The sequence below is a fragment of the Mesorhizobium sp. B2-8-3 genome (genome assembly GCF_006440815.1).
Lineage (GTDB): Bacteria > Pseudomonadota > Alphaproteobacteria > Rhizobiales > Rhizobiaceae > Mesorhizobium.
Genome location: NZ_VFTW01000002.1, coordinates 285,762 through 491,902 on the forward strand (window position 1 = coordinate 285,762; position 206,141 = coordinate 491,902).

General features: G+C 64.4%; 193 protein-coding genes, 1 tRNA gene, 1 other RNA gene and 3 pseudogenes (1 of these 198 only partly in view). 98 read left to right on the forward strand and 100 right to left on the reverse strand.

What is annotated here, in order from left to right; all coding sequences use genetic code 11:
• The 5 genes from FJ418_RS04205 to FJ418_RS04225 form a co-directional block, all read right to left on the reverse strand.
• Window positions 1–103 carry the start of a CpaD family pilus assembly protein gene (locus FJ418_RS04205; RefSeq protein WP_140863804.1) on the reverse strand. Its footprint begins 629 nt before the window's first position, so the window shows 103 of its 732 coding nt (coding positions 1–103); the start codon lies at window positions 101–103; its stop codon lies off the left edge, out of view.
• 14 nt (window positions 104–117) lie between these two features.
• Entirely contained in the window at window positions 118–1,653 is a 1,536-nt protein-coding gene (locus FJ418_RS04210; RefSeq protein WP_140863806.1) for a type II and III secretion system protein family protein, read from the reverse strand.
• Window positions 1,650–2,462 carry a Flp pilus assembly protein CpaB gene (gene cpaB, locus FJ418_RS04215; RefSeq protein WP_140702799.1) on the reverse strand — a complete coding sequence of 271 codons (813 nt, stop codon included), beginning with the start codon at window positions 2,460–2,462 and terminating at the stop codon, window positions 1,650–1,652. Before cpaB ends, FJ418_RS04210 begins: the two co-directional genes overlap by 4 nt.
• Before the next feature lie 296 nt (window positions 2,463–2,758).
• Window positions 2,759–3,277, reverse strand: coding sequence for a prepilin peptidase (locus FJ418_RS04220; RefSeq protein WP_140863808.1), 519 nt, complete (start codon window positions 3,275–3,277; stop codon window positions 2,759–2,761).
• Between the two features lie 158 nt (window positions 3,278–3,435).
• Complete coding sequence (locus FJ418_RS04225; RefSeq protein WP_095765933.1) at window positions 3,436–3,615, reverse strand: Flp family type IVb pilin; 180 nt, start codon at window positions 3,613–3,615, stop codon at window positions 3,436–3,438.
• A gap of 347 nt (window positions 3,616–3,962) precedes the next feature.
• On the opposite strand from FJ418_RS04225, the gene FJ418_RS04230 reads away from it, so the two are divergent.
• The 3 genes from FJ418_RS04230 to FJ418_RS04240 all read left to right on the forward strand — a co-directional run bounded on the left by FJ418_RS04230 (window position 3,963) and on the right by FJ418_RS04240 (window position 5,788).
• A complete protein-coding gene (locus tag FJ418_RS04230) occupies window positions 3,963–4,385 on the forward strand; it encodes a pilus assembly protein N-terminal domain-containing protein (RefSeq protein WP_140656278.1) in 423 nt (140 codons plus the stop codon).
• Window positions 4,386–4,556: 171 nt separating this feature from the next.
• On the forward strand, window positions 4,557–5,138 hold the full coding sequence (locus tag FJ418_RS04235) for a TadE/TadG family type IV pilus assembly protein (RefSeq protein WP_226892267.1): 582 nt from the start codon (window positions 4,557–4,559) through the stop codon (window positions 5,136–5,138).
• 77 nt (window positions 5,139–5,215) lie between these two features.
• A complete protein-coding gene (locus FJ418_RS04240; protein ID WP_246677330.1) occupies window positions 5,216–5,788 on the forward strand; it encodes a TadE/TadG family type IV pilus assembly protein in 573 nt (190 codons plus the stop codon).
• 4 nt (window positions 5,789–5,792) lie between these two features.
• Here FJ418_RS04240 and FJ418_RS04245 read toward each other — a convergent pair whose 3' ends face one another.
• A complete protein-coding gene (locus tag FJ418_RS04245) occupies window positions 5,793–6,689 on the reverse strand; it encodes a PhnD/SsuA/transferrin family substrate-binding protein (protein ID WP_140863809.1) in 897 nt (298 codons plus the stop codon).
• A gap of 174 nt (window positions 6,690–6,863) precedes the next feature.
• Here FJ418_RS04245 and FJ418_RS04250 point away from each other — a divergent pair, with 174 nt between their 5' ends.
• From FJ418_RS04250 to FJ418_RS04300, 11 genes are all read left to right on the forward strand, one after another.
• Window positions 6,864–8,102, forward strand: coding sequence for a phosphopentomutase (locus FJ418_RS04250; RefSeq protein WP_140863811.1), 1,239 nt, complete (start codon window positions 6,864–6,866; stop codon window positions 8,100–8,102).
• Window positions 8,095–8,985: a bifunctional DNA-formamidopyrimidine glycosylase/DNA-(apurinic or apyrimidinic site) lyase gene (gene mutM, locus FJ418_RS04255; RefSeq protein ID WP_140863812.1), complete on the forward strand. Its 891-nt coding sequence runs from the start codon at window positions 8,095–8,097 to the stop codon at window positions 8,983–8,985. The genes FJ418_RS04250 and mutM overlap by 8 nt, the downstream gene beginning before the upstream one ends.
• A 47-nt stretch (window positions 8,986–9,032) precedes the next feature.
• The gene (locus FJ418_RS04260; protein ID WP_140702784.1) at window positions 9,033–9,806 is read left to right on the forward strand and encodes an enoyl-CoA hydratase; all 774 of its coding nucleotides are present in this window, start codon (window positions 9,033–9,035) and stop codon (window positions 9,804–9,806) included.
• A 196-nt stretch (window positions 9,807–10,002) separates the two neighbouring features.
• Window positions 10,003–10,269, forward strand: coding sequence for a 30S ribosomal protein S20 (gene rpsT / locus FJ418_RS04265; RefSeq protein WP_140645317.1), 267 nt, complete (start codon window positions 10,003–10,005; stop codon window positions 10,267–10,269).
• Between the two features lie 839 nt (window positions 10,270–11,108).
• Window positions 11,109–12,656 (forward strand): chromosomal replication initiator protein DnaA, encoded by a 1,548-nt coding sequence (gene dnaA / locus FJ418_RS04270; RefSeq protein ID WP_140863814.1) that lies wholly within the window; start codon window positions 11,109–11,111, stop codon window positions 12,654–12,656.
• Window positions 12,657–12,857: 201 nt separating this feature from the next.
• Window positions 12,858–13,976 carry a DNA polymerase III subunit beta gene (gene dnaN / locus FJ418_RS04275; protein WP_140863816.1) on the forward strand — a complete coding sequence of 373 codons (1,119 nt, stop codon included), beginning with the start codon at window positions 12,858–12,860 and terminating at the stop codon, window positions 13,974–13,976.
• A gap of 25 nt (window positions 13,977–14,001) precedes the next feature.
• On the forward strand, window positions 14,002–15,162 hold the full coding sequence (recF, locus tag FJ418_RS04280; protein ID WP_140863818.1) for a DNA replication/repair protein RecF: 1,161 nt from the start codon (window positions 14,002–14,004) through the stop codon (window positions 15,160–15,162).
• Window positions 15,163–15,291: 129 nt separating this feature from the next.
• A complete protein-coding gene (locus FJ418_RS04285; RefSeq protein ID WP_140864078.1) occupies window positions 15,292–16,047 on the forward strand; it encodes a molybdopterin-synthase adenylyltransferase MoeB in 756 nt (251 codons plus the stop codon).
• A 2-nt stretch (window positions 16,048–16,049) separates the two neighbouring features.
• Window positions 16,050–16,538, forward strand: a complete 489-nt coding sequence (locus FJ418_RS04290) for a GNAT family N-acetyltransferase (RefSeq protein ID WP_140702779.1) — start codon at window positions 16,050–16,052, stop codon at window positions 16,536–16,538.
• Window positions 16,535–17,788, forward strand: coding sequence for an aconitase X catalytic domain-containing protein (locus FJ418_RS04295; protein WP_140863820.1), 1,254 nt, complete (start codon window positions 16,535–16,537; stop codon window positions 17,786–17,788). Before FJ418_RS04290 ends, FJ418_RS04295 begins: the two co-directional genes overlap by 4 nt.
• Window positions 17,785–18,198, forward strand: a complete 414-nt coding sequence (locus FJ418_RS04300) for a DUF126 domain-containing protein (RefSeq protein ID WP_140863822.1) — start codon at window positions 17,785–17,787, stop codon at window positions 18,196–18,198. Before FJ418_RS04295 ends, FJ418_RS04300 begins: the two co-directional genes overlap by 4 nt.
• Before the next feature lie 6 nt (window positions 18,199–18,204).
• Here the strand turns inward: FJ418_RS04300 and FJ418_RS04305 are convergent, their stop codons facing one another.
• Entirely contained in the window at window positions 18,205–19,206 is a 1,002-nt protein-coding gene (locus FJ418_RS04305) for a D-glycerate dehydrogenase (RefSeq protein ID WP_140645325.1), read from the reverse strand.
• Window positions 19,207–19,375: 169 nt separating this feature from the next.
• Between FJ418_RS04305 and FJ418_RS04310 the strand changes: the two genes are divergently transcribed.
• The gene (locus FJ418_RS04310; protein WP_140645326.1) at window positions 19,376–19,933 is read left to right on the forward strand and encodes an SH3 domain-containing protein; all 558 of its coding nucleotides are present in this window, start codon (window positions 19,376–19,378) and stop codon (window positions 19,931–19,933) included.
• 119 nt (window positions 19,934–20,052) lie between these two features.
• Here the strand turns inward: FJ418_RS04310 and FJ418_RS04315 are convergent, their stop codons facing one another.
• Together FJ418_RS04315 and irrA are read right to left on the reverse strand one after the other, a co-directional pair.
• Window positions 20,053–20,433: a DUF4260 domain-containing protein gene (locus FJ418_RS04315; RefSeq protein WP_140854422.1), complete on the reverse strand. Its 381-nt coding sequence runs from the start codon at window positions 20,431–20,433 to the stop codon at window positions 20,053–20,055.
• Window positions 20,434–20,443: 10 nt separating this feature from the next.
• Complete coding sequence (gene irrA, locus FJ418_RS04320; protein ID WP_140645394.1) at window positions 20,444–20,875, reverse strand: iron response transcriptional regulator IrrA; 432 nt, start codon at window positions 20,873–20,875, stop codon at window positions 20,444–20,446.
• A 246-nt stretch (window positions 20,876–21,121) separates the two neighbouring features.
• Here irrA and fabA point away from each other — a divergent pair, with 246 nt between their 5' ends.
• The 4 genes from fabA (at window position 21,122) to FJ418_RS04340 (ending at window position 25,473) form a co-directional block, all read left to right on the forward strand.
• A complete protein-coding gene (gene fabA, locus FJ418_RS04325) occupies window positions 21,122–21,637 on the forward strand; it encodes a 3-hydroxyacyl-[acyl-carrier-protein] dehydratase FabA (protein WP_140645328.1) in 516 nt (171 codons plus the stop codon).
• A 115-nt stretch (window positions 21,638–21,752) separates the two neighbouring features.
• On the forward strand, window positions 21,753–22,973 hold the full coding sequence (gene fabB / locus FJ418_RS04330; RefSeq protein WP_140656249.1) for a beta-ketoacyl-ACP synthase I: 1,221 nt from the start codon (window positions 21,753–21,755) through the stop codon (window positions 22,971–22,973).
• Window positions 22,974–23,004: 31 nt separating this feature from the next.
• Window positions 23,005–23,817 (forward strand): enoyl-ACP reductase FabI, encoded by an 813-nt coding sequence (gene fabI / locus FJ418_RS04335; protein WP_140656246.1) that lies wholly within the window; start codon window positions 23,005–23,007, stop codon window positions 23,815–23,817.
• Window positions 23,818–23,919: 102 nt separating this feature from the next.
• The gene (locus FJ418_RS04340; protein WP_140656243.1) at window positions 23,920–25,473 is read left to right on the forward strand and encodes a bifunctional diguanylate cyclase/phosphodiesterase; all 1,554 of its coding nucleotides are present in this window, start codon (window positions 23,920–23,922) and stop codon (window positions 25,471–25,473) included.
• 67 nt (window positions 25,474–25,540) lie between these two features.
• Here the strand turns inward: FJ418_RS04340 and FJ418_RS04345 are convergent, their stop codons facing one another.
• The 34 genes and pseudogenes from FJ418_RS04345 to FJ418_RS04510 all read right to left on the reverse strand — a co-directional run bounded on the left by FJ418_RS04345 (window position 25,541) and on the right by FJ418_RS04510 (window position 57,861).
• Window positions 25,541–26,551, reverse strand: a complete 1,011-nt coding sequence (locus tag FJ418_RS04345; protein ID WP_140656241.1) for a class I SAM-dependent methyltransferase — start codon at window positions 26,549–26,551, stop codon at window positions 25,541–25,543.
• 137 nt (window positions 26,552–26,688) lie between these two features.
• The gene (gene pnp / locus FJ418_RS04350; RefSeq protein WP_140645332.1) at window positions 26,689–28,839 is read right to left on the reverse strand and encodes a polyribonucleotide nucleotidyltransferase; all 2,151 of its coding nucleotides are present in this window, start codon (window positions 28,837–28,839) and stop codon (window positions 26,689–26,691) included.
• A 377-nt stretch (window positions 28,840–29,216) separates the two neighbouring features.
• Window positions 29,217–29,528: a 30S ribosomal protein S15 gene (rpsO, locus tag FJ418_RS04355; protein ID WP_281405110.1), complete on the reverse strand. Its 312-nt coding sequence runs from the start codon at window positions 29,526–29,528 to the stop codon at window positions 29,217–29,219.
• Window positions 29,529–29,675: 147 nt separating this feature from the next.
• Window positions 29,676–30,769: pseudogene (gene corA / locus FJ418_RS32685) on the reverse strand (magnesium/cobalt transporter CorA).
• 203 nt (window positions 30,770–30,972) lie between these two features.
• Window positions 30,973–31,932 (reverse strand): tRNA pseudouridine(55) synthase TruB, encoded by a 960-nt coding sequence (gene truB / locus FJ418_RS04365; RefSeq protein WP_140863824.1) that lies wholly within the window; start codon window positions 31,930–31,932, stop codon window positions 30,973–30,975.
• Window positions 31,933–32,349, reverse strand: coding sequence for a 30S ribosome-binding factor RbfA (gene rbfA, locus FJ418_RS04370; RefSeq protein ID WP_140863825.1), 417 nt, complete (start codon window positions 32,347–32,349; stop codon window positions 31,933–31,935).
• 100 nt (window positions 32,350–32,449) lie between these two features.
• Complete coding sequence (locus FJ418_RS04375) at window positions 32,450–33,022, reverse strand: hypothetical protein (RefSeq protein ID WP_140863827.1); 573 nt, start codon at window positions 33,020–33,022, stop codon at window positions 32,450–32,452.
• A 17-nt stretch (window positions 33,023–33,039) separates the two neighbouring features.
• A complete protein-coding gene (infB, locus tag FJ418_RS04380; protein ID WP_140702757.1) occupies window positions 33,040–35,619 on the reverse strand; it encodes a translation initiation factor IF-2 in 2,580 nt (859 codons plus the stop codon).
• Window positions 35,616–36,266, reverse strand: coding sequence for an RNA-binding protein (locus FJ418_RS04385; RefSeq protein WP_140702755.1), 651 nt, complete (start codon window positions 36,264–36,266; stop codon window positions 35,616–35,618). The genes infB and FJ418_RS04385 overlap by 4 nt, the downstream gene beginning before the upstream one ends.
• 38 nt (window positions 36,267–36,304) lie before the next feature.
• A complete protein-coding gene (gene nusA, locus FJ418_RS04390; RefSeq protein ID WP_140645339.1) occupies window positions 36,305–37,900 on the reverse strand; it encodes a transcription termination factor NusA in 1,596 nt (531 codons plus the stop codon).
• 46 nt (window positions 37,901–37,946) lie between these two features.
• The gene (rimP, locus tag FJ418_RS04395) at window positions 37,947–38,579 is read right to left on the reverse strand and encodes a ribosome maturation factor RimP (protein ID WP_140702753.1); all 633 of its coding nucleotides are present in this window, start codon (window positions 38,577–38,579) and stop codon (window positions 37,947–37,949) included.
• Window positions 38,580–38,734: 155 nt separating this feature from the next.
• On the reverse strand, window positions 38,735–39,022 hold the full coding sequence (locus tag FJ418_RS04400; protein WP_140656224.1) for a type II toxin-antitoxin system RelE/ParE family toxin: 288 nt from the start codon (window positions 39,020–39,022) through the stop codon (window positions 38,735–38,737).
• Window positions 39,019–39,261, reverse strand: coding sequence for a CopG family ribbon-helix-helix protein (locus tag FJ418_RS04405; RefSeq protein WP_176476948.1), 243 nt, complete (start codon window positions 39,259–39,261; stop codon window positions 39,019–39,021). The genes FJ418_RS04400 and FJ418_RS04405 overlap by 4 nt, the downstream gene beginning before the upstream one ends.
• A gap of 132 nt (window positions 39,262–39,393) precedes the next feature.
• Entirely contained in the window at window positions 39,394–39,603 is a 210-nt protein-coding gene (locus tag FJ418_RS31800) for a hypothetical protein (protein WP_181166833.1), read from the reverse strand.
• Between the two features lie 29 nt (window positions 39,604–39,632).
• Window positions 39,633–40,157, reverse strand: a pseudogene (locus FJ418_RS04415) (GNAT family N-acetyltransferase).
• Between the two features lie 3 nt (window positions 40,158–40,160).
• A pseudogene (locus tag FJ418_RS32170) lies at window positions 40,161–40,458 on the reverse strand (DUF1778 domain-containing protein).
• A 36-nt stretch (window positions 40,459–40,494) separates the two neighbouring features.
• Window positions 40,495–41,229, reverse strand: coding sequence for a tRNA (guanine(46)-N(7))-methyltransferase TrmB (locus FJ418_RS04425; RefSeq protein ID WP_140863829.1), 735 nt, complete (start codon window positions 41,227–41,229; stop codon window positions 40,495–40,497).
• On the reverse strand, window positions 41,226–42,491 hold the full coding sequence (gene metK / locus FJ418_RS04430; RefSeq protein WP_140645344.1) for a methionine adenosyltransferase: 1,266 nt from the start codon (window positions 42,489–42,491) through the stop codon (window positions 41,226–41,228). Before metK ends, FJ418_RS04425 begins: the two co-directional genes overlap by 4 nt.
• A 164-nt stretch (window positions 42,492–42,655) precedes the next feature.
• On the reverse strand, window positions 42,656–43,078 hold the full coding sequence (locus FJ418_RS04435; protein ID WP_140645345.1) for a helix-turn-helix transcriptional regulator: 423 nt from the start codon (window positions 43,076–43,078) through the stop codon (window positions 42,656–42,658).
• A 140-nt stretch (window positions 43,079–43,218) separates the two neighbouring features.
• On the reverse strand, window positions 43,219–44,808 hold the full coding sequence (lnt, locus tag FJ418_RS04440) for an apolipoprotein N-acyltransferase (RefSeq protein WP_140863831.1): 1,590 nt from the start codon (window positions 44,806–44,808) through the stop codon (window positions 43,219–43,221).
• 176 nt (window positions 44,809–44,984) lie between these two features.
• The gene (locus FJ418_RS04445) at window positions 44,985–45,455 is read right to left on the reverse strand and encodes a VOC family protein (protein ID WP_140656206.1); all 471 of its coding nucleotides are present in this window, start codon (window positions 45,453–45,455) and stop codon (window positions 44,985–44,987) included.
• Window positions 45,456–45,467: 12 nt separating this feature from the next.
• The gene (locus FJ418_RS04450) at window positions 45,468–46,544 is read right to left on the reverse strand and encodes a hemolysin family protein (RefSeq protein ID WP_140656203.1); all 1,077 of its coding nucleotides are present in this window, start codon (window positions 46,542–46,544) and stop codon (window positions 45,468–45,470) included.
• Between the two features lie 27 nt (window positions 46,545–46,571).
• Complete coding sequence (gene ybeY / locus FJ418_RS04455; RefSeq protein WP_140656201.1) at window positions 46,572–47,069, reverse strand: rRNA maturation RNase YbeY; 498 nt, start codon at window positions 47,067–47,069, stop codon at window positions 46,572–46,574.
• Window positions 47,070–47,080: 11 nt separating this feature from the next.
• Complete coding sequence (locus FJ418_RS04460; protein ID WP_226892268.1) at window positions 47,081–48,073, reverse strand: PhoH family protein; 993 nt, start codon at window positions 48,071–48,073, stop codon at window positions 47,081–47,083.
• An 83-nt stretch (window positions 48,074–48,156) separates the two neighbouring features.
• The gene (gene miaB, locus FJ418_RS04465; protein ID WP_140863832.1) at window positions 48,157–49,566 is read right to left on the reverse strand and encodes a tRNA (N6-isopentenyl adenosine(37)-C2)-methylthiotransferase MiaB; all 1,410 of its coding nucleotides are present in this window, start codon (window positions 49,564–49,566) and stop codon (window positions 48,157–48,159) included.
• 107 nt (window positions 49,567–49,673) lie between these two features.
• The gene (locus FJ418_RS04470) at window positions 49,674–50,474 is read right to left on the reverse strand and encodes a lysophospholipid acyltransferase family protein (RefSeq protein WP_140863834.1); all 801 of its coding nucleotides are present in this window, start codon (window positions 50,472–50,474) and stop codon (window positions 49,674–49,676) included.
• Between the two features lie 27 nt (window positions 50,475–50,501).
• On the reverse strand, window positions 50,502–50,996 hold the full coding sequence (locus tag FJ418_RS04475) for an N-acetyltransferase (protein WP_140645353.1): 495 nt from the start codon (window positions 50,994–50,996) through the stop codon (window positions 50,502–50,504).
• Window positions 50,996–51,685, reverse strand: coding sequence for a tRNA (adenosine(37)-N6)-threonylcarbamoyltransferase complex dimerization subunit type 1 TsaB (gene tsaB / locus FJ418_RS04480; RefSeq protein WP_140863836.1), 690 nt, complete (start codon window positions 51,683–51,685; stop codon window positions 50,996–50,998). Before tsaB ends, FJ418_RS04475 begins: the two co-directional genes overlap by 1 nt.
• Window positions 51,686–51,821: 136 nt before the next feature.
• Window positions 51,822–52,937: a DUF1513 domain-containing protein gene (locus FJ418_RS04485; protein WP_140863838.1), complete on the reverse strand. Its 1,116-nt coding sequence runs from the start codon at window positions 52,935–52,937 to the stop codon at window positions 51,822–51,824.
• 3 nt (window positions 52,938–52,940) lie between these two features.
• Window positions 52,941–54,020 (reverse strand): imelysin family protein, encoded by a 1,080-nt coding sequence (locus FJ418_RS04490; RefSeq protein ID WP_140863841.1) that lies wholly within the window; start codon window positions 54,018–54,020, stop codon window positions 52,941–52,943.
• Window positions 54,020–55,624, reverse strand: coding sequence for a di-heme oxidoredictase family protein (locus FJ418_RS04495; RefSeq protein WP_140863844.1), 1,605 nt, complete (start codon window positions 55,622–55,624; stop codon window positions 54,020–54,022). The genes FJ418_RS04490 and FJ418_RS04495 overlap by 1 nt, the downstream gene beginning before the upstream one ends.
• Before the next feature lie 12 nt (window positions 55,625–55,636).
• Window positions 55,637–56,122, reverse strand: a complete 486-nt coding sequence (bfr, locus tag FJ418_RS04500; RefSeq protein ID WP_140863848.1) for a bacterioferritin — start codon at window positions 56,120–56,122, stop codon at window positions 55,637–55,639.
• Complete coding sequence (locus FJ418_RS04505) at window positions 56,088–56,399, reverse strand: (2Fe-2S)-binding protein (RefSeq protein ID WP_140863850.1); 312 nt, start codon at window positions 56,397–56,399, stop codon at window positions 56,088–56,090. The genes bfr and FJ418_RS04505 overlap by 35 nt, the downstream gene beginning before the upstream one ends.
• Before the next feature lie 172 nt (window positions 56,400–56,571).
• On the reverse strand, window positions 56,572–57,861 hold the full coding sequence (locus tag FJ418_RS04510) for an imelysin family protein (protein WP_140863853.1): 1,290 nt from the start codon (window positions 57,859–57,861) through the stop codon (window positions 56,572–56,574).
• Window positions 57,862–58,282: 421 nt separating this feature from the next.
• Here FJ418_RS04510 and FJ418_RS04515 point away from each other — a divergent pair, with 421 nt between their 5' ends.
• The 3 genes from FJ418_RS04515 (at window position 58,283) to FJ418_RS04525 (ending at window position 60,233) form a co-directional block, all read left to right on the forward strand.
• Window positions 58,283–59,536: an FAD-dependent oxidoreductase gene (locus FJ418_RS04515; protein ID WP_140863855.1), complete on the forward strand. Its 1,254-nt coding sequence runs from the start codon at window positions 58,283–58,285 to the stop codon at window positions 59,534–59,536.
• Between the two features lie 128 nt (window positions 59,537–59,664).
• Window positions 59,665–59,922 (forward strand): type II toxin-antitoxin system ParD family antitoxin, encoded by a 258-nt coding sequence (locus tag FJ418_RS04520; protein WP_140645362.1) that lies wholly within the window; start codon window positions 59,665–59,667, stop codon window positions 59,920–59,922.
• Window positions 59,922–60,233 carry a type II toxin-antitoxin system RelE/ParE family toxin gene (locus tag FJ418_RS04525; protein WP_140645363.1) on the forward strand — a complete coding sequence of 104 codons (312 nt, stop codon included), beginning with the start codon at window positions 59,922–59,924 and terminating at the stop codon, window positions 60,231–60,233. The genes FJ418_RS04520 and FJ418_RS04525 overlap by 1 nt, the downstream gene beginning before the upstream one ends.
• Window positions 60,234–60,256: 23 nt before the next feature.
• On the opposite strand, the gene FJ418_RS04530 is transcribed toward FJ418_RS04525, so the two are convergent.
• The 12 genes from FJ418_RS04530 to ffs form a co-directional block, all read right to left on the reverse strand.
• Window positions 60,257–61,534 carry a 4-aminobutyrate--2-oxoglutarate transaminase gene (locus FJ418_RS04530; RefSeq protein WP_140863857.1) on the reverse strand — a complete coding sequence of 426 codons (1,278 nt, stop codon included), beginning with the start codon at window positions 61,532–61,534 and terminating at the stop codon, window positions 60,257–60,259.
• Between the two features lie 174 nt (window positions 61,535–61,708).
• A complete protein-coding gene (locus FJ418_RS04535) occupies window positions 61,709–62,455 on the reverse strand; it encodes an ABC transporter ATP-binding protein (RefSeq protein WP_140656169.1) in 747 nt (248 codons plus the stop codon).
• Window positions 62,452–63,291 (reverse strand): ABC transporter ATP-binding protein, encoded by an 840-nt coding sequence (locus FJ418_RS04540; RefSeq protein ID WP_140656164.1) that lies wholly within the window; start codon window positions 63,289–63,291, stop codon window positions 62,452–62,454. The genes FJ418_RS04535 and FJ418_RS04540 overlap by 4 nt, the downstream gene beginning before the upstream one ends.
• Complete coding sequence (gene nikC, locus FJ418_RS04545) at window positions 63,288–64,208, reverse strand: nickel transporter permease (protein ID WP_140656161.1); 921 nt, start codon at window positions 64,206–64,208, stop codon at window positions 63,288–63,290. The genes FJ418_RS04540 and nikC overlap by 4 nt, the downstream gene beginning before the upstream one ends.
• Complete coding sequence (locus FJ418_RS04550; protein ID WP_140863859.1) at window positions 64,205–65,266, reverse strand: ABC transporter permease; 1,062 nt, start codon at window positions 65,264–65,266, stop codon at window positions 64,205–64,207. Before FJ418_RS04550 ends, nikC begins: the two co-directional genes overlap by 4 nt.
• 18 nt (window positions 65,267–65,284) lie before the next feature.
• A complete protein-coding gene (locus tag FJ418_RS04555) occupies window positions 65,285–66,919 on the reverse strand; it encodes an ABC transporter substrate-binding protein (protein ID WP_181166847.1) in 1,635 nt (544 codons plus the stop codon).
• A gap of 271 nt (window positions 66,920–67,190) precedes the next feature.
• Window positions 67,191–68,468 carry a lytic murein transglycosylase gene (locus tag FJ418_RS04560; protein ID WP_140863863.1) on the reverse strand — a complete coding sequence of 426 codons (1,278 nt, stop codon included), beginning with the start codon at window positions 68,466–68,468 and terminating at the stop codon, window positions 67,191–67,193.
• 191 nt (window positions 68,469–68,659) lie between these two features.
• Window positions 68,660–69,265: a recombination mediator RecR gene (gene recR / locus FJ418_RS04570; RefSeq protein WP_040985994.1), complete on the reverse strand. Its 606-nt coding sequence runs from the start codon at window positions 69,263–69,265 to the stop codon at window positions 68,660–68,662.
• 90 nt (window positions 69,266–69,355) lie between these two features.
• Entirely contained in the window at window positions 69,356–70,342 is a 987-nt protein-coding gene (locus FJ418_RS04575) for a cell wall hydrolase (RefSeq protein ID WP_140863865.1), read from the reverse strand.
• A 217-nt stretch (window positions 70,343–70,559) separates the two neighbouring features.
• Entirely contained in the window at window positions 70,560–70,883 is a 324-nt protein-coding gene (locus FJ418_RS04580) for a YbaB/EbfC family nucleoid-associated protein (protein ID WP_140702714.1), read from the reverse strand.
• 22 nt (window positions 70,884–70,905) lie between these two features.
• Complete coding sequence (locus tag FJ418_RS04585) at window positions 70,906–72,720, reverse strand: DNA polymerase III subunit gamma/tau (protein ID WP_140863867.1); 1,815 nt, start codon at window positions 72,718–72,720, stop codon at window positions 70,906–70,908.
• A 105-nt stretch (window positions 72,721–72,825) separates the two neighbouring features.
• Window positions 72,826–72,922: signal recognition particle sRNA small type (gene ffs / locus FJ418_RS04590), an RNA gene on the reverse strand.
• Between the two features lie 188 nt (window positions 72,923–73,110).
• Between ffs and FJ418_RS04595 the strand changes: the two genes are divergently transcribed.
• Genes FJ418_RS04595 through FJ418_RS04605 form a run of 3 tightly spaced genes read left to right on the forward strand, consistent with a single transcriptional unit; the run spans window position 73,111 to window position 74,837 of the window.
• Window positions 73,111–73,530: an HIT family protein gene (locus FJ418_RS04595; protein ID WP_140782238.1), complete on the forward strand. Its 420-nt coding sequence runs from the start codon at window positions 73,111–73,113 to the stop codon at window positions 73,528–73,530.
• Between the two features lie 52 nt (window positions 73,531–73,582).
• Window positions 73,583–74,524, forward strand: coding sequence for an NAD(+) diphosphatase (gene nudC / locus FJ418_RS04600; protein ID WP_140863869.1), 942 nt, complete (start codon window positions 73,583–73,585; stop codon window positions 74,522–74,524).
• A 10-nt stretch (window positions 74,525–74,534) separates the two neighbouring features.
• The gene (locus FJ418_RS04605) at window positions 74,535–74,837 is read left to right on the forward strand and encodes a Dabb family protein (protein ID WP_140833762.1); all 303 of its coding nucleotides are present in this window, start codon (window positions 74,535–74,537) and stop codon (window positions 74,835–74,837) included.
• Window positions 74,838–75,113: 276 nt separating this feature from the next.
• On the opposite strand, the gene FJ418_RS04610 is transcribed toward FJ418_RS04605, so the two are convergent.
• Both FJ418_RS04610 and FJ418_RS04615 read right to left on the reverse strand, forming a co-directional pair.
• The gene (locus FJ418_RS04610; RefSeq protein ID WP_140782240.1) at window positions 75,114–75,977 is read right to left on the reverse strand and encodes a prephenate dehydratase; all 864 of its coding nucleotides are present in this window, start codon (window positions 75,975–75,977) and stop codon (window positions 75,114–75,116) included.
• Window positions 75,978–76,000: 23 nt separating this feature from the next.
• The gene (locus FJ418_RS04615; protein WP_140863871.1) at window positions 76,001–76,729 is read right to left on the reverse strand and encodes a 3-deoxy-manno-octulosonate cytidylyltransferase; all 729 of its coding nucleotides are present in this window, start codon (window positions 76,727–76,729) and stop codon (window positions 76,001–76,003) included.
• Between the two features lie 193 nt (window positions 76,730–76,922).
• On the opposite strand from FJ418_RS04615, the gene FJ418_RS04620 reads away from it, so the two are divergent.
• From FJ418_RS04620 to FJ418_RS04650, 7 genes are all read left to right on the forward strand, one after another.
• A complete protein-coding gene (locus FJ418_RS04620; protein ID WP_140863873.1) occupies window positions 76,923–77,612 on the forward strand; it encodes a cytochrome c family protein in 690 nt (229 codons plus the stop codon).
• Window positions 77,613–77,769: 157 nt separating this feature from the next.
• Window positions 77,770–79,650, forward strand: coding sequence for an extracellular solute-binding protein (locus tag FJ418_RS04625; protein WP_140863875.1), 1,881 nt, complete (start codon window positions 77,770–77,772; stop codon window positions 79,648–79,650).
• On the forward strand, window positions 79,650–81,527 hold the full coding sequence (locus FJ418_RS04630) for an extracellular solute-binding protein (RefSeq protein WP_140863877.1): 1,878 nt from the start codon (window positions 79,650–79,652) through the stop codon (window positions 81,525–81,527). The genes FJ418_RS04625 and FJ418_RS04630 overlap by 1 nt, the downstream gene beginning before the upstream one ends.
• Before the next feature lie 30 nt (window positions 81,528–81,557).
• Window positions 81,558–82,652 (forward strand): microcin C ABC transporter permease YejB, encoded by a 1,095-nt coding sequence (locus FJ418_RS04635; protein ID WP_140645383.1) that lies wholly within the window; start codon window positions 81,558–81,560, stop codon window positions 82,650–82,652.
• A complete protein-coding gene (locus FJ418_RS04640; RefSeq protein WP_140863889.1) occupies window positions 82,652–83,791 on the forward strand; it encodes an ABC transporter permease in 1,140 nt (379 codons plus the stop codon). The genes FJ418_RS04635 and FJ418_RS04640 overlap by 1 nt, the downstream gene beginning before the upstream one ends.
• Window positions 83,788–85,416 (forward strand): ABC transporter ATP-binding protein, encoded by a 1,629-nt coding sequence (locus tag FJ418_RS04645; protein ID WP_140863892.1) that lies wholly within the window; start codon window positions 83,788–83,790, stop codon window positions 85,414–85,416. The genes FJ418_RS04640 and FJ418_RS04645 overlap by 4 nt, the downstream gene beginning before the upstream one ends.
• A gap of 40 nt (window positions 85,417–85,456) precedes the next feature.
• Complete coding sequence (locus FJ418_RS04650) at window positions 85,457–86,398, forward strand: glyoxylate/hydroxypyruvate reductase A (protein ID WP_140863893.1); 942 nt, start codon at window positions 85,457–85,459, stop codon at window positions 86,396–86,398.
• Here the strand turns inward: FJ418_RS04650 and FJ418_RS04655 are convergent.
• The 3 genes from FJ418_RS04655 to FJ418_RS04665 all read right to left on the reverse strand — a co-directional run bounded on the left by FJ418_RS04655 (window position 86,395) and on the right by FJ418_RS04665 (window position 88,378).
• Window positions 86,395–86,925 carry an AAA family ATPase gene (locus FJ418_RS04655; RefSeq protein WP_140863895.1) on the reverse strand — a complete coding sequence of 177 codons (531 nt, stop codon included), beginning with the start codon at window positions 86,923–86,925 and terminating at the stop codon, window positions 86,395–86,397. The genes FJ418_RS04650 and FJ418_RS04655 overlap by 4 nt on opposite strands.
• Window positions 86,926–87,018: 93 nt before the next feature.
• The gene (locus tag FJ418_RS04660; protein WP_140863897.1) at window positions 87,019–87,360 is read right to left on the reverse strand and encodes a hypothetical protein; all 342 of its coding nucleotides are present in this window, start codon (window positions 87,358–87,360) and stop codon (window positions 87,019–87,021) included.
• A 73-nt stretch (window positions 87,361–87,433) separates the two neighbouring features.
• Complete coding sequence (locus FJ418_RS04665; RefSeq protein WP_140863900.1) at window positions 87,434–88,378, reverse strand: methyltransferase domain-containing protein; 945 nt, start codon at window positions 88,376–88,378, stop codon at window positions 87,434–87,436.
• A gap of 227 nt (window positions 88,379–88,605) precedes the next feature.
• Here FJ418_RS04665 and FJ418_RS04670 point away from each other — a divergent pair, with 227 nt between their 5' ends.
• On the forward strand, window positions 88,606–89,616 hold the full coding sequence (locus tag FJ418_RS04670; protein ID WP_140864081.1) for a ligase-associated DNA damage response exonuclease: 1,011 nt from the start codon (window positions 88,606–88,608) through the stop codon (window positions 89,614–89,616).
• A 241-nt stretch (window positions 89,617–89,857) separates the two neighbouring features.
• Window positions 89,858–91,459 (forward strand): cisplatin damage response ATP-dependent DNA ligase, encoded by a 1,602-nt coding sequence (locus FJ418_RS04675; RefSeq protein WP_140863902.1) that lies wholly within the window; start codon window positions 89,858–89,860, stop codon window positions 91,457–91,459.
• Between the two features lie 48 nt (window positions 91,460–91,507).
• Here FJ418_RS04675 and FJ418_RS04680 read toward each other — a convergent pair whose 3' ends face one another.
• A complete protein-coding gene (locus FJ418_RS04680; RefSeq protein WP_181166836.1) occupies window positions 91,508–92,701 on the reverse strand; it encodes a hypothetical protein in 1,194 nt (397 codons plus the stop codon).
• Between the two features lie 339 nt (window positions 92,702–93,040).
• Between FJ418_RS04680 and FJ418_RS04685 the strand changes: the two genes are divergently transcribed.
• The 9 genes from FJ418_RS04685 to FJ418_RS04725 all read left to right on the forward strand — a co-directional run bounded on the left by FJ418_RS04685 (window position 93,041) and on the right by FJ418_RS04725 (window position 99,231).
• Window positions 93,041–93,116, forward strand: a tRNA-Thr gene (locus FJ418_RS04685).
• A gap of 555 nt (window positions 93,117–93,671) precedes the next feature.
• The gene (locus FJ418_RS04690; RefSeq protein WP_140648157.1) at window positions 93,672–93,860 is read left to right on the forward strand and encodes a DUF2158 domain-containing protein; all 189 of its coding nucleotides are present in this window, start codon (window positions 93,672–93,674) and stop codon (window positions 93,858–93,860) included.
• Window positions 93,861–94,017: 157 nt separating this feature from the next.
• Complete coding sequence (locus tag FJ418_RS04695; protein WP_140863906.1) at window positions 94,018–94,461, forward strand: acid-shock protein; 444 nt, start codon at window positions 94,018–94,020, stop codon at window positions 94,459–94,461.
• Between the two features lie 45 nt (window positions 94,462–94,506).
• The gene (locus FJ418_RS04700) at window positions 94,507–95,046 is read left to right on the forward strand and encodes an RNA polymerase sigma factor (RefSeq protein ID WP_140863910.1); all 540 of its coding nucleotides are present in this window, start codon (window positions 94,507–94,509) and stop codon (window positions 95,044–95,046) included.
• Between the two features lie 74 nt (window positions 95,047–95,120).
• Window positions 95,121–95,570 (forward strand): hypothetical protein, encoded by a 450-nt coding sequence (locus FJ418_RS04705; RefSeq protein WP_140786247.1) that lies wholly within the window; start codon window positions 95,121–95,123, stop codon window positions 95,568–95,570.
• Window positions 95,567–96,013 (forward strand): periplasmic heavy metal sensor, encoded by a 447-nt coding sequence (locus FJ418_RS04710; protein WP_140863912.1) that lies wholly within the window; start codon window positions 95,567–95,569, stop codon window positions 96,011–96,013. The genes FJ418_RS04705 and FJ418_RS04710 overlap by 4 nt, the downstream gene beginning before the upstream one ends.
• Before the next feature lie 112 nt (window positions 96,014–96,125).
• Window positions 96,126–96,413 carry a hypothetical protein gene (locus FJ418_RS04715; protein WP_140648152.1) on the forward strand — a complete coding sequence of 96 codons (288 nt, stop codon included), beginning with the start codon at window positions 96,126–96,128 and terminating at the stop codon, window positions 96,411–96,413.
• A 100-nt stretch (window positions 96,414–96,513) separates the two neighbouring features.
• Window positions 96,514–97,971, forward strand: a complete 1,458-nt coding sequence (locus FJ418_RS04720; RefSeq protein WP_140863914.1) for a DUF1800 family protein — start codon at window positions 96,514–96,516, stop codon at window positions 97,969–97,971.
• A gap of 21 nt (window positions 97,972–97,992) precedes the next feature.
• A complete protein-coding gene (locus tag FJ418_RS04725; RefSeq protein ID WP_246682936.1) occupies window positions 97,993–99,231 on the forward strand; it encodes a DUF1501 domain-containing protein in 1,239 nt (412 codons plus the stop codon).
• Between the two features lie 332 nt (window positions 99,232–99,563).
• Here the strand turns inward: FJ418_RS04725 and FJ418_RS04735 are convergent, their stop codons facing one another.
• From FJ418_RS04735 to FJ418_RS04760, 6 genes are all read right to left on the reverse strand, one after another.
• Window positions 99,564–99,827 (reverse strand): hypothetical protein, encoded by a 264-nt coding sequence (locus FJ418_RS04735; RefSeq protein WP_140658270.1) that lies wholly within the window; start codon window positions 99,825–99,827, stop codon window positions 99,564–99,566.
• A 74-nt stretch (window positions 99,828–99,901) separates the two neighbouring features.
• On the reverse strand, window positions 99,902–101,500 hold the full coding sequence (locus FJ418_RS04740) for an indolepyruvate oxidoreductase subunit beta family protein (RefSeq protein ID WP_140863916.1): 1,599 nt from the start codon (window positions 101,498–101,500) through the stop codon (window positions 99,902–99,904).
• Window positions 101,493–103,646: an indolepyruvate ferredoxin oxidoreductase subunit alpha gene (locus tag FJ418_RS04745; protein WP_140863918.1), complete on the reverse strand. Its 2,154-nt coding sequence runs from the start codon at window positions 103,644–103,646 to the stop codon at window positions 101,493–101,495. The genes FJ418_RS04740 and FJ418_RS04745 overlap by 8 nt, the downstream gene beginning before the upstream one ends.
• 52 nt (window positions 103,647–103,698) lie before the next feature.
• Window positions 103,699–104,181: a MarR family transcriptional regulator gene (locus FJ418_RS04750; RefSeq protein ID WP_140647114.1), complete on the reverse strand. Its 483-nt coding sequence runs from the start codon at window positions 104,179–104,181 to the stop codon at window positions 103,699–103,701.
• Window positions 104,181–105,752, reverse strand: coding sequence for an NAD(P)/FAD-dependent oxidoreductase (locus tag FJ418_RS04755; RefSeq protein ID WP_140863920.1), 1,572 nt, complete (start codon window positions 105,750–105,752; stop codon window positions 104,181–104,183). The genes FJ418_RS04750 and FJ418_RS04755 overlap by 1 nt, the downstream gene beginning before the upstream one ends.
• A gap of 16 nt (window positions 105,753–105,768) precedes the next feature.
• Complete coding sequence (locus FJ418_RS04760; protein WP_140647112.1) at window positions 105,769–106,560, reverse strand: cyclase family protein; 792 nt, start codon at window positions 106,558–106,560, stop codon at window positions 105,769–105,771.
• Between the two features lie 120 nt (window positions 106,561–106,680).
• Here FJ418_RS04760 and FJ418_RS04765 point away from each other — a divergent pair, with 120 nt between their 5' ends.
• The 13 genes from FJ418_RS04765 to FJ418_RS04825 all read left to right on the forward strand — a co-directional run bounded on the left by FJ418_RS04765 (window position 106,681) and on the right by FJ418_RS04825 (window position 120,591).
• Complete coding sequence (locus FJ418_RS04765) at window positions 106,681–108,255, forward strand: NAD(P)/FAD-dependent oxidoreductase (protein WP_140863922.1); 1,575 nt, start codon at window positions 106,681–106,683, stop codon at window positions 108,253–108,255.
• Window positions 108,256–108,422: 167 nt separating this feature from the next.
• Window positions 108,423–109,952, forward strand: a complete 1,530-nt coding sequence (locus FJ418_RS04770; protein ID WP_140863924.1) for an ABC transporter substrate-binding protein — start codon at window positions 108,423–108,425, stop codon at window positions 109,950–109,952.
• Between the two features lie 70 nt (window positions 109,953–110,022).
• The gene (locus FJ418_RS04775) at window positions 110,023–111,030 is read left to right on the forward strand and encodes an ABC transporter permease (RefSeq protein WP_140863928.1); all 1,008 of its coding nucleotides are present in this window, start codon (window positions 110,023–110,025) and stop codon (window positions 111,028–111,030) included.
• On the forward strand, window positions 111,023–111,871 hold the full coding sequence (locus FJ418_RS04780) for an ABC transporter permease (RefSeq protein WP_140863930.1): 849 nt from the start codon (window positions 111,023–111,025) through the stop codon (window positions 111,869–111,871). Before FJ418_RS04775 ends, FJ418_RS04780 begins: the two co-directional genes overlap by 8 nt.
• Window positions 111,868–112,746: an ABC transporter ATP-binding protein gene (locus FJ418_RS04785; RefSeq protein WP_140863933.1), complete on the forward strand. Its 879-nt coding sequence runs from the start codon at window positions 111,868–111,870 to the stop codon at window positions 112,744–112,746. Before FJ418_RS04780 ends, FJ418_RS04785 begins: the two co-directional genes overlap by 4 nt.
• Window positions 112,739–113,569, forward strand: coding sequence for an ATP-binding cassette domain-containing protein (locus FJ418_RS04790; protein ID WP_140863935.1), 831 nt, complete (start codon window positions 112,739–112,741; stop codon window positions 113,567–113,569). Before FJ418_RS04785 ends, FJ418_RS04790 begins: the two co-directional genes overlap by 8 nt.
• A 75-nt stretch (window positions 113,570–113,644) precedes the next feature.
• Entirely contained in the window at window positions 113,645–114,244 is a 600-nt protein-coding gene (locus FJ418_RS04795) for a VOC family protein (RefSeq protein WP_246680625.1), read from the forward strand.
• A 190-nt stretch (window positions 114,245–114,434) separates the two neighbouring features.
• A complete protein-coding gene (locus tag FJ418_RS04800; RefSeq protein ID WP_140863937.1) occupies window positions 114,435–116,729 on the forward strand; it encodes a bifunctional salicylyl-CoA 5-hydroxylase/oxidoreductase in 2,295 nt (764 codons plus the stop codon).
• The gene (locus FJ418_RS04805; RefSeq protein ID WP_140863939.1) at window positions 116,726–117,499 is read left to right on the forward strand and encodes an SDR family NAD(P)-dependent oxidoreductase; all 774 of its coding nucleotides are present in this window, start codon (window positions 116,726–116,728) and stop codon (window positions 117,497–117,499) included. Before FJ418_RS04800 ends, FJ418_RS04805 begins: the two co-directional genes overlap by 4 nt.
• A complete protein-coding gene (locus FJ418_RS04810; RefSeq protein WP_140647102.1) occupies window positions 117,493–117,957 on the forward strand; it encodes a MarR family transcriptional regulator in 465 nt (154 codons plus the stop codon). Before FJ418_RS04805 ends, FJ418_RS04810 begins: the two co-directional genes overlap by 7 nt.
• A complete protein-coding gene (locus FJ418_RS04815) occupies window positions 117,954–118,766 on the forward strand; it encodes an enoyl-CoA hydratase family protein (protein WP_140863941.1) in 813 nt (270 codons plus the stop codon). The genes FJ418_RS04810 and FJ418_RS04815 overlap by 4 nt, the downstream gene beginning before the upstream one ends.
• 237 nt (window positions 118,767–119,003) lie before the next feature.
• Window positions 119,004–120,152, forward strand: a complete 1,149-nt coding sequence (locus FJ418_RS04820) for an acyl-CoA dehydrogenase family protein (RefSeq protein ID WP_140863943.1) — start codon at window positions 119,004–119,006, stop codon at window positions 120,150–120,152.
• A 43-nt stretch (window positions 120,153–120,195) separates the two neighbouring features.
• Window positions 120,196–120,591 (forward strand): RidA family protein, encoded by a 396-nt coding sequence (locus tag FJ418_RS04825; protein WP_140863945.1) that lies wholly within the window; start codon window positions 120,196–120,198, stop codon window positions 120,589–120,591.
• Here the strand turns inward: FJ418_RS04825 and FJ418_RS04830 are convergent, their stop codons facing one another.
• Window positions 120,592–121,683 (reverse strand): LLM class flavin-dependent oxidoreductase, encoded by a 1,092-nt coding sequence (locus FJ418_RS04830; protein ID WP_140863947.1) that lies wholly within the window; start codon window positions 121,681–121,683, stop codon window positions 120,592–120,594.
• 122 nt (window positions 121,684–121,805) lie between these two features.
• Between FJ418_RS04830 and FJ418_RS04835 the strand changes: the two genes are divergently transcribed.
• The 5 genes from FJ418_RS04835 to FJ418_RS04855 all read left to right on the forward strand — a co-directional run bounded on the left by FJ418_RS04835 (window position 121,806) and on the right by FJ418_RS04855 (window position 127,068).
• Window positions 121,806–122,567 carry an HpcH/HpaI aldolase/citrate lyase family protein gene (locus FJ418_RS04835; RefSeq protein ID WP_140863949.1) on the forward strand — a complete coding sequence of 254 codons (762 nt, stop codon included), beginning with the start codon at window positions 121,806–121,808 and terminating at the stop codon, window positions 122,565–122,567.
• Window positions 122,568–122,798: 231 nt separating this feature from the next.
• The gene (locus tag FJ418_RS04840) at window positions 122,799–123,989 is read left to right on the forward strand and encodes a pyridoxal phosphate-dependent aminotransferase (protein WP_246682944.1); all 1,191 of its coding nucleotides are present in this window, start codon (window positions 122,799–122,801) and stop codon (window positions 123,987–123,989) included.
• A gap of 88 nt (window positions 123,990–124,077) precedes the next feature.
• The gene (locus FJ418_RS04845; protein WP_140647095.1) at window positions 124,078–124,875 is read left to right on the forward strand and encodes an ABC transporter substrate-binding protein; all 798 of its coding nucleotides are present in this window, start codon (window positions 124,078–124,080) and stop codon (window positions 124,873–124,875) included.
• Window positions 124,876–125,060: 185 nt separating this feature from the next.
• On the forward strand, window positions 125,061–125,735 hold the full coding sequence (locus FJ418_RS04850; protein WP_140863953.1) for an amino acid ABC transporter permease: 675 nt from the start codon (window positions 125,061–125,063) through the stop codon (window positions 125,733–125,735).
• A gap of 43 nt (window positions 125,736–125,778) precedes the next feature.
• Window positions 125,779–127,068: a cysteine desulfurase-like protein gene (locus FJ418_RS04855; protein WP_140863955.1), complete on the forward strand. Its 1,290-nt coding sequence runs from the start codon at window positions 125,779–125,781 to the stop codon at window positions 127,066–127,068.
• 211 nt (window positions 127,069–127,279) lie between these two features.
• On the opposite strand, the gene FJ418_RS04860 is transcribed toward FJ418_RS04855, so the two are convergent.
• Genes FJ418_RS04860 through FJ418_RS04880 form a run of 5 tightly spaced genes read right to left on the reverse strand, consistent with a single transcriptional unit; the run spans window position 127,280 to window position 132,537 of the window.
• Window positions 127,280–128,107: a dipeptide ABC transporter ATP-binding protein gene (locus FJ418_RS04860; protein WP_140647092.1), complete on the reverse strand. Its 828-nt coding sequence runs from the start codon at window positions 128,105–128,107 to the stop codon at window positions 127,280–127,282.
• A 13-nt stretch (window positions 128,108–128,120) separates the two neighbouring features.
• Window positions 128,121–128,972, reverse strand: coding sequence for an ABC transporter ATP-binding protein (locus tag FJ418_RS04865; RefSeq protein ID WP_140854016.1), 852 nt, complete (start codon window positions 128,970–128,972; stop codon window positions 128,121–128,123).
• Window positions 128,972–129,880 carry an ABC transporter permease subunit gene (locus tag FJ418_RS04870; RefSeq protein ID WP_140647090.1) on the reverse strand — a complete coding sequence of 303 codons (909 nt, stop codon included), beginning with the start codon at window positions 129,878–129,880 and terminating at the stop codon, window positions 128,972–128,974. Before FJ418_RS04870 ends, FJ418_RS04865 begins: the two co-directional genes overlap by 1 nt.
• Window positions 129,881–130,888 carry an ABC transporter permease subunit gene (locus tag FJ418_RS04875; RefSeq protein WP_140863957.1) on the reverse strand — a complete coding sequence of 336 codons (1,008 nt, stop codon included), beginning with the start codon at window positions 130,886–130,888 and terminating at the stop codon, window positions 129,881–129,883.
• Window positions 130,889–130,938: 50 nt separating this feature from the next.
• Entirely contained in the window at window positions 130,939–132,537 is a 1,599-nt protein-coding gene (locus tag FJ418_RS04880; protein WP_140658321.1) for an ABC transporter substrate-binding protein, read from the reverse strand.
• Window positions 132,538–132,997: 460 nt separating this feature from the next.
• On the opposite strand from FJ418_RS04880, the gene FJ418_RS04885 reads away from it, so the two are divergent.
• Window positions 132,998–134,974, forward strand: a complete 1,977-nt coding sequence (locus FJ418_RS04885) for a long-chain fatty acid--CoA ligase (protein WP_140863958.1) — start codon at window positions 132,998–133,000, stop codon at window positions 134,972–134,974.
• A gap of 71 nt (window positions 134,975–135,045) precedes the next feature.
• A complete protein-coding gene (locus FJ418_RS04890) occupies window positions 135,046–135,681 on the forward strand; it encodes a 50S ribosomal protein L11 methyltransferase (RefSeq protein ID WP_140864085.1) in 636 nt (211 codons plus the stop codon).
• Here the strand turns inward: FJ418_RS04890 and FJ418_RS04895 are convergent.
• Together FJ418_RS04895 and pgi are read right to left on the reverse strand one after the other, a co-directional pair.
• The gene (locus tag FJ418_RS04895) at window positions 135,678–136,403 is read right to left on the reverse strand and encodes an HAD family hydrolase (protein ID WP_140647086.1); all 726 of its coding nucleotides are present in this window, start codon (window positions 136,401–136,403) and stop codon (window positions 135,678–135,680) included. The genes FJ418_RS04890 and FJ418_RS04895 overlap by 4 nt on opposite strands.
• 5 nt (window positions 136,404–136,408) lie before the next feature.
• Complete coding sequence (gene pgi / locus FJ418_RS04900; protein ID WP_140863960.1) at window positions 136,409–138,052, reverse strand: glucose-6-phosphate isomerase; 1,644 nt, start codon at window positions 138,050–138,052, stop codon at window positions 136,409–136,411.
• Between the two features lie 388 nt (window positions 138,053–138,440).
• On the opposite strand from pgi, the gene FJ418_RS04905 reads away from it, so the two are divergent.
• Together FJ418_RS04905 and FJ418_RS04910 are read left to right on the forward strand one after the other, a co-directional pair.
• Window positions 138,441–139,934 (forward strand): PLP-dependent aminotransferase family protein, encoded by a 1,494-nt coding sequence (locus FJ418_RS04905; RefSeq protein ID WP_140647084.1) that lies wholly within the window; start codon window positions 138,441–138,443, stop codon window positions 139,932–139,934.
• Between the two features lie 219 nt (window positions 139,935–140,153).
• On the forward strand, window positions 140,154–141,743 hold the full coding sequence (locus tag FJ418_RS04910) for a trimethylamine methyltransferase family protein (protein ID WP_140863963.1): 1,590 nt from the start codon (window positions 140,154–140,156) through the stop codon (window positions 141,741–141,743).
• A gap of 213 nt (window positions 141,744–141,956) precedes the next feature.
• Here the strand turns inward: FJ418_RS04910 and FJ418_RS04915 are convergent, their stop codons facing one another.
• Both FJ418_RS04915 and FJ418_RS04920 read right to left on the reverse strand, forming a co-directional pair.
• Window positions 141,957–142,355: a hypothetical protein gene (locus FJ418_RS04915; protein ID WP_140863966.1), complete on the reverse strand. Its 399-nt coding sequence runs from the start codon at window positions 142,353–142,355 to the stop codon at window positions 141,957–141,959.
• 125 nt (window positions 142,356–142,480) lie between these two features.
• Entirely contained in the window at window positions 142,481–144,286 is a 1,806-nt protein-coding gene (locus tag FJ418_RS04920; RefSeq protein WP_140863970.1) for an IlvD/Edd family dehydratase, read from the reverse strand.
• A 150-nt stretch (window positions 144,287–144,436) separates the two neighbouring features.
• Between FJ418_RS04920 and FJ418_RS04925 the strand changes: the two genes are divergently transcribed.
• The gene (locus tag FJ418_RS04925; protein ID WP_140863973.1) at window positions 144,437–144,886 is read left to right on the forward strand and encodes a carbon monoxide dehydrogenase subunit G; all 450 of its coding nucleotides are present in this window, start codon (window positions 144,437–144,439) and stop codon (window positions 144,884–144,886) included.
• A gap of 23 nt (window positions 144,887–144,909) precedes the next feature.
• Here FJ418_RS04925 and FJ418_RS04930 read toward each other — a convergent pair whose 3' ends face one another.
• A complete protein-coding gene (locus FJ418_RS04930; protein WP_140863976.1) occupies window positions 144,910–146,085 on the reverse strand; it encodes an Mrp/NBP35 family ATP-binding protein in 1,176 nt (391 codons plus the stop codon).
• A gap of 207 nt (window positions 146,086–146,292) precedes the next feature.
• Between FJ418_RS04930 and FJ418_RS04935 the strand changes: the two genes are divergently transcribed.
• The 12 genes from FJ418_RS04935 (at window position 146,293) to FJ418_RS04995 (ending at window position 159,007) form a co-directional block, all read left to right on the forward strand.
• Window positions 146,293–146,667 (forward strand): VOC family protein, encoded by a 375-nt coding sequence (locus FJ418_RS04935; protein ID WP_140863978.1) that lies wholly within the window; start codon window positions 146,293–146,295, stop codon window positions 146,665–146,667.
• Window positions 146,668–146,757: 90 nt separating this feature from the next.
• Complete coding sequence (locus tag FJ418_RS04940) at window positions 146,758–147,657, forward strand: LysR family transcriptional regulator (protein WP_140863980.1); 900 nt, start codon at window positions 146,758–146,760, stop codon at window positions 147,655–147,657.
• Between the two features lie 193 nt (window positions 147,658–147,850).
• Window positions 147,851–148,330, forward strand: coding sequence for a formate dehydrogenase subunit gamma (locus FJ418_RS04945; protein ID WP_140863982.1), 480 nt, complete (start codon window positions 147,851–147,853; stop codon window positions 148,328–148,330).
• Window positions 148,327–149,883, forward strand: coding sequence for an NADH-quinone oxidoreductase subunit NuoF (locus FJ418_RS04950; RefSeq protein WP_140863984.1), 1,557 nt, complete (start codon window positions 148,327–148,329; stop codon window positions 149,881–149,883). The genes FJ418_RS04945 and FJ418_RS04950 overlap by 4 nt, the downstream gene beginning before the upstream one ends.
• 13 nt (window positions 149,884–149,896) lie before the next feature.
• Entirely contained in the window at window positions 149,897–152,809 is a 2,913-nt protein-coding gene (fdhF, locus tag FJ418_RS04955; protein WP_140863986.1) for a formate dehydrogenase subunit alpha, read from the forward strand.
• Between the two features lie 269 nt (window positions 152,810–153,078).
• Entirely contained in the window at window positions 153,079–153,903 is an 825-nt protein-coding gene (gene fdhD, locus FJ418_RS04965; RefSeq protein WP_140863988.1) for a formate dehydrogenase accessory sulfurtransferase FdhD, read from the forward strand.
• The gene (locus FJ418_RS04970; protein ID WP_140853993.1) at window positions 153,893–154,204 is read left to right on the forward strand and encodes a formate dehydrogenase subunit delta; all 312 of its coding nucleotides are present in this window, start codon (window positions 153,893–153,895) and stop codon (window positions 154,202–154,204) included. The genes fdhD and FJ418_RS04970 overlap by 11 nt, the downstream gene beginning before the upstream one ends.
• A 112-nt stretch (window positions 154,205–154,316) precedes the next feature.
• A complete protein-coding gene (locus tag FJ418_RS04975) occupies window positions 154,317–155,870 on the forward strand; it encodes an alpha/beta fold hydrolase (protein ID WP_140863990.1) in 1,554 nt (517 codons plus the stop codon).
• 108 nt (window positions 155,871–155,978) lie between these two features.
• Window positions 155,979–156,452: a carboxymuconolactone decarboxylase family protein gene (locus FJ418_RS04980; RefSeq protein WP_112128489.1), complete on the forward strand. Its 474-nt coding sequence runs from the start codon at window positions 155,979–155,981 to the stop codon at window positions 156,450–156,452.
• Window positions 156,453–156,532: 80 nt separating this feature from the next.
• The gene (locus tag FJ418_RS04985) at window positions 156,533–156,895 is read left to right on the forward strand and encodes a nuclear transport factor 2 family protein (RefSeq protein ID WP_140647070.1); all 363 of its coding nucleotides are present in this window, start codon (window positions 156,533–156,535) and stop codon (window positions 156,893–156,895) included.
• 55 nt (window positions 156,896–156,950) lie between these two features.
• Window positions 156,951–157,265, forward strand: a complete 315-nt coding sequence (locus FJ418_RS04990; RefSeq protein ID WP_140647069.1) for a hypothetical protein — start codon at window positions 156,951–156,953, stop codon at window positions 157,263–157,265.
• Window positions 157,266–157,597: 332 nt separating this feature from the next.
• The gene (locus FJ418_RS04995; protein WP_140863992.1) at window positions 157,598–159,007 is read left to right on the forward strand and encodes an FAD-binding oxidoreductase; all 1,410 of its coding nucleotides are present in this window, start codon (window positions 157,598–157,600) and stop codon (window positions 159,005–159,007) included.
• 117 nt (window positions 159,008–159,124) lie between these two features.
• On the opposite strand, the gene FJ418_RS05000 is transcribed toward FJ418_RS04995, so the two are convergent.
• From FJ418_RS05000 to FJ418_RS05030, 6 genes are all read right to left on the reverse strand, one after another.
• A complete protein-coding gene (locus FJ418_RS05000) occupies window positions 159,125–160,552 on the reverse strand; it encodes a gamma-aminobutyraldehyde dehydrogenase (protein ID WP_140647067.1) in 1,428 nt (475 codons plus the stop codon).
• 25 nt (window positions 160,553–160,577) lie between these two features.
• Entirely contained in the window at window positions 160,578–161,393 is an 816-nt protein-coding gene (locus FJ418_RS05005) for an ABC transporter permease (RefSeq protein ID WP_140863994.1), read from the reverse strand.
• Window positions 161,383–162,288, reverse strand: coding sequence for an ABC transporter permease (locus FJ418_RS05010; RefSeq protein ID WP_181166848.1), 906 nt, complete (start codon window positions 162,286–162,288; stop codon window positions 161,383–161,385). The genes FJ418_RS05005 and FJ418_RS05010 overlap by 11 nt, the downstream gene beginning before the upstream one ends.
• A gap of 313 nt (window positions 162,289–162,601) precedes the next feature.
• On the reverse strand, window positions 162,602–163,600 hold the full coding sequence (locus FJ418_RS05020) for an ABC transporter ATP-binding protein (RefSeq protein WP_140863996.1): 999 nt from the start codon (window positions 163,598–163,600) through the stop codon (window positions 162,602–162,604).
• Between the two features lie 160 nt (window positions 163,601–163,760).
• On the reverse strand, window positions 163,761–164,915 hold the full coding sequence (locus FJ418_RS05025; RefSeq protein ID WP_140863998.1) for an ABC transporter substrate-binding protein: 1,155 nt from the start codon (window positions 164,913–164,915) through the stop codon (window positions 163,761–163,763).
• A gap of 132 nt (window positions 164,916–165,047) precedes the next feature.
• Window positions 165,048–165,959, reverse strand: coding sequence for a LysR substrate-binding domain-containing protein (locus tag FJ418_RS05030; protein WP_140702570.1), 912 nt, complete (start codon window positions 165,957–165,959; stop codon window positions 165,048–165,050).
• Window positions 165,960–166,048: 89 nt separating this feature from the next.
• Here FJ418_RS05030 and FJ418_RS05035 point away from each other — a divergent pair, with 89 nt between their 5' ends.
• Together FJ418_RS05035 and FJ418_RS05040 are read left to right on the forward strand one after the other, a co-directional pair.
• Window positions 166,049–166,498 carry an Rrf2 family transcriptional regulator gene (locus FJ418_RS05035; protein WP_140864000.1) on the forward strand — a complete coding sequence of 150 codons (450 nt, stop codon included), beginning with the start codon at window positions 166,049–166,051 and terminating at the stop codon, window positions 166,496–166,498.
• Window positions 166,488–167,384 carry an NAD(P)/FAD-dependent oxidoreductase gene (locus FJ418_RS05040; protein ID WP_140864002.1) on the forward strand — a complete coding sequence of 299 codons (897 nt, stop codon included), beginning with the start codon at window positions 166,488–166,490 and terminating at the stop codon, window positions 167,382–167,384. Before FJ418_RS05035 ends, FJ418_RS05040 begins: the two co-directional genes overlap by 11 nt.
• A 19-nt stretch (window positions 167,385–167,403) precedes the next feature.
• On the opposite strand, the gene FJ418_RS05045 is transcribed toward FJ418_RS05040, so the two are convergent.
• Window positions 167,404–168,168 (reverse strand): DeoR/GlpR family DNA-binding transcription regulator, encoded by a 765-nt coding sequence (locus tag FJ418_RS05045; protein WP_140647059.1) that lies wholly within the window; start codon window positions 168,166–168,168, stop codon window positions 167,404–167,406.
• Between the two features lie 386 nt (window positions 168,169–168,554).
• Between FJ418_RS05045 and FJ418_RS05050 the strand changes: the two genes are divergently transcribed.
• Together FJ418_RS05050 and FJ418_RS05055 are read left to right on the forward strand one after the other, a co-directional pair.
• The gene (locus FJ418_RS05050; RefSeq protein WP_140647058.1) at window positions 168,555–169,439 is read left to right on the forward strand and encodes a phosphotransferase family protein; all 885 of its coding nucleotides are present in this window, start codon (window positions 168,555–168,557) and stop codon (window positions 169,437–169,439) included.
• Window positions 169,436–171,889 carry an FAD-dependent oxidoreductase gene (locus tag FJ418_RS05055; RefSeq protein WP_140864004.1) on the forward strand — a complete coding sequence of 818 codons (2,454 nt, stop codon included), beginning with the start codon at window positions 169,436–169,438 and terminating at the stop codon, window positions 171,887–171,889. Before FJ418_RS05050 ends, FJ418_RS05055 begins: the two co-directional genes overlap by 4 nt.
• Window positions 171,890–171,904: 15 nt before the next feature.
• Here the strand turns inward: FJ418_RS05055 and FJ418_RS05060 are convergent, their stop codons facing one another.
• Entirely contained in the window at window positions 171,905–172,537 is a 633-nt protein-coding gene (locus tag FJ418_RS05060) for a class I SAM-dependent methyltransferase (protein WP_140650236.1), read from the reverse strand.
• 96 nt (window positions 172,538–172,633) lie between these two features.
• Here FJ418_RS05060 and FJ418_RS05065 point away from each other — a divergent pair, with 96 nt between their 5' ends.
• On the forward strand, window positions 172,634–173,536 hold the full coding sequence (locus tag FJ418_RS05065; RefSeq protein WP_140864006.1) for a phosphotransferase family protein: 903 nt from the start codon (window positions 172,634–172,636) through the stop codon (window positions 173,534–173,536).
• Here FJ418_RS05065 and FJ418_RS05070 read toward each other — a convergent pair.
• Together FJ418_RS05070 and FJ418_RS05075 are read right to left on the reverse strand one after the other, a co-directional pair.
• Entirely contained in the window at window positions 173,533–174,456 is a 924-nt protein-coding gene (locus tag FJ418_RS05070) for a DMT family transporter (protein ID WP_140864008.1), read from the reverse strand. The two genes, FJ418_RS05065 and FJ418_RS05070, sit on opposite strands and share 4 nt — an antisense overlap.
• A gap of 367 nt (window positions 174,457–174,823) precedes the next feature.
• The gene (locus tag FJ418_RS05075; protein ID WP_140864010.1) at window positions 174,824–176,104 is read right to left on the reverse strand and encodes an amidohydrolase family protein; all 1,281 of its coding nucleotides are present in this window, start codon (window positions 176,102–176,104) and stop codon (window positions 174,824–174,826) included.
• Window positions 176,105–176,278: 174 nt separating this feature from the next.
• On the opposite strand from FJ418_RS05075, the gene FJ418_RS05080 reads away from it, so the two are divergent.
• Entirely contained in the window at window positions 176,279–178,033 is a 1,755-nt protein-coding gene (locus FJ418_RS05080) for an ABC transporter ATP-binding protein (protein WP_140864012.1), read from the forward strand.
• Between the two features lie 45 nt (window positions 178,034–178,078).
• Here FJ418_RS05080 and ilvD read toward each other — a convergent pair whose 3' ends face one another.
• Window positions 178,079–179,923 carry a dihydroxy-acid dehydratase gene (ilvD, locus tag FJ418_RS05085; protein ID WP_140864014.1) on the reverse strand — a complete coding sequence of 615 codons (1,845 nt, stop codon included), beginning with the start codon at window positions 179,921–179,923 and terminating at the stop codon, window positions 178,079–178,081.
• Window positions 179,924–180,172: 249 nt separating this feature from the next.
• Here ilvD and FJ418_RS05090 point away from each other — a divergent pair, with 249 nt between their 5' ends.
• Window positions 180,173–180,640: a VOC family protein gene (locus tag FJ418_RS05090; protein WP_140864016.1), complete on the forward strand. Its 468-nt coding sequence runs from the start codon at window positions 180,173–180,175 to the stop codon at window positions 180,638–180,640.
• Between the two features lie 72 nt (window positions 180,641–180,712).
• Here FJ418_RS05090 and FJ418_RS05095 read toward each other — a convergent pair whose 3' ends face one another.
• The 4 genes from FJ418_RS05095 to FJ418_RS05110 form a co-directional block, all read right to left on the reverse strand.
• Window positions 180,713–182,305, reverse strand: coding sequence for a peptide chain release factor 3 (locus FJ418_RS05095; RefSeq protein WP_140864018.1), 1,593 nt, complete (start codon window positions 182,303–182,305; stop codon window positions 180,713–180,715).
• Between the two features lie 118 nt (window positions 182,306–182,423).
• Entirely contained in the window at window positions 182,424–182,669 is a 246-nt protein-coding gene (locus FJ418_RS05100; RefSeq protein WP_181166837.1) for a DUF1127 domain-containing protein, read from the reverse strand.
• Between the two features lie 77 nt (window positions 182,670–182,746).
• Window positions 182,747–183,262 carry a hypothetical protein gene (locus FJ418_RS05105; RefSeq protein ID WP_140647318.1) on the reverse strand — a complete coding sequence of 172 codons (516 nt, stop codon included), beginning with the start codon at window positions 183,260–183,262 and terminating at the stop codon, window positions 182,747–182,749.
• 16 nt (window positions 183,263–183,278) lie between these two features.
• Entirely contained in the window at window positions 183,279–183,560 is a 282-nt protein-coding gene (locus FJ418_RS05110; RefSeq protein WP_140864020.1) for a DUF4242 domain-containing protein, read from the reverse strand.
• Between the two features lie 337 nt (window positions 183,561–183,897).
• Between FJ418_RS05110 and FJ418_RS05115 the strand changes: the two genes are divergently transcribed.
• A complete protein-coding gene (locus tag FJ418_RS05115) occupies window positions 183,898–185,577 on the forward strand; it encodes a hypothetical protein (protein ID WP_348643080.1) in 1,680 nt (559 codons plus the stop codon).
• A 65-nt stretch (window positions 185,578–185,642) separates the two neighbouring features.
• A complete protein-coding gene (locus FJ418_RS05120; RefSeq protein WP_140864024.1) occupies window positions 185,643–186,716 on the forward strand; it encodes an FAD-binding oxidoreductase in 1,074 nt (357 codons plus the stop codon).
• 43 nt (window positions 186,717–186,759) lie between these two features.
• Here the strand turns inward: FJ418_RS05120 and FJ418_RS05125 are convergent, their stop codons facing one another.
• The 3 genes from FJ418_RS05125 to FJ418_RS05135 all read right to left on the reverse strand — a co-directional run bounded on the left by FJ418_RS05125 (window position 186,760) and on the right by FJ418_RS05135 (window position 188,785).
• Entirely contained in the window at window positions 186,760–187,560 is an 801-nt protein-coding gene (locus FJ418_RS05125) for a class II glutamine amidotransferase (protein WP_140647322.1), read from the reverse strand.
• 153 nt (window positions 187,561–187,713) lie between these two features.
• Entirely contained in the window at window positions 187,714–188,514 is an 801-nt protein-coding gene (locus FJ418_RS05130) for a class II glutamine amidotransferase (RefSeq protein WP_140864026.1), read from the reverse strand.
• 16 nt (window positions 188,515–188,530) lie between these two features.
• Window positions 188,531–188,785 (reverse strand): DUF6356 family protein, encoded by a 255-nt coding sequence (locus FJ418_RS05135; RefSeq protein ID WP_140702536.1) that lies wholly within the window; start codon window positions 188,783–188,785, stop codon window positions 188,531–188,533.
• 116 nt (window positions 188,786–188,901) lie between these two features.
• Here FJ418_RS05135 and FJ418_RS05140 point away from each other — a divergent pair, with 116 nt between their 5' ends.
• The 5 genes from FJ418_RS05140 (at window position 188,902) to FJ418_RS05160 (ending at window position 192,412) form a co-directional block, all read left to right on the forward strand.
• Window positions 188,902–189,372 (forward strand): Lrp/AsnC family transcriptional regulator, encoded by a 471-nt coding sequence (locus FJ418_RS05140; RefSeq protein WP_140647325.1) that lies wholly within the window; start codon window positions 188,902–188,904, stop codon window positions 189,370–189,372.
• Window positions 189,373–189,463: 91 nt separating this feature from the next.
• Complete coding sequence (dut, locus tag FJ418_RS05145) at window positions 189,464–189,949, forward strand: dUTP diphosphatase (protein WP_140702534.1); 486 nt, start codon at window positions 189,464–189,466, stop codon at window positions 189,947–189,949.
• Entirely contained in the window at window positions 189,950–190,609 is a 660-nt protein-coding gene (locus FJ418_RS05150; RefSeq protein WP_140864028.1) for an HAD family phosphatase, read from the forward strand.
• Window positions 190,610–190,673: 64 nt separating this feature from the next.
• On the forward strand, window positions 190,674–191,528 hold the full coding sequence (locus FJ418_RS05155) for a hypothetical protein (RefSeq protein WP_140864030.1): 855 nt from the start codon (window positions 190,674–190,676) through the stop codon (window positions 191,526–191,528).
• 74 nt (window positions 191,529–191,602) lie between these two features.
• Complete coding sequence (locus FJ418_RS05160) at window positions 191,603–192,412, forward strand: oxaloacetate decarboxylase (protein WP_140864032.1); 810 nt, start codon at window positions 191,603–191,605, stop codon at window positions 192,410–192,412.
• Here FJ418_RS05160 and FJ418_RS05165 read toward each other — a convergent pair.
• Window positions 192,409–193,104, reverse strand: coding sequence for a sulfate transporter family protein (locus tag FJ418_RS05165; RefSeq protein WP_140864034.1), 696 nt, complete (start codon window positions 193,102–193,104; stop codon window positions 192,409–192,411). The two genes, FJ418_RS05160 and FJ418_RS05165, sit on opposite strands and share 4 nt — an antisense overlap.
• 156 nt (window positions 193,105–193,260) lie before the next feature.
• Window positions 193,261–194,163 (reverse strand): EamA family transporter, encoded by a 903-nt coding sequence (locus tag FJ418_RS05170; protein ID WP_140864036.1) that lies wholly within the window; start codon window positions 194,161–194,163, stop codon window positions 193,261–193,263.
• Window positions 194,164–194,440: 277 nt separating this feature from the next.
• On the opposite strand from FJ418_RS05170, the gene FJ418_RS05175 reads away from it, so the two are divergent.
• The 3 genes from FJ418_RS05175 to FJ418_RS05185 all read left to right on the forward strand — a co-directional run bounded on the left by FJ418_RS05175 (window position 194,441) and on the right by FJ418_RS05185 (window position 198,032).
• Window positions 194,441–195,433, forward strand: a complete 993-nt coding sequence (locus tag FJ418_RS05175; RefSeq protein WP_140782555.1) for an adenosine kinase — start codon at window positions 194,441–194,443, stop codon at window positions 195,431–195,433.
• A gap of 413 nt (window positions 195,434–195,846) precedes the next feature.
• Window positions 195,847–196,557 (forward strand): antitoxin Xre/MbcA/ParS toxin-binding domain-containing protein, encoded by a 711-nt coding sequence (locus FJ418_RS05180; protein WP_140650298.1) that lies wholly within the window; start codon window positions 195,847–195,849, stop codon window positions 196,555–196,557.
• 368 nt (window positions 196,558–196,925) lie between these two features.
• A complete protein-coding gene (locus FJ418_RS05185) occupies window positions 196,926–198,032 on the forward strand; it encodes a porin (protein ID WP_140864038.1) in 1,107 nt (368 codons plus the stop codon).
• Between the two features lie 93 nt (window positions 198,033–198,125).
• Here FJ418_RS05185 and FJ418_RS05190 read toward each other — a convergent pair whose 3' ends face one another.
• Both FJ418_RS05190 and FJ418_RS05195 read right to left on the reverse strand, forming a co-directional pair.
• Window positions 198,126–200,405 carry an NADP-dependent malic enzyme gene (locus tag FJ418_RS05190; RefSeq protein WP_140864040.1) on the reverse strand — a complete coding sequence of 760 codons (2,280 nt, stop codon included), beginning with the start codon at window positions 200,403–200,405 and terminating at the stop codon, window positions 198,126–198,128.
• Between the two features lie 101 nt (window positions 200,406–200,506).
• The gene (locus tag FJ418_RS05195) at window positions 200,507–201,688 is read right to left on the reverse strand and encodes a glycosyltransferase (RefSeq protein WP_140864042.1); all 1,182 of its coding nucleotides are present in this window, start codon (window positions 201,686–201,688) and stop codon (window positions 200,507–200,509) included.
• Window positions 201,689–201,839: 151 nt separating this feature from the next.
• On the opposite strand from FJ418_RS05195, the gene mutS reads away from it, so the two are divergent.
• The 3 genes from mutS (at window position 201,840) to FJ418_RS05210 (ending at window position 205,825) form a co-directional block, all read left to right on the forward strand.
• Complete coding sequence (gene mutS / locus FJ418_RS05200) at window positions 201,840–204,578, forward strand: DNA mismatch repair protein MutS (RefSeq protein WP_140864044.1); 2,739 nt, start codon at window positions 201,840–201,842, stop codon at window positions 204,576–204,578.
• Window positions 204,579–204,668: 90 nt separating this feature from the next.
• Complete coding sequence (locus FJ418_RS05205) at window positions 204,669–205,133, forward strand: nuclear transport factor 2 family protein (RefSeq protein WP_140650312.1); 465 nt, start codon at window positions 204,669–204,671, stop codon at window positions 205,131–205,133.
• Between the two features lie 122 nt (window positions 205,134–205,255).
• A complete protein-coding gene (locus FJ418_RS05210; protein WP_140864046.1) occupies window positions 205,256–205,825 on the forward strand; it encodes a TetR/AcrR family transcriptional regulator in 570 nt (189 codons plus the stop codon).
• The last annotated feature ends 316 nt before the right edge of the window (window positions 205,826–206,141 follow it).

Sequence of the window (206,141 nt, forward strand, 5' to 3'; positions counted from 1 at the left end):
ACGCCGCAAGCATGACCGCCAGTGCCGGGACCACCTGCCGACGGATCCTTGCGATACCGGATGCTGTCCGGACCGTCATGACCTTCGATGCTGACTTGGACATATCCGCATTCCCACTCATTTGTAGATGAAGCCCACGACACCGTGATAGCGGCCGGCTGGCCGGTCGGTCTGCATGGTGCCGTAGACGCGATTGACGCGGCCGAGGAACATGGCGGCGCCATCACTTGCCGCATTGAAGTTGTCGTCCGGCTTGGCCAGGTCGTTGCGCGCCACCGGCCGCGTCAGATAGGGCGTGATGATGATGACGAGCTCGCTTTCGTTGCGCACGAAATCGCGGCTGCGAAACAGCGTGCCGAGGACCGGTATCTTGGTGAGGCCCGGCAATCCAGCGACCGCCTGGCGCACGTCGTCGCGAACCAGGCCGGCGATCATCATCGACCCGCCGGATGGCAATTCAACAGTGGTGTCGGCAAGTCTCTTGCGGATCGACAAGAGCGTGGTGCCGGGCAGTCCCTGGGCTCCTTCCAGTGTCGTTGCGCCCTCCATGGTCGGCTCCGAGACCGCAGTCCTGACCTTGAGGCTTATCCGGCCGGCCGACAGCACGACGGGCTGGAACTCCAGACCGATGCCGTATTCGATCTGTTGGTTGGTGTAGGTGACCTGGCCCGTCTGGTTGTCGGTCGAGACGTTGTTCGTGCGCCCGGTGATGATGTTGTATTCACCGCCAACCTTAAAAGTCGCCTTCTCACCGGAGACCGCCGTCAACGTCGGTTCGGCCAGGGTTTTCATGACGCCCGACTGTTCCATCGCATTGATGTAGGCCTGGAAAGGCGAGTCTAAGTTGCCTAAGCTGAGACCCGAATTCTGTGACACCGGCTTGCCCAGCCCATAGGCAGGAGAGGTCAACGCATTCCAGCTGATACCGTTGCTGCTGCCGCTGGCTACCATATTCACGCCGAGCTGCTTCATCACCGAGCGGCTGACTTCGGCGACGGTAACCTTGAGCGTCACCTGATCGTCGCCGATGATCTGCAGGAGGTTGACGATCTTGGAGGTCCGGCGCTCCTGGTCGGGGTTGTTGATGTCGACGCCGCCATTGACCGAGCCGCCGGCGGCGGTCTGCGAATATTGCCCCGTCGTCGCTTCACCGCCGGATACGAAGATGGTTGCCAGGTCGACGGCGCGCTTGGAATCGAGCGGCGTGTCGACCATGCCAGTCAGGACGACGTTGTCGTTGAGAAGCTCGACCTTGATCTGCGAGGACGGGATGAAGCGCTTGAGATAGTCCTCCAGCCCGGCGACGTCACGTTCGACGGCCAGATCCAGGCTGACGATCTGCTCGCCATTGGGGCCGAAAACGAAGATATTGGTTTCGCCGACGGCCTTGCCGAACAGGTAGATGCGCCGCGCCGTGCGGGTCACGGCATCGGCAACCGCCGGATTGGCGACGAGGATATCGTAGGCGTCGCTCGGCAAGTCGATGACCACGGATTTGTTGAGGCCGAGCTTGACGCGCTGCGTGGCGACGGAAGCCGAGACGCCGGCGCCCGCGGCCTTGGCTTCGGCCAGTCCCGGGGCGCCGGTGCCGAGCAGGAGAAAACCGATCGCCGCGGCGGCCAAGAAGGGCAGCAGTTTACCGTTTGGCCTCATTTCCTTGCTCCCACCTCGGAAACCTCACCGGACTTGATCAGCCGCACGGTTCCGCGTCGGCCGTTGCCGTTGACCAGATAGTCGGCTTCGTCCGTATTCTTTTCATGGATGTCGGTGATCGGGCGCAGCGCCAGCGTCAGGCGGTCCGCCATCTGCTGCGCCACGGTGATGATCTCGGCCTGCTGCGGCGTCAGCTCCAGCGTCGCGGTCTGGCCGACCCTGGTCTTCTTGCCTTCCTCGTCTTCCTGGATGGTCTGGTCGATGGCCAGCACGCGGATGTTCTTGAGGATCGTCTCGGTGTTGAAGCCGCTGCCGCCGTTGCCGGTGTCGGCGCGGCGGGTCATGATGACGTCGACGAAGTCGTTGGGCAGGATGAAGCCGCCGGCGGACGTGTCGGCCGATATCGCGGTCGCGACAGCGCGCGTGCCGGAAGGCAGGATCGACGACATGAAGCTCTGTCCCTCGCCGACCAGCTTGGAGCGCCGCAACGGCTCGCCGGTATACATGGCCACGCGGGCGACCGAGCCCTTGAGCTTTTCGACCGCGTCAGGCTCGGCGGCGCGCGTGATGAAGTTGGCGTTGACGCCATCGGCCGGCCATTCTTCCCAGCTGATGTTGGTGCCGAGCTGGCTGCCCATCGACACGTCACCTGAAAGCACCAGCACATCCTGCAATGCGATCGCCGGCTGCTTGGGCGCATCGACAACGACCTGAGGCGGCGGCGCCACGACCATGTTCTTCGCCACGTAGCCCGCGCCACCCGCCGCGACCGCAGCCACGCCCAGAATAATCAATCGGGATGCTGGCATTCGTCCGAAACCCTTCGCCTCAAGGCAAACCACCTCGCCAGGCCGGACTTTGCAGCTGCAATCGTCAAAACAAGGTTAATGTAATGCTTACGATCGTGATTAATTTAAGGTTTACTCAAATTGGATGGAACGGCCCGCCGTTAACAAAAAAAGGCGGCTAGGCCGCCTCGGGATCGCCGACATCTATATCGCCAGAGGCCTAAGGCGCGTGGCGGAATTCAGACCACGCGATTCAAGTCTTTGCTTGATGCATGTCGTTGTCCCAGAACCGCTGCGCACTTCTGGGCGACATGCATTCAGGCCGTGAGCCTCGCCAGCGCCCAGACCATCAGCGGCGAATCCGGGAAAGTGATCAGTCCACCCGCGCCAAGCGCGATGCCATAGGGGATGCCAACGCTCTCGTCCGCGAAATGGCGCAGAAATCGGCTGTGGCCGGTGTACATGACGAGCGGCGATTTCCGGTAAGCAAGGATTGCGAGGGTAAGCAGGCCGCCGATGAAAGCCGACGTCACCAGATAGCCGATCAGGTTGATGTTGAGGCCCATCCATAGAGCGGTCGCGGCCAGAAGCTTGGCGTCGCCGCCGCCCATGCCGCCGAGCGCAAAAAGGCCGAAGGTCGTGGCAAGTACGAGGACGCCGGCAGCGAAGTGCCAGCCATAGGTTGCCCAGTCCATGCCGGTGAGCGGCGCGACAAGCGCGAATGTCGCCACCAACAACACGGGAACACGGTTGGCGATCGTCATCGACAAGGCGTCCGAGACCGCAGCGAACAGCATGCAGAAAGGAAAGACGACGAAGATCACGGCTTCAAGCATGGATGCGGCGTGCCTGTGGCATGTTTTCAGCGTCATCCTAGGCGCGCTGGATTAACGATCGATGAGGCCGGACGATCAAAATCGGCCGACTGCATGAAAAAGGGCCACCAGTTGGCGGCCCTTTTCCTTCTGTCGAAAAGGCGCGATACGCGGCCTTGTTACGGAGCCGTGGCGCCGTTGAGGGTGGCGGCGATGTTGGCGAACTTGGCGTTCAGCGCGCCGCCGAGCTGGGTAGCGCCAACCATGATGGCGAGCGCGATGAGAGCGGCGATCAGACCGTATTCGATGGCGGTCGCGCCGGATTCGTCCTTCACGAAACGTGCAATGAGGTTAGACATTCGAGAGCTCCTACTCCACGTGTTACAGCACTTCCGTCAACTTTTCTCTTGCGGTTGATCGGATGCTGCAAATCTATGGAGAAGCCGTTTCGATCGGCTTAATAAACAGCCTTACCGATTCCTTTCCGGTGGCGAACGCGCTGTGTGGTTAACCGTGGCCTAAACATCGCCAGCCAGCTCGGCCTCCCGGAAACCGGCGCTTGTGCAATACTCCTAAAACAGTAAGCACCATCGGCGCATGATGCGCCACGCGAGCCGATCCTTAATCATGGCCAGGCCGGCTTAACCGTTGGTTCACCAATCTCGTTCATGTTCCGTTGAAGAATCTGCCCGCCGGGAGCGCTTCAATGACGTTGTCGAGATCGCTGTTTCCAGTCGCCGCGCTGCTGGCAACTGCCGCCTTGGTCATGCCGGCCAGGGCCGGCGCGGGTATAGAAGTCACCATGAACCAGGCCAAGATCGTCAAATTGTCACGCGCGGCCGACACGGTCGTCATCGGCAATCCGGCGATCGCCGACGCCGCCGTGCAGGACGCCTCGACCATCGTCCTCACCGGCAAGGGCTTCGGTGTCACCAATATGGTCGTGCTCGATTCGGACGGCAGCCCGATCATCGATGAACAGGTGACCGTCGTGCGACAAGCCGCCTCCTCGGTGCGCATCTACAGACGCGCCGAAGTCCAGACCATGTCCTGCACGCCCTATTGCGAGAGCGCGTTCAAGAGCGAGGCCGAGAAGGCTTCCGAAGCCGAAATGAGCGCCGGTCACTGAGCCCTGCGAGCGCGAACCCACGGGCATTAAAGACAGCTTAAAGCTTGCCCGACGAATTTAACGATCATCCAAACCGGAACTCAATGGGTTTTCGCTAACCTTGCCGCCGGTACCGCAAAGGCGATCGGCAGGAACTTTGATATGAGCAAGGATGCCTCATCCGGCAACGGCATGGACAGCAAGGCGCGCGCCAAAGCCCACCCCGGCTTCTTCAGCGACAGGCGCGGCAGCACGGCGATGGAATTCGCGATGCTTGCCATCCCGTTCGCCCTTCTCGTCTTCGCCATCCTCGAGAGCTGCATTTCGTTCGCCGGCCAGGAGGTGATGGCCAACGTCACCGACGATGTCGCCCGCCAGTTGCGCACCGGGCAGCTTCAGCAGAACAACGTCACCGAAGCCTCGATCAAGCAACTGATCTGCAATCGCCTGCAGATCATGGTTTCCAACAACTGCACCGATACCGGGCCAAATGCTCCACTGCTGGTCGATCTGCGCGAATATTCGAGCTTCGCGGACGCCGCGACGGCGGGTTTCAAGATCGTGAGCGGCGATATCGTGCTGACGCAGGGCGCGAACACGATGTCTCCTACAGTCTCGCCCGGACTGGCGGAATCCATCAACATGCTGCGGGTGTTCTACAAATGGCCGGTGATGACCGATTTCCTGGCCAAGTCGATGGCAAACCTGAAGGACAGCAAAACGCTGCATTTCGCGTCCGTGACCTGGCAGAACGAACCGTTCGACGACAATTGAGACTGCTCGACAGCTAAGCCGCGGGCGTGGAGGACGATATGCATAGTGCGGGGGCACTCGGGGGGATTTTGGCGAGGATGGAGCGGTTTTGCCGCGATCGCCGCGGCGTCGCGGCGATCGAGTTCGCGTTCATCGTGCCGGTGCTCCTCATCATGTATTTCATCACGATGGAGGCCTCGCAGGCCATCGAGACCAGCAAGAAGGTCAGCCGCATCGGCAGCATGGTCGCGGACCTCGTCACCCAACAGCAGACCGTCGTGAAGGCGAATCTCGATGCAATGATGAAGATCGGCACATCGACGCTGCAGCCTTACAATCGTTCATTGCCGACGATCATCATCACAGGCATACAGATCACCGACGAAGCACCGCCGAGGGTGCAGGTTGCATGGTCGCGCAAGGTGGTGGGCACCACCTACAGCGCCGATGCGGCCGTCAACGCGACCACCACGGTGCCGGCGACGCTGATAATCCGCAACACCTTCCTGGTCCGCGTGGAGAGCGACCTCGGCTACAAGCCGATCATCACCTGGTCCGCCAGCAATTCGCAGACGCTCGGGCTGACCTCTGCCTTCAACAACATATCGATGAGCGAAACCTATTATCTAAGGCCGCGCCGGAGTCCGACGATTCCCTGCAGCGACTGCTGACACGCTATTCCTGCCCTGCCGTTTCCTGCCGCACGATCGCCACGGCCATCGCATAGTCCTTCCGCGCGGCCGGCCTGAAACCCCCGGAATGCGCGCCCTCCAGCAGGTCGTACACATCGGGCGTCTGGGACCTGAGACTGGTCAGGAAGACCGTCAGTCGCCGCTTTGCCTCCGGATCGAGATCGCTGCGGACGGCGTGCGGGCCATAGCGCAACAGGCCCGAGGTCCATAACACCCGAAGCGACGCCTCGGGGATGCCGGCAGCCTCCAGCCGCGCGACGGTGCCCTCGGAACGGGCGGACCGGCCATCGGCATCGGCCGGTTCCCAGCCGAACAGCGCGTCGGCTTCGCCGCCGCTCAGCATCGTTTCGGCCGCGGTGGCCGAAGCCGCGCGCGCCAGGAAGGGCGAATCCCGCGCGATCTTGACGCCTTCGGCCGACAGCGCGGCCATCGGCAGCAGCGCGCCGCCGACATTCTCGACCGGCGCAATCGCGATCCGGTGCGAAGCGATCGCCGCAAGGTCCGGAAGCCTGCCGTCGCGCGTCACCAGGACGGAACGGATGCCGACGGCGCCGTCGGCATCGACCGGCGCCACCAGCGGTTCGACGCAGCCGCAGCGCTCCGAGGCCGTGGCATAGGCAAGAGCCGAATAGACCGCATATTGCACGCGCCCGCTCGCCTGCGCCTCGATCAGCGCCGCATAGTCGCGCGCAACGACGAACTCGACCTTCATGCCGAGCGCATTGGCATAGGCGTCGGTCAGGCGCGCGAGCCCGGGGACGGTGTTGCCGCCGCCCGGTTCGGCAACGACGCCGATGCGGAACGTGCCGATGTCGTCACGCCAGTCAGCGCGTGCCGGCCCGGCGGCGGCGCTGAACGCCGCGAGAGCTGCCGCGCACATTCTCACGGCCTGCCTTGCCGCGGTTCTGCCGCGCCTTGCCATACCTGCTTCGCTCCCGCCGCATCCGCGTCTCGCCGCAACTATGGCGCCAAGCCGTTGCGGTTTGGTTTCCGATTTGCCAAGGCCGCCGGGGAACCTTATGTCTGGCAGCCAGGACTGACAACAAAGATACCCATGGCGCGCGCGTTCCTGTTCGTTCTCGATTCTTTCGGCATCGGCGGCGCGGCCGACGCAGAACGCTATGGCGATGCCGGAGCCGACACGTTCGGACATATTTTTCAGGCCTGCGCCGACGGTCGCGCCGATCGGGAAGATTTGCGCAACGGGCCGCTGGCCGTGCCCAACATGATGTCGCTCGGTCTTGGCCGAGCGGCGCAGACGGCGACCGGGCTCACGTTCGACGTCGATACGCCGTTGCTTGCCTCGTCCTTCCACGGGGCCGCCCAGGAAGTGTCGAGCGGCAAGGATACGCCCTCCGGCCACTGGGAAATCGCCGGCCTGCCGGTGCGCTTCGACTGGGGCTATTTCCCCGACACCGTGCCTGCCTTTCCGGCCGAACTGACCGAAGCGATCATCCGCGAAGGCAAGGTGCCGGGAATCCTCGGCAATTGCCATGCACCCGGAACCGAGATCATCGAACGGCTCGGCGAAGAGCATATCCGCACCGGCAAACCGATCTGCTACACGTCGGTCGATTCCGTGCTGCAGATCGCCGCGCATGAAACGCATTTCGGCCTGGAGCGGCTTTATGAGCTTTGTCTCACGGTGCGTCGGCTGGTCGATCCGTTCAAGATCGGGCGCGTGATCGCGCGACCTTTCGTGGGCGAGACGCCCGTCACCTTCCAGCGCACCCACAACCGCCGCGACTATGCGGTGCCGCCGCCGGAGCCGACCCTGCTCGACCGGCTGACCGGGCGCGGCAGCAAGGTCATCGCCGTCGGCAAGATCGGCGACATCTTCGCCCATCGCGGCATTTCGGAAGTGCGCAAGGCCGGCGGCAACATGGCGATGTTCGACAAGGCGCTCGGCGCGATGGACGACGCCGGCGACGGCGACCTGGTCTTTGCCAATTTCGTCGATTTCGACACCGAGTTCGGTCACCGGCGCGACGTCGCCGGCTATGCCGGCGCGCTCGAGGCGTTCGACCGTCGGCTGCCGGAGGCGCTGTCGCGCATCGGGCCAGGCGACCTCCTGATCCTCACCGCCGACCATGGCAACGATCCGACCTGGCGCGGCACCGACCATACGCGCGAACGCATTCCGGTGATCGGCACCGGGCCGGGGCTGGCGGGCGGCGACATCGGGCTCAGGCCGACCTTCGCCGATATCGGCGAGACCGTCGCGGACCACCTCGGCCTGGCGGCCGGTCGCCACGGAACATCCTTCCTCGCAACGATAGGCGGCCATGCCTGAGCTGCCCGAAGTCGAAACCGTCCGGCGCGGGCTGCAGCCGGTCTTGGAAGGGGCGCGGCTCGTCAAGGTCGAGGCGCGCAGGCCCGACCTTCGCTTTCCTTTTCCCGAACGCTTTTCGGAGCGGCTTACCGGCAAGACCGTGACAGCGCTTGGCCGGCGCGCCAAATACCTGACGATGCATATCGAGAACGGCCCGGTTCTGATCTGTCATCTCGGCATGTCGGGATCGTTCCGCGTCGAAGCCGCCGCGGGCAGCGACATCCCCGGCGCCTTCCACCACGAGCGCTCGAAAAGCGCCGCGCACGACCATGTCGTGTTCGATGTCGTCTCGCCGAAGGACGAGCGCTCCCGCGTCATCTTCAACGACCCGCGCCGCTTCGGCTTCATGCTGTTTGCCGAAGGAGCGCCGGACACGCATCCGATGCTGGCTGGGCTCGGCATCGAGCCGACCGGCAACGCGCTCGACGGTCCCCTGCTCGCCTCGCTGCTGAAGGATCGCAGATCGCCGCTCAAGGCGGCACTGCTCGATCAGCGTCTGATCGCCGGACTCGGCAATATATATGTGGCGGAGGCCTTGTGGCGCGCCGGCCTCTCGCCGCTGCGCGAAGCCGGCACCATCGCCGGGTCGGCCAAGAAGGCGAAAGAGCAAAGCGCGCGCCTTGCCGAGGCGATCCGCTCGGTCATCGCCGACGCGATCGCCGCCGGCGGCTCCTCGCTGCGCGACTATGTCCAGGCCGACGGATCGCTCGGCTATTTCCAGCATTCCTTCGCGGTCTACGATCGCGAGGGCGAGCCATGTCCGAAGCCAGGCTGCCGCGGCCACATCGAGCGCATCGTGCAAAGCGGCCGCTCGACCTTCTATTGCCGGACCTGTCAGCGGTGAGCTAGGAACGGTATCGATCATCCCACTGCCGCGGAAGGAAGCGAACCATGGCCCATGAAACCATCATCGTCGAGACACGCGGCAAGGTCGGGCTGATCACGCTGAACCGGTCCAAGGCGCTCAATGCGCTGAATTCGCAAGTCCTTGCGGAGGTCGTGGCGGCGGCGAGCGCGTTCAATGCCGATCCCGGGATCGGCGCGATGGTGCTTACCGGCTCGGAAAAGGCGTTTGCCGCCGGCGCCGACATCAAGGAAATGCAGGCGATATCCTTCGCCGACGCCTACACGCAGGACTTCTTCGTCGGCTGGGAGGAATTCACGCGCACGCGCAAGCCAATCATCGCGGCGGTTGCGGGCTATGCGCTCGGCGGCGGCTGCGAATTGGCCATGATGTGCGACTTCATCATCGCCGGCGACAACGCCAAGTTCGGCCAGCCCGAAATCACGCTCGGCGTCATGCCGGGCATGGGCGGATCGCAGCGGCTGACCCGCTTCGTCGGCAAGTCGAAGGCGATGGACATGTGCCTGACCGGGCGGATGATGGACGCGGCCGAAGCCGAGCGCAGCGGGCTGGTATCGCGCGTGGTACCGGTCGCCGAACTGCTCGACGAGGCGCTGAAGGCGGCGGCCAAGATCGCCGAGTTCTCGCTGCCGTCGGTCATGATGACCAAGGAGGCCGTCAACCGCGCCTACGAGACGACGCTTGCCGAAGGGCTGCGCTTCGAGCGGCGCCTGTTCCATTCGCTGTTCGCGCTCGATGATCAGAAGGAAGGCATGGCCGCCTTCGTCGAGAAGCGGAAGCCGAATTTCACCAACCGCTAGGGCACGTTGCCGAATGACTGAAGGCGGGTCATGGCGTGATGCGCTTTCGGTCTCCAAAAAGACCGCCAAGTGGCGTTGACGCGCCGGAAAAGCTGAACTATAAGCCGCACCAACCGAGGCGGCCCTGTGGCTGCCCGTTTGTTTTTTGCGCCCTGCGGCACCCCGCTGGCGCCCACCAGATCGGAAGAGAGGCATCATGGCCAATACGTCTTCGGCCAAAAAGGCAACGCGCAAGATCGCCCGCCGCGCGGCGGTCAACAAGAACCGTCGCTCGCGTGTCCGCACCTATGTGCGCCAGGTCGAAGAGGCGCTGGCCGCCGGCGACAAGGCCGCGGCGGTGGCAGCCTTCAAGGCGGCGGAGCCGGAGTTGATGCGCGCCGCCACCAAGGGCGTCGTCCATAAGAACACAGCTTCCCGCAAGGTTTCGCGGCTTGCCCAGCGGGTCAAGACGCTGTCGGCCTGACCGACTTAATCCTTAATCAACCGATGTTGAACCCGGTCGCACAGGCCGGGTTTTTTCGTTTGCCGGCAAGTACTTAAAAAAATTGCTCGCAAGCAACGCTTGCGACGTGATTCCAATGCCAGTAATGTTTTGCCGGCATATTCAACGCCGCTGATACCGGCACGCCCTCCCCGCGGCAACTGCCCAAATTTGCCTGGCAAAAAATCTGCAGTTTTTTCAAAGGCTTACAGCCGGTCATCCACAGCTTGTTCAACTCAAGATCGAGCGGCGGGGGAGAAGTAGCTGTCAAGAGAATTATTTCAGAATATTTCGTTTCGGGCGGCCTTTTTCATATTCGCCGGAAAAGGGTTTGAATCACAATGGCTTTGTCAAAATGTGCCGTCGCAGCACCCGATTTCAAGCCCCGTCTGGTAACCAGATTCGTTAAAAAACCGTTAGATGTGGCCTTGCCCTATCCACAGCGATTTCGGTAATGTCCATCCATCGAAGGGACGGGCTGTAGCCCCTGACCCAGCCTGAATCGGCCAGCACAAAATGGCAGAATTCATGACGTGGAGCAATTCCGCGTGCGGCTTGGTTTGTCTCTTCGGTGCGGGTAGGGGACTGGCGTAATTGTACATGGCAGTCGATGTCTCGCCGGCGTTTTCGCCGGAGGGTGATGTATTGCCTTGTCGTTGTCGGAGGCCGGCGTGCGGAGCCGGCAGCTGGTTCCTTGCGCGAGTTGCGACGATCGTTGCCGCGGCGGCAGCGGCATCGCGGCGAAATGAGGTCGCCGGACCAAGGATGCAGGAGGCGCATCCCCGGTGGAAAAGGGTACGAGAAGACAAGGAACTTTGATCATGCAAAGCGGCATCGAGAGGGAGCTAGCGGGCGAGCTTCCATTTCCAGCAACTTTTGTCGGAGGGGGCGACGTGGCGGCATCCAGCGACGCGGAACAGAAGTTCGAACGGGTCAAGACCCAGCTGAAGGCGCGTCTTGGGGCCGAGGTCTATTCGAGCTGGTTCGGTCGCATGAAGGTCGCCGAGGCCTCCCGCGGCATTATCCGCATCTCGGTGCCTACGGCCTTCCTGAGGTCCTGGATCAACGGCCATTATCTCGAGCTTATCGCGGAGCTGTGGCGGCATGAGGATCCCGACATCCTCAAGATCGAGATCGTCGTGCGCACCGCGACGCGGCAGGGGCGCAACCCTGTCGAGCCGGAAATCGCGCCGGCGCGCAAGATGACCAAGCAAACGCATACCGCGCTCGCCAACGGCACCGCGAGCGCCGGGCGCGTGGAACAACGGGCGCCGGCGCCCCGCCAGGGCGCGTCCGCGGAACCGGAGTTCCGCCACAATGTGCTGGGGTCACCGCTTGACCCGCGTTACACATTCGCCTCCTTCATCGAAGGGCCGTCGAACAGGGTGGCCTTCGCCGCGGCCAGGGCGGTGGCGGAATCGCAGTCGAGCGCGGTGCGCTTCAACCCGCTTTTCCTGCATGCGACCGTCGGGCTCGGCAAGACGCACCTCCTGCAAGCGATCGCCGCTGAATCGCTGCGGCACAACCCGAAGTCGCGCGTCGTCTATCTGACGGCGGAATATTTCATGTGGCGCTTCGCCACCGCGATCCGCGACAACAACGCGCTGACCCTGAAGGAGCAGCTGCGCGACATCGATCTCTTGATCATCGACGACATGCAGTTCCTGCAGGGCAAGTCGATCCAGCACGAGTTCTGCCACCTCATCAACATGCTGCTCGACAGCGCCAAGCAGGTGGTGGTCGCGGCCGACCGGCCGCCCTCGGAACTGGAATCGCTGGAGCCGCGCGTGCGTTCGCGCCTCAATGGCGGCGTGGCGCTGGAAATGTCGGCGCCGGATTTCGCGATGCGGCTCGGCATGCTGAAACTGCGCCGCGCCACCACCAAGACCGACGACACCTCGCTCGACATCTCGGACGAGATCCTGGAGCATGTCGCGCGCACGGTGACCGGCAGCGGGCGCGAGCTCGAAGGCGCCTTCAACCAGCTTCTGTTCCGCCAGTCCTTCGAGCCGCAGATCAACATCGACCGCATCGACGAGATCCTCGGCCACATCTACCGCTCCGGCGAGCCGAAGCGGGTGCGTATCGAGGACATCCAGCGCATCGTGGCGCGCCACTACAACGTGTCGAAGACGGAGCTTCTGTCCAACCGGCGCACGCGCACCATCGTCAAGCCGAGGCAGGTGGCGATGTATCTGTCGAAAGTGATGACGCCGCGCTCATTGCCGGAGATCGGGCGCCGCTTCGGCGGCCGCGACCACACGACCGTGCTGCATGCCGTGCGCAAGATCGAGGACCTTTCGGGCGGGGACAACACGTTGGCGCAGGAACTCGAACTGCTCAGAAGGCTGATCAACGACCAGGCCTGAAGGGGCGCAGAAATAATCGGCGACGCGCTTCGCCGGCTTTATCCCCAGAAAGCCCGCGCTACCGGCCGGAACCGGTGCCGCGGGCTTGCGTTCGCAGGCTTTTTACTGTCAGCTTACACAGATTCTGAAAGCCTTTCAGGGCTTTCGCGGGATGCCGCCTGCCGGTGACCCGTTCATTCATTGAAGCGAGCCTGTTTCGTCATGCGTGTTATCCTGGAACGGTCAAATCTCTTGAAGTCCCTCAACCACGTCCACCGCGTGGTCGAGCGGCGCAACACCATACCGATCCTGTCCAACGTGCTGCTCAGCGCCGAGGGCGCCAGCCTCGAGATGAAGGCCACCGACCTCGACCTTGAGGTGACGGAAGCGACGCCCGCCAAGGTCGAGCGCGGCGGCGCAACGACGGTGCCGGCGCATCTGCTCTACGACATCGTGCGCAAGCTTTCCGACGGCGCCGAGGTGATGCTGAAGACGGACGAGGACGGCAACGCGATGACCGTCGCCTCCGGTCGTTCGAGCTTCCGTCTGCAGTGCCTGCCGCAATCCGATTTCCCGGAGCTTTCGGCCGGTTCATTCTCGCATATCTTCCGGCTGGAATCGGCGGCGCTCAAGGGCCTGATCGACAAGACCCAATTTGCCATCTCCACCGAAGAGACGCGCTACTATCTCAACGGCATCTTCCTGCACACGCATGAGGTGGGCGGCAAATTGAAACTGCGCTCGGTGGCGACCGACGGGCATCGCCTGGCGCGGGCCGAGATCGACGCGCCGGCAGGCTCCGAAGGCATGCCCGGCATCATCATTCCGCGCAAGACGGTGAGCGAGCTGCAGAAGCTGGTCGACGACCCCGACGTCGCTGTGACCACGGAGCTGTCGGACACCAAGATCCGCTTCACCATCGGCAGCGTGGTTTTGACCTCGAAGCTGATCGACGGCACCTTCCCCGACTATCAGCGCGTCATTCCGACCGGCAACGACAAGAAGCTGATCATCGACCGGCAGAGCTTCGCCGCGGCGGTAGACCGCGTTTCGACCATTTCCTCCGAACGCGGCCGGGCGGTGAAGCTTTCGATCAATGAGGGCCAGGTGACGCTCGCGGTCAACAATCCGGATTCGGGCAGCGCCACCGAGGAACTGGCGGCCGACTATTCGTCGGACCCGATCGAGATCGGCTTCAACGCCAAATACCTGCTCGACGTCGCGGCCCAGCTCACCGGCTCGGAAGCCAAGTTCATGCTGGCCGATGCCGGTTCGCCGACGCTGATCCACGACATGGCCGACGAAACGGCGCTCTACGTGCTGATGCCGATGCGGGTCTAGGTTCGGCACGGACATATATGTCGTCGTGACCGCGGATGCGAAACAGCTTCGGCAACAGAGCCATTTAAGTAAGCTATCACTTACAAATTTCCGTAACTATGCAGCGCTCTCGCTTGAACTTGCGCCCGGCGCGGTGGTGCTGTCGGGCGACAATGGCGCCGGCAAGACCAATCTCCTGGAAGCGATCTCGTTCCTGACGCCGGGCCGTGGCCTGCGCCGCGCGCCCTATGGCGATGTGGCGCGCGAAGGCGGCGACGGCGGCTTCGCCTTGCATGCTCGCATCGAGGGACCCGAGGGACAGGTGGAGATCGGCACCGGAATTTCCGGCGGCGACGCCGCCGGTGAAGGCGGCAGGAAGGTGCGGATCAACGGCGCGCCGGCGCGATCGGCCGAGGATATGCTGGAATGGCTGCGGGTCGTGTGGCTGACACCGGCGATGGACGGGCTGTTCCCTGGACCGGCGGCGGACCGCCGCCGCTTCCTCGACCGGCTGGTGCTGGCGATCGACCCCGGCCACGGCCAGCGCGCGCTCGACTATGAGAAGGCCATGCGTAGCCGTAACCGCTTGCTTACCGAAGGTTCCCGCGACGGCGCCTGGTTCGACGCGATCGAGACGCAGATGGCCGAAACCGGGGTGGCGATCGCCGCGGCGCGGGCCGAGCTGGTGCGTCTGCTTGCCGCCATGATCGACAGGTTGCCTGGCGGCGGGCCGTTTCCGCAGGCCGACATCAGCCTTGCCGGTGATCTGGAGAGCGAGGTCGCCGTCGCGCCGGCCGTCGATGTCGAGGAGCACTTCCGCCGCGCGCTTGCCAACGGCCGCGAGCGCGACCGCGCCGCCGGCCGCACGCTGGACGGCCCGCATCGTTCCGATCTCGTGGTCCGGCATCGGCCGAAGTCGATGCCGGCGGAGCTCTGTTCGACCGGCGAGCAGAAGGCGCTGCTGGTCGGCATCGTGCTGTCGCATGCCAGGCTGACCGGCGAGATGTCGGGCTTGACGCCAATCCTTCTCCTGGACGAGATCGCCGCGCATCTCGACGCGGGCCGGCGCGCGGCGCTGTTCTCCATCCTGGAGGAGCTGAACTGCCAGGCCTTCATGACAGGCACGGATGCCGCGCTGTTTTCCAGCCTTGAGGGCAGAGCGCAGTTCCTGACCGTCGATCACGGCAGCGTCGGCGTGACCGGGTGATCTCTTGAAGAACCCGGCTTCGGCTTGCGCTGCGGGACAAGGCTTCGCCTTGCCCGTGCATGCCCGGCGGGACAAGGCTTTGCCTTGCCCGTACATGACAAGGCTCTGCGCCGGCGATATGGTTCGACCATGACCAATGCCGCGCTGACCGACGAAGAGCTCGAACGCTACGCCCGCCACATCGTGCTGCCCGAGATCGGCGGCCCCGGCCAGCAGAAGCTGAAACGGGCCCGGGTGCTGGTGATCGGCGCCGGCGGGCTCGGCGCGCCGGTGCTCGAATATCTTGCCGCCGCCGGCGTCGGCACGCTCGGCATCGTCGATGACGACACGGTCTCCTTGTCCAACCTGCAACGGCAGGTGATTCATGGAAGCGACACGATCGGCGTGGCCAAGACCGACAGCGCGCGGGAAGCGATCATGCGCATCAACCCCAACGTCACGGTGGAATCGCATCGCCTGAGGCTGACGGAGGAGAATGCCCCTGCCCTCGTCGCCCGCTACGATGTCGTCGTCGACGGCTCCGACAATTTCGAAACGCGCTACGCGGTCGCCGATGCCTGCGCCGGCGAGAAGAAACCCCTCGTCACCGCGGCCGTCGGCCGCTTCGACGGCTCGGTGACGGTGCTGAAGCCGTTCGAGGCCGGCGCCGACGGCAAGCGCAATCCGAGCTATCGCGACCTGTTCCCGGAAGCGCCGCCCGAAGGGCTGGTGCCATCCTGCGCCGTCGCCGGCATCGTCGGCGCGCTGACGGGCGTCATCGGCACGCTGGAGGCGATGGAGGCGATCAAGCTGATCACCGGCATAGGCGAGCCACTGATCGGCCGGCTGCTGCTCTATGACGGGCTCACGGCCCGCTTCGACACCATCCGCTACAAGGCCGTGTAAGCATGGACCAGATCGTCGGCATCTCCATAATTCGCCTTGCCGCGGATTTCGACCAATGGGGCGACTTGCTCGCGCTGATCCGGCGCGCCTTTGCCTATATGGACGGCGTCATCGACCCGCCGTCATCGGCGTATCTTTTGACCGCCAAGGCGCTTGGCGAGAAGGCGAAGCGAGAGACGGGGTTTCTGGCCGTCGAGAACGGCCGCATCGTCGGCTGCGTCTTCGCGCTGGAACGGTCGCAAGATTTCTATGTCGGCAAGCTCGCCGTCGAGCCACGGCTTCAGGGCCAAGGCATCGGAACCCGGCTGATGCGGGCGGTCGAGGATCTTGCCCACAAGCGCGGCAAGGACGAGATCGAGCTTCAGACCCGTATCGAACTGACCGCAAACCATGCGGCCTTCGCCCGGCTCGGCTTTCACGAGACCGCGCGCACGGCGCATGCGGGCTATGACAGGCCAACCTCCGTCACCATGCGCAAGGTGCTGTCTTGAGCCTCGCCCTTAGCCCGCAAGAACAGGTGATCGCCGCCGGCCAGGATGGCGCGGCAATTGCGATGCGCATCGTCGCCGAAAGCGCCCGTCTGCTCGGCGCGCCACGGCTCATCCCGATCGCTTCCACCCATATCGACGGGGCGCTTTACCACGGCGATTCCGGTACCTTGTTCGCCGAGCGGCTGGTCGAAGGCGGCGCGAAGGTCGCGGTGCGCTCGACGCTCAATGTCGGAGCGCTCGACCTGATGGGATGCTCGCGCATCCGCCTCGAAGAGCCGCGGCGCCGCATGGCGCGGCGGATGATGGAGGCCTATCGCAAGCTCGGCTGCGAGCAGAGCTGGACCTGCGCCCCCTACCAGGCCGGACACAGGCCCGCGCTCGGCAGCGACGTCGCCTGGGGTGAGTCCAACGCGGTCGTCTTCTGCAACTCGGTGCTGGGCGCGCGCACCAACCGCTATGGCGACTTTCTGGACATTGCCTGCGCGATTGTCGGCCGCGCGCCGGACTATGGCCTGCACCGGCCTGATAACCGCCGGGCGCGGCTTGTCTTCGATGTCTCGAGCCTGTCGCCATCCTTCCTCGCCTCGGAGATCGCATGGCCGGTGCTGGGCAGCCTCTATGGCCGCGAAGTGGGCAATGCGATCGGTGTCGTCAGAGGCGTGACCGGTCATCCCGGCGAGGACGCGTTGAAGGCCTTCGGCGCGGCGGCAGCGTCGTCCGGCGCGGTCGGCCTGTTCCACATTGCCGGCGTGACGCCCGAGGCACCCGACGTCGAAACCATCCTGGCCGGGCCGGAACCGGAAGCGGTGATCCGCGTGACGCCCGACATGGTGGCGCAAGCGCGCGCCGGCCTGTCGACCGCGGCAGCGCCAAAAACCATCGACGCGGTGGCGATCGGCAGCCCGCATCTGTCGCACGCCGAGTTCGACAGCCTGGAGCGGCTGATTGCAGGACGCAAGCTTGCCGTGCCCATCTATGCCTGCACCGGCCGCCATGCGCTTGCCCTGCTGGAGCAGAATGGCCGGCGGAAGCAGCTTGAAGCCAGCGGCGTCGTCATCGTCGCCGACACCTGCGTGGTGGTGACGCCGATCATGCCGGAGCTCGGCAACGGCGTTTTGATGACCAATTCGGGCAAGTTCGCGCATTACGCGCCGGGCAACACCGGCTATGCGGTGCTCTACGCCTCGCTTGCCGACTGCGTCGAAAGCGCGGTCCTCGGCAAGCCGGTCTTCACGGAGATCGCCGCATGACCGCCATGGCCGAAATCCTGGTGCCGGGCAGAGCAGGCGAAGGCGACGCGCTGGTGCTGACGGCGCCGATCAGCTTCTGGGGCGGCGTCGACCCGAAGACAGGCCGCATCGCCGATGTCCGCCACCCGCAGCATGGCGAAGTCATTGCCGGCCGGGTGCTGTTCCTGCCGGGCACGATCGGCTCGTCATCCGCTTCGGCGGTGCTGATGGAGCTCGTTCACAACGGCCGCGCGCCGGCCGCCCTGGTGCTGCACGAGCCGGACGCCATCCTGCTGCTCGGCCTGATCGTCGCCCGGGAAATGGGCTGGGCAACGCCGATGGCGGTGCGGCTCGAACGCGGCGCGTTCGACAGCTACCGCGGAGCCACCGTCACGGTCGCTTCGGACGGCGCAGTGACCGCCGCTGTTTAAACCTTTTCAGGTCCTGAGCGGCAGGACACGATCCGGCGGACGGTGGCCGTCGAAGAAGGCGCGGATGTTGATGATCACCTTCTCGCCCATGTCGATGCGGCCCTCGAGCGTGGCCGAGCCCATGTGCGGCAAAAGCACCACCTTGCCCTTGGCGGCAAGCTTCATGAGCTTGGTGTTCAGCGCCGGCTCGTGCTCGTAGACGTCGAGGCCGGCGCCGGCGATCTTGCCGTCATGGATGAGCTTGACCAGCGATTCCTCGTCGATGATATCGCCGCGCGCGGTGTTGACGAGGTAGGCCGAAGGCTGCATCAGCGCGAGGCGACGACCCGACAGCAGGTGGAACGTCGCCGGCGTCGACGGGCAGTTGACGGAGATGATGTCCATGCGGGCCAGCATCTGGTCGAGGCTTTCCCAGTAGGTCGCCTCCAGTTCCTCCTCGACCGCCGGCAGCACGCGGTGCCGGTTGTGGTAGTGGATCGAGAGGCCGAAGGCCTTGGCCCGCCTGGCGACGGCCGTACCGATGCGGCCCATGCCGACGATGCCGAGACGTTTGCCCCAGATGCGCCGGCCGAGCATCCAGGTCGGCGACCAGCCGGCCCATTTCTTCTCGCCGGTCAGCACGTTGGCGCCTTCGGCCAGCCTGCGCGGCACGGCGAGCATCAGGGCCATGGTCATGTCGGCGGTGTCTTCGGTGAGAACATTCGGCGTGTTGGTGACGGTGATGCCTTTCTTGGCCGCCGCCGCGACGTCGATCTTGTCGACGCCATTGCCGAAATTCGCGATCAGCTTGAGGTTTTCGCCGGCCTGGGCGATCAGCGCGGCATCGATATGGTCGGTGATGGTGGGGACCAGCACATCGGCTTCCTTGACCGCCGCGACCAGCTCCGGCTGCGTCATCGGCCGGTCCTCGACATTCAGGCGCGCGTCGAACAGTTCGCGCATGCGCGTTTCGACCGGGTCGGGCAGCTTGCGCGTGATGACGACGAGGGGCCGTTTTTTGCCTGCCATTTTATCCCCGAAGCTTCCTCGAAACCGATCTCGTTGAGACCTCTTTAACCAAGACCGGCGAAACTTGCAGCCAATCGCGGCACCAGCCCACTCCTGTAACAAGCGGTGCCGCCGAAGACAAAGAAAAAGGGGCGCCCGTCCCGACGGGCCGGCGCCGAAAGGAACGAAAGTGTCTGGTTTCGCGTCGCTTCGCCTGGCCTTCAGCGCAGCCCTTCTTGGCGCCCTGCTTTGCGCGCCGCAGGCGTTCGCCCAGAGTGCCGCCGCTCCCGCGCAGACAATAACGCTCGGCCCAAGCGGCCTGCCGCTGCCGCGCTTCGTCAGCCTGAAGCCGGCCCGCGTCAACTCGCGCGTCGGGCCCGGCGCCAATTATTCCGTCAACTGGATGTATCTGAAGGCCGGCCTGCCGATGGAAGTCATCCAGGAGTTCGACACATGGCGCCGCGTGCGCGATGCCGACGGCTCGGAAGGCTGGATCAACCAGTCGCTGCTCTCGGGCCGCCGCACCGCCATCGTCGCGCCCTGGCAGCGCGGCAAGGGCGGGCGAATCAACCTGCTCAACGAGCCCGACAAGGATGCCGGTGTCGTCGCCATCATCGAGCCGGGCGTGATCGGCTCGATCAAGAAATGCGACGGCCAATGGTGCGAGATGACCTTCGACGGCCATACCGGCTGGATGGCTCAGTCGCAGGTGTGGGGCGCTTATCCGGGCGAAAAGGTCAAGAACTAGGCTGTGCCGATATTCAGGTGATGCCAGCCTGTGAACGGCGGTCTCCTGCGCTTCCGGTGCTCACGTACTTTTAGTACGCTCCGTTTCTCGGAGCCCACCGTTCTCGGCTCGGCACTCCCCTATTGGGCCGCGCCAGGGCGCTCGCGGCCGATGCGGCCGAGATGCGTATCCTGAAAACCGGTAGGCAGCTTGAGGCCGTAGCCGAGGGCACGGTCGATGGCGATGTGCGCGATCCAGATGAGCGCCACGGCGGTTGTGATCGGGCCGGCGAGCAACGCGCCCGCAAGCAGAAGAGCGAGCGGGGCAATCAGGATATGCAAGGCGTTGTAGATGACGGCGCCGACGCTTGGCCCGGCTAGGTAGCCCAGCATCGACAGGTCCGGCGCAAGGATGAGCAACGCAAACAGCCACCAGGAAAAGCCGGACATTGCGTAGCAAACGATAGCCAACGCGGCGACGGCGACCCATTCAGACCGGACAATCAGGTCGACGGCCCGCATCGCCACGGGATCAATCGCAGCGTTTGGGACGCAGTCTCACCACGATGTCGACATTGGCGATTTCCATGCCTTCCGGCGGCGCCGGCAGGTTGGAGACGGTGACCGGTCCGCTCTCGATGTCGAAAATCCGGTTCTCGCCCTCGACGTAGAAGTGATGATGGTCGGAGGTGTTGGTGTCGAAATAGGTTTTCGAGCCTTCGACTGCCAGGATGCGCAACAGGCCGGCCTGGGTGAATTGGTGGAGCGCGTTGTACACCGTCGCCAGCGAAACCGGCACGCCGGCGGCAATCGCCTCTTCGTGCAGTTCCTCGGCGGAAAGGTGGCGGTCGCCCTTGGCGAACAGCAGGTCGGCCAGCGCAATGCGCTGACGCGTCGGCCTCAGGCCGGCTTCGCGAACCCGCTTGTCCACAGCGACATTTTCCTTCCGATAGCCCGAATCCATCTTCACGTCGAAGCTTTGTTGCCCAGCCCATCAACAGGTCCAGCATGGCAAAAAGACGTCAAAAGCCAAAACCGGACATCAGCCGACATATATTCTGTAGTCCGAATGCGATCAATAGCGCGCATTGACCCGGGCAGGCGCACGGGTTAAGCGCAAACGCCGGTTTCCGGCCGCAAACAGAGTGTGTTAGGAAACCAACGACAAGGGCGCCCTGCCGCCCGCGAAGAACACGGGGACAGAAACTTGATGGCGGGTCAAAAGTCCAGCTACGATTACGAAGAATTGCTCGCCTGCGCCCGCGGCGATCTGTTCGGGCCGGGCAATGCCCAGCTGCCCTACCCACCAATGCTGATGTTCGACCGCATCACCGAGATCAGCGAGACCGGCGGCGCTTTCGACAAGGGCTTCATCCGCGCCGAATTCGATATCAAGCCGGACCTGTGGTTCTTCGCCTGCCACTTCATCGGCAACCCGATCATGCCGGGCTGCCTCGGCCTCGACGCCATGTGGCAGTTGACCGGTTTCTATCTCGGCTGGCTGGGCGAACCCGGCAAGGGCATGGCGCTGTCGACCGGCGAGGTGAAGTTCAAGGGCATGGTGACGCCATCGGTGAAGAAGGTCGAATACGGCATCGACTTCAAGCGCGTGATGCGCGGCCGCCTGGTGCTCGGCATCGCCGATGGCTGGCTCAAGGCCGATGGCGAACCCATATATGCGGCTACGGATCTGAAGGTCGGCCTGTCCAAGCAGTCGGCCGCCTGACCGTTTTCCGCCACGGCGCCCGCATAGCCAATGGACGCCACGTCAGTTTATTTGCGTATGATCAAGGGGAAAACCGGCTAGGTCTTTCGCCCGAATACGCGGGAAGGAGTTGCGAATGAGACGGGTCGTAGTGACAGGGCTCGGCATTGTGTCGTCGATCGGTAACAATGCCAATGAGGTGCAGAGCTCGCTTTACGATGCCAAATCAGGCATCAGCTTTTCCAATTCCTTCGCCGAACACGGCTTCCGCTGCCAGGTCTGGGGCGCGCCGACGCTCGATCCCACTCCGATGATCGACCGCCGCGCCATGCGCTTCCTGAGCCAAGGCGCTGCCTGGAACCACGTCGCCATGGACCAGGCGATCGCTGATGCCGGCTTAAGCGAAGGCGACGTCACCAATGAGCGGACCGGCATCGTGATGGGTTCCGGCGGGCCGTCGACCCGCACCATCGTCGAAGCGGCCGAAACCACGCTCAAGAACAACAGCCCCAAGCGCATCGGCCCGTTCGCCGTGCCGAAGGCCATGTCGTCGACGGCGTCGGCCACCCTGGCCACATGGTTCAAGATCCACGGCGTCAATTATTCGATCTCGTCGGCCTGCTCGACCTCGGCGCACTGCATCGGCAATGCGTATGAGCTGATCCAGTGGGGCAAGCAGGACGTGATGTTCGCCGGCGGCCATGAGGATCTCGACTGGACCATGTCGGACCTGTTCGACGCCATGGGCGCCATGTCGTCGAAGTTCAACGACAACGCATCGACCGCTTCCCGCGCCTATGACGTCAACCGCGACGGCTTCGTCATTGCCGGCGGCGCCGGCGTGCTGGTGCTGGAAGAGCTGGAACACGCCAGGGCGCGCGGCGCCAAGATCTACGCCGAGATCGTCGGCTACGGCGCGACTTCCGACGGCTACGACATGGTTGCCCCTTCGGGGGAAGGTGCCATGCGCTGCATGCGCCAGGCGCTTGCCACGGTGTCTTCGCCGGTCGACTACATCAACACCCACGGCACCTCGACGCCGGTCGGCGATTCCAAGGAAATGGGCGCCATTCGCGAGGTGTTCGGCGACAAGATGCCTTACATCACCTCGACCAAGTCGCTCACCGGCCATTCGCTGGGGGCGGCGGGCGTGCAGGAATCGATCTATTCGATCCTGATGATGCAGGGCGGTTTCATCGGCGAGAGCGCCCACATCGAGGAGCTCGATCCGGAATTCGAGGGCATGCCGATCGTGCGCAAGCGTATCGACGACGCCAGGATCGACACCGTCCTGTCCAACTCATTCGGTTTCGGCGGCACCAACGCAACGCTGATTTTCCAGCGCTATTCCGCATAGGACCAGCGTTTTTCATAAGGATTGCCAAGGCATGGAAGGGTTGATGAAGGGCAAGCGCGGGCTTGTCATGGGTGTCGCCAACGACCATTCGATTGCCTGGGGCATCGCCAAGAAGCTGTCGGAACACGGGGCCGAACTCGCTTTCACCTACCAGGGCGACGCCTTCGGCCGGCGGGTCAAGCCGCTCGCCGAGAAGGTAGGGGCCTCGCTGATTGTGCCTTGCGATGTCGAGGACAGCGCCTCGGTCACCGCGACCTTCGAGACCCTCGGCAAGGCCTGGGGCGGGCTGGACTTCGTGGTGCACGCCATCGGTTTTTCCGACAAGAACGAGCTGAAGGGCCTTTACGCCGACACCAGCCGCGACAATTTCGTGCGCACAATGGTGATCTCCTGCTATTCCTTCACCGAGATCGCCCGCAACGCCGCCGCGCTGATGGGCAATGGCGGCTCGATGATCACGCTCACCTATGCCGGCTCGGTCAGGGTGATGCCGAACTACAATGTCATGGGCGTCGCCAAGGCCGGGCTGGAGGCCAGCGTGCGCTACCTTGCCAACGACTACGGCCCACGCGGTATCAGGGTGAACGGCATCTCGGCGGGTCCGGTGCGGACGCTGGCCGGCTCCGGCGTGTCCGATGCCCGCCACATGTTCTCCTACCAGCAGCGCAACTCGCCTTTGCGGCGCACCGTGACCATCGACGAAGTCGGCGGCTCGGCGCTCTACCTGCTCTCCGACCTGTCGTCGGGCGTCACCGGTGAAATCCACTATGTCGATTCCGGCTATCACATCGTTTCGATGCCGGCACTGGAGGAACTGAAGCAGAACGACGGCACGCACGAATAGTTTGCAGTCGCGACAGTAGCGTTCCAGTAAAATTGGATGCATTGGCGGAAACTCATTTTAAGGAGATATCCGCTATAAGGTCCCCTAATCTAGGGACAATGCATGCCTGCAGTCAGCAATCCGAAACGGACTCCGCTGTTCCGGCTGATCACCATCGCCAGTTCGGGCATGGGCAGTTTCATCCTTGGACTATGGGGCCTGCGGTTCGGCTTCGGCGACGGCATGGCCGGCATGCCGGCCGAAACGATGGCCGGCGTCATCGCCGCGCTCTGCGCTTTGGCCGCCGGCGGTGCCGCGCTGTCGTTCTTCGCGGGCGTCGATGAATCGGCGGCCTATGTCTTCAAGGAAACCCATTTCGACAAGCTGACCGGCCTTTTGTCGCGCCAGGCCATGGTCGGCAAGATCGCCGAGGCCGCCTCCGGGACGATCCGAACCGGCGAGCCGGTGTTCCTCATCGACATCGATATCGACCGCTTCAAGCAGATCAATGACGCCATCGGCTACAGCCAGGGCGACGAACTGATCCGCGCCTTCACCAGCAGGCTGAAGAACAACATGCCGAAGAACGCGGTGATCGGGCGCCTCGGCGCCGGCGAATTCGGCGTGCTGCTGCCGGATCGCGACATCAGGGGTTCGATCGAGCGGCTCATCGAGAAGCTCATCAACGAGATGATGGAGCCCTATCAGCTGCAGAGCCATCTGCAGTCGGTCAGCCTGTCGGTCGGCATCGTGGCGATGCCGAAGGACGGCGTCGACCCAGTGCTCATCCTGCGCCGCTCGAACCTGGCGCTGCAGAACGCGCGCGCCAGCGGCGTCGGCAACTGGTCTGTCTTCCACGCCGACATGGGCCGGGTGGCGGACTACCGGCAGTGGATCGAGTCGGAGTTGAAGACCGCCTTCGACCGCGGCGACTTCAGCCTTCACTATCAGCCGCAGCTCAACCTGCCGAGCGGCCGCATCGTCGGCTATGAGGCGCTGATCCGTTGGAAGCATCCGGAGCGCGGCATGATTCCGCCGATGGAATTCATTCCGATCGCCGAGGAAACCGGCATGATCAATCCGATCGGCGAGTGGGTGCTGCGCAAGGCCTGCAGCGACGCCCGCTACCTGCCGGAGGACTGCTTCGTCGCCGTCAACATCTCGCCGGCCCAGTTCATGACCAGGGATTTCGTCGGCATCGTGCGGGAAGTGATGGAATCGACCGGCATCAAGCCGTCGCGGCTGGAGCTCGAGGTCACCGAGACGGCGATGATGCAGGACCGCGACCGCGCCGCGGCGATCCTAGAGCAGCTTGCCGAGATGGGCATCTCCGTGGCCGTCGACGATTTCGGAACGGGCTATTCCAATTTGAGCTACCTGATCGATTTCTCCTTCGGCAAGCTGAAGATCGACCGTTCGTTCGTCAGCCGCATCGACACCGACTCCAGCTCCGGCGCGATCGTTTCGACCATTGTCGGCCTGTCGCGGGCGCTGGGCGTCGGCATCATCGCCGAAGGCGTGGAGACCGAGAACCAGGCCACCCTGCTCCGAGCGGCCGGCTGCGAGGTCGTGCAGGGCTATCTGTTCGGCCGGCCGGCGCCGCTCAAGGTCGAGCTTGGCGAAGCGCGGCCCGCCTTCGGCACGCACGAACCCGCCCGCATCGTCAGCGTGCAATAAAGCACCTAGCTCTTTTCCTGACGCAATTCCGGACGGAAAACCGCTCCACACTTTCCCTGGAATTGCTTCAGCGGCGCGCCGAAAACACCTTGAACATCCCGTCGCGGGCAATCTCGGCATGGCTGGCAAAGGCCGCCGAAAGCACCTGCTCGTAAGGAAGCTGGCGGTTGGCGACCATGAACAGGCGCCCGCCCGGCCTCAAGGCTTTCGACGCGGCGCGGATCATGCCGGCGCCGATGCCGGATTCAGCCGCACGCCCACTGTGGAAGGGCGGGTTCATGACGATCGCGTCGTAGCGCCGCTCGACCGTCTCGGTGAGCAGATCGGTCCAGAAGAAACGGGGCTCGACCGCTGCCGCATGAACATTGAGCCTGGCAGCCTCCAGGGCCTCGAAGTCCGCCTCATAGAGATCCAGACCAAAGATGCCAGGCGAACGTTCTGTCACCTCGGCCGCCAAATAACCCCAGCCGGCGCAGAAATCGGCGACATTGCCCTTGAGATCGCCAGGCAGGTGCGCGGCCAGCAATTTCGATCCCGCATCGACACGGTCGAAAGAGAACATGCCAGGCGCGGTCTTGAAGCCGCCGTCAACGACAAGGTCGGGGTTGCCGGCGCGCAGGGTCGCGGCCGCCTCCGTACCGGTTCGCCTGAACCAGAAGGCGACGCCGTGGTGCTTCGGCAGATGGCCTTCCAGCGACGCCAGCGCGTTGATCCGCTTGCGCAGGCTGTCGATGCCGTCCTCCTTGCCACCCGCGACCGCGATCAGCCCGCCCGGCACGGTGCGTTCGATGGCGTCGGCGATGCGCAACTCATTTTGCCCACGATGACGGCCCGCAAGCACCAGCGCCAGCTCGAAGCCGGTACCCTCGGCGCGCGGCGTGACCGCATAGCCAGACGCCTGCAGCGTTCGAAAATGTGGCCGAAAGCCCTGCACGAGATGCAGCGCCGCCTCGAAGCCGGCGGGCAAGCGGAAGCCGGGCTCGGCGCCGAGAAACAGGACGCGGGCATCCTTTCGCGGCAGGGGCAGCGCTTCGGCCTCGAACGGGTAGAACAACGTCTTAAGCGGCTCCGCGGCCATTCACCTAGCTCCGTAGAACTTTTTGCTTGGACGCAATTCCGGACGGAGAACCGGTTCCCGCTTTTCCTGGAGTTGCCCCGAAACAAAACGGGCGCGACCTCGCGGCGCGCCCGTCTTGGATTATACGGTAAAACCGATCAGGCGGCGTCTTCCTCGCCGTCCGACTTCTTCTTTTCCTGGACGATTTCCTTGCCGGTCGCCTGGTCGACGACCTTCATCGACAGGCGGACCTTGCCGCGCTCGTCGAAGCCCATCAGCTTGACCCAGACCTTGTCGCCTTCCTTGACGACGTCGGAGGTCTTGGCGACGCGCTCATTGGCGAGCTGCGAGATGTGGACGAGACCGTCGCGCGGGCCGAAGAAGTTGACGAACGCGCCGAAGTCGGCCGTCTTGACGACGGTGCCTTCGTAGATCTCGCCGACTTCCGGCTCGGCGACAATGGTGTGGATCCACTTCTTCGCCGCCTCGATCTCCTTGGCGTTCGCCGAAGCGATCTTGACCGTGCCGTCGTCCTCGATGTTGATCTTGGCGCCGGTCTTCTCGACGATCTCGCGGATCACCTTGCCGCCGGAGCCGATGACGTCGCGTATCTTGTCGGTCGGGATATGCATGACCTCGATGCGCGGCGCGAATTCGCCGAGCTCGGCGCGGGCGCCGGACAGCGCATGCGCCATCTCGCCGAGGATATGCAGGCGGCCATCCTTGGCCTGGGCCAGAGCGATGCCCATGATCTCCTCGGTGATGCCATCGATCTTGATGTCCATCTGCAGCGAGGTGACGCCATTGGCGGTGCCGGCGACCTTGAAGTCCATGTCGCCGAGGTGGTCCTCATCGCCCAGGATGTCGGAGAGCACGGCAAAACGCTCGCCTTCCTTGATCAGGCCCATGGCGATGCCGGCGACCGGCTTTGCCAGCGGCACGCCGGCATCCATCAGCGCCAGCGAGGTGCCGCAGACGGTCGCCATCGACGACGAGCCGTTGGACTCGGTGATCTCCGAAACGACGCGCAGCGTGTAGGGGAACTGGTCCGCGCTCGGCAGCATCGGGCGGATGGCGCGCCAGGCGAGCTTGCCGTGGCCGATTTCGCGGCGACCCGGCGAACCCATGCGGCCGGTCTCGCCGACGGAATAGGGCGGGAAGTTGTAGTGAAGGAGGAACTTCTCCTTGTACATGCCGGTCAGCGAATCGACATACTGCTCGTCTTCGCCGGTGCCGAGCGTGGCAACGACCAGCGCCTGGGTCTCGCCGCGCGTGAACAGCGCCGAACCATGGGTGCGCGCCAGGACGCCGACTTCGGAGACGATCTTGCGGACCGTCTTCAGGTCGCGGCCATCAATGCGCGAGCCGGTGTCGAGGATGTTCCAGCGCACGACCTTGGCCTGGAGCTCCTTGAACACCGAGCCGATCTGCTCTGAGGTGTGTTTGGCCTCTTCGCCTTCGGCCGGCGCAAACGCCGCCTTGACCTTCGCCTTGACGGCGTCGACGGCGGCATAGCGCTTCTGCTTGTCGGTGATCTTGTAGGCTTCGCGAAGCTCGTCGCCGACGATCTTCAGCATCTCGGCTTCGAGCGCGGAATGATCCGGCGCGGTGAAGTCGCGCGGCTCCTTGGCGGCGACCTCGGCCAGCTTGATGATCGCGTCGATCACAGGCTGGAAGCCCTTGTGGCCGAACACGACGGCGCCGAGCATCAGGTCCTCGGAGAGTTCCTTGGCCTCGGATTCGACCATAAGCACAGCGTCGCCGGTGCCGGCAACGACGAGGTCGAGCTTGGATTCCTGCATTTCGTCGATATGCGGGTTGAGCACATATTCGCCGTTGATGTAGCCGACGCGGGCGCCGCCGATCGGGCCCATGAAGGGCACGCCGGAAAGGGTCAGCGCGGCGGAGGTGGCGACGATCGACAGGATGTCCGGATCGTTCTCGAGATCATGCTGGACGACGGTGACGACGATCTGGGTGTCGTTCTTGTAGCCGTCGGCGAAAAGCGGGCGGATCGGGCGGTCAATCAGGCGGGAAACCAGCGTTTCCTTTTCGCTCGGACGGCCCTCACGCTTGAAGTAGCCGCCCGGGATCTTGCCGGCGGCATAGGTCTTTTCCTGGTAGTTGACGGTAAGCGGGAAGAAATCGAGGCCGGGCTTCGGCTCCTTCATCGAAACGACAGTGGCGAGAACGACCGTCTCGCCATAGGTGGCGAGCACCGCGCCGTCAGCCTGGCGTGCGATCTTGCCGGTTTCCAGGATGAGCGGACGGCCGCCCCATTCGATTTCCACTTTGTGTTGATTGAACATGTCTTGTCCTTCATGTGCGGAAAGGGCCGCGCCGTCCTAACGGTCACGGGTTCTCCCTTTCCTGGCTTCCTTCGGGCAGCCACGGGCAAGACAACGGGAGGCTCGTAGGTTCGGCTCAAAGCCAAGCGAGCATCCTGCAATCCTGCCCCATGACCGTCCATGGGGCGGTTCCGAATGGCCCTCTGCGCGTCCGGAACCGTGTTTGGCCGACCGATCGGCCGGCTTGCGCATGACGCCGGAAACCGCTGTTTCCGGAACGCGTCCTGCGCGAATGCGAATTCAAGAGCGCGTCGCGCTCCGGCATTATCGCACCGGATCGACCGATGCGCCAATGCGCGACCGGCGAGCCCTCCGAGAAGGGCCCGCCGGTCAATTCGTCAGCGACGGAGACCGAGCTTGTCGATCAGCGTCTGATAGCGCGCGTCATCCTTGCGCTTGAGGTAGTCAAGCAGGCTGCGGCGCTGGGAGACCAGAGCAAGCAGGCCACGGCGGGAATGGTTATCCTTCTTGTGGTCCTTGAAGTGCTCGGTCAGGTTCTTGATGCGCTCGGAAAGAATGGCAACCTGGACTTCCGGAGATCCGGTGTCGCCCTTGGTGGTTGCGAATTCGGTCATCAATTCGTTCTTGCGGTCGGCAGTAATCGACATCGTGCTTTTCCTTATCTGTTGGAGGAAACGGGACGCCCACAGCCGGGATGTCGTCCAGCAGGGGCCAGTGCAAGCGACGCGTCAGGGCGCGAAGCTGCGGCGCATATAGTGCAATTCCGGAAAAAACACCAGCCCAAATGTCAAGCCGGCTTGTCGCAGGTCTTGCCATGAAAACAAAGGGTTCAGCGGCTATAGCCACTTCTTCCATTTGAAGAAGAAGATCAGTCCGGCAGCGACAAGCGCCATGAACAGTATTGCCGCCGGATAACCGTAATAGGTTTTCAGCTCCGGCATGTTCCAGGGCGAGCTTTCCGGATCGAAATTCATTCCCCAGACGCCGACCAGGAAGGTCAGCGGCATGAAGATCACCGAGACGATCGTCAGATAGGAGATGACGTCGTTGGTGTGGGCCTGGGTCAGCGAGACATGCATTTCGATCAGGCCGGTCAGCATGTCGCGCTGGTTCTCGACCAGTTCGATCAGCCGCAGCGAATGGTCGAGCGTGTCGTTGAAGAAGATCTTGGTCTCCGCCTTCACGAAAGCCACGTCGTTGCGTATCAGCGTCGCCAGCGCGTCGCGCATCGGCCACAGCACTCCTTTGAGCACGTTGGCGTCGCGCCTGAGTTCATGCAGCTGCTGCATCTGGTGCTTGTGCGGTTTGTTCAGCATCTCGTCCTCGATGCCGTCGACCGCTTCGCTCGCCGCTTCGATCGGGGGAAAATAGCTGTCGACGATAGCATCGATCAGCGCACGGCGAGATAGTCGGCGCCGCGCGAGCGCAGTCGGTTGGGCATCGCACCCGCAATGCGCTTGCGCACCGGATCGAACGGGTCGCCCTCGCGCTCCTGGAAGGTGACGACGAAATTCCCGCCGAAGAACAGCGACATCTGCTCGTAACGATGCGAGGTGACATCGTCGATCATGCGCATGACGACGAAGGCGTGGTCCTCGAAGAAATCCACCTTGGGCCGCTGTCCGGTGTTGACGACATCTTCCAGCGCCAGCGGGTGCAAATTGAAGATGCGGCCGATCTCCTCGATCAGCGGGATATTGGCAAGTCCGGTGCAATCCAGCCAGACGACGGGCCATTTCTCGCAATGGGCGTTGAGATCGTCGATCGAGGCATTGTCGATGGTTTTGTATTTCTCGGGCGAGATCAGCGTCAGCCGAAGCTCGCTGCGTCGCGCCGCCGGATCGGCGATAAGCGTGCCGGGCGACGCCCCGACCGGTGGCCGGCGGGTTTTCAGCGATGCCCGCTTCTTGCCTGCATCAGCCTTGGCCATGAGATATCCTCGGGACTCAGCATTTCGGCCGAGATTAGAGCAATTCCAGGAAAACTGCGCAGCGGTTTTCTGTCCGGAATTGCGTAAATAACAAACACTTAGTGCATGTCGCCCAGAAGTGCGCAGCGGTTCTGGGACAACGACATGCATCAAACCAAAGACTTAAAGCGCGGCGCCTGAATCCGTTTCAGCGCGTCGCGGATTCAGCCGACAAAAACCCGCTTGGGCTTGAACATGCCCTGCTCGATGGCGCCGATGGCGACGAGCTTGCCGCGCGCTGTGGCGCAGGCCTCCTCGGCCTCGACCGGTGCGTCGCGGCCGCGAATGATGACGGGATTGCCGAGGCGGATCTTCGTCGCCGCATCGTCGCTGACCGCGACCTGCGGCAAGCAGTCGAGCGCCACCGCCGTTTCGACGAGCAGCGCATCGATGGCGCTGAAATCGATCGGGGCATCCATTTCGTCCGATTTGTCGCCATTCTTTTCGCCAAGGCGGGCCGCTTCCAGCTCGGCGACCGTGACGAAATCATCCGGCGTGAACGGCTCGACCTCGACGCGGCGCAATTCGGCGATGTGGCCGAAGCAGCCGAGGTCGCGTCCCATGTCGCGGGCCAGCGAGCGCACATAGGTGCCCTTGCCGCACTCGACCTCGAAAACGGTCTTGTCGGCACCGTGCTCGACGATGTCGAGGCGACCGATCTCGATCTCGCGCGCTGGTATGTCGACCGTCTCGCCTTCACGGGCAAGGTCATAGGCGCGTTCACCGGCGATCTTGATGGCCGAGAATTGCGGCGGTGTCTGCATGATGACGCCGGTGTATTTCGGCAGCAGCACCCTCACCTCCGCCTCGTCCGGTCGACGGTCGGAACTGTTGGTCACCGGGCCTTCGAGGTCGTCGGTCGAGCGCTCCTGCCCCCAAGCGACGGTGAAGCGATAGACCTTGGCGCCGTCCTGCACGTAAGGAACGGTCTTGGTCGCCTCGCCCAAGGCGATCGGCAGCATGCCGGAGGCCAGCGGATCGAGCGTGCCGGCATGGCCGGCCTTCTCGGCCTGAAACAGCCATTTGATCTTGGAGACCGCTTCGGTCGAACCCATGCCGACCGGCTTGTCCAGCACCACCCAGCCGGAGACCGGCCGCCCCTTCTTCTTGCCGCGACGCGCCACCTATTCCTCGTCCTTGTCGTTGTTCTTGCCGTCACCGAGATCGCGCGCCACTTCGGGCGATTTCAGCAGCTCATTGATCTTCGCGAAATTGTCGAAGGAAGTGTCGAGCCTGAAACGAAACTCCGGCATGTACTTCATCTGCCTGAGCGCGCCGGAGACACGGCCGCGGATGAACTTCGCGTGCCTGTTGAGCGCCTCGATCACGGCGCCGTCGTCGCCCGCGCCAAGCGGCGAGACGAAGGCGGTGGCGATCTTGAGGTCGGGCGACATGCGCACCTCAGACACCGAGACGACGCTGTTCTCGATCACCGGATCGATGATTTCGCCGCGCTGCAAGGTCTCGGAAAGGGCATGGCGCACCTGCTCGCCGACGCGCAACATGCGCTGGGAGGGACCAGCCGTTGACGATCTTGGCATGAAAACTCTTCCTTAGCGCGGATTCGAACCGCCTCAAACCGCCCACTTAGCGCCGTTGAGCAGCTTTGGCTACCCCTGGCACTTGGTCTCCACCACCGTCCTATATGCGGGATTGCGCCGCCCAGATTTTGATTTTCTCAAACGCATCGGCGGCAACAAGGTCTCTTGGGATATAGATGAACCGGGTTCCCTGATCTATGAGAAAAAACAGGTAATCGTTGCTGAAGAATACCCGCTCGATATTTCGAGTCTCAGTTGATCCGTTGTCCGAAAACTGAGCTAGATATCCACCAAATATCTTTACCGAAGCGGTAGACTCTCCAATTTCCTTATTCTTGAGCTTCCTTTTAAAATACCCAGTAATGCTCCGGGATACCAATAAGTACAGGGCGCCCACGGCCATAGGTGCCATAACGAAAACAGCTTCCGTGGAGATAAAATCCTGCGCGATATATTCCAAGCCGGCAACTGCTGCCGCACAAAGCCAAATAATCACAATAAGTACGATGATCAAAATCGCCCAGGCGACTCCAATCATAGTGGAGCGCCAAAGCCGACCGTGGCGCAGCACCGAGAATGAGCGGATGGCATGCTTGCGCTGCTTATCATTCGTTTGGAAAGTATACTCCCATAGCGGGAGTGTACTTTCCAAATCTGCAGCGTCCTGGCTCATACAGGGATGAATGCGCCTTACAGTGTGCGCGTCACCATCTCGATGCGGAAGCACTCGATGACGTCGCCGACACGCATGTCCTCGTAGTTCTGGAAGGCCATGCCGCACTCCTGGCCGCCCGGCACTTCCGAAACCTCGTCCTTGAAGCGCTTCAGCGTCTTCAGCGTGCCTTCGTGGATAACGACGTTGTCGCGGATCAGGCGAACACCCGCGCCACGCTCGACCTTGCCTTCGGTGACACGGCAGCCGGCGATCTTGCCGACCTTGGAGATGTCGAAGATCTCGAGGATCTCGGCATTGCCGATGAAGGTCTCGCGACGCTCCGGCGAAAGCATACCGGAAAGCGCTGCCTTCACGTCATCGACGAGGTTGTAGATGATCGAGTAGTAGCGGATCTCGATGCCGGCCGCGACTGCGGCCGCACGCGCCTGCGCATTGGCGCGGACATTGAAGCCGATGATCGCCGCTCCGGACGTCTCGGCGAGCGAGACGTCGCTTTCGGTGATGCCGCCGGCACCGGCATGGACGATGCGCGCGCGCACCTCGTCATTGCCGAGCTTTTCAAGTGCGGCATTGATCGCCTCGATCGAACCCTGCACGTCGCCCTTGATGACCAGCGGGAATTCCTTCAATCCGCTCGTCTGCAGCTGCGACATCATCTGCTCGAGCGAGCCGCGCTGGCCGGCATGCCTGGCCACCGCCTTGTCGCGCGCCAGGCGCTGGCGGTATTCGGTGATCTCACGGGCGCGCGCCTCGTTGTTGACGACGGCGAAGCGGTCGCCCGCCTGCGGCGTGCCCTGGAGGCCAAGCACCTCGACCGGCATTGCCGGCGGCGCTTCCGGAACGTGCTCGCCGCGATCGTTGACGAGCGCGCGCACACGGCCCCACTCGTTGCCGGCGACGATGATGTCGCCCGGCATCAGCGTGCCGGTCTGCACCAGCACGGTGGCGACAGGCCCGCGTCCCTTGTCCAGCTGCGCCTCGATGACGGCGCCTTCGGCGGTGCGGTCGGGGTTGGCCTTGAGGTCGAGCACTTCGGCCTGCAGCAGGATCGCTTCCAGCAGCTTGTCGAGATTGGTGCCCTTGGTCGCCGAAACCTCGACGTCCAACACCTCGCCGCCCATCGATTCCACGAACACTTCGTGGCGCAGCAGTTCGGTCCGCACCTTCTGCGGGTCGGCGTCATGCTTGTCGATCTTGTTGATCGCCACGATGATCGGCACGCCGGCCGCCTTGGCGTGATTGATCGATTCGATCGTCTGCGGCATCACGCTGTCGTCGGCCGCCACCACCAGCACGGCGATGTCGGTGACCTGCGCGCCGCGGGCCCGCATCGCTGTAAAGGCGGCGTGGCCGGGCGTGTCGATGAAGGTGATCTTCTGACCGTTCTTCTCGATCTGGTAGGCACCGATATGCTGGGTGATGCCGCCGGCCTCGCCGGAGACGACATTGGCGTTACGGATCGCGTCGAGCAGCGAGGTCTTGCCGTGGTCGACATGGCCCATGATGGTCACGACCGGCGGACGCGACACCAGGTCTTCCGGGCGGTCGGCGATGTTGAACAGGCCTTCCTCGATGTCGGACTCGGCGACGCGGCGGACCGTGTGGCCGAATTCGGAGGCGACCAGTTCGGCCGTGTCGGCGTCGATGACGTCGCCCGGCTTGAGGATCTGGCCCTGCTTCATGAAGAACTTGACCACGTCCACGGCGCGCTCGGACATGCGCTGCGCCAATTCCTGGATGGTAATGGTTTCGGGCAGGATCACTTCGCGCATGACTTTCTCGCGCGGCTCGTTATGCATCGCGCGTTTGAATTTTTCCTGGCGGCGACGCATCGACGACAGCGAGCGGGCGCGCGCGTCGTCATCGGACAGCGCCGAGTTCAGCGTCAGCTTGCCACGGCGGCGATCTTCCTCGCCCTTTGTCGGCTTGGCCGGCCGCGCCACTTCCGGCGTCGCAAGACGGCGCGGCGGCGCACTCGCCCCGGCGCCGGCGCCGGTACGCCTCGGCTTGGCCTCTTCCTCGTCGTCAGCCGTGACGACATCCGCCGCCAGCGGCGCGCGGCGGCGAGCCTCTTCCTCGGCGCGCCGGCGGGCCTCGGCCTCAGTCTGCAGGCGTGCCTCCTCCTCGGCCTGACGGCGCGCGGATTCGTCACGCTCGCGCTTGCGGCGTTCTTCTTCCTCGGTGCGGCGCTTGGCATCTTCCTGAGCGCGCTGGCGATCCTCGGCCTCGCGGACCTTGGAACCTTCCAGCGCCTTGCGACGCGCTTCCATCTCGCCGCGCGAGAGTTCGTTCAGAACCATGCCGGAACGCTCCGGCGGCGGAGGCGGCGCCTTCGGTGCTTCCTGCACGACAGGGGCGGCGGCAACAGGGGCAGGGGCGGGCTTCGGCGTGAAGACGGACGCAGCCACCGGCTCCGGCTTGTCGCCGGGCAGCGAGAACTTGCGCTTCTTGGTCTCGACCACGACCGACTTGGTGCGGCCATGCGAGAAATTCTGGCGCACGGTGCCCTGCTCGAGGCCGGGGCGCTTCAGCGTCAAGGTCTTCTTCGGCGTAACGCTCAACGTCTTGTCGTCGCCCGATTTCGTATCGTTCATTCCATATCCTCTGCGGCATCATCTTCGTCAGCAACGGCCGCAAGCATTGCCAGATCGTTCGGGGTACCGCCCCGATATCGGTCGAGCGCAACAACGCGCTTCTCAACCGCCTGTCCCGCGTCCTGCGCGAGGACGGCAGCATGTATCACATTTGTACCCCCCAATGCCAAGCTCAACTCGGCTTCAGGGAAAAGTTTGTAGGCAAGGATGGCCGGGCCGCCGAGATGGACGGTTGCCCGCCGTGCCTGACTGATCTTGCGGACACCGTCGTCCGAAGCCTCGGTCGCATGCAGTACCAGAAGCGCTTGGCCGTCGCGCACCGCACCCTCGACCTTGGCGGCGCCAAGAACGACAGCGCCAGCCTTGCGGGCAAGGCCAAGCATACCCAGAGCGGATCTGGAGAGCAGCCCGTCAACCATGCCGCCAAGATCGGTCGGCACGATCACCTGCGCCTTGAAGGCGCGGGCAAACAGGTTCTTCGCCGCTGCCTTCTCGATATGTAGGCGGTCAGCGCTCACCCAACAACCACGGCCGGGCAGGTTTCTCTTGATATCCGGAACGACGGCCGAATCCGGGCCGACGACGAAACGGATCAGTTCATCCGGTTCGGCCTGCCTGCGCGTAACGATGCAAGTGCGATCGTTCATCTCGTCCTGGGGCGGGTTGTGTGCGATGCGGGTTCACCTCACGCACCAACGGCTTCGTCAGCCGCGACTTGTTCGGCTGCAAGCTCGTCTTCGGTGATCCAGCCGGCCTGCTTGCGGGCGGCGAGCACCATCTGCTCGGCATCGGCGCGCGAGACACCGTGGCTGGCAAGCACGCCCGGATAGACCTTGGTCTCACCGTCCTTGCGCTCTTTCCAGCCGGTCAGATCGTCGGCGGCATAGCCGGCGAAGTCCTCGATCGTCTTCACGCCGTCCTCGCCGAGCGTCACCATCATGGCGGTGGTGACGCCGGGGATCTCGCGCAGCTCGTCCTGGACGCCCAGCGCCTTGCGCTTTTCGTCGTGCTCGGCCTCGATCTTTTCCAGATATTCGCGGGCGCGGGTCTGGATTTCCGAAGCGGTGTCCTCGTCGAAGCCGTCGATCGAGGCGATTTCGCCCGAGTCGACATAAGCGACTTCCTCGACGCTGGTGAAACCTTCGGAGGCGAGCACCTGGCCGACCATCTCGTCGACGTCGAGAGCTTCCATGAAGAGTGCGGAACGCTCGACGAATTCCTTCTGGCGACGCTCGCTCTCTTCCTGCTCGGTCAGGATGTCGATATCCCAGCCGGTCAGCTGCGAGGCAAGCCGCACGTTCTGGCCGCGACGGCCGATGGCCAGCGACAATTGATCGTCCGGCACCACCACCTCGATGCGCTCGGCATCCTCGTCGAGCACCACCTTGGCGACCTCGGCCGGCTGCAGCGCGTTGACGATGAAGGACGCGGCCGATGGCGACCACGGAATGATGTCGATCTTCTCGCCCTGCAATTCGCCGACCACCGCCTGGACGCGGCTGCCGCGCATACCGACGCAGGCGCCGACCGGATCGATCGAGCTGTCGCGCGAGATGACGGCGATCTTGGCGCGCGAGCCCGGATCGCGGGCGACCGACTTGATCTCGATGATGCCGTCGTAGATTTCCGGCACTTCCATGGTGAAGAGCTTGGCCATGAACTGCGGATGCGTGCGCGACAGGAAGATCTGCGGCCCGCGCTGCTCGCGGCGCACGTCATAGACATAGGCGCGCACGCGGTCGCCATATTTGTAGTTCTCGCGCGGGATCAGCTCGTCGCGGCGGATGATTGCCTCGCCCCGGCCGAGATCGACGATGACATTGCCGTACTCGACGCGCTTGACGGTGCCGTTGACGATCTCGCCGATGCGATCCTTGTATTCGTCATACTGGCGATCGCGCTCGGCCTCACGCACCTTCTGCACGATGACCTGCTTGGCCGACTGGGCGGCGATGCGGCCGAAATCCATCGGCGGCAGCTGCTCGGCGATGAAGTCGCCGACCTGGGCATCGGGATTGCGCTCGCGGGCCGTGGAAAGCGCGATCTGCGTCGCGTAGTCCTCGACCGCCTCGACCACTTCCATCAGCCGCTGCAGCTTCATCTCGCCGGTGTTCGGGTTGATGTCGGCGCGGATATTGGTCTCCTGGCCGTAACGAGAGCGCGCCGCCTTCTGGATCGCATCGGCCATGGCGGCGATGACGATCTGCTTGTCGATCGACTTTTCACGCGCGACCGCATCGGCGATCTGCAGCAGTTCAAGCCTGTTGGCGCTTACAACCATTGTCTTTCTCCCGATTTCGCGCCGGGCATGCAGCCCGGCTACTCAATCAACTTTCCTGTTCGGTTTCATTTTCCTCGCCGGCGGCGGCGTCTTCCGCTTCGCCACGGCGCTTCCTGGCTTCCTTGCGCGCCCGGTTGTCCTTCGACAGGGCATCGCGGATGAGATCGTCGGTCAGCACCAGCCGGGCCTCTGCGATCGCGTCGTAAGGCACGCGCACCGTCGGCTCTTCGCCATAGGCCGCCTTGTCGCGCTCGATCAGGATGCCGTCGGCATCCGCCTCGGCGATCTTGCCCTTGAAGCGCTTGCGATCGCTGACAAGAACCGATGTCTCCAGCTTGACCAGATGGCCGGTCCAGGCGGTGAAATCCGACTTGCGCACCAGCGGCCGGTCGATGCCTGGCGACGAAACTTCGAGATGATACGCTTTTTCGATCGGATCATCGACATCGAGCGCCGGCGACACGGCGCGGCTGACCTCTTCGCAATCCTCGACGGTCATGGTGCCGTCTTCGCGTTCGGCCATGATCTGCAGCGTCAGCCCGTTCTGGCCGGTCAGTTGCACCCGCACGAGACGGAAGCCGATGGCCTTGAGCACCGGCTGCACGATCAGCGCAATGCGCGCATCGATGCCGCTTTCGCGGATGATACGGTCGTCGGCCTCGCTTGCCGCTGCAGTCATCAGATCCCTGTCGCTTTTCACTTCCGGCCGGCAGGTAATAAAAAAGAGCGGGACCGGGTGGACCCACTCTTCGTCATACCGACCAAGAATTTGAGGTTGATATAGACGATCCCGAATTGTGTTTCAAGCCTGCAGGCAAAGGCTGGCGGCGGTGTCTACAACTGGCGCGGCCATCGCTGGGCCGCATGCATTACGGTGAGTATCTCGATCTCGCCGCCGACCACGCGGTAGGGAATTATGTATGGCATGTCAGCCAGGACCAGCTCTCGTGTCCCTTTCACCCGCCCGACCCGCCCCATGGCGGGTTGCTCGGCGAGATTGTCCGCGGAGGAAACGATGCGGGCAACAACCCTCGCCGCGGCTGTTGGATTGTCCTTTTCGATGAAAGCGCCAATCTGGTCGAGACGGCGCACGGCGCGCTGGGTCCAGCGGATCCGCTTCATCGTTCGGACTTGACGTATTTCGCTATGACGCCGGCCAAATCCTTCTCACTTGCAAATTCTCCTCGATCGGCTTCATCAAGGCCGGCCTCGATCTCGGCAAGCTGCCATTCTTCCCTGGCGACATAGTCTTCGATCGCTTGAGCAGCGACGTAGGAACGGGAGCGATCCACCTTTTCGGCCAATTGGTCGAGCTTGGCCACGGTCTCATCAGGAAGCCGCACGGTAAAGGCACTCATCATCCTGTCTCCATTCTGGTTCACTCTGAATGTGATGGAACCAAAGTGGTTCGTCAAGAACCCGCCTGGACTGCCTGCGTTGCGCGCCGCGCATGGCGGCCATGCAGCCCTTTGTGAACCGACTGTCGTCACCATCTAGGTTGCAGTGCAAAAGAAAGGACGCGCGCGGTGGCGCGTGAAGCTGATCATATGGACCGTGGATTGTTTTTCGTCATCGGCGATTTCTTCAACACATTCGGCAGCGCGGCAACGGCCGCGCGAGCCGTCGAGGCCGGGCGCAAGCCGCGCCGCAGCGCCCTGAAGAAGCTCGGCATCGATCCGGCCGCTTTCGATCGGATAGGCCACTTCTAGCCTCATAAACGGAAGCCCGACCATCAACATCTCGCTGAATGGCGGTGGGCGTCCACCAGCGACGCGGCGATTGCCGCGATCGAACGAAATAAGATGAGCGGATCGTCTCTCGTCGGGAGAAATCCCCCGCGCTGCCAGAACTGCGCCGCTTCCGCATCGACTGCATTGATCATCAGCGCACGCCCTCCGATCAGTTCCGCCGCCTGAACGCAGCGCTGAAGGGCATGCTTTTACCAAGCCGGTGCCGATGCCGCGCCCAGCCCAACCGGTATCGGTCGCAAGCTGGCCGAGGAGCAGGCACGGCACCGGGTCGGGCGGTTGCCCGTGCGGACTGACCGGGGCAGGATCGAAGGCACGACGGCCGTCGGCGCCAAACCGTAATATCCAATCACGCGGCCGGCTTCGTGGACGACGAGAACGGCTGTGAAGCCCTTCTCCTGATTGGAAAGCGCGCGGGTTTTCAGCCAGTGATCAAGCGCAGGCTTCCCACAGGAAAATCCGGACACGTCGTGAACTGCCGTAAGCGGTTCGGGAGCCGATAAGGCCACTGGTCAGCGCTTCGTCGTATAACCAGCTTTCCAAGGCGCAGACCGCTTTGCCAATTCCACCATGTCGGGAACCGGCGCGGCCGGGGCCGACAGAACCTCCATGAACTCCGCGAACCCTTCCGGTCTCCTGCGGACAAGACGGTTATCCATCAGCACATCCTCGGCCGCGCACGGCGGCATCGCGCACGAAATCCGTGCGGGACCGGCCGCGCAGAGTGGCGGCACGATCGATCATCGTCACATCCGCTTCCGGCAGGCGCATCGAGATCGGGTATTCCTTACGTTCAACCGAGGCGGCCATAGCTGTCTCCAGCCTGCAATGCAGCGATCTGTAGCTCTATATGCAATACAGATCGCCCGATAACTTCCGGATGAACGTTAGATAGGCGGGCCGCCGCCCCTCGCGGATGGCCTTGGCCTCATAGCGCGTGCCGGGCCAACCTTCATAGGGCCGGTGCCAATCGGCGGCATCCCGCACCTGCCATTCAAAGGTGCCACTGGCGCGGCAGGCAAGCAGCGTCCAGTTCACATAGCTGTCGATGTCGGAGGCGAAGCGGAACCTGCCGCCGGCTTTCAGCACCCGGGCGAAGCGGCCGAGATTGGCGGCGCCGACGAAGCGTCGCTTCCAATGCTTCTTCTTGGGCCATGGATCGGGATAGAGCAGATCGATGCCGTCGAGCGAGGCTTCCGGCAGCCAGTCGAGCAGGCGCGTGGCGTCGTCGTCATAGACTCTCAGATTGGCAAGCGGCGTCTTGCCAAGCGCCGTCATCATCTTGGCCATGCCGTTGACGAAGGGTTCGACGCCGATGAAGCCGGTTGCCGGCGCTTCCGCGGCGCGATGCAACAGATGCTCACCGCCGCCGAAGCCGATTTCCAGCTGGAGCGCCGAAACCTGTGCCTTGAACAAGATCCTGAGATCAGCCGGCGCTTGCGCCGTCAGGTCGACCCGGTATTCGCGCAGGCCGCCTTCGAGGGCGATCGCCTGCTGAGGGCGTATAGTCTTGCCGTGCCGGCGACCGAAGAAGCCTTCGGTCGCCCGGCTTGGCCTGTCCTTTGCGTCCGCTGGCGTCAGGCGGCGACGGCGTCCTTGAGCGCCTTGGCGAGATCGGTCTTTTCCCAGGAGAAGGAGCCGTCGCGACCGGCCTTGCGGCCGAAATGGCCGTAGGACGAGGTTTTTGCATAGATCGGCTTGTTGAGGTCCAGATGACGGCGGATGCCCGACGGCGACAGGTCCATGACCTTGCGCAGCGCATCCTCGAGCTTCGATTCGTCCACCTTTCCGGTGCCGTGCAGGTCGACATAGACCGACAGCGGCTGGGCGACGCCGATGGCGTAGGAGAGCTGGATGGTGCAGCGGTCGGCAAGCTTGGCCGCCACCACGTTCTTGGCAAGGTAGCGCGCCGCATAGGCGGCCGAGCGGTCGACCTTGGTGGTGTCCTTGCCCGAGAAGGCGCCGCCGCCATGGGGCGCCGCGCCACCATAGGTGTCGACGATGATCTTGCGGCCGGTGAGGCCGGCATCGCCGTCAGGCCCGCCGATGACGAACTTGCCGGTCGGGTTGATGTACCAGTTGCAGTCCTCGGCGATCTTCAGGTCGCCAAGCGCCTCGCGGATATAGGGCTCGACCACCTTGCGGACCTTCTTGGAATCCCAGCTCGTATCGAGATGCTGGGTGGAGAGCACGATCTGCGTGACTTCCGCCGCCTTGCCGTCGGCATAGCGCACGGTGACCTGGCTCTTGGCGTCCGGGCCGAGCTTGCCGGCCTCGCCATTGCCTTCATGGCGTGCCGCCGCCAGCAATTCGAGAATCTTGTGGCTGTAATAGATCGGCGCCGGCATGAGGTCGGGCGTCTCGCGGCAGGCGTAGCCGAACATGATGCCCTGGTCGCCCGCGCCTTCCTCGCCCTGGCGGTCGGCGGCATTGTCGACGCCCTGGCCGATGTCGGGCGACTGGCCATGCAGCAGCACGTCGATCTTGGCGGTCTTCCAGTGGAAGCCGGATTGCTCGTAGCCGATCTCGCGGATCGCCTTGCGGGCAACCGACTTGAACTTGGCCGGGTTGACCACAGGGTGGCCGGACGCATCCTTGAGGACGTTGCCCGCCTTGTCCTTCTTCAAAAGCGTGTCGGGGACGCGGACCTCGCCGGCGATGACGACGCGGTTGGTGGTGGCCAGCGTCTCGCAAGCGACGCGCACCTTCCACGGATCCATGCCCGTCTTCTTGGCTTCGCGATAGACCAGATCGACGATCTCGTCCGAGATGCGGTCACAAACTTTGTCGGGATGACCCTCGGAGACGGATTCCGAGGTGAAGAGATAATTCTGCCGCGTCACGGGTGTCCCCTCTTGAAAAAAGATCGGCAGGCTGCCGATTTTGGCGCGCCACGTGTTAGCGGTGCCGGGCGCCGCTCGTCAAGCGGCGCGACGGATCTGGCATGAATGTCGGTAAGGCCGGCTATGCCACCGGCGGCAGAGCGCCGCCGGTGGCATCGGTAAAATCAATCGGCGTCTTCCGCGGAAAGCGCCTTGACCAGATCGATGATCCTGCGGCGCACCTTGACGTCGCCGATCTTGACGAAAGCCCGGTTGAGCTGAAGCCCCTCGGGACTGCCGCAGAATTCGATGGCGAACGCCATCGAGGAGTCTTCCGCAAATCCTCGATTGCCGCCGCCGGCCTCCTCGCCCGGGGCATCCTCGAAGAAGAAGGCGACAGGAACGCTCAGGATGGAGGCGATCGCCTGCAGACGGCTGGCGCCAACCCTGTTCGTGCCCTTTTCGTACTTCTGGATCTGCTGAAAAGTGATGCCGAGATTTTCACCCAGCTTTTCCTGGCTCATTCCAAGCATATTGCGACGCAACCGGATGCGACTCCCGACATGGATGTCGATCGGATTCGGCTTCTTCTTGTTCTCTTCTGTCATTTTTTCCTCGCCGAATTTTTCCGGCTTTTTCTATTTTGTTCCGCCCATATGAAGCCGGAGCCACCTGCCCCAACAGAACCCTCCAACCGACTTCGAGAAAATTTTAGGCGTTACAGTATGAGTTTCTAATGTGCCGACTGTCAATTCACCCGTAGCCGCTGCCTTACATTCAATGTGAGGGCAATCAGCGCTAACAGCAACATGATCAGCAATCCGTTAATGCGCCGCTGTTTCGCAGACAGGAGGGCGCGCCCAGAAACCGGCACATGCGCGTCGATGGCGCCGCGCGCGTCGACGGCAAGCGCGTCGATAATGCGCCCGCGCGAATCGACGACTGCGGAGATGCCATTGTTGGCCGCGCGCAGCAGCGGCAATCCATTCTCCACTGCCCGAATCTGCGCCTGCCTGAAGTGCTGATACGGGCCTGGCGTGTCGCCAAACCATGCGTCGTTGGTGACGTTCACGATTACGTCAGATGACGCAGAGTCGGCGGCGACGAGATCGGGAAAGATAACCTCGTAGCAGATGAACGGCGCGGCACGCAGGCCGCCCGGCACGGCGATTGGATGGCGCTCGTTGCCGGCGGCGAAATTCATCGGTCCGGCGACGAGTTGGCCTATGCCGAAGCGTTCGAACAGGTCGGCGAAAGGCAGATATTCGCCGAAGGGCACCAGATGCACCTTGTCGACGGCATCGACGATCTCGCCCTTGTCGTTGATCGCCACCACGGAATTGTAATAGCGGCTGCCGGCATTCGCCGAACCGCCCTCCTCGCGCACGACGCCGGCAATCAGCATCTGGCCGTCGGTCAGCATGTCGCCCAGTGCCGTCAGCGCGTCCGGACGCTCGGTGAAGAGAAACGGCACCGATGTCTCCGGCCACAGAATGAGCTGGGGCTTGGCGTGACTTTCTTCGGGTGCTTTCCCCGATATTCCCAGCAAAGTCGCGAAGATGCGGTCGCGCACCGAGGCGTCCCATTTTTCGCTGAGGTCGACCGCGGGCTGGACGATGCGGACGTCGATGGATCGTGTCGCCGGCTCGGCGGGCATGGCGAGCCTGAAATAGCCGAAGCCGACATGGGCGGCGGCGAGGATGACGAACAGGGCAACACCCAGCCTCAGATGCCGGCGCGCCGCGACCAGCGCCGGCAGCGAAAACAGGAAGACCGCGAGCGCGTTCATGCCGATCATGCCGGTCACCGAAACGCTCTGCATCAGAAGCGGCACCGGCATCGCCGCATAGCCGACGGCATTCCAGGGAAAGCCGGTGAAGAGGAAGTCGCGCAACCATTCGGCAAGGCCGAACCCGAAGGCAAGGGCGGCGATGCGGCCGATATCGCTGCTCCAGAACAGCCGCGCCACCACGGTGGCAAAGCCATAGAAGAAGGCCAGCGCGAAGGGGATGCCGACGACGGCGAAGGGCAAGGCCCAGGCGAAATTGTCGGCCTCGACCAGCAAGGCCTGGCCGATCCACCAGAGACCGGCGAGGAAGTAGCCGAAGCCGAACCACCAACCTGTTGCGAAAGCCGGCCGCAGGCGCCGGAACCAGCCATCGGAAGCCTCGCCGGTGGCGCCGTCGAGCAGCCAGACGAGGACCGGGAACGAAACGAAGCAGACGGCGAAGAAATCGTAAGGCGCCTGGGCAAGCACCGCCAGCGCTCCGGCGGCAAACGCCACCAGCGCCCGCCGCCACCCCCACAGCAGAATTATCCGGCCGGCAAAGCGCTGCATCCAGCTTCCCAAGTCGCGCGAATCAGGGAGCTAGAGGTTTAACAGGCTGGGCCCGGCGTTCCAAACCCAGATAAGCGCGGCCTGACACACGGTCGCGCTATCGCGGGAATCCCGCCATAGCCCTTTGTTTAGCCGCATTTCCGCAACGCCAAGCGGTTCCGCTTGGTTGCAAAAGCTCAGCGGTGCCAGCCCTGGATGCGCAGGCCACTCAGTCGCTCAGCCTCGTCCTTGGGGACAACGCGCACGGTGCGGGTGAATGTCCAGACATGACCTTCGAGGTCACGAGCGCGGTATTGGCGCTCGCCGTAGAAATGGTCGGCGGGCTCCTCGACGATCTGCGCGCCCGCCGCACGCGCTTGCTCGCAATGCGCGTCGATATCTTGCTGCAGGCGCACATAGACGGCCTGCGTGTTCTTGCCGCCGACGGAGGCCGGGCTGGCGATATGCTCATCCCATTCGGAATCGACGATGATATAGCCGTCGCCAAAACGCATTTCGGCATGCACCAGCCGACCCTCGGCATCGCTCACCAGCATGCTCGGCTCGAAGCCGAAGGCCGCCTGCAGCCAGATCAATGCCGCGCGTGGATCCTTGTAGAAAACACCCGAACCCAGAACCGCGTGCTTGAACGGATCGTCTATCGCCATCGGACCGCGATATCAGGCCTGTTCGGTGCGGGCCGCGCGGCGGCGCTGGCGCTCGCCCTTCTGGCTCTGCACGATGCGCACGCGCTTGACGCGGCGCGGGTCGGCGTCGAGCACGTGGAACTCGAAGCCGGGAATGGCCTGCACGACTTCGCCCCTGGCCGGGACGCGGCCGAGCGTGTTGAAAATCATGCCGCCGATCGTGTCGACATATTCGCCATGCTCGCCGGCGGCGAAATCCTCGCCGATCATCTTGGCGACCTCGTCGATCTCGGCCTTGCCGTCGACGACGAAGACGCCGTCGCCGGTCTGCGTGACCATCGGCTCGTCATCGTCATGCTCGTCCTCGATGTCGCCGACCACCATCTCGACGATATCCTCCAGCGAGGCGAGACCGTCGGTGCCGCCATACTCGTCGATGACCAGCGCCATCTGCGTGCGGTTCGTCTGCATGCGCCCCATCAGGTCGGAGGCAAGCATCGAGGGTGGCACGAACAGCACCGGGCGGATCAGGCTGAGATCGCCGATGGTACGCGCAAGGTCGACCTGGGCAAGGTCGAGCGCGGTCGACGCCGGCGTCTTCGCTCTGCTGCGGCCCTTCTTGACGCGAGCGAGCTTGGTGATGTGGGCGAGCACGTCGCGGATGTGGACCATGCCACGCGGATCGTCCAGCGTCTCGGAATACACCGGCATGCGCGAATGGCCGGACTGCTCGAACAGGCCGAGCAGATCGCCAAGCGTCGTGTTGATCTCGACCGCCTCGATATCGGCGCGCGGCACCATGACATCCTCGACCCGGACTTCGCGCAGGCGAAGGATGTTGTTGAGCATGGCGCGTTCGCCGGGCGAGAAGGCGCCGGCATCGGTCGCCGTTTCCGCGAGCGCGCCGGCAATCTCTTCGCGCAGGCTGGTGCCGTTGCGGTGCCGGAACAGGCCGAGCACGCGGTCGAAGAGCGAAGGACCGGCATGCGTCGGCTCTGCGGCCGCGCTGCCGGCGGGAATACTCGGACTGGAGCCCTCTTCCGTCTTTTCGGAAGGCTTGGCAGCACTGCCGGCGTCCGGACGGGCGGCAGTTTCTGGTGTGTCGTTCATCGCCATCGGGTCAATTGAGCTTTTTTGTTACGCGTAGGGATCGGGAATGGCAAGCCTCGCAAGCGCCGCGCGCTCGATCGCTTCCATCTCCTCCGCCTCGGCGTCGGTCTCGTGATCATGGCCCAAAAGATGCAGCAGGCCATGGATAACGAGATGGGTGATATGGTTTTCAATCGGCTTGTCTTCCAGAGCGGCCTCGCGCGCCACCGTCTCGGAAGCCAGCACGATGTCGCCCAGCATCGGCGGCAGCTTGCCGCCTTTCGGAAAGGAAAAAGCCGGGAAAGACAGGACGTTGGTGGGCTTGTCCTTGCCGCGCCACTCGGCATTGAGCGTCCGGATATGGGCATCGTCGGAAAAGACGACGCTGAGCTCGGAGGCGCCGCCCGCGTCGGTTTCGGCAAAAGCGGCTGCAACGGCGCGATCGACGAGACGCGTCAGTTCTGCTTCCGCGGGCCAAGCGCCTGCCTCGACGAAAATATCGATATCGACCGGCGCTTCGCCGCCAAATTCCGGCTTCTGAGCCATAGGGCCTATAGTCAGCTTTCGGCGCCCAAGCCTCGCGCCAGCTTGCCGTCGCGGTCATAGGCCTTGACGATCTCGGCGACCAGCGGGTGGCGCACCACATCGCCCTCGTTGAAGCGGACGGTGACGATGCCGGGCACGCCGTCGAGGACGCGCAGCGCCTCGACCAGACCCGACTTGGTGTTGGGCGGAAGGTCGATCTGGGTCGGATCGCCGGTGACTATCATGCGGGAGTTCTCGCCGAGACGGGTCAGGAACATCTTCATCTGCATCGGCGTGGTGTTCTGCGCCTCGTCGAGAATCACCGCCGCATGCGCCAGCGTGCGGCCGCGCATGAAGGCCAAGGGCGCGATCTCGATGACTTCGGCCGCGATCGCCCGCTCGACCTTGTCGGCCGGCATCATGTCGTAGAGCGCGTCGTAGAGAGGCCTGAGATACGGATCCACCTTCTCCTTCATGTCGCCGGGCAGGAAGCCCAGCCGCTCGCCGGCCTCGACGGCCGGACGCGACAGGATGATGCGCTCGACCATGCCGCGTTCTAGCAGCATCGCCGCATGCGCCACCGCCAGATAGGTCTTGCCGGTGCCGGCGGGACCGATGCCGAACACCATTTCGGAGCGTTCCAGCGCCCGCATATAGGCATCCTGGTTGAGCGAGCGGGCATAGATCGTCTTCTTTCGTGTCGCGATCTGGGCGGCCGAAACCTTGCCCTTACGCTCCATCGTCGGCAGGGTCAGCTGGTCGTCGGCGGCAATCGCCATGCGTACGGCGCCGTCGACATCCGACTGGCCAATGTCGACGCCCTTCTGCAGGATGCCGTAGAGGGTGTCCAGCGCGCGGCGCGCCTGTTCGGCGGCGGCGGCCGAGCCCTTGATCGTCAGCTGATTGCCGCGCGAGCGGATGTCGACGCCGAGCTTCTGCTCGAGCCTGGCGAGGTTCTCATCGAACTGGCCGTAAAGGGCGCTGGCTAGCTTGTTGTTGTCGAAGGTCAGTACGATGTGCGCCATGTCGGAGGCCCCGGACGCCTGGTTCTGGGGCGGATTCTTCAGTTCAGCAGCGCTCAACCGTCTCTCCTCATCTGCCGAGGTCGTCAGACCAATTCGGCGAACAGGCTGTTGTAGCCCGTCCTTGTGATTCGTACGTCGATAATGTCACCGATTCCGCCGGCCTTGTCGTCAACAATAACCGGCTGCAGCCACGGTGAACGGCCTACTTTCTGGCCGGCCTGTCGGCCAGGCTTCTCGATCAGCGTGCCGATGGTCTTGCCGACCAGGCTCAAGCCGAAATCCTGCTGCTGCCTCAGGAGCAGCGCCTGAAGGCGTTGCAGCCGTTCGTCCTTCACCGCCTCGGCCACGTGGTCGCTCATCTCAGCGCCCGGCGTGCCGGGGCGAGGCGAATATTTGAACGAGAAAGCCGAGGCATAGTTCACTTCGCGCACCAACTGCAGCGTCGCTTCGAAGTCGGCATCGGTCTCGCCGGGGAAACCGACGATGAAGTCGCCGGACATGGCGATGTCGGTTCGGGCGGCGCGGATGCGCTCGATAAGCGCGAGATAGTCGCGCGCCGTATGCCGGCGGTTCATCGCCTTGAGAATGCGATCCGAGCCGGACTGCACGGGCAGATGCAGATAGGGCATCAGCGCCGGCAGATCGCGATGCGCGGCGATCAGCTCGTCGTCCATGTCGCGCGGATGGCTGGTGGTGTAGCGCAGCCGCGCCAGGCCGGGGATTTCCGCCAGACGGAACAGCAGACGGCCAAGACCCCATTCCTCGCCATTTCCGCCGACGCCGTGCCAGGCGTTGACGTTCTGGCCGAGCAGCGTCACCTCGCGCACGCCGGCCTCGGCCAGGCGCTCGGCCTCGGCGACGATCTGCGCCACCGGGCGCGAAACCTCGGAGCCGCGCGTATAAGGCACGACGCAGAAGGTGCAGAACTTGTCGCACCCCTCCTGCACCGTCAGGAAGGCGGTGACGCCGCGCTTTGCCAATTCGGCGCGCCTGGGCTGCGGCAGATGCTCGAACTTGTCCTCGATGGCGTATTCGGTCTCGACGATCTTTTCGCCGCCGCGGACCCGCGCCAGCACGTCGGGCAGCCGGTGATAGGTCTGCGGGCCGATGACCAGATCGACCGCCGGGGCGCGGCGGATGATCTCGGCGCCTTCGGCCTGCGCCACGCAGCCGGCGACGCCGATCAAGAGCTCGCGGCCGGCCACGGCGCGTTCGGCTTTCATGTCGCGGATGCGGCCAAGCTCGGAATAGACCTTTTCCGCCGCCTTTTCGCGGATATGGCATGTGTTGAGCAGCACCAGATCGGCGTCTTCGACGGCGTCGGTGGCGACATAGCCGTCGGCGACCAGCGCATCGGTCATGCGCTGGGAATCGTAGACGTTCATCTGGCAGCCATAGGTCTTGACGAAGACCTTTTTCGCCGCGCGGACAGTGCCGGCCGAGTGCTCGGCCGCAGTGCCGATGCCATGGCTTTCAATCATGTTCAATTCCATCGGGCGGCTTCTAGCGCCTTTCCGTGACAAAAAACAGACGATTCTGCCCGCGGCGCGTCGCGCCGCCTTGTTCCAAAATCGCTACAGGCCCTTGGGCGACATAACAATCAGCGGCTCTTGGCCGGGTCGGCGAGGATGGCCTGCATCATCTCGCGCACCTTGGCTTCCATCAGCCTTGCCCTCTCCTTACGGTTCGAACCCTTGGAGAACGGCACCGGCTCGCCGAAATGCACCTCGGCATCGATCGCCCCTTCGGCAAGCAAGGTTTTCAGGTGCGGCATCAGATCCTGGTCGCCGATCCAGGCGGTCATCGGCCGATGGCGGCGCCCCATGGGCATGCCGTGCAGTCGCGTGTAGGCGATCGCCACGGGCTGGATGAAGACCTGTTCGGCCGCCCCTTCCGAAATCGCCATGGAGGCCGCGCCGAACAGCGTGCTCTTGAACGGCAGCACGAGGTTGCCGTCGCCGGTCGAGCCTTCGGCGAACAGCACCATGGCATCGCCCTTGGCCATGCGCCTGGCAATCTGGCTTGCTTGGTCGCCGGAAGTGCGCTTGCGCTCGCGCTCGATGTAGACGGTGCGCTGCAGCTTGGACAGCATGCCGATCAGCGGCCAGCCCTCCATGTCGGCCCGGGCGATGAATTTCACATCGACAAAGGAGCCGAGCACCATGATGTCGGTCCAGGAAATGTGGTTGGCCGCCACCAGCAGCGGACGTTCCCTGGCCAGCGCGCCCTTCACATGCACCCGCATGCCGAGCGCCCGCAGGATCATTCTGTGCCAGATTTTGAGAATGAACGTTTCGGGCCACAGCCCCGTCTTCATCGACAGCATCTGCAGCGGCACCAGCACCAGCGAACAGACGACGACATAAGCGAGCGCCAGGAAAATCCGCAATTTCTTGATCATTCGCTCCGGCCCTATCGCGCGGACTGGCTAGCGAAGATCGCGGCGCATGACAAGCGCGCCGGTCGGGCCATGCTCGGTCGAGCGATAGTAGTTCGGCCGATGGCCGACCTGGCGGAAGCCGAGCCTGCGGTAAAGCCCGATCGCCGGCGTGTTGGTCTCGTCGACCTCGAGGAAGAGCGCCGCGGCGCGCTGCGTATGCAATTCGCGCAGCACCGCGTCCATCAATTGCCAGCCGAGCCCCTGGCGGCGATGCGTGCGGGCGACGGCCAAGGTCAGGATCTCGCCCTCGCCGGCCGCCAGCCGCGCGAGCACGAAGCCAACCGGCGGCTTGGAGCCTTGGCCGGTCTCACGCGCGGCATAGCCGAAGACCGTGTCCTGCTCGAGAAGTGCTGCGAATTCGCCGTCGGTCCAGGGCCGCACGAAATCCTCGCGATGCAGCACCGAAACAGCGGCGCTGTCGGCGACCGTCAACGGTTCCAGCGCATAGTCCCTGCGGCGCGGCTGAAAGAACGGTATGCGCATCAGGAATCGTTTCCCCTGTCCTGCCTTGGCAGAATGAAACCCGCCTGCGGCTTGGCGTCGGCGCCGCGCAGATAAAGCGGTTTGGGCTTTTCGCCCGGTTCCCTGGCCGAGGCCAGCCTGGCATAGGTCGCGATGTCGGCTGTGGCGGCAACCGGACCAGTTTCGAAGGCATGAACCGCCGCCTTGGCAATCTGCGGCGCGGCGGTCCCGACCAGGACCGCGTCGGCGCCGATGGCCATGGTCACTGCATCGGAAAGCGCAGCTACGGAAGGTCCGTAAGTCTCGACTAACGCTTTATCATAGAGCGCCGCATGGATTTCCTCGCGGCCGGCATCGAGCGCGGCAAGCACCGCGCGCCCGGGAAACGCATTCGCAGCCTCCGCCGCCAGGGCTTCCAGCGTCGTCACGCCGATCGCCGGGATTTTCAGCGCCAGCGCCAGGCCGCGCGCTGCCGATACGCCGACGCGCAGGCCGGTGAAAGAGCCCGGTCCGATCGAGACGGCAACAGCGTTGAGGTCAGGGTAATCGACCCCACCGGCTTGCAGGGCCGTCTCGATGACGGCCATCAGATGCTCCGCATGCCCCTTGCCGAGGTCGCGCACCTCACGGCCAAGCTCCTTCCCCGCGCCTGCATCATAGACGCAGGCAGCGCAGAGACTGGCGGCGCAGTCGATGGCGAGCAGCTTCATATAGGCAACTTCATATGGCCATTAATGAACTGGATCGAAACACAATTCCCTCTGCCCGGCATAGGCCGCCGCCGCAAGAGCCAGGGCGGAGAAATGTTAAGCGGCTTTGCTTTCCGGCAGCGCCAGGACCTTGTTGTCAGGCAGAGGCCGCGATGCGCAGCATGTGGTTGTCCCAGACATAGTCCGGCTCGGAACGGGTCGAGCCGGCGCCGCCGACGATCTCGCCGGCGCCGGTCGTTGCCATGAAGCCAGCGCCGTCGGGCGCGAGGCCGCAGACCTCGACCAGTGATCTGGTCGCGACCACGCGTCCGCTGGCGGCGTCGAGGACGGCCAGCGAATTGCCTTCCGGCGAAGTGATGGCGACCGTACCTGTGGCGGCATTGGCGGCGACCGAGCCGATATAATTGCGGAAGCCGGAGAGCACGTCCTGCGGCATCTCCAAGAGCTCGAGGTCCTTGCCGCGCGCGGCGCGGCCGACCAGCGCGGGGCGGTCGGTCGCCGGCCCGCGATACTGGCAGCCGAACCAGACCGTGCCCGCCTGGTCGCGATCCATGTGGCGGATCGACAGCTGATGCAACGCCGGCGGCAATTCATGCTTTTCGATGAGGTCGCCGGTGACGCGGTCGACCAGCGTATAGGACGGCTTCATCGTCGCGATGTTGAGCTCGGCTCGGCCATAGTCGGGATGGGTTTCGATGCCGCCATTGGCGATGGCTAAAGTGCGGCCATCGCCGAGCAGGAGCAGCTCATGCGGTCCCATGCCATAGGTCGGGAATTCGCCGATGCGATTGAATTTCTCCCGCGCATCGTAGACACCGACGACACCTGCCGCATTGTCGAAATCGTTCTCGGTCGCATAGAGCAAGGCGCCGTCGGGCGAGAACACGCCATGGCCGAAGAAATGCCGGCCGGCGATGCTGGCGATGGTCAAGGGCTTGTCGCGGCCGGCTTGGTCGAAGACAACCGCGAAGGTGCCGGGCTGACGGGCGAAGACCACCGAACGCTTCGACACCGGATCGAAGGCGACGTCATGGCCGCGATCGGGCAGATCGACCGTGTGCAGGATTTTTCCCGCCTCGGAGAGCACGGCGGCGCCGAAGCTGCCGTCGCGCTTGACGAAGGCCGTGGCAAACACCGCGCCCGCGGCAAGCGTGTCGGCCCAGGCACGCGGCGCCATGGCGGCGGCAAAGCCCGCGCCCGCGGCCCGCAGGAAATCGCGGCGATCGATGAGCTTTGTACCTGTCCTCGCCATCGATCAATCTCCGTCCAGCGACGAGAAGCCGGCGGTCAGGCCGAACTCGGCGGTCATCCTGGTGCCGATCAAGGTCGACAGGCTCGAGGTTATCAGCGCGAAATGCTCGAGCTTGCCGCGCAGCGCGGGGTCCGCGAGCGCCTTGTCGATCGGACCGGCGATCGACTTCGCCGTCGCCACGCCGTTAGTGAGCTGGATGTGGATGGATTCGGCCATCCATTGCGCATCGGCGGGCAGCGCATCGCCGAGCTTGGAAGCCTGGAACAGTTGGTCGATGCCGGACAGGTTTGCGGCCAGCGAAGCCGTCGTGTTCTGCGAGCGCCAGTAGATCGCCTGCTTCGGCTTGTCGGCATCGGGCCTGGCGCCGAGAAAACCTTTCAGCCGCACGTCGCGGATCATGTCCAGCTCGTTGATAAAGACACCGACCAGTTCCGTCACCGCTTCGTTGCCGTCTCGGTAGAGCGGGTTTTTCGGTCCTGGGTTGGCCCAGAGCGACGCAAAGCCGTCAGGGTTTTGCCAGGCATCGCGCACCTCGCCGGCCATCGCTTCGACATTGCCGGCGACAGCCGAGCCATAAGCGCAGCGGTAAGGATCGTCCTTCCTGGCAAGCGTTTCGGCGCCGTCGCCGTAAAGCACATATTCGAGCCCGCCGAGGCCCTGCATGGCGACGCTCTTTTGCGCCAGTTGCGCCGGATCGGTGGCTGACGGATCCTTGGATGCCAGCGTGGCCTGCACTTGCCTCAGGCCGATGCTCTTGCGGTCCGGCCAATAGAGCATGCGCTCCAGTCGGTTGTTCTCCTTGATCGGCCCGAAGGCGATGATCTCGGCCACCGACCAGGCCTCGACCGTGCCTGAAAACGCCACGCGCGCCGCTTCGAGATTCTTTTCGGACGGCGCTTCGCAAAGCTGGTGCATCGCCTTGGTCAGGCCCGCCGCATGCTCGTCAAGGCTGGCATAGGCCGGGCGGACGAAACCGTCGATCGCGCGGCCGATGACATCGGAGGCCTTCACCGCGGCCGATGCCGGCAGGGAGATCGCCAGAAAAAGCGGAAGGGCAAGGGTGGCGGCCAGGCGTTTCGACATCAAAGCGACTCCAGGAATTTAATCAGCGCGTCACGATCGGCCGCGGCGGCCCCGGCAAAGCGATCGCGCGCCTTACGACCTTCGCCGCCATGCCACAGGATCGCCTCGGCAAGCGTGCGGGCGCGGCCGTCATGCAGATAGAAGCTGTTGCCGTTGACTGTCGCGGTGAGCCCAATACCCCAGAGCGGCGGGGTGCGCCACTCGCTGCCGCTCGCTTCGCCTACCCGTTGCCCGTCGGCAAGGCCCTCGCCCATGTCGTGCAGCAGGAAGTCGGAATAAGGCCAGATCAGCTGGAAGGCCTGCGCCTTGTTGGGCGTGCCGCGCATGGTGACGAATTTCGGCGTGTGGCAGGAAATGCAGCCCATCTCGTAGAACTGCTTCTTGCCGGCGAGCACGTCAGGTTTGTCGAGATCGCGCCGCGCCGGCACGGCCAGATTCTGCGAATAGAAGGTGACGAGGTCCATGACAGGGGGCGGCGCCTCGGCCGTGCCGAGGCGTTCCTGCACGCCGTTCGGCATTGCAAGGCAATCCGTCTGCGCCTTGGTGCAATCGCCCCAATGCTTCGGCATTTCCGGGGTGGAGATGCCGATATCGCCGGCAAAGGCATCGGCCGCCTGCTGGCGGATCGAGGCGGTCTGCGCCTTCCAGCCGAAGCGGCCCACGGTCACCGCGCCGCTCAGTTCGTCGCGCACGATGTTCGGCCGGCCCGAAATACCGTCACCGTTACGATCGCCCGGATCGGCATTGGCGAGGATATCGGCAGGCGCGATCTGCTCGATCAGGCCGAGCCCGATCATCGGCGGCGTCAGCCGAGGCGAGAGCGTGGTGCGCGGATCGAGCGGGCCATAGCCGAGATTTTCGACCGAATAGCGCGGCTTGCGCAGCGTAACAACGGCGCCGTCGCCGAGCGTCACTTTTTGCTCCTGGTAATCGACGCGCATCCGGCCTTCGCCTTTGAGGCCCGGAACCGCAAGATCCTGCAGTTGCGTGCCATAGACCGCATCGGGAAAGTTCAGCACCTTGTGGTCGGCAAGCGCGGTCTTTTCCTCGGCGCTGGCGGCGTCGCGCGCCAGCCGCAGGAACATAGACGTCGATCCGGCATCGCCTTCCGGAGGACGCCCGCGGCCGTCCTTCAAATGGCAATTCTGGCAGGCGCGCTCGTTGAACAGCGGGCCGAGCCCGTCCGAAGCCTGGGTCGAGGACGGCGACGACACCCAGTTCTTGCGGAACAGCGCGTTGCCGAGCTTGAAGCTGCCCTCTTCCTCAAAGGTGATGTTGGCGGAGGATTGCGAGAAGGCATCGCGGTTGACGTCCTTGCGCGACGTGCCGGCGCCGCCTTGCATCAGCTCGAACGGCTCGGGCCTGGTAAACTCGGTCGTTGGCCTGGTGACCGCCAGAACCCGCGCCTGATCCTTCGGCGTCAGGTCGGTGCGGCTCGTCGGCATAGCGGCTGGCTCACCGGCCATCGCGGGAACGGAAAGCATGATCGCCAGCAAAAGCGACGCCCCACTGCCGATCCGGTATCGCGGGGTCTTCTGAAGCGGCAGGCCGTCGATTGCGGCCCGCAGCGCGCGGCGCGAAAAATGATCTACGGGGCGCCGCATTCCCGCATGTCCTTACTCCGCCTCGCTGGCCGAGTCGGCGTTGAGCTGGCCGTACTTTTCCTCGCCGATCGAGGCAAGCAGGTCGAGCTGCGTTTCCAGGAAGTCGATATGTCCTTCCTCGTCGGTCAAAAGGTCCTCGAACAGCTTCATCGAGACGAAATCGCCTTCCTCGTGGCAGATCTCGCGCGAGCGTTTGTAAGCGGAGCGCGCGTCATATTCGCCGGCCAGATCGGATTCGAGCACTTCCTTGACGTTCTGGCCGATGCGCAACGGCGCGACGGACTGCAGATTGGGATGGCCTTCGAGGAAGATGATGCGCGCGATCAGCCTGTCGGCGTGATGCATTTCCTCGATCGATTCCGCCCGCTCCTTCTTTGCCAGCTTGGTGTAGCCCCAATCCTCGAGCAGACGATAATGCACCCAGTACTGGTTGACGGCTCCAAGCTCCAGAAACAGAGCTTCATTAAGCCGCCCGATGACCTGCGGTTCGCCTTTCATGGGGTCTGCTCCCGTATTGGACGCGCAAGCCTCTCACGCGGTCCAGGTGTGAAACGATGTCCACGCCGCCCACCCCTGAGCGGGCGTGGTAGTTCTCGGTGACCCGAATGATCGTTTCCACCACATTTGGGAAACAGCCGCAACAGCGACCGCGCTTGCGCATCGCATGATAGACCTTCGCGGGCACGATCAGCTGCCAGGGATCCTCATCCAGCAGGCCGACGATCGTCTGCTCGATCTCCTTCTCGGTGATGATGTTGCAATGGCAGATCAGCATTCACTTGCTCTGGCTGACGGCGCCGGCCACGGCGCCGCTTGGATTATTTGTTAGTCGGGCATGATCTTATCCAAAAACCGGTATCCACTTTTTGGGATCATGCCTGTTTCCTCGTCGGGCATGATCTCGTCCAAAAAACCGGTATCCACTTTTTGGGATCATGCCCTGGACCTTACTTGAACACCTTGTCGGGAGCGTCCAGGCTGTCGGAGCCCTCGAAGGCGATCTGGTTCAGCTTGAGCGAGCCGACGGCGCGCTCGATCGACTTGGTCTGGTCGATCAAGGCGTCGATTGCCGCCTGGACGGTAGCGTTGCCTTCGGTGTTGCCTTCGGCGATCTGCTGGTCGTAGGCCTCGCCGGCCAGCGCGCGCGCCTGGATGGCCTCCATCTTGGCGACGGTGGTGTCGAGCTTGCCCGACAACTCCTTGTCGATCGCCGGATCGGCGGCTTTCACCATGTCGGAGACCGACGGACCGGAAACCACGGTGCCGTCGAGACGCGTATAGTTGGCGTGATAGGCGGCGCGAATGCCGACGGCGTCGTAGAGATGCGAGATGTAGGTGTTGTCGGAGAAGCAGTCGTGCTCCTCTTCCGGATCGTGCAGCAAAAGGCCGAGCTTCATGCGCTCGCCGGCCAGCTCGCCATAGGAGAGCGAGCCCATGCCGGTGAAGATGGTGGAGATGCCGGCATTCGCGTCGCCGTCGGTGAGGTTCTTGCGCGCTGCGCCGTCCTCCTTCCAGTTGCCGACCATTTCCTGCAGGTCGGACACCAGAAGATCGCTCGCCGACTTCAGATATTCGGCGCGACGGTCGCAATTGCCGCCCGTGCAGTTCTTGAGATCGTAGTCGGTAAAGGGCCGCTCGCCCGCGCCCGGGCCTGTGCCGTGCAGGTCCTGGCCCCAGAGCAGGAATTCGATGGCATGATAGCCGGTCGCGACATTGGCCTCGACGCCGCCGGCCTCCTGCAGCGTGCCCGAAAGGAACTCCGGCGTCAGCTTCGAGGCGTCGACCTTCTTGCCGTTGATCTCGATTTCCTTGTTGGCGATGACGTTGGCCGTATAGAGCGCGTTTTCGTCCGACTCGCTGCCATAGCTCTTGGGGACATAGTCGATCAGGCCCTCATCCAGCGGCCACGAATTCACCTTGCCTTCCCAGTCGTCGACGATCTTGTTGCCGAAGCGGTAGACCTCGGTCTGCTGGTAGGGAATGCGCGCGGCCTTCCAGGCTTCGCGCGCGGCGTTCAACGTGTCGGCCGAGGGGCTGGCGATGAGTGCGTCCACCGCCTTGTCCAGCGCCTGCGCCGTGGTCAGCGAATCCTCGTATTTGGCCAGTGCGATGTCGGCATAGGTCTTGATCACCGCCTTCGCGTCGGTCTCGGCTTTCGCCGGCAACACGAAAACCGCCGCCGTCAGTGCAGCCGTGGCGCAGATCGCAGCCAGCCTGCCGCCATTACGTGCCGTCATTATCCTTCTCCAGTTCCTTGGAAATTCAACAATAGGCGCATGTGTCCACCCGCGCCGAGGCATGAGCATGCCGGGAAAAATGGTGGCCGCGCCGATGCGCGGTTCGCGATAAAAAGACACCCACTTGCCTCCAATCGAAAGGGTTCAAGGCCCAGCCATCAAAGGGATGCGCTTCGCGCGCAGCTCTCCATAAAGCGATGGAGAGGCCTGGAGTCAACTGGCGCGGCAGAAAAAATTCAATTGAAACAATAGTTTAGAATTATTCTAAACTAGGATTATCAACTTTAAGACGATCGCCCGACCGGGAGACCGGATTGACAGGCAGCCGTTCTGGGTGCGACCCGGACGCCTGCCCTTGCGGCGGCGGCAGACAATCGCCACTTGGCGCAAGAGCCTAGAGTTCCAAGACAAAAGGATTGCGATGACGAACGGGGTTGTGATTGTCGGTGCCGGCCATGCCGGCGTGCAGGCCGCAGCCAGCCTGCGCGATGAGGGCTATGAAGGGCCTGTCATCCTGATCGGCGACGAGAAGGAACTGCCCTATCACAAGCCGCCGCTGTCCAAGACCTTCATCAAGGACGCCGAGGCCAAGCCGCAGCCCCTGCGCGGCGAAGCGTTCTACACCGGCAACAACATCGATTACCGGCCGGGCGTGCGCATCGAGAGCATCTATGCCCGCGCGGGCCAGCTGAATGTTGCAGGCGGTGGAACGCTCGCCTTCGACCGGCTGGTGCTTGCCACCGGCTCGCGGCCGCGCCTGCTCAAGCTCGACGGCGCCGGCCTTGCCGGCGTGATCTCGCTACGCTCGCTGGCCGATGCGCGGGCGATCCGCGAGCTCAGCGCGCAAAGCGAGGACGTGGTCATTCTCGGCGGCGGCTTCATCGGCCTGGAGATCGCGGCGACGCTAAGGGCCGCCGGCCGCAACGTCACCGTCGTCGAGGCCGTCGACCGGCTGCTTGGCCGCGCCGTGGCGCCTGTCATCGCCGCGCATGTGCGTCAGCGCCTGGAAGCGATCGGCGTGCGCATCCTGACCGGCACCACCATTGCCCGCCTCGAGGGCGAAGGCGGCCGCGTCTCGGCCGCGATCACGTCCGGCGGCGAACGCCTGCCGGCGCAGATGGTGATCATCGGCATCGGCGTGGTGCCCAATGTCGAACTGGCGGAAGCCGCCGGCCTGGCCATCGGCAACGGCATCCGCGTCGACAAGCATATGCAAAGCTCCGTTCCCGAAATCCTCGCCATCGGCGACGCGGCCTCCTACAGGCACTGGTTCACAGGCGGCGAAGTGCGGCTGGAATCGGTGCAGAACGCCACCGACCAGGCCAGGTTTGCAGCCCGCACCATCCTCGGCCATGCCGAGTCGTTCTCGGCCGTGCCGTGGTTCTGGTCGGATATCGGCGACATGAAGCTGCAGATGGTGGGGCTGACGCAAGGCGGGGACAGCCACGTTGTGCTCGGCGATCTCGCCGACAACAAGTTCTCGATCTACCATTATGCCGGCGACCGGCTGCTCGGCATCGAATCCGTCAACCGTCCGGCCGACCATATGCTTGGCCGCAAGATGCTCGGCGCCGGCTTCTCGCCGGCGCCGCAGACGGTGGCAGGCGGGCCAGATGCGCTGAAGGCGGCGCTCGCGGACTTCAGTCAGGACGAACCCACCAGGGCGGCGGGCTGATTGTTCAATCCACTATGATGATAACAACGCTCGGGGGCGCGAAAGGACGCACCCACCAAGCCTTGGCAAAAGGCCATCGCCGAATTATCATAAATTGATAATTTCGGATAAAGCGAAAGATTTGCTCCGTGCCTGCAAGCTACAGCATTGGCTCCCGCTACGAGGCATTCGTGCGCGAGCTTGTCGAGAGTGGCCGCTACGCCAGTGCAAGCGAAGTCGTGCGCGATAGTCTGCGCCTGCTGGAGGAGCGTGAAGAGCACCGGCAGGCGAAGCTTGCTGCACTGCGTGAAGACATCCGCAAGGGTGTAGAGAGCGGACCAGCTATAACAGCCGACGACGTTTTCGATCGGCTGGAGAAAAGATACGCGGCGGAAAGCCGCAAATAATGGCTCTCAGTTTCGCGCCTGCCGCCGTGCAGGACATCGAAGAGATTGGCGATTACATCCAAGCTGAAAATCCGGCGGCCGCCCGCCGCTTGATAGCGGCACTTCGAGTGCGATGCGACACCATCTTGGATGCACCACGTGGTGGCGCTCCCCGTTCCGAACTCTGGCGCGGCCTGCGTTCCGTCGCGTTCCAGAGATATGTCATCTTCTATACCGTCGAGCGTAACAATGTGCGCGTTGAGCGCATCCTGCATGGCTCGCGCGACATCCAGGGCATTTTCGATGAAAGGAAAATGCCCAAGGATAGTTGAAGCCGACACTCTGACAACTTCGATCAGGCGGCCCGCGCGTCGCGGATCGAGGTCTCCAGGATATCCAGCGCCTCGGTCATGACTCCGTCCTGGATGGTGATCGGCGACAGGAAGCGGATGACATTGCCGTAGACGCCGCAGGTGAGCAGGATGAGGCCCTCGTCCAGCGCCTTCAGCCTGACCGCGTTGGCGAACTCCGCCGACGGCAGGCCCTTCTTCACGTCGTTGAACTCGACGGCGTTCATGAAGCCCGGACCGCGGATGTCGACGATCTCCGGCACGTCGTCACGGATCGAGTCCAGCCGCTGCTTCAGCCTGGCGCCAAGGGCATTGGCGCGATCGCAGAGGTTTTCCTCATCGATGACGTCGAGCACGGCGTGCGCCGCGGCGACGCCGATCGGGCTGCCGCCATAGGTGCCGCCGAGCCCGCCGGGGCCGGGCGCGTCCATGATCTCGGCGCGGCCGGTGACGGCCGAGAGCGGAAAGCCGCCGGCGAGGCTCTTGGCCATGGTGGTGAGATCGGGCGCCACGTCATGATGATCCATGGCAAACATCTTGCCGGTGCGGGCAAAGCCGGTCTGCACTTCGTCGGCGACAAGCAGGATGCCATGCTGGTCGCAGATCTTGCGTAGTGCAGCCATGAAGTCGCGCGGCGCTTCGTAGAAGCCGCCCTCGCCCTGCACCGGCTCGACGATGATGGCGGCGACGCGGTTCGGATCGACATCGGCCTTGAACAGCTTGTCCAGCGCGGCGAGCGAATCCGCGACCGAAACGCCGTGCAGCGCGACCGGGAACGGCGCGTGGAAGACATCGGCAGGCATGGCGCCGAAGCCGACCTTGTAGGGCACGACCTTGCCGGTCAGCGCCATGCCCATGAAGGTGCGGCCGTGGAAGCCGCCGGAAAAGGCGATGACCGCCTGGCGGCCGGTGGCGTTGCGGGCGATCTTGATGGCGTTCTCGACCGCCTCGGCGCCGGTGGTGACGAAGATCGTCTTCTTGTCGAACTTGCCGGGCAGCATGCCGTTCAGCCGCTCGGCGAGATGCACGTAGCTCTCATAGGGCACGACCTGGTGGCAGGTGTGGGTGAAGCGGTCGAGCTGCGCCTTCACGGCCTCGATCACCTTCGGATGGCGGTGGCCGGTGTTGACCACGGCTATGCCGGAAGAGAAGTCGATATAGCGCCGGCCCTCGACGTCCCAGATTTCCGAATTCTCGGCGCGATCGGCATAGATCTGCGTCGTCATGCCGACGCCGCGCGAGATCGACTGGTTCTTGCGTTCGGAAATGGCTGAATTCTTCATCTCATCCCTCAATCGGGCCATCCTTCATCGACTGGCCCGTTCTTGTTGGTGCCGCTGCAGGCCTCTTCTGACCTTATTTCACGTTTTGCTCAAGTCGGCACCATGGCCCAGTCGATTGGGCCTGCCCCAGACCCCGATAACACCTGGGCAGGAACGCGGCTTGGCAATTGAGAGCTAGACCCTCACAAACCCTTCACTCGCCCTGAGCAGATTGCGCGTATAGTCCGCACTGACGCGATGCCCGATCAACTGGCTCGCGGTCAGCGTCTCCACCGCCTCGCCATTCTGCATCACCATCAGCCGCTCGCACATATGGGTGATGATGGCGAGGTCGTGGCTGACCATCAGGAAGGTCAACTTGCGCCGCCGCCGCACTTCTTCCAGAAGGTTCAGTACCTCGGCCTGCACCGAGGCGTCGAGCGCCGAGGTCGGCTCGTCGAGCAGCAGGACCGAGGGTTCGAGGATCAGGGCACGGGCAATCGCGACGCGCTGGCGCTGGCCGCCGGAGAGCTGGTGCGCGTAGCGGAAACGGAAGCCAGTGCCCAGACCGACCTCGTCCAGCGCGCGCTCGATGCGCTTCTCGCCGTCGGCAATGCCATGGATCGCGAGGGGCTCCTGCAGCAGGCGGTCGACCGTCTGGCGCGGATGCAGCGAGCCATAGGGATCCTGGAACACCATCTGCACATCGCGGTAAAAAGCCTTGTCGCGGGTCTTGCCAAGGGGCTTGCCGTTGACAGAGATGGTGCCGGAAGAAACCGGCGCCAGGCCGGTGATGGCCCTCAGCAGCGTCGACTTGCCGGAACCGCTCTCGCCGACGAGACCGTAGGATTCGCCTTCCCTCACTTCGAGGCTTACGCCCTTCAGCGCGCGAAATCGGTCGAAGACCACTTCCAGCCCTTCGACGGCGATGGAAGCCGTCATGCCGCCCACTCCGGCTTGCGGTCGAGCACCGGCAGCGGATGGCGCTCGAAGCCGATCCTCGGCATGCAGTTGAGCAGGCCGCGCGTGTAGGGATGGCGGGCGTCGCGGAGTTCGGAAGCCTTGATCTGCTCGACCACCTTGCCGGCATACATGACGACGACGCGGTCGCAGAAGGAGGAGACCAGGCGCAGATCGTGCGAGATGAAGATCAGCCCCATGCCGCGCTCGGCGACGAGCTTGTCGAGGATCTTGAGCACGTCGAGCTGCACGGTGACGTCGAGCGCCGAGGTCGGCTCGTCGGCGATCATCAGCTCCGGCCCGGCGATCAGCATCATGGCGATCATGGCGCGCTGGCCCATGCCGCCGGAGACCTCGTGCGGGTAAAGGTCGAAGACGCGGGCCGGATCGCGAATCTGCACCGCCCGCAGCATCTCCAGCGCGCGCTCGCGCGCCTCGGCCTTGGAGACCTTTTCATGCGTGCGCAGCGTCTCGACGATCTGTCGGCCGATGGTCATCACCGGATCGAGCGAATATTTGGGATCCTGCAGGATCATGGCGATGCGGTTTCCCCGCAGCGCGCGGCGCTGGCGGGGCGATATGGAGAGCAGATCGATGCCGTCGAAGGCAAGCTTCTTCGCCGAAACCTCGGCCTGCGGCGGGGTGAGGCCCATGATGGCGCGACCGGTCTGCGATTTCCCGGAACCACTCTCGCCGACGATGCCGAGACGCTCGCGGCCGAGCGAGAACGAGACGCCGCGCACGGCCTGCACGAGGCCGGTGCGGGTCGGGAAGGTGACGCGCAGGTCGTCGACTTCGAGGAGCGTGTCGCCGCTCATTGGTCACCGCTCCGGGGGTCGAGCGCGTCGCGAAGGCCGTCGCCCAGCAGGTTGAAGCCGAGGCTGACGACAAGGATCGCGGCACCAGGTGCGGCGGCAACCCACCACTGATCGAGGATGAAGCGGCGGCCGGACGCGATCATCGCGCCCCATTCCGGCAGCGGCGGCTGCGCGCCGAGGCCGAGGAAGCCGAGACCCGCGGCGGTCAGGATGATGCCGGCCATGTCGAGCGTGACGCGGATGATCAGCGAGGAGATGCAGAGCGGCATGATGTGGCGCAGCACGATGCGGAAGGGCGAGGCGCCCATCAGTTGCACCGCCTTGATGTAGTCGGAGTTGCGCACCGTCAGCGTTTCCGCACGGGCAATACGCGCGTAAGGCGGCCAGGAGGTGATGGCGATCGCGATTACCGCGTTCTCGATGCCGGGACCGAGCGCCGCGACGAAGGCGAGCGCCAGCACCAGCTTCGGAAAGGCGAGAAAAATGTCGGTGATGCGCATCAGGATCGTGTCGGTCCAGCCGCCAGCGTAACCGGCGATCGTGCCGACCAGCAGGCCGATGGGCGCGGCGATGATGGCGACGAGGATCACCACATAAAGCGTCCAGCGCGAGCCATAGACGATGCGCGAATAGATGTCGCGGCCGAGGTCGTCGGTGCCGAACCAATGCTCGGCGCCGGGCGGCAGCAGGCGGGCGTTCTTCAGATCGCCGATGGTGGGCGAATAGGGCGCCAGCACATCGGCAAAGGCGGCGACCACCAGCAACGCGATGATGATCAGCATGCCGACCAGCGCCAGCCGATTGGCGGAGAAGCGACGCCAGGCGACATAGGCGCGGCCGAGCCTTGCCTGCAGGCGCGAGGCCGGCCGGTCGCTGAGCAGCCACGCGCGCCTGGATTGGATGGCTTCAGCGCTCATCCGGCCTTCGTCCTTGGATCGAGCAGCCGGTAGAGCAGATCGGACAGAAGGTTGATGGCGATGAAGACCGATCCGATGGCGATGGTGCCGCCGAGCACGGCGTTCATGTCGGCGTTCTGCAGCGAATTGGTGATGTAGAGGCCGATGCCCGGCCAGGAGAAGACGGTCTCGGTCAATACCGAGCCTTCGAGCAGGTTGGCGTAGGAAAGCGCGATCACCGTCACCATCGGCACGGCGGCGTTGCGCAGCGCGTGGCCCCAGATGATACGACCTTCCGACAGGCCCTTGGCGCGCGCCGCGACGATGTATTCCTGCGCCAGCTCGTTCAGCATGAAGGAGCGGGTCATGCGGCTGATATAGGCGAGCGACAGATAGCCAAGCAGCGCGGCTGGCAGGACGATGTGGCGCCAGGCATCATAGAAGACGTCCCACTGCCCTTGGATCGCGGCATCGAGCAGGTAGAAGCCGGTGATCGGCGTGAATGTGTATTCGTAGACGACGTCGAGCCGCGCCGGAAAGGCGATCCATTGCAGCTTGGCGTAGAACAGCACCAGCCCGAGCAGGCCAAGCCAGAAGATCGGTACCGAATAGCCTATGAGGCCGACGACGCGCGCGACCTGGTCGATCAGGCTGCCGCGTTTGACCGCGGCCAGCACGCCGAGCGGCACGCCGATGACGGCGCCGATGATCGTGCCCAGCGTCGCCAGCTCGATGGTCGCCGGGAAGACGCGGCGGATATCGGACATCACCGGATTGGTGGTCAGCACCGAAGTGCCGAAGTCGCCGCTCAGCGCATTTTTGACATAGATATAGAACTGCTCGATCCAGGGCAGGTCGAGGCCCATTTCGCGGCGCGTGCGCTCGACCACGGCCGTGGGCGCACGGTCGCCGAGCACGGCCAGAACCGGATCGATTGGGATGACGCGGCCGATGAAGAAGGTCACCGCGAGAAGACCGAGATAGGTCGTCACCGCGATGACCAGGAAGCGGCCGAGCGACGATAGGACGGCGCGGGCGCTGCCGCGCCCCGCCGTCACCTGATTGTCAGTTACGCTCACGCGGCGGATCCGCCGACGCTATTCCTTGGAAACCGCGCCGACAAAATTGGTGTCGAAGCTCGGGCCGAGCGCAAAGCCCTTGAGGTTCTTGCGCAGCCCGGCCACTTCCAGCTGCTGATGGATGATGACGAAGGGGCTGGTGTCGAGGATCTTCTGCTGCAGGTCCTTGTACATATCGGCGCGCTTGCCCGAATCCTTCTCCAGTAGCGCCGCCTCGGTTTCCTTGGTCAGGTCCGGGATGTCCCAGGCATTGCGCCAGGCCAGCGTCTTGATCTTGGCGTCGTCGGAATTGTCCGGGTTCGAGGCGAATGTCTGGGCGTTGGAGTTCGGATCGAAATAGTCCTGGCCCCACTGGCCGATATAGATGTCGTGGTTGCGGGCGCGGTATTTGGTCAGCGTCTGCTTACCGTCGCCGGGAATGATCTCCAGTTGGATGCCGCCCTGGCCGAGCGTCTGCTGGATCGATTCCGCCATGCCCGTGGTCGGCTGTCCGGTGCGCACGTCCATGGTCACCTTGAAGCCATCCGGCACGCCCGCCTTGGCGAGCAATTCCTTGGCCTTGGCGACATCGAACTTGAAGGGATTGTCATCCATCGCGCCGAGGTCGCCCTTGGGCAGGAAGGACTGGTGGATTTCGCCGATGCCCTTGAGGATGGTCGAGCCCAGCGCATCGTAGTCGACGAGATATTTGAACGCCTGCCGCACCTCCGGCTTGGCAAGCGTCGGATTCTTCTGGTTGAGGCTGATGTAATAGACCGTGCCCTTCGGCGCGCTGGTGGTGGTGAGATCGGCGTTCTTGGCGATGGCGTCGAGATCGTTCGGTTCGAGGTTGCGGGCGACGTCGATATCGCCGGCCTCGAGCGCCAGGCGCTGCGCCGAGCTTTCCTTCATGTTGCGATAGATGACGCGCGCGAGCTTGGCCTTCTCGCCATTGTAGTTGTCGTTGCGCTCCATGACGACGGCCTCGTTGGCGCGCCACTCACGCAGCTTGTACTGGCCCGAGCCCGCATAGCCGGTCTTCAGCCAGGCATTGCCGAAGTCGTTGTCCCATTTGTAGTCGGCGCTCGGCGTGACGGCGGCGACATGTTCCTTGACCAGCTTGGCGTCGACGACCGAGGCGACGGTAGCCGACAGGCAGTTCAGCACGAAGCTCGGTGCGTAGGGCTTGTCGACGACGAACTGGAAGGTGGTGTCGTCGACGGCCTTGGCTTTTTCGGTGACATTGTCGCCGGTGATGCCGAACTGGTTGATGATGAAAGCCGGGCTCTTGTCGAGCTTGATGGCGCGTTCGAAGGAATAGGCGACATCGGCCGCGGTGATCGGATTGCCGGACGCGAACTTCATGCCGGGCTTGAGCTTGAATGTGTAGGTCAGGCCGTCGTCGGAAACGGTCCAGCTCTCGGCAAGGTCGCCCTTGACCTTGGACGTGTCGCTGAGGTCGAGACGAACCAGGAGATCATAGGTGTTGCCGGTGACCTCGGCCGTCGACAACTCGAACGCTTCGCCCGGGTCCATCGAGATGATGTCGTCGATGGCAAAGCCCTCGACCAGCGTATCGGCGGGCGTGACCGCGAAGGCGGGCGCGACGAGCAGCGCGGACAGCGCGGCGCCCGCAAGCAAGGCGCGAGAGCGGAGAGCAAACTTTTCCAGCATCATGGTGATCGTTCCCTGTCTTGTTGACCTGAGTTCCCGGCTCAGGGCTGTATTGTTCTTTGCAAGGCCAGCAGCGGCTTTGACCGCTTACCGTCGTGTTTTTTGTCCAGTTGGTCAACTCCCTATTCGACGGCGCACGAAGCGGCAACGCGCGCTCTGCGAGACACCGTATCGGACCAGATGGGCCGCCATGAGTCGACCCATGCGCCAGCCGATTGAAGCCGCCGATCCGCAAAAATTTGCCAGGGGTCGCGCTTTCGGGAGACAGCCGCTATTTCAGTTGCGCGACCATTGCGGCATCGGGAAAACAGGTGGCGGGCCTGCCGTTCTTTGCCTGCCAGATGCCGATTGAGCGGCGGGTCTTGAAACCGGGCAGGCCGTCGGCGCTGCCGACATCGTAGCCCTTGGCCTCCAGCGTCCGCTGCAGAGCCGCGATATCGGAGCGATGGAGATCGCCGACCGCGCCCCAGGTGCCGACAAAGGCGGCGTCGCCTTTGGCGATGCGATCGGCGGCATGGCCGATGAACAGGCCATAGAGATCGCTGTTGTTGTATTGCTTGATCACATAGAAGTTCGGCGTGACGACGAAGGCCGGGCCACTGCGCCCGGCCGGCATCAGCAGGAAACCTTCCGCCTTCAATTCGCTCGCCGGAAACGCTTTGCCGTCGACGCGCCTGATGCCCATCGCCACCCAATCGGAGATCTTCTTGCCCTGGTCGGGTCCTTCGAGCGAGCAAGAGACATTTGCCGGAACCGTCACCTCGGTCCCCCAGCCTCGCCCCCTCACCCAGCCATAATGGACGAGGTAGTTGGCAATCGAAGCGAGCACGTCGGGCGTCGAGTTCCAGATGTCGGGCCGGCCGTCGCCGTCGAAGTCGACGGCGTGCTTCAAGAACGAGGTCGGCATGAATTGCGGCTGGCCGAGCGCGCCGGCCCAGGACGACTTCATCGCATTGACCGGCGCCAGCCCGCGCTCGACGATTTCGAGCGCCGCCAGCACCTCGGTGCGGAAGAAGTTCTTCTTGGTCGACATGAACGCCTTGGTGCCCAGCACCTCGAAGGCGTCGTACGGCATCTTGGCGGCGCCGAAGCCGGTCTCGCGGCCCCAGATCGCCAGCACGATCTCGCCCGGAACGCCGTAGCGCTTCTCGATCAGCCCGAGCGTCCGGGCGTTGGCGCTCTCGCGCGTCCTTCCGCCCGACGTGACGGCCCGAATGATCTTCTCGGCGAAGTAGTTGGCCGGCGGGCCGAACTCGGCCTGATGCTGCTTCTCAGGTGTCGTCGGCTTCTCGCCGGGCAGGACGAGATCGGGCAGCTTGAGGTTCGGCTTCACGCCGAGGAAGGCAGCGTCGAAGGTTTTTTTCGAGATGCCTTTGGACTTGGCTTCGGGCCAGAGATCGGTTTGGAGCCAAGCCTGGAACTGGTCGTCGATGGGGGCGGCATGGGTGGGGGTGGTAATGAAGAGAGCGAGAAGCGTCGCTAGGAAGGAAAGAATAGCCAACCTGAAATGCTGGCGTTCCTTCACACCCCCCTCTGTCCTGCCGGACATCTCCCCCGCAAGGGGGGAGATCAGATGTCGCGCAGGCTTTCGCCAATCGCCGACGTGGGGATAAAAGCGCCGGCAAAGAAACTGCCAATCTCCCCCCTTGCGGGGGAGATGCCCGGCAGGGCAGAGGGGGGTGTGACGGAGCGCGGAATCTCGAGGAATAACATCTGTCACGCGCGCCCTCCCCGCCAACTTCAAAACGCCGTCCTCGATCGCAGCGCGGCGGCCAGCGTGCCTTCGTCGAGGTAATCGAGCTCGCCGCCGACCGGCACGCCATGCGCGAGCCGCGTCACCTTGACCTCGAAGCCAGACAGCTGGTCGGTCAGATAATGCGCTGTCGTCTGCCCCTCGACGGTGGCGTTGACGGCAAGGATGACTTCCTTCACCTCGCCGCCGGCGACACGGTCGACCAGCGAGCGGATGTTGAGCTGGTCCGGACCGATGCCGTCGAGCGGCGACAGCGTGCCGCCAAGCACGTGGTAGCGCACGTTCATGGCCGCGGCGCGCTCCAGCGCCCAGAGGTCGGAGACGTCCTCGACGACGATCAGCGTGCCGGCGTCGCGGCGCGGGTCGGTGCAGATCATGCAAGGGTCGGATGTATCGACATTGCCGCAGGTCGAGCAGATGCGCACCTTGTCGACCGCTTCGCCCATGGCGGCGGCCAGAGGCTCGAGCAGCTGTTCCTTCTTCTTGATGAGATGAAGCGCGGCGCGCCTGGCCGAGCGCGGCCCAAGCCCAGGCACCTTGGCCAGGAGCTGGATCAGGCGTTCGATTTCCGGACCGGCGATTCTCTTCGACATCGCCTTGATCTAGAATTTTTCAGGACAGCCAGCAACGGCACAAGGCCCGCCATGCTGCCATGGCGGGCCTTGCGTTGGATGCAATCGGGTTCAGTTGGCTTCGAGCGGCCGGTCCTGGCTGACGATCATCGCGCCGATGGCGTCGGTGTTCTCAGGCGTCGACTGGAAGCCCATCGCCGCTTCCTGCGGCGCATTGGGCACCGAAGTGATGTAGCGGCCCTTGAGGGTGCCGCCGAAACGCGAGGCGTCCGGTTCGGCCATGGGCTCCTGCATCGCCACGACCATCTGCTTCTGCGCCAGACGGCCGGACTTGGCAGAAGGCGCAACAGAAGCCGTCACATAGGTCTGTTCGGCGGAAGCGTCTTCGGTCCGCGCGGCCGTGGCCAATGCGGCCTGCTTTGCCGGGTCCGGACGGACGATCGTCTTGACGATCGGCTCGGCGGAAGCCACGAGCACCGGAGCGTCGGCCGCCGGTTTCTGCCGGTCAGACTTCTGCTGGTCGTCCACGTTCATGGCGACCATCGGCTCGTCCGGCAGCGGCTGCCAATTGCGGCCGCGCTTCTCATAGAAGGCGTTGCCGCCGGCAACCATGGTGTAATGCATGTTCTTGTAGGGGAAGCGCAGGCCGGCGGTGTGGAAATACATCGTGTTCTTGAGCTTGGCCTTGCGTTCGCCTCTCAGCACCGCATCGGCCGCCTCCTCGACATCCGGCAGGGCCTTCGAGTTCATCGGCCGAGTCATGACGCCCGGAGCAAACTGGCCCGGCTCGCCGACAACCTGACAGATGGTGTTGCCGTGCTGGCCCGAGCGAAGCCGATTCATGACGACCGTGCCGACCGCGATCATGCCGTCGCGGCTCGACCGGTTGGACTCGAAGAACATAGCCCTTTGCAAGCATTCCTTGTCCTTCAGCGAATGGCTGGAGGAACGCGTGAGGAAGCTCGGCGTAAGGGCATCGGTCAGACCCGACACCGACATGCCATGCGAGGAAGTGGTCTGGCTGCAGCCGGCCAGGAGCAAGGGGGAAGTGACGATGCCGATAAGCAGCAGCGGCGTCTTCCATCGCGTCGCGATCACCAAAAAAGCCTCATGTCCAGATGCCAGCCCGCCCCGAGATGTGGCAAGAATGAGACTCTTTCGGGCAAAAAGATGGCTAGAGGGTTAGCAACTTCTGGACTTGGGTAAAACTTTATGAATGTCGCGAAATGTGCCCGTGAGCATTGCCGGCAAAATAGTTAATATTGCAGCCCGGACTCAATTTCCGTTCATAATCAATTAACTGGCGCACACGGCCTCAGAACGGCAATTTCATTCCGGGCGGGATCGGCAAGCCTGCCGTGAGCGCCTTGGTCTTCTCCTGCATGATCTGCTCGACCTTATTTTTGGCGTCATTGTGGGCGGCCAGGATGAGGTCCTCGAGGATCTCGGCTTCGTCCGCCTTGATCAAAGACGGATCGATCTTCAGCGTCTTCATTTCGAACTTGCCGGAAAGCGTGATGCTGACCAGACCGCCGCCGGCCTGGCCGGTGGCTTCAAGCGTGGCGATCTCGTCCTGCATGGCCTGGAACTTGGCCTGCATTTCCTTCGCCTTGCCCATAAGGCCGAGAAGATCTTTCATCGGTTGGTCCTCTAAAAATGTTTCAGGTCTCGTCGTCATCGGCCGCCGGCTCGACCGGCAGGTCGGCCTCGGCTTCTTCCACGTCCGGCACGTCCGGGATGCGCACATCGATGATCTTGGCGCCAGGGAAACGGGCGAGTATGGCCGCGACAGTCGGGTCGCTCCTGGCGTCGGAGAAGGCGTTCTCGCGCTTCGTCGTCTCCATCTCGGCCAATGTCTGGCCGCCCTCTTCCTTCGACAGCGACACCAGCCAGTTGCGGCCGGTCCAGGTGCGCAGCTTGGCGGTGAGGTCGTTGAGCAGCATCTTCGGCGCGTCGTCGGTCAAGGTAACATCGAGCCGGCCGGGCTCGATGCGTACCGGCCGCACGCAGCGTTTCAGCAGCACCTTGAAGGCCATGTCGCGATTGGCGTCGGCAAGCGCGACGATGTCGGCCAGCGATTTGACCGGAACGACGGGCGCCTCGGCGACCGGCTCCGGCGCCGGAACGAAGGCGGCGGGCGCCGGCTGCGTTTCGACCAGGCGCATCGTCTGGGCACCGCCACCGGTGGAAGCAGGCATCCGGGTCTGCGCGACGGGGCTCGCGCCGCCGCCATTGCCGGCCGGCGCTCCGTTGGCGCGCGGTGCACCATTCGGCAGCGGGCCCGCGCCCTCCAGCGATTTCAGCGCCTCGTCCAGCGTCGGCAGGTCGGCGGCGTGCGCCAGCCTGATCAGCACCATTTCGCCGGCGCTGACCGGGCGGTTGGAGGACTGCACCTCGGGAATGCCCTTGAGCAGCATCTGCCAGGTCCGCGACAGCACGCGCACCGAAAGCGTGCCGGCGAATTCGGCGCCGCGCCGGCGCTCGTCCTCGGAAAGCGACGCATCGTCGGCGGCTGCCGGCACGAAGCGCAGGCGGGTGACGAGGTGGTTGAACTCGGCAAGATCGGTAAGCACGGCGGCCGGATCGGCGCCGGTGTCGTATTGCGCGCGGAACTCGGCGAGCGCCGCCGCCACGTCGCCCTTCATGACATACTCGAACAGGTCGATGATGCGGGCGCGATCGGCAAGGCCAAGCATGGCGCGCACCGCCTCGGCGCTCACCGTGCCGCTGCCGTGGGCGATCGCCTGGTCGAGGATGGAAAGCGAATCGCGCGCCGAGCCTTCGGCGGCCCGCGCGATCATCGCCAGCGCCTCGTCGTCGACGGCAATGCCTTCCTTGGCCGCGATCGAGGACAGATGCCTGACCAGCGCGTCGGCATCGATGCGCCTCAGATCGAAGCGCTGGCAGCGCGACAGCACCGTTATCGGCACCTTGCGGATCTCGGTGGTGGCAAAGATGAATTTGACGTGCGGCGGCGGCTCTTCCAGCGTCTTCAGGAGGCCGTTGAAGGCCTGCGTGGAGAGCATGTGCACTTCGTCGATGATGTAGACCTTGTAGCGTGCCGAGACCGGCGCGTAGCGGACGCGGTCGATGATGTCCCTGATGTCGTCGATGCCGGTGTGAGAGGCGGCATCCATCTCGATGACGTCGACATGGCGTCCTTCCATGATCGCCTGGCAATGCTCGCCGGGGATCGAAAGGTCGACGGAGGGCTGATCGACGGTCGCCGTTTTGTAGTTCAGTGCCCGCGCCAGGATGCGCGCGGTCGTCGTCTTGCCGACACCGCGCACGCCGGTCAGCATCCAGGCCTGGGCGATGCGGCCGGTGGCAAAGGCGTTGGTCAGTGTGCGGACCATCGGCTCCTGGCCGATCAGCTCGGAGAAATTCGAAGGGCGATATTTGCGCGCCAGGACGCGATAAGCGGCGGCCTTACCTGTTTCCAGGCTTTCTGGCCCCAAATTTCCGGCTTCGCTCATTCGCCGCCAAAGCTCCCAGGACCGCGACGGAAGGCGGCCGATTCCTACGCATAGTCTCGCCCGCACGGCTCGGGGCCGTCAATGTCGCGGGAGAAAGGCGAAGAGGTGGGAGGCTGGAACAATGACCCGTTCCGGGCTCGTTAGGGCTGCTTCCTTCCGGACCTGACCCGGTTGGCGAGTGGATCGTCCACCACCAACCTCCCGCGTTCCATATCGGCAATTCGGCGGCGAAATGCAAGGGCCGAGCCGGAACCCATGACCACATCGAAGGCGGAAAGTCCTTCAAATCGATGGCGGCGGTCAATGAATCGCTTGCAGCCACCTTGCCGCCGCTCTAGCGTCCCGGGTTTGGAAAATGCTTACAAAATAACAAAAGTGAAGGAAACGCCGATGCTGCCTGGCCTCGAGGCCGGATTCACGCTGGACGCCCGGCTGGAGGCGGACAGCGAGCAGCTTATGTGGCTTGGCCTTTGCGAGCTCAGGCTGATGAACGACAGCCGCTGGCCATGGCTGGTGCTGGTGCCGCAGCGGCCGGGCGTGGAAGAAATTCACGACCTGACGCCGCTCGACCAGGCGATGCTCACCTTCGAGACCAATATGGTGGCGCAAGCGCTGAAGCGGGTGACCGGCTGCACCAAGATCAACACTGGCGCTTTGGGCAACATCGTGCGCCAGCTGCATGTCCATGTCGTCGCCCGCTCCGAGGGCGATCCCGGCTGGCCGGGACCGGTCTGGGGGCACGGCATGCGCGAGCCCTATCAGCGCTCCGATATGAGGCGGTTTGCCGAAACGATCAAGGCAGCGCTATAAGCTGACCAGTGTCCATTCCGCACCCCCGAGTCCTCAGCCCACCCGAGTCCCCATGAGCTTTCGCCTGTTCGACGCGCCCTTGCGCGAGCCCAGTCAATTCGTCGGTTTCGCCGGCAACCGGATCGACCGGCAGTCCGAGAACCGCGCCGACGACGCGGTCGAAAAAGCGCTGGCCGACCGGACCGCGCGGCTGATGCTGATGCATGCCGGGCGGCTTTACCTCAAACTCGACGACGGCACGTTCGACCCCTGGTTCAAGGCCGATGAAAGCCAGGCCTTCGAGGTTTCGCTCGGCCAAGGCGTGCTGCTCGGCTTTTCCGAGGAAGGCCCCGTGCTGGCGGCGCCCGCCGGCGTCGAGCCGGAAAAGCTGCCCGAGACGATCAAGGCGATCGACTACCGGTCCGTCTATATGCAGGGGTTGGTCGACGAGGCGGCGGCCGGCGCGCTGGCGCAAGGCGCGGCGCTGCTCGCCTGGCACGCCAGCCATGCCTTCTGCTCGAAATGCGGCAACCGCTCGGAAATGCGGGCCGGCGGCTACCGGCGGCATTGCCCGGTCTGCGGCACCGACCATTTCCCGCGCACCGACCCGGTGGCGATCATGCTGACGGTGACGCACGAAAAATGCCTGCTCGGGCGCGGCAAGCATTTCGCGCCGGGCATGTATTCCGCGCTTGCCGGCTTCATCGAACCGGGCGAGACGATCGAGGCGGCGGTGCGGCGCGAGACGCTTGAAGAGGCCGGCATCCGGCTCGGCCGCGTGGTCTATCACGCCAGCCAGCCCTGGCCGTTCCCCTATTCGCTGATGATCGGCTGCTTCGGCGAGCCGCTCAACGAGGATATCCAGGCCGACCTCAACGAGCTGGAGGACTGCCGCTGGTTTTTCCGCGACGAGGTGCGCACGATGCTGGACAGGACGCATGCCGACGGCTTGATTACACCGCCGAAAGGGGCGATCGCCCATCACCTCATCCGCGCCTGGGTCGACAGCGAATAGGAGCAGAAGAATGATCCGTCACACCGTCGTGTTCACGCTGAAGCACCCGCTGCAGTCGCTGGAGACGAAGCGCTTCCTCCACGACGCGAAGAAGATCCTGACCGGGATCAAGGGCGTCGCGCATTTCGAGCAGCTGCGGCAGGTGAGCCCGAAGAACGACTACCAGTTCGGCTTCTCGATGGAGTTCGCCGACCAGGCGGCCTACACGCGCTACAACGAGCACCCGGACCATGTCGCCTTCGTGCGCGACCGCTGGGTGCCCGAGGTCGAGACGTTCATGGAGATCGACTACGTGCCGTTGGGATTTGGCTGAGAATGGGTTGAGTGCAAACGTCGGAGATTGGCGAAGGCCTTCGTGCTTCGTCATCCACAGGCGAAGCAAGGAGCGAAGCGACGCGCGCAGACCCGAGGATCCATGCCGTGACTTCGACGCGTTGCGACGGTCCAGAATTCTGCTCCGCTGCGCTCTACGATCAAGGTTACGGAATGGATCCTCGGGTCTGCGCTCCGCTTCGCGTCGCTCCGCCCGTGGATGACGAAGTCGCGAAGGCTCCCCCAATCTCGAAGGTCGTGAGCTCCGACTAACCGGTCAATCCGCCACCTTCCACTCATCACGCGAGGCGCTGGCCGGATAAACACCCAGGATGCGCATCTCGCGCGAGAAGAAGCGCAACTCGTCCAGCGCCAGCTTGACCAGCGGATCGTCCGGGTGGCCCTCGATGTCGGCGTAAAACAACGTCGCGGTGAAGGCGCCGAGCTGGTAGCTTTCGAGCTTGGTCATGTTGATGCCGTTGGTGGCGAAGCCGCCCATCGCCTTATAGAGCGCGGCCGGCACGTTGCGGACACGGAAGATGAAGGTGGTCATCATCTTGGCGTCCGGCGCAGGACGTTCCACCCATTGCTTGTTCTTGGTCAGCACGACGAAGCGGGTGACGTTCGAATCGGTGTCCTCGACATTCTTCTCGATGATATCGAGCCCATAGAACTCCGCGGCCAAAGCCGGCGCCAGCGAGGCCATGGTGCGGTCCCGGACCTCCGAGACCATCTTGGCCGAACCCGCCGTGTCGCCGGCGATCACCGGCCTCCAGCCGTTCTTGCGGATATATTTGCGGCACTGGCCGAGCGCATGGATGTGGCTGTGCACGGTCTTGATCTCTTCGCGCTTCACCCCCGGCAGCACCATCAGCTGGAAATGGATCGGCAGGAAATACTCGCCGGCGATGTGCAGCTTCGATTCCGGCAAGAGGTGGTGGATGTCGGCGACGCGCCCGGCGATCGTGTTCTCGATCGGAATCATGGCGAGCTCGGCCTTGCCGGTCTCGACCGCGTTGAAAGCATCCTCGAAGGTCGGGCAAGGCAACGGTTCCATCGACGGGAACATGTTGCGGCAAGCCGTGTCGGAGTTGGCGCCCGGCTCGCCCTGGAAGGAAATTCTGTTGGTCTTTTCAGCCATGCCCCAAATGTCTCTATCTTGTCTCAGTTTGAAAGGATTTTTCGCGCCCGCTCGAGGTCGTCGGGGGTGTCGACGCCAAGCGGCAGCGATTTGACGATCTCGGCGTCGATGCGCATGCCGGCTTCCAGCGCGCGCAGCTGCTCCAGCCGTTCGCGCCGCTCCAGCGGCGACGGCTTGAGCGCCACGAAGCGTTCCAGCGCCGCACGGCGATAGGCGTAGAGGCCGATGTGGTGGTAGAGCGGCCCATCGCCCCAGGGCGCGGTGGCGCGGGTGAAATAGAGCGCTCTCAACCGTGTCGCCGAAAGCGGCGAGCCGACGATCTTGACCACGTTTGGATTGGTCTTCTCCTCGTCGCGCACGATCTCGACGCCGAGCGTGGCGATATCGACCGATTTGTCCTCAAACGGCCGCAGCGAAGCGCCGATTATCTCGGGATCGATGGTCGGCAGGTCGCCCTGGACGTTGATGATCGTTTCCACCTGCTTTTCGGGGTCGAGGGCCGTCAGCGCCTCGAAGATGCGGTCGGAGCCCGATTCGTGATCCGCGCGGGTCATGACAGCCTCGAAGCCATGCGCCCGCACGGCTTGCGCGACGGCTTCGGTATCGGTCGCCACCACCACGCGGCCAAGCCCGGCCTCGGCGGACCGGCGGGCGACGTGGACGATCATCGGCGCGCCCGCAATGTCGGCCAGCGGCTTGCCCGGCAGACGCGTCGAGGCCATGCGGGCGGGGATCAGGATCAAGGTTGACATCGGATTTCAGGGCGGCCGAAAAAAGCGGATGGAAAAGTGGCAAAAGGTCTCACTGGAAGCGCCCTTATAGGTGTTGCAACGCCTGAGCAAAAGACCTAGTTTCCGCCCGATTTGACTGGCCTTTCGAGGCAGTTCGCGATACCGACGGACGGAGTGGACGGGACGGTCCGCCGGAAAAGGGAGCAAGGGGCGTATGGATTCCAACGAAGTCAACAAGCTGCTCGGCGGATTTCTGGGAACCTGCTTCCTCGTCTTTTCCATAGGCCTCGTCTCGGACGGATTGTTTGCCTCGCCGGCGCCCGAAAAGCCCGGCTTCGCCATCGAAGCGCAGGAACCGGCCGAAGGCGGTCCGGCTGCTCCCGCGGCGGAAGCCAAGCCGATCGCCGACCTGCTCGCCACCGCCAATGCCGAGGCTGGCGCCGCGATCTTCAAGAAATGCCAGGCCTGCCATTCCGGCGAAAAGGGCGGTCCGAACAAGGTCGGTCCGGATCTCTGGGATATCGTCGACCGCCCCGTCGCCGAGCATGAAGGCTTCGCCTATTCGGCCGGCATGAAGGATTTTTCGAAAGGCGGCCAGGAGCACTGGACCTACGACAATCTCAACCACTTCATCACCTCGCCGAAGAAGTTCGTGAAGGGCACGGCGATGGGCTTCGCCGGTCTGCCGAAGGATGAAGACCGGGCCAATGTGATCGCCTATCTGCGCACGCTGTCGGACAATCCGAAGCCGCTGCCGCAGCCGGGCGCTTCGGCCGAGGCCAAGCCCGCCGAAGGCGCCAAGCCGGCGGAAGGCGCCGCACCCGCGAAGCCCGCGGAAGGCGCCGAGCCGGCCAAGCCGGCCGAGGGAGCCGCTCCGGCCAAGCCCGCGGCGCCCGCTCAATAAACAATTTGTCGCAGAGACTTCCTTGGAAAAGCCGGGTTCGTCCCGGCTTTTCTGTTGGGAAAGCTGCATGGGCGGCGACAAAGGCGGCACTTGCGGTTCCCACCGGCGTCAAATGATCTAGATTGCGGGTGAGCAAAGTTCGCGACGAGGAGAACGCATGAAGGTTGGCCGCTTCCGCACGCTTTTCGCATCGGCGTTCGCGCTCGCCTTCGCCGCCAGCCTGCAGGCCGGCTTCGCCGATGAGTGGCACACGACGTCGTCGCTGATCGGGCCTTCAAAATACGGCGAGAATTTCCAACGTTACGACTACGTCAATCCCGATGCGCCGAAAGGCGGGACCTACAACTCCGTCGTCACCGGTACGTTCGACAGCTTCAACCCCTATATCGTGCAGGGATCGCCGGCCGCAGGGCTGGTCGGCTTCGGCGGCGGGCTGCTCTACGACACGCTGATGGACCAGGCGACCGACGAGGGCAGCGTCAGCCACCCGCTGGTCGCCGATGCCTACAAATACCCTTCCGACTATTCGTCCGCCACCTACCGGCTCGATCCGCGGGCAAAATGGCATGACGGCCAGCCAATCACCGTCGATGACGTGATCTGGTCCTTCCAGGTGCTCAAGGCCAACAGCCCACAATACAGCCGCTATTTCGAGAACGTCACCGACGCTGTGGCGATCTCCGACCATGAGGTCGAATTCCATTTCAACCAGAAGGGCAACCGCGAGCTGCCCAAGATCCTCGGCGATCTCGTCGTTTTGCCGAAGCACTGGTGGGAAGGCACCGATGCCAGCGGCAAGAAGCGCGACATCACCAAGCCGACGCTGGAGCCGCCGCTGGGCTCGGCCGCCTACAAGATCGCCAGCTTCAAGCCGGGCTCGGAGATCGTCTGGCAGCGCGTGCCGGATTATTGGGGCGCCAAGCTGCCGGTGAAGATCGGCCGTGAGAATTTCGACACCCAGCGCTTTACCTACATACTGGACGACAACGCCGCCTGGCAGGCCTTCACCAAGGGCGGGCTGGACGACATCAAGCCGGAAAACAGCTCGAGACGTTGGGCCACGGCCTATAATTTTCCCGCCATCAGCGCCGGCGACGTGATCAAAAAGGAATTCAAGACCACCTCGCCGGAGCCGATGCAGGCTTTCATGCTCAACCAGCGCCGGCCGCTGTTCCAGGATCGCCGGGTGCGCGAAGCGCTGACCTATCCTTACGATTTCGAGACGATGAACCGCACGCTGTTCTTCAATTCCAACACGCGCACGACAAGTTATTTCCAGGGCACGGAATTGGCGTCGAGCGGGCTGCCGCAAGGCAAGGAGCTCGATATCCTGGAGAAGTATCGAGACAAGCTGCCGCCTGAATTGTTCACCCAGGAATTCAAGCTGCCGGTCTATGACTCGCCGCAGGCGGAACGGAAGTATCTGAAGCAGGCGGTGGACCTCTTCGCCCAGGCGGGCTGGGTGATCAAGGGCGGCAAGATGGTGAACGCCAAGACCGGCGCGCCGTTCAAATTCGAGATCCTCGGCTGGAACGATACCGATCAGGTCATCGCCAGCCCCTGGATAGCCAATCTGCGCAAGATCGGCGTCGATGCAACGCTGCGGATCATTGACCAGACCCAGTACATAAACCGCGTCAATAATTTCGATTACGACGTCATCACCAGCCAGTTGCAGCAGTCGGAATCTCCCGGCAACGAGCAACGTGATTTCTGGAGTTCGAAGGCTGCCGATTCGCCCGGATCACGCAATTATTCCGGGATAAAGAATCCAGTCGTCGACGCCCTCGTGGACCGCATCATCTTCGCCACCGACCGGGACGACCTTGTCGCCGCCACTCATGCGCTCGACCGTGTCCTTCTGTGGAACTACTACGTCGTTCCGCAATACTATCGCGCGGTGATCTGGCTGGCCTATTGGAACAAGTTCGACATGCCTGAGAAGCAGCCCACCTACCGGGGCGCGGATATCGATTCCTGGTGGATCGACCCGGTGAAGGAAAAGGCGCTGGCCGCCAAGTACAAGGGCCTCAATTGATGGAGCGGCGGACTTTGCTCCCTCGCCGCGACTTCCTGGCGCTCGGCGCCGCAGCCACGGCTGCCGCGTTGCTGCCCGGCCGAGCTTTTGCCGAGACCCCGACCGGCGTCAAATTGCATGGCCTGTCGGCCTTCGGCGACCTGAAATACAAGCCCGACTTCACGCATTTCGACTATGTCGATGTCGATGCGCCGCAAGGCGGCACCTTCAACTTCTCCCCGCCCAACTGGGGCGCCAACCAGAGCCCGCAGACCTTCAACACGCTGAATTCGTTCGTCGCCAAGGGCGATTCCCCGCAGCGCATGGAAATGTGCTTCGATTCCCTGATGGTGCGGGCGCTCGACGAACCGGACGCAGTCTATGGGCTGATCGCCGAGAGCGTCACGATCTCGGACGACCGCAACGGCTTCACATTCTCGCTGCGCCCGCAGGCGCGCTTCCATGACGGCACGCCGCTCACCGCCGACGATGTCGCCTTCACCTTCAAGCTGCTGAAAGACAAAGGGCATCCGGACTACGCGCTGTCGCTGACGCATCTGGATGACGCGGTGGCGAAGGACACCCATACGGTCGAGTTCAAATTCTCCGGCAAGCAGTCGGCCCGCACCATCATCAACGTGGTCGGGTTCCCGATCCTTTCGAAGGCCTTCTTCACGGCTAATCCGTTCGATTCCTCGCAGCTCAATCCGCCGCTCGGCTCTAGCGCTTATAAGGTCGGGCGCTGGTCGGCAGGCGCCTGGATCGAATATGAGCGCGTGGCCGATTATTGGGGCAACGACCTGCCGGTCAATCGCGGCCAGAACAATTTCGGGCGCATCCGCATCGAATTTTACCAGGACCGCACGGCCGGGTTCGAGGCCTTCAAGAAGGGCGAGATCCTCTACCGCGAGGAATTCACGTCGCGCGTCTGGGCGACGGCCTACGACTTTCCAGCCTTCACCGCCGGCAAGGTGATCAAGCATGAGTTCCCCGCCGAAACCACGCCTTCCATGCAGGCCACCGCGGTCAACCAGCGGCGGGAGCAATTCAAGGATCCGCGCGTGCGACAGGCGATCGCGCTCTGCTTCGATTTCGAATGGACACGGCGCAACTTCTTCTATGGTTCCTATGAGCGCTCGCAATCCTGCTTCGAAAAATCCGACTTCCGGGCCGCGGGCATGCCAACGCCGCAGGAGCTGGCGCTGCTGGAACCGCTGCGCGACCAGCTGCCACCGGAGACATTCGGCGAAGCGGTGACGCAACCGCCGACCGACGGTTCAGGGCGGGACCGCAAGCAACTGAGCGCGGCACTGAAATTGCTCGCTCAGGCCGGCTGGAAACGCTCCGGTGACTTCGTGGTCAATGACAAGGGCGGGCGGCTGTCCGCCGAATTCCTGGTCGACGACGAGACCTTCGTGCAGGTCTATTCGCCCTGGGTCGCCAACATGAAAGCCATCGGCATCGATGCCTCGATCCGCCTGGTGGATTCGGCACAGTACCAGCTCAGGCAATCGACATTCGATTTCGACCTGCTCTCGGCCGCCTTCAATTTCAGCGCCACGCCGACTCGCGACGATCTGGAAATTTTCTTCCACTCGCGCAGCGCCGCCGTATCGGGCTCGCGCAATCTGTCGGGCATTGCAAGCCCGGCCATCGATGCGTTGATCGATGCCGTCGGCGCCGCCAAGGACCGTGAAAGCCTGACCACCGCCATGCGGGCCTTGGACCGGGCCTTGCGCGCGCGGCGCGATTGGATTCCAAGTTGGTATCTGGCGAATCACCGAAGCGCCTATTGGGACATGTTCGGCTTCCCCGAACAGAAACCTGATTTCGGCTTTCCGGTCGAAGCGCTGTGGTGGGTCGACAAGGGCAAGGCGGCAAAGATTGGCAAAGCCTGACATGAACGTTTGCGCGGGGCCAGACGCCTGATGGGCGCCTATATCCTGCGCCGCATTCTTCTCATGATCCCGACGCTGTTCGGCATCATGGCGATCTCCTTCGCGGTCATCCAGTTCGCGCCGGGCGGCCCGGTCGAGCAGGTGATTGCACGGCTGACCAACCAGGGCGGCAACGACCGCCTCGGCAGCGGTGGCGGTGACGCCGGCGGCGGCAATTTCGACGTTGCCGGCGATGTCGGCTCGAAATATCGCGGCGCGCAGGGGCTCGATCCCGAATTCATCAAGAAGCTGGAAAAGCAGTTCGGCTTCGACAAGCCGCCGCTCGAGCGCTTCGGCATGATGCTGTGGAACTATAGCCGCTTCGATTTCGGCGACAGCTATTTCCGCGATATCTCGGTGCTGAACCTGATCCTGGAGAAGATGCCCGTCTCCATCTCCATCGGCCTGTGGATCACGCTTTTATCCTACCTGATCTCGATCCCGCTCGGCATCCGCAAGGCGGTGAAGGACGGCTCGACCTTCGACGTATGGACCAGCGGCGTCGTCATCGTCGGCTATGCCATTCCAGGCTTCCTGTTCGGCATCATGCTCATGGTGCTGTTCGCGGGCGGCTCGTTCTGGGACTGGTTTCCGCTGCGCGGTATCGTTTCGGACAATTGGGACCAGCTGTCGTGGCCGGGCAAGATCGCCGACTATTTCTGGCACATGACGCTGCCGCTGACGGCGCTCGTGCTTTCGGCTTTCGCGACGACCACCCTTCTCACCAAGAACTCCTTCCTTGAAGAAATCCGCAAGCAATATGTGGTGACGGCGCGCGCCAAGGGGCTGTCGGAGCACAAGGTGCTCTACGGCCACGTCTTTCGAAACGCCATGCTGATCGTGATTGCCGGCTTCCCCGGCGCCTTCATCTCGGCCTTCTTCACCGGCTCGCTGCTGATCGAGAACATTTTCTCGCTCGACGGCCTCGGCCTGCTCGGCTTCAAGTCGGTGATCGACCGCGACTATCCGGTGGTGTTCGCCACCCTCTACATCTTCTCGCTGCTTGGCCTGTTCGTCGGCCTTTTGTCCGACCTGATCTACACCTGGGTCGATCCGCGCATCGACTTCGAGCGGAGAGACATCTGATGGCCGAGGCCGCGATCGAAAGCGCGCCAGCGCGGCCTCGCAGGCCATTTCTGTCGCCGCTCAACCAGAGGCGGTTGCAGAATTTCAAGGCCAACCGGCGCGGCTACTGGTCGCTCTGGATCTTCCTTTTGCTGTTCGTGCTGTCGCTGTTTTCCGAGCTGATCGCCAACGACAAGCCGATCGTCGTCTCATACAAGGGCGAGATCCTGTTTCCGGTTCTGGTCGCCTATCCGGAAGAGAAGTTCGGCGGTTTCTACGCCGTCACCGATTATCGCGATCCGGTGATCCAGGACGAGATCAATTCCAATGGCTGGATGATCTGGCCGCCGGTTCGCTACTCCTACCAGACGGTCAACAACGCCATTCCGGAACCGGCACCGGCAAAACCGTCCTGGCTCTACGACAAGAAGACGCGCTGCAGTCAGTACCCGAAGGGAGAGGCCGACGAGAACTGCGTCGTCGGCAACTGGAACTGGCTGGGCACCGACGACCAGGCGCGCGACGTTCTGGCGCGCGTGCTCTACGGCTTCCGCATCTCGGTTCTGTTCGGCCTGATCCTGACGCTCGGCTCGTCGCTGATCGGCGTCGCGGCCGGCGCGGTGCAGGGCTATTTCGGCGGCTGGACCGACCTCCTCTTCCAGCGTTTCATCGAGATCTGGTCGGCGATCCCGGTGCTCTACCTCCTGCTGATCGTCTCGGCCATCCTGCCGCCGGGCTTCTTCATCCTGCTCAGCCTGATGCTGCTGTTTTCATGGGTGGCGCTGGTCGGCGTGGTGCGGGCCGAATTCCTGCGCGCGCGCAACTTCGAATATGTCAACGCGGCGCGGGCCCTCGGCGTGCCGAACCTCACCATCATGTTCCGGCACCTGTTGCCGAACGCCATGGTGGCGACGCTGACCTTCCTGCCCTTCCTGCTCTCGGGCTCCATCTCGACGCTGACCTCGCTCGACTATCTCGGCTTCGGCCTGCCGCCAGGCTCGGCCTCGCTCGGCGAGCTGCTGAAACAGGCGCAGCGCAACCTCAACGCCCCCTGGCTCGGCATCTCCGGCTTCATCGTCATTTCGCTGATGCTGTCGCTGCTGGTCTTCATCGGCGAGGCGACACGCGACGCCTTCGATCCGCGCAAGACGTTCGAATGAGCGAAGCCCTGCTGTCCGTCCAAGATCTGAGCGTCGCCTTCGCGCAGGGCGGCAAGCAATCGATCGCCGTCGACCATATCTCATTCGACATCGCCAAAGGCGAGACGGTTGCCCTGGTCGGCGAATCCGGCTCGGGCAAATCGGTCTCGGCGCTGTCGGTGCTGAAGCTCCTGCCCTATCCCGCCGCCAGCCATCCCTCGGGCAAGATCCTGTTCGGAGGCGCCGACCTGCTCGCCATGAACGAGAAGGCGTTGCGCGGCGTGCGCGGCAACAAGATCACCATGATCTTCCAGGAGCCGATGACCTCGCTCAACCCGCTGCATACGATCGAGCAGCAGATCGTCGAGGTGCTGCAGCTGCATCAGGGCATGCGCGATCAAGCTGCCCGCGCCCGCACGCTGGAGCTGCTCAACGAGGTCGGCATCCGCGATCCGCAGAAACGCCTCGACGCCTATCCGCACCAGCTCTCCGGCGGACAGCGCCAGCGCGTCATGATCGCCATGGCCTTGGCCAACGAGCCGCAGCTTTTGATCGCCGACGAACCGACGACGGCGCTCGACGTCACCGTGCAGGCGCAGATCCTCGAATTGCTGGCGAAGCTCAAAGCCCGCAAGGGCATGTCGCTCCTGTTCATCACGCACGATCTCGGCATCGTGCGCAGGATCGCCGACCGAGTCTGCGTCATGACCAAGGGCAAGATCGTCGAGAGCGGCCCGACCGGGGAAATCTTCGCCAATCCGCGGCATGACTATACAAAGCATCTGCTGGCGGCAGAGCCGAAGGGCAAGCCGCCCATGGCCGACCCGAGCGCCAAATCCGTCATGACCGGCAAGGACATCAAGGTCTGGTTCCCGATCAAGAAGGGTTTCTTCCGCAAGACCGTCGACCATGTGAAGGCGGTGGACGGCATCGACGTCACGGTGCGCGCCGGCCAGACGCTGGGCGTGGTCGGCGAATCCGGCTCGGGCAAGACGACGCTGGGCTTAGCGCTCGCCCGGATGATCTCCTCGACCGGCACGATCAATTTCAACGGACGCGACATCAACCAGCTCTCCTTCAGCGCCATGCGGCCGCTGCGGCGCGAACTGCAGATCGTCTTCCAGGATCCGTTCGGATCGCTCAGCCCGCGCCTGTCGGTCTCGGAGATCATCGAGGAAGGGCTGAAGATCCACGAGCCGAAGCTCTCGGCTGACCAGCGCGACGACAAGGTGGTCGCCGTGCTGAAGGAGGTCGGCCTCGATCCCGAGACGCGCCACCGCTACCCGCACGAGTTTTCCGGGGGTCAGCGCCAGCGTGTCGCCATCGCCCGCGCCATGGTGCTCAACCCGCGCTTCGTCATGCTCGACGAGCCGACCTCGGCGCTCGACATGAGCGTGCAGGCGCAAGTGGTCGACCTTCTGCGCGGCCTTCAGGCCAAGCACAATCTCGCCTATCTCTTCATCAGCCACGACCTCAAGGTGGTCCGCGCCCTTGCCAATGACGTCATCGTCATGCGCAATGGCCAGATCGTCGAGGCGGGACCTTCCGCGCAGATTTTCAGCAGCCCGCAAACCGACTATACGCGGGCGCTGATGGCGGCGGCCTTCAAGATCGAGACGGCACCGACCGGCGTGGTCAGCGAGTAATCGGACCCGCACCGGCGAAACAGGGAAGAAAAATCCGCAAATGGAAAAAGGCAAAGTCCTGCTTGCCCTCACGGGCATCCACCCGCAGCGCTGGCATGAGTTGCTCTCGGCCGAGCGCGAGGTCGTGCTGGAGCCAAACGGCGCCAACGATCCGTCGATCACCTATGCGGTGGTGTGGAAGCAGAAGCCCAACCTTCTCAAGTCGCTGCCCAATCTGCGCGTCATCTTTTCGATCGGCGCCGGCGTCGACCACATCTTTGCCGATCCCGGCCTGCCAGACGTGCCGATCGTCAGGATCGTCGCCGACAATCTCACCCAATACATGACCGAATATGTGGTGTGGCGGGTGCTCGACCATCACCGCCAGAGCATGCTCTACCGCGGCCAGCAGGCGAAGAAGACCTGGCACGAGCCGCCGCAACGGCCGGCCGGCGACATCTCCGTCGGCATCATGGGCTTCGGCCATCTCGGCCGCGCCGCGGCTTCGGTGCTGCTTTCGCTCGGTTTCGCCGTCAATGGCTGGTCGCGCAGCGAGCGGCCGATGAAGGGCGTTTCGACCTATGCCGGCGAGGCCGGGCTGATCCCGTTCCTCAAGGCCACCGACATCCTGGTCGTGCTGTTGCCGCTCACGCCGCAAACCCAAGGCATCGTCAATTACGGGCTGCTCAAGGAACTGCGCCGGCGCAACGGGCTTGGCGGCGCCGTGCTGATCAATGCCGGGCGCGGACGCCTGCAGAAGGACGCCGACATCGTGCGCGCGCTGGACGACGGCACGCTGAAGGAAGCAAGCCTCGACGTGTTCGAAGTCGAGCCGCTGCCGAAGACCAGCCCGTTATGGAGCCACCCGAAAGTGTTCGTCACGCCGCATGCGGCGGCGACCTCGGACCCGGCCCATCTGGTACCGATCATGCTTCGCCAGATGGCCGCCTTCGAGCGCGGCGAAAAGCTGGACAACCTGGTCGACCGCGAAGCGGGGTATTAGTCGGGAGTCAAACCCCATTCCCGGAAGCACTGTTTGATCGCCCGCAGCGAAGACAGTTGCAGTTTCGGCAGATCGATATCTTCGAACATTGCCCGGTATTTCCGTCGGTTTCGCTGCGTGGTGACGGCGATGTGGTGGATCATGTCCCATTTGACGCTGTCGCGCCCGCCTTCCAGGGCACCAAGCCTGCCGGTCTCGAACAGCGTTCGCCGAAAGTAGCGCAGCAGGCTCATGGGCGTGGAGATATCCAGCAGAATAAGGCCGGTTGCCCGCCGGAAGCGTTGCGGCATGCAAACTGAATAATTTCCGTCTATCACCCAGCGCTCGCCGGCGATGGCTGCATCGTGCAGGGCAATGAATTCGTCCCTTGGACGCTGCTGCCAATCCGTATTGGGCAGGTGAAAGAGCTGATCGAGGTGAACGGCTTCCAGGCCGCGCTTGCGGGCGATCGCATTGGCAAAAGTGGACTTGCCGCTGTTGGACGGTCCCAGGAGGCAGATGCGGTTGCCGAGATCCGAGAGATTCATAGCGGCCTTCAAACACGAAAGCTCGACGACCCGACCGATCGCAAAGCGGAATATCGAATGTCAGGAAGGCTTCGAGCCCGGCAGCCCGAATGTCTACTTCTTCTTCGGCTTGCCGCAGTCGCGGCGGTCGATCGAGCGGTTCATGGCGTCGATCTCGCCGCTCGCCCTGTTGCTGTCGCGCGAAGCCTTGGAGCGCATGTCCGGCGTGAACGGGCCGAAGCCCATCGCCGGATTGGAGAAGCTCGGTTTGGCGGTGACAGGCAGATTGTTCTGCTGCGCCAGTTGATTGCGCTGCGCCAGCAATTGATCGCAAGGCACATCGTCATACTGCAATGAGGATTGGACGTCCTCGTCCTGACGCTCGGCCATCGACGTGCCGCCGACACATCCGGCCACCGCCAGGCAGGACGCCAACGCAATCATGATCCAGCGCATGGATATCTCCTCGTGGTATCCGCCCCGCGCAACCCGGACCATGCCATTCAGGCTTTTTCGCAGCAAGGTCGACTCATGCCGTTGCCGGATTCCCCGCCTCGGCAGCTGTAGCAGGGAAGCCAGCCACGATGGCCAGGCCCTCGACGGGATCGCGCCGGTCGTGACGGATAACCATGCTTTCCAGCGACAGGACCGAAAGCCCGTTGGCACAAAGCACGTGCCGCGCATAGGCCTCGGAATGGGCATAACGCCGTGACGGCAAAAGGGCGAAATCGCCGCCGCCGACAAGCGTCTCGAGCGAAAAGGCGAATATGCCGCCATCGGCAAGCATGTTCGCAACCGCGCCGACGATACGGTCGAGCGCGCCGACATAGATGAACACGTCGGCGGCGACCACGAGGTCGGCTCTGTCGCCGGTGTGAGAGAAATGCTGAAGGTCGGCCTTGGCCAGCAGGTCGTAGATGCCCTTGGCCCTCGCCTTTCTCAGCATGCCGGCCGAGATGTCGTAGCCCTCCAGCCGGTCGACGAAAGGGCGCAGCCTTTCGCCCATCAGGCCGGTGCCGCAGCCAAGGTCGAGTGCCAGCCGGAATCGGCCGGGCCTTGCCTTGCCAATGGCGGGCCCGAGAAAATCCGGCAGCCCGTAGCCAAGCTTGCCGACAAGCGATTCCTCGAAACTGTTGGCGTAGTGGTCGAACAAGGTCTCGACAAAGGCGCTGGGCGGCGCCGCCGCGGCGGCCGCCTTGCCGATCAGCTGAAGCTTGAGCGCGGCGCCCAGGCGATCCGCGGGGTCCAGCTTCAGCGCCATGGCCCAGGCTTGCGCGGCCTGGTCGGGCAGGCCGGCCGCTTCCTGCATCTCGCCGAGGCGAAACCAGCCGGCGGCCCAGCGCGGCGCCAGCTCCAGCGCGCCAAGCAAAAGCTCCGCCGCCTGCGCAGGCTCGCCCGAGGCGAGAAGCATCTCGGCGAAATCGGCGCGACGGTCGGCATTCAAATCGCCCGACGAGGCCTGGAACGGTTTCATTCGGTGAAGAATCCCACCGGCGAGGCGGGCCGGCGGCTGGCTCCATAGCATGATCCCGAACCAAGGTCAGCGAAGCAAAAAGTGGGAACCGGTTTTCGGAGAGAGATCATGCTCCAACAAACAGGATCGTGATGGCGTTTCAGCGGAACGCGATTGCGATCCAGGACGAGTCAGCAGTCTCTTGCAACGGGCTTCCCGCGGCAAAATTAGCTACTATGTTCAAAGCCATGCGCGCCAGCGACCTGCTCAAATCCCGGCCGGAGGGCCTCTACTGCCCGCCCGGCGATTTCTTCATCGATCCGGTGCGGCCCATCGAGCGAGCCCTGATCACGCACGGCCATTCCGACCATGCGCGATCCGGCCACCGTTCGGTGCTTGCGACGCAAGAGACGCTCGACATCATGGGACTGCGCTATGGCGAGGATTTCGCCGGAACGACGCAAGCGGCAACTCTCGGTCAGACGATCGACATCAACGGCGTCGCCGTCACCTTCCATCCGGCCGGGCATGTACTGGGCTCGGCGCAGATCTGCGTCGAGCATGGGGGCATGCGCATCGTCGCCTCCGGCGACTACAAGCGACAGAAGGATGCGACCTGCCTGCCGTTCGAGCCTGTCCGCTGCGATGTCTTCATCACCGAAGCGACCTTCGGCCTGCCGGTGTTCCGGCATCCGCCCGACCATGAGGAGATCGCGCGCGTGCTCAAATCGGCGGCGCAGTTTCCCGAACGCTCGCATCTGATCGGCGCCTATGCGCTCGGCAAGGCGCAGCGCGTGATGCGGCTGTTGCGCGACGCCGGCTACGACAGGCCGATCTATATCCATGGCGCGCTGGCCAAGCTCAGCGAATATTATCAGAGCCAGGGCATCGATCTCGGCAGGCTCGAGCCGGGAACCGTGGAGAGCGGCAGCAAGGCCGATTTCGCCGGCGCGATCATCGTCGGGCCGCCATCGGCCTTCGCCGACCGCTGGGCGCGGCGTTTTCCGGACCCGATCTCCTGCTTCGCCTCGGGCTGGATGCGCATCCGCCAGCGCGCCAAGCAGGGCGGTGTCGAGCTGCCGCTGATCATTTCCGACCATGCCGACTGGGACGAGCTGATCATCACCATCAAGGAAACGGGGGCGGAGGAGATCTGGGTGACGCATGGCCGCGAGGAGGCGCTGGTGCGCTGGTGCGAGCTGGAGGGCATTGCGGCGAGGCCGCTGCATCTGGTGGGGTATGAGGACGAGGGCGATTGATGGCGATTCTTGATGCGGGAATTGGCAACGCCGCGATCCTTCACACCCCCCTCTGGCCTGCCGGCCATCTCCCCCGCAAGGGGGGAGATCGGATGTCGCGACGGCTTTCGCCAATCATCGACATTGCAGGATGTGCGGCAGGGCCGAAACTGCCAATCTCCCCCCGTGCGGGGGAGATGGCCGGCAGGCCAGAGGGGGGTGCCTCGCGCCGGCTTTCGCCATTGGCGGGGCGCACATCCCCATGAACCGCTTCGCCGAGCTCCTCGACCGTCTGGTGCTGACGCCGTCGCGCAACGGCAAGCTGACGCTGCTCACCGATTATTTCCGCAGCGTCGAGGACCCCGATCGCGGGCTGGCGCTGGCGGCGATCACGGGCGATCTCAACATCGCGGCGGTGAAGCCGGCTATGCTGCGCGCGCTGGTGGTCGAGCGCATGGACCCGGTGCTGTTCGGCTACTCCTACGATTATGTCGGCGACCTCGCCGAGACCGTGTCGCTGGTCTGGCCGCAACCGCAAGGGCATATCCCCAATCATGTGCCGACGCTTGCCGAGGTGGTCGGCAGGCTGCAGGCGGCGAGCCGTTCCGACGGGCCGAAGGTGCTGTCACGGCTGCTCGACGACGCCAGCATCTCGGCGCGCTTCGCCATCATCAAGCTGGTCACTGGCGGCCTGCGCATCGGCGTGTCGGCGCGGCTCGCCAAGCAGGCGCTGGCCGACCTCGGCCAAGTCGACGTAGCCGAGATCGAGGAGCTCTGGCACGGTCTGGCGCCGCCCTACACCGAGCTGTTCGCCTGGCTGGAGGGCCGGGCGGAAAAGCCGAGGAGCGCCGCACTTGCGCTGTTCCGGCCGGTGATGCTTTCCAATGCCGTTGGCGACAACGACCTCGAAAAACTCGATCCGGCCGATTATGCGGCGGAATGGAAGTGGGACGGCATCCGCGTGCAGGCAGTGTGCGAAGGCGGTGTGCGCCGGCTCTATTCACGCACCGGCGACGACGTGTCCGGCGCCTTTCCCGACCTCGCCGCGGCCATGAATTTCGAAGCGGCGCTGGACGGCGAGCTGCTGGTCGGCGACCCGCGCGAGGCGACCGGAACCTTTTCCGACCTGCAGCAACGGCTGAACCGCAAGAGCGTCTCGCCGAAGATCCAGCAGCAATATCCGGCGTTCATGCGCTGCTACGACGCGCTGCAGATCAATGGCGAGGATCTGCGCGCGCTGCCCTTCGGCGAGCGCCGCAAGCGGCTCGAGGCTTTCGTCCAAACCCTCGATCCCAGCCGCTTCGATCTCTCGCCGCTGGTCGCGTTTTCCGACTGGGAGACGCTGGAGCGGCTGCGCCAGGCGCCCCCGCATCCGATCATCGAAGGGGTGATGCTGAAGCGATGGGATTCGCCCTACCTTGCCGGCCGGTCGAAGGGCCCGTGGTTCAAGTGGAAACGCGATCCGCACACCATCGACGCGGTGCTGATGTATGCGCAGCGCGGCCACGGCAAGCGCTCGAGCTTTTATTCCGACTACACGTTCGGCGTCTGGTCCGGCCCCGAGGGTTCGGAAGAGCTGGTGCCGGTCGGCAAAGCCTATTTCGGCTTCACCGACGAGGAGTTGAGAGAGATCGACAAATATGTGCGCGACAACACGATCGAGCGTTTCGGGCCGGTGCGCTCGGTGCGCGCCGACCGCGGGAACGGCCTGGTGCTGGAGGTGGCGTTCGAAGGCCTCAACCGCTCGACCCGCCACAAATCGGGCGTCGCGATGCGCTTTCCCCGCATCTCGCGGTTGCGCTGGGACAAGCCGGCCGCGGAAGCCGATCGCATCGAAACGCTGCAGGCGCTGCTGGACGGCTAGGGACGACCCCTCGCCGGCGCCCCCTCGCCGGCAGATAGAGCGGCGCGATCACTCCGCGATCGAAACGCGGATCTCGTAGATATCGACGGACTTGCCCTTCTGATCGAAGTCGGAGTTGACGGCGATGGTGCCGGCCGCACCCGGATGCTTGTCCGGGAACTGCACGTCGAACAGATATTCGTTGCGCTCGTGGCCGACCGCGTAGCGTTTGCGGCCGCAATCGCCGAAATCGCCGAAATTGCAATCGACCGATATCTGCGTCTCCTTGCCTTCTTCCGAGCGGGCGACGATGTCGAACATAGCGTGCTTGCCGGCAAGCTTCTCCAGCACGCCCTGGCCGACATCGAAGGCGATGGCCGAACCCGACGCGCCCGAGCGGATGCGCAGGAACTGGCCGGTGTCGTCCTTCATCACCTCGGCGGCGGCGTCGGACGGCGTGCTGACACGGGTCGGATCGGCCGGCGAGAAGACGTTGATCCAGTTCTTCGACTGGTCGGCCTCGCCCGGCTTCTGCGGCGAGCCGGGTTCGGCCGGCGGCGTGGAATCCTCGTCGTCCAGCGTCGGCGTCGGTTCCGGCGGGCCGGTGTCGAGCTCGGCCGCCGTCTTGAAGACACCGGTCTGCTTGGCGAAATAGAGGCCGATGCCGGCGGCCGCGAGCAGCGTCGCGACGACGAAGATCGCGGTCAGCGGCAGGCGCCGCCCCCTGATGCGCCGCTCGTCGCGGTCGGGCGCGACCTCAGCGCCGTTGCCGACGGGAGCGCCCGGCGAATCGTCGAGCGACGGCGCGTCGGGAAGCGCTGTCTCGTCCGGCATGATGTCGGGCACGCGCGGCAGCACGCGCGAGCGCGGCTGGTCCGAAGCATCGGGCTGCACCGGGCCGTCGACGGTGATCGAGGGCGAGGGCGCGGATTGCGACGGCGGCAGCGGCGCGTCGACCGACGGCGCGGCCGACACCGGCGCTTCGACGCGGGGATCCGGCGCGCCATTGCCGGCCGAGGCGACGTTTTCTGGCGGCAGCGTCACATCGGGCACGGCCGGCAGGAACTCCGATTCGATCTCGGTGATCTTGGCCTGCACCGCCTTGCGGCGGCTGATGGCGGCCTCGACCGTGACGTTCGGATTGGCCTGCAGGACGCGGTCGAGCGCGGCAAAGGCCGATCGATAGACCTTCTCGCGGAACGCCCGGTCCTCGGCATTGCCTTTCTCGAAGGCATTGCGGATCGCTTTCTCGATGGGGTCCAAGCGAGCTCCCTCTGCGCGTTCGCTCACGGTTGTCTGATCGTCAGCCGCAGGCGACCAATCGATCAACGGCGAGCGGCTGCCTTGCCGGCCAAAGCCATTTCGGCATTTTTTGTTTAAGAATCAACATTTTTCGTCACTACCGGCGCGGTCGCGCCGGCCAGCCAGTTGCGAAGGACGTGCGACCCGCACACCCGCCACAGGCCGCGCCTGTGCCCGTTGCGCGGTAACCCTAGATCGGAATTGCCGCTAGCGAGACCGGAATTCACCGCTGCCCATCTTGAATTAGCGAGCGGTTGAGTCTATCACCCAGCCCATTCTGGAAGCCTGACGCTTCCCGGGGCCGCTTTAGCTCAGTTGGTAGAGCACATCATTCGTAATGATGGGGTCGCGTGTTCGAGTCACGCAAGCGGCACCAAAACTTCTCCGCGGGAACCAAACTGTTGCTGAAGGCCGAGCGTTTGAGCGGTCTGCTCGTTAACCGTGGGCAATGGGGGCAGGTGGCAAAAGATCACCGGCCGGCAACCTGCCCCAACGGAATAAGGGGCTATATCTTTGGTTCTTTCGGACCAATGCGTCCGGCAGGACGGACCTCGGTCGATTGTGGGCTGGCAGGCAAATCAGACAGTCTCGCGATCGCGCCGGCTGATAACCCCAAGCCCCCCGCCCATCGGTCGGCGCATAGCCCGGCTTGCTGACCTCAAATCCTAACCACAAAAAGCGAGCCGGGCTTCCACCTGTGCGCCCATGCCGCAAATTGTCGGAAGAAAGGTCCATGATCGTCCTCCCGGGCGGAGAAGGCAGCCAATCAGTGGAGCTCAAAAGCCTTGATATGACAGTGCTGCCTCGCGGATCACGCTAGCGGCACCAGTTTTCCACGCCTTCCCGCCTGCACCACGTCATCGGCGCATCTCGGCCATTGTCGGGAATCGCTGTTGGTGGGAAACTCGCCTTGTCAGCATGGGAGGTCGAAATGCCCAACAGTTTCAAGACCGGAGACGTCGTCAGGCTGAAATCCGGAGGCCCGGAAATGACAATCAGCGACGGCGCGGCCTCAGGCACGTATCTGTGCCACTGGTTCAACCGCGAAGGCGACGTCTGGACCCCGCAGCATGCCGGCTTCAAGCCGGACCAGCTGGTGGCCGTCGACCACCCGAGATAGTCGTCGCCTCCTGCCCCTTAGGAATCCTTCGGTCCGGCTGCGTCGGATCCGGTAGGCTTGTTGTCCGGTCGAAAAAGGACCGACGGATTTTGCTTTGCCTCGCGTTTAATGGCTGAAGCGTGGCCGCCAATGGCCGCGCCCAACCGGAGACGAGAGCATGATCCGCCAAACGATATTTGTCGTTGCCCTTGGCTTGCAGACCGCGGCCGCGGTCGCCCAGACAACGACGCCGACCCCTGCCCCGGCCCAGACGGCGCCGAGCACCTCGGCTCCGGCCACCAAGTCTGACCAAACCAAATCCGGCCTGACGCTGGAAAAGTTCGAGGCGCGCCGGGAAAGGGCGTTCATGAGGGCCGATACGGACAATGACGGCAAGGTCAGCCTCGCCGAATGGACCGCTTTCCAGACCGCCCGCAAGGCCAAGGGCGATCCGGCCAAATCCTTCGCGCGCATCGACACCAACAAGGACGGCTTCGTCGACAAGGGCGAGCTCGACGCCTTGCTCGCCAAGCGCTTCGCCAGGCTCGACAAGAACGGCGACGGCGTGCTTGGCGCCGACGAGAGGCCGGGCCACAAATCCGCTCCCAATGAGGAGCAATGACCAAGAGGCTATGCCGCACAATGACAGTCGCGAGCGCCCCGGTTGATGGGCGCCGATCCGGACGAGGAGCTGGTACGCCGCATCGGCGCCGGCGACCCCGCCGCCGTGCAGGCGATGGTGGCGCGCAAGCTGCCGCGCATCCTGGCCCTGGCCGCCAGGATGCTCGGCGACGCGGCGGAGGCCGAGGACGTCGCCCAGGAAACCTTCGTGCGCATCTGGCGCCACGCCTCGGGCTGGCGCCAGGGACAGGCGCGCTTCGACACCTGGATCCACCGCGTCGCGCTCAATCTCTGCTACGACCGGCTGCGGCGCCGGCGCGAATGGACGACGGACGAGCTGCCGGAGGTGGCCGATGAAGCGCCGTTTCCCGATGCAATGCCGGGCGACGAAGAGCGCAGGGTCAGCCAGGCGCTGCAGCGTATCGCGCCGCGCCAGCGCGAGGCGATCGTGCTGGTGTATTATCAGGAGCTGTCCAACATCGAGGCCGCCGGCGCCATGCAGGTCAGCGTCGATGCGCTGGAAAGCCTGCTCGCGCGCGGCCGGCGCGCTTTGCAGGCCATGCTCGCGGGAGATGGCGATGACTGAGACCTCGAAGGGACTGCGAATTCTGAGGACTGCGGCGTGGGGGGCCACGTCAAAACGGTGGAAGGGGGAACGAGATGGCTGAGAAGACCGCAAACGGGCCGATGGATGCCGGGCGCTTCGCCGCGCTGGCGGATACCTATGGCGGCGCATTGCACCGCTGGCCGCCGGCCGAACAGGCCGCCGCCATGCTGTTTGCCGATACCGAGGAGGGCCGGGCCATCCTGGCGCGCGCCGGCAGGCTCGACGCCATGCTCGACCGGCATCGCGTCGAAGCACCCGGCCCGGCGCTCCATCGAGCCATTGTCGCCCGCGCCGCGACCGAGGTCAGGCAGGGCCGCCACCGCCGGTTCTGGTGGCTGGGCTTCGGGCTTGCCGGTGCCGGCCTGGCCGGCGCCGTGGCTGGGCTGGCGCTGGTGACCGTCGTTGCCCCGGACGCTCCCTCCGACCACTATGTGATGGATGCCAATGCGACGTCGTTCGGCGATGCCGGTCCCGACGCCGACCAGGCCGAGGAGGACCTATGAGCCCCCGTCTTGTCGCGGCATCGCTGGTACTCAACGTCTTTCTGATCGGCGCGCTCGCCGGCGGGACGGGTTGGCTGATCGGCAAGTCCAATCCGGGCTTTTCGCTGGAATCGGCCGGCGGCAGGCTGCCGGCCGCCGACCGCAAGGTCTTCCGTCAGGCGCTGCGCGAGGTGCGCCGCGGGTCCCGCGACGTAATCCTCGACGGCCAGGCCGCTCGGCGCGAGGCGGCGAACCTTCTGCAGCAGCCGACCCTCGACAGCAACGCGCTTGCGGCGGCGCTCGAACGCGCGCGCAATGCCGATGTCACCGTGCGCACCCGGCTCGAGCAACGCATCATCGAATTCGCCGCGTCGGGATCGGCGGAAGACCGCCAGCTGCTGGCGGACGCCCTGATGCGGCGCGCCGGCAGGCAGCCGCCGGCGCCTGCAAAAAAATCGCCGTAGGCAGCGACGGAAAGAGCGGACACGCCCCGTTCAAGGAAAAGAGGGACAGGCCTGTGACCGCCTTCGGCGGCGGGCAGGTTCTCTTCAACCTCGAAACTTTCGGGAGTATCCCATGAACAGTCTGACGAAATATTCGATCGCGGCAGCGCTCGCCATCGGCGGGACGGCCGCCGCAAGCGCCGCCTCGGCGATGCCGATCGCACCGGCTGCGCCGGCGCCGGCGCTTATCGAGCGTGTCGCCTGGGGCTGCGGTCCGGGCTGGCATCCCAACCACTGGGGCCGCTGCGTCCCCAATCGCCGCGTGATCTATCCCGGCTATTATTACTGGGGCGGGCCGCGCGTCTATATCGGCCCGGCCTGGCATCCTTACCACCGCTGGCACCACTGGCGCCGCTGGTGACGGCCCGCTCATGACGCCGGTGCTGCGGCCGGCGTCGTGAGCGCCCTTCCCGATCCATGCAACATGCCGGCCGAAGTGTCGGTTCGGAACGGAGGCTTCATTGGCCGCACCGGTCTCAAATTCCGTCTCGCCGGACCCCGCCCTGGTCGCGCTCAACCGCTTCGGCCTCGGCGCGAAACCCGGCGACAACCTCGGCAAGATCGCCGCCGATCCGCGCGGCTACCTCAAGGTCGAGATCAGGCAGCAGGACATCGCGCTCATTTCCCCCGACGATCCGAAGAATGCCGGGCTGCTGGACAGCACCGCGGCGATCCAGGCCAGCATGACGGCGGTCATGGAGCGCAAGGCGGCGCGGGCCGAGACGGCGGCGGCCGTCATGCAGCCGATGGCAGCGGATGATCCAGCCGGCCCGGCCGTGACAAAAGCCAAACCCGCGGTGCCGCGTGTCGAGGCCGATATCTATCGCGACGAGGCGCAGGCCCGGTTCGACAAGGCGCTCACTGCGGCGCCCGGCTTCGTGGAGCGCCTGGTCAGCTTCTGGTCGAACCATTTTTGCGTCTCCGTCGCCAAGGCGCCGGTCGTGCGGGCATGCGCCGGCGCCTTCGAGCGCGAGGCGATCCGCCCTTTCGTGCTCGGCCGCTTCGCCGACATGCTGCTGGCGGTCGAGCATCATCCCGCGATGCTGTTTTATCTCGACAACCAGCAATCGATCGGGCCGGATTCGCGCGCCGGCAAGCGGCGTGGACGCGGTCTCAACGAGAACCTCGCCCGCGAGATCCTGGAATTGCACACGCTGGGCGTCGGCAGCGGTTATGCCCAAGCCGACGTCACCAGCTTCGCCGGCATGCTGACCGGCTGGACGATGGCTGGACGCGAGGGGCGGCTGGGAGAGCCGGGAAGCTTCATCTTCAACACCAATGCGCATCAGCCGGGCAAGGCGGTGCTGCTCGGCAAGACCTATCCCGACGGCGGCATGGGCCAGGCGGAGGCGGCGCTCAACGACATTGCCCGCCATCCGGCCACTGCGCGGCACATCGCCATCAAGCTTGCGTGCCATTTCATCGCGGACGATCCGCCGCCGGCGGCTGTCGCCCGTCTGGCCGCGGTCTTCACCAAGACCGATGGCGACCTGCGCGCGATCGCCTTGACGCTGATCGACATGCCCGAAGCCTGGTCGACGCCGCTGACGAAGCTGCGCGCGCCATTGGACTTTGTCGTCGCGCTGCGGCGCGCGGTCGGCGCCACCGCCGGCAACGAGCCGCAACGGTCGCTTCGCTGGCTGAGCGTGCTTGGCCAACCGCTATGGCAACCGCCGGGGCCGAACGGCTTTCCCGACCAGACGGATGCATGGGCTTCCGCCGAGGGTCTCAAGACGCGGCTGGACATCGCCTGGCAGGCGGCGAAGCAGGCGGACGACATCGGCGACCCCGACGAGGCGCTGGCGTCGCTGATCGGCACGTCCGTATCGGCCGAAACACGGCAGGCGATTGCGCGGGCGGAGTCCAAGCAGCAGGGCCTGGCGCTGCTGTTGATGGCGCCCGAATTCCAGCGCCGGTGACCTAGCAATGGAGATGAACCCGTGAGTCTTCTCTGCCAAACTCCCAACCTGTCCCGCCGTGCCGTCTTGATGACCGGCGGCGCGCTGTTCGCCTGGGCCTACCTGCCGCGCTTTGCCCGAGCGGCCTACAATCGCGACCCGCGCCTGATCGTCATCGTGCTGCGCGGCGCGCTCGACGGGCTGTCGACGGTCGGGCCGGTCGGCGATCCGGACTATGCCGGCCTGCATGGCGACATCGCGCTTTCGCTCTCAGGCGCCAACCCGGCATTGCCGCTCGACGGTTTCTTCGCCGTCAACCCGGCAATGCCGGTGTTTGCGCGCCTGTTCAAGGCAGGCCAGGCAGCCGTCGTGCACGCGGCCGCGACCGGCTACCGCGACCGCTCGCATTTCGACGGCCAGGACGTGCTGGAAAGCGGCCTGCCCGGCCCCGGCAACGCGACCACCGGCTGGCTCAACCGGGCATTGGCCAGCCTGCCGGCGGGCGACAGGATTGCGAAAGCCGGCGGGCTGGCGGTCGGGCCCTCGACGCCGCTGGTGATCCGTGGCGCCGCGCCCGTGCTCGGCTGGGCGCCGCAGGCGCTGCCGACGCCTGGCGATGCGCTGGCGGAGCGTGTGCTCGATCTCTACAACCATCGCGATCCGGTGCTGGCGGCCGCGCTTCAGAAAGGGCTCGACGCCGATCGGATGGCGCTGGGCGACCAACTCGACGGCACGACGATGAAGCCTAAGGGCGGCCTCGACAACGCCGCCGGCATGCGGCAATCGGCGCAAGGCGCGGCGAGGCTGATGGCGGCCGATGACGGGCCGCGTATCGCGGCACTCGCCTTCGACGGCTGGGACACGCATGTCAACGAGGGCGGCGCCACGGGGCGGCTGGCCAATCTGCTCGGAGGCCTCGACGGCGCCTTCGAGGAGTTCGAGAAGGGGCTGGGCAAGCGTTGGCGCGACACGGCGGTCGTCGCGATCACCGAATTCGGCCGCACGGCGCGCATCAACGGCACTGTCGGCACCGACCACGGCACCGGCACGGTGGTGCTGCTCGCCGGCGGCGCGATCAAGGGCGGCCGCGTCATCGCCGACTGGCCTGGGCTGAAGCCAGCGCAGCTCTACGAACAGCGCGACCTCGCGCCGACCAGCGACGTGCGGGCGGTGCTGAAGGGCCTGTTGGCGGACCAGTTCGGGCTTTCCGCCGCGGTGCTTGGCGACAAGGTATTTCCGGAGTCTGCAGCGGTGAAGCCGATGCGGGATCTGGTTGTTTGAGGTCTGAATTTGCTCGTCAGCGACAGGCGACCGTGCAACGATCGGTGGCGCAAGGTGAGATAAGTCGCGATCCTTCGCGCCCCCCTCTGTCCTGCCGGACATCTCCCCCACTTGGGGGGAGATTGGCAGCTTTGGCGCCGCGCTCACTCCTGCGATGTCGAATAGACTTTGGTACGACGCTGGCGATTGCCGAAAGCCTGCGTGACGTCCGATCTCCCCCCTTGTGGGGGAGATGTCCGGCAGGACAAAGGGGGGCGCTGTCCCGCCGGCTTCTCTCTCTTTGGCCTGTCTGAACCGTTGCCGGCGTGGGCGTCGATCCCGTCGACGGGTCATCAGCTCCAGAAACCGGGGTGCCAGCGGCCGTGATGCCAGAAGCCGGGATGCCAATGGCGCACGGGCCGGATGAACCGGCGGCCGTTGGGCACGCAATTGCCCCAACGGTTCACGTGCCAGCCGGGACCGCAGCGCCAGCCGACGGTTTCGATCGGCAGCGGCGCAGCACCTGGCTTGGCCATCGGCATGGCCTGGGAGCCGGCTCCGGACAGCAGCAAGGTGCCGGCCGCCAGCGCAACGGGCAGAAAATACTTAGCCAACATGAGTTTGTCTCCGAGATTGATCCCTACCTCCGTGAAACGGAGGACGTGGCCGAAACCCGTCGCAGGCAGGCGGATCACATCTTCGTTATCGGGGCAGAGGTCTCGTTGAGCGTCGCCACGGTCTTCAAAGCGCCGTCCAGCATGTCGCCCTTCTCGTCCTTCAGCGCCGCCTCGCGCAGGCGGCGGATCCAGTCGGCGGCATCGTCCCTGCCCTTCAGCATGGGCAGCGCCGAGAGCACGCGGTCGAATTTCGACTGGGCACGCGCATGGGTGTCGCTGTAGCCCTTGATCAGCCGGCGGCAGTTGAGGATTTCGGTGGCCAAAGCGTAGTCCTGGGGCACATAGCCGAGCGCCAGATCGTACCAGCGCTCCAGATGCTCGACCTCGACCCTGTGGCGCAGCAGGCTGCGGCGCCAGCGGCGCAGGCCGCCGATGAACCACAGCATGGCGAAGCCGGTGAAACTGTCGGTGCGGATGTGGCGGCCGCGATTGATGCGGCGGTCGAGGAAGGCGGCGAGCTTCGGCCGGCTTTCGATGTAGCTGCCCAGCCCCGCCGGCAGCGTGCCGCAGAACTCCTCGATGCGCGGATGGAAATATTCGGTGACCTGCAGGACCGAACCTTCCTTGACGCCGACTTCCTTGCGCACGCGCCGGTCGCGGGTCGAGCGCGTCTTCAGATCGGCGACGCGGATCATGTCGTCGTAGCACATGGCATTGGCGAGATGCTTTGCCGCGGGGATCGACAGCGCGTAGCCGCGCTCCGCATTGTCGAGCGCGACGGCCTTGTCCAGCCGGTCGAGATATTCGCCGCCATAGGCGATGTCCTGATAGTCGACGACCTTCTTCAGCCCGCGTTCGGCCATGTCGCGCACCGGCACCGGCAGTGCCGCGACGCGGCCGGCAAGCTCCTGCCAGCCCTTCAGCAAGGTTTCGGGCCCACTGACGCTCGCCGTTGGCCTGGGTTGAGCAATGGCAGGTTTCGCCTCTGCCTCGTCGCCCGCCGGAGCAACAGCGATGCCTCGCGCGCGGTCGCAAGCTGCGCCGAAGGCGGCGAGGCTTGGCCCGACGCCACGGCCGCCGGCGCCGATCGCCTGTTCGTAGCTTTCCCGGGTGAAGGGCAACGCATCGGAACCGGCCAGCGCGCCAAGCAGGCTGGCGGAAATCATCGTGCCATTGTCGGCGGCGATCTTTTCCATGTCGAAGGCGATGAAGCGCCTGGCCGCCGCTTGCGCCGTCGCATGCACCTTCTCCGACGAGGCGCGGCCATCGCCTGGCTCGATCTTTTCCGAGACGGCGGCGATGCGGTGCGAGGAGGTGATCAGCGTCGTGCGCTCGGGTGTGACGAAACCGCGGATGATGGCGCGGCCGGCCTCCATCAGCTCGGCGGCAATCAGGATGTCGACGTCACCCTGCGAGGGCGACAGGGCAAAGACCGGCAGCCGGCCGGTGTCGCGGGCCATCTCGATGTAATAGATCGTGGCGCCGGTGCGCTGGGCGACGCCGGCGACGGAGGTCGATTGCGCGATATAGCCGCTGCGCTCGGCGACATCGGTGATCCAGTCGGCAAGCACGCCGCCGCCCTGGCCGCCGACCGCGAGCACGGCGAGTTTTATCACCCGCTCGTCATCGGAAGCGCCCGTCTTCGGGTGCAGCGCTGCGTTGTGGTCAAGCATCGGCGAACATCAAACGGCGGCTCTCGCGGCGCCGCTGCAACAGGCCGATCACGGCGCGGCGCGCGCTTTCCAGGAAACGGTCCCAGCGGCCCGGATTGTGAACGACGTCGGCGCGGTAGAAGGACGGGCATAGCACGGCCGCATCCGCCACCTCGCCGCAATTGCCGCAGCCGACACAGTTCTGGTCGATCGAGGCGACCGGATCGTCGCGCAACGGATCGTCGAGCGACTTGACCGACAGCGACGGGCAGCCGGAGAGCCGCATGCAGGCGTGGTCGCCGGTGCAGATGTCCTCGTCGACGCCGAATTTCGGCTTCACCACGCGCTCGCCGCCCTTGATCGCCTTGTCGACCAGCGGCTTCTCGCGGCGCTGACGGTTGAGCATGCATTCGGACGAGGCGACGATGACTTTCGGCCCCTTCTCCTCGGTGGTCAGCGCCTCGCGCAGCGCGGCTTGCATCTTGCCGACATCATAGGTGCGGTCGATGTGGCGCAGCCATTTGACGCCCATGCCCTTCACCGCTTCGTCGATCGGATGCTTGGTCGACTTGGTGCGGTTCGAGGCGCGCGAGGACAGGATGTCCTGGCCACCGGTAGCGGCCGAGTAGAAATTGTCGACGATGACGATGACGCCGTCGTTCTTGTTGAAGACGGCATTGCCGATCGAGGAGGTCAGGCCATTGTGCCAGAAGCCGCCGTCGCCGACGAAGGAGATCGAGCGGCGTTTTGCGTCCGGCGAATTGAAGGCCGAGGCAGAAGCCGGCCCAAGCCCATAGCCCATGGTGGTGGCGCCGAGCTCGAAAGGCGGCATGATGGAGAACAGATGGCAGCCGATGTCGGAGGCGATGTGGTGCTTGCCGAGCTCCTGTTCGACCAGTTTCGTCGCAGCGAAGATCGGCCGCTCCGGGCAGCCTATGCAGAAGCCCGGCGGGCGGCCCGGAACGACATTGATGAGATCGGCCGTGTCGACGCCCTCGCCCAGCTTGTTCGGCGCGCGCACCTCGCCCGGCAGCAGATGCGGGGCGTGCGCCCGCAGGAAGGAGCCGATGCCGTCGAGCATGACCTGCCCGGTATATTCGCCGGCCATCGGCAGATGTTCCTTGCCGACCAGCTTGGTGCCGCGGCCGGCCTTGTGCAGCATCGCGGCGAAGGCCTGCTCGATGTAGTTGGGCTGGCCTTCCTCGACGACCAGCACCGCCTGCTTGCCTTCGCAGAAGGACAGGAACTCGTCGTCGAGCAGCGGGTAGACGGCGTTCAGCACATAGAGCGGCACGTCGGTGTCGCCATAGGTGTCGGCGAGGCCCAGCCGCTGCAGCGCGCGGATGACGGAATTGTACATGCCGCCCTGCATGACGATGCCGATCGAGCCATGGTCCGGCCCGAACATCTCGTTGATCTTGCGGCTCTTGATGAAATCGACCGCCGCCGGCCAACGCTTGGCGACCTTCTCCTTCTCATGCAGGAAGGAAGCGGGCGGCAGCACGATGCGGCCGGTGTCGCGGCGCGGCGCGGCAAGCGCATCGGCGACCGACATTGGCGGGCGCCTGTTGTCCTTGGCGGTGAAGTGGCCGTGCACGTGGCAGCAGCGGATGCGCACCTGCAGCATAACCGGCGTGTTGGAGGCCTCCGACAACTCGAAGCCGTCCTCAACCGCCTTGACGATCGAGGGCAGGTTCGGCCGCGGGTCGAGCAGCCAGACCTGGCTCTTCATGGCGAAAGCGTGGCTGCGCTCCTGCATGATCGAGGAGCCCTCGCCATAGTCCTCGCCGACAATGATCAGCGCGCCGCCGGTGACGCCGCCGGACGCCAGGTTGGCGAGCGCATCCGAAGCGACATTGGTGCCGACGGTCGACTTGAAGGTGGCGGCGCCGCGGATCGGGTAATGCACGGAAGCGGCGAGCATCGCGGTGGCGGTGGCTTCCGACGCACTCGCCTCGAAATGCACGCCGAGCTCGCCCAGGATATCCTGCGCGTCGGCCAGCACGTCCATCAGATGACTGATCGGCGCGCCCTGGTAGCCGCCGACATAGCCGACGCCGCATTGCAGCAGCGCCTTGGTGATGGCGAGGATGCCCTCGCCCGCGAATTCCTCGCCGGCGCCAAGCCTGAGCTTTTCGACTTCCTTGGCAAAAGACCGTTCGGCCATCTCTGCCTCCTTCCGTTGCCGCTCGCCCATCGCCAGGGGGCGGCGCGTACATCTAGATCTCGTGCTTGCGGATGTTGTTCAGCATTTTCTGCAGCGTCGCGATCAGCGCGGCATACTCGGCGTCGTCGACACCGTCGAACATCGCCTCGAAGGCGTCGTGCATGGCCGGCCAGGCGCGCGTGAACAGCGCACGTCCGTCATCGGTCAGGAACACATGGCGGAAGCGGCTGTCGGTGACGCCCTGCTCGCGCCGCACCAGGCCCTGGCCTTCCAGCGCGTCGAGCGTGCGGCTCAAGGTCGACTGCTCGATCACTGTGTAGACCGAGAGGTCGTTGACGGTGACGCCGTCGGTGACCGAGAGCACGGCGAGCGTCCGCACCTGTGGAATGGTCAGGCCCTGTTTGCGGAAGTCGTCGCGCAGCGTGGCGTTGTAGCGGCCCATGATGCGGTTCATCAGATAGGGCGCGAACTGCTGCAGGCCAATCTGGCCGAGGGTAGAGATGCGCTGGCGTTTTTCGGCGAGTTTCTGTTCCATCACAGCCTCCCCGCCAAAAGGAAGCCGGAGCCGCCGCCGAGGCCGGCGCCCGGATGGGTCGAGGCGCCGATATGATAGAGGCCCTTGATGCCGGTCTCATGGTTGCGGCTGGCCTTGAACGGCCGCCACAGGAAGGACTGGTCGATGGTCGACGAGCCGCCATAGGGATCGCCGCCGACCAGGTTGACGTTCATCGCTTCGAGATCGGCTGGCGAATAGGCGCGGCGCGCGATCACGCTCGCGCGAAAACCGTCGATGTGGTCGGCGAGGATCGCCTCGACGCGGTCGGCATAGGCCTCGCGCAACGCCTCGCTCCAACGGCCGTCGGCCGGCGCCTCGAGCTTGCCCGCGGCATCGCCCTTGATGTGGCGCGGCGCCTCGGGCAGTTGCAGCCAAAGGATCGCCTTGCCCTCGGGGCAGCGCGATGGATCGAGCGCATGCGGCTGGCCGACACAGATGGTCGGCACCTCCGGCAGCAGGCCGCGCACTGCTTCGTTGCAGGCTTTCGACACGCCGTCGAGCCCCGGCGTCAGATGCAGCAGCGCCACCTTGTCGAGACCTTCGCCGCGCCAGGCCGGCGGCTTGTCCAACGCGTAGTGGATCTGGAAGTTGCCCTTGCCGTAGCGATAAACGCGCGTCGCTTCGACGTCGCGCTTTGGGGCATCCCCTCCGAGCAGACGGCCATAGAGCTGCGTCGGCGTGACCGAGCAGATGACGCTCTTCGCGGCGCTCAGGGTCTCGCCGGAGGCGAGCCGGACGCCGCTGGCGCGGCCGCTTGTCCGGACGATCGAGGCGACGTCGGCGTTGACGCGGATTTCGCCGCCGCGTTCCCTGATCAGCGCCTCGAAGGCGGCGAGCAGGTTTTTCGCGCCGCCCTTGACGATCGGCGCGCCGGCTGCCTCCAGCGCGAAGGCGATGACCTTGGCGATCTGGCCGGAGAAGGCGTCTTCCGGGCCGAGCCCGGCATGCAGCACCCAGGGCGCCCAGAGCGCGCGGACGATGTCGGATGTGTAAGTCGTTTCCAACCAACCCCGCGCGGGCACCAGCGCCCCGCCCATGAAGGCGGCAAGGTCGCGCGGGCCACGCCGCCAGGCCTCGCCGGCGATGAGCTTCGTCGTCGGATAAGACCAGAGCGCGCCGCCGAGCAGGCCGAACAGCAGCCCGGCATTGCGCTCGATATCGCCGACATCGCCGCCATGACGGTCACCGTCGCCGGAGGCGATCCGGTTCAGCGCCGCGATGTTGGCGGCGCGGTCGGTGGTGATAACGGCATGGCTGCCGTCGGGCGTGAGCACGCCTGTCGGCGTGGCGGTGTGGCAGAAGTCCAGCCCATGCCGCGCAAGGTCCTTGCCGAGCGCGGCAAAAGCCGGCGACGTGATGAACAGCACGAAGGTCGTGGCCATCACGTCATGAACGAAGCCTGGCGCTGTGATCTCCTCGGTGCGCATGCAGCCACCGATGCGGTCGTTGCGCTCGAGCACGAGCACCTTGGCGCCCTTGGCGCCAAGCATCGCCGCGCAGACCAGGGCGTTGATGCCGCTGCCGACGATGATGTGATCGACGTCGCCCATCGTCGTTGCCTTGGCTTTAACCCCGAGGCACCAGCGCCAGCGCTCGGATCGGGCTGCCGGTGCCGCGCTCGATCTTGAGCGGAGCGGCGATCAGGATCGCGCCCTTCGGCGGCAGCTGGTCAAGGTTGCAGAGGCTGGCCAGCCCATAGCGGTTGGCCTTGTGCATCAGCGTGTGCGCCGGGAACGGCGGCTCCATGCCGCCGGCCTTGCCGGCGTCGGTGCCGATCGTCTCCGAGCCCCAGCCCTTGATGTCCTTGGCTATCAGGAACTGGATGGCTTCCGCCGTCGGGCCGGGCGTGTGCGGGCCGGTCTCGTTGGCGTTGAGGAACTCGGCTTCCGAGCCGTTGCGCTTGTACCAGTCGGTGCGCATCACCACCCACTCGCCGGGATTGATGGCGCCATGCTTGGCTTCCCAGGCCTTGATATGGTCGACGGTGAGCAGGAAGTCGTGGTCGGCCGCCGACTCCTTGGAGCAGTCGATGACGTTGACCGGGCCGATGAAATTCTGCGCCGGAATGGTGTCGGTGGCGCCGTCCGGATAGTCCTTGCCGGTGATCCAGTGCTGCGGCGCGTCGAAATGCGTGCCCGAATGCTCGCCGAGCTTCAGCCAATTCCACGCCCACCACGGGCCGTTCTTGTCATATTTGGAGATCTCGTGGATCTCGACCTTCGGCGTGTCGACGGCGAGTTCCGGCGGCAGCTTGATCAGCGGCGTATCGGGGCCGAGCGGCGCCGTCAGGTCGACGACCTTGATGGCGCCCGAGAGCAGCTGGCTGGCGACCTCGCCGAGGAGTTTCTGCGTGTCCATGGTCTTTCGTTCCCTCTTGTCGGTGATCATCAAGGCTCGTTGCGGCCCTTAATATACCTACTAGACGAAAACATATGCATCTGCAATTATCTTTAAGCATAAAGCATTTTGGGGCGGGGCGTGAGCGAGTTCGACGCCATCTTTGTCGGGGCGGGCCACAACAGTCTGGCATGCGCCGCGCATCTGGCGCTCAAGGGCTGGAAAATAGCGGTTTTCGAGCGCAGCGAGGCAATCGGCGGCGCGGTGCGGACCGCCGAATACACGCTTCCCGGTTTCCGGCACGATTTCGGCGCGATGAACCTGAGCCTCTTCGCCGGCTCCGCCTTTCACCGGAAATATGCAAATGAATTGAAAGGCCACGGGCTGGAATTCGCGCCGGTGGGCGACTGTTTCGCCAGCGCCTTTCCGGACGGGACATGTTTCGGCGTCAGCAACGACCTCGAGAAGACGACGGCGCGGCTGGCCGCCTTCTCGTCGGCGGATGCAGCCGCATGGCGCCGCCTGGTCGGCACCTTCCCCGGCGAGGCCGAACATTTGTTCCGCTTGCTGGGCTCGCCGATGAGCGCAAAGGCGCTGGCCGGCACGGGCTGGAACCTGTGGCGCAAGAAGGGCATCGCCGGCGCTCTCGATACCGCTCGATTGCTGCTGTCATCGCCTCGCGCCTGGCTCGAGGAAAATTTCGAGACGCCGCATGTACGCACGACCCTCGCGGCCTGGGGCATGCATCTCGACTTCGCGCCCGACATCGCCGGCGGCGCCGTGTTCCCCTATCTGGAATCGATGGCCAACCAGAGTTTTGGCATGGTGCTGGGCAAGGGCGGCGCCGACACCATCATCCGCGCGCTGGCCGGCATGGTGACGGCGGCCGGCGGCAAGATCACGACCGGCGCGGACGTCGCCGAGATAACGGTTTTCGGCGGCAAGGCGACCGGCGTGCGGCTGGCATCCGGCGAAACCCATAGCGCGACCAAGGCCGTCATTGCCGGTGTCGCGCCCAAAGCGCTGCCGGGCAAGCTGCTGCCCAATGGCTCCGGCGACGCCGGCTTCGACGCGGCGATGAAGACATTCCGCCATGCGCCGGGCACGATGATGATCCACCTTGCGCTGGACGACCTGCCGGATTGGAGCGCCGGCGCCGAGCTTCGCCAGTTCGCCTATGTGCATCTGGCGCCGTCGCTCGACGCCATGTCGCGCGTCTACCAGCAGGCGATCGCCGGCCTGCTGCCCGACCAGCCCGTGCTGGTCGTCGGCCAGCCGACGGCGGTCGATCCGTCGAGGGCGCCGGAAGGCAAGCATGTGCTGTGGGTGCAGGTGCGCATGCTGCCGGCGGAGATCCTAGGCGATGCGGCGGGCAAGATCGCCCCCGCTCACTGGGACGCGGTCAAGGACCCCTATGCCGAGCGCGTGCTCGACATCATCGAAAGCTACGCGCCGGGATTGCGCAAAAAAATCCTCGGCCGCGCGGTGTTCTCGCCGCTCGATCTGGAACGCGAGAACCCGAACCTTGTCGGCGGCGACCAGATCTGCGGCAGCCATCATCTGGCGCAGAATTTCCTCTTCCGTCCGGCGCGCGGCTTCGCGCGCTGGAGCACGCCGGTCTCGAACCTCTTCCTCACCGGCGCCGCGACATGGCCCGGCGCCGGTACGGGCGCCGGCTCCGGCTTCATGCTCGCCCAACAACTGGGAGGGAATTAGAGCATGATCCCGAACCGAAGGTCAGCGAACGCAAAAAGCGGGAACCGGTTTTCGGAGAAAGATCATGCTCCAACAAAGAGCTAGAATTCCGGGATGGACAAGCGCGGTTGCCCACCACCGAATGAAAACGCCGCGCGGACAAATGACAACCAACAAGGGGAACGACCATGACCATCAACAGACGTGACTTGCTAGGCTATGGCGCGGCAGCGATTGGCGCCGCCACGCTCGGCCTGCCGAGGGCGGCAAAGGCGGCGGACGAGCTCACCATCGCCTACAATGTCAACCTGCCCTCCTGGGATCCGACAACCGGACCCTCGGCGGTGAACCCGACCATCCAAGGCCTCTACCAGTCGGTGTTCGACCAGATCATCGGCCAGAAGCCGGACCTCTCCTTCACGCCCGGCCTGCTCACCGAATGGGGCTGGAACGACGACCGCACCAAGGTGATGATGACGGTGCGTGAGGGCGTGAAATGGCATGACGGCTCGCCCTTCACACCCGAAGACGTGGTATGGTCGCTGACACGGGCCGGCGACGAGAAGACCGGCAACCCGATCCAGTTCGTCTGGAAGAACGTCAACAATTTCAAGATCGACGGCAACAAGATCACCGGCGACGTCGTGCAGTTCGATCCGGTCTATTTCAAGTGGATGTCGTTCCTGACCGGCTACATCCTGCCCAAGGCCTATTACGAGAAGGTAGGCGCCGAAGGCTTCGAGAAGGCGCCGATCGGCACCGGCCCCTATATGGTCGACAAGTTCGAGCGCAACGCCTTCCTGCGGCTGAAGGCCAATCCGAACTATTGGGGCACGAAGCCGGCCTTCGAGAACGTGACGATCAAGTTCGTCACCGACGCGGCGAGCCGTGTCGCCGAGATCGAATCCGGATCCTCGCAGGTGACGCTCGAAATTCCCTATGAGGAATATGACCGGCTGATCGCCAAGGACGGGCTCGCCGGCTCGATCAAGAACGTTTCCGACATCGGCATGATCTTCTTCAACGACATCGAGGCGATGCTGGACAAGAACGTCCGCCAGGCGGCCGTGATGGCGGTGGACAAGGATCTGCTGGTCAAGCGGCTGCTGCGTGGCTACGGCCAGCCGATCGCGACGCTGGAGACGCCGGAATACACGGCCTTCGATCCCTCGATCAAGGTCGAGCACAATCCCGACAAGGCCAAGGAGCTGCTGGCGGCTTCCGGCTATTCGCCGGAGAAGCCGGTGAAGTTCACCATCCAGACGACCAAGGGCTTCAAGCCCAAGGACTACGAGATGATCCAGGCGATCGTCGGCATGTGGCGCAAGGTCGGCATAGAGGCCAATATCGAGGTCTACGAGATCGCCAAGCACTATGAGCTGCGCGCCGCCGACAAGCTGGCACCGGCCGCCTTCTACAACTGGGGCAATTCCATCGGCGACCCGACCACCTCGACCGGCTTCGCCATGTACGGCCCGAGCCCGCATTCGGTGTGGGACAGCCAGGACCTGATCGACATGATCAACCCGCTGTGGGGCGAGAAGGACGAGGCCAAGCGCATTGCCGGCTGGAAGGCCGCCGACAAATACATCGCCGAACAGGCCTATGTGCTGCCGCTGATGCAATACGCGCAGCCGATCGTGCACTCGAAGAAGGTCAATGTCGTGCAGCATGTGTCCGGCGCGCTGCTGCCGGCGCTGATGACGCCGGCCGCCTGATCGTCGGTCTTGGATTGCCACGCGCGCCGTCCGCAAGACGGCGCGCATTTTCATCTAGGCATATGGGCGCATGCTGCTGCAGAGATTCCTCGTTCGTCTGCTGACGATGCTGGTGACGCTGTTCGGCGTCGCCATCGTCGTCTTCGTCGTCATCCGCGTGGCGCCCGGCGACCCGATCGCCATGATGCTGCCGCCCGGCGCCAGCAATGACGACATTGCGCGGCTGCGCGCGCTCTACGGGCTCGACAAGTCGATCGTGCAGCAATTCTTCATCTGGCTCGGCGGCGTGCTGCATGGCGATTTCGGCACGTCGATCTCGTTGCGCCAGGACGTGCTCGGGCTGGTCTTCAACCGGCTGCCGGCGACGCTGGAGCTTGCGACCGTGGCGCTGCTGATGGCGATCGCGATCGGCGCCACGGCCGCGATCCTCGGCGCGCGCTCGCGTGGCACGGCGCTCGAAGCGGGCATCGACATCGCCAGCGGCGCGACGCTCTCCATCCCCGATTTCCTGTGGGGCCTTGTACTGATCCTGCTGTTCGGCGTGCTGGTGCCGGTGTTCGACATTTCAGGTCGAGTTTCGCCGCAGCTCGATTTGCCCTTCGTCACCCAGTTCTATCTGGTCGAGAGCATCCTCAGGTTACGCTTCGACCTGACCTGGGACCTGCTCAAGCACATGCTGATGCCGGCCGTGGCCTTGGCGCTGCCGCTGGCGGCGATCATCGCGCAGCTCCTGAAACAGTCGCTGAAGGAAGTGCTCGACCTCGACTATGTCGTGCTGGCGCGGGTCAAGGGTTTTTCCGAAACGCAGGTGATCCTACGCGAGGCGCTGAAGAACGCGGCGCTGCCGACGCTGACGCTGGTCGGCGTGCAGTTCACCTTCCTCATCGGCGGCACGGTCATCGTCGAGCGGCTGTTCTCCTATGAGGGCCTCGGCAACATGGCGATCGACGCCGTCATCAACCGCGACCTGCCGCTGATCCAGGGCATCGTGCTGGTGTTCGCGCTGCTCTTCGTGCTGATCAACCTTGCCGTCGACATGATGTATGCGCTGCTCAATCCGAGGCTGCGCCATGGATGACGCGCGCATCGCCCGACGCGGCTTGAGCCCGCGGCTGTGGCTGGCCGGCGGCTGGCTTGTGCTGGCGCTGCTGGCGGCGATCTTCGCGCCGCTGGTCGCGCCGCAGGATCCCCTGGCGCAGGACCTGATGCTGGAGCGCCTGCCGCCCTTCTGGCTCGACGGCGCCGAGCCGGGCTATTGGCTGGGCACCGACAGCCTCGGCCGGGACCTGCTGTCACGCCTGATCTTCGGCGGCCGCATCGCCTTCATCGTTGCCTTCGCCGCCGCGACCTCCGCCTGTCTCCTCGGTTCGGCGCTGGGGCTGATCGCCGGCTATTTCGGCGGCTGGGCCGACCGCATCATCTCGCGCATCGTCGACGTGTGGATGGCGTTCCCGCCGGTGCTGTTCGCGATCCTTCTGGTCGCGGTGCTGGGCACGGGGCTCAGTTCCGTCATCCTCGCCATCGCGATCATCGACTGGACACGCTTCTGCCGGGTCATCCGCGCCGAGGCGATGAGCCAGGCGCGCATGGACTATGTCGAGAGCGCGCGCATCGCCGGTTACGGCCGCATCGGCATCATGCTGCGTGAGGTGCTGCCCAATGTGCTGCCGTCGGTGGTGGCGCTGTTGTCGCTCGAAATGGGCATCGCCGTGATCGTCGAGGCGATCCTCTCCTTCGTCAATCTGTCGATCTCGACCGACGACCCGACCTGGGGCAGCATCATCGCCGAGGGCCGGCTGTCGATCCATCAGGCCTGGTGGGTGCTGGTGTTCCCGCTGATCACGCTGATACTCACCGTGCTTTCCTTCAGCCAGTTTGGCGAAGCGCTGAAGGCGCGCTTCGATCCGGTACTGCAATGAGCGCGTGCCTCGAAATCCACCGCTTGAGCGCCGTGCTCCCCAACGGCCAGCGCGTGCTGCGCTCGGTGTCGCTTGCTGTCCAGCCGGGCGAAGTGCGCGCGCTGGTCGGCGAGAGCGGCGCCGGCAAGACGATGATCGGCAAGGCGGTGCTCGGCGTCCTGCCGAAAAGCGTGCGCGTCGTCGAGGGCGATATGCTGATCGAGGGCGAGGATCTCGGCCGGCTCGATCCCAAGGCGCGGCGGAACCTGATCGGTGCGCGCACGGCGCTGATCCCGCAGGATCCGCTGACCGCGCTCAACCCGTCGCGGCGCATCGGCCCGCAGATGACCGACCGGCTGGTGCGCATCCTCGGCTGGAGCGCAAAGAGAGCCGACCAGCGCATCCGTCAGTTGCTCGACGAGGTGCAGATCCGCGACCCGGAGCGCGTGCTGAAAAGCTACCCGCATGAGCTCTCCGGCGGCATGCGCCAGCGCGTGCTGATCGCGGCGGCCTTCGCGGCGGAGCCGAGGCTGATCGTTGCCGACGAGCCGACGACGGCGCTCGACGTCACCGTGCAGAAGCAGATCCTGCGGCTGATCGCGCAACTGCAGCGCGATCACGGCACGGCGATCCTGTTCGTCACCCATGACCTCGGCGTCGTCGCCAAGATCAGCCAGAAGGTGTCGGTGCTCTATGCCGGCAAGGTGGTCGAGGAGGCCGATACCGCGCAGCTCCTGGCGGCCCCGCAGCATCCGTACACGCGCGCGCTGATCGCGGCGACGCCGCGCTACACCGATCCGTATGCCTCGCTGAAGCCGGTGGACGAAAGCGTGCTTGCCGGGCTGGCGGCCGAGATCGCCGCCGCCGACAAAGGCTGGAAGCCCGGCCATGGCTGAGCCGCTGTTTTCCGTGCGCGGGCTGAAGGTGGCGCTGCCCGACATGACGCGCAAGCGGCTGATCGGCCGCGCGCCGCTGGCCGAAATCCTGAAAGGGCTGGACTTCGACCTGCCCAAGGGATCGGTCACCGGCATCGTCGGCGAGTCCGGCTCCGGCAAGTCGACGCTCGGACGCGCGCTGGTCAGGCTGATCGAGCCGAGCGCGGGCTCGATCGGCTTCGAAGGGCGCGACATCAGCCGTCTTTCGGAAGCCGAGCTGAGGCCACTTCGCCGCGACCTGCAGATGATCTTCCAGGACCCGATGTCGTCGCTCAACCCGCGCCACACGATCTTCAGCATCATCGCTGCGCCCCTGAGGCAGAACGGGCTTGGCGACCGGCTGAAAGAGCGCGTGGCGGAAGCCCTGCAGCGCGTCGGCCTGCCGCAGAGTTTTACCAGCCGCTACCGCCACGAGCTTTCGGGCGGCCAGCGGCAGCGCGTCGGCATCGCGCGGGCACTGGCGCTGTCGCCGAAATTCGTGCTGGCCGACGAGATCGTCTCCGGCCTCGACGTCTCGACGCAGGCGCAGATCCTGACGCTGCTGGAAAGACTGGCGGCCGAGATGGGGCTGACGGTCGCTTTCATCAGCCACGATCTGTCGGTGATCCGGCGGCTCTGCCAGCAGGTCATCGTCATGCGCGAAGGCAGGATCGTCGAGGCGAGCGCTACAGATGCGCTGTTCGCCAGCCCGAAGGAAACCTACACGCGCGACCTGCTCGCCGCCATTCCGCTGCCGGAGATCGATCCGGACTGGCTGCAGCCAGCGGCGAAGGCGCCCGAATGAACTGAGCTATCCGCACGCCGACCAGCGGGCCTCGGATGTGCGCAAGGACAAGTGAGTCCGCAAACGGAGGGTGACATGAACTACGCAACTCGCGGCGCGATGCTTGCCGCAATCCTGTTCGGCTCAATGGGGGCCGCATCGGCGGATGCGATCCCCGGCATGCGCGGGCACGACCACACCGGCCTTACCGTGCCCGACATGAAGCAGGCCGTCGACTTCTTCACCAATGTCGTCGGCTGCAAGAAGGCGATGTCCTTCGGCCCGTTCGCCGACGACAAGGGCACGTTCATGCAAGACGTGCTCGGCGTCGATCCGAAGGCGGTGATCGAGGAGATCACCATGGTGCGCTGCGGCTATGGCTCGAACATCGAGCTGTTCAAGTACACCGCGCCCGACCAGAAGGATCTGACGCCGAAGAACAGCGACATCGGCGGCTTCCACATCGCCTTCTATGTCGACGACGTCGCCGCCGCGAAGGCCTATCTGGAGGCCAAGGGAGTGAAGACCAGGATGGGACCGCTCCCGGTCAAGGAGGGGCCGGCGGCCGGCCAGACCATCCTCTATTTCCAGGCGCCGTGGGGGCTGCAGCTGGAGGCGATCAGCTACCCGGATGGGATGGCCTATGAAAAGGGCGCCGAGACAGTGTTGTGGAGCCCGAAGGATCCGACCAAGTGAAGAACCAAACGCGCCGGCGGTGATCATTCAATTATGAAACTTTAAGCTTGAAATAACTGCCGCGCGGCGCAATACTGAAAATTGGGATCGCCGGCATTGCCGGCGTTCCCGATGCCTTAGAGCGTTTCACGCAATTCCGGACGGAAAACCGCTACTTTTCCCGGAATTGCTCTGGAGGAGATCGCAAGACATGAAGGTTGCGGTTCTCGGCGGCGGACCAGCCGGCCTCTACTTTGCCATCTCGCTCAAGCTGCGCGACGCCGCGCACGAGGTGACGCTCTATGAGCGCAACCGCGCCGACGACACGTTCGGATGGGGCGTGGTGCTGTCGGCGGAGACGCTGGAGAACGTGACCAGGAACGACCCGGTCAGCGCCGTCTGGATCAAGAAGCATTTCGCCTATTGGGACGACATCGCCGTCATCCATGACGGTGTGCGCACGGTGTCCTCGGGCCATGGCTTCTGCGGCATCGGGCGCAAGCGGCTCTTGGTCCTGCTGCAGCGGCGCGCCCGCGAGCTCGGCATCAAGATGATGTTCGAGACCGATATTTCCGACCCGAAACCCTTCATGGAAACGCATGATCTGGTGGTCGCCGCCGACGGGCTGAACTCGAAATCGCGCGCGGCCTTCGCCGATGTCTTCAAGCCAGACATCGACACCCGCAAATGCAAGTTCGTGTGGCTGGGCACGACGCAGAAATTCGACGACGCCTTCACCTTCATCTTCGAGAAGACGGAGCATGGCTGGGTGTGGGCGCATGCCTACCAGTTCGACAGCGAGACCGCGACCTTCATCGTCGAGTGCAGCGAACAGACCTGGGCTGCGTTCGGTTTCGGCCAGATGACGCAGCAGGAATCGATCGCGGTCTGCGAGCGCATCTTTACAAAGCATCTCGGCGGCCATCCGCTGATGACCAACGCCAACCACATCAGAGGTTCGGCCTGGATCAATTTCCCGCGCGTGCTGTGCGAGCGCTGGTCTTACAAGAACCTGGCACTTATGGGCGATGCGGCGGCCTCGGCGCATTTCTCGATCGGCTCCGGCACCAAGCTCGCGCTGGAGAGCGCGGTGGCGCTCGCCGATTATGTCGAGTCCGAGCCGGACCTCGAAGCGGCCTTCCGCAAGTATGAGGATGCGCGGCGCACCGAGGTGCTGAAGCTGCAATCGGCGGCGCGCAATTCGCTGGAATGGTTCGAGGAAGTCGAACGATATCTCGGCCTCGATCCAGTTCAGTTCAACTATTCGCTGCTCACCCGCTCGCAGCGCATCAGCCACGAGAACCTTCGCCTGCGCGATGCCGAATGGCTGGCGGGCGCCGAGGAATGGTTCCAGCGCAAGGCCGGCGCCGGCGGCAACAGCCTGCGCCGCGCGCCGATGTTCGCGCCATTCAAGCTGCGCGACATGACTTTAGCCAACCGCATCGTCGTTTCGCCGATGGCGCAGTATAAGGCGATCGACGGCTGCCCCACCGACTGGCATTTTTCGCACTATGCCGAGCGCGCCAAAGGTGGCGCCGGCCTGCTTTACATCGAGATGACCTGCGTCAGCCCGGAAGGGCGCATCACGCCTGGATGCCCGGGTTTCTACAGACCGGAGCATGAGGTCGCCTGGAAGCGGCTGGTCGATTTCGTCCATGCCGAGACCGAAGCAAAGATCTGCGCCCAGATCGGCCATTCCGGCGCCAAGGGCTCGACCCGTGTCGGCTGGGAGGGAACGGACGTGCCGCTTGCTACCGGCAACTGGCCGGTGATGGCGCCGTCGGCCGTGCCATGGTCGCCGAGGAACCAGGTGCCTAAGGCGATGGACCGCGCCGACATGGATCTGGTCCGCGGAGAGTTCGTCGCCTCGGCCCAGATGGCCGCGCGCTGCGGCTTCGACATGCTGGAGATCCATGCCGCGCATGGCTACCTGCTGTCGGCCTTCATCACGCCGCTGACCAACTGCCGCACCGACGAATATGGCGGCTCGCTGGAAAATCGCATGCGCTATCCGCTGGAGATCTTCCATGCGGTGCGCGCGGTGTGGCCGGCCGAAAAGCCGATCTCGATGCGCATTTCGGCCAATGACTGGGTCGGCATCGAAGGCGTCACGCCTTCGGACGCGGTCGAGATCGCGAAGATGCTGCACGAGGCCGGCGTCGACCTTTGCGACGTATCGGCCGGGCAGACCTCGATCGCCGCCAAGCCGGTCTATGGCCGCATGTTCCAGACGCCGTTTTCCGACCGCATCCGCAACGAGGTCGGCATGGCGACGATGGCGGTCGGCAACATCTATGAGCCGGACCATGCCAACTCCATCCTGATGGCCGGTCGCGCCGACCTGGTGGCGCTGGCCAGGCCGCATCTTGCCGATCCCTACTGGACGCTGCACGCGGCTGTGATGCTCGGCGATCGCGGCGTCAAATGGCCCGATCCCTATCTGCCCGGACGCGACCAGATCTACCGGCTGGCCGAGCGCGAAGCGGCTGCGGGGCTCAAAGTATGAGCGCCGCGCGCGAAATCGCCGGCAAGCACGCGCTGGTCACCGGCGGCGGTTCCGGCGTCGGCAGGGCCATCGCGCTGGCACTGGCGGCAGAAGGTTTGGCCGTCACCATCTGCGGGCGGCGCGAAGCTGCCCTTGCCGAGGTCGCAAAGGAAAGCGACCGCATCTTTGCTGCCGCCGCCGATGTCACGAAGGAGGCCGACATGACAGCCCTCCACGAGAAGGCGGAAGCCGCGCGCGGACCATTCGACATCGTCGTCGCCAATGCCGGCATGGCGGTTAGTGCGCCGGCGCACAAGACTTCGCTGGGCGACTGGCAGCGCACGCTGGACGTCAACCTCACCGGCGCCTTCCTGACTGTGAAGCCGGCGCTCGCGGGAATGCTGGGGCGCAAACAGGGCAGGATTGTTTTCGTCGTCTCGACCGCGGGCCTCAAAGGCTATGCCTATGTCGCGCCTTACGTCGCCGCCAAGCACGGCGTGGTCGGGTTGATGCGGGCTTTGGCCGCCGAAACAGCCAAATCCGGCGTCACCGTCAACGCCGTCTGCCCGGGCTTCGTCGAAACCGACATGCTTGAGGAATCCGTCCAGCGCATCGTCGAGAAGACGGGACGTTCCACCGATGAAGCGCGCGCGAACCTCGCGGCGACGAACCCGCAAGGGCGTTTCATCCAGCCGGAGGAAGTCGCGACGGCGGTGCTTTGGCTGTGCAGCGGCGCCGCGCGGTCGATCACCGGGCAAGCAATCTCGGTCTCGGGAGGTGAAACATGGTAGCGGGACCCACGTCCGCCGGACCGGGCAAGGACAGGCTGCGGCTGTGGATACGCCTGCTGCGCGCCTCGCGCACCATCGAGGCCGAGCTGCGCGAGCGGCTGAAGAAGGAGTTCGACACAACGCTGCCGCGCTTCGACGTGATGGCGGCGCTCTACCGCGTGCCGGAAGGCATGCTGATGAGCGACCTGTCGCGCTTCCTGCTGGTGTCGAACGGCAATGTCACCGGCATTGTCGACCGGCTGGTTTCGGAAGGGCTGGTGACGCGGGCGCGGCGCAATGGCGACCGTCGCACCTCCATGGTGCGACTGACCGAGGAAGGCACGAGATCTTTCGCCGCGATCGCCGCCGCACATGAGAGCTGGGTCGGCGAGCTGCTCGGCAATGTCAGCGAGGACGAGGCACGGCGGCTGGCCGGCATGCTGAAATCGTTCCGCAGCAATTGGGAGGGACGCGAATGAGCGCCATGGCAAAGCTCAAGCCAAAACACTTCCTCTGGGAAGTCGAAGGTAAGGTCGCGAAGGTTCGGCTCGACCGTCCCGAGCGCAAGAACCCGCTCACCTTCGACAGCTATGCCGAGCTGCGCGACACGTTTCGCGACCTGGTCTATGCCGACGATGTCGATGCCGTGGTGTTCCTGCCCAATGGCGGCAATTTCTGCTCAGGCGGCGATGTCCACGACATCATCGGGCCGCTGGTCAAGATGGACATGAAGGAACTGCTCGCCTTCACGCGCATGACCGGCGACTTCGTCAAGGCGATGCTGAACTGCGGCAAGCCGATCATTTCCGCGGTCGACGGCGTGGCCGTCGGCGCCGGCGCGATCATCGCCATGGCCTCCGACATCCGCATCGCCACGCCGGAGGCAAAGACCGCCTTCCTGTTCACCCGTGTCGGCCTCGCCGGCTGCGACATGGGCGCCTGCGCGATCCTGCCGCGCATCATCGGCCAGGGCCGCGCGGCCGAGTTGCTCTACACCGGCCGCACCATGAGCGCCACCGAGGGCGAGCGCTGGGGGTTCTACAACCGGCTGGTCGAGCCGGCGGCGCTCGAAGCCGATGCGATCGATTTGGCGGCGCGCATCGTCGCCGGCCCGACCTTCGCGCATGGCATCACCAAGACGCAGCTCAACCAGGAATGGTCGATGGGCCTCGACCAGGCCATCGAGGCCGAGGCGCAGGCACAGGCGATTTGCATGCAGACTGGCGATTTCGAGCGGGCGTATCAGGCGTTCGTGGCGAAGCAGAAGCCGGTGTTCGAGGGGAATTGAGGATGTTGTGTCCGCTTAACAAGGACATGCTGGCGGGACAGCGCCCCCCTCTGTCCTGCCGGACATCTCCCCCACGAGGGGGGAGATCAGATGTCGCGTCCGCTTTCGCCAATCTCCACCCTCGCAAGAATAGCGGCGGCGCCCAAGCTGCTAATCTCCCCCCTTGTGGGGGAGATGTCCGGCAGGACAGAGGGGGGCGCCGTAGAGTGCAAGCCTCGCAGAACTGGGGAGGCGAGAATGCCTGACCGCTCCTTCCTCGACTGGCCCTTCTTCGAGGACCGCCACCGCGAGCTCGCCGAGCGTCTCGAAGCCTGGTGCCAACGAAATCTCCCTGTCGACCATCACGACGTCGACGCCGCCTGCCGCGAACTCGTCGCTAGACTCGGCCGCGATGGCTGGCTGAAACCAACGGCGCTCGACCCGGGCAACCCTGGACCGCTCGACGTGCGTGCGCTCTGCATCACGCGCGAAACCTTGGCCCGCTACGACGGGCTGGCCGACTTTGCCTTTGCCATGCAGGGGCTCGGCGCCGGTGCGATCACGCTGTTCGGCACGCCGGAGCAGCAGCAGTGGCTCACTAAGACACGCGCGGGCAAAGCGATCGCCGCCTTCGCGCTGTCGGAGCCGCGCTCGGGATCGGACGTCGCCAACATGGAGATGACCGCTGTCCGCGACGGCGGCGACTATGTGCTTAGCGGCGAAAAGACCTGGATCTCCAATGGCGGCATCGCAGACCTCCATGTCGTGTTCGCCCGCACCGGCGAGGCGCCCGGCGCGAAAGGGATTTCCGCTTTCGTCGTGCCTAGCGACGCGAAGGGGCTCAGCGTCGCCGAGCGGCTCGAGGTCATCGCGCCTCACCCGCTGGCGCGGCTCTCCTTCGACAATGTGCGGGTTCCGGCTTCCGCGCTTGTCGGCAAGCCCGGCGATGGTTTCCGCATCGCCATGTCGGTGCTCGACGTCTTCCGCTCGACGGTGGGCGCGGCGGCACTCGGCTTCGCACGACGCGCGCTGGACGAGAGCGTCAAGCGGGCGAGCGAGCGCAAGCTGTTCGGCGCGCCGATGGCGGAATTGCAGATGGTGCAGGGCCACATCGCCGACATGGCGCTGGATGTGGATGCCGCCGCGCTGCTGATCTACCGCGCCGCCTGGACCAAGGACATGGGCGCCGCGCGGGTGACGCGCGAAGCGGCGATGGCCAAGCTGTTCGCCACCGACAAGGCGCAGGAGGTGATCGACAAGGCGGTGCAGATGCATGGCGGCGACGGCGTGCGCAAGGGCCACATCGTCGAGAGCCTCTATCGCGAGATCCGGGCGCTGCGCATCTATGAGGGCGCTTCGGACGTGCAGAAGGTGGTGATTGCCAGGCAGGTGATAGGCGGGGCGTGACGCGATGCTTGCGGACCAAATTTGAAATAGGGGGAGGCCAGACATGCATACGATCCTGCAGCCCGAAGGCTGGGCCAAGCCGGTCGGCTACGCCAATGGCGTTGCCGCACAGGGACGACTGGTGTTCGTCGGCGGCCAGGTTGGCTGGAACGCCGAGTGCAAATTCGAGACCGACGACTTCGTCGGCCAGGTGCGCCAGACGCTCGCCAATGTCGTCGCCGTGCTCGCCGAAGCCGGCGGTGGGCCGCGGCACATCACCTCGATGACCTGGTACTTCACCGACAAGGCCGAGTATGTCGGCAACCTCAAAGGCATCGGCGAAGCCTACCGCGACGTGATCGGCCGGCATTTCCCGGCGATGGCCGCCATGCAGGTGGTGGCGCTTGTCGAGGACCGGGCCAAGGTGGAGATTCAAGCGACGGCTGTGATACCCGAGTAGCTACTGGCGAAGGCCCGCCTGCCTTAGCAACGGCAGCACGTGGTCGCAGAAATAGGGCAGTTCCTGGGTGTAGTTGACGAAGGACAGCGCGATGCCCTGGTAGCCATGCGCGGCGATCGCCGCCATGTCGGCGGAAATCGTTTCCGGCGTGCCGATCAGCGGATATGTGCCAGCGCCGCCGGCGAAACGCTGGCGGTAGCGGTCATAGGCATGCGGATCATGCGATTGCGAGAATTCCTTCTTGCCGGCCATATGGGCGTCGACCGCTTCGTGATCGGCCATCGTGACGGCGTAGCGCGTGTAATAGGCTTGCGCCTCCTCCATGGTCGGGCGGCAGACCACATGCGCCACGGTGTAGACGCCTACGTCGCGGCCCGCCTTGGCGGCGCGCTCGCCGATATCGGCGACATGCTTGCCGGCATCGCTCATCTCCGAGAAGGTCGTGAAAAGATAGTCGCATCTGGCGGCGGCGAAATCCCGGCCCGGTCCGCCGAAAGCGGCGTTCATCGTCACCGGGCGCGGCACCTGCAGGCTGGCCGGTCGGCTCACCGCCTCCTTCAGCCGATAGTAAGCGCCCTCATGGTTGAGCGGCTCGCTTGAAGCATAAAGCCGTTCGAGTATCTCGATCCACTCGGCTGCCTGGTCATAACCCTTCTCGACCAGCGGCGTCCCGAACATGCCGAATTCCTTCGGGTTCCAGCCGCAGACGATGTTGAGCCCCGCCCTGCCCTGGCTGATATGGTCGACCGTCGCCAGCGCCTTGGCGGCATAGAGCGGATGCACCAGCGGTACATGCACAGTCATGAACAAGCCGATCTGTTCGGTCACGGCGGCAAGCGCCGCCGCCCAGGTGAAGGTCTCGAAGGAGAATTCGCGCACCTTGTTGCGGCCGCCGAAGCCGCGCCAGCGGGCGATCGGCAGCATGAATTCGAGGCCCGCGCGATCGGCGATCTGCGCCGCCGTCAGATTATCCTGCCAGCTTGCCGTCCAGCGTTCCGGCACATCGGTGATGGCCAGCCCGCCATCGGCGTTGGTGGAAAAGACGCCGAGCTTCAGTCTGTTCGGGCCGTGCAGGGGGTGCGCTTTGGTCATGTCCGGAACTCGTGGCGGAAGACCCACACGCTAGGCCCGGAGAAAAATATTTCAAGCCTGAAACAGCTTCGCCTCACCGCAGTTTGCGGATATGCATTGGGCAACGCGAAAAGGGGATAGGCATGAGCGAATTCCGCCAGAAATGCATCGGCAAGGCGAACCTCATCGGGTCCTTCGCCGCCATCCCCCATCCGGTCGCCATCGAAGTGATGGCGTCGTCCGGCCTCGATTTCCTCTGCATCGACTGGGAGCACGCGCAGATTTCGCGCGAGACGATCGAGACCATGCTGCGCGCGGCCGACGTGCACCGTGTGCCGACCATGGTGCGCGTTCCCGGCCATGCGCCGGAAGCGATCCAGGCGGCGCTGGACAGTGGCGCGCAAGGCGTGCTGATCCCGCGCGTCTCGACAGCGGCCCAGGCGGCGATGGCAGTCAAGGCCTCGCGCTATCCGCCGCTCGGCGAGCGCGGTGTCGGCCCCGGTCGGGCCGCCGGCTACGGCTATCGCATTCCCGAATATCTTGCCGCCGCCAATGAGCGGATTGTCGTTGCCATTCAGGTCGAGACCGCCGAGGGGCTGGCCAATATCGAGGCGATCGCAGCCGTCGACGGCATCGATGTTGTCTTCGTCGGCCCAGGCGACCTCTCGGTGTCGATCGATGCCGTCGGACCGGCGGGCGCGGACAAGCTCTCCCAGGCGATCAGGACAATCATCGGCGTGGCGGTGGCGCATGGCAGGACCGCCGGCATATTTTGCGCCAGCCCGCAGAATGTCGGCCGATGGACAGCCATCGGCGCGAGCTTCTTCGTGCTGGCCAGCGACACGATGTTTCTTGGCGCCGGCGCCGCGGCCAACTGCACCGCCGCGCGTGCCGAACTGGGCTAAAGGCATGTTGATATTCAGTTGATGCCGGCCTGGCCTCAACACGCCTAATGACGATCGCGGTCAAAAGGCGTATCGGCGAAGCGACAGGCCAGCCAACTTTTTAAGCTTAAAACTTTTGCCTTGAAAAGCGCCACGCTTTGGATAGCATCCGAAGCTGATGCGACTGCCGTGGCGGAGGGGCTTTTCCGGTCGGTCCATCGTTGGTGGAAGGGGTTTCAGTCCTTGTCGTTTGTGTTGCCCCAGTCGTCGTCCAGCGCGCGCTATGCTTTCGATGGCGTGCGGGCGCAAATTCGCGACCTGCACACGGAAAACATCGCAAACCTGGCGGTTCGCGCGCGAGAGCTCGGCGATGTCATCGCACTCTGGTACGGCGAGGGCGACATGGTGACGCCCGCCTTCATCCGCGACGCGGCAAAGGCCGCTTTCGACGAGGGCCTGACCTTCTACGTTCCCAACATGCGCGGGCACGGCCCGCTGAACGAGGCGCTGTCGGAGTACCAGACGCGCATCCATGGCCGCTCGATCCCGATCGCGCGGACCACGGTAACGCCGGGCGGCATGCAGGCGCTGTACCTTGCGCTCGAGCTGCTGGTCGATACAGGCACCAACGTCGTCTATGTCGCGCCGCAATGGCCGAACATCCACAACGCCATCCACCTGATCGGCGGCGAGCCGCGGCCGTTCTCGCTCGACTTCAAGGATGACTGGCGGCTCGACCTCGACCGGCTGTTCGCCACCTGCGACGCGCGCACCCGCGCCATCTTCCTGTCGACGCCGTCCAACCCGACCGGCTGGACGGCGACGCGCGAAGAGATGCAGGCGCTGCTCGACTTCAGCCGGCGCACCGGTATCTGGATCATCTCCGACGAGGTCTATGGCCGGCTCTATTTCGACGGCGACGTCGCGCCCTCGATCCTGCAGATCGCCGAGGACGGCGACAGGGTGCTGTCGGTCAACAGCTTCTCGAAAGCCTGGGCGATGACCGGCTGGCGCATCGGCTGGCTGACGCATCCTTCAGGCGTTGCCGACCAGCTCGGCGCGATGACGCAATATATCAACAGCGGCACCGCGGCCCCGATCCAGGCCGGCGCCGTGGCGGCGATCCGGCAGGGCGAGCCGCTGGTCGAGGAAATCAGACAGCGGATCAGGACCGGCCTCGACCTTGCCTATGACAGGCTGGCGCAAATCCCAGGCATCATCCTGCCGACCAAACCGCGCGGCGGCATGTATGCCTTCTTTGCGCTTGAGGGTGAGAGCGACGCCCGGCAAGCCTGCGCCAGGATCCTGGAGACGGCCCACGTCGGGCTGGCCCCCGGCCATCTCTTCGGAAGCTCGGCAACGGCATTCCTCAGAATGTGCGTCTGCCGCGACCGCGACCAGATAGCGACCGCGCTCACCCGCATGGTCGCCGCCATGAATTGACGCCCCGCTGGGAGGCGGGACGGCAAGAAGCCGTGCGGGGTCAGCCCGCCCGATCAACAACCAGAGGGAAGACCCAGAGGGAAACCAAATGAGCTTTACGCGTCGCAACCTGCTTGTTCTGGCCGCCGCCATCGGCATCGCCGCCGGCCCCGCCACCGCTTATGCCGCCGATGTGCTCAATGTCGGCGCCTATCCGACCAATCCGCCCTTCGAATACAAGAACGAGAGCGGCACTTTCGAAGGCTTCGAGGTCGACATCGTCAACGAGGCGGCCAAGCGCATCGGCATGACCACCGACATCGCCGATCTCGGCTTCCAGGCGCTGTTCGCCGCCACCACCTCGAAGCGCATCGACGTCGCCATCTCCTCGATCACCATCACGGCCGAGCGGCTGAAGTCGCAGTCCTTCACGCAGCCCTATTATGATTCCGACATGGGCATCGCCACCAAGACCGACAGCGCGATCAACGCCGAGGCAGATCTCAAGGGCAAGGTCGTCGGCGTGCTGTCCGGCTCGACCGGCGAGACCTGGGTCAAGGACCACCAGGCAGCCGACGGCTTCAGCGACGTGAAAGGCTACGACACGCAGCAGAACCTTCTGCTCGACCTCAGCGCCGGCCGCGTCGACGCTGCCGTCAGCGACGTCCCCGGCATGCAGTACTCCTTCCAGAAGATGAAGGACCTCGTGGTCAAGCAGCGCATCAAGACCGGCGAACAGTACGGGTTGATGATGACCAAGGACCATCCGCTGCTCGGCAAGCTGAACGACGCGCTGACGGCGATGAAGAAGGACGGCACGCTGGCCGCCATCCACAAGAAGTGGTTCGGCACCGATGCGCCGGCCGATTCCTCGACCGTCAAGGAAATGCCGCTGCCCAAGGCCTGAGCGGACTGACGAAAAACGAGCCGTGTCGGCTTTCGAGGCCCGCACGGCTCGTTTCCTTTCTCCCGGAACCCAGGGCAGACCTGATCTGATGTTTCGGGCCTCTACCCTCGTTTTTACGCAATTCCGGACGGAATACCGTTTCACACGTTTCCTGGAATTGCTCTGACACGGTTCGGGAACACCCCATGTCGCTGATCGACACCTTCTTCAATCCCGACGTCATAGTGTCGAGCCTGCCGGCGCTGCTGCGCGGCTTCCTCAACACGCTGCTGCTTGGAATTATGAGCATCGTCATCGGCATCGTCATGGGGCTAGCGATCAGCCTGGTGCGGCTCTACGCGCCAAAACCGCTGCGCTGGCTCGCCATCGGCTACACCGACATCTTCCGCGCCTTGCCGGTGCTGGTCGTGCTGATCCTGATCTATTACGCGCTGCCTTTCCTCGGCATCCGCCTGTCGTCCTGGGCGTCCGCCGTGACGGCATTCGCCATCATCATGTCGGCTTATTCGGCCGAAGTGTTCCGCTCCGGCATCGAGAGCATTCCGAAGGGCCAGTTCGAGGCGGCGCAGGCGCTCGGCCTGCCGTTCATACTCACTCTGCGCAAAGTGGTGCTGCCGCAAGCCATCCGCGTGGTCATCCCGCCAATGACCAGCAACTGCGTCTCGATGTTCAAGGACACTTCGCTCGCCTCGACCGTGGCGCTGCCGGAACTCTTGAAGGAAGCGACCAATGCACAGTCGCTCTACGCGAACCCCTCGCCGCTGATCGGCGCGGCGCTGGTCTATCTGATCTTCCTCTGGCCGATGGTTCGCCTGGTCAGCCTGCTCGAGCGCCGCTTCCAGACAGAGAAGACGCGCTGACGCCAACCCGTCCCCATCCAAGTCCTTCGCAGGAGCGTACCCCGTGAACAAGCATCAGACAGACAATGCGAACGCCGCCGCGTTCCCCGTCGAAAAGATTCGGGCGATGTTCCCGGCGCTGCAGCGTGCCGGCGACTTCATCTTCATGGACAATGCCGCCGGCGCGCAGATCCCGCAAAGCGTGCTCGACGCGGTGACCAACCATCTGGTGTCGCACAATGTGCAGCGCGGCGGCCGCTACGGCCGCAGCGTCACCGTCGACCAGTCGGTCGCCGACGCGCGGACAAGCGTCGCGCTGCTGATCAATGCCTACAGCCCGTCCGAAATCTGCTTCGGCATGAACGCCACATCGTTCATCCGCCTGGTCAGCCTCGGCATCGGCCAGATGCTTTCCAATGACACAGTTGGGGGACGCGACGAGATCATCGTCACCGACATGGACCATGACGCCAACATCGCCACATGGCTGGCACTGGAATCCGCCGGCGCCAAGTTCAAATGGTGGCGCATGCGCGAGGACGGCAATCTGCATGTCGACGATCTCAAGCCGCTGGTGTCGGAGCGCACGCGCCTCGTCGCCTGCACGGTGACGGCGCATTCGATCGGCTCGATCGTCGATGTCGCCTCGGTGGCCAGGATCGCGCATGCGGCCGGCGCCGAAGTGTTCCTCGACTGCGTGCATTACGGGCCGCACGGGCTGATCGACGTGCAGGCCTGGGGCTGCGACTATCTCGTCTGCTCCGGCTACAAGAATTTCTCGCCGCATATGGGCTTCCTGTGGGGCCGCTTCGAAACGCTGAAGCGGCTGCCGACGTTCCGCGAGGATTTCATCCCCGACGAGCCGCCCTACAAGGTCGAGGCCGGCACCTTCATCTACGAGAACGTGTCCGGCATGGACGCGGCGGTGCGCTATCTGGAATCGATCGGCCGCAATTTCCTGCCCGAAAACAACCGCTCGCGCCGCGACAACATCGTCGCCGGCATGAACGCCATTCGCGACTACGAGCTGATGCTGGCGCGCGAGATGATGGCTGTGTTGAAAAGCTGCAACGCCACCATCTACGGGGTTGCCGACGAAACCCGCCTCAATGAACGGGTGCCGACCTTCTGCTTCAACATCGGCACGCTGTCGCCGCAGCGGATCGTCGAGGAGATGGCGGCCATGCAGATCGGCATCCGCGACGGCCACATGTACGCGCCGCGGCTGATGAAGCGCCTCAACCTGTCGATGGACAGCGGCGCCATCCGCGCCTCGCTGGTGCACTACAACACGGTGGAGGAAGTGCACAAATTCGGCGAGGCGCTGCGGGCGATTATTGCGAAGTTGTCGTAGGCGGAGCGCAATTAGCTCGGCGTCGTCATCCACGGGCGAAGCAAGGAGCGAAGCGACGCGGCGCAGACCCGAGGATCCATTCCGTGACTTCAACGTGTTGCAGCGGCGCAGAATTCTGCTCCGCCGCGCTCGCCATCTAGGTAACGGCATGGATTCCAGGGTCTGCGCGCTGCTTCGCAGCGCTCCGCCCTAGAATGACGACCTGCGGGGCTTAGGCCGCTTTCTTCTTTGCCAACCTCGCCTTGATGCTCGCGATGTCGGCGCGCGGCGTCGCGGCGAACAGCGTCTTGGTGTAGGCGTGCTTGGGGTCGGAAAAGACCTCGTCGCGCGGGCCGTATTCGACCGCTTCGCCGAAATACATCACCATCACGTCGTCGGCGATGTAGCGCACCACCGAGAGGTCGTGGCTGATGAAGACATAGGTGAGCTGGAACTCGTCCTGCAGATCGGCGAGCAGGTTGAGCACCTGCGCCTGCACCGAAAGGTCGAGCGCCGAGACCGGCTCGTCCAGCACCAGCAAGCTCGGGTTCAGCATCAGCGCGCGGGCAATGGCGATGCGCTGGCGCTGGCCGCCGGAGAACATGTGCGGGTAGCGGTTGTAATGCTCCGGTCCGAGGCCGACCTTCTTCAGCATCTTCATCGCCAGGTCGCGCCGCTCTTCGGCCGGCTTGTCGGTGTTGATCAAGAGCGGCTCGCCGAGTACGTCGCCGATCTTCTGGCGCGGGTTGAGCGAGCCATAAGGATTCTGGAACACGATCTGCACCTTGCGGCGCATTTCCTTCGACAAGCCATCCCTGGCGATGTCGACCTTGTTGCCGTCGATGAAGAGTTCTCCGGAGGTGGCCGGATCGATCAGCGTGATGATGCGGGCTAGCGTGGACTTGCCGCAGCCGCTCTCGCCGACGATGGCAAGCGTCTTGCCCTTCTCGACGCTAAAGGACACGCCCTTGACCGCGTGCACGGTGCGCGCGCCGCGGAACAGGCCGCCGCCGACATGGTAGTCGCGCTTGATGTCCTTGCCTTCGACGACCTTGGTCATGCGCCGGCTCCGGTCATGTACTAGCTCCCTGGGGCGCCGGCTCGAACAGCATGTCGGAGACGGTCGGCAGCCGGTCGCCGACGGCGTTCTCCGGCAGCGCCGAGAGCAGCGCGCGGGTGTAGTTGCTCTTAGGCGATTCAAAGAGCGACAGCACGTCGGCCTCTTCCATCTTGCGGCCCTTGTACTGGACGATGACGCGGTCGGCGGTCTCGGCCACCACGCCCATATTGTGGGTGATCATGATCAGGCCCATGCCGTATTTGGCCTGCAGCGAGACCAGCAGATCGAGGATCTGCTTCTGGATGGTGACGTCGAGCGCGGTGGTCGGCTCGTCGGCGATCAGGAGCTTGGGGTTGCAGGCGATCGCCATGGCGATCATGACGCGCTGGCACTGGCCGCCCGACATCTGGTGCGGGAAGGAATTGAGCCGCTGCTCCGGTTCCGGAATGCCGACCTGCTTGAAAAGCTCGATGGCGCGCGCCCGGCGCTGGGCCTTGTCCATGCCCATGTGGAAGCGCAGCACTTCCTCGATCTGGAAGCCGACGGTGAAGCAGGGATTGAGGCTGGCGATCGGCTCCTGGAAGATCATGGCAATATCCTTGCCGATGATCTTGCGGCGATCGGTCGGGCTCATTTTCAACATATCGCGGCCGTTGAAGGTCATACGGTCGGCGGTGACGGTGGCGGTCCAAGGCAACAGGCCCATGACGGCCAGCATCGACACCGACTTGCCGGAGCCGGACTCGCCGACGATGGCGAGCACCTCGCGCTCGTCGACATGGAGCGAGACGCCGTCGACGGCGCGGAACGGGCCGGACGCGGTCTGGAATTCGACGACGAGGTTCTGGATGTCGAGCAGCGCCATCACGACCTCCTGAGCTTGGGATCGAGCGCATCGCGCAGGCCGTCGCCGACCAGGTTGATGGCAAGCACGGTGATGAGGATCGCGAGACCGGGGAAAGTCACCACCCACCAGGCGCGCAGGATGAATTCACGCGCCGAGGCAAGCATGGTTCCCCATTCCGGCGTCGGCGGCTGGGCGCCGAGGCCGAGGAAGCCGAGCGCTGCGGCTTCCAGGATGGCGTTGGAGAAGGACAGCGTGCCCTGGACGATCAACGGCGCCAGGCAGTTGGGCAGGATGGTGGCAAGCATCAGCCTGATATGTCCGGCGCCGGCGACCTTGGCCGCAACGACATATTCGCGGCTCTTCTCGGCCATCACGGCGGCGCGCACCAGGCGGGCGAAATGCGGCTGCAGGACGAGCGCGATCGCCAGCATGGCGTTGAACAGGCCGGGGCCGAGGATGGTGACCAGCACCAGCGCCAAGAGCAGCGACGGGAAGGCCAGGATCAGGTCCATGACGCGCATGATCGCGACGTCGACCCAGCCGCGGAAATAGCCCGCCAGCAGGCCGAGCGTGATGCCGCCGGTGAGAGCCAGCGTGACCACCACCGCGCCGATCAGCAGCGAGAAGCGCGCGCCGTAAAGCAGGCGCGAGAGGATGTCGCGGCCGACCGGGTCGGTGCCGAGCAGATATTGCGTCGAGCCGCCATCCTGCCAGGCCGGAGGCCGCAGGAACGCGGTCTTGTCCTGCACGTCGGGCGCATAGGGCGCGAGCAGCGGCGCGAAGAGGGCAGCCAGCACCAACAGGATGAAGACGAACAGGCCGATGACGGCGCCGCGGTTGACCGAGAAATAGTGCCAGAAGGTCTTGAGGCCGGTGAGGCGATCCGGGCTGCCGGCGGCCATCGGGGCGATTTCGGTCTGGCTCATTTATGCCGCCCTGATGCGTGGGTTTATGACGGCGTAGAGCACATCGACGATGAGGTTCACCGCCATGACGATGAGGGCGATCAACAGCAGACCCGATTGCACGACGACATAGTCGCGCTTGAAGATGGAATCGACCATCCACTTGCCGATGCCCGGCCAGGCGAAGATGGTTTCGGTGAGGATGGCGCCGGCGAGCAGCGTGCCGACCTGCAGGCCGATGGTGGTGACGACCGGGATGAGCGCATTGCGCAGCGCATGCACGCCGATGACGCGGCCCGCCGAAAGGCCCTTGGCGCGCGCGGTGCGGACATAGTCTTCGCCCAGCACTTCCAGCATGGCCGAGCGCGTCTGGCGCGCGATCACCGCCAGCGGAATGGTGCCGAGCACGATCGCCGGCAGGACGAGATGGCTGAGCGCCGAGCGGAAGGCGTCCCATTTGCCGTAGAGCAAGGTGTCGATCGTCATGAAGCCGGTGATCGGCTTGAAGAAGAACTGCAGGCCGACGCGGCCCGAGACCGGCGTCCAGCCGAGATAGCCGGAAAAGAAGATGATGAGCAGTAGGCCCCACCAGAAGATCGGCATGGAATAGCCGACAAGCGCCGTGCCCATCAGCGACTGGTCGAACCAGGAGCCGCGTTTGACGGCGGCAAAGATGCCGGCCGGGATGCCGAGGACCATGGCGAAGATCATGGCGAAGAAGGACAGCTCCAGCGTCGCCGGGAAGAGTGTCTTGAACTCTTCGAGCACCGGACGCTTGGAGGAAATGGAGACGCCGAAATCGCCGGTGGCGACCTCACCGACATAGCGAGCGTATTGCTCCCAAATCGGCAGATTGTAGCCGAACTGTTGCTTCAGCTCTTCATAGCGGGCGGGCGCGACGCCGTGCTCGCCGGCCATGGCGAGGATCGGGTCGCCGGGCAGCAGCCGCACGAACGCGAAGGCGCAGATGGTGATGCCGACAAGGGTCGGGATCAGGAGGGCGATTTTGTTGAGAAGATATCGGAGCATCTTGAATGGAATGGGGCGGCGCTAAAGTTTACGCCGCCCCGTTCGCAATCTTATTCGGCTTTGTCAACGCCGTCGAAGCGGTGAATGCCGAGCGGGTCCATCTTGTAGCCGGTGACGTTGTTGCGAACGACCGAATAGACCTGGCTGTGCGCTAGCAGGAAGGCGGGCGCTTCCTTGGCGAAGATCACCTGCGCCTGCTCATAGAGCTTGGTGCGCTCGGCCTGGTCGCTGGTCTTCTTGGCCTTCTGGATCAGGTCCTCGAAGTCCTTGTCGCACCAGCTGGAGTAGTTCGACACGCCGATGGCGGAGCAGGCGAAGAGAGTGGCGAAGAAGTTGTCCGGATCGCCATTGTCGCCGGTCCAGCCGATCTGGAAGGCGCCGGGACGGTCCTTCTTCTTGCCTTCCTCGCGATACTTCGTCCACTCGTAGTTGACGATGTTCGCCTTGACGCCGACCTTGGCCCAGTCGGCCTGAATCAGCTCAGCCGCGCGCTGGAAGTTCGGGTTGTAGGGACGAACGCGATCGGCAGCCCAGAGCTGGATTTCCTTCAGCCCGGCAGCCTCAAGCACCTTCTTGGCCTCATCCGGATTGTAGGCGTCGGTCTTCACGTCCTTGTCCCACGACCACATGGTCGGCGGGATGAGGTTCTCGGCCGGTGTGGCGCCGGCGTCCTGGAACAGCGACTTGATCAGGGCTTCCCGGTCGATCGCCTGGTTGAGCGCATGACGCACTTCCGGTTTGTCGAGCGGCGGGATCGTGGTGTTGTAGCTCATGTAGCCGATGTTCAGGCCGGCCTGATCCATCAGGGTCACGTCCTTGTTGGCCTTGATGGTGGCGATGTCGGCCGGGTTCGGATAGGGCGCGATGTCGCATTCGCCAGCCAGCACCTTCTGGATGCGGGCGGTCGCGTCAGGCGTGATGGCGAAGACGAGATCGTCGATCTTTTCCTTGCCCTTGAAGTAGTCGGGATTGGCCGCATAGCGGATGACCGAATCCAGCTGGTAGTCGACGAACTGGAACGGACCGGTGCCGATCGGCTTGGTCGAGAAGTCGGCCATCTTGCCGTCCTTCTGCAGCTGGTCGGCATATTCCTTCGACACGATCGAGGCGAAGTCCATGCCGAGATTGGCCAGCATCGGCGCGTTCGGCTCGGTCAGCGTCAGCTTGACGGTGAGGTCGTCGACCTTCTCCCACTTGGCGACGTATTTCGGCATGTCCATGCCGGTGTAATAGTCCCAGGTGAGGTTCGGCAGATACTTGTCGCCGTTCCATGGATTCTCCTTGTTGAACTGGCGATCGAAGGAGAAGACGACGTCGTCGGCGTTGAGGTCGCGCGTCGGCTTGAAATAGTCGGTGGTCTGGAACTTCACACCCGGATGCAGATGGAAAGTATAGACCAGGCCATCGTCGGAAATTTCCCACTTGTCGGCCAGACCAGGCTCGATCTCGGTGCCACCGTGCTTGAATTCGACCAGTCGCGAATAGACGGTGCGCGAAGACGCGTCGAAGTCGTTACCGCCGGTCGTCGTACCCGGATCGAAATTGGCCGGCGACGCTTCCGAGCAATAAACGAGCGTCTTAGCACTGGCCATGCCGCTGAGGACGCTTGCAGCCAGCAACGCGGCTGCAAAAGTCATTGTCTTTTTCATTGAGCACTCCCTGATGTTCTCTCAAGCCCCTCTATCAGGCTCGCGAAGGGCGCATATAAGCACCGTTTCTTCGCCTTTGGAACACCTCGTTTGCGTACCCCATGGGAAGCGGGAAAAGAATCTAGCTTTTGCTCCAAATGCAGAAAAAGTTAGCAGTTTTTTCTGCTCACGACATTATTAACGATGGCGATTTTTTATTGATCGGCCGCCTTTCGAAATGGCGGCGTCAGGCATGGCTGCCTGGAATTGCCCTCCGTCCAAGCACGATGCGGAAGGCGATCGAAGCACAGCGTTTCGACGGCAAATCTTTCCCCGCATTGCCGCTGGGGCAAGGCTTGCACGGTCGCCGATAGAGGCAATACATAGACGATGGGCGGGATTTCCGGAAAATCCGCAACCGGCGTGGAGGACGCTTCGTTTGGAGGCGGGCGCCCGGATAGAAGGCGACAGGGAGAGACAGGTGGCAAAAGCAGCCAAGACGACAGCCGCGGCGAAAGCAAGGGCCAAGGCCGCCGCCGGAAGCGATGCGCCCAAGGCTATGAAGGCCGCAGCCGCGCCGAAGGCAAAGGCGGCAGCAAAGCCTGCGCCCGCCAAGTCCGCCGCGAAACCAGCCACCGGCAAACCCGCAGCGGCAAAGTCCAAGGCCGCAGCCGCGAAAGTGGACAAGCCGGCAACCGCAAAAGCGGAGGCCGCCAAGCCGACCACCGCCAGACCTGCCTCGAAAGGCCTGCCGAAAGCGATCACCGAGCTCACTGTCGGCCTGCCGGAAAAGCCATGGCTGAAAAGCTATCCGAAGAACATGCCGGCCGAGATCGGCGCCCTGCCCTACAAGTCCATCGGCGACTTCCTGGTCGGCGCCTGCAAGCAATTCGGTGGGCAGCCGGCCTTCGTGTGCATGGGCAAGTCGATGACCTACGCCGAGCTCGAGCGGCTGTCGGCCGCGTTCGGCGCCTACCTGCAGGCGAGAGGCCTGGAGAAGGGCGCGCGCGTGGCGCTGATGATGCCGAACGTGCTGCAATATCCGGTGGCGATGATGGCCGTCCTGCGCGCCGGCTACACGGTGGTGAACGTCAATCCGCTCTACACGCCGCGCGAGCTGGAGCATCAGTTGAAGGATTCCGGCGCGCAGGCGATCGTCATCCTCGAAAACTTCGCCGGCACGCTGCAGGCAGTGATCGCCAGGACGCCGGTCAAGCATGTCATCGTCGCGGCGATGGGCGACATGCTGGGCGGCCTCAAGGGCGCCATCGTCAACCTCGTCGTGCGGCGGGTGAAGAAGATGGTTCCGGCATGGTCGCTGCCCGGCCATGTCAAATTCAACGCGGTGCTCAAGACCGGCGCGACCATCGCCTTCAAGCCCCCCACAGTCTCCGGCGACGACATTGCCTTCCTGCAATATACGGGCGGCACCACCGGCGTCTCGAAGGGCGCCGTGCTGCTGCATCGCAACGTGCTTTCGAACGTCGCGCAGAATTCGCTGTGGGTGGAGGACGCCTATACGGTGAAGCCCAAGCCGGCGCATCTCAACTTCATCTGCGCGCTGCCGCTCTATCACATCTTCGCGCTGACGGTGAACGCGCTGATGGGCATGCAGCAGGGCGCGCAAAACGTGCTGATCCCCAACCCGCGCGACATTCCGGGCTTCGTCAAGGAACTGGCGAAATACCCGATGCACATCTTTCCCGGCCTCAACACGCTGTTCAACGCGCTGCTCAACAATGAGGAGTTCCGCAAGCTCGACTTCAAGCCGCTGATCCTGACGCTGGGCGGCGGCATGACGGTGCAGAAGGGCGTCGCCGAGCGCTGGAAGGCGCTGACCGGCTGCCCGGTGAGCGAAGGCTACGGTCTGTCCGAAACCTCGCCGGTGGCGACCGCCAACAAGTTCAGCTCCAGCGACTTCACCGGCACGATCGGCCTGCCGTTGCCTTCGACGGAAATCGCCATCCGCGACGACGATGGCAACAACGTGCCGCTCGGCGAAGTGGGCGAGATCTGCATCCGCGGCCCGCAGGTGATGGCCAGCTACTGGAACCGGCCCGACGAGACCGCCAAGGTGATGACCAAGGACGGCTTCTTCAAATCCGGCGACATGGGCTTCATGGACGAACGCGGCTACACCAAGATCGTCGACCGCAAGAAGGACATGATCCTGGTCTCCGGCTTCAACGTCTATCCCAACGAACTGGAAGAGGTGGTGGCGCATCACCCGGGCGTGCTCGAAGTGGCGGCGATCGGCGTGCCGGACGAGCATTCCGGCGAAGTGCCTAAATTGTTCGTGGTGAAGAAGGACCCAGCGCTCACCGTCGAGGCGCTGATGGCCTATTGCCGCGAGAACCTGACCGGCTACAAGCGGCCGAGATTCATCGAGTTCCGCACCGAGCTGCCGAAGACGCCGGTCGGCAAGATCCTGCGGCGAGCGCTGCGGGACCAGGCTTGAGCGATCGTTCCGCCGGCAAGACACGTGAGCGAGGCGAGCGGCTCGATCCGGCGGAATTCATCAGGGCGAACATGCGGCTGGCGCCGGTGCCGTCAGTGCCGGAGATCCAGCTCCATCAGGCGCATCCCGGCAGCGGACTGCGGCGGCTGCTCGAACCGGACGACGACAGCGACGGAAACGCGACCGAGCCACAGCCGCCCTATTGGGCCTATGCCTGGGCCGGTGGCGCGGTGCTGGCCCGCTATATTCTCGACCGTCCGTCGATCGTCGCCGGGAAGCGGGTGCTCGACCTCGGCGCCGGCTCGGGGCTGGTCGGCATCGCGGCGGCAAAGGCCGGAGCGCGCGCGGTGATCGCGGCGGAGATAGACCGCAACGGCGCTGTGGCGCTCGGCCTCAACGCGCAAGCAAATGGCGTCGCCATCGAGATCGTCGGCAAGGACATTACCACCGGTCCGCCGCCGGCGGTCGAGCTGGTGCTGGCGGGCGACGTCTTCTACGCGCAGGATGTGGGGCAGCGGATGATGCCGTTCCTCGACCGCTGCCTCGCCGCCGGCATCGACGTGCTGGTCGGCGACCCCGGCCGCGCCTGGCTGCCCAGGCCACGGCTTTGCCTGCTCGGCGAATACCAGGTGCCGGATGTCGGCGGAAACGGCGGCAGCGTGCCCAGGCCCAGCGCCGTGTTCGCTTTCGTGGCGGAACGTGGTTAGCCCGCCGGGACGTTCACCCGCGCGGCCAGGAAATCAGGCAGGTCGGCAACCGAATCCAGAACGACGTCCGCCATCGGCGCCAGCGAGTCGCGCGTGCCGGTGCCGGAGAGAACGCCCACCGCCAGGCCGCAGCCGCCGGCGCGCGCCATTTCGAGGTCATGGCGGTTGTCGCCGACCATGGCGATCTCGCCCGGTTTTAGCCCGGTCAGGTCGCAGAAAGCGACGACCGTGTCGGGCGCCGGCTTGGAATTGGCAACGGCGTCGTAGCCGAAGGCGGCATCGAAGAGCTGCGCGATGCCCAGCGTAGCGAGCGTCCTTTCGGCGCCGCTGGTCGAATCGTTGGTGGCAACGCCCATCCGATAGGATCGTTTGTGCAGTGTCCGCAGCGAGTCGATGACGCCCGGCAGCGCGACCGCCATGGCCGACCCCTGCACCGAAGTGATCTCGTTGAAGCGGGAAACGGCGTGCATCTGGTCCTCCTCGGACAGACGCGGGAACCAGAGCTCGACGACGTCCATGTTCGAACCGGAAGCGAAGATCGAATCGGGCTTGAAGCGTTTCGTGACGAAGTCGAAGCCGGCGGCGGCAAGCAACCTATCCGCTTTCCAGCGGTCGCCCTCGGCGGCATCCATCGCCATGAAGTCGGCGACGCCGAGCCAGGTTGTGTTGAAGTCGACAAGCGTGCCGTCCTTGTCGAACAATATTCCCTTGATATCCGCCAATCCTTTTACTCCGCGCCACGCAATTGGTGGATATGTCCCACCAGTCCGGCAGTCGAGGCGTCGCGTTTTGCGGCAGTCTCCTTACCCTCCACGACAGGCAGCAGGCCGGTCGCCAATTCCTTGCCCAACTCAACACCCCATTGGTCGAAGGAATTGATGTTGAACAGCGTGCCCTCGACGAAGACGCGATGCTCGTAAAGCGCGATGACCCGACCCAGCGTGCGCGGATCGAGCTTTTTATAGAGAATGGTCAGCGAGGGGCGATTGCCCGAGAAGACGCGGTGCGGCGCGATGCGATCGACGTCGGCCGGCTTCATGCCCTTGGACAGCATCTGCGCGCGCGCCTCTTCCAGCGTTCGCCCCTTCATGAAGGCTTCCGACTGCGCCAGGCAGTTGGCGAGCAGCAGATCGTGCTGGTGCTTCAGTTCAGGCTCGTGACCGACGGCGGCGGCGAGGAACTCGACCGGGATGAAGTCGGTGCCCTGATGCAGGAGCTGGAAGAAGGCATGCTGGCCGTTGGTGCCCGGCTCGCCCCAGACAAGCGGACCGGTCGGCGTGGCGACCGCGGTGCCATCCAGCGTGACGCTCTTGCCGTTCGATTCCATGTCGAGTTGCTGCAGATAGGCCGGCAGGCGCGACAGGCGCTGGTCGTAAGGAATGACGGCACGGGCGGGATATTTGCAGACGACGCGATGCCACCAGCCGATGAGCCCCAAAAGCACCGGCAGGTTCTTTTGCATCGGCGCGGTGCGGAAATGCTCGTCCATCTCATGCGCGCCATCGAGGAAAGCGCGGAAATTGCGCGGACCGACGGAAATCATCACCGGCAGGCCGATGGCGCTCCAGACCGAGTAACGGCCGCCGACCCAGTCCCAGAAGCCGAAGACGCGGTCTTGTTCGATGCCGAACTTCGCCACGAGGTCGAGCGCGGTCGAGACGGCGGCGAAATGCTTGCCGACCGCTTCCTTGCCAAGCGCCTTCTGCACCCAATCGCGCGCTGTCTGCGCATTCGTCATCGTCTCGACCGTGGTGAAGGTCTTGGAGGCGATGACGAACAAGGTCGTTTCCGCCGACAGGCCCTTCAGCGTGTCATGGATATGGGCGCCGTCGACATTGGAGACGTAATGCGCGCGCGGCCCATCATGGTAGGGCGCTAGCGCCAGCGTCACCATCGCCGGGCCGAGGTCCGAGCCGCCGATGCCGATGTTGACGATGTCGGTGATCTTTTTGCCGGTGGCGCCAGGCGCCTTGCCGGAGCGGATGGCGTCGGCGAAGGCGCCCATGGCGTCGAGCACGGCAATCACGTCGGCCTTGGTGTCCTGACCGTCGACGATCACACTCTTGCCGGTCAGGTTGCGCAGCGCGGTGTGCAGCACGGCACGATTCTCGGTGATGTTGATTTTCTTGCCTTCGAACATTGCGGCGCGGCGTCCCGCGAGATCGGCCGCGCCCGCGAGCTTTTCCAGCATCGTCATCGTGCTTGCGTCGACGGCGCATTTCGACCAATCGAGCAGAAGATCGCCATCGGTGGCGGAGAATGTCTCGAAGCGCTTGGGATCGGCGGCGAAGGCCTCGCGCATGGTGCCCCTGGCCGCCGCGCGCTGCTCACGCAGAGCGGCGACCTGCTTGTCGAAGCTTGACTGATCCACTGGCGGGCTCCTGGCGGGTTTTTAAACCATTTTAACAGGCCGGATGTTTCCGGCGCGTGTCGGCGCGTCATTCTATCGAGCCGATTTCCATTTCGTTCAAGCGGTGGCGATGACGCACCTCGTCACGCTTTGATGAGGGGTGATATTGGACGGTGAGGAGGCGGGAATTTCGCCGCGACGATGCTGCGCATCGCGGCTGGGGTGGTGCCACGACGACGCTGCGCGTCGCACTTTAACGTGTGGCGAAGACGCTCGGCGTCGCGCTTGATAGATCACTGGCATAAATCCCAGCGATCAGAAAAATTGATTGGCGCAACCCCTTATGCCACCCATACACTCCACTGGTCCAGCCAAGTGAAAACAGCTGGCCATCCGAGGAAGATTTCCCATGCCACAGCGCAATGACACGGCCATATGGTCCGGCCTGTTCCGGATTTCGGCTGAATCCGGCCAAACCCTTCAGGCGCAGATCCGCCAGGCGATCGTCGCGGCCATTCTTGACCGACAGATCGCCGCCTCGATGCCGCTGCCGTCCTGCCGCATTCTCGCGGAAAAACTTGGGGTTGCCCGCGGCACGGTGGTGCTCGCCTTCCAGCAGCTGGTCGACCAGGGCTTCCTGGTCGCGCGCGAACGGCGCGGCCATTTCGTCAATCCGGACGTGCTGGCCACTCCCGCCAAGCCGCACCAGAAGGCGCCGGACCAGCAGAACGAGATCGACTGGAAGGCGCGCCGGCAGATCGCCGCAAGCGACATGCCGCCGCCGGCCAAGCACGACAACTGGATCAAGTCCTCCTATCCGTTCGTCTACGGCCAGTTCGATCCGGCGCTGTTTCCGACCGCCGAATGGCGCGAGTGCAACCGCATGGCGCTGGCAGTGCTGGAGATCCGCAACTGGGCGTCCGACATGGTGGACCGCGACGATCCGCTGCTGATCGAGCAGATCCAGGCCAGGCTTCTGCCGCGGCGCGGCATCTTCGCCAATCCGGACGAGATCATCGTGACGCTGGGCGCGCAGAACGCGCTCTATATGTTGGCCACGCTCTTGATGACCAAGGGCTCGAAAGTGGCGATGGAAGACCCCGGCTACCCCGATGCCCGCTCGATCTTCCGGCTGGCCGGCGCCGATATCCAGCCGGTCCCGGTCGACCAGTCGGGCATCGTGACCTCGTCGATCCCCAGCGATTCCGGCTTCGTCTTCGTCACGCCCAGCCACCACTGCCCGACCATGGTGCCATTGTCAGCGGAGCGGCGGCAGGATCTTCTGGCCCGCGCCAACCGCAACAACCAGATCATCATCGAGGACGGCTATGACAGCCAGTTGCTCGACGAGGCGCCGCAGCAGGCGCTGAAGAGCCTCGATCGCTCGGGCCGCGTCATCTATGTCGGCTCGATGTCGAAGACGCTGGCTCCGGGTCTCAGGCTTGGCTACATCGTGGCCTCGGCCGGGCTGATCGCCGAGCTTCGCGCGCTGCGCCGCTTCATGCTCAGGCACCCGCCGGCGAACAACCAGCGCGCCGTTGCGCTGTTCCTGTCGCTCGGCCATCACGAGGCGCTGGTGCGCAGGCTTTCCACCGCCTTCGACGAACGGCGCAAGCGTCTGGTCCATGCGATTTCCGCTTTCCTGCCAGAATGGCGCTCGACCGACTCGGCGGGCGGCACATCGCTCTGGCTGGAAGGGCCGCGCGGTACCGATTCACGTGGCCTGGCCGAAGCCGCCGCTTCGCGCAGCGTCATCATCGAACCCGGCGACCGGTTCTTCGACCGCAGCGAAAAGCCCTCTCGTTTCATGCGCTTGGGCATCTCCTCGATCTCGCTGCAGCATATCGAGCCGGGCATCCGCGAACTCGCCACCGCCGCCGGCCGCAGGCCCGCGGCCGCCTGACCGCCACAGACTTCCAAAAAGGGCCGGCGCTGCGCCGGCCCTTTTTGTTTGGGCGCCCTTATCGCTTTAGAAATCTGGCATATTCGACGGGATTGGCTGGCTCATAGGCTGCACCAATGCCGGCGGCATAGTCGGGGCCAGAAGGGGACGAGGCAGGCCGATGGTGGACCAAACGCCGCGTCAGCTTCGCAGATCAAAGACAAAAGGTGGAGTGCTTCCATGTCAGTGGCTCTCGAGAAGCAGGAAGCGTCGTCGGACCAGCGTTCGCGGCGTTCCGGCGGGCGCGAAGCGCGTCGTGCAATGCGGGCAGCGCCTTTAGCCGACGACATCCGGCCGGTGCGGGCAGGCCTCGAGGGCGGCAGCTACGGGCCATTGAGCCAGAACGATCGCGAGCGCATCCACGAAGCGGTGCTGACGCTCCTGGAGACGGTCGGCTTCGCCAACGCCATCCCATCCTGTATCGAAGCGCTGACCCGGGTCGGCGGCACCTATGGCGACGACGGCCGCATCCGGCTGCCGCGCGCGCTGGTGCTGGACACGATCAAGAAGGCCGCGCGCAACTTCACCCTCCACGGCCAGGATCCGAAGCACGACATGCTGATCCAGGGCAAACGCGTGCATTACGGCACGGCGGGCGCGGCGGTGCATCTGGTCGACGTCGAGAAGCGTGAATACCGCGAATCGCTGCTGCAGGATCTCTACGACGCCGCCCGTCTCGTCGACGGGCTCGACAACATCCATTTCTTCCAGCGCACCATGGTGCCGCGCGATATCCCCGATCCGCTCGATATGGATTTCAACACGCTCTATGCCTGCGTGATGGGGACATCCAAGCATGTCGGCACCTCGTTCACCGTGCGTGAGAACGTCAAGCCGGCGCTGGAAATGCTCTATGCGATCGCCGGCGGCGAGGAGAATTTCCGGGCGCGGCCGTTCGTGTCGAACTCGAACTGCTTCGTCGTGCCGCCGATGAAGTTCGCCGAGGACGCCTGCGGCGTGCTCGAGGCCTGCGTCGAAGGCGGCATTCCGATCCTGCTTCTGTCGGCCGGCCAGGCCGGCGCCACCGCGCCGGCGGCGATTACCGGAGCCGTCGTGCAGGCGGTGGCGGAAGTGCTGATGGGCCTGGTCTATGTCAATGCCATCAAGCCCGGGCATCCGGCGATCTTCGGCACCTGGCCCTTCGTTTCCGACCTCCGCACCGGCGCCATGTCCGGCGGCTCGGCCGAACAGGCGGTGCTGACCGCGGCCTGCGCGCAGATGGCGCAATATTACGACCTGCCGGGTGGTTCGGCCGCCGGCATGACGGATTCGAAACTGCCCGACATCCAGTCTGGTTATGAAAAGGGCATCACCGACGTGATGGCCGGTCTTGCCGGCCTCAATCTCGTCTATGAGTCAGCCGGCATGCATGCCTCGCTGCTCGGCTTCTGCCTAGAAAGCCTGATCATCGACAACGACATGCTCGGCCATTGCCTGCGCTGCGTGCGCGGCATCGAGGTGACCGACGAGGCGCTGTCGATCGACACCATCGCCGATGTCTGCATGAAGGGTCCCGGGCACTATCTCGGCAACGATCAGACGTTGAAGCTGATGCAGACCGAGTATTTCTATCCCGCCGTCGGCGACCGTTTCTCGCCCAAGGAATGGAACGAAAAGGGCCGGCCCGACATCCTGTCGCGGGCGATCGCGGAGAAGAAGCGCGTGCTTGCCGAGCGCTTCCCGCGCCACGTCTCGCGACTGCTCGACGACAAATTGCGCGCCCGCTTCGGCGAGATGATCAAGTTGCCGCGCAACAAGATGGGCGGCTAGGACGCATTGATATTCCGGTGAGGCCGGCCTGCAAATGGCGGCTTCCTGTGCTTCCGGCCTTCGCCGGCCGAAGCACTCATGGGCGGCGCGGAAGTTAAGGCTACGGCCGGCGTAGCCGGTGCTCACGTACTTAAGTACGCTCCGCTCCGGTTCTCGAAAAACACCTTTTTCGACTCGGCCTGACCTGAGTCCAGACGCATCCCACCCAGCGGTTCACTCCACACTGAGCCCAAAGCGCTCGACGACCTCGGCGTTGATCAGCTTGGCGTGCAGCGTCATGAGCACGATCTGCGCATCAAAGCTGTCGCCGGCCTCAAGCGCCGCTTCGATGCGGCGCTCGACCTCCACTGTCGGCTCGCGGCCGTTGGCCTGCTCGAACACCTGCGGCCCGGCAACGCAATAGCCGCAGAGCTGCGCCACGGATTGATAGGCGCCTGCCGGCGGCTCATCGGGCCAGCGGTCGTTCATCAGATTGACGATGGTAAGCTTTACCCCTTCCGGCACCAAAGCCGGATGCAGGTCGGCCGCGCGCAACGCGTCGTCGAGCTGGCGCAAGTCGCCGGAGCGGCCGAACATGCCGAGAAAGCCGAGGGAAGAGCGCCGCCTGGCCATGATGGTCCTGTGTCCTCAACCAGCTGGTATGACGCCTATCTGGATGCGCCGGGCGGCTGAAACAAGGGCACAAGAGGGGCGGCTGCGCTTCGCAAGCCGCCCCTTGATTTCACCAAGCCGGAAATTCAGTGATTGTCGCGCGGCACGCCGCTGGTATGGGCGACGTCCTGGTACTTCACCGCCGGCTTCAGCACCATGCCGGCCGAGAACTGGTCGACCATGCCGCGCTGGATCTCCTGCCAGGGCGTCTGGTGCTTGGGATAGTGATAGCCGCCATCGGCCTGCAGCGCGGTGCGCCTTTTGACGATCTCGTCGTCGCTGACGAGGATATTGGCCGTGCCCTTCTTCAGATCGATGCGGACGCGGTCGCCGGTCTTGAGCAGCGCCAACCCGCCGCCAATGGCCGCTTCGGGCGAGGCGTTGAGGATCGACGGCGAGCCCGACGTGCCGGACTGGCGGCCGTCGCCGATGCAGGCAAGGGCGTGGATGCCCTTCTTGATGAGGTAGGCCGGCGGCTGCATGTTGACCACCTCGGCGCCGCCCGGATAGCCGACCGGACCGGCGCCGCGCATGAACAGGATCGTGTGCTCGTCGATGCCCTGCGCCGGATCGTCGATGCGGGCGTGATAGTCCTCCGGCCCGTCGAAGACCATGGCGTTGCCCTCGAAGGCTTCAGGGTCGTTCGGGTTGGACAGATAGCGCTCGCGGAATTCCGGCGAGATGCCGCTCATCTTCATGATCGCCGAATCGAACAGATTGCCCTTGAAGTTGATGAAGCCGGCATTGGCCTTCAACGGCTTGTCGACGCTGCGGATAACGTCGGAATTCTCGTTGACGGCGCTGCTGCAATTGTCGCCGATGGTCTTGCCGTTGGCGGTCATGGCATCGGGATGCGGCAGGCGCCCGGCCTTCATCAGCTCGGCCACCACCGCCGGCACGCCGCCGGCATGGTGATAGTCCTCGCCGAGATACTCGCCCGTCGGCTGCAGGTTGACCAGCAGCGGGATGTCGAGGCCGATCTTCTGCCAGTCGTCATTGTCGAGCGGCACGCCGAGATGGCGTGCGATGGCGTTGAGGTGGATCGGCGCGTTGGTGGAGCCGCCGATGGCCGAGTTGACGACGATGGCGTTCTCGAAGGCCTCGCGCGTCATGATGTCGGACGGCTTCAGGTCCTCATGCACCATGTCGACGATGCGCTTGCCCGTCTCGTAGGCGATCTGGCCGCGCTCGCGATAGGGCGCGGGAATGGCAGCGGAGCCCGGCAGTTGCATGCCGAGCGCCTCGGCCAGCGAATTCATGGTGGTGGCGGTGCCCATGGTGTTGCAATAGCCGGTCGACGGCGCCGAGGAGGCGACGATGTCCATGAACTCGTCATAGTCGATCTCGCCGGCCGACAGGCGCTGGCGCGATTCCCAGACGATGGTGCCGGAGCCGGTGCGCTTGCCCTTGTGCCAGCCGTTGAGCATCGGGCCGACCGACAGCGCGATCGCCGGAATATTGACGGTCGCAGCAGCCATCAGCAGCGCAGGCGTGGTCTTGTCGCAGCCGATGGTGAGCACGACGCCATCAAGCGGATAGCCGTAGAGCACCTCGACGAGGCTGAGATAGGCGAGGTTGCGGTCGAGCGCGGCGGTGGGGCGCTTGCCGGTCTCCTGGATCGGATGGCACGGGAACTCGAACGGGATGCCGCCCATCGAGACGATGCCTTCGCGCACGCGCTTGGCAAGCTCGGTGTGATGCCGGTTGCAGGGCGAAAGGTCGGAACCGGTCTGCGCGATGCCGATCAGCGGCTTGCCCGACATCAGTTCGGCGCGCGTCAGGCCGTAATTGAGGTAACGCTCGAGATAGAGCGCCGTCATGCCTGGATTGTCGGGATTGTCGAACCACTCCTGCGAGCGAAATTTCTTCTTTCTGGTGGGGGCGCCTGCCATGGTGGTCTCCGTATTTGTATGACAAATCGATAGGACAATGCGTTCATGCAGGCAAGAGGCAGGCGCTGCCGGGACCCGGACTTTGGTGCGATAGACTTGTTTCGGGCCGCGCGCTACGACCGACCAGCATCAGCAATCCGGGAGGTCTTGATGGCTTTGGTGATCGAAGGCGAGGAGCGGATCGCCGCACCCATCGGGAAAGTGTGGGAAGCCCTCAACGACCCGGAAATCCTGAAAGTGGCGATTCCCGGCTGCCAGAGCCTGGAAAAGACCTCGAACACCGAGATGGCGGCGACCGTGGTGCTGAAGATCGGCCCGATCAAGGCGACCTTCAACGGCGAAGTCACGCTGAAGAACCTCAAGCCGCCGCATTCCTATACCATCCAGGGCGAAGGCAAGGGCGGCATTGCCGGCTTCGCCAAGGGCGGCGCCGACGTGACGCTGACCGCCGACGGGGCGGACTCGACAGTGCTTAAATACGCAGCCAAGGCCGAGGTCGGGGGCAAGATCGCGCAACTCGGCAGCCGGCTGATCGAGTCGACATCGAAGAAGCTTGCGGGACAGTTCTTCTCGACGTTCGGCGGGAAGGTCGGCGCCTGACCCTCCCCTCAAGGGAAAGGGGGTTATTCGAACACGATGCTCGGCACGGCGGCTTCGGCAGCGCCGCGCTCCTCCTGGACCCTTTCCCAGACCTTGCTGGCGATATCGCGATAGATCTTCGCCTCTGCGCCGTCCGGCTTGGAGGCGACGACCGGGGTGCCGGCGTCCGAGCTTTCGCGAATGCCCATTTCCAGCGGCACCTCGCCGAGGAAGGTGACGCCGAGGCGCTCAGCCTCGCGGCGCGCGCCGCCATGGCCGAAAATGTCGTAGCGCTTGCCCGTGTCCGGAGCGAGGAAGTAGCTCATGTTCTCGACGATGCCTAGCAGCGGCACGTCGACCTTCTTGAACATGTTGAGGCCCTTGCGGGCGTCGATCAGGGCGAGGTCCTGCGGCGTCGAGACGATGACGGCGCCGGCGAGCGGCACCTGCTGGGCCATGGTCAGCTGGGCGTCGCCGGTGCCGGGCGGCATGTCGACCACCAGCACGTCGAGCGGGCCCCACTCGACCTCGCGCAGCATTTGCGTCAACGCCGACATCACCATCGGGCCGCGCCAGATCATCGGCGTCTCCTCATCGACGAGGAAGCCCATCGACATCACCTTGAGGCCGTAATTCTGCATCGGCTTCAGCACCTTGCCGTCGACGGTCTGCGGCCGGCCGTGGATGTTGAGCAGCCTGGGCATCGACGGGCCGTAAATGTCGGCATCGAGCACGCCGACCTTCAGCCCGTTGGCGGCAAGGCCGAGCGCCAGATTGACCGCGGTGGTCGATTTACCGACGCCGCCCTTGCCGGAGGCGACCGCGATGATGGCGTCGATGCCGGGCACGCCGCGCTTGCCGTGGCTCTGCGATGCGGGCGCGTGCGGCGCGGGTCGCTGCGGCGCCGGCGGCGGAATGGCGGGCCGCGGAGCAGCCGGGCGTGGCGGAACGGGCGCTTCCATGCCGCCGCCCTTCTTCTCCGCCGTCAGCGCGACGACGGCGCTGCCAACGCCGGGGATAGCCTTCACCGCGCGTTCGGCGGCGGCGCGCAGCGGCTCCAACTCCTGGGCGCGGGCGGCGGGAACGGTGATCGAGAAGAAGACCTTCGAATCGGCGATGAATATTTCCGAGACCATGCCGAGATCGACGATGTTGCCGGTGAAGTCCGGCCCGTTCACCGTCTTCAGGCGCTCGACGACGGATTCCTTGGTAACGGTCATGATCTTTCCTCGGGGCTTTGGCGTTCCAGATAGTGCAGTTTCCCGGCAGAACCAAGCCGTGGCGCAATGGCTCGCCCAGCGTGCCCGGAAAGCGACGGATGGTGTCGGATTTGCCAACCGGGGTCGAGGTCCGGGCCTTGGCCATGGTCAAACGAGCTATCCGCGCTATCTCGATTGCCATCACGATAATCTGTGAAGGAGACCGTCATGCTCCAAAACAGCAATGCGACAGCCAATCTCGCAGTGAAGGACCTGGAAAGGGCCAAGGCTTTCTATGAAGGAACGCTAGGCCTCAGCCAAGTGGACGACATGGACGGCGAACTGATCGTCTACAAAAGCGGCGACACGCTCATCAACGTCTATCATTCGCAGTTCGCCGGCACCAACAAGGCGACAGCGGTGACATGGACGGTCGGCGACCAGATCGAGCCGATCGTCAAGTCGCTGAAATCGAAAGGCGTCAGCTTCGAGCACTATGAGATGCCGGGCCTGACGCTTGAAGGCGACATCCATGTCGGCGATGGCATGAAGGTCGCCTGGTTCAAGGACCCCGACGGCAATATCCTCAACCTGGTTGGATAAAAGCGCCGGGGTTGTCGGCCGACGTCAAGATTGTGCCCGATCGCAACAGCCTATCTGGCGCAGGCTTTCGGCGCTCGATAGTTTGCGTCGATGATCGACAAACTGGAATTCTTCATCGCTCTCGCCAAGGAGGAGCATTTCGGCCGGGCCGCGGAGGTGTGCGGCGTCACGCAACCGACGCTATCGGCCGGCATCAAGCAGCTCGAGGAGCAGCTCGGCGTCATGCTGGTGCTGCGCGGCTCGCGCTTCCAGGGGCTGACGCCGGAAGGCAAGCAGGTGCTGGGCTGGGCGCGCCGCATCGTCGGCGACTCACGCACGATGCGCGAGGAGATGCGGGCGGCGCGCCACGGCCTGTCCGGGCGCATCCGCATCGCCGCGATCCCGACGGCGCTGGCCATGGTGGCGCGGCTGACGACGCCATTCCGCGAAAAGCATCCGGGCGTCACCTTCTCGGTGCTGTCGCGCACATCCATCGAAGTGCTGTCGCTGCTCGGCAATTTCGACGTCGATGCCGGCATCACCTATCTCGACAACGAGCCGCTCGGGCGCGTGACCAGCGTGCCGCTCTATGACGAGCGCTACCAACTGATCACGGCGGTCGGGAACCCCTATTCCGACCGCGACAAAGTGTCGTGGGCCGAGATCAGCCAGCTGCCGCTCTGCCTGCTGACGCCGGACATGCAGAACCGGCGCATCATCGACCAGCACCTGGCGGAAGCCGGCGTGCAGGTGCGGCCGACGCTGGAATCCAATTCGATGATCGTTCTCTTCTCGCATATCCGTACAGGCAAATGGTCATCGATCATGCCGCTCAACCTTGCGGAAACGTTCGGCTTTTCCGAGCCGATCCGGGCCATTCCCATCGTCGAGCCGGATGCCAGCCACACGGTCGGGCTAGTGGCGGCGCCGCGCGAGCCGCACACGCCGCTGGTGCAGGCGCTGCTGGACGAGGCGATGGCGCTGGCGGACGATTTCCGCCGCCACCGCTAGGCTAGACAATGCGAGCTGCCTGATTTTGATAGAAAATTTCTATCGAGCGACGGGAGCGCTTTATTGATTTCGGAGGTTTCCTCTGATTTCGTAAGGACTTAGCGATATTGCGCCCTATGCATGTCGTTGCCCCGAAACCGCTCTATATTCCGGGGTGACATACATTGGCCGCCACGACCAGGGAGGGCGCTGCGTGACCATGCAGGCCGCAAGTACCGAGATCGCGTCGCGCACGGCGGCGATCATTGACGAGATGAAGGGCCTCGAAGGCCCGTTGCTGCCGATCCTGCATAGCATACAGGAAGAGTTCGGGCACGTTCCGAAGGACGCGCTGCCGGTGATCGCCGACGGGCTGAACCTCTCCCGGGCCGAGGTGCACGGCGTGGTCAGCTTCTATCACGATTTCCGCGCCAAGCCTGCCGGACGGCATGTGCTGAAGCTTTGCCAGGCGGAAGCCTGCCAGTCGATGGGCTCGGACACCGTCGCTGCCAAGGTCAAGCAGTTGCTCGGCATCGATTTCCACGAGACCACGCGCGACGGATCCGTTACACTGGAGCCGGTCTACTGCCTCGGGCTTTGCGCCTGCTCGCCGTCGGCGATGCTCGACGGCGAAGTCATCGGCCGGCTCGATGACGAGAAGGTCGAAGAGATCGTCGCGGAGGTACGTTCATGATCCCGCGCATCTATGTCCCGGCAGATTCCGGCGCGCTGGCGCTGGGCGCCGAAAAGGTCGCCAAAGCGATCGAGAAGGAACTCAAGGAGCGCGGCATCGAGGCCAAGATCGTGCGCAACGGCTCGCGCGGCGCCTATTTCCTGGAGCCGATGGTCGAGGTGGCCACGGCCGAGGGCCGTGTCGCCTACGGGCCGGTCAAGCCGTCCGACGTCAAGAGCCTGTTCGACAGCGGCTTCCTCAAGGGCGGTCATCACAAGCGCTGGCTGGGCTCGCCCGACAAGATCCCCTTCTTCGCCAAGCAGACGCGGCTGACCTTCGCACGCTGCGGCATCAACGACCCGCTGTCGCTCGACGCCTACAAGTCGCTGGGCGGCTTGCGCGGGCTGCAGAACGCGGTCGCCATGGCGCCGGCCGACGTCGTCAAGCAGGTTACCGAGTCCGGCCTGCGCGGCCGCGGCGGCGCGGGCTTCCCCACCGGCATCAAGTGGAAGACGGTGCTGGATACGGCGGGCGCGCAGAAATACATCGTCTGCAACGCCGACGAAGGCGACAGCGCCACTTTCGCCGACCGCATGATCATGGAAGGCGATCCCTTCGTGCTGATCGAGGGCATGGCGATCGCCGGCATCGCCACCGGCGCGACCAAGGGCTTCGTCTATATCCGCTCGGAATATCCGCATGCGGTGGCGACGATGAACAAGGCCGTCGCGCTCGCCCGTAAGGCGGGCGTGCTGGGCGTCAACGTGCTGGGCTCGCCCAACGCCTTCGATATGGAAATCCGCGTCGGAGCCGGCGCCTATGTCTGCGGCGAGGAAACCTCGTTGCTCAACAGCCTCGAGGGCAAGCGTGGCGTGGTGCGCGCCAAGCCGCCGCTGCCCGCGATCCAAGGCCTGTTCGGCAAGCCGACGGTGATCAATAACGTGATCAGCCTGGCCTCGGTGCCTGTCATCATGGACAAGGGCGCTGCCTACTACAAGGATTTCGGCATGGGCCGCTCGCGCGGCACGATCCCGATCCAGATCGCCGGCAACGTCAAGCATGGCGGCCTGTTCGAGACGGCTTTCGGCCTGACGCTGGGCGAGATCGTCGACGACATCGGCGGCGGCACGTCCACTGGGCGTCCGGTGAAGGCGGTGCAGGTCGGTGGTCCGCTCGGCGCCTATTTCCCGCGGGCTTTGTTCGACACGCCGTTCGACTACGAGGAATTCGCCAAGCACGACGGGCTGATCGGCCATGCCGGCATCACCGTGTTCGACGACACCGCCGACATGCTGAAGCAGGCGCGCTTCGCCATGGAGTTCTGCGCCATCGAAAGCTGCGGCAAGTGCACGCCCTGCCGTATCGGCTCGACGCGCGGCGTGGAGGTTCTGGACAAGGTCGCCGCCGGCATCGAGGCGGAGAAGAACCTCGCGCTGGTCACCGACCTCTGCAACACGATGAAGTTCGGATCGCTTTGCGCCCTGGGCGGCTTCACGCCCTACCCGGTGATGAGCTCGATCACGCATTTCCCCGAGGATTTCAAACCCGCGCCTGCGCGCGTGGCGGCTGAATAGGAGCTGGCAGAAGATGAACATCAAGGCCGACTTCCCGACACTCATCGAAGAGATCGACTACGGAACGCCGGAGTCGAAAGCGACGAAGCAGGTCACGCTGACCGTCGACGGGCAAAGCATCACCGTGCCGGAAGGCACGTCGATCATGCGCGCGGCGATGGAGGGCGGGGTCGAGATCCCGAAGCTCTGCGCCACCGACATGCTGGACTCCTTCGGCTCGTGCCGCGTCTGCCTGGTCGAGATCGAAGGACGCGGCGGCACGCCGGCCTCCTGCACGACGCCGGTCGGCGAAGGCATGGTGGTGCGCACGCAGTCGGACCGGCTCGACGCCATTCGCCGCGGCGTCATGGAGCTCTATGTCTCCGACCATCCGACCGGCTGGAACGAGAAGGCCGGAACCGGCGCCAGCGAATTCGACGCGGTGGCGAAGTCGGTCGGCCTCGCCGAGAACCGCTACGGCGTCGAAGGCCGCAACCACGTCAAGGAAGACAACGGCGTTGCGCCTGGCCATGGCTCGCTGGCGGTCGACTACATCGCGCGTGACGAATCCAATCCCTATTTCACCTATGATCCGGCGCAGTGCATCGTCTGCTCGCGCTGCGTGCGCGCCTGCGAGGAGGTGCAAGGCACCTTCGCGCTGACCATCGAGGGCCGCGGCTTCGAGTCGCGCATGGTCGCCGGCATGCATGAGGACTTCATCGCTTCCGAATGCGTCTCCTGCGGCGCCTGCGTGCAGGCCTGCCCGACGGACGCGCTGCGCGAGAAGACCGTGCTCGAAAAGGGCATGCCGGAGCGCTCGGCCGTCACCACCTGCGCCTATTGCGGCGTCGGCTGCTCGTTCAAGGCCGAGGTGAAGGATGACGAGGTCATCCGCATGATGCCTTACAAGGACGGCAAGGCGAACCACGGCCATTCCTGCGTCAAGGGCCGCTTCGCCTATGGCTACGCCACCCACAAGGACCGCATCCTGTCGCCGATGGTTCGCGAGAAGATCTCCGATCCGTGGCGCGAAGTGAGCTGGGAAGAGGCGATCGCGCATACGGCGAAGGAATTCCGCCGCATCCAGTATCAGTATGGACGCACCGCGATCGGCGGCATCACCTCGTCGCGCTGCACCAACGAGGAGACCTATCTCGTCCAGAAGCTGGTGCGGCAGGGCTTCCGCAACAACAATGTCGACACCTGCGCCCGCGTCTGCCATTCGCCGACCGGCTACGGGCTCGGCCAGACATACGGCACCTCCGCCGGCACGCAGGATTTCGATTCGGTCGAATTCACCGACGTCGCCGTCATCATCGGTGCCAATCCGGCTTCGGCCCACCCGGTGTTCGCCTCGCGGCTGAAGAAGCGGCTGCGCCAGGGCGCCAAGCTGATCGTGCTCGATCCGCGCCGCACCGAGATGGTCAAGTCGGCGCATATCGAGGCCGACTACCACCTGCCTTTGAAGCCCGGCACCAACGTGGCGGTGCTGACGGCGCTGGCGCATGTCGTCGTCACCGAAGGCCTGTTCGACGAGGCCTTCATCCGCGAGCGCTGCGACTGGGCCGAGTTCCAGGACTGGGCGTCCTTCGTCGCCCTGCCGGAGAACAGCCCCGAAACCGTCGGCAAGCTATCGGGCGTGGATCCGGAACTGATCCGCGGTGCCGCGCGCATGTATGCCAAGGGCGGCAATGGCGCGATCTATTACGGCCTCGGCGTGACGGAGCACAGCCAGGGCTCCACCACGGTGATCGCCATCGCCAACCTCGCCATGGCCACGGGCAATATCGGCCGGCAAGGCGTCGGCGTGAACCCGCTGCGCGGCCAGAACAACGTGCAGGGCTCCTGCGACATGGGCTCGTTCCCGCATGAGCTGCCGGGCTACCGCCATATCTCCGGCGAGGCGGTGCGCGACATCTATGAGAGCCTGTGGGGCGTGAAGCTGGACGACGAGCCCGGCCTGCGCATCCCCAACATGCTGGACGCCGCCGTCGACGGTTCGTTCAAGGGCATCTACATCCAGGGCGAGGACATCCTGCAGTCCGATCCGGACACCAAGCATGTCGCCGGCGGCCTCGCCGCCATGGAATGCGTGGTCGTGCACGACCTCTTCCTGAACGAGACGGCGAACTACGCACATGTCTTCCTGCCGGGCTCGACCTTCCTCGAGAAGGACGGCACCTTCACCAATGCCGAGCGCCGCATCAACATGGTGCGCAAAGTCATCGAACCGAAGGCGCGCTATGCCGACTGGGAAGCGACGCAGGAGCTCGCCCGCGCCATCGGGCTCGACTGGAACTACACGCATCCGTCGCAGATCATGGACGAGATCGCCAAGACGACGCCGAGCTTTGCCGGCGTCTCCTTCGAGCTGCTCGACCGCGTCGGCTCGGTGCAGTGGCCCTGCAACGAGAAGGCGCCGCTCGGCACGCCGATCATGCATGTCGACGGCTTCGTGCGCGGCAAGGGCAAGTTCATCCGCACCGAATATGTGGCGACCGACGAGCGCACAGGTCCACGCTATCCGCTGCTGCTCACCACCGGCCGTATCCTGTCGCAGTACAATGTCGGCGCGCAGACCCGGCGCACCGAGAATTCGATGTGGCACGCCGAGGACCGGCTGGAGATCCATCCGCACGACGCCGAGGTCCGCGGCGTGCGCGAAGGCGACTGGGTGCGGCTGGCGAGCCGTTCGGGCGAAACCACGCTGCGCGCGTTGATCACCGACCGCGTCTCGCCCGGCGTCGTCTACACGACCTTCCACCACCCGGACACGCAGGCCAACGTGATCACCACCGACTTCTCGGACTGGGCAACCAACTGTCCGGAATACAAGGTCACCGCTGTGCAGGTGGCGCCGTCCAACGGTCCGAGCGACTGGCAGAAGGACTATAACGAACAGGCCAAGCAGAGCCGGCGCATCGCCCCGCTGCAGGCGGCGGAGTAGGTGTGTCGAGGACAGAGCTCAATCTTGACGGCTGATCGACCCCCACTCCGTCGAGCTTCGCTCGACACCTCTCCCCCGATCGACGGGGGAGAGGAAAGGCGCGCAGCGATCCCAGTTGGCTCCTTTCCTCTCCCTCCGGAGGGGGGAGAGGTGGCGCTGCGAAGCAGCGACGGAGTGGGGGAAGGCGTTGGAGAGCAATTGCCGATTGACGTAAGAGGCCTTCGACATATCCTGAGCGAAATGGCCGGCAGGCCAGGGGCTGGCGCCTCGTGAACCGCCCTCCTATCTCCCAAATCTCCCGTCTCGCGCATCGCGCCGGCGGCACCTCGGCCGCGAACCGCATGGTGCCGGAGGAGACGCCGGTGGCGTTCTCCTTTGCCGGCACCACGCATGCGGTGATGATGGCAAGCCCGGCCGATTTCGAGGATTTCGCGCTCGGCTTCTCGCTGACCGAAGGCATCATCGCCGACCCAAAGGAGATCGAGGCGATCGAGGTCGAGGATCTCGGCGCCGGCATCGATATCCAGATCCGGCTGAAGGACCAGGCCAACACGCGCTTCCAGGCGCGGCGGCGCCGGCTTGCCGGGCCGGTCGGCTGCGGCCTGTGCGGCATCGAATCCATCGAGGAGGCGATGCGTTCGGTCGATGCGGTCGGTGCGTCAAAGCTTACGCTCGATGCCGAGGACATCACCCGTTCGGTCAGGCTTTTGTCGAAGGTCCAGCCGCTGCACACCGAAACCGGCGCTGTGCATGCCGCAGGCTTCTATGTGCCGGGCAAAGGCATCGTGATGGCGCGTGAGGATGTCGGCCGCCACAACGCGCTGGACAAGCTCGCCGGTGCGCTGGCCAAGGCCGGCATCGACGGCGCGAGCGGCGCCATCGTGGTGACCTCGCGCGTGTCGGTGGAGATGGTGCAGAAGACGGCCGCCATCGGCGCTTCGATCATCATGGCGGTTTCGGCGCCGACCGCCCTTGCCATTCGCACGGCCGAGGCCGCCGGCATGACGCTGGTGGCGCTGGTTCGCGGCGACGATTTCGATATTTTCACCCACCCCGAACGGGTGGCTTCCGGAGTTGCCAAGCATGTCGCATGACGAGGACCACATCGCCAGCACCAAGGAAAAGCTGGTGCGCATGGCCAACCAGATCGCCACCTTCTTCCATTCGAAGCCGCGCGAGGAAGGCATTACCGGCGTTGCCGAGCACATCAACAAGTTCTGGGAGCCTCGGATGCGGCGCCAATTCTTCGAGATGCTGGACGCCGGCACGGAGAATTTCGACGACCTTGTGATCGCCGCCTCGGCCAAGATCAAGCGACCGATCAGCCCAGCGGAGGCCGACACGAAGCTTGGACTCAAGGCTTTCCCGGCCGACATCGTCGCTTCGCAGAAATAGTCGCAGCGACCGGCCGTCTTACATTTCTTTTTGCTAAAGTTTAAGCTGCCGCTACCTGGTCGGCTCTGCTATGTTTGACGATCGGAAATCGTCAGGCCAGGCGGAAGAACTCGTGAGGCCGATCGAGACCAGATACGCGCGCAGCGGAGAGGTGCGGATCGCCTATCAGGTGGTCGGCCAGGGCGCGTTCGATCTGGTCTTCGTGCCGGGCTTCATTTCCAATCTCGATCTGCATTGGGAAGACGAAGGCTACAGCCGCCTGTTGAAACGGCTCTCGGCCTTCTCGCGCCTGATCCTGTTCGACAAGCGTGGCACCGGGCTTTCCGACCGCGTCGACAACCACAATCTGCCCAGTCTCGAAACGCGCATGGACGATGTGCGCGCGGTGATGGACGCCGCCGGCAGCGGCCGGGCGGCGATCCTCGGCGCCTCGGAGGGCGCGCCGATGGCGATGCTGTTCGCCGCCACCTATCCGGAGCGGACGCGCGCGCTCGTCCTCTATGGCGCCTATGCGCATTTCCACAGATGGGTGATGCCGCCGGAACGGCTGGAAGCTTTCATCGAGACGGCGGAGACATCGTGGGGCACCGGCGCCACCTTGCCGAATTTCGCGCCTGGCCGGGTGGACGATACCCACTTCACCCAGTGGTGGGCCCGGTTCGAGCGGCTGTCGGCCAGTCCGACGGCGGCCGCAGCGCTTGCCCGCATGAACGCCGATATCGACGTGCGCGATATACTCGGGATGATCAGGGTGCCGACATTCCTGATCCATCGCCGTAACGACGCCCGCGTCGACCCCGATGCCAGCCGCTTCCTGGCCAGGAAGATCCCCGGCGCTCGCCTGGTCGAGATCTCTGGGCGCGACCACCCGATCTGGACCGGCGACGTCGACCGAGTGGCCGATCTGATCGAGGAATTCCTGACCGGAGAACCGGCGGTGGCCGACACCGAGCGCGTGCTGGCGGCGCTGCTGGGGACGCGCATCTACGACACGGCCAAGCTCGGCGACCGCATGTGGAGCGAGCGCAGCCAGCGCTTCCAGGAAACCTGGCGGCTTCTGGTCGGCCGCCATGGCGGCCGCACGGCCGGCACGCATGGCGAATTGATGATGTCGCGCTTCGATGGGCCGGCGCGTGCCGTGCGCTGCGCCGCGGCGCTGCGCGAGACGGCCCAGCAGATCGGCGTGGCCAGCGCGCAAGGCGTGCATGTTGGCGAGATCGAAATGCGCGGCCAGCCGGTCGGGCTGACGGCGCGGGTGACGATGCAGCTCGCCGCGCATGCCGGGCGCGGCGACATCCTCGCCTCGCGGCTAGTCGCCGATCTCGCAATAGGTTCCGGCCTGCATTTCGTCGATGCCGGCCGCGTCAGCCTCGATGAGGTGGACGAGCCCATGCCCGCAGTTCTGGCGACGTCGGAGCAGCATCTGGAGCCGGCCTGCCGGCCCAAGGCAAGGCCCGCCGAGCCGGCCGCGCTGACGGCGCGCGAGAGCGAGGTGGTGAACCTGATCGCCGACGGCAAGAGCAATGCCGCGATCGCCGCCGAACTCTGCCTCAGCGAGCACACGGTCAAGCGCCACGTCGCCAACATATTGCTCAAGCTCGACCTGCCGTCGCGGGCGGCGGCGGCGGCCTTCTCGGCCAGACATGCTGGCCCGGACGGGCCATGAGAGCCATGGCGCTTTCGGGCGAAGCGGTCGGGGCGCCCTAAGAGGTATCAATTCTCCCCATGCAGGCTAGGCGATGCAGCCACGAAGGCACTGCGAATGGAGGATGAAATGCTGAAATTGAATCGCAAGATCGGATTGCTGGCATTTGCCGCGGGCGCGTTGCTGGCCATCACTCCGGCGCGGGCCGAGGACGCCTCGGCAACCGCGGCCTACAAAGATATCCAGGCCACGCTCGGCACGGTGCCCGACATGTTCAAGACGCTGCCCGATGTCGCGGTTGCAGGCGCGTGGGCCGAGATCAAGGGCGTGCAGCTCAATCCGAACACCGCCCTCAATGGCAAGACAAAGGAGCTGATGGGCCTGGCGGTCGCCTCGCAGATCCCCTGCCAGTACTGCATCTATTTCCACACGCTGGCGGCCAAGGCGAACGGCGCGAGCGACGAGGAGATCAAGGAGGCCATCGCCATGGCGGCGATCGTGCGCCACTGGTCGACGATGCTCAACGGCAGCCAGGTCGACCTCGCCACATTCAAGAAGCAGACCGACGACCTGTTCGCCGCCGTCAAGGCGAAGTCGCAGTGAAAGACCCTCGGCCCGGCGGTCACGCCGGGCTGCGTCCCGAGCAACGGAACGCCCGATCAGACGGGCCATGGAGGCAAGAAATGTTGACCAAGACAAAGACAGTGGATGGCGCCGCGATCAAGAAGGCGATCGAAGGCCGTGACGGCAAGCTCTTGTCGAGCTTCTACAATGACGATGCGCTGGTGCGGGTGATCGACCGGAACAATCCGCCGAGCAAGCCGCGCGAGATCCGCGGCCGCGCGGCGATCAGCACCTTCTGGGACGATATCTGCAGCCGGGCGATGACCCACAAGGTGGATACCACCATCGCCGAGGGCGACAACCTCGCCTTCATGCAAGCCTGCGCCTATCCGGACGGCACAAAAGTGTACTGCGCGGCGATGGTGGAGCTGAAGAACGGCCTGATCGCGCGGCAGACCGTCGTGCAGGCCTGGGACGAATAACAAGTCGCGGACAAATCAAACAGCGGCCTGGCCGCAATCATGAGGGAGAGCAAACATGTTCAGCGCCAGATGGCAGATCGACGCGAAGTTCGGCCAGAAGCAGACCGCACTCGAGCTGATGCGGAAATGGGAGCGCGAGATCGGCTCGCAGGTCGGGCTCGCTGACTTGAATTTTCGCCTCATGACCGGCTCGATCGGCGCACGTGAAGCGACGATCGAGTCCCATCACGAGGTCGAAAGCCTGGCCCAGCTGGAAGCGTTCTTTGCCAAGATCGCCAAGATCGACGCGCACGCCAAATGGGGCAAGGAATTAGAGCCCTATGTGGTGTCGGGCACCAGCCAGTGGCAGATCTTCCGCATCGTGGAATAGCTGCACCGTCGAAGAGCCGGGGCTGAGAGGCCGCCGGCGAGCACGAAGGCGCGAGTGGCCGCGACGCGGGCGGCCGCTCGTCAGCATCAGATCGACAGGGCCAGGGACCGAGCATCCCGGCACGGCCGGCCCCGGCCGGGTTGGCTGCCATGTCATGGCTCTCCCGGGCCATGCCCCGCTGGCCCTTTCGGGCGAAGCGGCGCGCACCGGATTGGTGCAATGTGCTCTTCCTGCACCGTCGAACGCACCCGCCCGTCGAGGCGGCATAACGAAGCAACAAATGCGTCGCGCCGACGCCGCATGGCGGTGGGCGCAATCAAGGGAGCAAACCGATGACCGACGAAACCCATGCAAAACTGCGTGAAAGCCTGCGCGGGGAGGTGATCCTGCGTGACGATGCCGGCTATGACGAGGCCCGCAAGGTCTATAACGGCATGATCGAAAAGCGCCCGCTGCTGATCGCACGCTGCGCCGATGTCGCCGACGTGATCACCGCCGTGAAATACGCGCGCGACAACGACCTGCTGATCGCCGTGCGCGGCGGCGGGCACAACGGCGCCGGGCTGGGGATTTGCGACAACGGCCTCGTCATCGACCTGTCGATGATGAAAGGGGTCCATGTCGATCCGAAAACGCGCACCGTGAGGGTCGGGCCAGGCTGCACGTCGGGTGACGTGGACCATGCCACCCATCCTTTCGGGCTGGCTGTTCCGGCCGGCATCGTCTCGACCACGGGCGTTGCCGGTCTGACCCTCGGCGGAGGGACGGGCTATCTCACGCGCAGATACGGTCTCACCATCGACAATCTGGTCGAAGCCGATCTGGTGCTGGCCGACGGCAGCGTGGTGACAGCCAGCAAAGCCGAGAATCCCGACCTGTTCTGGGCGCTCCGGGGCGGCGGCGGCAATTTCGGCGTCGTGACCAGCTTCCTGTTCCAGGCCCATCCCGTGAACATGATCTTCGGCGGCCCGGTGTTCTGGGAGGCCAAGGATGCGTTGGCCGTCATGCGGACCTATCGCGACTACCTGCCGGAGGCGCCGGAAGATCTTGGCGCCTTTGTCGGCCTGAAAACCGTTCCCTCGACCGATCCCTTCCCGCGCGAATATTGGGGCAAGCGCGCCTGCGCCATCATCTCCTGCTACAACGGCACCGAGGAGGACGGGCGCAAGGCCATGGCGCCGCTGCTCGATAATCTGCCGCCGCCGATTTTCAACTGGATGGGCGTGATGCCATTCCCGGCCTTGCAGGCATTGTTCGATCCGCTGCTTCCGAAAGGCCTGCAATGGTATTGGAAGGGCGATTTCGTGAAGTCGCTTCCCGACGAAGCCATCGCCACCCATATCGCCCAGGCCGCCGCGGCGCCGAGCGAATTGTCGCTCATGCATCTTTACCCGATCGACGGCGCCGTTCGCCGCGTCGGCAAGAACGAAACCGCATGGAACGCGCGCGACGCAACCTGGTCGATGGTCATCGCCGCCATCGATCCCGATCCGGGCAAGGCCGCCGACCTCACCAGATGGGCCAAGACCTACTGGACGAGCATCCATCCCCATAACGGCGAAGGCGGTTACGTGAATTTCATGATGGACGACGAAGGAGAAGCGCGCGTGCAGGCGAGCTATGGCGCAAATTACGAGCGGCTGAGCCAGGTGAAGCGCACCTATGACCCCTTCAACGTCTTCCGGGTCAACCAGAACATCAAGCCCGCGACTTCGATGACGGAGGGCAGGACAGCCGCTTAATTCTTACGCTGATCCCGCCGACACAGGGGTCGTCGCGCCGAGGCCGGATTGCCTCCGAATTGCTCTTCGCAAATCGGTGCAATCCGACCTCTCCCACAAGGGAAGAGGCAGAAGGCGCTAGCCGTGCGCCACCATCACGTGGCGGACGGCGGTGTAGTCCTCCAGCGCGTAGAGCGACATGTCCTTGCCGTAGCCGGACTGCTTCAACCCGCCATGCGGCATCTCGTTGGTCAGCATGAAGTGCGTGTTGATCCAGGTGCAGCCATATTGCAGGCGGGCGGCCGTCGCCATGGCGCGCGAGACGTCTTTCGTCCATACCGACGAGGCCAGGCCGTAGTCGCTGTCGTTCGCCCAGTTCACCGCTTCATCGACGTCGGAGAAGCGAGTGACCGAGACGACCGGACCGAACACCTCGCGGCGCACGATCTCGTCTTCCTGCAGCGCGCCGCCGATGACGGTCGGCTGGTAGTAGAAGCCGGAGCCTTCGCCCGGCTTGCCGCCGGTGGTGATCTCGATGTGCTTCAGTTCCGAAGCGCGCTCGACGAAGCTCGACACGCGGTCGCGCTGGCGGCGCGAGATCAGCGGCCCGATTTCGTTCTCGGTGTCGTCCGGCTGGTTGTATTTGATGGTCGAGACGGCGGAAGAGAGGTCGGCGACGAGCTTGTCGTAGATCTTCTTGCCGGCATAGATGCGGCAAGCGGCGGTGCAGTCCTGGCCGGCATTGTAATAGCCGAAGGCGCGCAGGCCGTTGACCACCGCGCCGAGGTCGGCGTCGTCGAAGACGATGACCGGTGCCTTGCCACCAAGCTCCAGATGCGTGCGCTTGACCGACTTGGCGGCCGCCTGCAGCACCTTCTTGCCGGTGGCGACGTCACCGGTGATCGAGATCATGTTCACCTTGGGGTGGTTGATCAGCGTGTTGCCGACGCTGTCGCCGCGGCCGAGCACGACATTGACGACGCCCTCGGGCAGCACCTCGGCGAGGATCCTGGCCAGCTTCAGCGCCGTCAGCGGCGTCTGCTCCGACGGCTTGAAGACGACCGTGTTGCCGCCGCCGATCGCCGGCGCCAGCTTCCAGGCCATCATCATCAGCGGATAGTTCCAGGGCGCGATGGAAGCGACGATGCCGACGGGGTCACGCCGCACCATCGAGGTGTGGCCCGGAATATATTCGCCGGCAACCTGGCCGGGCATCGAACGCACCGCGCCGGCAAAGAAGCGGTAGCAGTCGACGATCGCCGGAATCTCGTCATTGAGCACGGCGTTGATCGGCTTGCCGCAATTCAGCGCTTCGAGCGCCGCGAAGTCCTTCGCCTCGGCTTCGATGCGGTCGGCGATCTTGAGCAGATAGCCCGAGCGCTGCGCCGGCGTCGTGCGCGACCAACTGACGAACGCTCGTTCGGCCGCAGCGACGGCAGCCTCGATCTGCGCCGGACTCGCTTCGGGCAGGTTGAGGATCGTCGCGCCAGTCTTCGGATTGAGGATCGGCTCCTCCGTCTCAGTGCCCTTCTCGAATTTCGAGCCGATCAGCATCTGGGTGTCCATGGACGTCACTCCTTAATCAATTCGGTTATTTCCCCGAACCGGCGACCTGGTCGCCGTCGCGGGTCAGGTAATAGGCAAAGAGGATCGGCAGCAGCGTCACCAGAACGACGACCATGGCCACGACATTGGTGACCGGGCGCTGGCGCGGGCGGATCAGTTCCTCCAGCATCCAGATCGGCACGGTCTGCTGCTGGCCGGCGGTGAAGGTGGTGACGATGACCTCGTCGAAGGAGAGCGCAAAGGCGAGCATGCCGCCGGCAAGCAATGCGGTTGCGATGTTGGGCAGCACGACATGCCGGAACGTCTGGAAACCGTCAGCCCCGAGGTCCATCGAGGCCTCGATCATCGAACCGGAGGTGCGGCGGAAGCGGGCGACGGCGTTGTTGTAGACGACGACCACGCAGAAGGTGGCGTGGCCAAGCACGATCGTCCAGAACGAGAACGGGATGTCGGCCAGCGCAAAGGCCGAGCGCAGCGCAATGCCGGTGATGATGCCGGGCAGCGCGATCGGCAGGATGACCAGCAGCGAGATGGCTTCGCGGCCGAAGAAGCGCGTCCGCGAGACAGCGGCCGCGCAGAGCGTGCCGAGCACCAGCGCGATCGCCGTCGAGATAGCGGCGACGCGGACAGAGAGCGACAGCGCGTCCCAGACGTCCGGCCGGTTCCAGGTGACGGCGAACCATTGCGTGGTGAGCCCCGGCGGCGGCCAGACGAAACTCTTCTCTTCCGTCGTGAAGGCATAGACGAAGATCAGGAGGATCGGCAGGTGCAGGAAAAGCAGGCCGCAGGCGGCGGCGATCTTCAGGCCGAGCGGAGCGGATTGGCCACGGTCAGAGCGCATCGAAAGCCCCCATGCGCTTGGCGCCCCAGAGATAGAAGCCCATGATGACGATGGGCACCACGGTGAAGGCGGCAGCCAACGGAATGTTGCCGGCGGTGCCCTGCTGTGAATAGACGGCCTGGCCGATGAACAGGCGCGAGGTGCCGATGATCTGCGGGATGATGTAGTCGCCCAAGGTCAGCGAGAAGGTGAAGATCGAGCCAGCGACGATGCCGGGCAGCGCCAGCGGGAACAGCACGTTGCGGAAGGTCTGGCCGGGCGAGGCGCCGAGATCGGACGAGGCTTCGACCAGATTGCCGGGCACGCGTTCGAGCGCGGCCTGCACCGGCAGGATCATGAAGGGCAGCCAGACATAGACGAAGACGATGAAGGTGCCGGTGAAGGAGACCGACAGCGAGTTGCCGCCGACGATCGGCAGCGACAGCCAGGCATCGAGCAGCCAGAGCAGGTTCAGCTTGGCAAGCAGCCAGGTGAGGATGCCTTCCTTGGCCAGGATCAGCTTCCAGGCGTAGATCTTGACCAGATAGCTTGACCACAGCGGCAGCATGACGCCGAGATAGAACAGCGCCTTCCAGCGGCCGCGCGCATAGCGCGCCGCGTAATAGGCGATGGGGAAAGCAATGATCGCCGAGGCAAGCGTGACGAGCGCCGCCATCGTCACCGTGCGCAGGATGATGTCGAGATTGGCTGCCTGGAACAGGTCGCCATAGGTCTTCAGCGTGAACTCGCGGTTGATGAGGCCGGAAAACTCGTCGATCGAGAAGAAGCTCTGCGCCAGCAGCGCGAACAGCGAGCCGATATAGACAATGCCTAGCCATAGCACTGGTGGCAGGAGCATGAGCAGCAGCAGAAGCTTCGGCCGGCGCCAGAAGAGATCGGACAGCGCGCCGCGCATGCCGCCGCTGCCGGGCAGGATGGCGGGGGTGGGGTTGGATTGAACAGCGGCGACGGTCATGGAGACCCCGCGTGTTGAAGGGCATTGCGGGGGAAGCCGAGATCCTTCGCGCCCCCCTCTGTCCTGCCGGACATCTCCCCCACAAGGGGGGAGATCAGCCGTCGCCTGCGATTTCGCCAGTCACCAACGTCGGAAGGATGCGTGGGGCGCCGAAACAGCCAATCTCCCCCCTTGTGGGGGAGATGGCCGGCAGGCCAGAGGGGGGCGCCGTAGAGCGCCTCGCCTGCCTGACTGGCCACTATCCCGAGCACGGTCATGCCGGCTCGTCCATCAGATGCAGGCTCTCGCGGTTGAAGGTCAGCATCACAGCCTCGCCTTCCGCCGGCAGCGCCGTGCCGGCCGGCACCACCGCGTGCAGCCGCAACCCATCGGCGTCGAGCGCCAGCCTTGTCGTGGCGCCGAGGTAGTTGGCCCCGACAAGGCGCGCGGCGACGCCGTCGCCGCTGGCCGCGCTGGAGATGCGGATGGACTCCGGGCGCAGACTCCCCCAGCGATGCTGGCCGGAATAGCGCTGGACGAAATCCGGCGGCAGCACGTTGGACGAGCCGACGAAATCGGCGACGAAGCGTGTGTTCGGGCGCTGGTAAATATCTTCCGGCGTGCCGACCTGCATGATCCTGCCATCGTTGAAGACGGCGACGCGGTCGGCCATGGACAGCGCCTCGCCCTGGTCGTGGGTGACGAAGACGAAGGTGATGCCGAGCACCTTCTGCAGCGATTTCAATTCCTCCTGCATGTTCTCGCGCAGCTTGAGGTCGAGCGCGCCGAGCGGCTCGTCCAACAGCAGCACCTTGGGCTGGTTGACCAGCGCGCGGGCAAGCGCGACACGCTGGCGCTGGCCGCCGGATAGCTGGCCGGGGCGGCGCGCGCCATAGCCCGGCAAACGCACCAGCGACAGCGTTTCCTCCGCCGCCTTCAGCCGCTCGGCCTTGCCGACGCCCTTGACCATCAGGCCGTAAGCGACGTTGTCGAGCACGTTGAGATGCGGGAACAGCGCATAGTCCTGGAAGACGGTGTTGACGTTGCGGCGATAGGGCGGAACGCCCTCGGCGCGCGCGCCGAAGATGGAGATCGAGCCGGCCGTCGGCTGCTCGAAGCCGGCGATGAGACGCAGGCAGGTCGTCTTGCCGGACCCTGACGGCCCCAACATGGCGAAGAACTCGCCCGGTACGATGTCGAGATCGACGGCGTCGACGGCGCGCACGTTGCCAAAATGGCGCGAGACTTGTTTGAAGGAAACGGCAGAGATCATGGGCCTGTCTGTCTATAGCCGGGCTGTCTATAGCCGGGTCTGGGAAATTCGCGCGGCGAACCACCTCCCCGCGAGAGGTCGCGGTTCAACCTCGGGGTGGGGATCGCCCCCACCCCGACACTGCATCTCGAACCTACCCCCGGAGGGGAGGACTAGGAGATCACCGGCCGCCGATGACGCCGATATAGTCCGACACCCAGCGGTAGTAAGGCACGCACTGGTCGTTCTGGCTGGCGCATTTCGACACCGGCGTCTTCCAGAACTTGATCTTGTCGAAATTCTCGTAGCCGTTGGTCTTGCAGCCTTCCTCGCCGAGCAGGTCGTTGCCCTTGCAGGCGGTGGGCACGACCGGCAGCGAGCCGAACCAGGCCGAGACGTCGCCCTGGACCTTCGGCGACAAGGAATGCTCGAGCCACATATAAGCGCAGTTCGGATGAGCGGCGTCGGCTTCCATCATGGTGGTGTCGGCCCAACCGGTGACACCCTCTTCCGGCACGGTCGAGGCGACCGGCTTCTTGGCGGCGACCAGCGTGTTGACCTGATAGGGCCATGAGCCCGAGGCGACCACGCCCTCGTTCTGGAAGTCGTCGACCTGGATCGCGGCATCGTGCCAGTAGCGGCCGACCAGCGTGCGTTGCGTGCGCAAAAGATCGAGCGCCGCCTTGTACTGATCCTCATTGAGCTCGTAAGGGTCCTTGATGCCGAGTTCCGGCTTGTGGAACATCAAATAGTTGGCGGCGTCGGCGATGTGGATCGGGCCGTCATAGGCCTGGACGCGGCCCTTGTTCGACTTGCCGTCGGGCAGCTTCATTTCCTCGAAGACGACATTCCAGCTCTTGGGCGCTTCCTTGAAGACGTCGGTGCTGTACATCAGGATGTTCGGGCCCCACTGATAGGGAACGCCGTAATGCACCTTGTCGACGGTGAACCAGGGCGCATCCTTCAGGCGGTCGTCGACGGTCTTCCAGCTTGGGATCAGATCGGTGTTGATCGGCTGGACACGTTTGCCGGCGACGAGGCGCAGCGAGGCATCGCCCGAAGCGGTGACGAGGTCGAAGCCGCCTTCGTTCATCAGCGAGACCATCTCGTCCGAGGTGTTGGCGGTCTTGACGTTGACCTTGCAGCCGCTTTCCTTCTCGAAAGCCGTCACCCAGTCATAGCCCTTGTCGGTCTCGCCACGCTCGATATAGCCCGGCCAGGCAACGATGTTGACCTCACCCTCGCCCTTGCCGAGTTCCTTGACCTGGGCGATGGCCTGACTGGAAAAAGTCAGCGCGACTGTCAGCGCCGTGCACGACTTCAGGAATGCATTCATCATCGATCTCCCATTGCTAGGGGCAGCGCTCTCAGGGCGCGGCTTTGTTCCCTGAACGGAAGGTGCTGTGAAAAATCCGGTTTCGCAAATTCATTTATCAGAAAGCCGATATCGGTTTTACCGATAGGTGTATCACAGTCGTTGGCGCACCATACGCTGCGATTGCGCGAGGCCGATGAAGTCGCGCGCGGCCTGCGGCAGGCCGGAGCCGCGGCGCCAGACGGTGCCGACCTGAACCACTGGCAGCGAACCGGAAACGTCGCGCGATTCGATGCGGTCGCCTTCCAGCGACCAGGGCCGGTAGACAAGGTCGGGCAGCAGCGCCACGCCGGCGCCGGTGGCGACAAGGCTGCGCACCGCCTCGACCGAGCGGGTGCGGAAGGCGACATGCGGCCGGGCGCCGATCGCCGACAGCAGCTTGCCGGTGTTCTCCTCGATCTCGTCGACGGTGAGCATGATCAGCGGCTCGGACGCGATATCGCCGATCGAGATGATGTCGGCGCTGGCGAGCCTGTGGCTGAGTGGAACCCACAGCCGGTAAGCCGAGACTTCCAGGATTTCCGACTGCAGCGCCGTGCGGTCGCGCAGGTTGGACGTCACCATGACGGCGATATCGAGCTTGCCGCCGACCAGAAGGTGCTCGAGATAGTCGCCATTGTCCTCGATGGCCGAAACCTCGACGCCGGGATAGGCGCGGCGGTAGCGGGCGAGCAGATCGGAGAGCACATAGCCGGCGACCAGCGAGGTGACGCCGAGCTGCAGGCGGCCGCCCGCGGCGGCCTGCTCGCTGGAGAAGGAACGGCGCGCATCGGAGACATCGGCCAGGATCTTGGTCGCGTGGCGCAGGAACTGGTGACCCTTGTGGGTGATGTTGAGGCCGCGCGGATGGCGCTCGAACAGCTCGACGCCGAGATCGCTCTCCAATTCCTTGATCGCCTCGGTGACCGAGGACTGGGAAATCGACAGGTTCTGCGCGGCGCCCGAGACGGTGCCCTGCTCGGCGACGGCGACGAAGAACTGCAATTGGCGGATGGTGAAAGCCATGGCCGGACTAAACACCGGCCAATGCGGTGCTGGGAAGTGGGCAAGGTCCAAAACTTGACGGCCGCTCTATTCGTAACTATCTAAGTTACATGAAGCGCAACAGCCGACTGTCCTCGACCCTGCATATCCTCGTCCACATGGCCGACGCGCCCGACCGGGCGCTGACCTCGGAGCAATTGGCCGGCTTCATCCACACCAATCCGGTGGTCGTGCGCCGCACCGTCGCCGGCTTGCGCGAGGCCGGCATCGTCACCTCGTCGCGCGGCCATGGCGGCGGCTGGCAGCTCGGCCGCGCGCCGGACAAGATCTCGCTGGCCGAGATCAGCGCCGCGCTCGGCGAAACGCTGCTGCCGTTCAGCACCGAGCCGGAAAGTCCCGGGTGCCTGGTCGAGCAGGCGGTGATCGCCGTGCTCGACGATTTTCGCCTGGAGGCGGAAAGGCTGCTCGCTGAGCGGCTCAGTCATATCACGCTGGCCGACCTGACGGCCGACTTCCGCCGCCGTTATGACCTGATTGGAGTATCCAGCCATGCAGTATGATGTGATCGTCGTCGGCGGCAGCTTTGCCGGCCTCTCCGCCGCCATGTACGCGGCGCGCGGGCGGCGCAAGGTGCTGATGATCGATGCCGGGCAGCCGCGGAACCGCTTTGCCGAGCATTCGCATGGCTTCTTCGGCCAGGACGGGCGGGCGCCGTCGGACATCCTCGACGAGGCCAGGGCACAGTTGCTTGCCTATCCCACCGTCAAGGTGATGGACGGCCGCGCCGAGCGGGCCGCCGCTGCCGGCGCCGGCTTCGAGGTCCGGATGGACAATGGCGAGGGCTTCGGCGCGACACGGCTGGTGCTCGCCACCGGTGTCCGCGACATCCTGCCGGACGTTCCAGGACTTGCCGCGCAGTGGGGCAAGACGGTGCTGCATTGCCCCTATTGCCACGGCTACGAAGTGGCCGGCGGGCCGCTCGGCGTGCTGGCGACCGGACCGATGTCGCTGCACCAGGCCGAGCTGATTTCCGACTGGGGCGACGTCACGCTGTTCGCTGACGGCTTGTTCGAACCGGACACGGACCAGGCGCGGGCATTGGAGAAGCGCAACATCAGGTTCGAGCCGGCTAAAGTGGCGGAAGTGCACAACAACGGCGCCGACGGTCTGGTCGTCAGGCTGGATGGTAATCGCAGCGCAAGCGTGCGGGCGCTGTTCACCGCGCCGCGCAACGAAATGGCAAGTCCGCTCGCCGAGCAGCTGGGCTGCACCTTCAACGAAGGCCCGCTTGGCCGGGCGATCGTCGTGGACGACAAGCAGCAGACATCGGTGCCCGGCGTCTTCGCGGCTGGAGACGCCGCGCGCCTGATGCACAACATCGCCTTCGCGGTGTCGGGCGGCGCGATGGCCGGGGTTGCGGCGCACCAGTCGCTGGTGTTCGGTTAGCTCTGGTTCCTTGGGCGCGTCAGGCTGCGGCAATACTGAGCCGGGCGCCGGCCTGGCTCAGCGCGGCGGCTATGTCGCGTGGCGGCGGCTGGTCGGTGACGAGCTCGGAAAAGCCGTCGAAGCCGCAGACCCGGACCAGTCCTTGGCGGCCGAACTTCGTATGGTCGGTGATGACCAGCGAGCGCTGGCCACGCGACAGCACCATGCGGGCGAATTCCGCCTCTTCCAGCTCGTAGTCGGTGAGGCCGGCGGCGGCGTCGACCGCGCCGATCGAAATCACCGCGTGATCGACCGAAAAGCGGCTGACGAACTCGATCGCCGAGATGCCGAAAGCCGCGCCTGAATCGCTGCGCAGCTCGCCGCCGGCCATATAGACCTTGTTGCCGTTCACCGTCGCCAGCGTGCGGGCGATGTCGGAGGAATTGGTGACCACCGTCAGCCGGCGATGGCCGAGCAACTCTCGCGCGAGGAAGGATGTGGTCGTGCCGGTGTCGAGCATGATCGCCTCGCCATCGCGGATCGTGGCCGCGACCATCCTGGCGATCAGGCGCTTGGCTTCGGCATTTTCGCGCATGCGCCGCTCGAACGGCGCCTCGCCCACCATCGAGGCAAGGCCCACGGCGCCATGCATCTTCAGCACCGACCCGTCGTCGGCCAGCGGCTTGACGTCGCGCCGCACCGTTTCCAGCGAGACGCCCAGACGTTCGGCAAGGCTGGCTATGGTGATCGTGCCCTCCTCGTTGAGGAGCCGCAGGATTTCGCCATGCCGTTTCGAATGGATCATGTGGATGTCCGGCACTTTGACCGAATTTAAGGCTTTGGCAACGCTTTGAAAGGAGTCGCTTATATTTTCGGGCAAAACACCCAAAAAAAGTCACAGCTTTTGATTGACAGCTCTGCCACCCTGGCATGACATTAACCTTGTGACAGGGCTCGGAACTGCCGCGGGAGGGTGATGGCAGAGCCGCAGCCTAGTGACCAGATCGCCTGGAACCAGCCAGGCGCGAGCTTTTGTCGAATCCGCGGGGGCGGATGCCGGGATATCATACCTGGCCAAGGGGCTCGTCGGTGCGGTGCGGGATACCGATCCTGGCGTCTCGCACCGACGAGGCTTTTTCATTTTTTGCCATCCTTGTTTTGGGCGGGGCCGGCTGAGGCCGGAACGAAGCCGTGAACGCCGAAGACCGCATCCGCGCCCTGCCGTGCTGGAACGGCGGCATCGAGATCGAGCCGCTGCCGGGCGGCCTCAGCAACGCCAATTTTGTCGTCACGGATGCGGCCGGGCGCCATGTCGTGCGCTTCGGCCAGGACTTCCCGTTCCACCATGTCTTTCGCGAGCGCGAGGTGATGACGGCGCGGGCAGCGCATGCGGCGGGCTTCGCGCCGGCCGTGCATTATGCCGAGCCCGGCATACTGGTGACGGAATTTCTTGGAGCCAAGACTTTCCTCGGAGAGGATGTGCGCGCCAATCTCGGCAGCGTGGCGGCTCTGCTGCGCGGCTTCCATCGCGAGATGCCGAACCACGTCTCCGGCGCCGGCTTCATGTTCTGGGTGTTCCACGTCATCCGCGACTATGCGCGCACGCTGGACGAAGGCGGCAGCCGAAAGAAGGATCAGTTGCCGCGCTATCTTTCGCTCGCCGACGAGCTCGAGCGGGCGCAGAAGCTTTTGCCGATCGTCTTCGGCCACAACGATCTTTTGCCGGCCAATATTCTCGACGACGGCAAGCGGCTGTGGTTGATCGACTTCGAGTATGCCGGCTTCAACACGGCGATGTTCGACCTCGCCGGCGTCGCGTCCAATGCCGGCATGAGCAACGACGAATCCTTCGCCTTCCTGACCGCCTATTTCATGAAGGAGCCGGATGGCGAAATCCGCCGTTCGCATGCCGCCATGCAATGCGCCTCGCTGCTGCGCGAGGCGATGTGGAGCATGGTCTCCGAGCTTTATCTCGACGCGCCCGGCATCGACTATGTCGCCTATACCGAGGAAAACCTCGTCCGGCTCGACGCGGCGCTTGAGAATTACTGGACGAAATACGGGACCAAGTCATGACTTTGCCCAGCCATGCCGAAATCGTCGTCATCGGCGGCGGCATCATCGGCTGCTCCACCGCCTATCATCTGGCGCGCGACCACAAGGCCGATGTGGTGCTTCTCGAGCAGGGCAAGCTGACCTCGGGCTCGACCTGGCACGCCGCCGGACTGGTCGGGCAGTTGCGCTCCTCGGCCTCGATCACGCGCGTGCTCAAATATTCCGTCGATCTCTACAAGGGACTGGAGGCCGAGACGGGCCTGGCGACCGGCTGGAAGATGACCGGCTGTTTGCGGCTGGCGACGAACGCCGACCGTTGGACCGAATTCAAGCGGCTGGCGACCACGGCAAAAAGCTTCGGCATGGACATGCAGCTTCTGTCGCCTGCGGAAGTGAAGCGCATGTGGCCGCTGATGGAGACCGGCGATCTGGTCGGCGCCTCGTGGCTGCCGACCGACGGGCAGGCAAGCCCCTCCGATATCGCCCAGTCGCTCGCCAAGGGCGCGCGCATGCATGGCGCGAAACTGTTCGAGGACGTGCGCGTCACCGGCTTTGCGATGAAGGACGGCCGCATCACGGCGGTGAAGACTTCAAAAGGCGACATCGCCTGCGGCAAGGTGGTGAACTGCGCCGGGCAGTGGGCAAGGCAGGTCGGCGCGATGGCCGGCATCAACGTGCCGCTGCAGCCGGTCAAGCACCAGTACATCATCACCGAGAAGATCGAGGGGCTGGCCAACGACGCGCCGACGATCCGCGACCCCGACCGCCGCACCTATTTCAAGGAAGAGGTCGGCGGGCTGGTGATGGGCGGCTATGAGCCCAACCCGCAGGCCTGGACGACCGATCTCCCAGGGGGTGACGTCCCCAACGACTGGGAATTCCGCCTGTTCGACGACGACTACGATCACTTCGAACAGCATATGACCCAGGCGATCGCGCGTGTTCCGGCTCTGCAAACCGCCGGCGTCAAGCAGATGATCAACGGGTCGGAGAGTTTCACGCCGGATGGCAATTTCATCCTGGGCGTCGCGCCCGAATGCGCCAACATGTTCGTCGGCGCCGGCTTCAACGCCTTCGGCATCGCGTCGGGCGGCGGCGCCGGCTGGGTGCTGGCGCAATGGGTGGTCGACGGCGAGGCGCCGCTCGACCTCTGGGTGGTCGACATCAGACGCTTCTCCGGCCTGCACCGCGACCGCGACTGGGTCAGCGACCGCACGCTGGAAGCCTATGGCAAGCACTACACGATCGGCTTCCCGCACGAGGAGTATCTGACAGGACGGCCGCGCATCGTCTCGCCGCTCTATGAGCGGCTGAAGACGCACCGCGCCGTGTTCGGCTCCAAGCTCGGCTGGGAGCGGCCGAACTGGTTCGCGCCGGACGGCGCGGCCGCCGAGGACGTCTATTCGATGGGCCGCCAGAACTGGTTCGGCCCGGTCGGCGACGAACACCGTCATGTGCGCGAGAAGGTCGGCATCTTCGACCAGTCCTCCTTCGCCAAATACGAGCTGACCGGCGCGGACGCGCTGAAGGCGCTCGACTGGATCTGCGCCAACGACGTCAACAAGCCGGTCGGACGGCTGACCTACACGCAGCTCCTCAACACGCGCGGCGGCATCGAGGCCGACCTCACCGTGTCGCGGCTCGGCGAGGAGCGGTTCTACATCGTCACCGGCACCGGCTTCCGCACGCATGATCTGTCCTGGATAAGCGACCATATCGGCTCGGGCCTCGACGCCAGGTTGAAGGACGTCACGGAAGATTTCGGCACGCTGTCGCTGATGGGGCCGCGCGCCCGCGACGTGCTGTCGGCGGTGACGGAGGCCGATGTCTCGAACGCCGCCTTCCCCTTCGGACACGCGCGCGAGATCGCAATAGCCGGCCATAGCGTGAAGGCGCTGCGCGTCACTTATGTCGGCGAGCTCGGCTGGGAGCTGCATGCGCCGATCGCCGCCACCGGCGAGGTTTTCGACGCGCTGATGGCGGCGGGCAAGGCGCATGGCATTCGCCCGGTCGGCTACCGCGCGCTGGAGTCGCTCAGACTGGAGAAAGGCTACCGCGCCTGGGGTTCCGACATCACGCCGAACGACACGCCGCTGGAGGCCGGGCTCGGCTGGGCGGTGAAGCTTCGCAAGAACACCGACTTCGTCGGACGCAGGGCGCTGGGGAAAGCAGCCGGCAAAGCGCCGACGAAACGTTTTGCCGGCTTCACCGTGGACGATCCCGAGATCGTGCTGGTCGGGCGCGAGACGATCCTGCGCAATGGCGAACCGGTGGGCTACCTCACCAGCGGCGGCCACGGCTACACGGTGGGCAAGAACATCGGCTACGGCTATGTGCGCAATGCCGACGGTGTCGGCGACGAGTTCCTTGCCTCTGGCGACTACGAATTGGTGGTGGCGATGGAACGCACGCCGGCAAAAATCCATCTCGAGCCGATGTATGACCCGGCCGGAGCAAGGATAAGGGCCTGATCCACGCAGAGCGGGTCAGCTGACGCGCAGCACAAGCCCCCTGCTCGGCACGGTATCGGTTTCGCCCGGCATCGAGGCATAGGGCGCCGTTTCCTCGACACGCTTCAACCTGCCTTGAGCCTCAAGCCCGGCGATGCGCTCGGCGAAGCCGGCCTGCCACAGCGTGTTCTTGACGGTCAGCACGATGACGCCGCCTGGACGGCAGATGCGGATCAGCTCGTCCAGTCCCTCGACCCCGACATGGCCCGAGGTGAAGACGCCCGCCGAAACAATGCCGGCATAGGCGCCGCCGGCGAAGGGCAAAGCGTCGCCCATCGCCAGGCGATGCAGCGCCGTGTAGACGCCCTTCGCGCCTGCCTTGTCCAGCATGCCTTGCGAGATGTCGAGCGCCTCGACCCTGGGATAGCCGGTGATGGCCAGCCATTCGCCGATCAGGCCGGTGCCGGCGCCGGCGTCGAGCAAGGGTTCGGCGCCGCGCGGCAGGTGCCGGGCAAGCAGCGCAAGGCATATCGTCGGGTGGCGGTAGCCGGCGGCCGACATGTCGGCGTCATAGGTCTCGGACCAGCTGTCATAGATCGCCGCCACTTCCTCAGGCCGCTTCGCGGCGTAGGCCGCGCTTAGCGAGCCGCTGTGCTTGCCGTCCGCCATTTCTGCTCCCGCCGCCGATTCGTATCCGCAATGGTAGCCAAGCGGCAAAAACTGTGGAACCGTTCCGCTATAAAACATCGTGTGATGGTAAAGGGGATGACGATGGACGAGGCGCGCGCCGCGTTGGCCGCCATTCCGGCGCTGGCGGGCTATGACGGACCGCTGCAGCGTTTGGGCGGCCTGACCAACATGGTCTACAGGGCCGGCGAAGCGTGTCTGCGCATTCCCGGCAAGGGCACGCAAGAATATATCAACCGCGCCAACGAGGCGGTGGCGGCGCGCGAGGCGGCCAGGGCCGGCGTCAGTCCCGAAGTGCTCTACGCGGATCCGGCGTCCGGCCTGATGGCGACGCGTTTTATTGCTGGCGCCGAGACGATGTCGCCCGAAAAATTCAAGGCGCGGCCGGGCAGCCCGGCGCGGGCCGGCCAGGCCTTCCACAAGCTCCACTCTTCCGGCGCGGTCTTTCCCTTCCGCTTCGAATTGTTCGCGATGATCGACGACTATCTCAAGGTTTTGTCGACCAAGGACGTGGCGCTGCCCGCCGGCTATCACGACGTGGTGCGCGAGGCGGAAGCTGTGCGCGCGGCCCTTGCCGCGCACGCAATCCCGCTCGCCGCCTGCCATTGCGACCCGCTGTGCGAGAATTTCCTCGATACCGGCGATCGGATGTGGATCGTCGACTGGGAATATTCCGGCATGAACGATCCGCTGTGGGACCTCGGCGACCTTTCGGTCGAGGGCAAATTCGATGTCGGCCAGGACGAGGAACTGATGCACGCCTATTTCGGCGGCGAGGCGAGGCCGGCGGAGCGCGGACGTATCGTCATCTACAAGGCGATGTGCGATCTGCTCTGGACGCTCTGGGGACTGATCCAGCTCGCCAACGACAATCCGGCCGACGATTTCCGAGCCTATGCCGACGGCCGCTTCGCCCGCTGCAAGGCGTTGATGGAGACAACGGAATTCTCCAGGCATCTGGCAGCGATACGTGCGGGTTAGTTCACGCCCTTCGGCACATTCTCCGGCGGCACCTCGGTCTCCACCACCTTCTGGCGATGGAAGATGAACAGGCCGGCGAGCACGACGATGACCGCGCCGACCAGGATACGCGGCCCCGGGACATCGCCGAAGAACACGAGGCCGAAGACCACAGCCCACAGGAGCAGGGTGTAATGCAGCGGCGCCAGCGTCGAGGCCGGCGCCAGCTTCAGCGCCCTTGTGATCATCAGATGCGCGGCGCAAGAGACGACGCCGAGCAAAAGCATGGCCCCGAAATCGAGCGGCGACGGCGTGCGCCAGGCGCCGATGGTGAGCAGGCCGCCGACAATCAGCGTGCCGATGGTCTGCCAGGTAACCAAACTCGTGTCGCTGGTGCCGCGCAGGAGACGGCCGAGGATGATGGCGAATCCGAAGGCGATGCTGCCCACGAGCGCGAAGGCCGAAGACAACGAGAAGGCCGCCGAGGACGGCTTCAGGATGATCAGCACGCCGCAGAAGCCGACCAGGATCGCCAGCCAGCGGCGCCAGCCGACCTTTTCGCCGAGCAAGAGATGCGACAGGGCCGCGACATAGATCGGCCCGGCCATGTAGAAGCTCATCACGTCGGCCAGCGGCAGGTAGACGACCGCGGCATAGAACAGCCCGGTATCGGTTGTGGTGGCCACGACACGCAGGAACTGCAAAACCGGCCGGTCCATGTGAAACAGCCTGGCCGTGCCCTGGTTGGCGATCATCGGACCCAGCACGATGAAGGCGCCGATCGAGCGGATGAGCACCACCTGTCCGACGGAGAAGCTCGCGACCAGCCATTTGCCCATCGCGTCGTTCAGCGCGAACATGAAGTCGCCAGCCAGCATCAAGAGGATGCCGGCGAGCAACATGTTCCTGATCGTGAAATTGCGCGCAAGGGACAGGGCCATGCCGGGTCCCTAGCCGCAAGCAGCCGGTTTGACGAGGGAAATCCGTAAGACCAGCGGAAATCGAGGCTGGCCGAAGCGCTGGAACTTCGTCATCCACGGGCGGAGCGGGAGCGAAGCGGACGCGCAGACCCGAGGAGGATCCATGCCGTGACCTCGCGCGAAGAGCGAAGGCGGCGCAGGACGGAGGCCATTCTGGACCGCCGCAAAGCTCGTACGTCACGGAATGGATTCTATGGTCTGCGCCGCGTCGCTTCGCTCCTTGCTTCGCCATAGAATGACGAAGTGACGAGCGTTTCAGCCAATAGCGAACCGTTCATGATACTTGCCTCGCCGGCCCAGGTGACTGGTCAAACCGGGAGGCAGAGATCTACGCTGTTTTATGCCTGCGGTTCACTTGGCCGGGCCTGCCCGCGATCGAAAGCCTGGTCTCCTGCCTGGTCCGCTCGGCCACGACCTTGCCCCTGGCAATGACGCAGAGGCGCTCGGGGCGCAGGCGAACGGCTTCGATCGCATTGCCGGCATCGAGCACGACGAGGCTCGCCCGCTTGCCGACCGCGAGACCCAGATGGTCCAGTCCCATGATGGCGGCGTTGACGTTGGTCACCATGTCGAAGCAGCGCGCCATGTCGGCCGGGCTCGACATCTGCGCGACATGCAGGCCCATGAAGGCGACGTCGAGCATGTCGGCGGTGCCTAGCGAATACCAGGGGTCGAGCACGCAATCTTGGCCCCAGCCGACGCGGATGCCGAGCGCCTGCATCTCCTTGACCCGGGTCAGGCCGCGCCGCTTCGGAAAGGTGTCGTGGCGCCCCTGCAGCATGATGTTGATCAGCGGATTGGGGATTGCCGACACGCCGGCCTCGGCGATGAGCGGCAAAAGCTTCGAGACGTAGTAATTGTCCATCGAATGCATGGAGGTGAGGTGCGAGCCGGCCACCCTGCCCTGCAACCCGAGGCGCTGCGTTTCATAGGCCAGTTGCTCGATATGGCGCGACAGCGGATCGTCGGTCTCGTCGCAATGCATGTCGACCATCAGGCCGCGTTTGGCCGCGATCTCGCAAAGCTCCGTGACCGAGCGCGTGCCATCGGCCATGCTGCGCTCGAAATGCGGGATGCCGCCGACGATATCGACGCCCTTGTCGAGCGCGCGGATGGTGTTCTTCAGCGCCGTCGGGGAGCGATAGAGGCCGTCCTGCGGAAACGCGACCAGTTGCAGGTCGATATAGGGTGCGACGGTTTTCTTGACATCGAGCAGCGCTTCCACCGCGAGCAACCGGTCGTCGCAGACGTCGACATGGCTGCGGATGGCGAGCAGGCCCATCGACACCGCCCAGTCGCAATAGGCGAGCGCGCGCTCGCGCACCGCTTCATGCGTCAGGAGCGGCTTCAACTCGCCCCAGAGCGCAATGCCTTCGAGCAGCGTTCCGGAAGCGTTGATGCGCGGGATGCCGTAGGACAGCGTCGCATCCATATGGAAATGCGGATCGACGAAGGGCGGCGAGACCAGATTGCCGCTGGCGTCGATCTCGGTCGGCGCGGAGCCCGGCAGTTTCTGCTCGACCGCCCGGATGGTTTCGCCGGCAATGCCGATATCGGCAATCCTGCCGTCCGGCAGCGTGCCGCCGCGCACGATGAGGTCGAAATCCATCTGTCGTCACCCTTTTCAATAATCGGCAATCATCGTGGCCGAAAAGACAGCCTGGCGCAGCCTTTTCTTTCCCCGGCAGCCGAAAGGTTCCATCGCGCCGCAACTCGCTCTATAAGCCGCCTCTCGCCCTCGTGGCGAATCCGAAATTCTCGCAGCCAGACTCAGGATCGGCCGTTGTTTCGCTTCTTCCGTTCCACGGAAAACCAGCGCCTCATCGCAAGGCTGGTGAGGGAATCCTTCCACGAGCATAGATTCGGCTATGGCGCAGCCATAGTCTCGATGCTGGTGGTGGCCGCCATGACTGGCGCCAGCGCCTGGATCCTGCGCGAGATCACCAACGAATTCGTCGTCTTCAAGAGGCTCGACCGTGTCAACATGATAGCGGCGAGCGTCGCGGGAATCTTCCTGCTCAAGGGCTTCGCAACGTTCGTGCAGGCCTATTGCATGAGCCGTGTCGGCAACGCCATCATCGCCGACCGGCAGCGCAAAATCTACGATCGCATCCTGGCGCAAGGCATCGAATTCTACCATTCGACCTCGTCGGCCGACCTGATCGCCCGCATGACCAACAACGCTCAGGCCGCGCGCAGCGTGCTCGACCTCGTCGTCACCTCCTATGTGCGCGACCTAGTGACCTTGATCGTGCTGGTCGCGGTCATGGTTTGGCAACAGCCGTGGCTGTCGCTGATCTGCTTTGCCGTCGGGCCGGTGGCGATCTATGGCGTCAACCGCATCCTGAAACGCGTGCGCAAGATCGCGTCCATGGAATTCATGTCGCTTGGCCAGATCGTGCATGTGATGCAGGAGACGGCGATCGGCGTGCGCGTCGTCAAATCCTTCAACCTCGAAGGCGCGATGCGCAAACGCATGTACAAGGCCGTCTCCGATGTCGAGAACCGCGCCAACAACATCGCAACACTGGAGGCCGCCACCAGTCCGGTGATGGAAACGCTTGCCGGCCTGGCGATCGCCGGGGCGGTCTTCGTCAGCGGCTTCCTGGTGCTGCAGGGCGGGCAAATGCCGGGCAACATCATGGCCTTCATCGCGTCGCTGCTCCTGGCCTATGAGCCGGCAAAGCGCCTGGCCCGCGTTCGCATCTCGCTCGAGACCGGCATCGTCGGCGTGCGCATGATGTTCCAGCTCGCCGACCGGCCGCTGACGCTCGCCGAGAAACCCGGCGCCACTCCGCTGCAACCCGGCCCGGGCGAAATCCGGTTCGACAATGTGAGCTTCGCCTATCCGGAAAGCCCGCCGGTGTTCGAAGGTTTTGACCTGACGCTCGAGGCCGGCAAGATGACGGCGCTGGTCGGGCCGTCCGGCAGCGGCAAGTCGACGATCCTCAACCTGATCATGCGCATGTACGACCCGCAGACCGGCAAGGTGATGTTCGACGGCCAGGACATCTCGTTCGCGACGCTCGATTCGCTCAGGCAGAAGATCGCCTATGTCAGCCAGGACACGTTCCTGTTTGCCGGCACCGTCATGCACAATATCCGCCTCGGCCGCGAGGGCGCGACCGACGAAGAGGTGATCGCCGCCGCCAAGGCCGCCAACGCGCATGAGTTCATCAGCGCCATGACCAAGGGTTACGACACGGAGGTCGGCGAGAACGGTTCGCTTTTGTCCGGCGGCCAGCGCCAGCGCATCTCGATCGCGCGCGCCATGCTGCGCAACGCCGAGATCCTGCTGCTCGACGAGGCGACCAGCGCGCTCGACGCCGAGTCGGAAGCGCTGTTCCGCGACGCGCTGCAGCAGCTCACCGTCGGCCGCACGACCATCGTGATCGCGCATCGGCTTTCCACCGTGCACCAAGCCGACACGATCGTGGTGCTGGAAAAGGGCAAGGTGGTGGAAAGCGGCCCGCACAAGGCCCTGCTCAAGCAGGGCGGGCTCTACCAGAAACTTTATGAATATCAGCTGATGCCGTAGCGCGGCGCTCTCCTTCTCCCCTTGCGGGAGAAGGAGAGGCGTTCATCACTCCGGCACTTTCCGCACAGCGCCCTTGTCGGCGCTGGTGGCGAAGGCGGCGTAGGCGCGCAGCGCGGTCGTCACCTTGCGCTTGCGCTTTTCGGCCGGCTTCCAGCCATCCGGGCCTTTCGCATTCATCGCCGTGCGGCGCGCTTCAAGCTCGGCGTCGCTGATGGCGAGCCGGATCGTGCGGTTGGGGATGTCGATCTCGATCGTGTCGCCTTCCTGGACCAGCCCGATCGCGCCGCCTTCGGCGGCTTCCGGCGAAACGTGGCCGATCGACAGGCCGGACGTGCCACCGGAGAAGCGGCCGTCGGTGATCAGGGCGCAGGCTTTGCCGAGGCCCTTCGACTTCAGGTAGCTGGTCGGATAGAGCATCTCCTGCATGCCGGGGCCGCCGCGCGGTCCCTCATAGCGGATGACGACGATGTCACCGGCCTTGATCTCATTGCCGAGGATCGCCTTGACGGAGGCGTCCTGGCTTTCGAAGACGCGGGCCGGGCCGGTGAACTTCAGGATCGATTCGTCGACGCCGGCGGTCTTCACGATGCAGCCGTCGAGCGCCAGATTGCCCTTCAGCACGGCAAGGCCGCCGTCTTTCGAGAACGGCGTCCTGGCCGAGCGGATGACGCCCTTCTCGCGGTCGGTGTCGAGCTCGTCCCAGCGGCGGTCCTGGCTGAAGGCCACCTGGGTCGGCACGCCGCCGGGAGCGGCCAGGAAGAAGTCGCGGACGTTTTCGGCAGAGGTGCGCGAAATATCCCAATGGTCGAGGGCCTCGCCAAGGGTCGCCGTGTGCACAGTCGGCAGGTCGCGATTGATCAGACCGGCCTCGTCGAGCTGGCCGAGAATGGCCATGATGCCGCCGGCGCGGTGGACGTCCTCCATGTGGACGTCGGACTTGGCTGGCGCGACCTTGCAAAGCACAGGCACCTTGCGCGACAGCCGATCGATGTCCTCCATGGTGAAATCGACCTCGCCCTCATGGGCGGCGGCGAGGATGTGCAGAACCGTGTTGGTCGAACCACCCATGGCGATATCGAGCGCCATGGCGTTCTCGAAGGCGCCCTTGGAGGCGATGCTGCGCGGCAGGGCCGTTTCGTCGTCCTGCTCGTAATAGCGCTGGGCGAGATCGACGACGAGATGGCCGGCCTCGACGAACAGGCGCTTGCGGTCGGCATGGGTGGCCAAGGTCGAACCGTTGCCGGGCAGAGACAGGCCCAGCGCCTCGGTCAGGCAGTTCATCGAATTGGCGGTGAACATGCCGGAGCAGGAACCGCAAGTCGGGCAGGCCGAGCGTTCGATGACCTTGACGTCCTCGTCGGAGATCTTGTCATCGGCAGCCGCGACCATGGCGTCGACCAGATCGAGCGCCTGCGCCTTGCCGGCCAGCACCACCTTGCCGGCCTCCATCGGTCCGCCCGAGACGAAGACGGTCGGGATATTGAGGCGCAGCGAAGCCATCAGCATGCCGGGGGTGATCTTGTCGCAGTTGGAGATGCAGACCATGGCATCGGCGCAATGCGCGTTGACCATGTATTCGACCGAGTCGGCGATCAGCTCGCGCGACGGCAGCGAATAGAGCATGCCGTCGTGACCCATGGCGATGCCGTCATCGACGGCGATGGTGTTGAACTCCTTGGCGACGCCGCCCGCCTTCTCGATCTCGCGCGCGACAAGCTGGCCGAGGTCCTTCAGATGCACGTGGCCCGGCACGAACTGGGTGAAGGAATTGACCACGGCGATGATCGGCTTGCCGAAATCGCTGTCCTTCATGCCGGTTGCGCGCCACAGGCCGCGGGCGCCGGCCATGTTGCGGCCATGGGTGGTGGTGCGGGAACGATAGGCAGGCATCGAACTGTCCTTGCTGGCTGGCCGCGCCGATGCGCGGCGGGCGGCGCTCAAATTTTAGTCGGCAGCGGTTATAGCGATCACGGCCCGGCATGACCACCATTTTGCACTGCGCCAGATTCTTGCGGAAAAACAGCAAGCCTGTGTCGGATCGCGGCCCGCCCGGCCGTCCTTGGGCAGACGGCATGGCACCATTTCTCGCGGCCAGCCGTTTGACGGTAACCGCAAAAGAAGCATTCGGAGGACAAACACATGCAAAAGATCACCACCTGCCTGTGGTTCGACGGCCAGGCCGAAGAGGCGATGAACCATTACATTTCCATCTTCAAGAACTCGAAGGTGCTGAGCATCATGCGCTGGCCCAAGGGCCATCGTGACGAGGGCAAGGTGCTGGTGACCACGTTCGAGCTCGACGGAGTGCCGTTCCAGGCGCTCAATGGTGGACCGGAATTCAATTTCACCGAAGCCATATCGCAATCGATCGACTGCAAGACGCAGGAAGAGGTCGATCATTTCTGGACCAGGCTCAGCGAAGGTGGCGAGCCCGGACCTTGCGGCTGGCTGAAGGACAAGTTCGGCGTTTCCTGGCAGGTGGTGCCGGAACAGCTGCCGCGCCTGCTTATGGACCCCGACCGGGGCAAGGCCGGGCGGGTGATGGACGCCATGATGCAGATGGGAAAGATCGAGATCGACAAGATCGAAGCGGCGGCAAGGGGATGAGAATTAGTGAGTAGTGAGTAGTGATGCCAGCTCTTTCCAATTACCAATCAACTACTTCACTACTCACTAGAATCACGCCGCCTTGTCGCGGACCTGGTAGTCCTTGACGGTGGCGAAGCGGATCGCCTTCCAGCGCTCGGCCTCGTAATTCAGTGAGAAGGCGTGCTGGGCCAGAAACACCGGATCGTTGTCGAGGTCGCGGGCGATGTCGCCGCGATGCGCCTCGATGAAGCGTTGCACTTCCGCCTTGTCGTCGGCCGAAATCCAGCGGCAGATCGAGAAACGCGACATCTCGAAATCCACAGGAAGCGTGTATTCGATGTTGAGCCGCTCCTTCAAGACGTCGAGCTGCAGCGCGCCGACGACGCCGACGATGGCCGGCGAGCCGTCCTCGGGCGAGAACAGCTGGACGACGCCCTCCTCGGCCATCTGGTGCAGCGCTTCCTTGAGCTTTTTCGCCTTCATGGCGTCGCCGAGCCGCACGCGGCGCAAAATTTCCGGCGCGAAATTGGGCACGCCGCGGAACAGGATCTCCTCGCCTTCGGTCAGCGTGTCGCCGATGCGCAGCGTGCCGTGGTTGGGAATGCCGACGACGTCGCCGGCGTAAGCTTCGTCGGCGGTGACGCGGGTGCGGGCGAAGAAGAATTGCGGCGCCGAGAGCGACATCGGCTTGCCGGTGCGCACAAGCTTGGCCTTCATGCCGCGCTCCAGCGTGCCCGAGCAGACGCGCACGAAGGCGATGCGGTCGCGGTGGTTGGGGTCCATGTTGGCCTGGATCTTGAAGACGAAGGAGGTCATCTTCTCCTCCGTCGCCTCGACCGTGCGGGTATCGGCCTCCTGCGCGCGGGGCGGCGGGCCGTAGGCGCCCAGCGCCTCGATCAGATCGCGGACGCCGTAATTGCGCAGCGCCGAGCCGAAATAGACCGGCGTCAGATGACCTTCGCGGAAGGCTTCCACGTCGAGCGGGCGGCAGGCTTCCCGCGCGAGCTCCAGTTCCTCGATGAAGGCTTCGCGCTCATTGTCCGGCAAGAGCCCGGCGACGCGGTTGGAATCCGGGCCGTTGACGGGCATGCGCTCCATTTCCTCATCACCCCTGCGCACGGCATTGAGCGCCAGGTGATAGGTGCCGGAAAACGTCCTGCCGCGGCCGATCGGCCAGGTGATGGGCGCCGTGTCGAGCGCCAGCTTCTGCTCGATCTCGTCGAGAATCTCGAACGGATCACGGCTTTCGCGGTCCATCTTGTTGACGAAGGTGATGATCGGGATGTCGCGCAGCCGGCAGACCTCGAACAGCTTCAGCGTGCGCGGCTCGATGCCCTTGGCGGCGTCGATGACCATGACGGCCGAATCCACCGCCGACAGCGTGCGGTAGGTGTCGTCGGCAAAATCCTCGTGGCCGGGCGTATCGAGCAGGTTGAAGACATTGCCTTCATATTCGAAGGTCATCACCGAGGTGACGACGGAGATGCCGCGCTCGCGCTCGATCTTCATCCAGTCGGACCGCGTCTGGATGCGATCCTTCTTGGCCTTGACCTCGCCGGCAAGCTGGATGGCGCCGCCGAACAGCAGCAGCTTTTCGGTGAGCGTCGTCTTGCCCGCGTCGGGGTGGGCGATGATCGCGAAGGTGCGGCGGCGCGATACGGCCTGTTCGATGTCTTCTGCCAAGTCGTGGAATCCTGTCTGTGGCGCGGGCTTCTAGCAGCGCTTTCCCGGCCTGTCGACGGTTTTGGGCAGAGTGCTGGTCGCGACCCGGGAAGCGCCACGGGAAAAAGAGGCTGGCCCTTCAAATCCACGGACCGTCGCTACCGGCCTTGCTGCCGAACCAGGTGACCGACGAGATTTCCGAGCGGTCGATGCCGATGTCGCGCAGCAGGTAGTCCGGCAGCTCGTCCAGCAGGGCGCGATCCCTGCGGATGCGGATGATGCGCGCAAGGAAACTTCCGCCGGCATGGCAGATATCGATGGCCACGGCGAAGGCGCGCCGGAGCACGGACGGACTGGCCGCACGCTCCTGCACAAGAATAGTCATGATCATATCTCTTTTCGATAAAACGGTGAAGGGAGGGCCACCGGTGGCCCTCCCAAAGGCCTTTTGCCGACAAAAGGTCAGGACCGGTCGTGCTCGCAGCTCACATACGGGTTCCAGTCGGCGAACATGCCGGCCGGATTGTGCCGCCAGTGCCAGACGTGGAGTTCGTAGTAGGGGTCCACCGGGTGGACGCCCACCGTCGTCTTGCGTTGCAGGGTGCGGCCGAGGAATTCAGGTACGCTTTTCCCCTTCCAGTCCTTTTCGAAGACGATGTATTCCATGCCGACGAGCTGCATCGAGCCATCGGCCTCCGGCTCGTAGGTCAGCACGTCCGGCTCGCCGAGCACCAGCTTGCCGTCGCCGGCGCGGGCGGGATGGATGAAATGGACGCCCATCGTGCCGTGCTCGTCATGCGTCGTGCATTCGAACAGCTGCTGGTAGCCGTCCGCCTTGGCGACCTTGATGTCGAGGTACTTGGCCGCCATTTCCCGGGACCGGTTGAGCACGGGATCGGGCATGTCATGGGCGACAGCAGTGCTGTAAAACAGCGCCGAGGCGCCGACCGCAAGGACGATTTCCGCAAAGCGCTTCACGATCGATCCCTCCCGGTCAGGCGGTGGCGTAAGCCGTCGTCGGATCGAACAGGCGCTTGACCTCGGTGATCTTCGTCGCCGGGAAGCCGCTCATCTTGGCGTGGCGCTGGATGATCGCTTCGTCCTTGGCGAGATAGACGCAAAAGGTCTTGTCGTCGGCCACGAAGGATTCGACCCACTGGATGTCCGGACCGAGCTCGGCCAGAACGGCGTTCGAGGCCCTGGACGCGTCGCGAAGCTGCTGGCGCTCGAAGGTGCCGACCTTGGGAATCTCCCGTTCGATGATGTATTTCTGCATTTTGCAATCTCCTTGATCTGGGTTCAAATGCCCCGGGCGCCCGATCAGGTCGGTGCCGGTGACATGCCGGGGGCCGCTGCGCTAAACTGCGGCTTGGCCCGCCAGGCAGACGGAGAATTACGGAACAGGCGGCCAACAGTCCTTACGCCGCCCTTATCTTCTTCTGATCTTTTGCCTATTGCCGTTACAGGGATTGCTGCCGATGGGAATTTATTGCTTCGGCGACTTCGAACTCAATGAAGACTCCCGTGCCCTTCGTCTCGCTGGAAACGAGATCGAGGCGCAGCCCCTCGTCTTCGATTTCATCGCCATTTTGCTGCGGCACCAGGACCGTGCCATGAGCAAGGACGAATTGCTTGAGACGCTGTGGCCCGGCGTGACGGTGACCGAGGCTTCGCTGCAGCGCGTCGCGAGCCTTGCCCGCGGCATCCTTCGCCAGGGCGGTATGGAGACGTCACTGCGCAACCTGCCCCGCTTCGGCTACCGGATTTGCCTCGACCAGGCGACCGCTTCGGAAAACGGGCCGGCGCGGGCCGATGCTGGCAACGGGCCTTCGAGCCCCGGTTCATCAATCCTGTCGGCACGCGCGGCCGTTGCAGTCAGAAAATGGCATGAGGCCGCGGCTTCCTTCGCAAAAGCGGATGCCGCCGACGAGTTGCTCACGCCCGATCTCGAGGAATGGGCGCTGGCACTGGAATGCATGGGGCGGCCGGCCGAAGCGATCCCGCTTCTGGCGCGCGCGGTGACGGCCTTTGGCGTCGCCGGCGAGCGCCTGCGCGCGGCTTCGCCGGCAATAACCCTGGCCAGAATCCATCTCGAGAGAGGCGAACTTGCCGTCGCCAAGGGCTGGCACAAGCGTGCCGCGCAATTGATCGATGCCGCCAACGACAGCAGGGAGCACGGCCTCTGGTGCTGGATGGGCGCTCGCATCATGGGCGCGGAAGCCGAGCCGGAGCAGGCGCTTGCGCTCGCCGAGCAAGCCTTCGCGGTCGGCAGGCATCTCGGCGACCCGGTCGTGGAGTCCCTCGGCCTGATCTATCGCGGCTTCTTCAAGCTTTGCCTCGGCGAAACCAAATCCGGGCAGGAGGATCAGGATTTTGCCGCGGCGCTCGGCCTGTCCAGCGACGTCGACCCGGTTGTCGGCGGCATCCTCTACTGCAACATCCTGTGGGCCTGCCGGAATTTCGGCGACTGGTCACGCGCCAACCAATGGACGCTTGGCTATGAGGACTGGTGCAGGGGACATGGGCTGGAAGACCTTTCGGGCTCGTGCCGGCTGCACCGCGCCGAAGTGCTCGGCGTTCATGGCACGCTGAAGGAGGCGGAGGCGTTGGTGCGCACGGCGCTCGACCAGCTCGCCCTCGACGCGCCCTGGGCGACGGGCGATGCCTTGCGCGTGCTGGGCGATATTCACCTCGCGGCCGGAGAATTCACGGAAGCCGAAACCGCCTACCGCGCGTCGCACGCCGCGGGCTGGGATCCGCAGCCCGGGTTTGCGCTGCTGCAACTCGAGCAAGGACAGGCGGAGGCCGCTTTCAGCGCTCTCGAACGGTCCTTGGTGGGCAATGGCTGGCCGACGTTGCAGCGGCGAGGCATGGTCCTTGCCACGCTGGCCAAAGTGGCGGCGCGCATCAATCGGCGCGAGCGGGCGAGAGAGGTAATCGCCGAATTGGAGACCCAGCCGCAGCGCTGGCCGATGGCCTCCATCCAGGCGCTGACCGCGGAAGCCAAGGCGGAGCTTTTCATGCAGGAAGAGTGCCTCGCCGAAGCTGCCCGGGAGCTGCAGATCGCATGCTGGCGCTGGAACGAGATCGGCTCGCCGATCAATGTCGCCGACGCCAGGCTGTCGCTCGCGGCGCTGCTCATCAAGATCGGCGATCGTTCCGGCGCTGAGCTGGAGCTCGGCACCGCGCTGGCGGTCGCGAAGAAAGTCGACTCTTCCCGGCTCATGCGGCGCTGCGAAGAGCTGAAGGACCTGATTGCCGGCGCGCAGGCGGTAGCGGTGGGCGGTGCCTAGCCGCCTTCCACTTGAGGTCAAGCCGGCATGGTGGCATGACGGGAAATTCTCCTCAAAAGGTCCGCATGAGCAGCGCAAAACAAGTCATCGTCGTCGGCGCCGGTATCATCGGCGCCTCGATCGCCTGGCATCTGACGAAAGCCGGCGCGCGCGTTACAGTCGTCTCGACAAGCGGCGCCGGCGGCGTCGCCACGCCGAATTCCTTTGCCTGGATCAATGCAAGCTGGGGCAATCCGGAACCCTATTTCTGGCTGCGCATCCGCGCCATGGCCGAATGGAAACGGCTGGCGAACGACCTGTCCGGCCTGCCGCTCGCCTGGTGCGGCGGCCTGTGCTGGGACCTGCCCGCGGACGAGCTCGAGACGTACGCGGCCGAGCATTCGTCCTGGGGCTATGGCATCGCGCGGGTCGGGCGCGAACAAGCGGCGCGCATCGAGCCCAACCTGGCGAAGCTTCCGGCGTTTGCGCTCTACGTCGCAGAGGAAGGCGTGGCCGAGCCTGTGGCGACCACAAAAGCGCTGCTGGCGGACGCCGAACGGCGCGGCGCGCGGATCGTCACGGGAACTGTCGATGCGCTGGCGCTGTCCAACGGCAAGGTCACGGGCGTCGTCGTATCGGGCGAGAGCATCGCCGCCGACGAGGTGGTGATTGCAGCGGGCGCCGGTGCTCCGGCGATCGCCTCGACGGCGGGCGTGAAGCTGCCGATCGGGACCCCGCCCGGCCTGATCGTGCACTCTCGCCCCTACAAGAAGCTGCTCAACGGGCTGGTGCTGGCCGAGAAACTGCATATGCGCCAGACGGCCGAGGGACGCATCGTCGCCGGCTCTGACTTCGGCGGCGGCGAGCCGGGCGAGAGCCCGCAGGCCGACGCGCGCGCGCTTTTCGAGGCGATGAAAGCGATGCTGCGCGGCGCCGACGGGCTGGAACTCGACTTCCACACGATCGGCTACCGTCCGACGCCGGCCGATGGTTTCCCGATCGTCAGCCGCACCGACGGTGTCGGCGGCCTCTACATCGCCGTCACCCATTCCGGCATCACGCTGGCGCCGGCCGTGGGGCTGTTCGTTGCCCGCGAAATCCTCGACGACGAGCGCGATGCGTTGCTCGCGCCTTACGCTCTGTCGCGCTTCGATCAGTAGCCGGCTGGCGGCGGAAGCCGCCGGCAGAGAGTATGCCGAGACCTCAGCTTGCCAGCGCCAGCGCGGCGGCAGCTGGCGCGAACGGCCGGATGCTGGTGCGGTCGCGGGTCATCGTCACGAAGCTCGATTGCGGAATCTCGTGCCAGGTCCGGCCATCGCGATCGAACGGTTCCGAGGCGATGCAACGACCAACGCCCTTGGCGAAGGCGGCGGTGTAGAGCGTCGGAGCCTGGCCGTCGGTGGCGTAGCGAACGGCGTGAAGCGCCCTTCCGTCACTGAAGGCGGCGGTCAGTTTCAGGACCGGCTCGATGCCGGCGCGGCGCGCAGCCTCGAGCACGCGGCTGGTGGCGCGGGACACCGCGCCTTGCGGATCCTGCGCGAGGCCTTCGTCGAGCATCACGCGGAAAAAGAGTTCGGAATCCGTGGTCCCTTCGAGCTGGTCGAACAGCGCATCCGAGAGCGAATTCTCCAGCACCCGACGGACCCGCTCAAAGCCGCCGATCTGGCCGTTGTGCATGAACGACCAATGGCCCGAGACGAAGGGGTGGCAGTTCGCGCGGCCGGTGCCGCCGCCCGTCGAGGCGCGCACATGGGCCAGGAACAGGCCGGATTTTATCTGGCGTCCGAGACTGCTGAGATTGGTATCGGACCAGGCGGGCAGGACATCGCGGTAAAGGCCGGGTTCCGGCCGATCGCCATACCAGGCCACGCCGAAGCCGTCGGCATTGGTCGGCGATTTCGCCTCCCGCGCCTGGCGGCTCTGAGCGATCAGGGAATGGGAGGGTGCGGCGATGACGTCTTCCAGGAAGATCGCGTCGCCGAGATAGGCTGCCCACCGGCACATTGTCCTGTGATCCTCTTATCGATGCGTTTTTGAGCGTGCGAATGAATTCGCGGTTCGTCGGGCGCCACAGATGACAGGAGGGAGCTTTGGCGTCCTTACGCCGTGCTTACGTTTTGCTGATCTCTGCCTGAACGCGGCAGCTTGGGATTTGCGTCAGCCGACCAGCGCCAGCTTATTCGCCGCCGGCGCAAACGGGCGGATCCCGGTACCGTCCCTCGTCATGGTGACGAAGCTCGCCGGGGGTATCGCCTGCCACTCGCCACCGTCGCGGTCGAAGGGCTCCGAGACGATGCAATGGCCGTCGCGCTTGGCGAAGGCGCCGGTATAGAGCGTCGGCGCATAGTCGTCGGTGGCATAGCGAACCGCGTACAGCGCCTGGCCATCGGAAAAGGCCGCCGTCAGTTTCAGGGAGGGCTCGATGCCGGCCCGGCGCGACGTATCGAGCACGCGGCTGGTCGCCCGCGAGACCGCGCCCTGCGGATCGCCGGACAATCCTTCATCGATCATCAGCAGGAAAAAGAGCTCGGAATCGGTAGTGCCCTCGCGCTGGTCGAAGACCGCGTCGGAAAGCGAATTCTCCAGCGCGCGGCGGATCTTTTCGAAGCCGCCGATCTGGCCGTTATGCATGAACGACCAGCGGCCGGAGATGAAGGGGTGGCAGTTCATGCGGCTGGTGGCGCCGCCGGTCGAGGCGCGGACATGGGCCAGAAACAGGCCGGATTTTATCTGCCGGCACAGGCTCTTCAGATTGGGGTCGGACCAGGCCGGCAGGATGTCGCGATAAAGGCCGGGCTCGGGCCGGTCGCCATACCAGGCGAGTCCGAAGCCGTCGCCATTGGTCGGCGACTTGGCTTCCTGGGCGCAGTGGCTCTGGGCGATCAGCGAGTGGCAGGGCGCGGTGATGATGTCTTCGAGGAAGACCGCTTCACCAAGATAGGCCGCCCACCGGCACATCGCTTTCCACCATCTATCAGGCGCGATCCATCAGAGCCGCCGGCTCCTTGACCGCATGCGAGCCTCTGTTGTGCGTGCGCTCATAGAGCTCGCGAACGATTCGGCTCGCCGTAGTTTCGAACAGAAATGGCAAGAAAGCGTGAACGAGCGCGGCGCCCGCCGCCATCGACAGCCGCGAACAGAACCAGGCGGCGAAGGCCATGTGGCCGAAATAGGTCTCGCCGACCTTCTCCGGGTGAGAGGTGAAGAGCGCCGCAAGCCTGGTCGTCATGGTGATCCCTCCTGCCGGGATGAGCCCCGAATGCTGAGTATCGTGCCACATGGGTTTGGTTCATCGGTCCCAAATTGTCCTTGCTTTTGCCGGCTTCATGGGACATTCATCCCAACATGTCGGTGGAAATTGATGAGATCGATCGAAGATTGCTGGCCGAGCTGCAACGCGACGGCACGCTGTCGGTCGATCAGCTGTCGGAGCGGGTGGCGCTGTCGCGCAATGCCTGCTGGCGGCGCGTCAAGCGCCTGGAGGAAGATGGCGTCATCACCGGTCGCGTCGCGCTGGTCGATGCCGACAAGCTCGGCCTCGGCCTGTCTGTGTTCATCCTGATCCGCACTTCCAACCACGATCCGGACTGGCTGCAGAAATTCCGCGCGGCGGTGACCGGCTTTCCGGAGATAACCGGCGTCTACCGCATGTCGGGCGATCTCGACTATGTGGTGCGCGCCCGTGTCGCCGACGTGAAAGCCTATGACCGTCTCTACCAGCGGCTGATCGCCAAGGTGGCGCTGTCGGACGTCTCGGCCTCCTTCGTCATGGAGGAGATCAAGGAGACGACCGTGGTGCCGGTGGAACTGCGCTGACGGGCCCTGGAACCGGACGCGAAAGAAAGCCGTTGATAGGCCCTACGTCAGAGTTGACCGAATCGGCTTTCGCGCCGATAGGAGTGTGCTCATGCGCACGGCTGTCCATTCTTCCTCCGTCATCGGCCCCACCGTCGGTTTCGTCAGGCTTCCGCATGGTGAAGGCTTGCCTCTGCCGGCCTATGAGAGCGCGGGCGCCGCCGGCATGGATTTGCGCGCGGCGGTGCCGGAAGACCGGCCGCTGCTCATCCTGCCTGGAAAGCGAGCCCTGGTGCCGACCGGCCTGATCCTGGAAATCCCCGAAGGCATGGAAGGCCAGGTGCGGCCACGTTCCGGCCTTGCCTTCAAGCATGGCCTTACCGTGCTCAACTCGCCCGGCACCGTCGACAGCGACTATCGCGGTGAGGTGAAGGTGCTGCTGGTCAATCTCGGCGACGAGGATTTTTCAGTGACGCGCGGCCTGCGCATCGCCCAGATCGTCTTCGCCGCCGTGACCCAGGTTGCGGTCGAGGAACGCGCGCTGGCCGGCGGCACGACGCGGGGCGCTGGCGGTTTCGGGTCGACCGGCACCGCTTGAATGGCAATCCCTAAACTCGTTATTTTCGACTGCGACGGGGTCTTGGTCGACACCGAGAACCTTGCCAACAGGCGCCTTGCCGAATGGCTGACCGCCGCCGGTTTTACGACGACATTCGAATATTGCCGCAAGAACTTCTCCGGCCGCAGCATGGCCTCGGTGCAGAAGGAGATCGAAGAGACGACCGAGGTCAGGCTCGGCTCCGACTTCGTCGATCGCTGGAATGCCGGCCTGCCGGACCTTTTCTCGCGTGGCGTCGAGGCGATCCCCTATGTGCGCGACTTCATCGAGACGGTGCGCAAAGCCGGCATCGCCTATTGCGTCGCCTCCTCGGCGCGGGTCTCCAAGATGCACATCACGCTTGGGCAGACCGGGCTTTTGCCGCTGTTCGAGCATGCCATGTTCTCCTCGACCATGGTCGGGCGCGGCAAGCCGTTCCCGGACCTCTTCCTGCATGCCGCAAAGACGATGGGCTTCGCGCCGGCCGACAGCATCGTCATCGAGGACAGCGTCGCCGGTACCCAGGCCGGCATCGCCGCCGGCATGCGGGTGTTCTCCTACCACGCCGATCCGTTCTCCGATCGCGACGGCCTGGCGGCGGCCGGCGGCATATTGTTCGACGACATGCGGGAGTTGGCCGGACTCGTGCCCATACGCTGATCGCACCCGGCTGCGCACCGCAAAACGCCGTGCTAGCGTGAGCGCATCCGAGGGGGCGCGGTCCATGATTTCCAAACTATGCCATTTCATGCTTGCATGCCTGCTGCTGCCGTGCCTGTGGACGGCCGCGGCGGCCCAGGCCGTCAGCTTTCCGGAGCTGAGCAGCGCCGTTCCCGGACATCGGGACGTTACCTATTTCGACCTCGCCGAAATGATCGTGCCCGATCTCAAGGCCGGCGACGACGGTTTCTACAAGGGCAGCGCGCCGATCGAGATGCGCGACATCCTCGGCGGCGACGAGGGCGGCTCGCCGCCCGAGACCATCAGCCTTTCCAATGCCGCCGTGCTCGCCGTCAAGGCAGGCGGCAAGGACCGGCTGGCGATGCTTTTCGACCTCGGCCAGGCGCAGGACAGCGCCGAAGGGTTTGCCGCGCTGGCGCTTTACGACATCACGGGCAAGCCGAAGCTGCTCGACGCCGTCAATGTCGGAACCGACCAAAGCACCTATTTTCGCGATCCGGGCAAGCTCGCGATCAGCCCGGATGACGACGCGCTCATAACCATGAGCACGCATTTCAATTCGAACCAGGGCTATGTCGGCACGATCCTGATCCTGGTCCGCGACGGCCGCTTCGAGCCTATCGACCAGATCAACACATTCGACGAAAATGTCTGCGCCTATAAGCGCACGCAGGACCTGTCCTTCCAGACGCATGCTGGCGACAAACCCTATTCGGCGATCAAGGTGACGGTGACCGACGCCACCAAGCCGAGCGGCGAAAGCTGCGAGGAACCCGCGCCCAAGGCCGTCTCGCACGATATCTCCGTCACCTATCGCTGGGATGCCAAGGCGTCGCGCTACGTCAAGGATTCTGGCGCCTTCGAGAAATTGTCAGCAGAAAACGCCGAGCGCTTCTGAGCCAGACGCATTCGTTTGCCCGGTTCGAGCGAGCGCGATAAATTCCCTCTACGACCCCCAATCGAGGACCCGCCATGGACAAGGGCAAGATTTTTCGCGATCTGCATGCCTCCACCTTCGTCATACCCAACCCCTGGGATATCGGCACGACCAAGCTTCTCGCTTCGTTCGGTTTCAAGGCGCTGGCGACGACCAGCGCCGGCTTCGCCTTCTCGCGCGGCCTGCCGGACGGCGCGGTGACGTTCGACGCCATGATCCACCATTGCCGCGAGGTGACTGCGGCGACAGACCTGCCGGTTTCGGCCGATCTGGAGCGCGGCAAGGGCGACAGCCCCGAGCAGGCGGCCGAAACCATCTTCGCGGCCGAAGCCGCGGGCCTCGCCGGCTGCTCGATCGAGGACCACACCGGCGACGACGCCAATCCGATCTACGATTTCGCGCTGGCGACCGAACGCGTCGCGGCGGCCGTCGAGGCTGCCCGCGCGCTCAAGCACGATTTCGTCTTCACCGCGCGGGCCGAGAATTTCCTGTGGGGTAAGAGCGATCTCGACGATACCATCAAGCGGCTGCAGGCTTTCGAGAAAGCCGGCGCCGACGTGCTCTACGCGCCGGGCATTAGCGACGTCGGGATGGTGCGCACGATCTGCTCGTCGGTGAGCCGGCCGGTCAATGTGATGGCCCGGCCAGGCTTCACCATCGCCGACCTTGCCATGGGCGGCGTCAAGCGCATCTCGCTCGGACCATGGCTGACCAATTTCGCCTATGGCATGCTGGAGACGGCGGCCCACGAGATCCAGCAGGACGGCACCTTCGGCTTCACCCGGGCGGCGATGCCGTTCGGCAAGCTGCAGGCGCTGTTCCGGGAGGGCAAGGAGCAGGGCTAGACCGGCTCCCGCGCCGAAACCGTCTTGTGCAGATGCACCATCATGGCGGCCGCGAAAAGCGGCGTCAGAAGGTTGAGCAGCGGCACCGCCAGGAACAGGGCGATGACCAGTCCGGCGAGGAACACAGTGCCGGCATATTTGCGGCGCAGCGCCTTGGCCTCGGGTTCGGGACGAAAACGCATGGCGGCAAACTCGAAGAATTCCCGGCCGAGCAGATAGCCGTTGACGATGAAGAAGGCGGCAATGTTGATGCCCGGCACCAGAAGCAAGAGCAGCGCGACGATGTTGCCGAGGACCACCACGCCGAAGAATTTGATCGCCAGCACGAGCGAATGCAGCGCGGGCACGGGCCTGCCGGGCGGATCGTTGGGATAGTCGGCACGCTCGACCACTTCGGCGACATCGTCGAGGAAGAGGCCGGCGACGATCGCCGTGACCGGCGCGACGAGCAAGGCCAAGCCCACAGCCAGAACGATGCCGGCGATGATGCCGCCCAGCCATCCAGCCCAGGACGGCAGACCTGGCAGCAGCGCTTGCAGCCAGGGCCAGGCCAGCCATTCGAGCAGGCTGTCGAGGCCGAGCCAGAGCGCCGCCAAAGCGAGCAGCGTCAGCCCCAGCGTCTTCAGGAAGACGGAGCGGAATTCAGGCGAGAACAGCCGGCTGGCGGCGGCGCGGGCGGCGTCTAGGATCACGGCAGGTCCAGGCCCTCATCGAGAAACGACGCTTCGCAGATAGGCCGCCTCGATCCCTGGCGCAACCAAAGCGCGTCTCGTCGACGCGCTTTGGGTTTTTTGTCTCGAAGCATGTCGCTTGGCCCAAAACCGCTTCACACTTTTGGGCGACATGCATTATCGCGCGAGCCTGGCCTGCCTGGCCGGAATCGTCATTGCCGCGACGCCTGCAACGACGAAGGCCATGCCGACCCAGGCCGCTGGCCCGAGGCTTTCGCCGAGGACGATGGCGCCGATGCCGACGCCGATCGGCACGCGCAGATAGGCCTGGGAGGTGGTGCCGACCGAGCCCAGCGTGTGGATCAGCCGGAAATAGATGACGAAGGCCAGCGCCGTTGAAAAGACCGACAGTCCAAGCAGGGCCAGGATCGACGCGGCCGAAGGCGCGAGCGTCCAGGGCCGGTCGACGATCAGGCTGAGCGGCACGAGCATCACGGCGCCGCAAAGCATCGAACCCGCGGCGGGTATTATCGGATCGAGGCCCTTGAAGCCGCGGCCGAAAATCGCCGCCCCGGCATAGGAGATCGTCGCAATGACGATTGCAAGCTGTGCCCACAGTTCATGGCCAAGTCCGCCAAGCGCCTCCGTGCCGATGATGAGACAGATGCCGACGATGCCGGCGCCGACACCGACCAGCTTGCGCGCCGTGACGGGCTCATGGCGCGTGACCAATGCCGTCAGCAGGAAGGTGAAGATCGGCGACGTCGAATTGAGGATGGTGGCAAGGCCGGCATCGACCGAGCGCTCGGCGGCGGCGATCAGCGTGAACGGCACGACGCTGTTGAGGCAGGCCTGGAAGGCGAACCGGCGCCATGTCGGCGCGTCGGCGGGCATGGCGAGGCCCCGCCAGCGGATGATGGTGAAGAGAATAGCCCCGGCGATCAGCGTCCGGGCGGCGATGAAGGTCACGGGCGGGATCGTCTCGACGCCGATCTTGATGAAAGTATACGAAGCGCCCCACAGCACCGCCAGGACGCCGAGCAGCGCCAGGTCGGTGGACATTTCGGTCTTTTCGGACATTCGTGGTTCGCGCCCTTCAGCCTGTCGCCGGACGATCCGCTTCTAGCCCGCGACGCCGCGGAAATGTTTAGATCGCGGTGAAACCATAGCTGTCAGGGTCGTGACTGTTGTGGGCCAGTTCGATACGAACGCTGCCGCAGCCGGCGAACAATCGGCGCCGAGGGCGGCGTCACGGAAGGCAATGGCGATTTTCAGGGTAGGCAAAGCAGCGCCAACTCGCTAGACCCGCGCCCGGCCGGCATGCCAGATAGCCGGGCAGTCCTTGGCGGAGATTTTGATGCCGGAATATGACGTGCTTTGCATCGGCAATGCCATTGTCGACATCATCGCGCAATGCGACGAGGCTTTTCTCGAGACCAACGGCATCATCAAGGGCGCGATGAACCTCATCGACGCCAGGCGCGCCGAATTGCTTTACAGCCGCATGGGACCAGCGATCGAAGCTTCCGGCGGCAGCGCCGGCAACACGGCGGCTGGCGTCGCCAGCCTCGGCGGACGGGCAGCCTTCTTCGGCAAGGTGTCGAACGACGCACTGGGCGAAATCTACACGCACGACATCCATGCCCAGGGCGTGGCCTTCGATACCGGGCCGCTCAAGGGCGAACCGCCGACGGCGCGCTCGATGATCTTCGTCACGCCCGACGGCGAGCGTTCGATGAACACCTATCTCGGCGCGTGCGTCGAACTTGGCCCCGAGGATGTCGAGGCCGACAAGGCCTCCGGCTCCAAGGTGACCTATTTCGAAGGCTATCTGTGGGATCCGCCGCGCGCCAAGGAGGCTATCCGCCAGACGGCGAAGCTGGCGCATGCGGCCGGCCGCGAAGTGTCGATGACATTGTCGGATTCCTTCTGCGTCGACCGCTACCGCGACGAATTCCTCGAGCTGATGCGTTCGGGCACCGTCGACATCGTCTTTGCCAACAGCCACGAGATCAAGTCGCTCTACCAGACCGCCTCCTTCGAGGAGGCGCTCGCCGCCATCCGCAAGGATTGCAGAATAGCCGCCGTCACCCGTTCTGAAAAAGGCTCGGTGATCGTGCGCGGCGACGAGACCGTCACCATCCAGGCGACGAAGATCAAGGAACTGGTCGACACGACCGGCGCCGGCGACCTCTATGCCGCCGGCTTCCTCTACGGCTACACGACCGGGCGCAGCCTCAAGGACTGCGGCGACCTCGGCTCGCTGGCGGCCGGGCTGGTGATCCAGCAGATCGGCCCGCGCCCGCGCCAGAACCTGCGCCGCGAGGCCGAGCAAGCCGGGCTTCTCTAATCGGCCTACAGACGGGCTTGGTGTATTCGCTGTAGCCTTCCGTCGAAAATCGTGCCGAAACAAAGAGATAGAGCAGATCATCGCTCCCGCGAAACGATGATCCGCTTGTGAACACCCTGACAAAGCAGTGGCGGCTTTCGGTCCCGCAATTGCGTGGGAAGAGATGCCGTTGCGTCATCGCCGGCTGCCTCCAAACAGGGCCGGCTGTCGCGGACCTGTCACGTTGGACTTCTAAGATGCAAAATAGGCGTTCCGCGACTGACATTTCGGCACGCCAAACCAGGGGTGTGAAGATGCAAACCAGCAAGTTGCCGGGCCGCGAGGCCCGTTGCCGTCGCATATTTTATTGTCCGCGATAGAATTTTCAGCAACCGCCGGCGCCTGGGGAGGAGCGCGGGCCGCAAGATAGATTCATGACCAGATTCCAGAACCCGTCCGACGGGATTTCACAAGAGGCATTGGCAGGCCTTATGGCCGAAGCCGTGCGACAGGCGCTGATGCAGCATGGCGTCATGCTGGACGCCGAGGCGCTGACTTCGGCAAGCAAGATCGCGGGCCATGTGGCTGCCGCCCTCCCCTTCCTGCCGCCGGCGCAGCGCCTTGCCATCGGCTCCTTCAACGGCGAGTGGACCGACCTTGCCTCCGACTTTCTCCGTGTGATGACGGGGAACGAAACGAGCGACGGCGCGGCCATATCCGACCGCGCCTTCGGGCGCTCGCCGCCGAAGTCGGAGACAGGGAGGCCGACGGCCCAGCCGATCGCCAAGCGAGCCGCGGACCTGCAATCCATGCTGATCGAGGATTGGGCCGGCGAGGTCGCCGGCTCGACCTATCTGGAAGAGAGGCTCCGTATCCCGCGCTCCACGCTGCATCGCTGGCAAAGACGCGGTGAGGTCGTTGCCTTGCGCAAGGGCGGCCGCAAACATGTCTTCCCCTTGGCCCAGTTCGTCGACGGCAGGCCGGTCCCGGGGATCAGCGAGGTGCTTTCGGCGATCGCCAATCCGAGGCTTGCCTGGTTTTGGCTGAGCCGGCCGTCGCCGGAGTTGGATGGCCACGTTCCCATCGAGATGTTGAGGGATGACATGGTCGAGGACGTGGTACGCGCAGCCCGCGGGCTGTCCTGACCCGGATTCGTTTTTTTCAAGTTCGCCCTTCCTTTGGAAATTTAGCCGGCAAATCTCTCGTCATAAAACTGTAATATTGGCACATTTGGCACGTTTCCGTGTCTTTCTTTGCGTTTCGATTGTATAGATTGTTCAATATGTTCCATTTTTACAAATATATGACGTGATATTTGGGCAACATGACCTTCATAAGAATCAAAAAGCCGCCTTTCAGACACAATCTCTGTTGTACATGACGGCCGATTAAGCCATGCCCAAGGCGAAGAAGCGGCGCCGGTGCGCGACTTTTTCAACGATGGGGACGGGGGTGGCAAAAGCCGAACGGCATGTCAGGCCTGTCTTGAACCTTTGACTGGAGATTCAAGAAAATGAACATCAAGAGCCTTCTTCTCGGCTCCGCTGCGGCCCTGATCGCAGTTTCGGGCGCGCGCGCCGCCGACGCGGTGACCGTCGCCGAGCCGGAACCGGCCGAATACGTCAAGATCTGCGACGTCTATGGCGCCGGCTACTTCTACATCCCCGGCACCGAGACCTGCCTGCGCGTCGGCGGTTACATCCGCTATGACGCCGGCTTCGGCGATGTCGGCTCGTTGGACGGCGCCAGAGCGACCGACGTCCGCGATGGAACGGAACAAAGTACCTGGCTGAAAAATACGCGTTTCACGCTCAAGACATGGACTGGGCAGGAGACCGAGCTTGGCACCTTGAAGACCTACACCGAGACCCGTTTTAATTTCGGAAATACCAAGAACAGCGGTATCGCCAGTTACAACCCATACACCGAAACCTATAATACAGGGGCGTTTAACAAGGGTGTTACCCTTAATTTCGCCTGGATTCAGCTCGGCGGCCTCCGTATTGGTAAGGATGAAACTCCTTATGATCAGTTCATCGGCTACGCTGGAAATGTCATCCAAGACACTATTATCAAGTACGGTATCAAAGATACAAATCTGATCAGTTATTATTTTGACGCTGGAAACGGAATTTCGAGCTTTATCTCTCTGGAAGAAGGCTCCGGCACAACTGATACGATCGACAGTTACGTACCGCACGTCGTCGGCGGCGCTAAGTACAAGGGGGACTGGGGCGCGATCACCGGGGTCGTCGCCTATAACAGCAATTGGGAGGAGTGGTCCGGCAAGGCCCGTCTCGACATCAATGCTACTAAAGACCTGACTCTGTTCGTGATGTTGGGTTATGGCAGTGACGACAATGTTGCCAAGAACTTCTATAAGCCGTGGAGTGGCAACTTTGCAGTTTGGGGCGGAGGTACTTATAAATTCAACGCCAAGACCGCGTTCAACACCCAGATTTCTTACACAGACGCAGAAGATTTCGCGGTCGCGGCAAACATCGCTTATACAATCGTACCTGGGTATACGATCACCGCGGAAGTTGACTACTATGACAACTTTGATAAAGACAATTCCGATGCCATCGGCGGTATCGTTCGCTTCCAGCGCAACTTCTGATCGAGATCGAAGATCATAAAGGAAAGGCCCGCGGCATCGCCGCGGGCCTTTTGCTTTGGCTCAGATAAAAGAAACGGTCGAGCTGCTGCCGTGTCAGTTCCCCGCCGTATAGGCGGCGATCGCCGCCATGTTCACGATGTCCGAGTCCTTGGCGTTGAGCGAGACGATCTGGACCGGCTTGTTGAGGCCGACCAGCAGCGGGCCGATGACGGTCGAGCCGCCGAGTTCCTGCAGCATCTTGGTCGAGATCGAGGCCGAGTGGAATGCCGGCATGATCAGCACATTGGCCGGGCCGGTCAGCCGGATGAACGGATATTGCGCCATGGCGCGCGGGTTCAGCGCCACGTCGGCGGCCATCTCGCCGTCATATTCGAAATCGACGCGGCGCTTGTCGAGGATGCGCACCGCCTCCTGCACGCGCTCGGAGCGCTCGCCCTGCGGATGGCCGAAGGTGGAATAGGCGAGCATGGCGAGCCGCGGCTCGTAGCCCATGCGGCGGGCGAAGCCGGCCGCCTCCTCGGCGATGTCGGCGATCTGTTCGGCGTTCGGCATGTCGTGCACGGCGGTGTCGGCGACCAGCACCGTCCTGCCCCGCGCCAGCACGATCGACACGCCGATGACGCGGTGGCCGGGCTTGGCGTCGATGATGCGGCGCACGTCGTCGAGCGCGGTCGAATAGTTGCGGGTGACGCCGGTGACGATGCCGTCGGCATCGCCCAACGCCACCATGCAGGCGGCGAAATGGTTGCGGTCGTTGTTGATCAGCCGCTGGCAGTCGCGGAACAGGAAACCCTTCCGCTGCATGCGCTCGTAGAGATAGTCGGTGTAGATGCCGTTGCGGCGCGACAGCCTGGCATTGATGATCTCCAGGCCCGGCTTGTTCAGGTCGATGCCGGCATTGCGGGCATTGTCCTTGATGACGTCGTCGCGGCCGAGCAGGATCGCCGTGCCGAGCCTCTGGTTCACATAGGAGACGGCGGCGCGCATCACCTGCTCCTCCTCGCCCTCGGCGAAGACGATGCGCTTGGGCTGGCGGCGCACGCGGTCGTAGATGCGCTGCAAGGTCGAGGCGATAGGATCGCGGCGGGCGGACAGTTCCTGCGCGTAGCGGTCGAGATCGAGGATCGGCTTGCGCGCGACGCCGGATTCCATCGCCGCCTTCGCCACCGCCAGCGGGATCGCCGAGATCAGGCGCGGATCGAACGGCACCGGGATGATGTAGTTGGGGCCGAATTTCGGACGGTTGCCCTGATAGGCGGCGGCGACATCATCCGGCACATCCTGGCGCGCCAGTTCGGCCAACGCCCGGGCCGCGGCGATCTTCATCTCGTCGTTGATGGTGGTGGCGCGCACATCGAGCGCTCCCCGGAAGAGATAGGGAAAGCCCAGCACATTGTTGACCTGGTTCGGATAGTCCGAGCGGCCCGTTGCCATGATGGCGTCGGTGCGGATCTCGGCCACTTCCTCCGGCGTGATCTCCGGATCGGGATTGGCCATGGCGAAGATGATCGGGTTCTTGGCCATCGACTGCACCATGGCGGTGGTGAGCGCGCCCTTGGCGGACAGGCCGAGGAAGACGTCGGCGCCGTCCAGCGCCTCGGCCAGGCTGCGCGCCCCGGTCTTGACCGCATGCGCCGACTTCCACTGGTTCATGCCTTCGGTGCGGCCCTGGAAGACCACGCCCTTGGTGTCGCACAGGATGATGTTTCCCGGCGCAAAACCCATCGCCTTCATAAGTTCGATGCAGGCGATGCCGGCGGCGCCCGCGCCATTGCAGACCATCTTCGTGGTCTTCATGTCGCGGCCGGTGATCTCCAGCGCGTTGATCAGCCCGGCGGCCGAGATGATGGCCGTTCCGTGCTGGTCGTCATGGAAGACAGGGATGTCCATCAGCTCGCGCAGCCGCTGCTCGATGATGAAGCATTCCGGCGCCTTGATGTCCTCGAGATTGATGCCGCCGAAAGAGGGGCCGAGGAAGCGTACGCAGTTGATGAACTCGTCGGCGTCCTCGGTCGCCACTTCAAGGTCGATGGAATCGACATCGGCGAAACGCTTGAACAGCACCGCCTTGCCTTCCATGACCGGCTTCGAGGCCAGCGCGCCGAGATTGCCGAGACCGAGAATGGCGGTGCCGTTCGAGATGACAGCGACCATATTGCCGCGCGTCGTATAATCGAAGGCGCGGCTCGGATCCTCGGCGATGGCGCGCACGGGAACGGCGACGCCAGGCGAATAGGCGAGGCTCAGATCGCGTTGCGTGGCCATCGGCTTGGTGGCGACGATCTCCAGCTTGCCGGGCCGTCCCATGGCGTGGAATTCCAGCGCCTCCTCTGGACTGACGGAGGGGCCGCTGCTTTCGGTTTTCCTGGCCATGATGCTTTTGATTTCCTCGCCTTCGCGCACCCTTGAGGCAGGTGCGTGTTTATGTGTCTTGGGATTAAGGCTACACGGCAGCGCTGTAAACGGCCAAGCGGTCAGGCGCGGTCCGGTTCGCCGACGAGCGCGGCAATTTCCCGCACGGTGGCCCAGCGCATCAAGCCCTCGGTGCCTGAGAACGGCCACGTCTCCAGCGGGGGAGCGCTGCTGCCCTTGCGCCGCAGAAGCGCCGACAGGAACGCGGTGAGTTCCTGCCGCTGGGCGCGGACCTTTTCCAGCGTCCTGCCGCGGATTTCCTCGCGCGGTATGGCGCGATCCCGAAGCCGCTCGACGGCGCGGCGAATGGCCGTCGGCTCCGGATCGACGATCAGGCAATAGTCCGGATCGAAATAGACGTCGCGCCCGCCGAGGCTCGGCGTGCTGACGATCGGCAATCCGGCCATCAGATACTCCATGCTGGAATACATTGCCCCTTCCACGGCGGACAGGCACAGCCCGACGGCGGCCTGGTTGTAGACCCGGTTGACCTCGGCGGAGGCCAGCCGGCCGGGCAGACCGTCCACGATCGGGTTGGCGATGCGATGGCGCGGCGATTGCGCCTGGAGGCGGCGAATGAAGGCGCGGGCGGCGGGCGGCGTCAATTCGCCGATCGAATAGGTGACGTGGACCAGCCGGTCGACCTCGAAGGCCAGATAGTGGCGTTTCATCGGCGAGATGCGGCCATTGTAGACGGCGTCGAACTCGACCGCCACATCCGGCAGCGGCCGGAAAACATCTTCCGATATCATCAGATTGTGATTGGAGAACATGGCTTTGCCGCCGACCGCGGCGATGAGACGGCGCTCTTCCTCGTTGTTGCAGAGGAAAATCACCTCATGAAGACGAAAACGCGCCGCATACCAGGCAAGATCGCGGCCCATCTGGGCGATGACGGCAGGCCTCTCCATCGTCCACATCGGCATCAGCAGAAAGGTGGCGCGCCGCTCGGCAAGGCGCCGGCCGATGGCCGCCAGCGGATGCAGGGGACGGGGTCCGCCGACCGGGATATAGAGCACCAGCGGGTCGCGGCTGAATATATGAGCCGACATCTCGATGCCGCCGTCGAGATCGGACAAGGGACCGCGCGCCGGCAGGATATAGGGAAAGCGCTTGCGCGCCGAAACCCTGAGCTTGTTCGCGGTTCGATGGGCGCGCCGCGTCGCCAGCAGCCAGAGGCGCTCGGCGGCCGAGCCGACCGGGCCGACCATCTCGTCGAACGTCTCCAGCTTGTCCTGATCCACGAGTCCCCCGCCGCCCTTTCCCCACGGGAAGCATAGAGTGCCAGGCCGGCCCGGCGCAACCAGGCGCGTCACAACAGGCCAGCGCCAGTCTTCCCCTGCTTTTCGCGGCACCGGCATTAAACCGGGCTGCCACTTCTGCTAGCGTTGCCGCATGAACATGCACATGCTCGCAGATACCGACGCCCAGGAGACGACGACGCCTGCGCCCGCCACGAGCGGCGTCACGCCGATGATGGAGCAATTCATCGAGATCAAGGCGGCGAACCCGGATTCGCTGCTGTTCTACCGCATGGGCGATTTCTACGAGCTGTTCTTCGACGACGCGGAGAAGGCGAGCCAGGCCCTGGGCATCGTTTTGACCAAGCGCGGCAAGCACCAGGGCCACGACATCCCGATGTGCGGCGTGCCGGTGCATGCGGCGGACGACTATCTGCAGAAGCTGATCGCGCAAGGTTTTCGCGTTGCCGTCTGCGAGCAGATTGAGGACCCCGCCGAAGCCAAGAAACGCGGCTCCAAATCGGTGGTGCGCCGCGACGTGGTGCGGCTGGTCACGCCAGGCACCATCACCGAGGACAAGCTGCTGGCACCCTCGGAATCGAGCTTCCTGATGGCGCTCGGCCGCGTCAAGGGGGGCAGCGCGGCCAGTCAGGCGAATTTCGCACTGGCCTGGATCGACATTTCGACCGGCGCCTTCCGCGTCGCCGAGACGAGCGCCGAGCGACTGCTTGCCGACATCTTCCGCGTCGACCCGCGCGAGCTGATCGTCGCCGAGCCGGTTTTCCACGATCCGGAGCTCAGGCCGGTGTTCGACGTGCTGGGCCGGGTCGCCAGCCCGCAGCCGCCTTCGCTGTTCGATTCGGCTTCGGCCACAAGCCGCATCGCGCGCTTCTTCGAGGTCGCGACGCCGGACAGTTTCGGCACGTTTTCGCGCGCCGAGCTGTCGGCGATCTCGGGCGCCATAGCCTATGTGGAAAAAACGCAGAAGGCCGAACGGCCGCCGCTGTCGCGACCCGAGCGCGAGGAGCAGGGCTCGACGCTGTTCATCGATCCGGCGACGCGCGCCAATCTGGAATTGCTGCGCACGCTGTCGGGCAGCCGCGACGGCTCGCTGTTCAAGGCGATCGACCGCACCGTGACCGGCGGCGGCGCGCGATTGCTGGCCGACCGGCTGATGGCGCCGCTGACCGATCCGGCGACGATCGCGGCGCGACTGGATTCGGTCTCCTTTTTCCGCTCCGAGACGCGGCTTTGCCAGGGTTTGCGGGCGAGCCTGAAAAGCGTCGCCGACATGCCGCGAGCGCTCTCCCGCCTGGCGCTCAACCGCGGCGGCCCGCGCGATCTCGGCGCCCTGCGCGCCGGCTTCGAGGCGGCTGGCGCGATCGCCGAATTGTTCGCGGCAGCCGCCCTGCCCGCCGAGCTCACCGCCGCGCTTGCCTCGATCCACGCCTTGCCCGAGGCGCTCGCCCGTCACCTCAGCGAAGCGCTCGACGACGAGCTGCCGCTGATCAAGCGCGACGGCGGCTTCGTGCGGTCGAGCTACAATGCCGAGCTCGACGAGATGCGGGCGTTGCGCGACGAATCGCGAAAAGTGATCGCCGGGCTGGAGCGGTCGCTGATCGAGGAGACCGGCATCCGCTCGCTGAAGATCCGGCACAACAATGTGCTCGGCTACTACATCGAGGTCACCGCCAACCATCACGCGATCATGACCGGCAGCGACGCCGCCAAGGCGCGCTTCATCCATCGCCAGACCATGGCCAACGCCATGCGCTTCACCACAACCGAACTGGCGGAGCTGGAATCGAAGATCGCCAATGCCGCCGACAAGGCGCTGAGCATCGAGCTCGCGACATTCGACCGGCTGACGGCCGAGGTGGTGAGCGAGGCTGACAAGATCCGCGCCGGCGCCGAGGCGCTGGCCGTGCTCGACGTGTCGGCGGCGCTGGCGCTGCTCTCCGAAAGCGAGGGTTGGTGCCGGCCGCTGGTGGATTCGAGCCTCGCCTTCGACATTGCCGGCGGGCGCCACCCGGTGGTCGAACAGGCGCTCAGGCGCTCGGGCGAAGGCCCGTTTGTCGCCAATGATTGCGACCTCTCGCCCGAGGGCGGTGCCAAGGCCGGCGCGATCTGGCTGCTTACCGGCCCCAATATGGGCGGCAAATCGACATTCCTCAGGCAAAATGCGCTGATCGCCATCCTCGCCCAGACCGGCTCCTTCGTGCCGGCGCAAAGCGCCCATATCGGCGTCGTCGACCGGCTGTTCTCGCGCGTCGGCGCCTCGGACGATCTGGCGCGGGGACGTTCGACCTTCATGGTCGAGATGGTCGAGACGGCCGCGATCCTCAACCAGGCGGACGAGCGGGCGCTGGTCATCCTCGACGAGATCGGCCGCGGCACCGCGACCTTCGACGGGTTGTCGATCGCCTGGGCGGCGGTGGAATATCTGCACGAGAAGAACCGCTGCCGGGCGATCTTCGCCACGCATTTCCATGAGATGACGGCGCTGGCCGGCAAATTGCTCCGGCTTCACAACGTCACCATGCGGGTCAAGGAATGGGAAGGCGATGTCGTCTTCCTGCACGAGGTCGGCAAGGGCGCGGCCGACCGTTCCTACGGCGTGCAGGTGGCACGGCTGGCCGGCCTGCCGGAAGCGGTCGTCGCCCGCGCCAAGGAAGTGCTGCACCAACTCGAAGAGGGCGAAGTCTCGGGCAAGACAAATCGGCTCGTCGACGACCTGCCGCTGTTTTCTGTGGCGGTGAAGCGCGAAGCGCCGAAGCCGGTGAAGACCGATGCGCTGGGCGAAGCGCTCGGCGCCATCAATCCCGACGAGATGACGCCGCGCGAGGCGCTGGAGGCGCTTTACCGGCTAAAGGGGCTGGCGACAAAGCGATAGCACCTGTCCCGCTCGTCACTCTGGCCATTGACTCATTGTACCGATCGGTACAATGTCGGTTATCGACTATCGAAACCGACAGGAGATCTCATGAGCCGTCCGCCATTGCCGCCATTCACGGCCGAGACAGCGGCGCAAAAGGCGCGCCTTGCCGAGGATGCCTGGAACAGCCGCGATCCTGAGCGGGTCTCGCTCGCCTACACCGAGGACAGCATCTGGCGGAACCGGGCCGAGTTTGTCTCCGGCCGCGGCGAAATCGTCGATTTCCTCAAGCGCAAATGGTCGCGCGAGCTGGACTATCGCCTGATCAAGGAGGTCTGGACCTGGAACGGAAACCGCATCGCGGTGCGCTTCGCCTATGAATGGCGCGACGACAGCGGGCACTGGTTCCGCTCCTACGGCAACGAGAATTGGGAGTTCGACGAAGCCGGGCTGATGCGCCGGCGCGTGGCGAGCATCAACGATCTGCCGATCACCGAAAGCGAGCGGAAGTATCATTGGCCGCTCGGCCGCCGGCCGGACGACCATCCCGGCCTTTCGGAACTCGGGCTCTAGAGCATGATGCCGAAAAGTGTGAAGCGGTTTTCGGGCGACATCATGCTCTATCTCTTTGATGTAGAGGCGGATGATTTCAGGTCGATTCGACCTGAAATCATCCGGCACTAGGGGGCGAATGGATGCGGCGCATCGCGCCAGATCGCGATCAGCTGCTGGGGGTCGTTGCGGAAGTTTTCCGCGAGCATGGTTATGAAGGCGCCAGCCTGTCCTTGATCGGCGAGGCGACGGGGCTCGGCAAGGGAAGCCTCTACCACTTCTTCCCCGGCGGCAAGGAGGAGATGGCGAGGGCTGTCATTGCCCATATCGACGGCTGGTTCGAGGACAATGTCTTCGCGCCGTTGCGCGACAGCGCCGACCCGCTGGCCGGGGTCGAACGGATGCTCGCGGCGACGGACAGCTATTTCCGCTCGGGGCGGCGCGTTTGCCTGATCGGCGCCTTCGCGCTGGATGAATCGCGCGACCTGTTCGCCGACCAGATAAGAGACTATTTCGGCCGATGGGTCACGCATCTCGCCGATGCGCTGGCGCGATCCGGGCACCGGCCGGGCGAGGCCAGCGAGTTGGCCGAGGAAGCCGTCGCCGCCATTCAGGGCGCGCTCACGCTGGCCCGCGCCGCCAATGACCTCGATGTGTTTTCAAGGGCATTGCGGCGACTGCGCACGCGGCTTGGGATGCCGGCCAAGGTCTAGGGCGGATCCTCCCAGGGATTTTGAAGGGCTGCCGTTTGCCCTGGTGCAAGATTTTCCGTTGATTTGCGTGAAATCAGCAAACGCCGGGGTTTTGGTTGACACCGTCCCAGCCTCGTCATTCTATGGCGGAGCAAGGAGCGACGCGGCGCAGACCATAGAATCCAATTCCGTGACGTGAGAGCGCCGCTCACCGTGCAGAACTTCTACTCCGCTGCATTCTTCGGCTGAGGTACCGGCATGGATTCTAGGGTCTTCGCGACGGAGCTTCGCTCCTGCTCCGCCCTAGAATGACGATCGCGATGGGCGTTTCGGCCAA

Bases quoted from the DNA above. Each gene is read 5' to 3' on its own strand.
- tsaB (WP_140863836.1), bottom strand. From the start codon at position 51,685: ATGAAGCTGCTCGCCATCGACTGCGCCGCCAGTCTCTGCGCTGCCTGC.
- FJ418_RS04640 (WP_140863889.1), top strand. From the start codon at position 82,652: ATGGCCGAGGCCGCGATCGAAAGCGCGCCAGCGCGGCCTCGCAGGCCA.
- FJ418_RS04485 (WP_140863838.1), bottom strand. From the start codon at position 52,937: ATGGCGAGGACAGGTACAAAGCTCATCGATCGCCGCGATTTCCTGCGG.
- FJ418_RS04515 (WP_140863855.1), top strand. From the start codon at position 58,283: ATGACGAACGGGGTTGTGATTGTCGGTGCCGGCCATGCCGGCGTGCAG.
- nudC (WP_140863869.1), top strand. From the start codon at position 73,583: ATGAGCTTTCGCCTGTTCGACGCGCCCTTGCGCGAGCCCAGTCAATTC.
- FJ418_RS04930 (WP_140863976.1), bottom strand. From the start codon at position 146,085: ATGACCGTTACCAAGGAATCCGTCGTCGAGCGCCTGAAGACGGTGAAC.
- FJ418_RS05100 (WP_181166837.1), bottom strand. From the start codon at position 182,669: ATGACTATTCTTGTGCAGGAGCGTGCGGCCAGTCCGTCCGTGCTCCGG.
- FJ418_RS04675 (WP_140863902.1), top strand. From the start codon at position 89,858: ATGAACCGCTTCGCCGAGCTCCTCGACCGTCTGGTGCTGACGCCGTCG.
- rimP (WP_140702753.1), bottom strand. From the start codon at position 38,579: ATGACTGCAGCGGCAAGCGAGGCCGACGACCGTATCATCCGCGAAAGC.
- FJ418_RS04400 (WP_140656224.1), bottom strand. From the start codon at position 39,022: ATGAAGCGGATCCGCTGGACCCAGCGCGCCGTGCGCCGTCTCGACCAG.
- FJ418_RS04305 (WP_140645325.1), bottom strand. From the start codon at position 19,206: ATGGCAGGCAAAAAACGGCCCCTCGTCGTCATCACGCGCAAGCTGCCC.
- FJ418_RS05035 (WP_140864000.1), top strand. From the start codon at position 166,049: ATGAAGCGCAACAGCCGACTGTCCTCGACCCTGCATATCCTCGTCCAC.
- FJ418_RS05045 (WP_140647059.1), bottom strand. From the start codon at position 168,168: ATGATCCATTCGAAACGGCATGGCGAAATCCTGCGGCTCCTCAACGAG.
- FJ418_RS04750 (WP_140647114.1), bottom strand. From the start codon at position 104,181: ATGGAACAGAAACTCGCCGAAAAACGCCAGCGCATCTCTACCCTCGGC.
- FJ418_RS04700 (WP_140863910.1), top strand. From the start codon at position 94,507: ATGGGCGCCGATCCGGACGAGGAGCTGGTACGCCGCATCGGCGCCGGC.
- FJ418_RS04650 (WP_140863893.1), top strand. From the start codon at position 85,457: ATGGAAAAAGGCAAAGTCCTGCTTGCCCTCACGGGCATCCACCCGCAG.
- fabB (WP_140656249.1), top strand. From the start codon at position 21,753: ATGAGACGGGTCGTAGTGACAGGGCTCGGCATTGTGTCGTCGATCGGT.
- dnaA (WP_140863814.1), top strand. From the start codon at position 11,109: ATGCAAAGCGGCATCGAGAGGGAGCTAGCGGGCGAGCTTCCATTTCCA.
- FJ418_RS04615 (WP_140863871.1), bottom strand. From the start codon at position 76,729: ATGTCAACCTTGATCCTGATCCCCGCCCGCATGGCCTCGACGCGTCTG.
- recR (WP_040985994.1), bottom strand. From the start codon at position 69,265: ATGTCGAAGAGAATCGCCGGTCCGGAAATCGAACGCCTGATCCAGCTC.
- FJ418_RS04835 (WP_140863949.1), top strand. From the start codon at position 121,806: ATGAGCGAATTCCGCCAGAAATGCATCGGCAAGGCGAACCTCATCGGG.
- FJ418_RS04770 (WP_140863924.1), top strand. From the start codon at position 108,423: ATGACCATCAACAGACGTGACTTGCTAGGCTATGGCGCGGCAGCGATT.
- FJ418_RS04690 (WP_140648157.1), top strand. From the start codon at position 93,672: ATGCCCAACAGTTTCAAGACCGGAGACGTCGTCAGGCTGAAATCCGGA.
- FJ418_RS04995 (WP_140863992.1), top strand. From the start codon at position 157,598: ATGACCGACGAAACCCATGCAAAACTGCGTGAAAGCCTGCGCGGGGAG.
- FJ418_RS04245 (WP_140863809.1), bottom strand. From the start codon at position 6,689: ATGTGCGCGGCAGCTCTCGCGGCGTTCAGCGCCGCCGCCGGGCCGGCA.
- FJ418_RS04695 (WP_140863906.1), top strand. From the start codon at position 94,018: ATGATCCGCCAAACGATATTTGTCGTTGCCCTTGGCTTGCAGACCGCG.
- FJ418_RS05210 (WP_140864046.1), top strand. From the start codon at position 205,256: ATGCGGCGCATCGCGCCAGATCGCGATCAGCTGCTGGGGGTCGTTGCG.
- FJ418_RS04625 (WP_140863875.1), top strand. From the start codon at position 77,770: ATGAAGGTTGGCCGCTTCCGCACGCTTTTCGCATCGGCGTTCGCGCTC.
- FJ418_RS04880 (WP_140658321.1), bottom strand. From the start codon at position 132,537: ATGAAAAAGACAATGACTTTTGCAGCCGCGTTGCTGGCTGCAAGCGTC.
- FJ418_RS04985 (WP_140647070.1), top strand. From the start codon at position 156,533: ATGTTGACCAAGACAAAGACAGTGGATGGCGCCGCGATCAAGAAGGCG.
- FJ418_RS05115 (WP_348643080.1), top strand. From the start codon at position 183,898: ATGAGCAAGGACGAATTGCTTGAGACGCTGTGGCCCGGCGTGACGGTG.
- FJ418_RS04315 (WP_140854422.1), bottom strand. From the start codon at position 20,433: ATGCGGGCCGTCGACCTGATTGTCCGGTCTGAATGGGTCGCCGTCGCC.
- FJ418_RS05155 (WP_140864030.1), top strand. From the start codon at position 190,674: ATGATTTCCAAACTATGCCATTTCATGCTTGCATGCCTGCTGCTGCCG.
- FJ418_RS04585 (WP_140863867.1), bottom strand. From the start codon at position 72,720: ATGAGCGAAGCCGGAAATTTGGGGCCAGAAAGCCTGGAAACAGGTAAG.
- FJ418_RS04920 (WP_140863970.1), bottom strand. From the start codon at position 144,286: ATGGCAGGCGCCCCCACCAGAAAGAAGAAATTTCGCTCGCAGGAGTGG.
- FJ418_RS04285 (WP_140864078.1), top strand. From the start codon at position 15,292: ATGACCAATGCCGCGCTGACCGACGAAGAGCTCGAACGCTACGCCCGC.
- FJ418_RS05170 (WP_140864036.1), bottom strand. From the start codon at position 194,163: ATGTCCGAAAAGACCGAAATGTCCACCGACCTGGCGCTGCTCGGCGTC.
- FJ418_RS04905 (WP_140647084.1), top strand. From the start codon at position 138,441: ATGCCACAGCGCAATGACACGGCCATATGGTCCGGCCTGTTCCGGATT.
- FJ418_RS04540 (WP_140656164.1), bottom strand. From the start codon at position 63,291: ATGAGCGGCGACACGCTCCTCGAAGTCGACGACCTGCGCGTCACCTTC.
- fabA (WP_140645328.1), top strand. From the start codon at position 21,122: ATGGCGGGTCAAAAGTCCAGCTACGATTACGAAGAATTGCTCGCCTGC.
- FJ418_RS05025 (WP_140863998.1), bottom strand. From the start codon at position 164,915: ATGAATGCATTCCTGAAGTCGTGCACGGCGCTGACAGTCGCGCTGACT.
- dnaN (WP_140863816.1), top strand. From the start codon at position 12,858: ATGCGTGTTATCCTGGAACGGTCAAATCTCTTGAAGTCCCTCAACCAC.
- FJ418_RS05090 (WP_140864016.1), top strand. From the start codon at position 180,173: ATGCAAAAGATCACCACCTGCCTGTGGTTCGACGGCCAGGCCGAAGAG.
- FJ418_RS04820 (WP_140863943.1), top strand. From the start codon at position 119,004: ATGCCTGACCGCTCCTTCCTCGACTGGCCCTTCTTCGAGGACCGCCAC.
- FJ418_RS04555 (WP_181166847.1), bottom strand. From the start codon at position 66,919: ATGCTGGAAAAGTTTGCTCTCCGCTCTCGCGCCTTGCTTGCGGGCGCC.
- FJ418_RS04735 (WP_140658270.1), bottom strand. From the start codon at position 99,827: ATGTTGGCTAAGTATTTTCTGCCCGTTGCGCTGGCGGCCGGCACCTTG.
- FJ418_RS04445 (WP_140656206.1), bottom strand. From the start codon at position 45,455: ATGGCGATAGACGATCCGTTCAAGCACGCGGTTCTGGGTTCGGGTGTT.
- FJ418_RS05205 (WP_140650312.1), top strand. From the start codon at position 204,669: ATGAGCCGTCCGCCATTGCCGCCATTCACGGCCGAGACAGCGGCGCAA.
- bfr (WP_140863848.1), bottom strand. From the start codon at position 56,122: ATGAAAGGCGAACCGCAGGTCATCGGGCGGCTTAATGAAGCTCTGTTT.
- FJ418_RS04980 (WP_112128489.1), top strand. From the start codon at position 155,979: ATGCTGAAATTGAATCGCAAGATCGGATTGCTGGCATTTGCCGCGGGC.
- FJ418_RS04240 (WP_246677330.1), top strand. From the start codon at position 5,216: ATGGAGCGGTTTTGCCGCGATCGCCGCGGCGTCGCGGCGATCGAGTTC.
- FJ418_RS04740 (WP_140863916.1), bottom strand. From the start codon at position 101,500: ATGCTTGACCACAACGCAGCGCTGCACCCGAAGACGGGCGCTTCCGAT.
- nikC (WP_140656161.1), bottom strand. From the start codon at position 64,208: ATGAGCGCTGAAGCCATCCAATCCAGGCGCGCGTGGCTGCTCAGCGAC.
- FJ418_RS04665 (WP_140863900.1), bottom strand. From the start codon at position 88,378: ATGAAACCGTTCCAGGCCTCGTCGGGCGATTTGAATGCCGACCGTCGC.
- FJ418_RS04290 (WP_140702779.1), top strand. From the start codon at position 16,050: ATGGACCAGATCGTCGGCATCTCCATAATTCGCCTTGCCGCGGATTTC.
- FJ418_RS04630 (WP_140863877.1), top strand. From the start codon at position 79,650: ATGGAGCGGCGGACTTTGCTCCCTCGCCGCGACTTCCTGGCGCTCGGC.
- FJ418_RS04970 (WP_140853993.1), top strand. From the start codon at position 153,893: ATGTCGCATGACGAGGACCACATCGCCAGCACCAAGGAAAAGCTGGTG.
- FJ418_RS05110 (WP_140864020.1), bottom strand. From the start codon at position 183,560: ATGCAGAAATACATCATCGAACGGGAGATTCCCAAGGTCGGCACCTTC.
- FJ418_RS04435 (WP_140645345.1), bottom strand. From the start codon at position 43,078: ATGACAGAAGAGAACAAGAAGAAGCCGAATCCGATCGACATCCATGTC.
- FJ418_RS05140 (WP_140647325.1), top strand. From the start codon at position 188,902: ATGTCGGTGGAAATTGATGAGATCGATCGAAGATTGCTGGCCGAGCTG.
- FJ418_RS04760 (WP_140647112.1), bottom strand. From the start codon at position 106,560: ATGGACACGCAGAAACTCCTCGGCGAGGTCGCCAGCCAGCTGCTCTCG.
- FJ418_RS04340 (WP_140656243.1), top strand. From the start codon at position 23,920: ATGCCTGCAGTCAGCAATCCGAAACGGACTCCGCTGTTCCGGCTGATC.
- FJ418_RS04230 (WP_140656278.1), top strand. From the start codon at position 3,963: ATGACGTTGTCGAGATCGCTGTTTCCAGTCGCCGCGCTGCTGGCAACT.
- ilvD (WP_140864014.1), bottom strand. From the start codon at position 179,923: ATGCCTGCCTATCGTTCCCGCACCACCACCCATGGCCGCAACATGGCC.
- FJ418_RS04805 (WP_140863939.1), top strand. From the start codon at position 116,726: ATGAGCGCCGCGCGCGAAATCGCCGGCAAGCACGCGCTGGTCACCGGC.
- FJ418_RS05120 (WP_140864024.1), top strand. From the start codon at position 185,643: ATGAGCAGCGCAAAACAAGTCATCGTCGTCGGCGCCGGTATCATCGGC.
- FJ418_RS04710 (WP_140863912.1), top strand. From the start codon at position 95,567: ATGAGCCCCCGTCTTGTCGCGGCATCGCTGGTACTCAACGTCTTTCTG.
- FJ418_RS04800 (WP_140863937.1), top strand. From the start codon at position 114,435: ATGAAGGTTGCGGTTCTCGGCGGCGGACCAGCCGGCCTCTACTTTGCC.
- FJ418_RS04865 (WP_140854016.1), bottom strand. From the start codon at position 128,972: ATGGCGCTGCTCGACATCCAGAACCTCGTCGTCGAATTCCAGACCGCG.
- mutS (WP_140864044.1), top strand. From the start codon at position 201,840: ATGAACATGCACATGCTCGCAGATACCGACGCCCAGGAGACGACGACG.
- FJ418_RS04460 (WP_226892268.1), bottom strand. From the start codon at position 48,073: ATGGCGCACATCGTACTGACCTTCGACAACAACAAGCTAGCCAGCGCC.
- FJ418_RS05005 (WP_140863994.1), bottom strand. From the start codon at position 161,393: ATGCGCTCTGACCGTGGCCAATCCGCTCCGCTCGGCCTGAAGATCGCC.
- FJ418_RS04705 (WP_140786247.1), top strand. From the start codon at position 95,121: ATGGCTGAGAAGACCGCAAACGGGCCGATGGATGCCGGGCGCTTCGCC.
- FJ418_RS05055 (WP_140864004.1), top strand. From the start codon at position 169,436: ATGACTTTGCCCAGCCATGCCGAAATCGTCGTCATCGGCGGCGGCATC.
- FJ418_RS04225 (WP_095765933.1), bottom strand. From the start codon at position 3,615: ATGTCTAACCTCATTGCACGTTTCGTGAAGGACGAATCCGGCGCGACC.
- FJ418_RS04530 (WP_140863857.1), bottom strand. From the start codon at position 61,534: ATGAAGAATTCAGCCATTTCCGAACGCAAGAACCAGTCGATCTCGCGC.
- FJ418_RS05065 (WP_140864006.1), top strand. From the start codon at position 172,634: ATGACGATGGACGAGGCGCGCGCCGCGTTGGCCGCCATTCCGGCGCTG.
- FJ418_RS04830 (WP_140863947.1), bottom strand. From the start codon at position 121,683: ATGACCAAAGCGCACCCCCTGCACGGCCCGAACAGACTGAAGCTCGGC.
- FJ418_RS04210 (WP_140863806.1), bottom strand. From the start codon at position 1,653: ATGAGGCCAAACGGTAAACTGCTGCCCTTCTTGGCCGCCGCGGCGATC.
- FJ418_RS04990 (WP_140647069.1), top strand. From the start codon at position 156,951: ATGTTCAGCGCCAGATGGCAGATCGACGCGAAGTTCGGCCAGAAGCAG.
- FJ418_RS04260 (WP_140702784.1), top strand. From the start codon at position 9,033: ATGGCCCATGAAACCATCATCGTCGAGACACGCGGCAAGGTCGGGCTG.
- FJ418_RS05185 (WP_140864038.1), top strand. From the start codon at position 196,926: ATGAACATCAAGAGCCTTCTTCTCGGCTCCGCTGCGGCCCTGATCGCA.
- FJ418_RS04670 (WP_140864081.1), top strand. From the start codon at position 88,606: ATGCGCGCCAGCGACCTGCTCAAATCCCGGCCGGAGGGCCTCTACTGC.
- FJ418_RS04785 (WP_140863933.1), top strand. From the start codon at position 111,868: ATGAGCGCGTGCCTCGAAATCCACCGCTTGAGCGCCGTGCTCCCCAAC.
- FJ418_RS05180 (WP_140650298.1), top strand. From the start codon at position 195,847: ATGACCAGATTCCAGAACCCGTCCGACGGGATTTCACAAGAGGCATTG.
- FJ418_RS04620 (WP_140863873.1), top strand. From the start codon at position 76,923: ATGGATTCCAACGAAGTCAACAAGCTGCTCGGCGGATTTCTGGGAACC.
- FJ418_RS05040 (WP_140864002.1), top strand. From the start codon at position 166,488: ATGCAGTATGATGTGATCGTCGTCGGCGGCAGCTTTGCCGGCCTCTCC.
- FJ418_RS04385 (WP_140702755.1), bottom strand. From the start codon at position 36,266: ATGAACGATCGCACTTGCATCGTTACGCGCAGGCAGGCCGAACCGGAT.
- FJ418_RS04660 (WP_140863897.1), bottom strand. From the start codon at position 87,360: ATGCGCTGGATCATGATTGCGTTGGCGTCCTGCCTGGCGGTGGCCGGA.
- rpsT (WP_140645317.1), top strand. From the start codon at position 10,003: ATGGCCAATACGTCTTCGGCCAAAAAGGCAACGCGCAAGATCGCCCGC.
- FJ418_RS04860 (WP_140647092.1), bottom strand. From the start codon at position 128,107: ATGACCAAGGTCGTCGAAGGCAAGGACATCAAGCGCGACTACCATGTC.
- FJ418_RS05075 (WP_140864010.1), bottom strand. From the start codon at position 176,104: ATGGATTTCGACCTCATCGTGCGCGGCGGCACGCTGCCGGACGGCAGG.
- mutM (WP_140863812.1), top strand. From the start codon at position 8,095: ATGCCTGAGCTGCCCGAAGTCGAAACCGTCCGGCGCGGGCTGCAGCCG.
- FJ418_RS04505 (WP_140863850.1), bottom strand. From the start codon at position 56,399: ATGCTGATCTGCCATTGCAACATCATCACCGAGAAGGAGATCGAGCAG.
- pnp (WP_140645332.1), bottom strand. From the start codon at position 28,839: ATGTTCAATCAACACAAAGTGGAAATCGAATGGGGCGGCCGTCCGCTC.
- FJ418_RS04890 (WP_140864085.1), top strand. From the start codon at position 135,046: ATGCGGCTGGCGCCGGTGCCGTCAGTGCCGGAGATCCAGCTCCATCAG.
- nusA (WP_140645339.1), bottom strand. From the start codon at position 37,900: ATGGTTGTAAGCGCCAACAGGCTTGAACTGCTGCAGATCGCCGATGCG.
- FJ418_RS04795 (WP_246680625.1), top strand. From the start codon at position 113,645: ATGAACTACGCAACTCGCGGCGCGATGCTTGCCGCAATCCTGTTCGGC.
- FJ418_RS04475 (WP_140645353.1), bottom strand. From the start codon at position 50,996: ATGCGCATACCGTTCTTTCAGCCGCGCCGCAGGGACTATGCGCTGGAA.
- FJ418_RS05150 (WP_140864028.1), top strand. From the start codon at position 189,950: ATGGCAATCCCTAAACTCGTTATTTTCGACTGCGACGGGGTCTTGGTC.
- fabI (WP_140656246.1), top strand. From the start codon at position 23,005: ATGGAAGGGTTGATGAAGGGCAAGCGCGGGCTTGTCATGGGTGTCGCC.
- FJ418_RS04495 (WP_140863844.1), bottom strand. From the start codon at position 55,624: ATGCGGCGCCCCGTAGATCATTTTTCGCGCCGCGCGCTGCGGGCCGCA.
- FJ418_RS04610 (WP_140782240.1), bottom strand. From the start codon at position 75,977: ATGGCTGAAAAGACCAACAGAATTTCCTTCCAGGGCGAGCCGGGCGCC.
- FJ418_RS04510 (WP_140863853.1), bottom strand. From the start codon at position 57,861: ATGACGGCACGTAATGGCGGCAGGCTGGCTGCGATCTGCGCCACGGCT.
- FJ418_RS04910 (WP_140863963.1), top strand. From the start codon at position 140,154: ATGTCAGTGGCTCTCGAGAAGCAGGAAGCGTCGTCGGACCAGCGTTCG.
- FJ418_RS04345 (WP_140656241.1), bottom strand. From the start codon at position 26,551: ATGGCCGCGGAGCCGCTTAAGACGTTGTTCTACCCGTTCGAGGCCGAA.
- FJ418_RS04715 (WP_140648152.1), top strand. From the start codon at position 96,126: ATGAACAGTCTGACGAAATATTCGATCGCGGCAGCGCTCGCCATCGGC.
- FJ418_RS05125 (WP_140647322.1), bottom strand. From the start codon at position 187,560: ATGTGCCGGTGGGCAGCCTATCTCGGCGACGCGATCTTCCTGGAAGAC.
- FJ418_RS05030 (WP_140702570.1), bottom strand. From the start codon at position 165,959: ATGGCTTTCACCATCCGCCAATTGCAGTTCTTCGTCGCCGTCGCCGAG.
- rbfA (WP_140863825.1), bottom strand. From the start codon at position 32,349: ATGCCAAGATCGTCAACGGCTGGTCCCTCCCAGCGCATGTTGCGCGTC.
- FJ418_RS04870 (WP_140647090.1), bottom strand. From the start codon at position 129,880: ATGAGCCAGACCGAAATCGCCCCGATGGCCGCCGGCAGCCCGGATCGC.
- FJ418_RS04250 (WP_140863811.1), top strand. From the start codon at position 6,864: ATGGCGCGCGCGTTCCTGTTCGTTCTCGATTCTTTCGGCATCGGCGGC.
- FJ418_RS04755 (WP_140863920.1), bottom strand. From the start codon at position 105,752: ATGGGCGACGTCGATCACATCATCGTCGGCAGCGGCATCAACGCCCTG.
- FJ418_RS04850 (WP_140863953.1), top strand. From the start codon at position 125,061: ATGTCGCTGATCGACACCTTCTTCAATCCCGACGTCATAGTGTCGAGC.
- FJ418_RS04950 (WP_140863984.1), top strand. From the start codon at position 148,327: ATGATCCCGCGCATCTATGTCCCGGCAGATTCCGGCGCGCTGGCGCTG.
- FJ418_RS04490 (WP_140863841.1), bottom strand. From the start codon at position 54,020: ATGTCGAAACGCCTGGCCGCCACCCTTGCCCTTCCGCTTTTTCTGGCG.
- FJ418_RS04915 (WP_140863966.1), bottom strand. From the start codon at position 142,355: ATGGCCAGGCGGCGCTCTTCCCTCGGCTTTCTCGGCATGTTCGGCCGC.
- FJ418_RS04940 (WP_140863980.1), top strand. From the start codon at position 146,758: ATGATCGACAAACTGGAATTCTTCATCGCTCTCGCCAAGGAGGAGCAT.
- FJ418_RS04535 (WP_140656169.1), bottom strand. From the start codon at position 62,455: ATGACGGCTTCCATCGCCGTCGAAGGGCTGGAAGTGGTCTTCGACCGA.
- FJ418_RS04645 (WP_140863892.1), top strand. From the start codon at position 83,788: ATGAGCGAAGCCCTGCTGTCCGTCCAAGATCTGAGCGTCGCCTTCGCG.
- FJ418_RS04450 (WP_140656203.1), bottom strand. From the start codon at position 46,544: ATGAACGACACACCAGAAACTGCCGCCCGTCCGGACGCCGGCAGTGCT.
- irrA (WP_140645394.1), bottom strand. From the start codon at position 20,875: ATGGATTCGGGCTATCGGAAGGAAAATGTCGCTGTGGACAAGCGGGTT.
- FJ418_RS04655 (WP_140863895.1), bottom strand. From the start codon at position 86,925: ATGAATCTCTCGGATCTCGGCAACCGCATCTGCCTCCTGGGACCGTCC.
- FJ418_RS05010 (WP_181166848.1), bottom strand. From the start codon at position 162,288: ATGCGCGGCGCGCTGTCCGATCTCTTCTGGCGCCGGCCGAAGCTTCTG.
- cpaB (WP_140702799.1), bottom strand. From the start codon at position 2,462: ATGCCAGCATCCCGATTGATTATTCTGGGCGTGGCTGCGGTCGCGGCG.
- FJ418_RS04810 (WP_140647102.1), top strand. From the start codon at position 117,493: ATGGTAGCGGGACCCACGTCCGCCGGACCGGGCAAGGACAGGCTGCGG.
- FJ418_RS04405 (WP_176476948.1), bottom strand. From the start codon at position 39,261: ATGATGAGTGCCTTTACCGTGCGGCTTCCTGATGAGACCGTGGCCAAG.
- FJ418_RS05190 (WP_140864040.1), bottom strand. From the start codon at position 200,405: ATGGCCAGGAAAACCGAAAGCAGCGGCCCCTCCGTCAGTCCAGAGGAG.
- FJ418_RS05020 (WP_140863996.1), bottom strand. From the start codon at position 163,600: ATGATCTCTGCCGTTTCCTTCAAACAAGTCTCGCGCCATTTTGGCAAC.
- FJ418_RS04745 (WP_140863918.1), bottom strand. From the start codon at position 103,646: ATGGCCGAACGGTCTTTTGCCAAGGAAGTCGAAAAGCTCAGGCTTGGC.
- FJ418_RS04825 (WP_140863945.1), top strand. From the start codon at position 120,196: ATGCATACGATCCTGCAGCCCGAAGGCTGGGCCAAGCCGGTCGGCTAC.
- ybeY (WP_140656201.1), bottom strand. From the start codon at position 47,069: ATGGCTCAGAAGCCGGAATTTGGCGGCGAAGCGCCGGTCGATATCGAT.
- FJ418_RS04845 (WP_140647095.1), top strand. From the start codon at position 124,078: ATGAGCTTTACGCGTCGCAACCTGCTTGTTCTGGCCGCCGCCATCGGC.
- FJ418_RS04580 (WP_140702714.1), bottom strand. From the start codon at position 70,883: ATGAAAGATCTTCTCGGCCTTATGGGCAAGGCGAAGGAAATGCAGGCC.
- FJ418_RS04925 (WP_140863973.1), top strand. From the start codon at position 144,437: ATGGCTTTGGTGATCGAAGGCGAGGAGCGGATCGCCGCACCCATCGGG.
- FJ418_RS04935 (WP_140863978.1), top strand. From the start codon at position 146,293: ATGCTCCAAAACAGCAATGCGACAGCCAATCTCGCAGTGAAGGACCTG.
- FJ418_RS04605 (WP_140833762.1), top strand. From the start codon at position 74,535: ATGATCCGTCACACCGTCGTGTTCACGCTGAAGCACCCGCTGCAGTCG.
- infB (WP_140702757.1), bottom strand. From the start codon at position 35,619: ATGAACGATACGAAATCGGGCGACGACAAGACGTTGAGCGTTACGCCG.
- lnt (WP_140863831.1), bottom strand. From the start codon at position 44,808: ATGCAGCGCTTTGCCGGCCGGATAATTCTGCTGTGGGGGTGGCGGCGG.
- FJ418_RS04815 (WP_140863941.1), top strand. From the start codon at position 117,954: ATGAGCGCCATGGCAAAGCTCAAGCCAAAACACTTCCTCTGGGAAGTC.
- FJ418_RS05000 (WP_140647067.1), bottom strand. From the start codon at position 160,552: ATGGACACCCAGATGCTGATCGGCTCGAAATTCGAGAAGGGCACTGAG.
- FJ418_RS04470 (WP_140863834.1), bottom strand. From the start codon at position 50,474: ATGATCAAGAAATTGCGGATTTTCCTGGCGCTCGCTTATGTCGTCGTC.
- FJ418_RS05070 (WP_140864008.1), bottom strand. From the start codon at position 174,456: ATGGCCCTGTCCCTTGCGCGCAATTTCACGATCAGGAACATGTTGCTC.
- FJ418_RS04300 (WP_140863822.1), top strand. From the start codon at position 17,785: ATGACCGCCATGGCCGAAATCCTGGTGCCGGGCAGAGCAGGCGAAGGC.
- FJ418_RS04525 (WP_140645363.1), top strand. From the start codon at position 59,922: ATGGCTCTCAGTTTCGCGCCTGCCGCCGTGCAGGACATCGAAGAGATT.
- FJ418_RS04780 (WP_140863930.1), top strand. From the start codon at position 111,023: ATGGATGACGCGCGCATCGCCCGACGCGGCTTGAGCCCGCGGCTGTGG.
- FJ418_RS04235 (WP_226892267.1), top strand. From the start codon at position 4,557: ATGGACAGCAAGGCGCGCGCCAAAGCCCACCCCGGCTTCTTCAGCGAC.
- FJ418_RS04635 (WP_140645383.1), top strand. From the start codon at position 81,558: ATGGGCGCCTATATCCTGCGCCGCATTCTTCTCATGATCCCGACGCTG.
- FJ418_RS05060 (WP_140650236.1), bottom strand. From the start codon at position 172,537: ATGGCGGACGGCAAGCACAGCGGCTCGCTAAGCGCGGCCTACGCCGCG.
- FJ418_RS05130 (WP_140864026.1), bottom strand. From the start codon at position 188,514: ATGTGCCGGTGGGCGGCCTATCTTGGTGAAGCGGTCTTCCTCGAAGAC.
- FJ418_RS04790 (WP_140863935.1), top strand. From the start codon at position 112,739: ATGGCTGAGCCGCTGTTTTCCGTGCGCGGGCTGAAGGTGGCGCTGCCC.
- fdhF (WP_140863986.1), top strand. From the start codon at position 149,897: ATGAACATCAAGGCCGACTTCCCGACACTCATCGAAGAGATCGACTAC.
- FJ418_RS04595 (WP_140782238.1), top strand. From the start codon at position 73,111: ATGCTGCCTGGCCTCGAGGCCGGATTCACGCTGGACGCCCGGCTGGAG.
- FJ418_RS05160 (WP_140864032.1), top strand. From the start codon at position 191,603: ATGGACAAGGGCAAGATTTTTCGCGATCTGCATGCCTCCACCTTCGTC.
- FJ418_RS04560 (WP_140863863.1), bottom strand. From the start codon at position 68,468: ATGTCCGGCAGGACAGAGGGGGGTGTGAAGGAACGCCAGCATTTCAGG.
- FJ418_RS05175 (WP_140782555.1), top strand. From the start codon at position 194,441: ATGCCGGAATATGACGTGCTTTGCATCGGCAATGCCATTGTCGACATC.
- miaB (WP_140863832.1), bottom strand. From the start codon at position 49,566: ATGGAATTGAACATGATTGAAAGCCATGGCATCGGCACTGCGGCCGAG.
- FJ418_RS04220 (WP_140863808.1), bottom strand. From the start codon at position 3,277: ATGCTTGAAGCCGTGATCTTCGTCGTCTTTCCTTTCTGCATGCTGTTC.
- dut (WP_140702534.1), top strand. From the start codon at position 189,464: ATGCGCACGGCTGTCCATTCTTCCTCCGTCATCGGCCCCACCGTCGGT.
- FJ418_RS05135 (WP_140702536.1), bottom strand. From the start codon at position 188,785: ATGACGACCAGGCTTGCGGCGCTCTTCACCTCTCACCCGGAGAAGGTC.
- FJ418_RS04775 (WP_140863928.1), top strand. From the start codon at position 110,023: ATGCTGCTGCAGAGATTCCTCGTTCGTCTGCTGACGATGCTGGTGACG.
- FJ418_RS04375 (WP_140863827.1), bottom strand. From the start codon at position 33,022: ATGAGCCAGGACGCTGCAGATTTGGAAAGTACACTCCCGCTATGGGAG.
- FJ418_RS04875 (WP_140863957.1), bottom strand. From the start codon at position 130,888: ATGCTCCGATATCTTCTCAACAAAATCGCCCTCCTGATCCCGACCCTT.